At 71.6% G+C, this 224,400-nt stretch carries 201 protein-coding genes, 6 tRNA genes, 1 other RNA gene and 3 pseudogenes (2 of these 211 only partly in view); 133 read left to right on the top strand and 78 right to left on the bottom strand.

Annotation, left to right across the window (positions count from 1 at the left end):
- The 5 genes from QM782_RS06095 to QM782_RS06075 form a co-directional block, all read right to left on the bottom strand.
- Positions 1-3,801 carry the 5' portion of a CHAT domain-containing protein gene (locus tag QM782_RS06095; protein WP_415202018.1) on the bottom strand. The gene continues 900 nt to the left of window position 1, outside the view, so only the first 3,801 of its 4,701 coding nucleotides appear in the window; its start codon is at positions 3,799-3,801; its stop codon lies off the left edge, out of view.
- A 223-nt stretch (positions 3,802-4,024) separates the two neighbouring features.
- Positions 4,025-4,576: a DUF2894 domain-containing protein gene (locus QM782_RS06090; RefSeq protein ID WP_415202017.1), complete on the bottom strand. Its 552-nt coding sequence runs from the start codon at positions 4,574-4,576 to the stop codon at positions 4,025-4,027.
- The gene (locus tag QM782_RS06085; RefSeq protein ID WP_415202016.1) at positions 4,569-5,228 is read right to left on the bottom strand and encodes an OmpA family protein; all 660 of its coding nucleotides are present in this window, start codon (positions 5,226-5,228) and stop codon (positions 4,569-4,571) included. Before QM782_RS06085 ends, QM782_RS06090 begins: the two co-directional genes overlap by 8 nt.
- On the bottom strand, positions 5,225-7,699 hold the full coding sequence (locus tag QM782_RS06080; RefSeq protein ID WP_415202015.1) for a DUF802 domain-containing protein: 2,475 nt from the start codon (positions 7,697-7,699) through the stop codon (positions 5,225-5,227). The genes QM782_RS06085 and QM782_RS06080 overlap by 4 nt, the downstream gene beginning before the upstream one ends.
- A complete protein-coding gene (locus QM782_RS06075; RefSeq protein ID WP_415202014.1) occupies positions 7,696-8,418 on the bottom strand; it encodes a DUF3348 family protein in 723 nt (240 codons plus the stop codon). The genes QM782_RS06080 and QM782_RS06075 overlap by 4 nt, the downstream gene beginning before the upstream one ends.
- Before the next feature lie 236 nt (positions 8,419-8,654).
- Between QM782_RS06075 and gph the strand changes: the two genes are divergently transcribed.
- The 4 genes from gph to QM782_RS06055 all read left to right on the top strand — a co-directional run bounded on the left by gph (position 8,655) and on the right by QM782_RS06055 (position 14,692).
- A complete protein-coding gene (gene gph / locus QM782_RS06070) occupies positions 8,655-9,332 on the top strand; it encodes a phosphoglycolate phosphatase (RefSeq protein ID WP_415202013.1) in 678 nt (225 codons plus the stop codon).
- A gap of 205 nt (positions 9,333-9,537) precedes the next feature.
- On the top strand, positions 9,538-11,712 hold the full coding sequence (locus QM782_RS06065; RefSeq protein ID WP_415202012.1) for a catalase: 2,175 nt from the start codon (positions 9,538-9,540) through the stop codon (positions 11,710-11,712).
- Positions 11,713-11,991: 279 nt separating this feature from the next.
- Positions 11,992-13,494 (top strand): anthranilate synthase component I, encoded by a 1,503-nt coding sequence (trpE, locus tag QM782_RS06060; RefSeq protein WP_415202011.1) that lies wholly within the window; start codon positions 11,992-11,994, stop codon positions 13,492-13,494.
- Positions 13,495-13,597: 103 nt separating this feature from the next.
- Positions 13,598-14,692, top strand: coding sequence for an Acg family FMN-binding oxidoreductase (locus QM782_RS06055; protein ID WP_415202010.1), 1,095 nt, complete (start codon positions 13,598-13,600; stop codon positions 14,690-14,692).
- A 13-nt stretch (positions 14,693-14,705) separates the two neighbouring features.
- Here QM782_RS06055 and QM782_RS06050 read toward each other — a convergent pair whose 3' ends face one another.
- From QM782_RS06050 to QM782_RS06035, 4 genes are read right to left on the bottom strand one after another with little or no spacing between them, the layout of a single operon-like run.
- Positions 14,706-16,094: a hypothetical protein gene (locus tag QM782_RS06050; RefSeq protein ID WP_415202009.1), complete on the bottom strand. Its 1,389-nt coding sequence runs from the start codon at positions 16,092-16,094 to the stop codon at positions 14,706-14,708.
- Positions 16,091-22,408, bottom strand: coding sequence for an AAA domain-containing protein (locus QM782_RS06045; RefSeq protein ID WP_415202008.1), 6,318 nt, complete (start codon positions 22,406-22,408; stop codon positions 16,091-16,093). The genes QM782_RS06050 and QM782_RS06045 overlap by 4 nt, the downstream gene beginning before the upstream one ends.
- The gene (locus tag QM782_RS06040) at positions 22,405-23,064 is read right to left on the bottom strand and encodes a 4Fe-4S single cluster domain-containing protein (protein ID WP_415202007.1); all 660 of its coding nucleotides are present in this window, start codon (positions 23,062-23,064) and stop codon (positions 22,405-22,407) included. The genes QM782_RS06045 and QM782_RS06040 overlap by 4 nt, the downstream gene beginning before the upstream one ends.
- On the bottom strand, positions 23,061-24,908 hold the full coding sequence (locus QM782_RS06035; RefSeq protein ID WP_415202006.1) for an AAA family ATPase: 1,848 nt from the start codon (positions 24,906-24,908) through the stop codon (positions 23,061-23,063). The genes QM782_RS06040 and QM782_RS06035 overlap by 4 nt, the downstream gene beginning before the upstream one ends.
- Before the next feature lie 475 nt (positions 24,909-25,383).
- On the opposite strand from QM782_RS06035, the gene QM782_RS06030 reads away from it, so the two are divergent.
- The 25 genes from QM782_RS06030 to QM782_RS05910 all read left to right on the top strand — a co-directional run bounded on the left by QM782_RS06030 (position 25,384) and on the right by QM782_RS05910 (position 49,832).
- The gene (locus QM782_RS06030; RefSeq protein ID WP_415202005.1) at positions 25,384-25,953 is read left to right on the top strand and encodes an anthranilate synthase component II; all 570 of its coding nucleotides are present in this window, start codon (positions 25,384-25,386) and stop codon (positions 25,951-25,953) included.
- A 2-nt stretch (positions 25,954-25,955) separates the two neighbouring features.
- On the top strand, positions 25,956-27,005 hold the full coding sequence (ltaE, locus tag QM782_RS06025; protein WP_415202004.1) for a low-specificity L-threonine aldolase: 1,050 nt from the start codon (positions 25,956-25,958) through the stop codon (positions 27,003-27,005).
- Between the two features lie 10 nt (positions 27,006-27,015).
- On the top strand, positions 27,016-27,675 hold the full coding sequence (locus QM782_RS06020) for a LysE family translocator (protein ID WP_415202003.1): 660 nt from the start codon (positions 27,016-27,018) through the stop codon (positions 27,673-27,675).
- A 26-nt stretch (positions 27,676-27,701) separates the two neighbouring features.
- Positions 27,702-28,733 carry an anthranilate phosphoribosyltransferase gene (trpD, locus tag QM782_RS06015; protein ID WP_415202002.1) on the top strand — a complete coding sequence of 344 codons (1,032 nt, stop codon included), beginning with the start codon at positions 27,702-27,704 and terminating at the stop codon, positions 28,731-28,733.
- A gap of 7 nt (positions 28,734-28,740) precedes the next feature.
- Positions 28,741-29,535, top strand: a complete 795-nt coding sequence (gene trpC / locus QM782_RS06010) for an indole-3-glycerol phosphate synthase TrpC (protein ID WP_415202001.1) — start codon at positions 28,741-28,743, stop codon at positions 29,533-29,535.
- Positions 29,532-30,239 (top strand): uracil-DNA glycosylase, encoded by a 708-nt coding sequence (locus tag QM782_RS06005; protein ID WP_415202000.1) that lies wholly within the window; start codon positions 29,532-29,534, stop codon positions 30,237-30,239. Before trpC ends, QM782_RS06005 begins: the two co-directional genes overlap by 4 nt.
- Before the next feature lie 36 nt (positions 30,240-30,275).
- Positions 30,276-30,361, top strand: a tRNA-Tyr gene (locus QM782_RS06000).
- A 95-nt stretch (positions 30,362-30,456) separates the two neighbouring features.
- Positions 30,457-30,530, top strand: a tRNA-Gly gene (locus tag QM782_RS05995).
- A 34-nt stretch (positions 30,531-30,564) separates the two neighbouring features.
- A tRNA-Thr gene (locus tag QM782_RS05990) sits at positions 30,565-30,639 on the top strand.
- Between the two features lie 72 nt (positions 30,640-30,711).
- Entirely contained in the window at positions 30,712-31,902 is a 1,191-nt protein-coding gene (gene tuf / locus QM782_RS05985) for an elongation factor Tu (protein ID WP_415201999.1), read from the top strand.
- 10 nt (positions 31,903-31,912) lie between these two features.
- Positions 31,913-31,988 (top strand) — tRNA-Trp (locus QM782_RS05980).
- A 98-nt stretch (positions 31,989-32,086) separates the two neighbouring features.
- Positions 32,087-32,470: a preprotein translocase subunit SecE gene (gene secE / locus QM782_RS05975; RefSeq protein ID WP_415201998.1), complete on the top strand. Its 384-nt coding sequence runs from the start codon at positions 32,087-32,089 to the stop codon at positions 32,468-32,470.
- Positions 32,471-33,058: a transcription termination/antitermination protein NusG gene (gene nusG, locus QM782_RS05970; protein ID WP_415201997.1), complete on the top strand. Its 588-nt coding sequence runs from the start codon at positions 32,471-32,473 to the stop codon at positions 33,056-33,058.
- 139 nt (positions 33,059-33,197) lie between these two features.
- Positions 33,198-33,629 (top strand): 50S ribosomal protein L11, encoded by a 432-nt coding sequence (gene rplK / locus QM782_RS05965; RefSeq protein ID WP_415201996.1) that lies wholly within the window; start codon positions 33,198-33,200, stop codon positions 33,627-33,629.
- Positions 33,630-34,325 carry a 50S ribosomal protein L1 gene (gene rplA / locus QM782_RS05960; protein ID WP_415201995.1) on the top strand — a complete coding sequence of 232 codons (696 nt, stop codon included), beginning with the start codon at positions 33,630-33,632 and terminating at the stop codon, positions 34,323-34,325.
- Positions 34,326-34,571: 246 nt separating this feature from the next.
- On the top strand, positions 34,572-35,105 hold the full coding sequence (gene rplJ, locus QM782_RS05955; protein WP_415201994.1) for a 50S ribosomal protein L10: 534 nt from the start codon (positions 34,572-34,574) through the stop codon (positions 35,103-35,105).
- A gap of 36 nt (positions 35,106-35,141) precedes the next feature.
- Positions 35,142-35,519 (top strand): 50S ribosomal protein L7/L12, encoded by a 378-nt coding sequence (gene rplL / locus QM782_RS05950; protein ID WP_415201993.1) that lies wholly within the window; start codon positions 35,142-35,144, stop codon positions 35,517-35,519.
- 275 nt (positions 35,520-35,794) lie between these two features.
- Positions 35,795-39,907 carry a DNA-directed RNA polymerase subunit beta gene (gene rpoB, locus QM782_RS05945; protein ID WP_415201992.1) on the top strand — a complete coding sequence of 1,371 codons (4,113 nt, stop codon included), beginning with the start codon at positions 35,795-35,797 and terminating at the stop codon, positions 39,905-39,907.
- Between the two features lie 25 nt (positions 39,908-39,932).
- On the top strand, positions 39,933-44,153 hold the full coding sequence (gene rpoC, locus QM782_RS05940; protein ID WP_415201991.1) for a DNA-directed RNA polymerase subunit beta': 4,221 nt from the start codon (positions 39,933-39,935) through the stop codon (positions 44,151-44,153).
- 81 nt (positions 44,154-44,234) lie between these two features.
- A complete protein-coding gene (locus QM782_RS05935; RefSeq protein WP_415201990.1) occupies positions 44,235-44,792 on the top strand; it encodes a LemA family protein in 558 nt (185 codons plus the stop codon).
- Positions 44,789-46,129 (top strand): 16S rRNA (cytosine(967)-C(5))-methyltransferase RsmB, encoded by a 1,341-nt coding sequence (gene rsmB / locus QM782_RS05930; RefSeq protein WP_415201989.1) that lies wholly within the window; start codon positions 44,789-44,791, stop codon positions 46,127-46,129. Before QM782_RS05935 ends, rsmB begins: the two co-directional genes overlap by 4 nt.
- Positions 46,086-46,727, top strand: a complete 642-nt coding sequence (locus tag QM782_RS05925) for a DUF4390 domain-containing protein (protein WP_415205601.1) — start codon at positions 46,086-46,088, stop codon at positions 46,725-46,727. The genes rsmB and QM782_RS05925 overlap by 44 nt, the downstream gene beginning before the upstream one ends.
- Positions 46,724-49,000, top strand: coding sequence for an ATP-binding protein (locus tag QM782_RS05920; RefSeq protein ID WP_415201988.1), 2,277 nt, complete (start codon positions 46,724-46,726; stop codon positions 48,998-49,000). The genes QM782_RS05925 and QM782_RS05920 overlap by 4 nt, the downstream gene beginning before the upstream one ends.
- A 40-nt stretch (positions 49,001-49,040) precedes the next feature.
- Positions 49,041-49,736 carry a response regulator gene (locus QM782_RS05915; protein ID WP_415201987.1) on the top strand — a complete coding sequence of 232 codons (696 nt, stop codon included), beginning with the start codon at positions 49,041-49,043 and terminating at the stop codon, positions 49,734-49,736.
- 20 nt (positions 49,737-49,756) lie between these two features.
- Positions 49,757-49,832: transfer RNA gene (locus QM782_RS05910), tRNA-Phe, on the top strand.
- A gap of 501 nt (positions 49,833-50,333) precedes the next feature.
- Here QM782_RS05910 and QM782_RS05905 read toward each other — a convergent pair.
- A pseudogene (locus QM782_RS05905) lies at positions 50,334-50,482 on the bottom strand (IS5/IS1182 family transposase); the annotation flags it as partial.
- Positions 50,483-50,709: 227 nt separating this feature from the next.
- Here QM782_RS05905 and QM782_RS05900 point away from each other — a divergent pair.
- Positions 50,710-51,366: a hypothetical protein gene (locus QM782_RS05900; RefSeq protein ID WP_415201986.1), complete on the top strand. Its 657-nt coding sequence runs from the start codon at positions 50,710-50,712 to the stop codon at positions 51,364-51,366.
- 184 nt (positions 51,367-51,550) lie between these two features.
- On the top strand, positions 51,551-52,099 hold the full coding sequence (locus QM782_RS05895) for a hypothetical protein (RefSeq protein WP_415201985.1): 549 nt from the start codon (positions 51,551-51,553) through the stop codon (positions 52,097-52,099).
- Between the two features lie 585 nt (positions 52,100-52,684).
- Here QM782_RS05895 and QM782_RS05890 read toward each other — a convergent pair.
- Both QM782_RS05890 and ruvA read right to left on the bottom strand, forming a co-directional pair.
- A complete protein-coding gene (locus QM782_RS05890) occupies positions 52,685-52,984 on the bottom strand; it encodes a hypothetical protein (RefSeq protein ID WP_415201984.1) in 300 nt (99 codons plus the stop codon).
- Positions 52,985-53,051: 67 nt separating this feature from the next.
- On the bottom strand, positions 53,052-53,627 hold the full coding sequence (ruvA, locus tag QM782_RS05885; protein WP_415201983.1) for a Holliday junction branch migration protein RuvA: 576 nt from the start codon (positions 53,625-53,627) through the stop codon (positions 53,052-53,054).
- 35 nt (positions 53,628-53,662) lie between these two features.
- On the opposite strand from ruvA, the gene QM782_RS05880 reads away from it, so the two are divergent.
- Both QM782_RS05880 and ybeY read left to right on the top strand, forming a co-directional pair.
- Positions 53,663-54,658 (top strand): PhoH family protein, encoded by a 996-nt coding sequence (locus tag QM782_RS05880; RefSeq protein WP_415201982.1) that lies wholly within the window; start codon positions 53,663-53,665, stop codon positions 54,656-54,658.
- Entirely contained in the window at positions 54,655-55,104 is a 450-nt protein-coding gene (gene ybeY / locus QM782_RS05875; protein WP_415201981.1) for an rRNA maturation RNase YbeY, read from the top strand. Before QM782_RS05880 ends, ybeY begins: the two co-directional genes overlap by 4 nt.
- A 478-nt stretch (positions 55,105-55,582) precedes the next feature.
- Here ybeY and QM782_RS05870 read toward each other — a convergent pair whose 3' ends face one another.
- From QM782_RS05870 to QM782_RS05850, 5 genes and pseudogenes are all read right to left on the bottom strand, one after another.
- The gene (locus tag QM782_RS05870) at positions 55,583-56,554 is read right to left on the bottom strand and encodes a Bug family tripartite tricarboxylate transporter substrate binding protein (protein ID WP_415201980.1); all 972 of its coding nucleotides are present in this window, start codon (positions 56,552-56,554) and stop codon (positions 55,583-55,585) included.
- 13 nt (positions 56,555-56,567) lie between these two features.
- Positions 56,568-57,284 carry a class II aldolase/adducin family protein gene (locus tag QM782_RS05865; protein ID WP_415201979.1) on the bottom strand — a complete coding sequence of 239 codons (717 nt, stop codon included), beginning with the start codon at positions 57,282-57,284 and terminating at the stop codon, positions 56,568-56,570.
- 113 nt (positions 57,285-57,397) lie between these two features.
- A complete protein-coding gene (locus QM782_RS05860; RefSeq protein WP_415201978.1) occupies positions 57,398-58,315 on the bottom strand; it encodes a LysR family transcriptional regulator in 918 nt (305 codons plus the stop codon).
- 53 nt (positions 58,316-58,368) lie between these two features.
- Positions 58,369-58,530 (bottom strand): annotated as a pseudogene (locus QM782_RS05855) (OB-fold domain-containing protein); the annotation flags it as partial.
- Between the two features lie 123 nt (positions 58,531-58,653).
- A complete protein-coding gene (locus tag QM782_RS05850) occupies positions 58,654-59,796 on the bottom strand; it encodes an FAD-dependent monooxygenase (RefSeq protein ID WP_415201977.1) in 1,143 nt (380 codons plus the stop codon).
- A gap of 175 nt (positions 59,797-59,971) precedes the next feature.
- On the opposite strand from QM782_RS05850, the gene QM782_RS05845 reads away from it, so the two are divergent.
- Positions 59,972-60,961: a cupin domain-containing protein gene (locus QM782_RS05845; protein WP_415201976.1), complete on the top strand. Its 990-nt coding sequence runs from the start codon at positions 59,972-59,974 to the stop codon at positions 60,959-60,961.
- 1 nt (position 60,962) lies between these two features.
- Here QM782_RS05845 and QM782_RS05840 read toward each other — a convergent pair whose 3' ends face one another.
- Complete coding sequence (locus QM782_RS05840; RefSeq protein WP_415201975.1) at positions 60,963-61,667, bottom strand: class I SAM-dependent methyltransferase; 705 nt, start codon at positions 61,665-61,667, stop codon at positions 60,963-60,965.
- Positions 61,668-61,765: 98 nt separating this feature from the next.
- Here QM782_RS05840 and QM782_RS05835 point away from each other — a divergent pair, with 98 nt between their 5' ends.
- The gene (locus QM782_RS05835; protein WP_415201974.1) at positions 61,766-63,499 is read left to right on the top strand and encodes an ABC transporter permease; all 1,734 of its coding nucleotides are present in this window, start codon (positions 61,766-61,768) and stop codon (positions 63,497-63,499) included.
- A gap of 5 nt (positions 63,500-63,504) precedes the next feature.
- A complete protein-coding gene (locus QM782_RS05830; protein WP_415201973.1) occupies positions 63,505-64,818 on the top strand; it encodes a nitrate/sulfonate/bicarbonate ABC transporter ATP-binding protein in 1,314 nt (437 codons plus the stop codon).
- Positions 64,819-64,893: 75 nt separating this feature from the next.
- Here QM782_RS05830 and QM782_RS05825 read toward each other — a convergent pair whose 3' ends face one another.
- Complete coding sequence (locus QM782_RS05825) at positions 64,894-65,328, bottom strand: nuclear transport factor 2 family protein (RefSeq protein WP_415201972.1); 435 nt, start codon at positions 65,326-65,328, stop codon at positions 64,894-64,896.
- 124 nt (positions 65,329-65,452) lie between these two features.
- Between QM782_RS05825 and QM782_RS05820 the strand changes: the two genes are divergently transcribed.
- From QM782_RS05820 to QM782_RS05805, 4 genes are all read left to right on the top strand, one after another.
- Positions 65,453-65,725, top strand: coding sequence for a metal/formaldehyde-sensitive transcriptional repressor (locus QM782_RS05820; protein WP_415201971.1), 273 nt, complete (start codon positions 65,453-65,455; stop codon positions 65,723-65,725).
- 45 nt (positions 65,726-65,770) lie between these two features.
- Entirely contained in the window at positions 65,771-66,754 is a 984-nt protein-coding gene (gene dmeF, locus QM782_RS05815; protein WP_415201970.1) for a CDF family Co(II)/Ni(II) efflux transporter DmeF, read from the top strand.
- A gap of 127 nt (positions 66,755-66,881) precedes the next feature.
- Positions 66,882-67,862: a bifunctional helix-turn-helix transcriptional regulator/GNAT family N-acetyltransferase gene (locus tag QM782_RS05810; RefSeq protein ID WP_415201969.1), complete on the top strand. Its 981-nt coding sequence runs from the start codon at positions 66,882-66,884 to the stop codon at positions 67,860-67,862.
- 96 nt (positions 67,863-67,958) lie between these two features.
- Positions 67,959-69,128, top strand: a complete 1,170-nt coding sequence (locus QM782_RS05805) for a glycoside hydrolase 100 family protein (RefSeq protein ID WP_415201968.1) — start codon at positions 67,959-67,961, stop codon at positions 69,126-69,128.
- Between the two features lie 12 nt (positions 69,129-69,140).
- On the opposite strand, the gene QM782_RS05800 is transcribed toward QM782_RS05805, so the two are convergent.
- The 5 genes from QM782_RS05800 to cydP all read right to left on the bottom strand — a co-directional run bounded on the left by QM782_RS05800 (position 69,141) and on the right by cydP (position 72,698).
- Positions 69,141-69,389: a cyd operon YbgE family protein gene (locus tag QM782_RS05800; protein WP_415201967.1), complete on the bottom strand. Its 249-nt coding sequence runs from the start codon at positions 69,387-69,389 to the stop codon at positions 69,141-69,143.
- A gap of 298 nt (positions 69,390-69,687) precedes the next feature.
- Positions 69,688-69,795 carry a cytochrome bd-I oxidase subunit CydX gene (gene cydX, locus QM782_RS05795; protein WP_415201966.1) on the bottom strand — a complete coding sequence of 36 codons (108 nt, stop codon included), beginning with the start codon at positions 69,793-69,795 and terminating at the stop codon, positions 69,688-69,690.
- Between the two features lie 23 nt (positions 69,796-69,818).
- Positions 69,819-70,961, bottom strand: coding sequence for a cytochrome d ubiquinol oxidase subunit II (cydB, locus tag QM782_RS05790; protein ID WP_415201965.1), 1,143 nt, complete (start codon positions 70,959-70,961; stop codon positions 69,819-69,821).
- Positions 70,962-70,980: 19 nt separating this feature from the next.
- The gene (locus QM782_RS05785; protein ID WP_415201964.1) at positions 70,981-72,537 is read right to left on the bottom strand and encodes a cytochrome ubiquinol oxidase subunit I; all 1,557 of its coding nucleotides are present in this window, start codon (positions 72,535-72,537) and stop codon (positions 70,981-70,983) included.
- On the bottom strand, positions 72,534-72,698 hold the full coding sequence (gene cydP, locus QM782_RS05780; protein ID WP_415201963.1) for a cytochrome oxidase putative small subunit CydP: 165 nt from the start codon (positions 72,696-72,698) through the stop codon (positions 72,534-72,536). Before cydP ends, QM782_RS05785 begins: the two co-directional genes overlap by 4 nt.
- 161 nt (positions 72,699-72,859) lie before the next feature.
- Here cydP and QM782_RS05775 point away from each other — a divergent pair, with 161 nt between their 5' ends.
- The 3 genes from QM782_RS05775 (at position 72,860) to QM782_RS05765 (ending at position 75,606) form a co-directional block, all read left to right on the top strand.
- Positions 72,860-74,194, top strand: a complete 1,335-nt coding sequence (locus QM782_RS05775) for a sigma-54 interaction domain-containing protein (RefSeq protein ID WP_415201962.1) — start codon at positions 72,860-72,862, stop codon at positions 74,192-74,194.
- Positions 74,195-74,294: 100 nt separating this feature from the next.
- A complete protein-coding gene (locus QM782_RS05770) occupies positions 74,295-74,831 on the top strand; it encodes a GIY-YIG nuclease family protein (protein ID WP_415201961.1) in 537 nt (178 codons plus the stop codon).
- Between the two features lie 136 nt (positions 74,832-74,967).
- Entirely contained in the window at positions 74,968-75,606 is a 639-nt protein-coding gene (locus tag QM782_RS05765) for an MBL fold metallo-hydrolase (RefSeq protein WP_415201960.1), read from the top strand.
- 27 nt (positions 75,607-75,633) lie between these two features.
- Here QM782_RS05765 and dtd read toward each other — a convergent pair whose 3' ends face one another.
- Both dtd and QM782_RS05755 read right to left on the bottom strand, forming a co-directional pair.
- Positions 75,634-76,071, bottom strand: a complete 438-nt coding sequence (gene dtd / locus QM782_RS05760) for a D-aminoacyl-tRNA deacylase (protein WP_415201959.1) — start codon at positions 76,069-76,071, stop codon at positions 75,634-75,636.
- Positions 76,068-77,651 carry a DUF4139 domain-containing protein gene (locus QM782_RS05755; protein WP_415201958.1) on the bottom strand — a complete coding sequence of 528 codons (1,584 nt, stop codon included), beginning with the start codon at positions 77,649-77,651 and terminating at the stop codon, positions 76,068-76,070. The genes dtd and QM782_RS05755 overlap by 4 nt, the downstream gene beginning before the upstream one ends.
- Positions 77,652-77,777: 126 nt before the next feature.
- On the opposite strand from QM782_RS05755, the gene QM782_RS05750 reads away from it, so the two are divergent.
- The 3 genes from QM782_RS05750 to QM782_RS05740 are packed head-to-tail and all read left to right on the top strand — an operon-like array spanning position 77,778 to position 79,649.
- Positions 77,778-78,749 (top strand): DnaJ C-terminal domain-containing protein, encoded by a 972-nt coding sequence (locus QM782_RS05750; protein ID WP_415201957.1) that lies wholly within the window; start codon positions 77,778-77,780, stop codon positions 78,747-78,749.
- 3 nt (positions 78,750-78,752) lie between these two features.
- Positions 78,753-79,073 carry a chaperone modulator CbpM gene (locus QM782_RS05745; RefSeq protein ID WP_415201956.1) on the top strand — a complete coding sequence of 107 codons (321 nt, stop codon included), beginning with the start codon at positions 78,753-78,755 and terminating at the stop codon, positions 79,071-79,073.
- Positions 79,074-79,649: a DUF6886 family protein gene (locus QM782_RS05740; RefSeq protein ID WP_415201955.1), complete on the top strand. Its 576-nt coding sequence runs from the start codon at positions 79,074-79,076 to the stop codon at positions 79,647-79,649.
- A gap of 6 nt (positions 79,650-79,655) precedes the next feature.
- On the opposite strand, the gene QM782_RS05735 is transcribed toward QM782_RS05740, so the two are convergent.
- Together QM782_RS05735 and QM782_RS05730 are read right to left on the bottom strand one after the other, a co-directional pair.
- Positions 79,656-80,198 carry a shikimate kinase gene (locus QM782_RS05735; RefSeq protein WP_415201954.1) on the bottom strand — a complete coding sequence of 181 codons (543 nt, stop codon included), beginning with the start codon at positions 80,196-80,198 and terminating at the stop codon, positions 79,656-79,658.
- A 41-nt stretch (positions 80,199-80,239) separates the two neighbouring features.
- Positions 80,240-80,698: a CopD family protein gene (locus tag QM782_RS05730; RefSeq protein ID WP_415201953.1), complete on the bottom strand. Its 459-nt coding sequence runs from the start codon at positions 80,696-80,698 to the stop codon at positions 80,240-80,242.
- A gap of 51 nt (positions 80,699-80,749) precedes the next feature.
- On the opposite strand from QM782_RS05730, the gene QM782_RS05725 reads away from it, so the two are divergent.
- Positions 80,750-81,841, top strand: coding sequence for a S1C family serine protease (locus QM782_RS05725; protein ID WP_415201952.1), 1,092 nt, complete (start codon positions 80,750-80,752; stop codon positions 81,839-81,841).
- A gap of 252 nt (positions 81,842-82,093) precedes the next feature.
- On the opposite strand, the gene QM782_RS05720 is transcribed toward QM782_RS05725, so the two are convergent.
- Positions 82,094-83,380, bottom strand: coding sequence for a lytic murein transglycosylase (locus QM782_RS05720; protein WP_415201951.1), 1,287 nt, complete (start codon positions 83,378-83,380; stop codon positions 82,094-82,096).
- 173 nt (positions 83,381-83,553) lie between these two features.
- Here QM782_RS05720 and QM782_RS05715 point away from each other — a divergent pair, with 173 nt between their 5' ends.
- Positions 83,554-83,853: a hypothetical protein gene (locus QM782_RS05715; RefSeq protein ID WP_415201950.1), complete on the top strand. Its 300-nt coding sequence runs from the start codon at positions 83,554-83,556 to the stop codon at positions 83,851-83,853.
- 36 nt (positions 83,854-83,889) lie between these two features.
- Here QM782_RS05715 and QM782_RS05710 read toward each other — a convergent pair whose 3' ends face one another.
- Positions 83,890-84,807 (bottom strand): LysR family transcriptional regulator, encoded by a 918-nt coding sequence (locus QM782_RS05710; RefSeq protein ID WP_415201949.1) that lies wholly within the window; start codon positions 84,805-84,807, stop codon positions 83,890-83,892.
- A gap of 196 nt (positions 84,808-85,003) precedes the next feature.
- On the opposite strand from QM782_RS05710, the gene QM782_RS05705 reads away from it, so the two are divergent.
- Positions 85,004-85,861, top strand: coding sequence for an alpha/beta hydrolase (locus QM782_RS05705; RefSeq protein ID WP_415201948.1), 858 nt, complete (start codon positions 85,004-85,006; stop codon positions 85,859-85,861).
- On the opposite strand, the gene QM782_RS05700 is transcribed toward QM782_RS05705, so the two are convergent.
- The 3 genes from QM782_RS05700 to QM782_RS05690 form a co-directional block, all read right to left on the bottom strand.
- Positions 85,858-86,370, bottom strand: coding sequence for a hypothetical protein (locus QM782_RS05700; protein ID WP_415201947.1), 513 nt, complete (start codon positions 86,368-86,370; stop codon positions 85,858-85,860). The genes QM782_RS05705 and QM782_RS05700 overlap by 4 nt on opposite strands.
- Before the next feature lie 94 nt (positions 86,371-86,464).
- Positions 86,465-88,720: a TonB-dependent siderophore receptor gene (locus QM782_RS05695; protein WP_415201946.1), complete on the bottom strand. Its 2,256-nt coding sequence runs from the start codon at positions 88,718-88,720 to the stop codon at positions 86,465-86,467.
- 231 nt (positions 88,721-88,951) lie between these two features.
- Positions 88,952-89,869, bottom strand: coding sequence for an EamA/RhaT family transporter (locus tag QM782_RS05690; RefSeq protein ID WP_415201945.1), 918 nt, complete (start codon positions 89,867-89,869; stop codon positions 88,952-88,954).
- A 103-nt stretch (positions 89,870-89,972) separates the two neighbouring features.
- Here QM782_RS05690 and QM782_RS05685 point away from each other — a divergent pair, with 103 nt between their 5' ends.
- Positions 89,973-90,809: a zinc-dependent peptidase gene (locus tag QM782_RS05685; protein ID WP_415201944.1), complete on the top strand. Its 837-nt coding sequence runs from the start codon at positions 89,973-89,975 to the stop codon at positions 90,807-90,809.
- Here QM782_RS05685 and QM782_RS05680 read toward each other — a convergent pair.
- Complete coding sequence (locus tag QM782_RS05680; RefSeq protein WP_415201943.1) at positions 90,782-92,629, bottom strand: ABCB family ABC transporter ATP-binding protein/permease; 1,848 nt, start codon at positions 92,627-92,629, stop codon at positions 90,782-90,784. The genes QM782_RS05685 and QM782_RS05680 overlap by 28 nt on opposite strands.
- Positions 92,630-92,681: 52 nt before the next feature.
- Here QM782_RS05680 and QM782_RS05675 point away from each other — a divergent pair, with 52 nt between their 5' ends.
- Positions 92,682-93,143 carry an acyl-CoA thioesterase gene (locus QM782_RS05675; protein ID WP_415201942.1) on the top strand — a complete coding sequence of 154 codons (462 nt, stop codon included), beginning with the start codon at positions 92,682-92,684 and terminating at the stop codon, positions 93,141-93,143.
- A gap of 20 nt (positions 93,144-93,163) precedes the next feature.
- Positions 93,164-94,795 carry an acyl-CoA synthetase gene (locus tag QM782_RS05670; protein ID WP_415201941.1) on the top strand — a complete coding sequence of 544 codons (1,632 nt, stop codon included), beginning with the start codon at positions 93,164-93,166 and terminating at the stop codon, positions 94,793-94,795.
- A 3-nt stretch (positions 94,796-94,798) separates the two neighbouring features.
- On the opposite strand, the gene QM782_RS05665 is transcribed toward QM782_RS05670, so the two are convergent.
- Positions 94,799-95,035, bottom strand: a complete 237-nt coding sequence (locus QM782_RS05665; RefSeq protein WP_415201940.1) for an ATP-binding protein — start codon at positions 95,033-95,035, stop codon at positions 94,799-94,801.
- A 52-nt stretch (positions 95,036-95,087) separates the two neighbouring features.
- Between QM782_RS05665 and QM782_RS05660 the strand changes: the two genes are divergently transcribed.
- The 8 genes from QM782_RS05660 (at position 95,088) to QM782_RS05625 (ending at position 101,280) form a co-directional block, all read left to right on the top strand.
- Positions 95,088-95,873 carry an enoyl-CoA hydratase gene (locus QM782_RS05660; RefSeq protein ID WP_415201939.1) on the top strand — a complete coding sequence of 262 codons (786 nt, stop codon included), beginning with the start codon at positions 95,088-95,090 and terminating at the stop codon, positions 95,871-95,873.
- 28 nt (positions 95,874-95,901) lie between these two features.
- Complete coding sequence (locus QM782_RS05655) at positions 95,902-96,330, top strand: hypothetical protein (protein ID WP_415201938.1); 429 nt, start codon at positions 95,902-95,904, stop codon at positions 96,328-96,330.
- Between the two features lie 51 nt (positions 96,331-96,381).
- The gene (locus tag QM782_RS05650; protein ID WP_415201937.1) at positions 96,382-97,311 is read left to right on the top strand and encodes a LysR substrate-binding domain-containing protein; all 930 of its coding nucleotides are present in this window, start codon (positions 96,382-96,384) and stop codon (positions 97,309-97,311) included.
- Positions 97,312-97,459: 148 nt separating this feature from the next.
- Positions 97,460-98,356 carry a transporter substrate-binding domain-containing protein gene (locus QM782_RS05645; protein WP_415201936.1) on the top strand — a complete coding sequence of 299 codons (897 nt, stop codon included), beginning with the start codon at positions 97,460-97,462 and terminating at the stop codon, positions 98,354-98,356.
- 98 nt (positions 98,357-98,454) lie between these two features.
- Positions 98,455-99,213: an amino acid ABC transporter permease gene (locus QM782_RS05640; protein ID WP_415201935.1), complete on the top strand. Its 759-nt coding sequence runs from the start codon at positions 98,455-98,457 to the stop codon at positions 99,211-99,213.
- A 1-nt stretch (position 99,214) separates the two neighbouring features.
- The gene (locus tag QM782_RS05635; RefSeq protein WP_415201934.1) at positions 99,215-99,883 is read left to right on the top strand and encodes an amino acid ABC transporter permease; all 669 of its coding nucleotides are present in this window, start codon (positions 99,215-99,217) and stop codon (positions 99,881-99,883) included.
- 25 nt (positions 99,884-99,908) lie between these two features.
- Positions 99,909-100,646, top strand: a complete 738-nt coding sequence (locus QM782_RS05630; protein WP_415205600.1) for an amino acid ABC transporter ATP-binding protein — start codon at positions 99,909-99,911, stop codon at positions 100,644-100,646.
- A gap of 217 nt (positions 100,647-100,863) precedes the next feature.
- Positions 100,864-101,280 carry a GreA/GreB family elongation factor gene (locus tag QM782_RS05625; RefSeq protein ID WP_415201933.1) on the top strand — a complete coding sequence of 139 codons (417 nt, stop codon included), beginning with the start codon at positions 100,864-100,866 and terminating at the stop codon, positions 101,278-101,280.
- Between the two features lie 12 nt (positions 101,281-101,292).
- Here the strand turns inward: QM782_RS05625 and QM782_RS05620 are convergent, their stop codons facing one another.
- Genes QM782_RS05620 through QM782_RS05610 form a run of 3 tightly spaced genes read right to left on the bottom strand, consistent with a single transcriptional unit; the run spans position 101,293 to position 104,204 of the window.
- Positions 101,293-102,330, bottom strand: a complete 1,038-nt coding sequence (locus tag QM782_RS05620; RefSeq protein ID WP_415201932.1) for a DctP family TRAP transporter solute-binding subunit — start codon at positions 102,328-102,330, stop codon at positions 101,293-101,295.
- A 25-nt stretch (positions 102,331-102,355) separates the two neighbouring features.
- Complete coding sequence (locus QM782_RS05615; protein ID WP_415201931.1) at positions 102,356-103,654, bottom strand: TRAP transporter large permease; 1,299 nt, start codon at positions 103,652-103,654, stop codon at positions 102,356-102,358.
- Between the two features lie 28 nt (positions 103,655-103,682).
- Positions 103,683-104,204 carry a TRAP transporter small permease gene (locus QM782_RS05610; protein ID WP_415201930.1) on the bottom strand — a complete coding sequence of 174 codons (522 nt, stop codon included), beginning with the start codon at positions 104,202-104,204 and terminating at the stop codon, positions 103,683-103,685.
- Between the two features lie 195 nt (positions 104,205-104,399).
- Here QM782_RS05610 and pyrC point away from each other — a divergent pair, with 195 nt between their 5' ends.
- The 3 genes from pyrC to htpX all read left to right on the top strand — a co-directional run bounded on the left by pyrC (position 104,400) and on the right by htpX (position 107,436).
- On the top strand, positions 104,400-105,446 hold the full coding sequence (gene pyrC / locus QM782_RS05605; protein WP_415201929.1) for a dihydroorotase: 1,047 nt from the start codon (positions 104,400-104,402) through the stop codon (positions 105,444-105,446).
- Between the two features lie 270 nt (positions 105,447-105,716).
- Positions 105,717-106,490 (top strand): DUF3025 domain-containing protein, encoded by a 774-nt coding sequence (locus tag QM782_RS05600; RefSeq protein WP_415205599.1) that lies wholly within the window; start codon positions 105,717-105,719, stop codon positions 106,488-106,490.
- A 70-nt stretch (positions 106,491-106,560) separates the two neighbouring features.
- Positions 106,561-107,436, top strand: a complete 876-nt coding sequence (gene htpX / locus QM782_RS05595; RefSeq protein WP_415201928.1) for a protease HtpX — start codon at positions 106,561-106,563, stop codon at positions 107,434-107,436.
- A gap of 317 nt (positions 107,437-107,753) precedes the next feature.
- Here htpX and QM782_RS05590 read toward each other — a convergent pair whose 3' ends face one another.
- Complete coding sequence (locus QM782_RS05590; protein WP_415201927.1) at positions 107,754-109,424, bottom strand: NAD(P)/FAD-dependent oxidoreductase; 1,671 nt, start codon at positions 109,422-109,424, stop codon at positions 107,754-107,756.
- Between the two features lie 50 nt (positions 109,425-109,474).
- Positions 109,475-110,500 carry a hypothetical protein gene (locus QM782_RS05585; RefSeq protein ID WP_415201926.1) on the bottom strand — a complete coding sequence of 342 codons (1,026 nt, stop codon included), beginning with the start codon at positions 110,498-110,500 and terminating at the stop codon, positions 109,475-109,477.
- A 188-nt stretch (positions 110,501-110,688) separates the two neighbouring features.
- Here QM782_RS05585 and QM782_RS05580 point away from each other — a divergent pair, with 188 nt between their 5' ends.
- Positions 110,689-112,752, top strand: a complete 2,064-nt coding sequence (locus QM782_RS05580; protein ID WP_415201925.1) for an acyltransferase family protein — start codon at positions 110,689-110,691, stop codon at positions 112,750-112,752.
- 159 nt (positions 112,753-112,911) lie between these two features.
- On the opposite strand, the gene cysK is transcribed toward QM782_RS05580, so the two are convergent.
- The gene (gene cysK / locus QM782_RS05575; RefSeq protein WP_415201924.1) at positions 112,912-113,829 is read right to left on the bottom strand and encodes a cysteine synthase A; all 918 of its coding nucleotides are present in this window, start codon (positions 113,827-113,829) and stop codon (positions 112,912-112,914) included.
- A gap of 63 nt (positions 113,830-113,892) precedes the next feature.
- Here cysK and rnpB point away from each other — a divergent pair.
- An RNA gene (gene rnpB / locus QM782_RS05570) (RNase P RNA component class A) lies at positions 113,893-114,211 on the top strand.
- 115 nt (positions 114,212-114,326) lie between these two features.
- On the opposite strand, the gene manD is transcribed toward rnpB, so the two are convergent.
- Genes manD through QM782_RS05540 form a run of 6 tightly spaced genes read right to left on the bottom strand, consistent with a single transcriptional unit; the run spans position 114,327 to position 119,364 of the window.
- The gene (gene manD / locus QM782_RS05565; protein ID WP_415201923.1) at positions 114,327-115,538 is read right to left on the bottom strand and encodes a D-mannonate dehydratase ManD; all 1,212 of its coding nucleotides are present in this window, start codon (positions 115,536-115,538) and stop codon (positions 114,327-114,329) included.
- 38 nt (positions 115,539-115,576) lie between these two features.
- On the bottom strand, positions 115,577-116,308 hold the full coding sequence (locus QM782_RS05560) for an amino acid ABC transporter ATP-binding protein (protein ID WP_415205598.1): 732 nt from the start codon (positions 116,306-116,308) through the stop codon (positions 115,577-115,579).
- 59 nt (positions 116,309-116,367) lie between these two features.
- Positions 116,368-117,027, bottom strand: a complete 660-nt coding sequence (locus tag QM782_RS05555; protein ID WP_415201922.1) for an amino acid ABC transporter permease — start codon at positions 117,025-117,027, stop codon at positions 116,368-116,370.
- Between the two features lie 13 nt (positions 117,028-117,040).
- On the bottom strand, positions 117,041-117,706 hold the full coding sequence (locus QM782_RS05550; protein ID WP_415201921.1) for an amino acid ABC transporter permease: 666 nt from the start codon (positions 117,704-117,706) through the stop codon (positions 117,041-117,043).
- Between the two features lie 27 nt (positions 117,707-117,733).
- A complete protein-coding gene (locus QM782_RS05545; RefSeq protein WP_415201920.1) occupies positions 117,734-118,576 on the bottom strand; it encodes a substrate-binding periplasmic protein in 843 nt (280 codons plus the stop codon).
- Between the two features lie 44 nt (positions 118,577-118,620).
- Entirely contained in the window at positions 118,621-119,364 is a 744-nt protein-coding gene (locus QM782_RS05540; protein ID WP_415201919.1) for a FadR/GntR family transcriptional regulator, read from the bottom strand.
- A 127-nt stretch (positions 119,365-119,491) separates the two neighbouring features.
- On the opposite strand from QM782_RS05540, the gene QM782_RS05535 reads away from it, so the two are divergent.
- Positions 119,492-120,916 (top strand): mannitol dehydrogenase family protein, encoded by a 1,425-nt coding sequence (locus QM782_RS05535; RefSeq protein ID WP_415201918.1) that lies wholly within the window; start codon positions 119,492-119,494, stop codon positions 120,914-120,916.
- A 61-nt stretch (positions 120,917-120,977) separates the two neighbouring features.
- Here the strand turns inward: QM782_RS05535 and QM782_RS05530 are convergent, their stop codons facing one another.
- Genes QM782_RS05530 through QM782_RS05520 form a run of 3 tightly spaced genes read right to left on the bottom strand, consistent with a single transcriptional unit; the run spans position 120,978 to position 123,941 of the window.
- Positions 120,978-121,676, bottom strand: coding sequence for a S4 domain-containing protein (locus QM782_RS05530; RefSeq protein ID WP_415201917.1), 699 nt, complete (start codon positions 121,674-121,676; stop codon positions 120,978-120,980).
- On the bottom strand, positions 121,666-122,244 hold the full coding sequence (locus tag QM782_RS05525) for a flavin reductase family protein (RefSeq protein ID WP_415205597.1): 579 nt from the start codon (positions 122,242-122,244) through the stop codon (positions 121,666-121,668). The genes QM782_RS05530 and QM782_RS05525 overlap by 11 nt, the downstream gene beginning before the upstream one ends.
- Before the next feature lie 50 nt (positions 122,245-122,294).
- Complete coding sequence (locus QM782_RS05520; protein WP_415201916.1) at positions 122,295-123,941, bottom strand: MBL fold metallo-hydrolase; 1,647 nt, start codon at positions 123,939-123,941, stop codon at positions 122,295-122,297.
- 54 nt (positions 123,942-123,995) lie between these two features.
- On the opposite strand from QM782_RS05520, the gene dapF reads away from it, so the two are divergent.
- The 26 genes from dapF (at position 123,996) to QM782_RS05390 (ending at position 151,899) form a co-directional block, all read left to right on the top strand.
- Positions 123,996-124,886: a diaminopimelate epimerase gene (dapF, locus tag QM782_RS05515; RefSeq protein WP_415201915.1), complete on the top strand. Its 891-nt coding sequence runs from the start codon at positions 123,996-123,998 to the stop codon at positions 124,884-124,886.
- Positions 124,883-125,563 carry a DUF484 family protein gene (locus QM782_RS05510; protein ID WP_415201914.1) on the top strand — a complete coding sequence of 227 codons (681 nt, stop codon included), beginning with the start codon at positions 124,883-124,885 and terminating at the stop codon, positions 125,561-125,563. Before dapF ends, QM782_RS05510 begins: the two co-directional genes overlap by 4 nt.
- 4 nt (positions 125,564-125,567) lie before the next feature.
- Positions 125,568-126,491, top strand: coding sequence for a tyrosine recombinase XerC (locus tag QM782_RS05505; protein WP_415201913.1), 924 nt, complete (start codon positions 125,568-125,570; stop codon positions 126,489-126,491).
- Positions 126,488-127,690 carry a class I SAM-dependent rRNA methyltransferase gene (locus QM782_RS05500; RefSeq protein WP_415201912.1) on the top strand — a complete coding sequence of 401 codons (1,203 nt, stop codon included), beginning with the start codon at positions 126,488-126,490 and terminating at the stop codon, positions 127,688-127,690. Before QM782_RS05505 ends, QM782_RS05500 begins: the two co-directional genes overlap by 4 nt.
- A gap of 55 nt (positions 127,691-127,745) precedes the next feature.
- Positions 127,746-128,795: a CobW family GTP-binding protein gene (locus tag QM782_RS05495; RefSeq protein WP_415201911.1), complete on the top strand. Its 1,050-nt coding sequence runs from the start codon at positions 127,746-127,748 to the stop codon at positions 128,793-128,795.
- Between the two features lie 189 nt (positions 128,796-128,984).
- Complete coding sequence (dksA, locus tag QM782_RS05490; RefSeq protein ID WP_415201910.1) at positions 128,985-129,467, top strand: RNA polymerase-binding protein DksA; 483 nt, start codon at positions 128,985-128,987, stop codon at positions 129,465-129,467.
- A 51-nt stretch (positions 129,468-129,518) separates the two neighbouring features.
- Positions 129,519-131,138, top strand: a complete 1,620-nt coding sequence (locus QM782_RS05485; protein WP_415201909.1) for an STAS domain-containing protein — start codon at positions 129,519-129,521, stop codon at positions 131,136-131,138.
- A gap of 92 nt (positions 131,139-131,230) precedes the next feature.
- The gene (gene hslV, locus QM782_RS05480; protein ID WP_415201908.1) at positions 131,231-131,776 is read left to right on the top strand and encodes an ATP-dependent protease subunit HslV; all 546 of its coding nucleotides are present in this window, start codon (positions 131,231-131,233) and stop codon (positions 131,774-131,776) included.
- Between the two features lie 2 nt (positions 131,777-131,778).
- The gene (gene hslU, locus QM782_RS05475; protein ID WP_415201907.1) at positions 131,779-133,137 is read left to right on the top strand and encodes an ATP-dependent protease ATPase subunit HslU; all 1,359 of its coding nucleotides are present in this window, start codon (positions 131,779-131,781) and stop codon (positions 133,135-133,137) included.
- A 283-nt stretch (positions 133,138-133,420) separates the two neighbouring features.
- A complete protein-coding gene (mraZ, locus tag QM782_RS05470; RefSeq protein WP_415201906.1) occupies positions 133,421-133,855 on the top strand; it encodes a division/cell wall cluster transcriptional repressor MraZ in 435 nt (144 codons plus the stop codon).
- A gap of 8 nt (positions 133,856-133,863) precedes the next feature.
- Positions 133,864-134,799 (top strand): 16S rRNA (cytosine(1402)-N(4))-methyltransferase RsmH, encoded by a 936-nt coding sequence (gene rsmH / locus QM782_RS05465; protein ID WP_415201905.1) that lies wholly within the window; start codon positions 133,864-133,866, stop codon positions 134,797-134,799.
- Positions 134,796-135,134, top strand: coding sequence for a cell division protein FtsL (ftsL, locus tag QM782_RS05460; protein WP_415201904.1), 339 nt, complete (start codon positions 134,796-134,798; stop codon positions 135,132-135,134). Before rsmH ends, ftsL begins: the two co-directional genes overlap by 4 nt.
- Complete coding sequence (locus QM782_RS05455) at positions 135,131-136,873, top strand: peptidoglycan D,D-transpeptidase FtsI family protein (RefSeq protein ID WP_415201903.1); 1,743 nt, start codon at positions 135,131-135,133, stop codon at positions 136,871-136,873. Before ftsL ends, QM782_RS05455 begins: the two co-directional genes overlap by 4 nt.
- On the top strand, positions 136,873-138,366 hold the full coding sequence (locus tag QM782_RS05450; protein WP_415201902.1) for a UDP-N-acetylmuramoyl-L-alanyl-D-glutamate--2,6-diaminopimelate ligase: 1,494 nt from the start codon (positions 136,873-136,875) through the stop codon (positions 138,364-138,366). Before QM782_RS05455 ends, QM782_RS05450 begins: the two co-directional genes overlap by 1 nt.
- Before the next feature lie 2 nt (positions 138,367-138,368).
- Positions 138,369-139,754 (top strand): UDP-N-acetylmuramoyl-tripeptide--D-alanyl-D-alanine ligase, encoded by a 1,386-nt coding sequence (locus tag QM782_RS05445; protein ID WP_415205596.1) that lies wholly within the window; start codon positions 138,369-138,371, stop codon positions 139,752-139,754.
- Entirely contained in the window at positions 139,744-140,922 is a 1,179-nt protein-coding gene (gene mraY, locus QM782_RS05440) for a phospho-N-acetylmuramoyl-pentapeptide-transferase (protein WP_415201901.1), read from the top strand. Before QM782_RS05445 ends, mraY begins: the two co-directional genes overlap by 11 nt.
- Positions 140,919-142,568, top strand: coding sequence for a UDP-N-acetylmuramoyl-L-alanine--D-glutamate ligase (gene murD / locus QM782_RS05435; protein ID WP_415201900.1), 1,650 nt, complete (start codon positions 140,919-140,921; stop codon positions 142,566-142,568). The genes mraY and murD overlap by 4 nt, the downstream gene beginning before the upstream one ends.
- An 11-nt stretch (positions 142,569-142,579) precedes the next feature.
- Complete coding sequence (gene ftsW / locus QM782_RS05430) at positions 142,580-143,824, top strand: putative lipid II flippase FtsW (RefSeq protein ID WP_415205595.1); 1,245 nt, start codon at positions 142,580-142,582, stop codon at positions 143,822-143,824.
- Complete coding sequence (murG, locus tag QM782_RS05425; RefSeq protein ID WP_415201899.1) at positions 143,821-144,894, top strand: undecaprenyldiphospho-muramoylpentapeptide beta-N-acetylglucosaminyltransferase; 1,074 nt, start codon at positions 143,821-143,823, stop codon at positions 144,892-144,894. Before ftsW ends, murG begins: the two co-directional genes overlap by 4 nt.
- Positions 144,891-146,294 (top strand): UDP-N-acetylmuramate--L-alanine ligase, encoded by a 1,404-nt coding sequence (gene murC, locus QM782_RS05420; RefSeq protein ID WP_415201898.1) that lies wholly within the window; start codon positions 144,891-144,893, stop codon positions 146,292-146,294. Before murG ends, murC begins: the two co-directional genes overlap by 4 nt.
- Complete coding sequence (locus QM782_RS05415) at positions 146,294-147,262, top strand: D-alanine--D-alanine ligase (RefSeq protein ID WP_415201897.1); 969 nt, start codon at positions 146,294-146,296, stop codon at positions 147,260-147,262. The genes murC and QM782_RS05415 overlap by 1 nt, the downstream gene beginning before the upstream one ends.
- Positions 147,259-148,050: a cell division protein FtsQ/DivIB gene (locus tag QM782_RS05410; RefSeq protein WP_415201896.1), complete on the top strand. Its 792-nt coding sequence runs from the start codon at positions 147,259-147,261 to the stop codon at positions 148,048-148,050. Before QM782_RS05415 ends, QM782_RS05410 begins: the two co-directional genes overlap by 4 nt.
- Before the next feature lie 25 nt (positions 148,051-148,075).
- Complete coding sequence (gene ftsA, locus QM782_RS05405; protein WP_415201895.1) at positions 148,076-149,305, top strand: cell division protein FtsA; 1,230 nt, start codon at positions 148,076-148,078, stop codon at positions 149,303-149,305.
- A gap of 185 nt (positions 149,306-149,490) precedes the next feature.
- The gene (gene ftsZ / locus QM782_RS05400) at positions 149,491-150,702 is read left to right on the top strand and encodes a cell division protein FtsZ (protein ID WP_415201894.1); all 1,212 of its coding nucleotides are present in this window, start codon (positions 149,491-149,493) and stop codon (positions 150,700-150,702) included.
- A 77-nt stretch (positions 150,703-150,779) separates the two neighbouring features.
- Positions 150,780-151,703, top strand: coding sequence for a UDP-3-O-acyl-N-acetylglucosamine deacetylase (gene lpxC, locus QM782_RS05395; protein WP_415201893.1), 924 nt, complete (start codon positions 150,780-150,782; stop codon positions 151,701-151,703).
- 19 nt (positions 151,704-151,722) lie between these two features.
- Positions 151,723-151,899: a hypothetical protein gene (locus QM782_RS05390; protein WP_415201892.1), complete on the top strand. Its 177-nt coding sequence runs from the start codon at positions 151,723-151,725 to the stop codon at positions 151,897-151,899.
- Between the two features lie 14 nt (positions 151,900-151,913).
- Here the strand turns inward: QM782_RS05390 and ruvC are convergent, their stop codons facing one another.
- Genes ruvC through QM782_RS05360 form a run of 6 tightly spaced genes read right to left on the bottom strand, consistent with a single transcriptional unit; the run spans position 151,914 to position 157,665 of the window.
- A complete protein-coding gene (gene ruvC / locus QM782_RS05385) occupies positions 151,914-152,462 on the bottom strand; it encodes a crossover junction endodeoxyribonuclease RuvC (RefSeq protein WP_415205594.1) in 549 nt (182 codons plus the stop codon).
- A gap of 23 nt (positions 152,463-152,485) precedes the next feature.
- Positions 152,486-153,202 carry a monofunctional biosynthetic peptidoglycan transglycosylase gene (mtgA, locus tag QM782_RS05380; RefSeq protein ID WP_415201891.1) on the bottom strand — a complete coding sequence of 239 codons (717 nt, stop codon included), beginning with the start codon at positions 153,200-153,202 and terminating at the stop codon, positions 152,486-152,488.
- Positions 153,203-153,262: 60 nt separating this feature from the next.
- A complete protein-coding gene (gene aroE, locus QM782_RS05375) occupies positions 153,263-154,111 on the bottom strand; it encodes a shikimate dehydrogenase (RefSeq protein ID WP_415201890.1) in 849 nt (282 codons plus the stop codon).
- On the bottom strand, positions 154,108-154,980 hold the full coding sequence (locus QM782_RS05370) for an energy transducer TonB (protein ID WP_415201889.1): 873 nt from the start codon (positions 154,978-154,980) through the stop codon (positions 154,108-154,110). Before QM782_RS05370 ends, aroE begins: the two co-directional genes overlap by 4 nt.
- A complete protein-coding gene (locus QM782_RS05365; protein WP_415201888.1) occupies positions 154,977-157,037 on the bottom strand; it encodes a ribonuclease catalytic domain-containing protein in 2,061 nt (686 codons plus the stop codon). The genes QM782_RS05370 and QM782_RS05365 overlap by 4 nt, the downstream gene beginning before the upstream one ends.
- A 31-nt stretch (positions 157,038-157,068) precedes the next feature.
- The gene (locus QM782_RS05360) at positions 157,069-157,665 is read right to left on the bottom strand and encodes a YqiA/YcfP family alpha/beta fold hydrolase (protein WP_415201887.1); all 597 of its coding nucleotides are present in this window, start codon (positions 157,663-157,665) and stop codon (positions 157,069-157,071) included.
- A 117-nt stretch (positions 157,666-157,782) separates the two neighbouring features.
- On the opposite strand from QM782_RS05360, the gene rodA reads away from it, so the two are divergent.
- The 4 genes from rodA (at position 157,783) to QM782_RS05340 (ending at position 162,094) form a co-directional block, all read left to right on the top strand.
- Positions 157,783-158,937 (top strand): rod shape-determining protein RodA, encoded by a 1,155-nt coding sequence (gene rodA, locus QM782_RS05355; RefSeq protein WP_415201886.1) that lies wholly within the window; start codon positions 157,783-157,785, stop codon positions 158,935-158,937.
- Between the two features lie 23 nt (positions 158,938-158,960).
- On the top strand, positions 158,961-160,433 hold the full coding sequence (gene tldD, locus QM782_RS05350; RefSeq protein ID WP_415201885.1) for a metalloprotease TldD: 1,473 nt from the start codon (positions 158,961-158,963) through the stop codon (positions 160,431-160,433).
- A 194-nt stretch (positions 160,434-160,627) separates the two neighbouring features.
- Positions 160,628-161,749: a 3-deoxy-7-phosphoheptulonate synthase gene (locus QM782_RS05345; RefSeq protein WP_415201884.1), complete on the top strand. Its 1,122-nt coding sequence runs from the start codon at positions 160,628-160,630 to the stop codon at positions 161,747-161,749.
- 33 nt (positions 161,750-161,782) lie between these two features.
- On the top strand, positions 161,783-162,094 hold the full coding sequence (locus tag QM782_RS05340; protein ID WP_415201883.1) for a hypothetical protein: 312 nt from the start codon (positions 161,783-161,785) through the stop codon (positions 162,092-162,094).
- Here the strand turns inward: QM782_RS05340 and mpl are convergent.
- Positions 162,084-163,565, bottom strand: coding sequence for a UDP-N-acetylmuramate:L-alanyl-gamma-D-glutamyl-meso-diaminopimelate ligase (gene mpl, locus QM782_RS05335; protein WP_415201882.1), 1,482 nt, complete (start codon positions 163,563-163,565; stop codon positions 162,084-162,086). The genes QM782_RS05340 and mpl overlap by 11 nt on opposite strands.
- A 41-nt stretch (positions 163,566-163,606) precedes the next feature.
- Here mpl and QM782_RS05330 point away from each other — a divergent pair, with 41 nt between their 5' ends.
- The 7 genes from QM782_RS05330 (at position 163,607) to QM782_RS05300 (ending at position 169,836) form a co-directional block, all read left to right on the top strand.
- The gene (locus tag QM782_RS05330) at positions 163,607-164,203 is read left to right on the top strand and encodes a hypothetical protein (protein WP_415201881.1); all 597 of its coding nucleotides are present in this window, start codon (positions 163,607-163,609) and stop codon (positions 164,201-164,203) included.
- On the top strand, positions 164,200-164,763 hold the full coding sequence (locus tag QM782_RS05325) for a TlpA family protein disulfide reductase (RefSeq protein WP_415201880.1): 564 nt from the start codon (positions 164,200-164,202) through the stop codon (positions 164,761-164,763). Before QM782_RS05330 ends, QM782_RS05325 begins: the two co-directional genes overlap by 4 nt.
- A 126-nt stretch (positions 164,764-164,889) precedes the next feature.
- A complete protein-coding gene (gene accB, locus QM782_RS05320; RefSeq protein ID WP_415201879.1) occupies positions 164,890-165,354 on the top strand; it encodes an acetyl-CoA carboxylase biotin carboxyl carrier protein in 465 nt (154 codons plus the stop codon).
- 120 nt (positions 165,355-165,474) lie between these two features.
- Positions 165,475-166,824, top strand: a complete 1,350-nt coding sequence (accC, locus tag QM782_RS05315; RefSeq protein ID WP_415201878.1) for an acetyl-CoA carboxylase biotin carboxylase subunit — start codon at positions 165,475-165,477, stop codon at positions 166,822-166,824.
- Between the two features lie 2 nt (positions 166,825-166,826).
- Positions 166,827-167,732 carry a 50S ribosomal protein L11 methyltransferase gene (gene prmA, locus QM782_RS05310; protein ID WP_415201877.1) on the top strand — a complete coding sequence of 302 codons (906 nt, stop codon included), beginning with the start codon at positions 166,827-166,829 and terminating at the stop codon, positions 167,730-167,732.
- A gap of 65 nt (positions 167,733-167,797) precedes the next feature.
- Positions 167,798-168,913, top strand: coding sequence for a zinc-ribbon and DUF3426 domain-containing protein (locus tag QM782_RS05305; RefSeq protein WP_415201876.1), 1,116 nt, complete (start codon positions 167,798-167,800; stop codon positions 168,911-168,913).
- A 20-nt stretch (positions 168,914-168,933) separates the two neighbouring features.
- Positions 168,934-169,836, top strand: a complete 903-nt coding sequence (locus QM782_RS05300; protein WP_415201875.1) for a carbohydrate kinase family protein — start codon at positions 168,934-168,936, stop codon at positions 169,834-169,836.
- A gap of 73 nt (positions 169,837-169,909) precedes the next feature.
- On the opposite strand, the gene QM782_RS05295 is transcribed toward QM782_RS05300, so the two are convergent.
- From QM782_RS05295 to QM782_RS05260, 8 genes are all read right to left on the bottom strand, one after another.
- Positions 169,910-170,431, bottom strand: a complete 522-nt coding sequence (locus QM782_RS05295) for a histone (protein ID WP_415205593.1) — start codon at positions 170,429-170,431, stop codon at positions 169,910-169,912.
- A 411-nt stretch (positions 170,432-170,842) separates the two neighbouring features.
- Positions 170,843-172,051, bottom strand: a complete 1,209-nt coding sequence (locus QM782_RS05290) for a ribonucleotide-diphosphate reductase subunit beta (protein WP_415201874.1) — start codon at positions 172,049-172,051, stop codon at positions 170,843-170,845.
- Between the two features lie 141 nt (positions 172,052-172,192).
- A complete protein-coding gene (locus QM782_RS05285; protein WP_415201873.1) occupies positions 172,193-175,129 on the bottom strand; it encodes a ribonucleoside-diphosphate reductase subunit alpha in 2,937 nt (978 codons plus the stop codon).
- A 289-nt stretch (positions 175,130-175,418) separates the two neighbouring features.
- Entirely contained in the window at positions 175,419-176,036 is a 618-nt protein-coding gene (gene ampD, locus QM782_RS05280; RefSeq protein ID WP_415201872.1) for a 1,6-anhydro-N-acetylmuramyl-L-alanine amidase AmpD, read from the bottom strand.
- Positions 176,020-177,453 (bottom strand): sigma-54-dependent transcriptional regulator, encoded by a 1,434-nt coding sequence (locus tag QM782_RS05275; protein ID WP_415201871.1) that lies wholly within the window; start codon positions 177,451-177,453, stop codon positions 176,020-176,022. Before QM782_RS05275 ends, ampD begins: the two co-directional genes overlap by 17 nt.
- A gap of 4 nt (positions 177,454-177,457) precedes the next feature.
- On the bottom strand, positions 177,458-179,173 hold the full coding sequence (locus QM782_RS05270; RefSeq protein ID WP_415201870.1) for a sensor histidine kinase: 1,716 nt from the start codon (positions 179,171-179,173) through the stop codon (positions 177,458-177,460).
- A 228-nt stretch (positions 179,174-179,401) separates the two neighbouring features.
- Positions 179,402-179,629, bottom strand: a complete 228-nt coding sequence (locus QM782_RS05265; protein WP_415201869.1) for a PP0621 family protein — start codon at positions 179,627-179,629, stop codon at positions 179,402-179,404.
- Positions 179,626-180,438 (bottom strand): inner membrane protein YpjD, encoded by an 813-nt coding sequence (locus tag QM782_RS05260; protein WP_415201868.1) that lies wholly within the window; start codon positions 180,436-180,438, stop codon positions 179,626-179,628. Before QM782_RS05260 ends, QM782_RS05265 begins: the two co-directional genes overlap by 4 nt.
- Before the next feature lie 87 nt (positions 180,439-180,525).
- Here QM782_RS05260 and ffh point away from each other — a divergent pair, with 87 nt between their 5' ends.
- Positions 180,526-181,911, top strand: a complete 1,386-nt coding sequence (ffh, locus tag QM782_RS05255) for a signal recognition particle protein (RefSeq protein ID WP_415201867.1) — start codon at positions 180,526-180,528, stop codon at positions 181,909-181,911.
- Between the two features lie 13 nt (positions 181,912-181,924).
- Here ffh and QM782_RS05250 read toward each other — a convergent pair.
- The 8 genes and pseudogenes from QM782_RS05250 to QM782_RS05215 form a co-directional block, all read right to left on the bottom strand.
- Positions 181,925-182,639, bottom strand: a pseudogene (locus QM782_RS05250) (class I SAM-dependent methyltransferase).
- 364 nt (positions 182,640-183,003) lie between these two features.
- Positions 183,004-184,062, bottom strand: a complete 1,059-nt coding sequence (locus tag QM782_RS05245; protein WP_415201866.1) for a purine-nucleoside phosphorylase — start codon at positions 184,060-184,062, stop codon at positions 183,004-183,006.
- Between the two features lie 204 nt (positions 184,063-184,266).
- On the bottom strand, positions 184,267-186,312 hold the full coding sequence (mdoH, locus tag QM782_RS05240; protein ID WP_415201865.1) for a glucans biosynthesis glucosyltransferase MdoH: 2,046 nt from the start codon (positions 186,310-186,312) through the stop codon (positions 184,267-184,269).
- Positions 186,313-186,533: 221 nt separating this feature from the next.
- Positions 186,534-187,940: a sigma 54-interacting transcriptional regulator gene (locus tag QM782_RS05235; RefSeq protein ID WP_415201864.1), complete on the bottom strand. Its 1,407-nt coding sequence runs from the start codon at positions 187,938-187,940 to the stop codon at positions 186,534-186,536.
- A 1-nt stretch (position 187,941) separates the two neighbouring features.
- The gene (locus QM782_RS05230; RefSeq protein WP_415201863.1) at positions 187,942-188,616 is read right to left on the bottom strand and encodes a hypothetical protein; all 675 of its coding nucleotides are present in this window, start codon (positions 188,614-188,616) and stop codon (positions 187,942-187,944) included.
- Positions 188,606-189,964: a sensor histidine kinase gene (locus tag QM782_RS05225; protein WP_415205592.1), complete on the bottom strand. Its 1,359-nt coding sequence runs from the start codon at positions 189,962-189,964 to the stop codon at positions 188,606-188,608. Before QM782_RS05225 ends, QM782_RS05230 begins: the two co-directional genes overlap by 11 nt.
- Before the next feature lie 62 nt (positions 189,965-190,026).
- Positions 190,027-191,391 (bottom strand): tRNA (N6-isopentenyl adenosine(37)-C2)-methylthiotransferase MiaB, encoded by a 1,365-nt coding sequence (gene miaB, locus QM782_RS05220; RefSeq protein ID WP_415201862.1) that lies wholly within the window; start codon positions 191,389-191,391, stop codon positions 190,027-190,029.
- A gap of 8 nt (positions 191,392-191,399) precedes the next feature.
- Complete coding sequence (locus tag QM782_RS05215; RefSeq protein ID WP_415201861.1) at positions 191,400-191,828, bottom strand: hypothetical protein; 429 nt, start codon at positions 191,826-191,828, stop codon at positions 191,400-191,402.
- Between the two features lie 84 nt (positions 191,829-191,912).
- Between QM782_RS05215 and QM782_RS05210 the strand changes: the two genes are divergently transcribed.
- Together QM782_RS05210 and QM782_RS05205 are read left to right on the top strand one after the other, a co-directional pair.
- Positions 191,913-194,045, top strand: coding sequence for an FUSC family protein (locus tag QM782_RS05210; RefSeq protein ID WP_415201860.1), 2,133 nt, complete (start codon positions 191,913-191,915; stop codon positions 194,043-194,045).
- Between the two features lie 326 nt (positions 194,046-194,371).
- Complete coding sequence (locus tag QM782_RS05205; RefSeq protein WP_415201859.1) at positions 194,372-194,695, top strand: DUF4148 domain-containing protein; 324 nt, start codon at positions 194,372-194,374, stop codon at positions 194,693-194,695.
- Positions 194,696-194,814: 119 nt separating this feature from the next.
- On the opposite strand, the gene QM782_RS05200 is transcribed toward QM782_RS05205, so the two are convergent.
- Together QM782_RS05200 and QM782_RS05195 are read right to left on the bottom strand one after the other, a co-directional pair.
- Positions 194,815-194,891 (bottom strand) — tRNA-Met (locus tag QM782_RS05200).
- 38 nt (positions 194,892-194,929) lie between these two features.
- Positions 194,930-195,709 (bottom strand): enoyl-CoA hydratase, encoded by a 780-nt coding sequence (locus QM782_RS05195; protein ID WP_415201858.1) that lies wholly within the window; start codon positions 195,707-195,709, stop codon positions 194,930-194,932.
- Positions 195,710-195,835: 126 nt separating this feature from the next.
- Here QM782_RS05195 and QM782_RS05190 point away from each other — a divergent pair, with 126 nt between their 5' ends.
- Entirely contained in the window at positions 195,836-196,738 is a 903-nt protein-coding gene (locus QM782_RS05190; RefSeq protein ID WP_415201857.1) for an esterase/lipase family protein, read from the top strand.
- A 37-nt stretch (positions 196,739-196,775) separates the two neighbouring features.
- Here the strand turns inward: QM782_RS05190 and QM782_RS05185 are convergent, their stop codons facing one another.
- Positions 196,776-197,198, bottom strand: coding sequence for a hypothetical protein (locus QM782_RS05185; RefSeq protein WP_415201856.1), 423 nt, complete (start codon positions 197,196-197,198; stop codon positions 196,776-196,778).
- A 250-nt stretch (positions 197,199-197,448) separates the two neighbouring features.
- Between QM782_RS05185 and QM782_RS05180 the strand changes: the two genes are divergently transcribed.
- The 9 genes from QM782_RS05180 to QM782_RS05140 all read left to right on the top strand — a co-directional run bounded on the left by QM782_RS05180 (position 197,449) and on the right by QM782_RS05140 (position 206,584).
- Positions 197,449-198,108, top strand: a complete 660-nt coding sequence (locus QM782_RS05180) for a GNAT family N-acetyltransferase (protein ID WP_415201855.1) — start codon at positions 197,449-197,451, stop codon at positions 198,106-198,108.
- Positions 198,109-198,198: 90 nt separating this feature from the next.
- A complete protein-coding gene (locus QM782_RS05175) occupies positions 198,199-199,089 on the top strand; it encodes an HlyC/CorC family transporter (RefSeq protein WP_415201854.1) in 891 nt (296 codons plus the stop codon).
- Positions 199,086-200,627, top strand: a complete 1,542-nt coding sequence (gene lnt, locus QM782_RS05170) for an apolipoprotein N-acyltransferase (protein ID WP_415201853.1) — start codon at positions 199,086-199,088, stop codon at positions 200,625-200,627. Before QM782_RS05175 ends, lnt begins: the two co-directional genes overlap by 4 nt.
- A 74-nt stretch (positions 200,628-200,701) precedes the next feature.
- The gene (glyQ, locus tag QM782_RS05165) at positions 200,702-201,616 is read left to right on the top strand and encodes a glycine--tRNA ligase subunit alpha (protein WP_415201852.1); all 915 of its coding nucleotides are present in this window, start codon (positions 200,702-200,704) and stop codon (positions 201,614-201,616) included.
- A gap of 2 nt (positions 201,617-201,618) precedes the next feature.
- On the top strand, positions 201,619-203,745 hold the full coding sequence (glyS, locus tag QM782_RS05160) for a glycine--tRNA ligase subunit beta (RefSeq protein WP_415201851.1): 2,127 nt from the start codon (positions 201,619-201,621) through the stop codon (positions 203,743-203,745).
- Positions 203,746-203,762: 17 nt separating this feature from the next.
- On the top strand, positions 203,763-204,338 hold the full coding sequence (gene gmhB / locus QM782_RS05155; RefSeq protein ID WP_415201850.1) for a D-glycero-beta-D-manno-heptose 1,7-bisphosphate 7-phosphatase: 576 nt from the start codon (positions 203,763-203,765) through the stop codon (positions 204,336-204,338).
- The gene (locus tag QM782_RS05150; protein ID WP_415201849.1) at positions 204,335-205,111 is read left to right on the top strand and encodes a lysophospholipid acyltransferase family protein; all 777 of its coding nucleotides are present in this window, start codon (positions 204,335-204,337) and stop codon (positions 205,109-205,111) included. The genes gmhB and QM782_RS05150 overlap by 4 nt, the downstream gene beginning before the upstream one ends.
- The gene (locus QM782_RS05145; RefSeq protein ID WP_415201848.1) at positions 205,108-205,947 is read left to right on the top strand and encodes a M48 family metallopeptidase; all 840 of its coding nucleotides are present in this window, start codon (positions 205,108-205,110) and stop codon (positions 205,945-205,947) included. The genes QM782_RS05150 and QM782_RS05145 overlap by 4 nt, the downstream gene beginning before the upstream one ends.
- Positions 205,948-205,969: 22 nt before the next feature.
- Positions 205,970-206,584: a hypothetical protein gene (locus tag QM782_RS05140; protein WP_415201847.1), complete on the top strand. Its 615-nt coding sequence runs from the start codon at positions 205,970-205,972 to the stop codon at positions 206,582-206,584.
- 46 nt (positions 206,585-206,630) lie between these two features.
- On the opposite strand, the gene QM782_RS05135 is transcribed toward QM782_RS05140, so the two are convergent.
- Positions 206,631-207,692: an MBL fold metallo-hydrolase gene (locus QM782_RS05135; protein ID WP_415201846.1), complete on the bottom strand. Its 1,062-nt coding sequence runs from the start codon at positions 207,690-207,692 to the stop codon at positions 206,631-206,633.
- Between the two features lie 213 nt (positions 207,693-207,905).
- On the opposite strand from QM782_RS05135, the gene can reads away from it, so the two are divergent.
- The 6 genes from can to QM782_RS05105 all read left to right on the top strand — a co-directional run bounded on the left by can (position 207,906) and on the right by QM782_RS05105 (position 212,615).
- Positions 207,906-208,592, top strand: a complete 687-nt coding sequence (gene can / locus QM782_RS05130; protein WP_415201845.1) for a carbonate dehydratase — start codon at positions 207,906-207,908, stop codon at positions 208,590-208,592.
- Between the two features lie 34 nt (positions 208,593-208,626).
- On the top strand, positions 208,627-209,820 hold the full coding sequence (locus QM782_RS05125; protein ID WP_415201844.1) for an acetyl-CoA C-acyltransferase: 1,194 nt from the start codon (positions 208,627-208,629) through the stop codon (positions 209,818-209,820).
- 233 nt (positions 209,821-210,053) lie between these two features.
- A complete protein-coding gene (locus tag QM782_RS05120; protein WP_415201843.1) occupies positions 210,054-211,184 on the top strand; it encodes an acyl-CoA dehydrogenase family protein in 1,131 nt (376 codons plus the stop codon).
- Positions 211,181-211,576: a YchJ family protein gene (locus tag QM782_RS05115; protein WP_415201842.1), complete on the top strand. Its 396-nt coding sequence runs from the start codon at positions 211,181-211,183 to the stop codon at positions 211,574-211,576. Before QM782_RS05120 ends, QM782_RS05115 begins: the two co-directional genes overlap by 4 nt.
- Positions 211,577-211,619: 43 nt before the next feature.
- Positions 211,620-212,339 (top strand): HAD family hydrolase, encoded by a 720-nt coding sequence (locus tag QM782_RS05110; protein ID WP_415201841.1) that lies wholly within the window; start codon positions 211,620-211,622, stop codon positions 212,337-212,339.
- A 75-nt stretch (positions 212,340-212,414) separates the two neighbouring features.
- Positions 212,415-212,615 (top strand): hypothetical protein, encoded by a 201-nt coding sequence (locus tag QM782_RS05105; protein WP_415201840.1) that lies wholly within the window; start codon positions 212,415-212,417, stop codon positions 212,613-212,615.
- Positions 212,616-212,619: 4 nt separating this feature from the next.
- On the opposite strand, the gene QM782_RS05100 is transcribed toward QM782_RS05105, so the two are convergent.
- Complete coding sequence (locus QM782_RS05100; RefSeq protein WP_415201839.1) at positions 212,620-213,288, bottom strand: trimeric intracellular cation channel family protein; 669 nt, start codon at positions 213,286-213,288, stop codon at positions 212,620-212,622.
- 189 nt (positions 213,289-213,477) lie between these two features.
- On the opposite strand from QM782_RS05100, the gene QM782_RS05095 reads away from it, so the two are divergent.
- The 11 genes from QM782_RS05095 to QM782_RS05045 form a co-directional block, all read left to right on the top strand.
- On the top strand, positions 213,478-215,100 hold the full coding sequence (locus tag QM782_RS05095) for a carboxyl transferase domain-containing protein (protein WP_415201838.1): 1,623 nt from the start codon (positions 213,478-213,480) through the stop codon (positions 215,098-215,100).
- A gap of 14 nt (positions 215,101-215,114) precedes the next feature.
- Positions 215,115-215,900 carry an enoyl-CoA hydratase/isomerase family protein gene (locus QM782_RS05090; RefSeq protein ID WP_415201837.1) on the top strand — a complete coding sequence of 262 codons (786 nt, stop codon included), beginning with the start codon at positions 215,115-215,117 and terminating at the stop codon, positions 215,898-215,900.
- Positions 215,901-215,919: 19 nt separating this feature from the next.
- Entirely contained in the window at positions 215,920-216,630 is a 711-nt protein-coding gene (locus QM782_RS05085; RefSeq protein ID WP_415201836.1) for a DUF4126 domain-containing protein, read from the top strand.
- Positions 216,631-216,633: 3 nt separating this feature from the next.
- Positions 216,634-218,637: an acetyl-CoA carboxylase biotin carboxylase subunit gene (locus QM782_RS05080; RefSeq protein ID WP_415201835.1), complete on the top strand. Its 2,004-nt coding sequence runs from the start codon at positions 216,634-216,636 to the stop codon at positions 218,635-218,637.
- A 42-nt stretch (positions 218,638-218,679) separates the two neighbouring features.
- Positions 218,680-219,600, top strand: a complete 921-nt coding sequence (locus QM782_RS05075; protein ID WP_415201834.1) for a 2-hydroxyacid dehydrogenase — start codon at positions 218,680-218,682, stop codon at positions 219,598-219,600.
- Between the two features lie 118 nt (positions 219,601-219,718).
- Positions 219,719-220,639, top strand: a complete 921-nt coding sequence (locus tag QM782_RS05070) for a hydroxymethylglutaryl-CoA lyase (protein ID WP_415201833.1) — start codon at positions 219,719-219,721, stop codon at positions 220,637-220,639.
- A gap of 1 nt (position 220,640) precedes the next feature.
- Positions 220,641-221,276, top strand: coding sequence for a homoserine/homoserine lactone efflux protein (gene rhtB / locus QM782_RS05065; RefSeq protein ID WP_415201832.1), 636 nt, complete (start codon positions 220,641-220,643; stop codon positions 221,274-221,276).
- The gene (locus QM782_RS05060) at positions 221,276-221,779 is read left to right on the top strand and encodes a YbaK/EbsC family protein (protein ID WP_415201831.1); all 504 of its coding nucleotides are present in this window, start codon (positions 221,276-221,278) and stop codon (positions 221,777-221,779) included. The genes rhtB and QM782_RS05060 overlap by 1 nt, the downstream gene beginning before the upstream one ends.
- The gene (locus QM782_RS05055) at positions 221,776-222,000 is read left to right on the top strand and encodes a DUF1289 domain-containing protein (RefSeq protein WP_415201830.1); all 225 of its coding nucleotides are present in this window, start codon (positions 221,776-221,778) and stop codon (positions 221,998-222,000) included. Before QM782_RS05060 ends, QM782_RS05055 begins: the two co-directional genes overlap by 4 nt.
- Entirely contained in the window at positions 221,997-222,641 is a 645-nt protein-coding gene (locus QM782_RS05050) for a 2-hydroxychromene-2-carboxylate isomerase (RefSeq protein WP_415201829.1), read from the top strand. The genes QM782_RS05055 and QM782_RS05050 overlap by 4 nt, the downstream gene beginning before the upstream one ends.
- A 147-nt stretch (positions 222,642-222,788) precedes the next feature.
- Positions 222,789-224,400, top strand: partial view of an MFS transporter gene (locus QM782_RS05045; RefSeq protein ID WP_415201828.1) — the 5' portion only. 71 nt of this gene lie beyond the right edge of the window; only the first 1,612 of its 1,683 coding nucleotides appear in the window; the start codon lies at positions 222,789-222,791; the stop codon falls past the right edge of the window.

Here is a 224,400-nt window from a genome sequence, read left to right as displayed (position 1 = left end):
CAGGATGTCGGCGACCCGGCCCATGGCGATGGCCTTGGCGCGCACGTCGCCCAGCCGCTCGTAGACGGGCAGCTGTTCGTGCTGTCGGATGCGCAGGGCCTCGTCGAGCTGCCCGCGGGCCTGCAGGATGTCGGCGACCTTGCCCATGGTGACGGCCTTCTCGCGCACGTCGCCCAGCCGCTCGTAGACGGGCAGTTCTTCGTGCTGTCGGATGCGCAGGGCCTCGTCGAGCTGCCCGCGGGCCTGCAGGATGTCGGCGACCCGGCCCATGGCGATGGCCTTGGCGCGCACGTCGCCCAGCCGCTCGTAGACGGGCAGTTCTTCGTGCTGTCGGATGCGCAGGGCCTCGTCGAGCTGTCCGCGGGCCTGCAGGATGTCGGCGACCTTTCCTCGGGTGATGGCCTCGGTGCGCACGTCGCCCAGCCGCTCGTAGACGGGCAGCTCGTCGTGCTGTCGGATGCGCAGGGCCTCGTCGAGCTGTCCGCGGTCCTGCAGGATGTCGGCGACCTTGCCCATGGTGACGGCCTTCTCGCGCACGTCGCCCAGCCGCTCGTAGACGGGCAGTTCTTCGTGCTGTCGGATGCGCAGGGCCTCGTCGAGCTGTCCGCGGTCCTGCAGGATGTCGGCGACCTTGCCCATGGTGACGGCCTTCTCGCGCACGTCGCCCAGCCGCTCGTAGACGGGCAGCTCGTCGTGCTGTCGGATGTGCAGGGCCTCATCGAGCTGTCCGCGGGCCTGCAGGATGTCGGCGACCCGGCCCATGGTGACGGCCTTGGCGCGCACGTCGCCCAGCCGCTCGTAGACGGGCAGTTCTTCGTGCTGTCGGATGCGCAGGGCCTCGTCGAGCTGTCCGCGGTCCTGCAGGATGTCGGCGACCTTGCCTAGGGTGATGGCCTCGGTGCGCACGTCGCCCAGCCGCTCGTAGACGGGCAGCTGTTCGTGCTGTCGGATGCGCAGAGCCTCGTCGAGCTGTCCGCGGGCCTGCAGGATGTCGGCGACCTGGCCCCGTGCGATCGCCAGTTCACGCTCGGCACTGATGGCTTGGAAGTGCCTGCAGGCGTCATGCAGATACTGTTCGGCTTCCGCGGTCTGGCCGCTCCTCTGGCTGGCGCCTGCGAGCCGCACCAGGCTGGCGCCGGCGGCCATCGGGTCCTGTACATCGATGTCGCGCAGGCGTTCGAGCGCTGCGCGCTGCAGTTCCGGGTCGCCGGCCCGTTCGGCGCAGTCGAAGCAGATGTGCGCGAGCGCCGTGGACGGCCGGCAACCCTGCTGCTGCAGCCGCGCGAGCGTAGGCTGCAGCAGTGTCCGGATGGCCGCCGCTGTGGCGTGTAGGGCGTCATGCATGTAACGGGCGGCCGACGTGGCCGCGGTGTCCAGCACCGCGGCATCGGCTTCGGGCGCCAGCAGCGCGAGGCGGCACAGTTCGCAGCCGCGCGCGCCGGGCGCCAGCCAGCCGCCGCTCTCGCTCCAGGCGCGGTACAGCCAGGGCACGGCAGCCTGGGCGGCTGCCTGCGCTTGCGCTTCGGAGGGTTCCGGGACGAGCGGGCGGGCCAGCGGGTTGGCCGCAGCGTGTGGCGTGGCGCGCTCGATGCCCCAGTCGTCGAGCAGGCCCAGCGACAGCAGGCGTTGGCGCGCGGCTGCGGGCGCGTTCACGCCGAGGGCGGCGGCCGCGGCATCCAGCGCCGGTGCCGGGATGGCGAGCCCCGGCGCGAAGCTGCGCGCCGCGGCCAGATAGCGGGCCTGCGCCGGGCTCAGGGCGGCCTGGTAGACGCCGAAGGCCATGCGGTGCAGGAAGGCTTGCAGCGCATTGCGCGTGTCGGCCGCGGCGCCTTCGGCCACCAGCGCGGCCAGCAGGTCCGGCGCGACGCCGTCGCGCTGCAGGCGTTCGATGGCCGCGATGGCTTGGCGTGCGGCCCCGCTCTCGCCGGCCAGCAGCGGCTTGGTCAGCGTGTCCTGCAGGCCCGGGTTGCCGTCGGCAGCGTCCAGCGCGCGCTGCAGCAGGTCCGGATCGAGTGTGCCGAGCACGTCGGCTGGCGCGGCCGCGCGCATCTGCTTGCGGCGCTCGGTCGTGTTCATCGGCAGCAGCGGCTGCGCCGTGAGCGCGGCCGCCAGGTCCTGGCCCCGGGCATCGACCAGGCGGAAGCGGTAGCGGCTGGTCAGCAGCAGCCGCGAGCGCGAGCGCACCCGCGCGAACGCGCCCAGCACGGCGGCGAGCGTGGCGGCGAAGGCCGGTCGCACGGTCACGTCCGCGGCGCTGTCGTCGGGTGCTGGCATTTCCAGGATCTGCTCCAGGTCGTCGATGACCAGCAGCACCGGGGCCGCATCGAACGGGCCGGCGAGCAGGTCTTCCAGTGCGTCGGCCAGCAGCGTGGCGTCGGCAGTGACCGCGGCGCGCCATTGCTGGCGCCTGGCCTGCCGCTCCGCTGGCGGCAGCGCGTCGAGCAGGCGGTCGAGCACAGCCGGCGCGTCGTAGTGCCGGAACACGACGACCGTCTTGTGGCCGGTCATGCGCGTCGCCAGCCGGTGCGCGAAGCTGGATTTGCCGATGTTGCCGATGCCGTGCACCAGCACGCCGGGATGCCCGTCGGCGGCGAAGGCGCGCCGCACGGCCTGCAGGGCGCGGCGCCGGCCGACGAAGGCGCTGCGGCTGGCCACGGGCACTTCCCTGCGTGCGTCGAGGAACTGGTCCTGGTGGCTGGTGCTGGCCAGGTGGCGCCGGGCTCCGCCGCGCGCGGCCAGCGCGCCGCCGCCCTGTGGGCCCAGGTACAGCCGTGCCAGGTGCCAGTGGCGGCCCTGCCGCGGGTCGGCCAGGTTGTGCTGGCGCAACTGCCGGCGTGCCTGCGCGGCAGCGTGCGCCACGGGTGCGTAGCCTGCCAGCGCGCTGTAGAAGCTCCGGGCGAAGTCGGCCGCATCGCGGTCGTAGACCGAGCCGTCCCAGCCCAGAACGTTCAGCACGCCGGCGCGCACGAGGTTGCGCACGAAGGGTTCGTTCGGCCGCGCCGCCGTGCCGGGCCCGGCCGTCTGTTCGGCGGTGCGGCAGGCCGACAGGAACACCAGCGGCATGCCGTTCGCGCCGTCCGCGCCGGCCAGATGGCCGGCCAGTTCGCCGGCGAAGCACGGCAGCATGCTGCCGTCCTCGTCCTCCAGCGCCAGGAACGGGCCGCGCTGGGCGTCGATCTCGCCGTGGCACGACAGGTGCAGCGCCTCGAACGGGCCTTCGAGCTGCAGCCGCTCGGCCAGCAGCGCGGCGCTGCCGCTCTCTTCGACCACCAGGTGCAGCGGCAGGCGCTGCGTGGCGTCGAGGATCGCGCCCTCTTCGGCTTCGAAGTCGAGTTCGTGCTCGCCGGCCGGCGCCGCGGCCATGAACATCAGCTGCAGGTCGCCGTGCGGCGTCGCGGCCGGCCGATCGGGCGTGCCGATGCGGCGCGCCAGTTCGTACAGCTGCGTCGCGTCGTCCGCCAGGAAGCCCTGGCCGGGCTGGGCCAGCAGCTCCCACGGGGCATCCAGCAGCGCGGTGGCCAGCGGATCGGCCGGCTGGGTCACCCGGATTTCCAGGCTGCGCGGGCCGGTGCCGGCTGCCCAGGCGCTGGCCCATCCGGACGGGTCGAGCCACTGGAACAGCGCCTGGCCCAGCGCCGCGAGTGCATCGTCGTCGCCGCTGCGCACGGCGTGGTCATAGCCTTGCGCGATGTCGCGCAGGGCGGGACCCAGGGCTTCGCCGTCGATGCGGCATTCGGCCGGTGCCGCGCCTGCGGTGCGGCACAGGAGGTCGTGGCCCACGTGTTCCAGGATGGCGTGCATCGTGTCCCGATCCGGCAGTGGTGGAGCGCTGCATGCTATTCGAACCGCGCGGCAGCGGCGGCTGGGCGCGGTGCGCGGCTTCCTCTGCATGGGGGAAGCCGCTGCCATGGGGCGTCGGCGCCACGGGCGTGGGCTTCGATGCCTTGTGCGCGCCGTCGATCGCGGCGGCGGATGCGCGGGGCGCTTCCCCGTCGCCGGCGGGGCGGGGACTGGTTTCGAGGACCTAGGACCGCGCGGACCTGCCGGCGCGCCTGCCGCCGGATTTGGCTGGGGCCTTCCCGGCCGCCTTGCGCCCTTCCCTGGCGGGCTGCGCGGCCTCGGCCTGCGCCTGCTCCAGCCACATCAGCGCGTCGACCTGGGCCATGAAGTGGCGCAGGTAGTCCGGCGCCTCCGCGCGCATCAGCTGCAGCGCCTGCTGCACCAGGTGGCGCGAGTTCAGCGGGCCGGGGTTCTCGGGTGCGTCGGCCAGCGAGCGGGCCAGCCGGGCCTCGGCGTCCAGCCGCGCCCAGGTGCTGCGGAAGTACTGCAGCAGCCCGGGGTCGTGCGCCGGCGGCGGGCCGAGCGCCTGCAGCAGGGCGGCGAGCGGGCCGGGGCCGGCAGGGCGGGCCGGCGGCGGGGGCGGCGGCGCGGGCAGGGCCTGGGCGCGCAGCGCCTGCAGCCGCGCCTGCAGCAGCGCGTGCGCGGCGCCCTGGTGGCGGGCGGCGCGGCGCTCCAGCGCGTCGATGGCGTGCTGGCGCAGCGCCCCGGGCGCGCCGACGGCGGCGGTGCTATCCACGCGGCGCGTCCTGCGGGGCGCGGGCCGGGCGCGGCTGCGGCGCGATCTCCACGCGGCGGTTCATCGCGCGGCCCTCGGCGTCGGCGTTGGAGGCCACGGCCTGCTGCGAGCCGAAGGCGGCCGCGAACACCGCGTCGGCCGGCACGCCTTCCTCGATCAGCGCGCGCGTGACCGTCAGCGCGCGCTGGGCCGACAGCTCCCAGTTGTCGGCGAACTGGCGGCTGCCGCCGCGCACCTGGCGGTCGTCGGTGAAGCCGCTGACCATCAGGATCTCGTCGTGCGTGCGCAGCCAGTCGGCCAGCGGGCCGGCCAGGCTCTGCAGCAGCTGGCGGCCCTCGGGCTGCAGCTCGTTCGAATTGAACTCGAACAGCACGCTGCCGCTGATGCCGATGCGGCCCTGCACCAGCGTCACGCGGCCGGCCGCCAGCGGCGCGGCCAGCGCCTGCTCCAGCGTCTGCAGCCGCTGGCCCTGGGCCTGGCGCTGGGCGATCTCGGACTGCAGCCGCGTGTCCAGCTCCAGCTGCATGCCGACCACGGCGACCAGGATCAGCACGAAGGCGCCGAGCAGGCCGGCCATCAGGTCGGCGAAGGCGGTCCAGACCGGCGCGGTGGCGTCCGCGCCGGCGTCGCCGTCTTCCAGGGCGGTCGTCACGCCGGGTTTCCTTCCGCCAGCTCGGCCGCGCGCTCGCGCGCCAGGCGCTGCAGGTCTTCCATGATCTGCTTCTGCGACAGCAGGCTGAGGTCGATGACCTCGCGCGCCTGCGCCACGTAGTAGGCCAACTGCTCGTCGCTGCGCGCGATGGAGCGGGCCAGCGTGTCTTCCAGCTGCTGCAGGTGCGTGCCGATGCGTTCGCTGGACTGGCCGAACAGCTGCACCGCGGCGCCGAAGGCCTCGCCCAGGCTGGCGACCTCGGCGGCGCCGGCCGCCACCTGGGCCGAGGCCTCGGCGATGCGGCCGCCCTCGGCCTCGGCCTGCTGGGCGAAGCGGCTGCCGGCGCGCTCCAGCATCCCGGCGGCGCTGTCGACCAGGGCGTCGATGGCGCTGCGCTGCGCGCTGGCGGCGTGCTGCACGCCGTCGAGCAGGGCGCCCAGCGTCTCCAGCACGCGGGCGCGCTCGTCGAGCATGGCGTTGTCGCGCGCCATGCTGGCGGTCAGCTTGTCGCGCAGCTCGGCGATGACTTCGGCCGCGGCGCGCGGGGCCGCGGCGGCGGCCTCCACCAGGCGGGCGACCTCGGCCACGGTGGCGCCGGCCTGCTGCTCGGCGCGGGCGGCCATGGCCTGGGCGGTCTCGGCCAGCGTGGCGCAAATGCGCTGCTGCTGCTCCAGCGCGTGGGCGCTGGCCTGCTGCCACTGCGTGCGCAGCGCGTCGGCCAGCGCGTCCAGGCGGCCGGTCCAGGCGGCCAGGCGCTCGGCGTCGCGGGCGTCGCCGCGTTCCAGCAGCTCGGCATGGGCCTGCTGCACGCCGCGCTGCAGCGCCGCCGTGTGCTCGGCGAAGCCGGCGGCCGAGGCTTCGAGCGCGGCGCGGGCGTCGCCGGCCAGCGACTGGGCGGCCTGCTCGTGGCGGGCCAGCGCCTCGGTCCAGGCGGCTAGGCGCTGCGCGTCGTGCGCGGCGGCGGCGGCCTGCAGCGCGTCGTGGGCCTGGGCCGCGCTGCGCTGCAGTTCGGCGGCCTGCTGGGCGAAGCCGGCGGCGGTGGCGGCCAGCGCCTGCCGGGCGTCGCCGGCGGCGGCCTGGTGCGCGTGTTCCTGGCGCGCCAGGGCCTCGGCCCAGTCGGCCTGGCGCTGGGCGTCGCGGGCGTCCATGCGGGCCTGCAGCTCGGCGTGCGCCTGCTCCACGCCGCGCAGCAGCGCGGCGGCCTGGTCGGCGAACTGCCGGGCGTTGTCGGCCAGCGCCTGGCGGGTGCCGGCGGCTTCGGCCTGGCTGGTGCGGGCGTGCTCGGCCAGCGCGGCCTGCCAGCGGTCGGCCAGGCCGGCAGTGGTGCCGGCCAGCTGGCCGGAGACCTGCTCGACCAGCGCGGCCGAGCGCTGCGCGAAGCCGCTGGCGAAGCCGTCCAGCGTGCCGCGCAACTGCTGGTCGGCGTGGGCCTGGGTGGCGCGCTGCTCGGCCAGGGCGGCGGTCCAGGCCTGCGACACGCCCTCGGCGCTGGCCGCGAAGCGCTGCGCCGCGGCGTCGAGCTGCTGCTGCACGCCCTGGGCCGCGCCGGCGTGCAGCGCGGCGGCCTCGCGCGCCACGCCGGCCATCGTGGCTTCCACCGCGGGCTGGATCGCGGCGCCGGCCAGGCGGGCGCTCTCGGCCAGGCTGTCCTTCAGCGAGCGGTCGACGGCGCCGGCCAGGCTGGTGTAGGCGGCCTCGGTGCGCGCGTGGAATTCCTGCTGGCTCTCGCGCAGCTGGGCGTGCAGCGCGGCGTGCTGGCGTTCCAGGCCCTGCATCAGCTGCTGCAGGCCATCGACCAGGCGCGGCACGGCCTCGGCCTGCTGCTGCAGCAGGCGGTGCGATGCGTCGCGCCGGTGCGCCTCGGAGAACGGGCGCAGCACGCCGGCGGCGAGCAGGTCGAGCTGCTGGCCCGCCAGCAGCCGCTCGCGCCGCGCCAGCGCCATCGCCAGGCCCAATGTGGCCGAGGCGGCCACGCCGGCCAGCGAGGTGCCGAAGGCCACGCCCAGCCCGCTGACCGGCGCGGCCAGCGCGGCGCGCATGCCGGCCAGGTCGGCCGCGCCCTGCAGCGCGGCGCCGGTGCCGCGCAGCGTGACCACCATGCCGAGGAAGGTGCCCAGCATGCCCAGCAGCACCAGGAAGCCGGCCAGGTAGGGCACCAGCGCCGGGCCGGGCAGGGCCACGCGCTGGCCCTCGATGCGCAGGCGCACGGCGGGGCGCAGGGCCGGGGGCAGCGCGTCCAGCCAGGGGCCCAGCGCCGGCGGCGCGGCGGTGGTGCCGGCCAGCGCGCGCGCCAGCGCGTCCGTGGACTGGCGCAGGCGCTGCAGCTCCAGCGCGCCGAGCAGGAAGAACGCGCCGATCAGCACGGTGACGGCCAGCGGCAGCGCCAGGCCGCCGGCGGCGTAGCCGGCGCCGACCCAGGCGATGCAGGCCAGGCCGGCCAGCAGCACGGCGTAGTGGAAGACTCGGTTCATCGGGCTCGTGCGCCTCCTTGGTGGGACCGCAGGGCGGCGAGCAGCCCTTCGATCGGTTGCCATCGCAATTCCAGTTCGGCCAGCAGCACGCCCTGCAGCTCCTGCTGGAACTGCAGGATCCAGCCGTCGCCACCGTCCGGCGCCGTGCCGGCGCGCAGCCGGCCGAAGCGCTTTTCCAGCAGCCGCGGCACGCCGGCCAGCAGCCGGTGCTCCTGCGCGCCGACGACCTGCTCCAGCACCGCGTCGACGCCCGCCAGCCGCGCCAGCGCCGGCGAGCGCGCCGCGAGCGCCAGGCGCAGCCGGCCGCGCAGCGGCTCGATGCCGGCGGCCATGGCGCTCTGGCGCGCCAGGCAGCAGCGCCGGTAGGGCGCGAAGCCGGGCGTGGACTCCCTGGGCTCGCCGGGCAGCTGGATCGGCGGGGCGCGGAACTCCGCGGTCGCGGCGGCGACCTCCTCGGCGATGGCCTGGGCCAGCGCGCCGCGCAGGCGGGCGCTGGCGGCGGCAGCGGCCTCGGCGGCACCGGCCCGGGCCGGCGGGCGCGGCGCGGGCGCGGCCTGCAGCGCGTTGAACAGGGGCGTGGCATCGGTCCACCGGAGCCACTGGCTCAGGCGGTTCGCGAAGTTCTGCGGGGATTCGCACCCCTCCAGTTCGGCCAGCCGGGCCAGCAGGCGGACGAGGGCCGAGTCGGGAGAGCCGGTGCGCCGAGACGCTTGCAGCATGCCGACGGTTAGCGAAAAACCGCGCAGTCTACATGCCCGGCGCGGGGCCGGCCTCCGCGGCCGCGGCGCGGGCCGTGGCCGTGGCCGTGGCCGTGGCCGCGGAGGCGGAGGCGGAGGCGGAGGCGGAGGCGAGGGCGAGGCAGGAGGCAGGAGGCAGGAGGCAGGAGGCAGGAGGCAGGAGGCAGGAGGCAGGAGGCAGGAGAATCGATGCTTTCGTCCGCTCCGCGTTCTCGCCCATGCCTGCTGCGTCGCCATTCCGCCACCCGCCCCTGCAAGCCGCCATCGTCGACCTCGACGGCACCATGGTCGACACGCTCGGCGATTTCTGCGCCGCGCTGGACCGCGTGGCCGACGAGCTGGCGCTGCCGCGCGTGGCCGCGGCCGAGGTCGAGCGCATGGTCGGCAAGGGCTCGGAGCACCTGATCCGCAGCGTGCTGGCCCACGTGGGCGCCGATGCCGGCCGCTTCGAGGCGGCCTGGGCCAGCTACCAGCGCAGCTATGCCGAGGTCAATGGCCGCCATGCCCGGGTCTATCCCGGCGTGGTGCAGGGCCTGGAGCAGCTGCGCGCGCGCGGCCTGGCGCTGGCCTGCCTGACCAACAAGCCCACGGCCTTCGCGCGCGAGCTGCTGCAGGCCAAGGGGCTGGCGGCCTTCTTCGCGCAGGTGTTCGGCGGCGATGCCTTCGCGCGCAAGAAGCCCGACCCGCTGCCGCTGCTGGCCACCTGCCAGGCGCTCGGCAGCGCGCCGGCGCGCACGCTGATGCTGGGCGATTCCAGCAACGACGCGCAGGCCGCGCGCGCGGCCGGCTGCCCGGTGGTGCTGGTCACCTACGGCTACAACCACGGCCGGCCGGTGCGCGAGGTCGATGCCGACGGCTGGGTCGATTCGCTGGCCGAGGCCGCCGCGCTGCTGTAGTCAGCTTCCTACCGGGGGTCGCTGGCCGTTCCCACAGCGGCCCGCCTCGTGCAACTACCGGCCCCGCCGCGCGGCGCCCGTAGCCTTGCGCCATCGCACAAGCATCGCGGGAGCGCGTCATGGACATGGAAGCCGCCGCCTGGGATCGCCCGGGCATCGTGGGGAGCGTGAGCACGGCCACCGCCGGCCGCGCGGACGCCTGACCATGCCGCGCAGCCGGGACGGCGGCGGTGCCTCGCGCGCGCCGCCGAACGCCAAGCAGCAGCAACTGCAGGCCGAGCTGGCGCCGCCGTGCACGATGGCCGCGGGCCTGACCACGAACCAGGGCTTGCGCCTGGCGGACAATCACCATGCGCTGACCGCCGGCGTGCGCGGCCCCGTGCTGCTGGAGGACTTCGTGCTGCGCGAGAAGCTCCTGCACTTCGGCCGCGAGCGCATCCCCGAGCGCGTGGTGCATGCGCGCGGCGCCGGCGCGCACGGCTATTTCCAGGCCTACCGCTCGATGGCCACCTACACCCGCGCGGCCTTCCTGCAGGACCCGGCGCAGCGCACGCCGGTGTTCGTGCGCTTCTCCACGGCGGCCGGCGAGCGCGGCTCGGCCGACACCGTGCGCGACGTGCGCGGCTTCGCCGTCAAGTTCTACACCGCCGAGGGCAACTACGACCTGGTGGGCAGCAGCATGCCGGTGTTCTACGTGCAGGACGCGATGAAGTTCCCGGACCTGGTCCACGCCCTCAAGCCCGAGCCGCACCACGGCATGCCGCAGGCGGCCAGCGCGCACGACACCTTCTGGGACTTCGCCTCGCTGATGCCCGAGACCACCCACATGCTGATGTGGACCATGTCGGACCGCGCGCTGCCGCGCAGCTACCGGATGATGGAAGGCTTCGGCGTGCACACCTTCCGCCTCGTCAACGCGCGCGGCGACGCGGTGTTCGCCAAGTTCCACTGGAAGCCCCGGCTTGGCGTGCACGGCCTGGCCTGGGACGAGGCCCGGCAGATCGCCGGCGTGGACCAGGACTTCCACCGCCGCGACCTGTGGGAGGCCATCGCGCGCGGCGACTTCCCCGAGTGGGAGCTGGGCGTGCAGATCGTCGACGCGGGCCGCGAGGACCAGCTCGGCTTCGACCTGCTGGATGCGACCAAGCTGATCCCCGAGGAGCTGGTGCCGGTGCAGCGCATCGGCCGCCTGGTGCTGGATCGCAACCCCGACAACTTCTTCGCCGAGACCGAGCAGGCCGCCTTCCACCCCGGCCACGTCGTGCCCGGCATCGCGTTCACCGACGACCCGCTGCTGCAGGGGCGGCTGTTCGCGTACACCGACGCGCAGCTCGCGCGCCTGGGCGGGCCGAACTTCCACGAGCTGCCGATCAACCGCGGCGTCTGCCCGTTCCACAACTTCCAGCGCGACGGCGCGCACCGCCGCGCGATCGCGCGCGGCCGCGTGGCCTACGAGCCGAACACGCTGGGCCAGGAGGATGGCAGCGAGTTCCGCGTGGACGGCGGGCCGCCGCAGGGCGACCAGGCGCCGCCGGCCGGCGCCGGCATGCCGCGCCTGCGCGGGCGCGGCCCCGCGTTCGACGACCACTTCTCGCAGGCGGCGCTGTTCTGGCACAGCCAGGGCGCGTTCGAGAAGGAGCACATCGTGGCGGCCTTCCGCTTCGAGCTGTCCCAGGTCGAGCGTCTGGACGTCCGCCAGCGCATGGTGGACAACCTGGCGCACGTGGACGCGATGCTGGCGCGCAAGGTCGCTGCGGGCCTGGGCCTGGTGCCCGACCCCCGGGCCGCGGCCGGGCGGGCCGGTTTTCGCGGGGCGCGCGGCGCGCTGGCCGTCGAGGAGTCCGCCGCGCTGCGCATGGCGGCCGGGCCGGCGCCGGGCACGCAGCCGATCGCCACGCGCCGGGTCGCGGTGCTGGTGGCCGACGGCGTCGACGCGCCGGGCCTGCGGCCCGTGCTGCAGGCCCTGCAGGACGCCGGCGCGCGCTGCCTGGTGCTGGCGCCGCAGCGGGCGCCGGTGGCCACCGAGGCGGGGCGCCCGTTCGCCGTGGACCATGCGCTGGCGAGCATGCCCTCGGTGCTGTTCGACGCGGTGCTGGTGGCCGGCGGCGCGCGCGCGGCCCGGGCGCTGGCCGCCAGCGGCGCGGCCCAGCATTGCGTGCTGCAGGCCTACCGGCACGGCAAGGCGGTCTGCGCGCTGGGCGAGGGCGCCGTCCTGCTGCGGCCGCTCGGCCTCGCAGCGGGCGCCGACGCCGACGCCTTGCGGCCGCACCCCGGCGTGGTGCTCGGCCCCGGCACGGCGGAGACGGCCCGCGCCTTCGTCGAGGCCATCGGCCGCCACCGGCACTGGGACCGCCCGCTGGCCGGATCGGTGCCGGCGTGACACGCGACGCAGGGGCCGTTCCCGGCCTGCGCGCGCAGCGGGCGCCGGGCCGGTTCGCCGGAAGTGCGTTTGCTACACTCGCCGGCCATGTCCATTCACAGCATCAGGTCGATCGCTTGCGCGGGCCGGGGAGCCTGGCCCTGGCGCAAGCCGAGGACGCACCGCACCTGATTGCACGGCGCAGCGCCGTGCGCCCGCGCCCTTCGCGGATGCCGCGCGCAAGGGCTCCGGTCGACCGCAAGGCGCCCCCACCGGCGCCTTCTTCCCCGAAAGCACGCTGTGATCACTGAACTGGAATTCAAGAGCCTGTCCAAGGACGGCTACAACCGCATCCCGCTGATCGTCGAGGCCTTCGCCGATCTGGAAACCCCGCTCTCGCTGTACCTCAAGCTCGCCCACACCCAGGGTGGCGGCAAGCTGAGCTTCCTGCTCGAATCCGTGGTCGGGGGCGAGCGCTTCGGCCGCTACAGCTTCATCGGCCTGCCGGCGCGCACGCTGCTGCGCGCCAGCGGCTTCGGCGACGCCGCCCGCACCGAGGTCGTGACCGACGGCCAGGTGGTCGAGACCGCCACCGGCAACCCGCTGGACTTCATCGAGGCCTACCAGCAGCGCTTCAAGGTCGCGCTGCGGCCCGGGCTGCCGCGCTTTTGCGGCGGGCTGGCCGGCTACTTCGGCTACGACGCGGTGCGCTACATCGAGAAGAAGCTGGAGCGCAGCTGCCCGCCCGACCAGCTCGGTTGCCCCGACATCCTGCTGCTGCAGTGCGAGGAGCTGGCCGTCATCGACAACCTGTCGGGCAAGCTGTACCTGATCGTCTACGCCGACCCGCGCCAGCCCGAGGCCTATGCCAACGCCAAGCGCCGGCTGCGCGAGCTGAAGGACAAGCTGCGCTACTCGGTCAGCGCGCCGCAGGTCCGGCCGACCCAGGCCCACCCGGCCGAGCGCCCGTTTGCCAAGGCCGACTACCTGAAGGCGGTGGCGCACGCCAAGGAGCTGATCGCCGCCGGCGACTTCATGCAGGTGCAGGTCGGCCAGCGCATCAGCAAGCGCTACACCGAGTCGCCGCTGTCGCTGTACCGCGCGCTGCGCTCGCTGAACCCCAGCCCCTACATGTACTACTACGACATGGGCGACCACCACGTGGTCGGGGCCTCGCCCGAGATCCTGGTGCGCCAGGAGGTCACCGAGGCCGGCGAGCAGAAGGTCACGATCCGCCCGCTGGCCGGCACGCGGCCGCGCGGCGCCTCGGTCGAGCAGGACAAGGCGGCCGAGGTCGAGCTCGTCAACGACCCCAAGGAGCGCGCCGAGCACGTGATGCTGATCGACCTGGCGCGCAACGACATCGGCCGCATCGCCAAGATCGGCAGCGTCAAGGTCACCGAGGCCTTCGCCGTCGAGCGCTACAGCCACGTGATGCACATCGTCAGCAACGTCGAGGGCATCCTGAAGGACGGGATGACCAACATGGACGTGCTGCGCGCCACCTTCCCGGCCGGCACGCTGACCGGCGCGCCCAAGGTGCACGCGATGGAGCTGATCGACCGGCTGGAGCCGACCAAGCGCGGCCTGTACGGCGGTGCCTGCGGCTACATCAGCTACGCCGGCGACATGGACGTGGCGATCGCCATCCGCACCGGCGTGATCAAGGACCAGACGCTGCACGTGCAGGCCGCCGCCGGCGTGGTGGCCGACTCGGTGCCCGAGCTGGAGTGGAAGGAAACCGAGGCCAAGGCCCGGGCGCTGCTGCGGGCGAGCGAGCTGGTGGAAGAGGGCCTGGAGTAAGCGGCCCGGCCCGCCGGCTGCGCCGCCGGGCCGCCCGCGCCGCGCCGCGACCGTCCTGACGCGCATCAAGGCGCGGCGCCGGCATCCGCGCTGCAATGCGCGCATGCGGTATCGAACCCTGTTCATCGGCGGCGGCGCGGGCGCGCTGCTGGCCGCGGCCGGTTGGCGCCGCGTGACCGGCTCGATGGCCGGCTACGCGGCCCGGGCGCAGCGCTTGCGCGCGCCGATCGCGGCGCCGCATCTGCACGAGGCCATCCGCCTGGCGACGCTGGCGGCCAACAGCCACAACACCCAGCCCTGGCGCTTCAGGCTGCGACCGGGTGCCGTCGAGATCCTGCCGGATCCCACGCGCCGCACGCCGGCCGTCGATCCGGACGACCACCACCTGCACGTGAGCCTGGGCTGCGCGGCGCAGAACTTCGCCATCGCCGCCGCGGCCACCGGGCACCCGGGCGAACTGGTGCCGATGCCGGGCGGCCTGCGCTACGAATACGCACCGGGCCCGGCGCGCCGGCATCCGCTGCTGCCGGCCATCGCGCAGCGCCAGAGCACGCGCACGGTCTACGACGGCCGGCCGCTGCCCGCGGCCGAGTTGGCGCTGCTGGAGCGCGCGGCGGCCTGGCCGGGCGTGCGCTGCGTGCTGCTGGCCGACCGGCCGCGCATCGGCCGCATCCGCGATCTGGTGGTGGCCGGCAACGCCGCGCAGATGGCCGACGCCGCCTTCCTGCGCGAACTGCGGGCCTGGCTGCGCTTCAACCCGCGCCACGCGCTGGCGTCGGGCGACGGCCTGTTCGCGGCCACCGCAGGCCGCCCGGTGCTGCCGGACGCGCTGGGCCGGCTGGCCTTCGAGCATTTCTTCGGCGCCGCGGCGGAGAACGCGCGCTACGCCCGCCAGGTCGATTCGTCCGCCGGCATCGCCGTGTTCCTGGCCGAGCGCGCCGACCCGCCGCACTGGTGGCAGCTCGGCCGCGCCTGCCAGCAGTTCGCGTTGCAGGCCACGGCGCTCGGCCTGCGGCTGGCCTTCGTGAACCAGCCGGTGGAAGTGCCCGGCCTGCGCCCCGCGCTGGCCGCCGTGGCGGGCGAGCCCGCCCTGCGGCCGGACCTGGTGCTGCGCTTCGGCCGCGGGCCGGCGCTGCCGATGTCGCTGCGGCGGGAGGTGGCGGCGGTGTTGGACGACGGCACCGGCCCGCCCGGGTGACGGCGGCAACGGGTCAGCCGGCGCGGCCGGAAACCCGGGGGGCGGCCATGGCGCTCCTTCCGGACGCATGGGCGCCGTTGACCGGCGCGACCTTCAGCGGCACGGCTCCCACGCCCAGCGCCTTGTCGACGACGACGCTGGAGCCTGCCAGCGCCAGGTCGTCCTTCAGCCTGGCGAAGTCGCCGCACCACAGGTGCTCGGCATCCGCATCGCGCGCGGTGTCGCGCTCCTGGGCCAGGGCGACGGTGCGCACCTGCAGGCGCTCGGCGTCGGGCGCGCCCGAGAATTCGACGCCGTAGCCGTCCAGGCTCGGCTTCTGGATCACGACACGCCCCGATTCCACCCAGGCCGTCTCCATGCCCTCATGGACGGCATAGCCCAGCTTGGCCAGGCCCTGGAGCACGGCCGCGCGTCGTGCGCGGGCGGCGGCGGCCTTCACGGCGGTGGCGATGGCGGCCCGGCCGGCGTCGATCGCCTGCTGAATGGCCGAGCCATCGCGCCCGGTGATCGCGGCCTGCAGTTGCGATGCAACCTGGGCCGCCGCCTCGTCGCCCAGGGCCGAGAGTTCGGCGAGGACCGCTGCGGCCTCGCCGGCTAGCGTTTCCAGTCTCCGGGCGTCGCGCACCGCCGCCGTGAGTTCGACGCCCAGGCTGTCCAGCTGCATGCTCGTCCGGCTGTCCGGGGGCGCCTGCAGGCATCGATCCAGGCGCTGCTCGAACGCGTCGATGGCCATGGCGTTGTCGCCAAGAAGCCGCAGCAGTTCCAGTTGCCGGCCGATCGATGCGATCCGCGGGTCGTCGTCGGCTGTCGGCTTCCGGGCTTCCTGTGCCGCCTTCCATTGGGCGAACGACGGGTCCACGCCGTCGGTCGCGAGACGCTCGGCCAGATCCCGGTGCGCTTGCGAAAGGGTGGGCGTCTTCTCGTCGTCTGGCGCCAGCATGCGGAAACCGGCCGCCAGCGCGGCTTCGGCGGCCTTCGCTTCCGCCTTGCCGCGTGCGGCACGTTCCAGGATCTGCATGACATGGGGATCTACCGCCACCCCTTTGTCCTGCAGGGCCTGCAGCAGCGTGCGGGCATTCTGGCCGGCGCGCCGTTTGGCCAGGCGCTCGCTGGCACGCCGGGCCGACGCACGCTCGCGCCGCTGTTCCAGGTCCGACGCCAGGAACGCGATCTCGTGGCCCGCCTGCTGGTTGAAGTGGCTGAACTCGTCGGCGTCGAGCATCGCACGCAGTTGCCGATGGCGCGCCAGCGTGCCGGCCAGTTCGGCCTCATCCAGTTCGCCGGCTGCCTGCGCGCCCGTGCGCCAGCGGTGCAGGGCCTTTTCCAATTGGCCTGCAATCGCGATGGATTGGGCCCGGCGCTCTTCGCGGGTGACGATCCGTACCACCTTGGGCCCGCTCATTGCGATGCCCCCAGTGCCATGGCCTTGTCGATCGCTTCCTGCAGGCGGCGGCGCTCGGCAGCGCCGTCGTGGTACCAGCCTTGCGACGACACCCGATGGATCACCGGCACGGCGCGGCGCAGCACCGCCGGCCGCCACACCTCGCGCGCACGGGCCTGCCGCAGCAGATCATGGCGCGGCGAATCGCATTCGATGCCAATGGCGAACAGGCCGGTCGACGGGTGTTCGATCGCGAAATCCAGGCCGAAGGCATCGTCCGCCGTCGCCGCAGCCACCGTGCGCCCCAGTGCCTTCAGATACTCGCCCACGGCCAGGCTGAACCCGTCTTCGGCGTGCCGGCCGGCCTGGGCCGATTCGGGCCGGGGAGCCGCCCAGTGCGACAGCAGCGCTCGGGCACTCGCGAAGTCGCCGCAGGAGATGCTGCGTGCGTACGCCATGTAGCCCTGCAGGAAATCCCTCGGCGTCGCCAGCTTGCGGCGCGTGGCCAGGGCATCCGAGATGTCGTTGATGGGCATCGACGTCACCATGTAGATCTTGCGGCGTGAGCGGGTCACGGCCACGTTGAGCCGGCGTTCGCCGCCCTTTTGTCCGAGGACGCCGAAGAAGCGGCGGAAGGTGCCTTGCTGGTTGCGCCCGAATGTCGAGGAGAACACGATCACGTCGCGCTCGTCGCCCTGGACGTTCTCCACGTTCTTGACGAACACCGCCATGTCTTCGCCATCCTCGTTGCGCTGGCTCTCCAGGCGGTAGGCTGCCCTGAAATCGGCGTCGATTTCGGCGCGCGCTTCCAGCGCCTCCTCGATCAGGTCCGCCTGCCTGCGGTTGAAGGTCACGATCCCCACCGACGGCCGGTCCGCGTAGGGCTGCTTCCAGAGCTCCGCCAGGATGTCGACCACCCGCTCGGCTTCCGCCGGGTTCGTCTGATCCTGGTAGACACCGTCGACCCTGACCATCTCGATGGGCCGGACCGAGGCGATGGTCTTGTCGGAGTGGCGCACCGGAACGCTCAGGTCGTTGCCATAGAAGGCCGCGTTCGAGTAGTTGATCAGTTCGCGGTACGCGGAGCGGTAATGGATCTGCAGCCGCGAGTTGGGCAGGCTGGTCCGCGCCAGTTGGAGCAGGTCCGGGCAGTCCTTGATCTCGCGCCGGTTCCAGGTCTCGTCGAAAGTCTCGCGTTCTTCCTCCGTGGCATCCTCGTCGGGCCCTTCGCCGTCAAAAGCCTGCGCCTCGTCGCTTTCCACCTTGCTGGCGAAGAACGCCGTCGGCGGCATCTGTTTCTCGTCGCCGCTGACCACCGTCACGCGGGCCCGGTAGAGCGACGGCAGCGCGTATTCGACCGGCATCTGGGAGGCCTCGTCATAGATGATCGTGTCGAAGAGCGCCGCCTTCAGCGGCAGCACCCGGCTCGCCACGTCCGGGTTCATCAGCCAGACCGGCCTGAGGGCCATCAGCCCTAGGCCGGCGCCCGACTCGATGAACTCGCGCAGGCGCCGGGCGCGCTGGCCGGTCAGGCGCGTGATGTCCTCCCATTCCTTGAGCGGACGGATCGCCGCCAGGTCATAGTCCTCCCGCAGCAACTGGCGGTTGAGTGTGCGCATCTGCTCGTCCAATGCGGCCAGGTGGGAGACCTTGGCCTCCAGTTCCTCGCGCTCGATCACCAGTTCCGGCGTGGCCTGCTCGATCGCGCGTTTCCATCCCAGCCGGGCCTCCCGATTGACCAGGCGCCGGACCTCGCCCTCGAGTTCCGGGGCGGGCAGGGCTGCCAGTTGGGCTTCCTTGGTGCGAAGAATGCCCAGGATCGCGAGCGCTTCCTCGCTCAGGCGTGCAGCCCGCCCGCGGAAATGCTGGTACGCCGCCAAGGTCGGCAGGGCCGCCTGGATCGGCCGCACCAGGCCCGCTGCGGTCTCGTTGCGGGCGATGGCCTGCGCGCAGGCGGCGAGCCAATCGGGTTGCATCCAGCTGTCCAGCCGCTGCAAGGCCGCTTGGCTCGACGCACGCATCTCGCAGCGGGCAAAGGCGCTGTCGTATTCGGCATAGAGCCGCAGGAACGCCTCGCGCGAACCGAGCAGGGCGGTCTTGTCCAGCGCGTCCGGCCAGGGGGCCGCGGCCAGGTGCGACGCCAGAAGGGCGATGCGCTGCAGCGCGTGCAGTGTTCCAGCCACCGTCGGCGCCAAATCGAGAACGGCGTCCTGACCGACTTCCGGTAACTGCAGCTGGACATGCAGGTTTTGCAGCGAGGTGCGCAGCGGGCGCAACTGCAATTCCAGCTGCGTCGCAGCCAGCAGCGCGTCGATGCGGGCGGGGGAGGCGATGTCGCCTGCGACCACCAGAAAGGCCTGCAGGCGGCGCTTGCGCAGGTAGCGCATCGGGTTGAGTCGCGCCAGGATGCTGGCCGTCGGCATGGCCTCGGCGGCCCGATTCCGCAGCTGCTCCAGCGCGTCCGTGGGCATGCGGCACAAGACCGGCGACAGCCGCAGGTCGTGGTGCTCGATCGAGCAGGCCGCGAGCGTGTCACGCACGCGGCCCAGCGCGTCCATGATCTCCTGGGCAGGTGGCGGCGCCGGGGGGGCGCGAAAGAGCCTGAGCCAACGGGCCAGTCTTGCACGGTCGTCGTCCGCCAGGTCCAGGAATTGACGCCCATGCGTGGCGAGCCACTGGCGGTGCGGCGCGGGGTCATCGACTTCAAATCCTGCCTGCCGGGCGACCAGTTCATCTGAGCGAGTCGCTTCGGCCTGCGCAAACGCCTGGAACGCATCGCCGAAGTCGGCCAGGGTGGCTGGATCGGCGGCGAAGGGCTGCAACTGGGCCAGGGCGCTGCCTTCGATCCGGGCCGGCAGCCAATGCCTGACGATGGGTGCGATTTCTTCTTCCAGCGTCGCCAGCTCACCGCTGTTCAGGCGCTCCAGCCTGGACCGAAGCGCCGGCACATCGAGCGGCGGCTTCGGCGATTCCAGCCGGATCAGTTCGCCCAGCAGCGTGCGGTAGCTCACCCCGATCCGTTCGTCGATGTGGTGCAAGGCCAGGTGATGGCGGTCCAGGGCGCCTTCGAGCGCTTCGATGCGTGCGCCCGTCTCCTGGCGGCTGCGGCGGATGGGGGCGGCAGGATCGGTCTTGCGCCGCAGCAAGGCTTCCACCTGCTCGCGCACGGCCTTGATGACCGGGTTGCGGTCCTTGTTCACGTCGTTGATCATGACGACCCGGTTGCCCAGGCCTTCCGCGACGAGGCGCTTGTGCACCACCTCCAGGGCCGCGTGCTTCTGGCAGACGATCAGCAGGCTCTGGCGGCGGCCGATGGCGTCGCCCACCATGTTCACGATGGTCTGGCTCTTGCCGGTGCCGGGCGGGCCTTCGACGACCAGGCCAGGGGCGGCCCGGGCGCGCAGCACCGCCTCCTCTTGCGATGGGTCGCTGTGCACCGTGAAGAAGCGGTCCGCCTCGCGCGGGGTTGGCAGTGCCGCATTCGACGGTGGCGTCTCGGTGTTCAGGCGCAGGGCCGTCTCCAGGCCGGTGCCGGCGGACGGTATCGACTTCAGCTGGCGGATGTCCTCGCCGATCGCCTGGCCGATGAAGGTGACGTGGAACAGGACGGCCGCGCATTCCAGTTCCATGCTGCGGACCGGCACCTGGACCTTCGGGTTTGGCAGCGCCATGAGCGACCGGTTGCGCGGCGTCGCGAGGTTTCCCAGTGCATCGATGACATCTGCCGCGCGCAGGGCAGACCGGCCCAGCAACTCGTCGACGGCCTTGCGCCAGCGAACGATCGATTCCGGCCCGACGAGTCCCTCCAGGGCAGGATTGAGGCGCACCTCCTCGCGTTCGCTGTCAAACGCGATGTTGACGCGGCCACGCGAGCCCAGCTCGTGGTGCACGCGGGCCGGCCACAGCAGAACCGGTGCGATGCGCGTCGTGGCGCCGGCCTTGGCATCGCGCGTCAGCAGGAACGGGAAACCCAGGTAGAGCCCATCGATGCCCGTGTCGCGCTTGTGCAGTTGCGTGTGGCGCTCCAGGCTTTGCAGGCGTGCCCTGACCGAACTCTCGGGCGCGTCGAAGGCGGCCGGGTCCAGCGCGATCGCGCGGTCGTTGCGCTGCAGAAGGTGATCCAGCAGCGCGGCCGGGTCCATGCGCGGCGTGCGCAGTTCGGCCAGGTCGACCCGCGTGGTGGTCTTGCCGATCGTCATGCGGACGAGCGGGCCGCGCATGACGGTGCTGACGATCTTTTTCTCGAAGAAGTCCAGGATCTGGGTGACGTACGCCTGCTTCTGCAGCGCCTGCCATTGCGCCTGGGGGATGGACAGCAGCACCAGCGCCCGTGCGATCGGTATCCGCCTTTCCAGGCGGAAGTCGTCCGCCCAGCCATTGACGGCCGGGTTGGCGCAGCGTGCGAACCCTTCGGTGCGCTCGGCCACGGCCTGCATGATCTCGTTGCGCGGCCAGCGCACGAGTTCCTGCGCTGCGCGCTCCGAGAACTGGTGGACGCCGTTGGCCAGCGCCAGCAGCCTGGCTTCTTCCACCAGGGCATCGCAGGAGCGGAACTGGCCGATCGACGCACTCAGCAGGACGATCAGGTCTTCCTCGCCCAGGGTGCGGCGCTCCATCAGGCCCAGCAGGCCATGGTGCTCGGTGTCGGGCAGCAGGCGGCGGCGCGCCTCCCATTCGGCGGCCAGCTTGGCGCGGGAGGTGCTCAAGAGGTGGATGCGCGCGCTGTCCTCGTCCAGCTCGATCGCCAGGTGGCGGGCCCGGGTTCTCACCGCATGCGCCCGGGCCTTGAGCTGGCTCAGCCAGCTTTCCGTGCCGAGTTCATCCAGCAGGTCGGGCAGTTCCCCGGTGATGAGCGCGTAGGCTTCGAGCGGATGGGCCAGCAGCCAGCGCGGCGTGACGATGTCGCCGCGGTGGATCGGCGGTATCTCCGGATTGAGGATCTTCAGCGCCGCCAGAAGCCGGAAGTCTTCTTCCAGGGTCTCGTGGCGCGCCACGCGCCTGAGGCCGGCGAGAACCGAGGCGTCGGCACCTGCGTCCTGTGCCCAGCTGACCACCACGCTGCGCAACAGTTGCTCGCGCGCTTCTTCCCAGTTGCCGGCCTCGGCTGCCGCCAGGGCGTAGGCGCGGGGCGCGTGGTAGCGCGCTCCACCCAGCGCGATGGCCGGGCCGGCGTGGTGGCGTTCGGCCTCCTGCGTCGGTGCGGGCAGGTCGATGGGCTTGCCGTCGAGCCAGGCCTGGACCTGTGGCCAACCCCAGCGCTTGAGCCTGTCGCGGGTCAGCAATCCGCGCAGCAGCATCGTGGTGGCGGGGTCCAGATCATCTGGAATGGGCGCGCCATTGGCCAGGACATGGATGAGGAAGGCCTGGTGATGGATGCCTTCGAAACAACGGCCCTGCGTGACCTGTTCCAGCAGGACCATGCCCAGGCTCCACCAGTCCGAGGCCGCGGCCACGCCGCCCGCCACGGCCTCGGGCGCCGTGTAGCGGGTGATCTCCAGAGGGGAGACGATGTCGAGGTCGAATTCGGACAGGCGTGCCGAGCCATAGCCGCCGATCACCAGATCCAGCGGATCCCGGTGCCGGACCAGCAGCGTGCCCGGCCGCAGATCCCGGTGCCGCAGGCCGACCTCGGCCAGGGCGTCCAGGGCTCGGCCGAGTTCATAGACGATCTGCCGGATCGCCGACGGCCCGGTGGCCACGATGCCCAGGTCGGCCAGCGTGCCGCCTGTCAGCGCCTCGGCGACCTCGTAGGCACGCTCGTTCCAGCGCCCCGTGGCGAAGATGTCCAGAACGTGGGCCTTGGAAACCCGCTTGAGTGCGTCGTAGACCGAAGGGTCCGGCTCGGCGCCCTGGTGGTACAGCGTCAGCACGCCGCGGCGTTCGCCGTCGGCCTCCTCGACCAGGTAGCGGTCCCGCAAGCCGACGGTGCTGCTCATCTGCCGCAGTACGCGCCAACCCTCGATGATGGTTTCCTGGCCGGACGGCGCTGCGGCAGCGTCAGGTGCCGTGGTGGCCGGCGCGTCGTCTGCCCATGACGCCGGCGTGCCTGTGGTGGTGTCCGATTGCGGCGCCGGGCCATCGATGGCGGCCGCATCCGCGCCGCACTGCGCGCAGATCAGGTCGCCTGCATCCATGGCGTGACCGTTGGTGCAGGTCAGCGGCGGCTCGTCCGGTGCCGGCGGCTGGACCGGAACGACGACGGCCGGCCGCCATCCGGCGGGCCGGATCGGCACCTCGGCCAGGCTCCAGTCGCAGCGCCGGCCGTCGACCGAGCCTTCGCAGAACATCTCGAACAGCGGACGCTCCGTCGCGCAGTTGGGGCAGAAACGGATCATCGTGGCGTCTTGCATACCGCAACGGGCGCTTCGGAGGTGATTGAGAAATGGCCTTGTGCCCGCAGCAGATCCTGCAGGCGCTGCATGTCCCCGCGGCGCGGGATGCCTGCCAGCCAGACCACGCCCTCGTCGTCGAGCATGACATCGAGTTGGCGGTCTGCCGGGCCGGCCGGTTGTTCGTCATAGCCCGCGAAGCGTTCGCGGCCGCGCTCGGTGAGCAGGTGCAGGCGCTGGTTGTCGCTGCCGCGCAGCCGCTTGGTTTGGGGTCGATGGAATTCGAAAGGGTCGGAAATCAACGCGTCGATCAGGCCCGGCCAGGCCGCCAGGAAGCCCTGCAGCTTCTCGTAGGGATGGCCGCTGTAGGCCAGGATGTCAACGCTGCTCAGCTGGCGGATGCGGCCCAGCAGCGTCGCCAGTGCCTGGGGCTGATCAAACGGTTCACCGCCGGAAACCGTCACGCCGTCGCATTGGGCAAGCCAGGGCGCGATGCTCGCCACCAGGTCAGCCACGTCCACCGGCTGCTCCGCGACGCGCCAGGTGTCGGCGGAAATGCAGCCAGGACAGCGGATGGAGCATCCCTGCAGCCAGATCCCCAGGCGGCGGCCGGGCCCGAGCGTGGTCACGGGAAAGTGCACCCGAGACAGGCCGAGCTTCATGAACGGTCGGCGGGCGGGACGGGGGTCAGGGCCAGGCCCTCGGCATCGAGCGTCTCCACGATGAAGGCCTGCCCAGGCCGGGCGTCGACATCGAACAGCATGCGTGCCAACGGGTTGAGCAGGTAGGCCTCCACCTGGTTGCGGATTCCGCGCCCGCCGTTGGACAGGTCTTGCAGGCACAGCCCGCGCAGTGCGTCGCGTGCGCCGTCCGACAACTGCACCTGCAGTGCCTGGACTTGAAGGTCCGCGAGCGTCGTACCGACCATCTGCTCGAAGATCTGCCCGGCGATGTCCTCCCGGATGAAATCGAAGACGATGATGTTCTCGCCGATCCGGTTCAGGATTTCCGGACGGTTGAGCACCAATTTGAAATGGCGATCGATCTCGCCGTGGACCTTCTCGCTCACCTGCGCATAAGGCTCGGCGGCCGACACGTTGAGCACGCGCACGCCGGCCTCGTTCATGCGGTAGATGCCCAGGTTGGAGGTGAACACGATCAAGGCTTCAGAGAAGTAGACCCTGTCGCCGCGCCCGCTGGTGAGCACGCCGTCGTCCAGGATCTGCAGGAACTTGTCCAGCACGCGCGGGTGGGCCTTCTCGATCTCGTCGAAAAGCACCACGCTGAAAGGCTTTTCACGAATGGCATTGGTCAATTCGCCGCCCGCGTCGTAGCCGACGTAGCCGGGCGGCGCCCCGATGAGGCGCTGATCGGCATGTTCGGCGCTGAACTCGGACATGTCGAAACGGATGTAGGCGCTCTCGTCACCAAACAGCAGGCTGGTGATCGTCTTGGCCAGTTCCGTCTTGCCCACGCCGGTCGGCCCAGCCAGGAAGGCCACCCCGCGTGGCCGGTTGCCGCGGCGGCTGCCGCCCACGCCGGTCATGGCGCGCTTGACGATGTCCAGCATGTGCACCACGGCCGCATCCTGGCCCTTGACGCGTTGCCGGATGAAAGCTTCTGCATCGCGGATCTTGTCGCGGTCGATCTTGAGCCACGGGTCTTCGGTCACGCCGACCTTGTAGCGCCGCACCGCGTCGGCGACGTGCTCCAGCGGGACACCCTCCACCCGCGCCAGCACGGCGATGGCGTTCAAGTCGAGCAGCAGCATGCCCTCGGTGCCGTCGACGAAGGCGTTCTGTGCCTTGAGCTGCGCCTCGGCAGACGCCTGCGCGAAGCCGGCCAGCGGCCGCAGCAGCGCTGGCACCAGCGCGCGGCGGGCCAGGTGGTCCGGCCGGGACACGGGAATGTGGCGGATGCGGGGATTGCCGACCAGAAACCAGTCCGGCAGATCGCCTTCGCGCTCGACCACCCAGATGATCGCGTTGAAGAAGGGGCGCCGGTCATGGCCTGCCGGGCGACTGCGCGCCTGATGGGAGAGCATCAGCGCGCGCGTGAACAGCTGGTTCTCCGGTGGCGTCAGGTCCGTGTTGCGTGCCAGCAGCCGGGACGCGAAGTCGACGACCAGTGCGCAAGGTTCGCCCTGGTGGTGCACCAGGCGCTCCAGCGTCGCCCCCAGGACGTCGGGCCCGGCCGCCGCCAGGCCGTTGGCGACCGAAAGTCCGAACTGGGCCAGGATGGCGTCTCCCGCCGCGGTGCTTTCGCCGGCGGCGGTGATCGTGGAGAACCCCATCAGCGGCTGGTAGAGGAACGTCTGGGCGTAGCCCGCTCGGCGCAGCGTGTCGCCCAGCGTCTGATGCAGCGTCTGGGATGTGACCGTGCCGGGAGCGACCTCCACCGCCTGGAGGTCGCGCACGTTGCCCGACAGCACGAACTGGCTTTTCAATGGCAGGAAACGAACGAGATCGCGCAGCCAGCGCGGCGGCTCGTGCGATGGCAGAGTCATGTAGGTGTTCCTGGGTGTAACAATTCGTGTATTCAAGGAAGGGGGCACAGCATCCTGGAGCCACCTGCCGGGCGCTGTGGCGCCCGGTCCGCAGTCTCCATTCTCGTGAACGACGAGGGCCGGGCATCGAGCCCGGCATGTAGAATCCTGCGCTCTTCACATGCTTTCCACCTCCCCGATCAACGCAATCCTGTGGTGGCGCTTCCAGTAGGAAGCGGCATGTCGCTGCGGTGCAGACCGCAACCTTGTCGCCGTCCCGGTGGCAAGGTCAGAAACTTTCCGGTACGGCGGCTCCAACCCTTGGAGGATGTCCGATGCCCTTGAGCAGATTCCCTTTGGCAAGTTGTTCACCCGTCCCTCGTGGGAGAGACGGGTGGCCTGCGGACGTCCCGAACCGGGGCGCTCTTGCGATGGTCGGCTATAACGGCGTGTTTTCGAGGATTGGAAACACCTTTGGAATCAAGGAGTCGGGTCAATGAAACTCCTCATGGTCGACAACTACGACAGCTTCACCTTCAACCTGGTGCAGTACTTCGGTGAGCTCGGGGCCGAGGTCGAGGTGTTCCGCAACGACGAGATCGACGTGGCCGGCGTGGCGGCGCGCGCGCCCGACCTGCTGGTGATCTCGCCCGGCCCGTGCTCGCCGGCCGAGGCCGGCATCTCGGTCGAGGCGATCCGGCACTTCGCCGGCAAGCTGCCGATCCTGGGCGTGTGCCTGGGCCACCAGAGCATCGGCGCGGCCTTCGGCGGCCGGATCGTTCGCGCACGGCAGCTGATGCATGGCAAGACCAGCGAGATCACGACCACGCGCGAAGGCGTGTTCGCCGGCCTGCCGGAGCGCTTCACCGTCAACCGCTACCACTCGCTGGCGATCCAGCGCGAGGACTGCCCGCCGGCGCTGGCCGTCACCGCATGGACCGACGACGGCGAGATCATGGGCGTGCGGCACAAGGAGCTGCCGGTGCAGGGCGTGCAGTTCCACCCAGAGTCCATCCTGACCGAGCATGGCCACGCCATGCTGCGCAACTTCCTGGAGCAGAAGTGACCGTGGCGGCTGCGCCGGTCGTCGATCTGCGGAGCGACACGGTCACGCGGCCGACCCGCGCCATGCGCGAGGCCATGTTCGCCGCGCCGCTGGGCGACGATGTGTTCGGCGACGACCCCACGGTGCAGGCGCTGCAGCAGCGCATCTCCGGCCTGCTGGGCTTCGAGGCCGCGCTGTTCGTGCCCAGCGGCACGCAGAGCAACCTGTGCGCCATCCTGGCGCACTGCCAGCGCGGCGACGAGTACATCGTCGGCCAGATGCAGCACTGCTACCGCTGGGAGGCGGGCGGCGCCGCGGTGCTCGGCAGCGTGCAGCCGCAGCCGATCGCGCACGCCGGGAACGGCACGCTGCCCCTGGAGCAGATCGAGGCCGCGATCAAGCCCGACGACGCGCATTTCGCGCGCACGCGGCTGCTGGCGCTGGAGAACACGCTGGGCGGCCAGCTGCTGCCGTTCGACTACGTGCAGGCCGCGACCCGGCTGGCGGCCGGGCACGGACTGGCGCGGCACCTGGACGGGGCGCGGCTGTTCAACGCCGCGGTGGCGCAGGCGGCGGGCGGCGATCCGTATGCCGAGGCGCGGCGCATCGCGCAGTGCTTCGACAGCGTTTCCGTCTGCTTCAGCAAGGGCCTGGGCGCGCCGGTGGGCTCGGCGCTGTGCGGCTCGCGCGGGTTCATCGGCCGGGCGCACCGCATCCGCAAGATGGCCGGCGGCGGCATGCGCCAGGCCGGCCTGCTGGCCGCGGCGGCGCTGCATGCGCTGGACCACCACGTCGAGCGGCTGGCCGACGACCATGCGCTGGCGCGGCGGCTGGCCGAGGGGCTGTCCGGCATCGCGGGCCTCGACGTGCAGGCGCCGCACAGCAACATCGTGTTCGCGACGCCGGACGAAGCGCTGCGCGGCCGCGCGGCCGGCCTGCTGCCGTGGCTGGCGGAGCGCGGCGTCCTGGCCACCGGCGTGTACCAGCTGCGCTTCGTGACGCACCTGGATGTGGACGCCGCCGGCGTCGACCGCGCCGCGGCGGCCGTGCGCGACTACTTCGCGGTGCATTGAGGTCGGTGCCGTGCCCGAGCTGCATCAGCTGCTGCTGTTCGTCGCCGCCGGCTGGCTGCTGAACCTCACGCCGGGGCCCGACGTGCTGTGCATCGTGCGCCATGCGCTGCGCGGCGGCGCGCGCGCCGGCATCGTCGCCGGGCTGGGCGTCACGGCCGGCTGCTGCGTGCACGTCGCGGCGGCGGCCGTCGGCGTGGGCGCGCTGCTGGCGGCGTCGGCCGCGGCGTTTTCCGCGCTCAAGTGGCTGGGCGCGGCCTATCTGCTCTACGTCGGCGTGAAGCTGTTGCGCGCGCGTCCCGGCGCCCGCCCGCTGGCGCAGGCCGCCGGCCCGGCCGCGGGCCGGGCCCTGGTGGCGCTGCGGCGCGTGTTCCTGGACGGCTTCTGCACCAACGTGCTGAACCCCAAGGTCGCGCTGTTCTTCCTGGCCTTCGTGCCGCAGTTCATCGCGCCGGGCGCGCCGGACGCCGCACGGGCGTTCGTGCTGCTGGGCGCGCTGTTCAACCTGAACGCGATGCCCGTCCACGTCGGCTGGGCGCTGGCCGCGGCCTGGCTGGCGCGCCGCTCCGGCGGCGTGCAGCGCGGCATGCACTGGCTGGACCGCGCGGCCGGCGTCCTGTTCGTCGGCTTCGGGCTGCGGCTGGCGCTGGCCGATGCCCCTGCCGTCCGATGACCCTTTTCCCTTACGAGACCCGTCCCATGTCCATCACGCCCCAGGAAGCGCTGCAGCGCACCATCGAACACCGAGAGATCTTCCACGACGAGATGCTGCACATCATGCGGCTGATCATGCGCGGCGAGTGCTCGCCGGTGCTGATGGCCGCGCTGGTCACCGGCCTGCGCGTGAAGAAGGAGACCATCGGCGAGATCACGGCCGCGGCCCAGGTCATGCGCGAGTTCGCGACCAAGGTGCACGTGGCCGACACGCGCCACCTGGTCGACATCGTCGGCACCGGCGGCGACGGCGCGCACACCTTCAACATCTCGACCTGCTCGATGTTCGTCGCGGCGGCGGCGGGCGCCAAGATCAGCAAGCACGGCGGGCGCAGCGTGTCCAGCAAGTCCGGCAGCGCCGACGTGCTGGAGGCGCTGGGGGTCAACATCCATTGCACGCCCGGGCAGATCGCGCGCTGTATCGGCGAGGTCGGCATCGGCTTCATGTTCGCGCCCAACCACCACCCGGCGATGAAGAACGTGGCCCCGGTGCGCAAGGAGCTGGGCATCAAGACCATCTTCAACATCCTGGGGCCGCTGACGAACCCGGCCTCGGCGCCGAACATCCTGATGGGCGTGTTCCATCCGGACCTGGTCGGCATCCAGGTGCGGGCGCTGCAGCGCCTGGGGGCCGAGCATGCGATCGTGGTCTACGGCAAGGACGGCATGGACGAGGTCAGCCTGGGCGCGGCGACGCTGGTCGGCGAGCTGAAGGACGGCGAGGTGCGCGAGTACGAGATCCATCCGGAGGACTTCGGCCTGGCGATGGTCAGCAACCGGGCGCTGCGCGTGCAGACGCCGCAGCAGTCCGAGGCCATCGTGCGCGGCGTGCTCGACGGCGAGCACGGGCCGGCGCACGACATCGTGGTGCTGAACGCCGGCGCGGCGCTGTATGCCGCCGACGTTTGCGCCAGCATCCCCGAGGGCATCGCCGCCGCGCGCCGGGCCATCGCCTCGGGCGCGGCCAAGGCCAAGCTGGCGCAGTTCGCCGCGCTGACCCAATCCCTGGCCGCGTGAGGTGGACATGGCCGAAGACATCCTGCAGAAGATCGCCGCCGTCAAGCACGAGGAAGTGGCCGCGGCCAAGGGGCGCCGGCCGCTGGCCGAGGTGCGCGCGGATGCCGAATCGCGCGTGCTGACGCGCGACTTCGTGGGCGCGCTGCGCGCCCGGATCGCGGCCGGCCGGCCGGCTGTGATCGCCGAGGTCAAGAAGGCCAGCCCGTCCAAGGGCGTGCTGCGCGCGGACTTCATCCCGGCCGACATCGCCCAGAGCTACGCCGAGCATGGCGCGGCCTGCCTGTCGGTGCTGACGGACCGCCAGTTCTTCCAGGGCAGCGTGGACTACCTGAAGCAGGCGCGCGCGTCCTGCGGCCTGCCGGTGCTGCGCAAGGACTTCATGGTCGACGCCTACCAGATCTACGAGGCGCGCGCGATGGGCGCGGACTGCGTGCTGCTGATCGCGGCCATCCTGGACGATGCGCAGATGGCCGAGTTCGAGGCCATCGCCCACCACCTGGGCATGGCGGTGCTGGTCGAGGTGCACGACGCCGCCGAGATGGCGCGCGCGCTGCGGCTGAAGACACCGCTGGTCGGCGTCAACAACCGCAACCTGCGCACCTTCGAGGTCTCGCTGCAGACCACGCTGGACCTGCAGGCCGCCGTGCCAGCCGACCGGCTGCTGGTCACCGAGAGCGGCATCCTGCAGCCGGCCGACGTGCAGCGCATGCGCGCGGCGGGCATCCATGCCTTCCTGGTCGGCGAGGCCTTCATGCGCGCGCCCGATCCCGGCGCGGCGCTGTCGGCGCTGTTCGCCGCATGACGCCGCTCGGCCCCGTGGCGCCGGGCTGGCAGGCCACGGTGCTGGCCTTCGCCGACAGCCCGGCCGGGCGCCGCCTGCAGGACTTCCTGGCCGCACGCCATGCCGCCGGCGCGCGCATCTACCCGCCCGAGCCGCTGCGCGCGCTGCGCCTGACGCCGCCGGAGCGGGTCTGCGCGGTGATCCTGGGGCAGGACCCCTACCACGGGCCGGGCCAGGCCGAAGGGCTGGCGTTCTCGGTCGCGCCGGGCGTGCGCCCGCCGCCCTCGCTGCGCAACATCTTCAAGGAACTGCAGCGCGACCTCGGGCTGGCACCGCCGGTGTCCGGCTCGCTGCGCGCCTGGGCCGAGCGCGGCGTGCTGCTGCTCAACACCACGCTCACGGTGGAGGAGGGCCAGGCCGGCTGCCATGCACGCCAGGGCTGGGAGGCGCTGACCGACGCCCTGATCGCCCAGGTGGCCGGCGCGGCCTCGCCCTGCGCCTATCTGCTGTGGGGCGCCCATGCCCAGGCCAAGGCGCCGCTGATCGAGCGCACCGCGCAGGCGCACGGCCGCCAGGCGCTGGTGCTGCAGGCCAACCATCCGTCGCCGCTGTCGGCGCTGCGGCCGCCGGTACCCTTCGTGGGCTGCGGCCACTTCGGCCGGGCGCAGCGCTGGCTGGCCGAGCGCGGCGGCGCGCTCGACTGGCGGCTTGCCGAAAGTGCGTGACATCGGAAATAGTTGTGCTATAGTCCCGGGTTCGCTGGAGAGGTGGCCGAGTGGTTAATGGCAGCAGACTGTAAATCTGCCCTCTAACGAGTACGCTGGTTCGAATCCAGCCCTCTCCACCAGCAAGAACAACGGTAGGAATCGATCGATCGGGTTTTGTGGGGTGTTGCGAAAGCGCGTCGCTCGCCGTGGTCCAGGCGGACGGCGGCGGGGCGAGGCGGGAGTAGTTCAATGGTAGAACCCTAGCCTTCCAAGCTAATGACGCGGGTTCGATTCCCGTCTCCCGCTCCAGTGCAGTGATCGATCGGTTCCGGTAGGTTTGAGCGCCCATTTGGCTCAGTGGTAGAGCACTCCCTTGGTAAGGGAGAGGTCGCGGGTCCGATTCCCGCAATGGGCACCACGAATTCCCGCGCCCAGGCGCAGCGCGTGGGGTCTTGGCGAGATAGAGCGTTAATTTTTTCGGAGTCGAACAATGGCAAAAGAGAAATTCGAGCGTACCAAGCCGCACGTGAACGTCGGGACGATCGGACACGTGGACCACGGCAAGACGACGCTGACGGCGGCCATCACGACGGTGCTGTCGAGCAAGTTCGGCGGCCAGGCCAAGGCCTACGACCAGATCGACGCGGCCCCTGAAGAAAAGGCGCGCGGCATCACGATCAACACCGCGCACGTGGAATACGAGACGGCCAACCGCCACTACGCCCACGTGGACTGCCCCGGCCACGCCGACTACGTGAAGAACATGATCACCGGCGCGGCCCAGATGGACGGCGCCATCCTGGTGTGCTCGGCCGCCGACGGCCCCATGCCCCAGACGCGCGAGCACATCCTGCTGGCCCGCCAGGTCGGCGTGCCGTACATCATCGTCTTCCTGAACAAGTGCGACATGGTGGACGACGCCGAACTGCTCGAACTGGTCGAGATGGAAGTGCGCGAACTGCTGAGCAAGTACGACTTCCCCGGCGACGACACCCCCATCATCAAGGGCTCGGCCAAGCTGGCGCTCGAAGGCGACAAGGGCGAACTGGGCGAGAAAGCCATCCTGAACCTGGCCGACGCGCTGGACAGCTACATCCCCACCCCCGAACGCGCCGTGGACGGCACCTTCCTGATGCCCGTGGAAGACGTGTTCTCCATCTCCGGCCGCGGCACGGTGGTCACCGGCCGCGTCGAACGCGGCGTGATCAAGGTCGGCGAGGAAATCGAGATCGTCGGCATCCGCCCGACCGTCAAGACCACCTGCACCGGCGTGGAAATGTTCCGCAAGCTGCTCGACCAGGGCCAGGCCGGCGACAACGTCGGCATCCTGCTGCGCGGCACCAAGCGCGAAGAAGTCGAGCGCGGCCAAGTGCTGTGCAAGCCCGGCTCCATCAAGCCGCACACCCACTTCACCAGCGAGGTGTACGTGCTGAGCAAGGACGAAGGCGGGCGCCACACCCCGTTCTTCAACAACTACCGCCCGCAGTTCTACTTCCGCACCACCGACGTGACCGGCGCCATCAGCCTGCCCGAAGGCAAGGAGATGGTCATGCCCGGCGACAACGTGTCGATCACCGTCAAGCTGATCGCCCCGATCGCCATGGAAGAAGGCCTGCGCTTCGCCATCCGCGAAGGCGGCAAGACCGTCGGCGCAGGCGTGGTCGCCAAGATCATCGAGTGACGATGTTCGGAGGGGTATAGCTCAATTGGCAGAGCGTCGGTCTCCAAAACCGAAGGTTGTAGGTTCGATTCCTACTGCCCCTGCCACCTGATCTGACCAGGTGGCCCCTCGAAAGCCCGTCATGACCTGACGGGCTTTGGCGTCTGCAACGGCGCTTGTGTTTGCATCCAGGAATTTGGCCGACATGGCGACTTCGCAAGTTGAAACTGTCAGTACCGGCGCGGACAAGGCCAAGATGGCCGTCGCCGCGGCGCTGGTCGTGGCGGCGGTGGCAGGCTTCTACCTGCTGGGCCGCCAGGGCCAGGTGGCGCAATGGGCGGCGCTGGTCGTGGGGCTGGCGGCCGCGGTCGGCCTGTTCCTGTCCAGCGAGCCGGGCCGGCAGCTGATCGCATTCGGCCGCGACGCCTCGCGCGAGGTCAAGAAGGTCGTCTGGCCGACGCGCAAGGAGGCCATGCAGATGACGGGCTACGTGTTCGCCTTCGTCGTTGTGATGGCGCTGTTCCTGTGGCTGACGGACAAGACCCTGGAATGGGTGCTGTACGACCTGATCCTGGGTTGGAAGAGATAAATGACTGACGCTGTCGAATCCCCCGCGCCGCAAGCGACTCCGGGGCCGGCCAACCCGGACTTCCGCTGGTACATCGTCCATGCCTACTCGGGCATGGAGAAGGCCGTGGAACGCAACATCACCGAGCGCATCAACCGCGCCGGCATGCAGTCCAAGTTCGGCCGCATCCTGGTGCCGACCGAAGAGGTCGTCGAGGTCAAGAACGGCCAGCGCCGCACGACCGAGCGCCGCCTGTTCCCGGGCTACGTGTTCGTCGAGATGCTGATGGACGACGAGACCTGGCACCTGGTCAAGCACACCAACAAGGTGACCGGCTTCGTCGGCGGTGCCAAGAACCGTCCGGCGCCGATCTCCGACGACGAGGTCGTCAAGATCGTCAGCCAGATGCAGGAAGGCGTGGAGAAGCCGCGCCACAAGGTCGAATTCCTGGTCGGCGAGTACGTGCGCGTCAAGGAAGGCCCGTTCACCGACTTCAACGGCTCGGTCGAGGAAGTCAACTACGACAAGAACAAGGTCCGCGTCTCGGTCACGATCTTCGGCCGTGCGACCCCGGTCGAGCTGGAGTTCAGCCAGATCGAGAAGACCTGAGCGACGGCCGCCCCGTCGGCCGTGCTCCCGGCCCCGCGCTTTCCGACTCGGCGCGGGTGCCGTCTGTCCCCCAAGAGTCTTCCACCCCCGGGGAGCCAGGGCCTCGTCCTGGCGCCAACACCCGTACGGAGTTTCAATCATGGCGAAGAAAATCGTCGGCTTCATCAAGCTGCAGGTGCCAGCTGGCAAGGCCAACCCGTCCCCCCCGATCGGCCCGGCGCTGGGCCAGCGCGGCCTGAACATCATGGAGTTCTGCAAGGCGTTCAACGCCCAGACCCAGGGCGTCGAGCCGGGCCTGCCGCTGCCGGTGGTGATCACCGCGTTCGCGGACAAGAGCTTCACCTTCATCATCAAGACGCCGCCGGCGACCACGCTGATCAAGAAGGCGATCAAGCTGGACAAGGGCTCGGCCAAGCCGCACACCGACAAGGTCGGCAAGATCACCCGGGCCCAGCTCGAGGAGATCGCCAAGACCAAGATGAAGGACATGACCGCCGCCGACCTGGACGCCGCCGTGCGCACCATCGCCGGCTCGGCCCGTTCCATGGGCGTGAATGTGGAGGGTGTCTAAATGAGCACGCTGACCAAGAAGCAAAAGGCGCAGCAGGGCAAGGTCGACAGCACCAAGCTGTACCCCCTGACGGAAGCGCTGGCCATCGTCAAGGAAGCCGCCACCGCCAAGTTCGATGAGTCCATCGACGTGGCCGTGCAGCTGGGCGTGGACGCCAAGAAGTCCGACCAGGTCGTGCGCGGCGCCGTGGTGCTGCCCAACGGCACCGGCAAGACCAAGCGCGTCGCCGTGTTCGCGCAGGGCGCCAAGGCCGAGGAAGCCAAGGCCGCCGGCGCCGACATCGTCGGCATGGACGACCTGGCTGCCCAGGTCAAGGCCGGCGACATGCCGTTCGACGTGGTGATCGCCGCGCCGGACGCGATGCGCGTGGTCGGTGCGCTGGGCCAGATCCTGGGTCCACGCGGCCTGATGCCGAACCCCAAGGTCGGCACCGTGACGCCCGACGTCGCGACCGCGGTGAAGAACGCCAAGGCCGGCCAGGTGCAGTTCCGCGTCGACAAGGCCGGCATCATCCACGGCACGATCGGCCGCCGTTCGTTCGACGACGACAAGCTGCAGGGCAACCTGCTGGCCTTGATCGAGGCGCTGAACAAGGCCAAGCCGGCCTCGAGCAAGGGCCTGTACCTGCGCAAGGTGGCGGTGTCGTCGACCATGGGCGTGGGCGTCCGCGTGGACACCCAGAGCCTCTCGGCGTAGTCGCAACGAAATGCGGAGGGCTTCCTGCCGGAGGTCCTCCGACGTGGTGGGTCGGGCGGCGCGAGCCGTGCGGGCCATCCGAGACCGTTGGCGCTCTTCCCGTCGAGGGCAGGGCTTAATGGCGCAAGCCGCCAACGCAGATGGCGATCCCGCTGCGGACGGAATCCGTTTCCGGAAACAGTTGGTCGCTGCAAGAAGGCGTGCCGCCGGGCTCTGGCCCCAAGGCACATACCAAAGGAGTAGACCTTGAGTCTGAATCGCAGTGAGAAAGAAGCGGTCATCACCGAAGTGACCGGCCTCGCCGCAAACGCTCAGACGCTCGTGATGGCGGAATACCGTGGCATCACGGTCGCCGACATGACCCGACTGCGCTCGACCGCGCGCAGCGCTGGCGTGACCCTCAGCGTGTTGAAGAACACGCTGGCACGCCGCGCCGTCGCCGGCAGCCCGTTCGAGGTCGTCGCCGACCAGATGACCGGTCCGCTGATCTACGGCTTTTCCGCCGATGCCGTGGCCGCCGCGAAAGTGGTGGCCGATTTCGCGAAGACCAACGACAAGCTGGTCATCCGCGGCGGCGCGTTCGGTGGCAAGGCCCTGGACGTCGACGGCGTCAAGCAACTGGCGAACATCCCTTCGAAGGACGTCCTGCTGGCCCAACTGTGCGGCCTGCTGATGTCCCCGATCTCGCGCACGGCCGTGGTGCTGGGCGCGCTGGCGGCCAAGAAGGACGAAGGCGCTGCGGAGCCCGCAGCCGAAGCGCAAGAAGCTGCCGCGGCCTGAGCGGCAACCACACCAACAGTTTTCTAGGAAATCAAAATGGCATTCGATAAAGACGCATTCCTGACCGCGCTCGACAGCATGACGGTCCTCGAGCTCAACGACCTGGTCAAGGCCATCGAAGAGAAGTTCGGCGTGAGCGCCGCCGCCATGGCGGCTCCCGCCGCCGGCGGCGCCGGTGCCGCCGCCCCGGCCGCCGAAGAGAAGACCGAGTTCACGGTCCAGCTGCTGGAAGCCGGCGCCAACAAGGTGTCCGTCATCAAGGCCGTGCGCGAAATCACCGGCCTGGGCCTGAAGGAAGCCAAGGACCTGGTCGACGGCGCTCCCAAGGCCGTCAAGGAAGGCATCGCCAAGGCCGACGCCGAAGCCGCCAAGAAGAAGCTGGAAGACGCCGGCGCCAAGGTCGAGCTCAAGTAATCGACCTTCCGCCGAAGGCTGGAGCGTCCTGTTCGCAGGCCTCCAGCCTTTGGCGTTGTGGGGTGTTGCGGCACCTCGCTGCAGATGGCAGCCGAAAGCGGTGCAATCCGCTTTCGAGTGTCTTCTGACTCGACTGCAGAAGACGTCTTGGTCCGGGCGATGTGCAACGCATCGCCGTCCGCCATAGGTTGGTAGTGGCCAGCCGCCAAGCTTCGCCGGGCCGAGAGCACCCGGCGCCTCAGTCACCAGGATTCGAATCCTCGCCCGGAGATCTCATGGCCTATACCTACACCGAACGAAAGCGCATTCGCAAGAACTTTGGCAGCCGCGACAGCGTGCTGGAAGTTCCCTACCTGCTGCAGATGCAAAAGGATGCCTACACGGCCTTCCTGCAGGCGGACGTGCCACCGTCTCGGCGCGTGAACGAAGGGCTGCAGGCCGCATTCGAGTCGGCCTTCCCGATCGTCTCGCACAACGGCTACGTCGAGATGAAGTACGTCGAGTACAACCTGGCCAAGCCGGCCTTCGACGTGCGCGAGTGCCAGACCCGCGGCCTGACCTTCGCCTCGGCCGTGCGCGCCAAGGTGCAGCTGATCATCTACGACCGCGAGTCTTCCACGCCGCAGTCCAAGGTGGTCAAGGAAGTGAAGGAGCAGGAAGTCTACATGGGCGAGGTGCCCCTGATGACCGACAAGGGCTCGTTCATCGTCAACGGCACCGAGCGCGTGATCGTCTCGCAGCTGCACCGCTCGCCGGGCGTGTTCTTCGAGCACGACAAGGGCAAGACGCACAGCTCGGGCAAGCTGCTGTTCAGCGCCCGCATCATTCCCTACCGCGGCTCCTGGCTGGACTTCGAGTTCGACCCGAAGGACATCCTGTACTTCCGCGTCGACCGCCGCCGCAAGATGCCGGTCACGATCCTGCTCAAGGCCATCGGCCTGAACCCCGAGTCCATCCTGGCGAACTTCTTCGTCAACGACAACTTCCGCCTGATGGACAGCGGCGCGCAGATGGAGTTCGTGCCCGACCGGCTGCGCGGCGAGATCGCCCGCTTCGACATCACCGACAAGTCCGGCAAGGTCGTGGTGACCAAGGACAAGCGCGTGACGGCGCGCCACACGCGCGAACTGGAGCAGTCCGGCACCACCCACATCAGCGTGCCCGAGGACTTCCTGGTCGGCCGCGTGGTCGCCAAGAATGTCGTCGATCCCGACACCGGCGAGATCCTGGCCAAGGCCAACGACGAGCTGACCGAGACGCTGCTGAAGAAGCTGCGCGCCGCCGGCGTGCAGGACCTGCCCTGCATCTACACCAACGAGCTCGACCAGGGCGCCTACATCAGCCAGACGCTGCGCGGCGACGAGACCGCCGACGAGTTCGCCGCCCGCGTGGCCATCTACCGCATGATGCGCCCCGGCGAGCCGCCGACCGAGGACGCGGTGCAAGCCCTGTTCCAGCGCCTGTTCTACAACCCGGACACCTACGACCTGTCGCGCGTGGGCCGCATGAAGTTCAACGCCAAGGTCGGCCGCGACGAAGCCACCGGCCCGATGGTGCTGACCAACGACGACATCCTGGCCGTCGTGAAGATCCTGGTGGACCTGCGCAACGGCCGCGGCGAGGTGGACGACATCGACCACCTGGGCAACCGCCGCGTGCGCTGCGTCGGCGAGCTGGCCGAGAACCAGTACCGTGCCGGCCTCGCGCGCATCGAGAAGGCCGTCAAGGAGCGCCTGGGCCAGGCCGAGCAAGAGCCGCTGATGCCGCACGACCTGATCAACAGCAAGCCGATCTCGGCGGCGCTGAAGGAATTCTTCGGCGCCTCGCAGCTGTCGCAGTTCATGGACCAGACCAACCCGCTGTCGGAGATCACGCACAAGCGCCGCGTCTCGGCCCTGGGCCCGGGCGGCCTGACGCGCGAGCGCGCCGGCTTCGAGGTGCGCGACGTGCACGTCACGCACTACGGCCGGGTCTGCCCGATCGAGACGCCGGAAGGCCCGAACATCGGCCTGATCAACTCTCTGGCCCTGTACGCCCGCCTGAACGAGTACGGCTTCATCGAGACGCCGTACCGCCGCGTCGTGGACGGCAAGGTCACCGACCAGATCGACTACCTGTCGGCCATCGAGGAAGGCAAGTACGTGATCGCCCAGGCCAACGCGCAGCTGGACGACGAAGGCCGCCTGACCGGCGAGCTGGTGTCCGCGCGCGAGAAGGGCGAATCCATCCTGGTCAGCGCCGAGCGCATCCAGTACATGGACGTGTCGCCGGCGCAGATCGTCTCCGTGGCCGCCTCGCTGGTGCCGTTCCTGGAGCACGACGACGCCAACCGCGCGCTGATGGGCGCCAACATGCAGCGCCAGGCCGTGCCGGTGCTGCGCCCCGAGAAGCCCTACGTCGGCACCGGCATCGAGCGCGTCTCGGCGGTGGACTCCGGCACCGTGGTCACGGCCCGCCGCGGCGGCGTGGTCGACTACGTGGACGCGACCCGCATCGTGGTGCGCGTGCACGACGCCGAGGCCGTGGCCGGCGAGGTCGGCGTGGACATCTACAACCTGATCAAGTACCAGCGCTCCAACCAGAACACCAACATCCACCAGCGCCCCATCGTGGAGAAGGGCGACGTGCTGGCCAAGGGCGACGTGGTGGCCGACGGCGCCTCGACCGACCTGGGCGAACTGGCGCTGGGCCAGAACATGCTGATCGGCTTCATGCCCTGGAACGGCTACAACTTCGAGGACTCGATCCTGATCAGCGAGCGCGTGGTCGCCGACGACCGCTACACCTCGATCCACATCGAGGAACTGGTGGTCATGGCGCGCGATACCAAGCTGGGCGCCGAGGAAATCACCCGCGACATCCCGAACCTGGCCGAGCAGCAGCTGAACCGCCTGGACGAGTCCGGCATCATCTACGTCGGTGCCGAGGTCATGCCCGGCGACACGCTGGTCGGCAAGGTCACGCCCAAGGGCGAGACCACGCTGACGCCGGAGGAAAAGCTGCTGCGCGCCATCTTCGGCGAGAAGGCCAGCGACGTGAAGGACACCTCGCTGCGGGTGGACCAGGGCTCGCAGGGCACCGTGATCGACGTGCAGGTGTTCACCCGCGAGGGCATCCAGCGCGACAAGCGCGCCCAGCAGATCATCGACGACGAGCTCAAGCGCTTCCGCCTGGACCTGAACGACCAGCTGCGCATCGTCGAGGCCGACGCCTTCGACCGGATCGAGAAGCTGCTGACCGGCCGCGTCGCCAACGGCGGCCCGCAGAAGCTGGCCAAGGGCACGAAGATCGACAAGGCCTACCTGGCCTCGGTCGACAAGTTCCACTGGTTCGACATCCGCCCGGCCGAGGACGAGGTCGCGGCGCAGCTCGAATCGATCAAGAACTCGATCGAGCAGCAGCGCCACGCCTTCGACCTGGCTTTCGAGGAAAAGCGCAAGAAGCTGACGCAGGGCGACGAGCTGCCCGCCGGCGTGCTGAAGATGGTCAAGGTCTACCTGGCCGTCAAGCGCCGCCTGCAGCCCGGCGACAAGATGGCCGGCCGCCACGGCAACAAGGGCGTGGTGTCCAAGATCGTGCCGGTCGAGGACATGCCCTACATGGCCGACGGTACGCCGTGCGACATCTGCCTGAACCCGCTGGGCGTGCCCTCGCGCATGAACGTGGGCCAGGTGCTGGAAGTGCACCTGGGCTGGGCCGCCAAGGGCCTGGGCCAGCGCATCGGCGACTTGCTGCAGCACGAGTCCCGCATGGCCGAGTTGCGCAGCTTCCTGGAGACCGTCTACAACGGCGCCGGCCGCCAGGAGGCGCTGGACCAGCTCGACGACGCGCAGGTGCTGGAGATGGCGCAGAACCTGTCGCAGGGCGTGCCGTTCGCGACGCCGGTGTTCGACGGCGCGGGCGAGGAGGACATCCGCGCGATGCTCCAGCTGGCCTACCCGGACGAGATCGCCCAGGCCAAGGGCCTGACCGGGACGCGCACCCAGGCCTACCTGATCGACGGCCGCACCGGCGAGCGCTTCGAGCGCCCGACCACCGTGGGCTACATGCACTTCCTGAAGCTGCACCACCTGGTCGACGACAAGATGCACGCCCGCTCCACCGGCCCGTACTCGCTGGTCACCCAGCAGCCGCTGGGCGGCAAGGCGCAGTTCGGCGGCCAGCGCTTCGGCGAGATGGAAGTGTGGGCGCTGGAGGCCTATGGCGCGTCCTACACGCTGCAGGAGATGCTGACGGTGAAGTCCGACGACGTGGTCGGCCGGACCAAGGTGTACGAGTCCATCGTCAAGGGCGAGCACGCGATCGAGGCCGGCATGCCGGAGTCGTTCAACGTGCTGGTCAAGGAAATCCGCTCGCTCGGCCTGGACATCGAGCTGGAACGCAACTGAGGCAGGCAAGGCAAAGGAAAACGCTATGAAGTCACTACTCGACCTGTTCAAGCAGTTCACGCCGGATCAGCATTTCGATGCGATCAAGATCGGCATGGCCTCGCCCGAGAAGATCCGTTCCTGGTCGTTCGGCGAGGTGAAGAAGCCCGAGACCATCAACTACCGCACCTTCAAGCCCGAGCGCGACGGCCTGTTCTGCGCCAAGATCTTCGGGCCGATCAAGGACTACGAGTGCCTGTGCGGCAAGTACAAGCGCCTGAAGCACCGCGGCGTGATCTGCGAGAAGTGCGGCGTGGAGGTCACCCAGACCAAGGTGCGCCGCGAGCGCATGGGCCACATCGACCTGGCCGCGCCCTGCGCCCACATCTGGTTCCTGAAGTCGCTGCCCAGCCGCCTGGGCCTGGTGCTGGACATGACGCTGCGCGACATCGAGCGCGTGCTGTACTTCGAGGCCTACGTCGTGACCGACCCGGGCATGACGCCGCTGAAGAAGTACACCATCATGACCGAGGACGACTTCGACGCCAAGCGCAAGGAATACGGCGACGAGTTCACGGCCAAGATGGGCGCCGAGGGCATCAAGGACCTGCTGGAATCGATCGACATCGACGATGCGATCGACAAGCTGCGCAACGACCTGACCGGCTCGGAGGTCAAGATCAAGAAGAACGCCAAGCGGCTCAAGCTGCTGGAGGCGTTCAAGAAGTCCGGCATCAAGCCCGAGTGGATGGTGCTGGACGTGCTGCCCGTGCTGCCGCCGGACCTGCGCCCGCTGGTGCCGCTGGACGGCGGGCGCTTCGCCACGTCGGACCTGAACGACCTGTACCGCCGCGTGATCAACCGCAACTCGCGCCTGCGCCGCCTGCTGGAGCTGAAGGCGCCGGAGATCATCGCGCGCAACGAGAAGCGCATGCTGCAGGAGGCCGTCGACAGCCTGCTGGACAACGGCCGCCGCGGCAAGGCCATGACGGGTGCGAACAAGCGCGCGCTGAAGTCGCTGGCCGACATGATCAAGGGCAAGAGCGGCCGCTTCCGCCAGAACCTGCTGGGCAAGCGCGTCGACTACTCGGGCCGCTCGGTCATCGTGGTCGGCCCGACGCTCAAGCTGCACCAGTGCGGCCTGCCCAAGCTGATGGCGCTGGAGCTGTTCAAGCCCTTCATCTTCTCGCGCCTGGAGGCGATGGGCATCGCCACCACCATCAAGGCGGCGAAGAAGGAAGTGGAATCCGGCACGCCGGTGGTCTGGGACATCCTGGAAGAGGTGATCAAGGAGCACCCGGTCCTGCTGAACCGCGCGCCGACGCTGCACCGCCTGGGCATCCAGGCCTTCGAGCCGATCCTGATCGAAGGCAAGGCGATCCAGCTGCACCCGCTGGTCTGCGCGGCCTTCAACGCCGACTTCGACGGCGACCAGATGGCCGTGCACGTGCCGCTGTCGGTCGAGGCCCAACTGGAAGCCCGCACGCTGATGCTGGCCTCCAACAACATCCTGTTCCCCGCGTCCGGCGAGCCGTCCATCGTGCCCTCGCAGGACGTGGTGCTGGGCCTGTACTACACGACGCGCGAGCGCATCAACGGCAAGGGCGAGGGCCTGATCTTCTCCGACACCGGCGAGGTGCGCCGCGCCTTCGACGCCGGCGAGCTGGACCTGAACGCCCGGATCAACGTGCGCCTGACGGAGTACGCCAAGGACAAGGCGACCGGTGAATTCGTGCCCTCGACCAAGGTCTGGGAGACCACCGGCGGCCGTGCGCTGCTGTCGGAGATCCTGCCCAAGGGCCTGTCCTTCGCGCTGATCAACAAGGCGCTGAAGAAGAAGGAGATCTCGCGCCTGATCAACGCCTCGTTCCGCAAGTGCGGCCTGAAGGAAACGGTGGTCTTCGCCGACAAGCTGCTGCAGTCGGGCTTCCGCCTGGCCACGCGCGCCGGCATCTCCATCTGCATCGACGACATGCTGGTGCCGAACGAGAAGCGCGGCATCATCGAGCGCGCGCAGAAGGAAGTGAAGGAGATCGAGCAGCAGTACGTCTCCGGCCTGGTGACCGCCGGCGAGCGCTACAACAAGGTCGTGGACATCTGGGGCAAGTCGGGCGACGAAGTCTCCAAGGTGATGATGGCCCAGCTGTCCAAGCAGAAGGTCATCGACCGCCACGGCAAGGAAGTGGACCAGGAGTCCTTCAACTCCATCTACATGATGGCCGACTCGGGCGCGCGCGGTTCCGCGGCGCAGATCCGCCAGGTGGCCGGCATGCGCGGCCTGATGGCCAAGCCGGACGGCTCCATCATCGAGACGCCGATCACCGCGAACTTCCGCGAAGGCCTGAACGTGCTGGAGTACTTCATCTCCACCCACGGCGCCCGCAAGGGCCTGGCCGACACGGCGCTGAAGACCGCCAACTCCGGCTACCTGACGCGCCGCCTGGTCGACGTGACGCAGGACCTGGTCGTGACCGAGAGCGACTGCGGCACCGACCACGGCACCGCGATGCGCGCCATCGTCGAGGGCGGCGAGGTCATCGAGTCGCTGCGCGACCGCGTGCTGGGCCGCGTCGCGGCCGAGGACGTGCTGCACCCCGAGCACCGCGGCGTGCTGCTGCCGGCCGGCAACATGCTGGACGAGGACACCATCGACGAGCTGGAAGCCGCCGGCGTGGACGAGATCAAGGTCCGCACCGCGCTGACCTGCGCGACCCGCTTCGGCATCTGCGCCAAGTGCTATGGCCGCGACCTGGGCCGCGGCGGCCTGATCAACGTCGGCGAAGCCGTCGGCGTGATCGCCGCCCAGTCCATCGGCGAGCCCGGCACGCAGCTGACGATGCGCACCTTCCACATCGGCGGCGCCGCCTCGCGCGCGGCCATCGCATCCAGCGTGGAAGCCAAGTCCAGCGGCACCGTCGGCTTCAACGCCACGATGCGCTACGTGACCAACAGCAAGGGCGAGCTGGTGGTGATCGCGCGCTCCGGCGAGATCATCATCTCCGAGCACGGCCGCGAGCGCGAGCGCCACAAGGTGCCCTACGGCGCCACGCTGACCGTCAAGGCCGACCAGGCCATCAAGGCCGGCACCGTGCTGGCCAACTGGGATCCGCTGACGCGCCCGATCATCACGGAGTTCGCCGGCACGACCAAGTTCGAGAACGTGGAGGAGGGCCTCACGGTCGCCCGCCAGGTCGACGAAGTCACCGGCCTGTCCACGCTGGTGGTCATCGATCCCAAGCGCCGCGGCGCGGCCAAGGTCGTGCGCCCGCAGATCAAGCTGGCCGATGCCAACGGCAACGAGGTCAAGATCCCCGGCACCGACCACTCGGTTACGATCGGCTTCCCGATCGGCGCGCTGATCCAGGTGCGCGACGGCCAGGACGTGGGCCCCGGCGAGGTGCTGGCGCGCATTCCGGTCGAAGGCCAGAAGACCCGCGACATCACCGGCGGCCTGCCGCGCGTGGCCGAGCTGTTCGAGGCCCGCACGCCCAAGGACAAGGGCCTGCTGGCCGAGCTGACCGGCACCGTGTCGTTCGGCAAGGAGACCAAGGGCAAAGTGCGGCTGCAGGTCACCGACCCGGACGGCAAGGTCTGGGAAGAGCTGGTGCCCAAGGAGAAGAACATCCTGGTGCACGAAGGCCAGGTGGTCAACAAGGGCGAATCCATCGTCGACGGCCCGGCCGATCCGCAGGACATCCTGCGCCTGCTGGGCATGGAGGAGCTGGCGCGCTACATCGTCGACGAGGTGCAGGACGTCTACCGGCTGCAGGGCGTGAAGATCAACGACAAGCACATCGAGGTGATCGTGCGCCAGATGCTGCGCCGTGTCGTGGTCGAGAACCCGGGCGAGTCCGGCTACATCGCCGGCGAGCAGGTCGAACGCTCGGAGATCCTCAACACCAACGAGGCGCTGCAGCGCGACGGCAAGCTGCCGGCGACCTACAGCAACCTGCTGCTGGGCATCACCAAGGCCTCGCTGTCGACCGACTCGTTCATCTCCGCGGCCTCCTTCCAGGAGACCACGCGCGTGCTGACCGAGGCGGCCATCATGGGTAAGCGCGACGAGCTGCGTGGCCTGAAGGAGAACGTCATCGTCGGCCGCCTGATCCCGGCGGGCACCGGCATGGCCTACCACCAGGCGCGCAAGGCCAAGGACGCCATGGACGAGGCCGAGCGCCGCGCCATCGCCGAGGCCGAGGCCGCCGAGCTGGCCGGCCAACAGGAAGCCACCGCCGACGAGGCCGGCGGCGCGCCCGCCGGCGAATAAGCCGTCGCCATCGGGTGGCCCCGGAGCTCCTGTCGCAGGGCTCCGGGGCTTTTTCTTGGGGCGAGCGATGGAGAGGTGTGCGTGACGGGTTGGGTTTTCAGCGGGCCGGTGCTCTGGGGCGGCGTGGCCGCGGTGCTGCTGTTTTGGGGCGTCGGCGCCTACAACCGGCTGGTGCGGCTGCGCGCCAAGCTGCTGTCGGTGTTCGCGAGCCTGGTCGGCCAGTTCGAGCGCTACCAGGCCTGGATCGCCGAGCACGTGCCCCCCGCGGCCGGCGACGGGCCGCCGCGCGCCGGTGATCCCTGGCGCAACCTGCAGGCCGCCGGCGCGCAGTTCGGCGCCTCGCTGGCGGCCGTGCGCAGCAAGCCCAGCGACGGCCCGGCCATGGCCGGGCTGACGGCCGCGCGGGCCGTGTTGCTGATGGCCTGGCAATACCTGGACGACGACACGCTGCTCCAGGCGCGCAGCGGCCTGCCGGTGGTGGCGCTGCGGGCCGAGTGGGAATCCGTCACGGCGCAAGTGCAGGCCGCGGAGCGGGCCTACGCCGCCGTGGTGGAGCTGCACAACCGGGCCGTGCGCCAGTTCCCGGCCGTGCTGCTGGCCTGGCTGTTCGGCTTCAAGCGGGCACGCGTGCCGGGATGAACGTGCCCACGCCTTCTTCACCGCCGTCACCGCCGCTGTGGCGGCAACTGCAGGCCGCGGCGGGCGCGCTGCAGGCCGTGCGCGGCGGCCAGTCCGCCACCGCCGCGCTGGCAGCGGTGCCGCCGGGGCTGCGGCCGGCGGCGCAGGCCCTGCTGTTCCATGGGCTGCGCCAGCTCGGCCGCGCCGAGGCGCTGCGCGCGCTGCTGGCCCGGCGCGCGCCACCGCCGCCGGCCGACGCGCTGCTGTGCCTGGCGCTCGCGCTGGGCTGGGACGAGGCCGGCGCGCCGTACACGCCCTTCACGCTGGTCGACCAGACCGTGGAGGCCGCCCGCCGCGGCCCGGCGCGCGCGCAGGCCGGCTTCGTGAACGCCTGCCTGCGCCGCTTCCTGCGCGAGCGCGAGGCGCTGCTGGCGGCCAGCGCGCGCGACCCGGTGGCGCGCTGGAACCACCCGCGCTGGTGGATCGAGCGCCTGCAGCGCGACTGGCCCGCCGACTGGCAGGCCGTGCTACAGGCCGCCGACCACCCGGCCCCGCTGACGCTGCGCGTGAACCGGCGCCGCAGCAGCGTGGCCGCGCTGCAGGCCCGGCTGGCCGCGGCCGGCATCGCGGCCGAGCCGATCGGTGAGGACGGCCTGCTGCTGCCGCGCCCGCGCCCGGTGCCCGAGCTGCCCGGCTATGCCGAGGGCGCGTTCTCGGTGCAGGACGCCGCCGCGCAGCTGGCCGCCCCACTGCTGCTGGACGGGCTGGCGCGCCCGGCCGGCCGGCCGCTGCGATTGCTGGACGCCTGCGCGGCGCCCGGCGGCAAGACCGCGCACCTGCTGGAACGCACCGACGCCGACCTGCTGGCGCTGGACGTGGACCTGGCGCGCTGCGCCCGCATCCACGAGAACCTGGCACGGCTGGGCCTGGCGGCGCGGGTGCGGGCCGCCGATGCCGGCGACCCGTACGCCTGGTGGGACGGCCAGCCGTTCGACGCCATCCTGCTGGACGCGCCCTGCAGCGCCTCGGGCATCGTGCGTCGCCATCCCGACGTGCGCTGGCTGCGGCGCGAGGCCGACATCGCCCGGCTGGCGGCCACGCAGGACCGGCTGCTGCAGACCCTGTGGCCGCTGCTGGCGCTCGGTGGCCGGCTGCTGTTCTGCACCTGTTCGGTGTTCCTGGCCGAAGGGCGCGAGCGCATCGAAACGTTTCGTGCACGCCACACCGACGCGCGAATGCGGCCCGCGCCCGGCCATTTAATCCCCCGCAGCGCCGCGGTGGACGCGGCCGTCCCGGACAATCGTCGGCGTGACAATGACGGTTTCTTTTACAGCTTGCTGGAGAAGGGCCCGGCTTAGCGTCTGCCGGGCGCTGCTCGCGCTGCAGCTGCTGGCGCTGGGCGGCGCGGTCGACGCCCAGGCGCCGGCGCCGGGCAAGGCCGTGATCACAGAGCTGCAGCTGCAGCGCGTGGACGGCGCGCTGGAGCTGACGGCCCAGGTGCAGTTCGAGCTGCCGCATCCGGTCGAGGACGCGATGCTCAAGGGCATTCCGATGTATTTCGTCGCCGAGGCCGAGATCCTGCGCGAGCGCTGGTACTGGACCGACGAGCGCATCGTCGGCGTCTCGCGCCACATGCGGCTGGCCTACCAGCCGCTGACGCGGCGCTGGCGCCTGAACGTCGGCCCGCGCCCGATCGACAGCAGCGGCCAGGGCGTGACGCTGGCGCAGACCTTCGACGCGCTGCCCGAGGCGCTGGCCAGCGTGCAGCGCATCGCGCGCTGGCACATCGCCGATGCCGCCAGCATCCCGACCGACCGCGAGCACCTGCTGCGCTTTCGCTTCGGGCTGGACGTTTCGCAGCTGCCGCGTCCGTTCCAGATCGGCGCGGTCGGCGAATCCGAGTGGGAGCTGTCGGTCGGCGCCAGCGTGCGGATTCCACCCGTCGGCGCACGATGAGCGTGCCTGCACCCGCCGACCTCGCCCAGCAGGCGCGGCGCCGCGCGCGCGCGCTGCGCTGGGGCCTGGGCATCGGCACGGCCGTGGTGCTGGGCCTGGGCCTGGTGCTGCTGTTCCTGCTGACCCAGGCCACCGGCAACCGCGAACTGTACGAGCGCAACTACGCGCGCCTGCTGGTGCTCAACGTGGTCGTGGCCGCCGTGCTGCTGGCGGTGATCCTGTGGGCCGCCGTGCGGCTGGCGGTGCGCGTGCGCCGCGGGCGCTTCGGCAGCCGGCTGCTGGTCAAGCTGGCCGCGATCTTCGCGCTGGTCGGGTTGGCGCCGGGGCTGGTCATCTACATCGTGTCCTACCAGTTCGTCTCGCGCTCGATCGAGAGCTGGTTCGACGTCAAGGTCGAAGGCGCGCTCGACGCCGGCGTGAACCTGGGCCGCACCACGCTGGAGGTGCTGGCCAACGACCTGGGCAACAAGACGCGCCAGGCCGGTGCCCAGCTGGCCGACGTGCCCGACGCGGCGGCCGGCCTGGCGCTGGAGCGCATCCGCGACCAGCTGGCCGCCGGCGAGGTGGTGCTGTGGAATGCGTCCGGCCAGCTGATCGCCAGCGCCGGCCTGTCCAGCGTGCTCGAGGCGCCCGAGCGCGCCACCGCCCAGCAACTGCGCAACGCGCGCAGCCAGCGCTTCGTCGCCATGGTCGAAGGCCTGGACGAGCCGGTCGCCGGCATGGCGCCGCCGCAGCCGCACGTGAAGGCGCTGGCCATGGTGCCCAGCAACAGTGTCGGCCTGCTGGCCGAGCCGCGCTTCCTGCAGGCCAGCCAGCGCCTGCCGCAGATCCTGGTCGACAACGCGCTGGCGGTGCAGCAGGCTAACCGCGAGTACCAGGAGCGCGCGCTGGCCCGCGCCGGCCTGCAGCGCATGTACATCGGCACGCTGACGCTGAGCCTGTTCCTCGCGGTGTTCGGCGCCGTGCTGCTGGCGGTGCTGCTGGGCAACCAGCTGGCCCGCCCGCTGCTGTTGCTGGCGCACGGCGTGCGCCAGGTGGCCGCCGGCGACCTCACGCCCAAGCCGCAGCTGCAAAGCCGCGACGAGCTGGCCGGCCTGACGCGCTCGTTCGCCGACATGACCCAGCAGCTGGCCGACGCGCGGCTGGCCGCCAACCGCAGCCTGCAGCAGCTCGACGACGCGCGCGCCTACCTGCAGACCATCCTGGACAACCTGACTTCCGGCGTGGTCGTGCTGGACCGCCAGGGGCGGGTGCTGTCGTCCAACCCGGGCGCCACGCGCATCCTGCGCGCGCCCCTGGCCGCGTTCGAGGGGCGCCCGATGGCCGAATGCAGCGGCCTGGAGGCCTTCGCGCAGAGCGTGCAGGCCCAGTTCGACCGGCTCGGCGACGGCCGCGACCACTTCGGCGTGGACCACTGGCAGCAGTCGTTCGAGCTGCGCCCCGCGCAGTCGCCGTTCTCGCAGGACGCGCTGATGCTGCTGGCGCGCGGCGCGCTGCTGCCGGACCAGACGCGCCTGCTGGTGTTCGACGACATCTCCGAGATCGTGTCGGCCCAGCGCACGCAGGCCTGGGGCGAGGTCGCGCGCCGGCTGGCGCACGAGATCAAGAACCCGCTGACGCCGATCCAGCTGTCGGCCGAGCGGCTGGAGATGAAGCTGGCGCCCAAGCTTGGCAACACGCCCGAGCAGGCCCTGCTGGCGAAGTCCGTGCGTACCATCGTCGAGCAGGTCGAGGCCATGAAGCGGCTGGTCAACGAGTTCCGCGACTACGCCCGGCTGCCGGCGGCCGAACTCAAGCCGCTGGACCTCAACGTGCTGGTGCAGAACGTGATGCAGCTGTACCCGCAGGAAGCCGCCACGGTGCCGGTGCAGCTGGAGTTGGACCCGCGCTGCCCGCCGATCCGCGGCGACGCCGAGCAGCTGCGCCAGGTCATCCACAACCTGCTGCAGAACGCCCAGGACGCGACCGAGGCCAGTGGCCGCGCGGGCGGCGAGGCCGGCCACGTGCTGCTGCGCACGCAATGGCTGGACAGCGCGCGCTGCGTGCGGCTGACCGTGCGCGACCAGGGCACCGGCTTTTCCGAGCCCATCCTCAAGCGCGCGTTCGAGCCCTATGTCACGACCAAGCCGCGCGGCACGGGCCTGGGCCTGGCGGTCGTCAAGAAGATCGCGGACGACCACGGCGCGCGCATCGACCTGTCGAACCGCCTGCAGGACGGCGCCACGGTCGGCGCGCAAGTGTCGCTATCATTCCCGATCGACGGTGCGGCCTAGCGGCCCCTGCCGGACCGGCAACTGCGCTTTCTCATCCAACATGGCAAACATACTCGTGGTCGACGACGAACTCGGGATTCGCGACCTGCTGTCCGAGATCCTCAACGACGAAGGCCACAACGTCGAGTTGGCCGAGAACGCCGCGCAGGCCCGGGCCGCCCGCGCGCGCGCGCAGCCCGATCTCGTGCTGCTCGACATCTGGATGCCCGACACCGACGGCGTGTCGCTGCTCAAGGAATGGGCCACGACCGGCATGCTGGGCATGCCGGTCATCATGATGAGCGGCCACGCCACGATCGACACTGCCGTCGAGGCCACCAAGATCGGCGCGCATTCCTTCCTCGAAAAGCCGATCACGCTGCAGAAGCTGCTGAAGGCCGTGGAGCAGGCGCTGGCCCGCAGCGGCGTGCGCAAGCCGGGGCTGCCCGGCGTCCCCGGCATGGCCTTCGACGGCCGGACCGACGCGGCCGAAGCGCCGGCCGGCGCCGGCCCCGCGGCCGTGGCGCCGCCGGTGGTGGACAGCGGCCCCCAGGCGCGCCAGACCTTCGAGCTCGACAAGCCGCTGCGCGAGGCGCGCGACGGCTTCGAGAAGGCCTACTTCGAATTCCATCTCGCCCAGGAGGGTGGCTCGATGACGCGCGTGGCCGAGAAGACCGGCCTGGAGCGCACCCACCTCTACCGCAAGCTCAAGCAACTCGGCGTCGATCTCGCCCGCGGAAAACGCTCTTCGGCTTGATATATAATGGCAGGCTTCACGGCCCGGTAGCTCAGTTGGTAGAGCAGCGGATTGAAAATCCGCGTGTCGGTGGTTCGATTCCGCCCCAGGCCACCAATCATCTACGCCTAGTCCCTCCCGACTAGGCGTTTTTGTTTGTGCGACAAGGACTTAGCTCCGAAATCGCGCTCAGAACGTCCCAGACGGTTCCGTGACATTCCGGATTCGCCCGTACCCCGATCCGGGCCCAGCGATGATTTCATCGCAATCAACTTTTCTGGGGTACGGGTGTCATGGGACGACCAAGGATTCGCTGCTCATGAGCGGTGCATGACGGCTTCATACGAGCGCGATGCGAAGGCGTGGTGGGCCGGGTTTATGCGTCCTGTCCTGCACTGCCGTCATGCAGGCCCCTTTGCACTTGCCTCGAGGCCACTGTGCGCATTCAAGCCGCACCTCGGGCATGGGGGCGGCCAGCAGTGATCGCTTGGCGATGACGCGATTGGCCTGCCCGGACAGGCTGAACGACAGTGCCTTGTTCTTGGCCGGCTCCTTGTAGCGGCTGCGCTTGGAGTCCCACTGCCGGTGCCTGCCCGGCGGCATCGCCACATGCCCGCCGGCCGTGCGCTTCTTCGCGTTTGTCCACGCCGGTGCCCGGCATCGCCGAAAGCCATGCGCTCCTGGCCGTGCAGCAGCGCACCGGCGTGCGGCACGTCGTGGATGTCGGCCGCCGTGGCGAGCACCGTGTGCACGAGGCCCGAGTCGGCGGGCCTGCGGCTGGCCATATCGCACCCGCCACGGCATGAAGTGGGAGGGTGCGGTGTAGAGCGGCCCAGCGACGGATTGGCCGCCTTGGGAAAGGGCTTGGTGGTGGCGATACGGATAAAGTCCGGGGCCCGGCAGGGCTGGGCGATGGGGTGCGGCGCGATCTCACCGAGGGGGCTCCATCCTTTCCATGCCCGAATGAACGAACCACCAACCTGGAGTATTCAACATGCTGAAGCGCTTGAGTGTGGCCCTGTTTGCAATGGTTGCCGTCGTGCTGGCGGGGTGCGCGAGTTCCCCCACGTCGCTGGACGCGCAGTGGGTCAACCCGCAGTTTGCCGGCAAGAAGCCGGTGGACAACGTGATGGTCATGGCCGCCACGAAAGACGCCACCAACCGCCGGCTGATCGAGGACCGCATGGTCCAGCAGCTGTCCGGCCAGGGCGTCAAGGCCGTGCAGTCCTACAAGTTCCTGGCCCGCGACGGCGAGGTCACCCAGGAGCAGCTGCGTGCCGTGGTCACCCAGGCCGGCGTGTCGTATGCGCTGGTGTCGCGCGTGACCAACGTCAGCTCGCAGGTCAACGTCGATCCGGGCATGGTCATGGGGCCGGCGTGGGGGCCGGGCTGGGGCGCAGGCATGGGCTGGGGCCCAGGCTGGGGTGGCTGGGCCGGCTACTGGAACACCATGTGGGCCCCCTCGATCCCGCCGTCGGTGACGACCACGCAGAACGTGCATGTCGACACCCGTTTGCTGGAAACCAAGGACGCCACCGTGATCTGGTCCGCCGCGACCACCACGTCCGCCGGCTACAACTCCATGCCGGAACTGGTCAATTCCTTCGTGCAGGTCATCGTCCAGTCGATGCAGAAGGACGGGGTGATCTAGCGTCTTTCCGGCGGATGGCGTGGACCATGGGGCCGGATGAAAAATAGCCCAGGGGGCTGTGTCGCATGTGGTCCGTCGACGGTTCCTGGCCAAGTGTCGGCCGGCCGGCCGGGCGACACTTCCCGGGTGGCTGCAAGGCCGAGGCGGCGTCCGGCCGCCCGGTCCAACCGAAGGAGGTCCCCACGTGAAAACAACCCTGCTCGCCGCGCTGCTGCTCGGTGCGTCCACCCTGGCCCAGGCCGACACCGAGGCCCAGGAGAAGCTCCAGGCACTGGAGGTGCTGGTCAAGCATTCCCAGACGGTGGCTTGCGATACGACGTTCGAGGCGCACCCGGGTGCCGCGGAGAACTACGCGAACATCCACACGGTCGAGCGGGATGCGGCAGGCGGCTGGTCCACCTATTTCATCCTGTGGGGGGGCGACATGGGCTGCAACCGCGGCTCGGGCACGTCCTCGTACTTCGTCAGCGAGGTGGGGCGGTATTCGGCGTCGCGGCCGTTCCTGGTGCGCAGCAATGCCGCCTTCGGCCAGGTGCTGGGCCAGGTGGTCGACCCGCGGTTCATCCGGAAGCTGGAGAGGGCCGGCGACCGGCGGTTCGTCATCGTCTCGTCCGAGCATGCGGGCAACGACCCCAACAACTTCCCCAGCAACAGGTACCAGTACCTGCTGGAGCAGCAGCAGGGCACCTGGCGGGTGACGGAGCGGAAGTTCCTGGGCAAGAACCGGTACTGAGCTTGCGGCTGCAGCGCCGGCCGCTGTTGCCGCGGTGGCCTTGGGCGGGTGGCCGCGGCGCCAGCAGCGGCTGGGACCGATCTGGACGAAGCACAGGAATGCCTTCGAAGGCTTCCTGCGCCATGCCGGCGTTCCCACGCAGAAGCTCGAGATTCCGTACCGGCCCAGGCCCGAACGCGATGCTCTGCGAGCGCGGGGTCCATGCATCGCCGACTGGGAAACGGTGGTCACACCGATCGTCAACCACCTGCGGAGGCGCCAGGATGCCGATGCCCGCAAGCTGGTGCTGACCGTGGCGCCACCGCGGCGGAACCGGCTGCGCCATCGGCGCGCTGATCGGCGGCCTCGTGCTGTCGGCTCTGGCGCGGCTGTTCCTCTTCGCCCTGGATGTCCGTAGGGGCTGGTGTGGCCGCTGGTGCCGATCGTCATCGGCGCCGGCGCGCTGGCACGTGCCGTCCTCGAATGGCCGCGGTGAAGGACCACCAAGGGCCCGGGGGCTTGAAGCGCTGCCCGGCAACCGAGTCCTGGCGAAAGCCGCTTTCGCTGGCCGACTGGCGTGTTGTCGATGGGGCGGCCGCCCAGGGCTTACGCCGATGCGGTGGGCAGTGGCGTCTGCACGCGCACCAGGCCCGGCGTGCCGCCGGGAACGAGGCGCCAGCTTCGCGCCGCGACCGTCGTTTGGCGCCGGGTGCGGTAGGCCGGCATCTGCAGCACGGCCGCATTCGGCCCGGCGTGCAGCAACTGGCCGCTGGCGGCGACGCCGTCGCTGAACTCCACCAGCAGCGCATCGCCGGCCGACAGTGCGCCCTTGCCGGGGGCATCGAGGCTGCGCAGCAGGGCGCCTGGGTACAGGTGGGTGTTGTTGGCGGAGAAACGCCAGAGCATGGGGACCTCCCGTCGGGCCTGGGACAGGCCTGTCACCGTAACCGATCGCGCGCCCATGGCGCAGGCCTCATCCCTTCGACAAGGCCTTCAGCGCCAGCTTGATGCCCTCGCTGACGCCCACGTCCTTGGGCAGCGCCTTCAGCGCGGCGGCGGCCTCCTTGTCGCTGTAGCCGAGCGCCAGCAGCGCCTGCAGGATGTCGGCCTGGTGCTCGTCGGCCACGGCGGCCTGCGGGCCGATGTCGGCGCCGAGCTTGCCCTTGAGCTCCAGCAGCAGCCGCTCGGCCGTCTTCTTGCCGATGCCGGGCACCTTGACCAGCCGGCCGCTCTCCTGCAGCGTGACGGCCTGCGCCAGGTCGGCCACGCCCAGGCCCGACAGCACCGCCAGCGCCGTGCGCGGCCCCACGCCGCTGATGCGGATCAGCTGGCGGAAGGCGTTGCGCTCGGCCGCGGTGCCGAAGCCGTAGAGCAGCTGGGCGTCCTCGCGCACGACGAAATGCGTCAGCAGCGTCACGCGCTCGCCCAGCGCCGGCAGGTTGTAGAAGGTGCTCATCGGCACGTCCACCTCGTAGCCCACGCCCTGGCAGTCCACCAGCACCTGGGGCGGGTTCTTCTCGGCCAGCAGGCCCTGCAGTCGTCCGATCATGGGCCGCGATGGTAGCGGCGCGACAATCGCGGCCCATGATCGTCCGCCACGACTTCTCGCCCCCCAACAACACCCGCCTGGCCCACCTGTGCGGCCCCATGGACGCGCACCTGCGCCAGATCGAGGCCGCGCTGCAGGTCCGGGTCGCGCACCGGCAGGAGCAGTTCCGCATCGAAGGCCCCAAGGCGAAGGCGCAGCGCGCGCTGGAGGTGCTGCAGGCCATGTACGAGATCGCCGGCCGCCCGATCGCGACCGGCACCGTGCAGCTGATGCTGGCCGGCGACGCCGCGATGGGCGGGGCCGACGACGGCCCGCCGCTGCTGACGCGCCGCGGCGACCTGAAGGCGCGCACGCCGAACCAGGCGACCTACCTGGACAACATCGCGCGCCACGACATCACCTTCGGCATCGGCCCGGCCGGCACCGGCAAGACCTACCTGGCGGTGGCCTGCGCGGTCGACGCGCTGGAGCGCTCGGCCGTGCAGCGCATCGTGCTGACGCGCCCGGCCGTGGAGGCCGGCGAGCGGCTGGGCTTCCTGCCCGGCGACCTGACGCAGAAGATCGACCCCTACCTGCGCCCGCTGTACGACGCGCTGTACGACCTGATGGGCCCGGAGCGCGTGGCCAAGAGCTTCGAGCGCAACGCGCTGGAGATCGCGCCCTTGGCCTTCATGCGCGGGCGCACGCTGAACAACGCCTTCGTGATCCTGGACGAGGCGCAGAACACCACGCCCGAGCAGATGAAGATGTTCCTCACCCGCATCGGCTTCGGCGCCAAGGCCGTGGTCACCGGCGACGTGAGCCAGATCGACCTGCCCAAGCAACAGCTGTCGGGCCTGGTCGATGCCGAGCGCGTGCTGCGCCGCGTGCAGGGCATCGCGATCAGCCGGCTGACCAGCGCCGACGTGGTGCGCCACCCGCTGGTGGCGCGCATCGTCGATGCCTACGACGCGCGCGGGCGCGCGCCCGAGGCTGGCGACGGGCGCGACGCGGCCGAGCAGGCGGTGCGCGCGCGCCGGGGCGGGCGATGAACGCGCTGCAGCTATCGCTGCAGTTCGCGGCGTTCGACGGCGCGGCCGCGCACCGCGCCGCGCTGCCGCGCCACAAGGTCGCGCGCTGGATCCGCCATGCGCTGGAGCGCGACGCCGAGATCGCCGTGCGCATCGTCGGCGCCGAGGAGGGCCAGGCGCTGAACCGCGACTACCGCGGCCGCGACTACGCGACCAACGTGCTGACCTTCGACTACGCCAGCGAGCCCGTGGTGGCGGCCGACCTGGTGCTGTGCGCGCCGGTGGTCGAACGCGAGGCGCGCGAGGCCGGCAAGCCGCTGCAGGCGCACTATGCGCACCTGCTGGTGCACGGCGCGCTGCACGCCCAGGGCTGGGACCACGAGACCGGCGAGGCGGACGCCGAGGCCATGGAGGCGCGCGAAACCGAGATCCTGCTGCGGCTGGGGTTCGCTGCGCCCTACGGCTGAACGCCCGGCCCGCAAGGCCATGCCGGCGTTCCGGGGCTCCCGGTCCGGCGGTTTTCCCGCGGCGTCCCTTTCCCGCGCGCGCCAGGGCGGCAGCTGCTCGCGCAGGTATTCGTAGAGGCGTAGAGGCATGGGGCCGCGCGCGGCAGTTCCCAGCCGGCCTTGTCCAGCCGCATCTCGGTCGCGGGCAGTTCGGGAAAGCCTGCCTGCGGCGACGGGATGCGCAGCGGTGGCGTCGTCCGGCCGCACCGTGCCGGCCGCCGTGCGCTTCAGGGGCCGCTTCGGCCCGTCGAATCGCGCTGAAGCCGAACGGCGGCGCCACGCCGTCCAAGTCCTGGCCCGACGGCCCCGGGGCGGCATCACGGCCCGGGATGACCGGCCGGATGGCAGGGCTTCCGACCGCGCGGGAGAGGGCCGCCCTGCGCCGGCCGCGCAGGCCGCCTGCAGCGGCACCGACCGGGCGCCGTCGCCGTGGACCCGGTCACTCGGCCTTGATGCCGGCCGCGCGCGCCAGCGCCACGTAGCGCGCCGCGTCTTCGCGGATCAGGCGCGCCAGCGCGGCGGCATCGCCGCGCAGCGGCTCCACGCCGGCGCTGGACAGGTTGGCCTGCACCGCCGGCTTGTCCAGGATGCGACTGACGTCGGCCGCGATCCTGGCCACCACGTCGGGCGGCATCTTGGCCGGCCCCATCAGCGCGAACCAGGTGGAGAAGTCCAGCGGCTTCAAGCCCTGTTCCTCGAAGGTGGGCGTGTCGGGCAGCAGCGCGTAGCGGCGCGGCGTGGTCACGCCCACCACCTTCAGCCGACCGGCTTTCGCGTAGGGCGCGAGCAGGTTGGCGCTGACCATGGCCAGCGGGATCTGCCCGCCGACCACGTCGGTCACGGCCGGCACACAGCCCTTGTAGCCGGCATGTGCCGCCTCGAAGCCGGCCTTCTGCTTGACCAGTTCCATCGCGAAGTGCTGCGGCGTGCCGATGCCGCAGGAGCCGTAGGCCAGGCCGCCGGGCTTGGCCCGGGCGGCGGCCACCAGCGACTTCAGGTCGCTCACGTCGGCCGAGGGATGGGCGGCCAGCGCGATCGGCGTCACGCCCAGCAGCAGGATGGGCGTGAGGTCCTTCTCGTGGTCGTAGGGCAGCTTGCCCTGCACGCCCAGGTTGGTCAGCATGGTGCTGTTCTGCAGCAGCAGCGTGTAGCCGTCGGCCGGCGCGCGCACCACTTCCATGCTGCCGATGTTGCCGGAGGCGCCGGCCTTGTTCTCCACCGCGACGGCCTGGCCCCAGGCCTGCTGCAGCTCGGCGCCGATCTGGCGCGCCAGGATGTCCGAGCCGCCGCCGGTGCCGTAGGGCACGATCAGGCGCACCGCGCGGTTCGGGTAGCTCTGCGCCGCGGCCGGGCCGCCGGCCAGGGCCGCGGCGGTCAGGCACAGGGTGGCGAGAAGAGGGCGTCGTTGCATGCGTGCCTCCATGTCAGAAATCCAGTGCGCCGAGGCGCTGTACCCACAGGTCCCACGAGCGCGGGATCTGGCCGTCGTTCATGTCGGAGGACAGCTGCGCCTCGCGCGTGCTGAGGTACTGCGGCTCGCCCAGCGCCTGGGTGGACAGCTGCAGCTTGGCGTTGGCCTCGGCGTAGATGGCGCGGTAGATCGCCTGGCGCAGGCCGGTGCCCACCACGGTGGAGCCGTGGCCGCGCATCAGCACGCAGCTGTGCTGGCCCAGCGAGCGCGCCAGCGCCTGGCCCAGGTAGGGGCTGCTGACCAGCATGTCGGTGTCGCCGCCGGCGTCGCGGATCTCGAAGTGCGCCGAACCTTCGCCGAGGAAGCCTGCCATGTGGAACAGCGGGCGCAGCGCTTGGCCTGCGCAGGCGAACGGGATCACGCTCATCGAGTGCGAGTGCACCACGGCCTGCACGTCGGGCCGCGCGCGGTAGATCTCCGAGTGGATGAAGCGCTCCAGGTAGGGGCGTGGCGCTTCGGGGTCGAGCGCGCTGCCGTCCAGCCGGTAGCAGACGATGTCCTGCGGCCGCACCAGCGCCGGTGCGCGGTTGGCCGACAGCAGGAACAGCTGCGGGTCGTCCGGATGGCGCACGCTGGCGTGGCCCAGGCCGTCGACGATCTGGTGGTCGTAGAGGATGCGGTTGGCCAGCGCCAGCTCGCGCGCGAGGTCTTCGGGAACGTTCAGCCCCATGGTGGCGTGTCTCGTGCGTGGTGAAGCCCCGCATTGGAGCGGGCGGCCGCCGCCGCGTCCAATACCGTTTGGCTCGCGCTGGCCGAAGATTTTCTTTGGGCGGCCCGCGCGCCTCAGGCCGGGTGCGCCAGCGCCCCGAGCCGCGCGGTGAGATCCTCCAGCGCCGCGCGGATCTCGGCCACCAGCGCCGCCTCGTGCGGCAGCGGGCCGCGGCGCTGCGGCCAGGCCAGGTACAGCGTGCGGCGCAGCGCCGGCGCGACCACCGCGCGCGCGTCGAGCAGGCCGGCCTGCACTTCCGAGATGACCGAGGCGTAGGGCAGGATGCTGGCCGCCTCGCCGCGCAGTACCAGGCCCTTGATCGCGGCGATGGAGCGCACCTCGTAGGCCAGGCGCACCTCCAGCCCGGCCGCATGCGCGGCCTCGGTCACCGTCTCGCGCACCACGTCGCGCCGCTCGGGGATGGCCAGCCGTTCCTCCAGCGCCTCGGCCAGCGCCACCGGCCGGCGCGGTGCGCCGCCGGGCAGCGTGACCAGCACCAGGTCCTCGTGGTGCAGCGCCACGCGCGCCACCGCCGGGTGCTCGGGCACGCCGTAGGCCAGCGCCAGGTCCAGCTCCTCGCGCACCAACTGGTCGACCAGCACATGGCTCATCTCCTCGGCCAGGCTCAGCCGCACGTGCGGCAGCGCCTCGCGCACGCGCACCGCCAGCGCCGCGCCGATCGCCAGCATCAGGCTGGGCGTCATGCCCAGGCGCACCGCCTGCACCGCGTCGGGCGCCATGGACGCGATCTCGCGCCGCGTCTGCTCCACCAGGCCGAGGATGGCGCAGGCCCGCTGGTACAGCAGTGCGCCGGCCGGCGTGGCCTCCACGCCGCGCGAGTGGCGGCGCAGCAGGGCCACGCCCAGGTCTTCCTCCAGCTGGCGCACCTGCATGCCCAGCGCCGGCTGCGCCACCAGCAGCTCGGCCGCGGCGCGCGTCATGTTGCCGGTCTCCACCACCTTGGCGAAGTAGCGCAGCTGGCGCAGGTTCATCGCGCGCCCCCCGTCCATGCCTACTGGGCCAGGCTCTCGGGCGCCCGCTCGATGCGCACGACGAAATGCGTGAGCCGCATGACGCGCGCGCCCAGCGCCGGCAGGTTGCAGAAGGTGCTCGTCGGCACGTCCACCGCGCAGCCCACGCCGTGGCAGTCCAGCAGCACCTGCGGCGGGTTCTTCACGGCCAGCAGGCCCTGCAGTCGTCCGATCATGGGCGGTGATCGTATCCGTGCTGCCGCCGGCGGCCGACGCGGCGCTGGAGCGCATCGCCGCGGTCGACGAGTCCGGCCTGGCGCACGTGCTGCAGCGGGTGCGGCACGCCGCCGGCCGATGGATCAGGCCGCCTGCAGCGGCACCGACCAGGCGTCGTAGCCGTAGACCCAGTCGGCGTTGCCCTGGGTCTTCATCCACTGGTTGCCGCGGGATCCGATCTGGATCTTGGCGGTGCGTTCCTTGCGGGTGTTTTCGTAGGCGCGCAGTGCCTTTTCGGCGTCGGCCCGGGTGCCGACCCCGGCCAGCGCGCGGCCCAGCACCACCGCGTCCTCGATCGCCATGCCCGCGCCCTGCGCCATGAAGGGCAGCATGGGGTGGCAGGCGTCGCCCAGCAGCGTCACGGTGCCGACCGACCAGCGCGGCAGCGGGTCGCGCTCGTACAGCGCGCTCTTGAGCGTGCTGTCGCAGGCGTCGAGCAGGGCGCGCGCGTCGGGGTGGAAGTCCTTGTAGAAGCTGCGCAGCTCCTCGACGTCGCCCTCGCTGGTCCACGATTCCTCGGTCCAGCTGTCCTGGCCGGTGGTGGCGAAGATGAAGGTTTCCCTGCCCTGGTTGAGCGGGAAGGTCACGATCTGGCTCTGCGGCGTCGGGCCCCACCACTTGGTGAAGGCCTCGATCTCGGGCACGTGCTGCACGCGCTCGGTCGGCACCACGGAGCGGAACGACACCACGCCGGTGAAGCGCGGGTGTTCCTCGCCGAACAGCGCGGTGCGCACGCGCGAGTGGATGCCGTCGGCGCCGGCCACCACGTCGAAGCGGGCGCGGGTGCCGTCGTCGAACTGCAGCGTCACGCCGTCGTCGCCTTGCGTCAGCGTCTGGATGCGTTTGCCGAACCGGATGTTCTCGATCGGGAACCGCTCGGCCAGCGCGTCGATGATGTCGGCGCGGTGGATGGTGACCTGCGGCGCGCCGTACTGCTGCTCGGCCACGTTGCCCATGCCCAGGCGCGAGGTCTCCTGGCCGGTGTCCCAGTCGCGGCTGATGCGGAAGCTGGGCTGCGCGCCGCGCGCGCGGATGGCGGGGCCGGCGCCCAGGCCGTCGATGGCGCGCACCACGTTGGGCGTGAGGTTGATGTCGGCGCCCACGCGCGAGAAGCCCCTGGCCTGCTCGAACACGGTGACGTCGTGGCCTTGTGCGCGCAGCGCGATGGCGGCGGCCAGGCCGCCCACGCCGCCGCCGGCGATGGCGATGTTCAGGGGTTGGTTCATGGTGTCTTCCTCCAAGAGAGTGTTGCGGATGGGGGTGGGGGCCGGCGGTATGCTGCGGCGTTCGAGGTGTTTTCCAGGAACAGAGCTTGACGCAGCGCAATTGTTCGCAGGCGGGCGGCGGCGCTCCACCGCCCGGCGTCCAGAAAAAAGCACCCATCGTCCCGCGGGCCGCGCCATGGACGTGCTGAGCGAGGTGCTGGCGGTCTGCCGCTCGGAGCGGGCGGTGACGGCGCGCTTCGCGCTCACCGCGCCCTGGGCGCTGCGCTCGGACGGCCTGCCCGGCACCATGATCCGGCTGTCGCGCGGCGCGCCCTACTGGATCGGGCTGCCCGGCCAGGCGCCGGTGCAGGTGCAGGCCGGCGACCTGGTGATGCTGCCGCTGGGCGCGGCCCACACCATCGCCTCGGCGCCGGACGTGCCGGCCACGCCGTTCGCCGAGCTGATCGCGCGGCATGCCGACGGCCCGCGCGACGAGAACCCGCTGGTCTTCAGCCACGGCGGCGGCGGCGCGGCGACCGAGATCTTCTCCGCGCTGCTGTGGTTCTCGGCCTACTGCCGGCACTCGGTGTTCCACCTGCTGCCGCCGCTGGTCCACCTGCGCGCGGCGCAGCTGCCGCTGGCCGGCTGCCTGGCCGCCACCATGCAGTCGCTGATCGTGGAGACGCTGGACCGGCGCCCCGGCTGGCGGCTGTCGGCGGCGCGCATGGGCGAGCTGCTGCTGGTCGACGTCCTGCGCGAGCGCCTGGGCCGCCAGTCGGCGCTGGGCCAGGGCTGGCTGCGCGGGCTGTCCGACCCCGGCATCGCGCGCGCGATCATGGCGCTGCACCGCCAGCCCCAGCGCGACTGGACGGTGGAGCTGCTGGCCGGCGAGGCGGCGATGTCGCGCTCGCGCTTCGCCGAGCGCTTCCGCGCGCTGGTGGGCGCCACGCCGATCGGCTACCTCACCCAGCACCGCATGGCGCTGGCGGCCGAGCAGCTGGAGGCCGGCGTGCTGCCGCCCGAGCGCATCGCCGAGCAGGCGGGCTACGAGTCGGCCCGCGTGTTCGCGCGCGCCTTCCGGCGCTGGTCGGGCGCGACCCCGCGCGCCTGGCTGCGGCGCGAGGGCGCGCGGCGCGCGCAGATGCTGGCGCTCGAGCGACGCGAGGACGGCGGCGACGGGGCGTGATTCAACGGTCCAGGCGCAGCAGCCGCACGTGCACCGGCCGCTCGAAGGCGACGGCGCCCGTGGCGTCGGCATGGCGCGCGTAGTGCGCGCGCACGCGCGCGAGCAGCGCGTCGTCGATGCGGTGGTCGGCATAGGTCGCCCGCATCTGCCGCTGCTCGAACTCGGCGAAGCTGGCGAAGCCCACCGGCATGTCGAAGCGGTGCTCGGCCGCCTGGCGCCAGCGGCCGGTGGCGACGGCGCGGTCCAGCGCGCGCTGGGCCTGGGCGCGCACCTCGCCCTCTTCGTTGTACAGGCGCACCAGTTCGTTGTAGGGGCCGGCGTAGACCGGCTCGGACACGTAGAGCCAGCCGCCGGGCCGCAGCACGCGCGCCATCTCGGCCAGCGCCTGGTCCATCAGCGGCACCGGCACGTGGTGCAGCGACTTGAGCATCAGCGCGCCGTCGAACGCGGCATCGGGCAGCGGCATGGCCTGCGCGCCGCCGTGCAGGAACTGCAGCCCCGGCGTGGCGGGCGCGGCGAGGTTCTTGGCGAGCTGGCGTTCGTCCACCTCCAGGCCGGTGACCCGGGCCTCGGGGTAGCGCGCCAGCAGCGCGCGCGCGAGCTGGGCGGCGCCGCAGCCGGCTTCGACGATGCGGGCCTGGGCCAGGGGCACCAGCGATGCCAGGACGTCCAGTTCGTTGGTGACGAGGGCGGGGAGCTGCGGCACGGTGTTCGACGGGTGGTGGCGGGCCGGACAGCATAGCGCGCGGCCGCCCCCGCAAGCCGCTCCGCGCCGGCTACACTGCCGGCGCCCGCGAGCCCCCCATGCGCCACAAGCACCGCGAATTCTTTGCCCGCCCGCTGGCCGAGGCCGGGACGAACCGCTGGGACTGGGCCCTGCTGCCGCTGGTGCTGGCCGTCCTGGTGCTGCTGAGCTTCGGCGCCGCGCAGATGGCGCGGCCCTACCAGCTCGGCGACGCGCTGCCGCTGTCGCTGGACCCGTGGCAGCTGCCCTACTACCTGCTGCGCACCATGCTGCGCATGTTCCTGGCGATGGCCGCGGCGCTGCTGTTCAGCGCCGCGTTCGGCGTGCTGGCGGCGCGGTCGCGCGCGGCCGAGCAGGTGCTGGTGCCGATGCTGGACATCCTGCAGTCCATCCCGATCCTGGGCTTCCTGTCGATCACGGTGACCGGCTTCATCGCGCTGTTCCCGGGCAACCTGTTCGGCGTGGAATGCGCGGCGATCTTCGCGATCTTCACCTCGCAGGCCTGGAACATGGCGTTCAGCCTGTACCAGTCGCTGCGCGGCGTGCCGGCCGAGCTGCAGGAGGCCGCGCGCGTGTTCCAGCTGTCGGCCTGGCTGCGCTTCTGGCGGCTGGAGCTGCCGTTCGCGATGCCGGGCCTGCTGTGGAACATGATGATGTCGATGTCCGGCGGCTGGTTCTTCGTGGTCGCCTCCGAGGCCATCACCGTGTCGCAGCAGAGCATCAAGCTGCCGGGCGTGGGCTCGTACATCGCGCTGGCGATCGAGGCGCGCGACCTGCACGCGATCGGCTGGGCGATCGCCGCGATGCTGGCCGGCATCCTGCTCGTCGACCAGCTGCTGTTCCGGCCGCTGGTGGCCTGGTCCGACAAGTTCCGCTTCGAGGACGGCAGCAGCGACGCGGCGCCGCAGTCCTGGCTGCTGGATCTCCTGCGCCGCACCCAGGGCGTGCGCGCGCTGGCCGGCCGCGCGGTGGCGCTGTTCGAGCGCAGCTTCACGCTGTTCCGCCGCGGCTACGACGGCACCTCGGTGCGCGCGCGGCCGCGGCCGCCGGCGCCCTGGCTGCGCCGCGGCTGGGACGCGCTGCTGGCCGCCGTGGTGCTGCTGGCCGCCTGGCGGCTGCTGGCCTTCATCCACACCGAGGTCGGCTGGCGCGAAGTGGGCCACGTGTTCGTGCTGGGCGGCTGGACGCTGGCACGGGTGCTGGTGCTGATCGTGCTGGCGGCCGTGGTCTGGGTGCCGGTGGGCGTGTGGATCGGCATGGACCCGCGCTGGTCGGGCCGGCTGCAGGCGGTGGCGCAGTTCCTGGCGGCGTTCCCGGCCAACCTGCTGTTCCCGGTGTTCGTGCTGGCCATCGTGCACTGGCGGCTGGACCCGGACCTGTGGCTGTCGCCGCTGATGGTGTTCGGCACCCAGTGGTACATCCTGTTCAACGTGATCGCCGGCGCCAGCAGCATTCCCGCCGAGCTGCGCTTCGCCGCCGCCAACCTGGGCCTGTCGGGCTGGCTGAAGTGGCGGCGCTACCTGCTGCCGGCCGTGTTCCCCAGCGTCGTGACCGGCGCCATCACCGCCAGCGGCGGCTCGTGGAACGCCAGCATCGTGTCCGAATACGTCAGCTGGGGCGACACCACGCTGGCGGCCCGGGGCCTGGGCCGCTACATCGCCGAGATGACGGCCGCGGGCGACTTTCCGCGCATCGCGCTGGGCATCGGCGTGATGTGCGTGTTCGTCATGGGGCTGAACCGCTTCGTCTGGCGCCGGCTGTACCGGCTCGCCTCCGAACGCATGCAGGGGTGACGCGCATGGCCCGGGCGATCCTCGAACTGACCGGCGTCGGCAAGACCTTCCGCTCGGCCGACGGCCACGTGCGGCCGGTGCTGGACCGGGTGGACCTGTCGCTGCGCGAAGGCGAGATCGTGGCGCTGCTGGGGCCGTCGGGCTCGGGCAAGAGCACGCTGCTGCGCATCCTGGCCGGGCTGCTGCCGGTCGACGCGGGCGAGGTGCGCTACCGCGGCCAGCCGCTGTTCGGGCCGGCGCGGGCCATCGGCATGGTGTTCCAGTCGTTCGCGCTGTTCCCCTGGCTCACGGTGCAGCAGAACGTGGAGTTGGGCCTGGAGGCGCGCGGCATGGCGCGCGCCGCGCGCGCGGCGAAGGCCGGGGCGGCGATCGCGCTGATCGGCCTGGCCGGCTACGAAGGCGCGTTGCCGCGCGAGCTGTCGGGCGGCATGCGCCAGCGCGTGGGCATCGCGCGCGCCCTGGTGACCGAGCCGGACGTGCTGCTGATGGACGAGGCCTTCTCCGCGCTGGACGTGCTGACCGGCGAGCGCCTGCGCGAGGACATCCTGGAGCTGTGGCAGGGCGGCAGCATGCCGACCAAGGCCATGCTGGTGGTCTCGCACAACATCGAGGAGGCCGTGGTGATGGCCGACCGCGTGCTGGTGCTGGCCGCCGATCCGGGCCGCATCCGCTGCCAGCTGGCGATCCAGCTGCCGCGCCCGCGCGAGCCCGACGGCGCCGACGCGCGGGCGCTGGTCGACGAGATCTATGCGCTGATGACGTCCGGCGCCGGCCGCGCGGCCCGCGGGGCCGGGGCGACGCGCCCGGCGCTGGCGGCCCGGCTGCCGCGGGCCGACGTGGGCCGCATGGACGGCCTGCTGGAGCTGCTGGCCGACCAGCCCTTCGACGGCCATGCCGACCTGCCCCGGCTGGCCGAGGCGTCGGAGCTCGCCGACGCCGACCTGCTGCCGCTGGCCCACGCGCTGGCCCAGCTCGGCCTGGTGCAACTGGACAGCGGCGACCTGCAGCTGTCCGCGCTGGGCCGGCGCTACGTGGACGGCGGCCACGGCCTGCGGCGCGAGCTGTTCGGCCAGCAACTGCTGGCCCACGTGCCGCTGGTCGCGCACATCCGCCACAGCCTGGAGCAGGAGGCCAGCGGCCAGCTGCCGGACAAGCCCTTCCTGGACCTGCTGCGCGAGCACCTGGGCGAGGCCGAGGCCACGGACCTGCTGCACACGGCCGTGTCCTGGGCGCGGCACGGCGAGGTGTTCGAGTACGACGCCCGTGCCGGCCTGCTGCGGCTGCCGACGGGCGAGGACGAGGGCGGCGAGGCGGCCTGACGGCGTCCGGGCGCGATGCCGAGGCCCGGGCCGCCGGCGGCGGCGCCCTCGCGGCGGCCCGCCCACCTCACGGCCTCACAGGATGCCGTGCTGCCGCAGCAGGGCCTGCTCGTCGCCCGACACCCAGCCGAATATGCGGGGCTCGCCATCGTGCAGCTGCACGAGGTAGTGGACGTCGAAGTCGATGGCGACGTCCGGTGCCGCGCCGCGGTCGTAGGTCGCCGTCCAGGCGACGTGCGCGAGGCAGTGGTGCTCGTCGATGGGGTGGATGCGGACACCGCGCAGGTCCATGTCCTTGGTGCCGATCCGGCGGTAGCGCTCGAAGCCCTCGCGCATGGCCTGTTTCAGTGGCTCGTCGTTCCGGCCGGCCATGACCCCGGCCGGCGAGGCCGCGACGAAGGCGCTGGCGTAGGCCGAGGCGACGTCATCCAGGTCCGCGGCGTTGTGCAGCCCCTGGCGGAAGCGGTCTCGGTAGCGCTCGAAGAACTCGTGGATGCGCTCTTCTTCCATCGGTGTCTCCCTGGGTTCGGTCCATCACGGCGTACGCCATGCCATCGTAGAGCGCCACGGGATGGGATTTTCGTGCCGGCCCGGGTAATATAGTCCCCCAGGCTATATTGGAAAGTTCGCCGCCATGTCCCACACCGCCCGCCAGAAAGACAAGCTGATCGCCCGCGTCCGCCGCATCAGGGGGCAGCTGGAGGGCATCGAGCGCGCCCTGGAGGCGGATGCCGCCTGTGTCGAAGTGCTGCGCCAGATCGCCTCCGTGCGCGGCGCGGTCGGCGGCTTGACCGCCGAGGTGATGGAGGACCACCTGCGTGAACATGTCCTGGACGCCCCGACCGACCAGGAGCGGCGCCAGGGCGGCGAGGAAATGATCGAGGTCATCCGCTCCTACATGAAATGAGCCTGCCGCCCGCAGGCGGCCCCATGCAGCGACAGGAACCGGCAGATGAACACGACCACCCACCCGGCGGCGCGCCACGACCATTGCTTCCTCGGCCGCGACCACCGGCGCAACGAGCGCAAGGTCTGGCTGGTGATCGGCCTCACGGCCGGCATGATGCTGGTGGAGATCGTGGCGGGCACCCTCTATGGCTCGATGGCGCTGGTGGCCGACGGCTGGCACATGTCCACCCATGCCGGCGCGATGCTGATCGCCGCGCTGGCCTACCGCTTCGCGCGCCGGCATGCGGGCAATCCGCGCTTCACCTTCGGCACTGGCAAGCTCGGCGACCTGGCGGGCTTCGCCAGCGCGGTGCTGCTGGCCCTGGTGGCGCTGCTGATCGGCTGGGAGAGCCTGCTGCGGCTGGCCCGGCCGGTCCCCGTCGATTTCACGCAGGCGATCGAGGTGGCCGCCGTGGGGTTGGCCGTCAACCTGGTCTGCGCCTGGCTGCTCCGGGACGACCCCCTCCATCATGGCCACCACCACCATGCCCACGGCCACCGCCATCCCCATGGGCACCACCACCACGATGCGCACCATGCACCGGGGCCGTCCCGCGACAACAACCTGCGCGCCGCCTACCTGCACGTGGTGGCCGATGCCATGACCTCCGTGCTGGCCATCGTCGCCCTGCTGCTGGGGCGCAGCCGTGGCTGGACCTGGGCCGATCCCGCCATGGGCGTGGTCGGCGCGCTGGTGATCGCGCGCTGGTCATGGGGCCTGATCCGGGACGCCGGCAGCGTGCTGCTCGATGCCGCGGCCGAGGGGGAGGCGGTGCGGCAGGAGATCCGCGAGGCGATCGCACCGACGGGAAGCGAGGTCACGGACCTGCATGTGTGGCAGGTCGGTCCCGGCCATTTCGCGGCGATCGTCGCGCTGATCGCCACGGAGCCGCAGGAGCCGGCGCACTACAAGGCGCTGCTGGCCCCGATCCACGCGCTGGCGCACGTCACCATCGAGGTGCAGCGCGACGTACCTGCGTTGCGTTGATGCGTTCGGCAACTTCTCCATATGTTGCGTTGACAAGCCGAGGCATGCGTGTCGGCTTCTATGTCCATTGACCAAGTTGCGGTGCGCAACTATATTGGTTGCGCACCGCAACTGACAGGGATGGCTGATGGACATCGTCGACACACCGCCTCATTCACCGGATGCCACCATCCTGGAACTGCGGCAGTTTTCCCGGAAACTGGTGAGAGCGCTGGGATTCATGCGGGCCACCCTGGCGGACACGGAGCTTGCGCCTTCTGCGGTGCATGCCATCCTTGAAATCGGCGCCGCGCCAGGGATCAATGCCAGGGACCTGGGCCATGTCCTGAGACTGGACAAATCGAATACGAGCCGGCAACTCGCCAGGCTGGAGGCCGGCGGTTTTCTCAAGAGACAGGCCACAGGCGACGACGGGCGTTCGTCTGCGCTTTATCTGACGGATGCCGGGCAGGTGTTGCGGGAAAAAATTGACCGCTTCGCAACGGCCCAGGTTGCCGATGCGCTGCGCCGCATCGTGCCTGCGGATCAGCCCATGCTGGTGCGTGCGCTGGGGCTGTACGCCAATGCACTGGCCCAGGGCACGGGCTCCCACGCGCCGGTCGAAGAGGCTGCGACGGGGATCAAGGAGGGCTACCAGCCCGGTTGCATTGGCGACATAGCCAGTCTTCATGGCAGGTTCTATTCGGGGCACTGGGGATTCGGTGTGTTCTTCGAGAAGAAGGTGGCGACGGAACTGGCCGACTTTGCCGAGGCCCTGCCGGCCGACGGGAAGTCCCTGTGGCTCTATAGGGAAGGTGGCCGCGCACTGGCCTCCCTCGCCATGGATGGCGATCCGGCGACAGGGGTTGCGCATCTGCGATGGTTCATCGTCGACGATGCCTTGCGTGGAACCGGCGTGGGGCGGCAGTTGATGGCCCGTGCGATGCAGTTCGTGGACGAGCGTTTTGAAGAAACCTATCTGTGGACATTCAAGGGCCTGGACGCCGCACGCCATCTGTACGAGTCCTTCGGTTTCCGGTTGACGCAGGAGTCGGAGGGTGCGCAGTGGGGCACCCGGGTCGTCGAGCAGCGTTTCGATCGTCGTCGTGCCGACGCGCGCCAGCACTGAGGCGGTGGTGGCACCGGGGCGCAGACGCGCATCGCGTGGGGCATGCCGGCCAGTGCCTCGGCGCAACGATCGGCTGCGAGAATCCGCCACCACGCCATGACGCCTTCCCCCCTGGTCGACGATTGCGCCCGCGCCTCGCTGGCGCTGCTGCAGGAGAACCTCACGCCGCACGGCATCCTGGCCGCGCGGCGCACGCCGGCCGCCGTGGCGCGGCGCTACACCCGCATTTTCGGCCGCGACGCCGCGATCTGCGTGATGGCCATGTGCGGCAGCGGCGTGCCGGCGCTGGAGCGGGGCGCCGTGGCCAGCCTGGACGCGCTGGCCGCGCAGCAGGCGGCCAACGGCCAGATCCCCAAGTACGTGGACCCCGAGGGCCTGGACGCCGACTTCTGGTACCTGGGCTGCATCGACGCCACGCTGTGGTGGCTGATCGCGGTGGACCATGTGCGCCGGCATGGCCGGGCGGGCCCGGCGCGCTGGCAGCGCGAGGTGCCGCTGGCGATCCAGTGGCTGCTGGCGCAGGAGCACCAGCACCTGCGGCTGCTGCAGCAGAACGAGGCCAGCGACTGGGCCGACATCATGCCGCGCTCGGGCTACGTGCTGTACACGAACGCGCTGTGGCATGAGGTCAAGCGCCGCTTCGGCCTGGCGGACGCGGACGCCACGCGCCACCACTTCAACCACTTGTTCAACCCGTTCCAGCGCGACCTGCCCGAATACCACCGCGCGCGGCTGCTGCGCCACTACGCGCGGCGCGGCCGGCGCGACCCGGGCCTGTACCTGAGCTTCGTGAACCTCGCCTCCGTCGGCGACGAGGGCGACGTGTTCGGCAACGTGCTCGCGGTGCTGTGCGGCCTGGCCGACGGCGCCGTGGCCGGGCGCATCGTGCGGACCATCGCGGCCGCGCAGGCCGACCTGCCCTGGCCCGTGCGCGTGGTGCTGCACCCGCTGTCGCAGCAGCACCCGCTGTGGCGGCCCTACATGGGCCGGCACCGGCAGAACCTGGTGCACCAGTACCACAACGGCGGCATCTGGCCCTTCGTCGGCGGCTTCTGGGCGCTGGCGCTGGCGCGGCAGGGGCTGCAGGCGCAGGCCTGGGCGGCGATGCAGCGGCTCGCCGAGGCCAACGCGCAGGACGGCTGGCGCTTCACCGAATGGTTCCAGGGCCGGACCCTGGCGCCGATGGGCATGGCCGGCCAGAGCTGGAACGCCGCCGCCTTCCTGCTGGCGCTGCGGGCGCTTCGCGGCGAAGCGGCGCCCTGGTAGCGGCCGGCCCCGTCAGCGCGCCAGCCCGAGGGCCAGTGCCACGGCCAGCGCCAGCGCGGCGGCCGGGCCCGAGAACAGCCAGCGCCACGGTGCGCGCCGCGGCACGAAGCCGACGCCGCGCACGAAGCCGGCGCTCATGGCCCAGAACAGCGCCAGGGCCAGCCGGTGGTCGGCCTGCCCCTGGGCGTCGGCCAGCAGCGGCGGGTAGAGCGTGCCGGCCAGCATGATCGACACGGCCAGCGCCAGGCTGGGCAGGTGCACGCGCGCCGATGCGCGCGGCGCGGAGGCCGGGGCTGCCGTCTCAGCGCTCCACGGCGCCGGCGCGCCAGCCGCGGGGCATGGAACCGGGCCGCCAGCCGCGGTCCGAACGGCCGCGGAGCAGGATCGGCCAGCGGATGCCGCGGGCCGGCTTGGCCGGAGCGCAGGCGTGCCTTGCAGGCCGCAGCGGCTCCGGAGGAGCTGCCTCGTCGGGTCGTCCGGGTCCGCGCAGGCAGGCGTGGGGCCGCGGCCCTCCGTCTCCTGGAGGGGGGCGCAGCGTGCAGACTGGGGGTGTCTCATCTCAAGACGCGCCGTCGATGCGGGACTGCTCGTGCTCGCCCCACAGCGCGTTCATCACGGCCAGCAGCACGGCGAAGCCGATGCCGAGCATCCAGGCGAAATACCACATGCGGTTCTCCTTTTCGTTCGGTGTCAGTAGGCGGTATGGCGGTTGGCGCGGATGTGCTCGACCGTGACCTTGCCGCGCATCACGCGGTACGCCCAGCCCGTGTAGAGGACGATCAGCGGCATGAACAGCAGCGTGGCCCAGAACATCAGGCCCAGCGTCAGGTGGCTGGACACGCTGTCCCACACCGTCAGGCTGGCCGCCGGCATGCTGGACGAGGGCAGCACGAACGGGAACATCGCCGCGCCGGCCGTGCCGATCACCCCGGCCATCGCCAGCGCCGAGGCGATGAAGGCCGCCAGCGTGCGGCGCGCCGCCGCCAGCGCAGCGGCCAGCAGTGCGCCGGCGATCCCGAGCAGCGGCAGCAGCCACAGCGCGGGCACGGCGCGGTAGTTGGCCCACCAGGCGTCGGCGCTGCGCACCACGGTCTTGGCCAGCGGATCGGGCAGCGCGGCGGGGTCGATCGGCGAATTGATCGCGAAGCCTTCGATGCCGCCCCAGCGCAGCCACGCGCCGGCGCTGGCGAAGGCCGCCACCATCAGCAGCGCGGCGCCCACCGCGGCCCGGACGGCGCGGGCCTGGATCGGGCCCACGGTGCGGTGCGCCAGGTAGGTGCCGCCGTGCATCGTGACCATGCTGCTCGCCACCACGCCGGCCAGCAGCGCGAACGGGTTCAGCAACTGCCAGAACGTCCCGGTGTAGGTGGACACCAGGAAGCGGTCGAACTGGAAGGGCACGCCCTGCAGCAGGTTGCCGAAGGCCACGCCGAAGATCAGCGGCGGCACGGTGCCGCCGACGAACAGGCCCCAGTCCCAGCCGTTGCGCCAGGCGGCGGCGTGGATCTTGCTGCGGTAGTCGAAGCCCACCGGCCGCAGGAACAGCGCCCACAGCACGGCCAGCATGGCCCAGTAGAAGCCGCTGAAGGCCGTGGCGTAGACCAGCGGCCAGGCCGCGAAGATCGCGCCGCCGCCGGTGATGAACCAGACTTGGTTGCCGTCCCAGTGCGGGCCGACGGTGTTGATGACCACGCGGCGCTCGTCGTCGCCGCGGCCGACGAACGGCAGCAGCGTGGCGACGCCCATGTCGTGGCCGTCCATGATGGCGAAGCCGATCAGCAGCACGCCGACGAGCAGCCACCAGATGAGCTTGAGGGTGGGGTAGTCGATCATGGTGGAGGTTCCCGTCGGTTCAGGCGTGGGCGGCTTCGAACTGGTAGCGGCCGGTGCCCAGGCTGCCCGGGCCCTGGCGCGCGAACTTGACCATCAGCCACATCTCCACGGCCAGCAGCGCGGTGTAGAAGCCGACGAAGCCGGCTAGCGAGCCGTACAGGCTCTCCACGCTGAGCGTGGACACGCTCAGGTGCGTCGGCAGCACGCCGTAGATGGTCCAGGGCTGGCGGCCGTACTCGGCGACGAGCCAGCCCAGCTCGCAGGCGATCCACGGCGCCGGCAGCATCCACAGCGCCCAGCGCAGCAGCCAGCGCGGCGTGGGCCGGCGCGTCTTCAGCGTGCTCCAGAACGCCAGGCCGAACAGCGCCAGCATCGCGAAGCCCAGGCCGACCATGAGGCGGAAGCTCCAGAACATCGGCGCCACGCGCGGCACGGTGTCGTGCATGGCGCGGTCGATCATCTCGGGCGTGGCCTGGCGCACGTCGGCCGTGTACTTCTTCAGCAGGAGGCCGAAGCCCAGGTCGTGCCGGGTGCGCTCCAGCGTCTCGCGGGCGGCCGCGTCGTCGCGGTGCTCGCGCAGCGTCTCCAGCGCGGCGACGGCGGCGATGCCGTTGACGATGCGCTCACGGTTCCTGGCCTTGATCTCGCGGATGCCCGGGATCTCCCGCGTGACCGAGCGCGTGCCGATCAGGCCCATCACGTAGGGGATCTCCACCGCCCAGCGGTTCCTCTGCCCGGCCTCGTCGATGCCGGCGATCAGGTTGAAGCTGGCCGGCGCGGGCTCGGTCTCCCACATCGCCTCCATCGCCGCGAGCTTGGTCTGCTGCGCCTCGCCCACGGTGTAGCCGCTCTCGTCGCCCAGCACGATGACCGAGCACACGCTGGCCAGGCCGAAGGCCGCGGCCACGCGGAAGCTGCGCCGGGCGAAGGCGACGTCTCGGCCGCGCAGCAGGTACCAGGCCGAGATGGACAGCACGAACATCGCGCCCGTCACGTAGCCGGCCGACACCGTGTGCACGAACTTGGCCTGCGCGTCGGGGTTGAAGACCACGGCCCAGAAGTCCGTCATCTCCATGCGCATGGTCTGCCACGAGAACTCGGCGCCCACCGGGTTCTGCATCCAGCCGTTGGCGATCAGGATCCACAGCGCCGACAGGTTGGTGCCCACGGCCATCAGCACCGTCACCAGCAGGTGCTGCGGGCGCGACAGGCGGTCCCAGCCGAAGAAGAACAGGCCGATGAAGGTCGATTCGAGGAAGAAGGCCATCAGCCCCTCGATCGCCAGCGGCGCGCCGAAGATGTCGCCCACGTAGTGCGAGTAGTAGGCCCAGTTGGTGCCGAACTGGAATTCCAGCGTGATGCCGGTGGTCACGCCCAGCGCGAAGTTGATGCCGAACAGCTTGCCCCAGAAGCGCGTCATGTCCTTCCAGACCACCTGGCCGGTCATCACGTAGACCGTCTCCATGATGACCAGCAGCCAGACCATGCCCAGCGTCAGCGGGACGAACAGGAAGTGGTACATCGCCGTGGCGGCGAACTGCAGCCGCGACAGGTCGACGAGTTGCTCGGAAATCATCGGGAAGCTTTCGGGAGGGGCGCCGCGGCATGCCGGGCGGCGGCCTCGGCATCGACGGCCACGCGGGCGTCGCGGACGAAGAACCACCACAGCGCGACCAGCATGAGGAGCTTGATCAGCACCGCGGCGGCCAGGTGGTGGAGCAGGTGACGGTCGGTCATGCCATGACATGCATCAAGTTGCGTGCCAGCGGGGTTTTTATGAAAAACCGTTCTGCATCAACGAATTGCGCGTGGCGCATGGCGCAGTCCCTGCCAGGGGTGACGAAATGGCAGGCGTGAATGGCATGCCATGGCAGTTCCATGGCACAGTGTCGCCCGCCATGCCGACCGCCCCCGACGCCGCCCCGCCCGAACTGGCCGCCTACCTGGAGGGGCTGCCCGAACCGCACATCCTGTTCGACCGGCGCTACCGCATCCTGGCCGCCAACGCCGCCTACCGCGCCCGGTTCAGCCCGGGCGCCTCGGTGCTCGGGCGCACCTGCCACGACGTGTCGCACGGCTTCGCCGTGCCGTGCGACCGCGCCGGCGAAAGCTGCCCGCTGGCGCGCTCGCTCACCAGCGGGCAGCGCGAGCGCGTGCTGCACCTGCACCACACGCCGCAGGGCGAGGCCTATGTGGACATCGAGCTGGTGCCGCTGCGCGACGCCACCGGTACGCCAGCCTTCTTCGTCGAGAAGATGGCGCCGCTGGGCGTGGCCCAGGGCCAGGCCTCGGCGCGCGGCCTGATCGGCCGCGCGCCGGCGTTCCGGGAGATGCTGGCGCTGATCGCGCGGGTGGGGCCCTCGCAGGCCAGCGTGCTGCTGCTGGGCGAGTCCGGCTCCGGCAAGGAGCTGGCCGCCCGGGCGATCCACGAGGCCAGCCCGCGCGCGGCCCGGCCGCTGGTGGTGGCGGACTGCGCCAGCCTGCCCGAGACCTTGTTCGAGAGCGAGCTGTTCGGCCACGAGCGCGGCGCCTTCACCGGCGCCCAGGCCGCGCGGCCGGGGCTGGTGGAGGCGGCCAGCGGCGGCACCCTGTTCCTGGACGAGGTCGGCGACATCCCGCTGCCCATGCAGGTCAAGCTGCTGCGCCTGCTGGAGAGCGGCACCTACCGCCGCGTGGGCAGCACCGAACTGCGCCATGCCGACCTGCGCGTGGTGTCGGCCACGCACCGCGACCTGCCGGCCATGGTGGCCGGCGGCCGCTTTCGCGAGGACCTGTACTACCGGCTCGGCGGCTTTCCGATCCGGCTGCCGCCGCTGCGGGCGCGGCCCGGCGACATCCCGCTGCTGGCGGCCTCGCTGCTGGCGCGCCTGGCGCCGCGGCGGCGCCTGCAGATGGCGCCGGCCGCGCTGGCCGCGCTGGCGGCCCATCCGTTCCCGGGCAACGTGCGCGAACTGCGCAACGTGCTGGAGCGCGCTGCCTTGCTGACCGATGGCGACACCGTGACGGCCGAGGTGGTGGCGCGCGCGCTGGCGATCGGCGCGGCGCCGGCCGGCCAGCCCGCGGCGCCGGCCGCGCGGCGCGGCGGCACCGCGCGCGAAGCCCAGCGCGCGGCGCTCGCGGCGGCGCTGGCCAGCCATGCAGGCGACCGGGCGTCGCTGGCGCGCGCGCTGGGCATCAGCCTGCGCACGCTGTACCGGCGGCTGGCGGAACTGGACGGCCTGCAGGCGCCGTGACCGGGGCCAATGCCCCGCCGCCGGCACCGGCCGGCCGCGCGCCGCCAGAATCGGCATCCGGTCGTGCCATGCACGCCGCCGCACAGAAAGGGATGCCGACATGGCAACACCGTCCCCGCAGTCCGCCGCCATCCTGGCCATGCTCCGGGAAGGCCGCTTCACCTGCGAGCAGATCGCCCAGGCGCTGGGTATTTCCGTCAACGTGGTGTACGGCGTGAACTCGCACTACCGGCGCGGCCGCTACACGGAGAAGCCGAAGCGCCCGGCCGGCACCGGCACGGGCAGGACGGTGCGGACGGACCGGGGCTGGACCTATCTGCTGGTGTCCCGCTGCGGCGTCGTCTACATCGGCGCGACGACCAACCTGCGGAACCGGTTCCGGTCGCACAATGCCGCCACCAACACCGGGTGGACGCGCGGGCGCAGATGGCACCTGCTGGGCGCCGTCCGCTTCGCGTCGCGGGCCGAAGCCTTCGACCTGGAGAGCCGGCTCAAGCGGTCGGGCAAGGCGCGCGGGCAATGGCTGGAACAGTGCCTGGCACGGGCGGCGCGGCTGGAACGGCGCTTCGGCCTCGGGCCGGCGTGGCTGCGCGGGCTGGCCGAGCGGGCCGGATCGCTGCAGCGCCACGCACGCTGACCCGGCACGACAGCCTGCCCCGGGAAGCGCCCGTCATGCCGCCGGGCGGCCCCTCCCGACGCAGGGCGGCGAGAAGCCCGATACATTGCGCGCCGTTCGATCGATCCTTCGTTGTCCACTTCCCCGCCTCCGTCCCATGCTGCGCTACCACACCATTCCCGTCACCGCGTTCCAGCAGAATTGCTCGCTGCTGTGGGACGACCCCACGCGGCAGGCCGCCGTCATCGATCCCGGCGGCGACCTGGACCGGCTGCTGGCCGAGGTCCGGCGCCGCGACCTGACGCTCGAACAGATCTGGCTCACGCACGCCCACATCGACCATGCCGGCGGCGCCGGCGAACTGGCCGAGCGGCTGGGCCTGCCCATCGTCGGCCCGCATCCGGACGACCAGTTCTGGATCGACGGCCTGCCGCAGCAGAGCGCGATGTTCGGCTTTCCGCCGGCCAAGCCGTTCACGCCCACGCGCTGGCTGCACGACGGCGACACCGTCACGCTGGGCAGCCACGTGCTGCAGGTGCGGCACTGCCCCGGCCATACGCCGGGGCACGTGGTCTTCCACGCGCCCGCACTGCAGCGCGCCTTCGTCGGCGACGTGCTGTTCGCCGGCTCGATCGGGCGCACGGACTTCCCGCTGGGCGACCACGACCAGCTGGTCCGCAGCATCGTCGAGCGGCTGTGGCCGATGGGCGACGAGACGGTGTTCGTCCCGGGCCACGGGCCCGAGGGCACCCTCGGGCGCGAGCGGCGCAGCAATCCCTACGTGGGCGGGACGTGACGGGCGGCCCGGTGCGCGGCGGTTGCTTCAGCCCTGCATCGGGATCGTGACCGGCCCGTCGTTGACCAGGTGCACCTGCATGTCGGCGCCGAAGCGGCCGGTGGCCACCACCGGGTGCAATGCGCGCGCCCGGTCCACGAAGTAGTCGTACAGCCGGCGGCCGTCTTCCGGCGCGGCCGCGCCCGAGAAGCCCGGCCGGTTGCCGCCGCGGGTGTCGGCCGCCAGCGTGAACTGGCTCACCAGCAGCAGGCCGCCGCCGGTGTCCTGCACGCTGAGGTTCATCTTGCCGGCCGCGTCGGCGAAGATGCGCAGCTTCAGCACCTTGGCCAGCAGCCGGTCGGCCTGTTCCTCGGCGTCGCCGCGTTCGGCGCAGACCAGCACCAGCAGGCCCGGGCCGATGGCGCCGACGGTCTGGCCGGCGATGTCCACGCGCGCCTCGCGCACGCGCTGCAGCAGCAGTTTCATCGGTGCTCCAGCCGCCGGTCCTGCGGGTAGTCGATGCGGTAGCCGGCCGTGAAGCGCTGGCTCTGGCCGGCGGCCAGCTCGGTGCGCCACAGCACCAGGCCGGGCCGGCGTTGCCATTCCAGCTCGGCCGGCGGCGGCGCGAACTCGGTCTGCACGCGCACCTGCGCGTCGACCGCGACGGGCGCGGCCTCCAGCACCTGCAGCGCGACCGGGCCGTCGTGGCGGTTCTCGATGGTCCAGGCGCGCTGCACGCGGCGCTCTGCGCGGCCGCCGAACACGCCGGTGCTGCCCTGCGTGTCGCGTTCCGGCTCGGCCTGCACGCGCACGCGCTCGTCCACGCCGAAGGACAGGCTGGCCTGCGCCTGCTGCGGCGGCGTCCAGCGCGTGCTGCCGACGAAGGCGCCGTCCCGGACCAGCTGCAGCGGCCCGGCCGGCCAGATGCCGGGCGGCGGCGCGAACTCGGCGACCAGCCAGGCCGCGGCCTCGGTCTGCGGGGCGGTGCGCACGGCCAGCGTGGCCTGTTCCTCGTGCTGGCCCAGCGTGACGGCCACGCGCTGGCCGTCCGAGGGCACGTCGATCGGCTGGGGCACGCGGAATTCGGTGGCGAAGGCCTGTTCGTCCACCTGGACCTCGAACGCCGGCTCGGCCGCCTCGGGGGCGCCGGCCGCGTCCGCGCGCTCCAGCATGGCCGCGGGCGCCGGCGCGGCCAGCCGGCGCAGTTCGGCGCCGGCCTGCGGCGGTGCCGCCAGGCCGACGCGCCAGGGCGCCGGCTCGCGTCCGCCGGCGGCGCGCAGCGGCTGCCCGGTGGACAGCACCAGCCGCACGCCGCGCCAGTCCTCGCCGCTGGACTGGGCGACCAGCGCCTGGCGCTCCAGCCGCAGCCGGCGCGTGGCGGTGTCGAGCTGGGCGCGGTAGGCGGGCGTCCAGCCCGGGCCGCGCAGCTGGTAGCGCAACGTCAGCTCGGCATCGCGCGCGGCGGCCAGCGTGACGGTGACGCGCGCGACCCGGCCGCTGCGGCCCTGGGCGCGCTGGCGCTCGGCCAGCAGCGGGGCGAGTTCGCGGTCGAGTTCGGCCTGGGCGCGCGCGAGCTGGTGCTGGCGCGCCAGCGCGTCCTGGCCGGTGCGGCGCACGGCCTCGGCCACGCCGGCCACGGCCCGGGCGTCGGCGGCGCGGGCCTCGCCGCCGCCCAGGCCCTTCAGGTAGCCGGTGACCAGGTCCAGCGCCGCATGCTCGGCCTGCAGCGCGGCCTTGCGGTCCTCCAGGTCGCGGATGCGCGCGTCCAGCGGCGCATCGCGGCAGGCCGGCACGGCGGCGCGGTCCTCGGTCAGCACGGCCGTCTCGCCCAGCTGCACGCCGGCGCCGGCCGAGACCTGCAGGCTCTGCGCGTCCAGCGCCGCGGGCAGGCAGTCCAGGCGCAGCTGCCGGCTGCCGGCCGGCACGCGCGCGACGCGCTGCACGGTGGCGCTGCCGGGATACAGCGTGACCTCGGCGATGCGCGAGGGGATCGGGTCCGCCGCCGCGGCCGGCAGCGCGGCCAGCACGGCCGACGCGGCCAGGGGAACGAGGAGGGGCGTGCGCATGGCCGGGCATGCTACCCGGCGCGCCGCCGGCCGGGCCGCTGGCCAGGCCGGCCGGCCCGGCGCGGCGTCTTGCAATCCGGCTTCGCCGCCCCCACCATGGCGCGGATCACCGCATCCGGGAGCACCATGGAATTCAAGGACTACTACAGTGCCCTGGGCGTGCCGAAGACGGCCACGGACGACGAGATCCGCAAGTCCTACCGCAAGCTCGCCCGCAAGTACCACCCCGACGTCAGCAAGGAAGCCGACGCCGAGCAGCGCATGCGCGAGGTCAACGAGGCCTACGACGTGCTGCGCGACAAGGAAAAGCGCGCCGCCTACGACGCGCTGGCCGAGCGCGTGGCCAGCGGCCGCCATGCCGGCGGCGCCGACGCGCACGGCTTCCAGCCGCCGCCGGGCTGGGACCAGGGCTTCGACTTCCAGCGCAGCCATGGCGGCCCGGCCGACGAGGCCGACTTCAGCGAGTTCTTCTCGTCCCTGTTCGGCGCCGCCCAGCGCCGCCAGGCGCAGCAGCGCCAGGCCCGTGCGCGCGGCGAGGACCAGCACGCCGCCATCGAGATCGACGTGCCGACCGCGCTGCGCGGCGGCGAGCGCATGCTGCAGCTGCGCGCGCTGGAGCTGGACGGCGAGGGCCATCCGCAGGTCGTGCAGCGCACGCTGCAGGTGCGCATCCCGGCCGGCGTGCGGCCCGGGCAGTTCATCCGCCTGGCGGGGCAGGGCCTGCCAGGGCACGGCGGCGAGCCGGCCGGCGACCTGTTCCTGGAGGTGCGCATCGCACCCGACGCGCGCTGGCGCGTGGACGGCAACGACCTGACGATGAAGCTGCCGGTCACGCCCAGCGAGGCCATGCTCGGCGCCCAGGTGCGCGTGCCGCTGCCGGGCGGCGAGGTGGTCGACGTGGGCGTGCCGCCCAACTCGCGCCCGGGCCGCCGGCTGCGGCTGAAGGAGCGCGGCCTGGGCAGCAGGCAGCCCGGCCACCTGTACCTGGAGCTGGAGATCGCGCTGCCGCCGGCCGACACCGACGCCGCCCGCGCGGCCTACGAGGCCCTGGCCAGGGCCAGCAGCGGCTTCGACCCGCGCCGCACCCTTGGAGCCTGAGACATGAACATCCGCCAGACGACCGTGACCATCGCGCACTGCACGCCCGTGGACGAGTTGCACCCGCTGCCGGCCAGCGCGCTTGCGCGCGCCGTGGGCGACCGCGTGGAATGGGTGTTCGAGCTGGTCGAGGCCGGCCTGATCGCGCCGGCCGAGCCGGCCGCGCCGCGCGAGCAGTGGGTGTTCCACGGCGAGGCGCTGGGCTGCGCGCTGCAGGCGCGCCGGCTGCAGCGCGACTTCGGCGTCGGCGTGGACGCCGCGGCGCTGATCATCGACCTGCAGCGCGAGGTGCGACGGCTGCGCGCGCTGCTGAACGGGCACTGAATGTCGGCGCGCGACGCTTGGCCTCTTGCCGCGCCGGTGCGCCTGTTCCACTTCAGCGACGATCCCGGTATCGGCTGTTTCGTCCCGCGGCCCGTGCGTGTGCCGTCTGCGCGGCCGCCGGGCAGGGAGTGGCTCAACGGTCCGCTGGTCTGGGCCATCGATGAAGCGCACCAGCGGCTGTACCTGTTCCCGCGCGACTGCCCGCGCATCGTGGTCTGGTCGACCGCAGCGACCGTCGCCGCGGACCGGCAGCGCTGGCTGGGTCGCCTGGCGCCAGGCCTGAGCGCCGTCGCCTATGTCGAACAGGCGTGGATGCCGCGCATCGCCGCTGCAGCGCTGACCCGCTACGAACTGCCGCCCGCTGGCTTTCGCAGCCTCGGCGACGCTGGCATGCACGTGTCGGCGCAGGCGGTACGGCCGCTGCGCGCCGAAGCGCTCACGGACCTGCGTGCAGCCCTGCACGCATCGGGAACGGAGTTGCGGCCGGTCGCCGCGCTGGCGCCGCTGCGGCCGGTGTGGAACAGCTCGCTGCATGCGAGCGGCATCCGTCTGCGCCACGCGGCCGGCTGGGCGTAGGGTGCGTCAGTGCGGGCGCACGCGGCGCGCGATGTCCGCCGCGATCCGCGCCACCGGCCGCATGGTCGTGAGCTTGGGCAAGGGCAGGTCGCGGTAGAGCGCGAAAGCGGTCGCGGATGACCTGCTCCTCGCGTTCGGCCGTGCGCGCGAAGGGCCGGCCGAGCTGGCGGCGCACAGTTTCGGCGACGCAGGCGGCCAGGGCCAGTGACGGCAGCAGCACGAAGGACGACGGGTTGGCCAGCAGCGCCTGCCGCAGGGCCGCATAGCGCGGGTGGACGTCGCTCCGGTGGCCATGAAGCCGGACGACAGCGCGATCACCGCCGGCCCTGCAGCCCGCGCCACGCACGCGGCGTAGATGGCGACATTGGCCGCCGCGTAGGCGTCGTACCCATGGCGTGCGATCACGGCGTGGATGCAGCCTTCGGCCACGATGAAGCGTGCATCGAGGTCGATGAAAGGCAGGCCGAGCCGCGTGGCCGCGGCGGCGCCGGCGCTGCTTTTGCCGGCGCCGCCCGGACCGACCAGGCAGATGTGCGGGCCGCTGCGCATGCGCTGGACGGTGCGGATGGCGGTAGGCGCGAATGTCGGTGTCAGACCGCCCGCCCCGCCAGCGCCACCGCGAACACCAGCGTGCCCAGCGCCAGGTTCACGCCGACCAGGCGGCGCACCGTGGCCAGCCGCGCGCCCGCCGCCGGCCACTGCGACTGCGCCACGGCCGCGCGCAGCGCCGGGAACGCGCGGCCGCGGACGAAGCCGTAGACCAGCGTCATGGCCAGCGCCAGCGCGAACATGGCGTGGATGCGCCAGTGCGTCCCGCGAAAGCCGCCCAGGGCGGCGAACAGCGCCAGCCCGCTGGCCCACAGCAGTGCCATTGCCACGTCCACGCCGCGCAGGAAGCGCGCCAGCGCCGCGGCCATGAAGGCCAGCCGCTGCGGCGGCTCCAGCACGCTGGCGGCGGCCGGCCGCACGCACAGGTGCATCGCGGCCATGCCGCCGACCCAGAAGGCCGCGCCGGCGACGTGCAGGAACAGCAGGAGCGCGTAGGCCATGGGGTGCATGGCCGCGATCATCGCGCATCGGGCCGCGCCATACTTCCGCCCATGATCCACCCGCGCCCCTTCTTCCATGCGGCCGTGTGCGCCGTGCTGCTCGCCTGTGCCGCGCCGCCGCTGCTGGCCCGCACCGACGCCGCCCCGCGTGCCATCGCGCCGCGCGGCGCGCTGTCGGCGGACGAGCAGAACAACATCGCCGTGTTCAAGGCCGCCTCGCCCTCGGTCGTGAACATCACCTCGCTCGCCCTGGAGCGCGACTTCTTCTCGCGCAACGTGCAGCAGGTGCCGCAGGGTACGGGCAGCGGCTTCGTCTGGGACGCCCAGGGCCACATCGTCACCAACTTCCACGTGATCCAGGGCGCCAGCGGCGCGCGCGTGACGCTGGCCGACCAGAGCACGCACAAGGCCCAGCTGGTCGGTGTGTTCCCGGACCGCGACCTCGCCGTGCTGAAGATCGACGCGCCGGCCGCCCGGCTGCGCCCGCTGCCGCTGGGCACCAGCGGCGACCTGCAGGTCGGCCAGGCCGTCTACGCGATCGGCAACCCGTTCGGGCTGGACCAGACGCTGACCACTGGCATCGTCAGCGCGCTGAACCGCGAGATCGAGTCCGTCACGCGGCGCACGATCCGCGGCGCGATCCAGACCGACGCGGCCATCAACCCGGGCAACTCCGGCGGCCCGCTGCTCGATTCGGCCGGCCGGCTGATCGGCGTCAACACCGCCATCTACAGCCCTTCGGGCGCCAGTGCCGGCATCGGCTTCTCGATCCCGGTGGACGAGGTCAACCGCATCGTGCCGCGGCTGATCCGCGACGGCCGCTTCGTGCGTCCGGCGCTGGGCGTGGCCTACGCGCCGCAGGAGCTGAACCGCGCGCTCGGCCTGCCTCCGGGCGTGGCCGTCGTGCGCGTGCAGCCGGGCAGCCCGGCCGCGCGCGCGGGCCTGCGCGCGTTCGTGCGCAACGAGCGCGGCATCGTCGCCGGCGACGTCATCACCGCCGTGGACGGCGAGCCCGTGGCCAATGCCGACGACGTGCTGAACGCGCTGGAGCGCCGCCAGGCCGGCGAGCAGGCCGAGCTGACGCTGTGGCGCGCCGGCAGCACGCGCAAGGAGCGCGTGACGCTGGCGGCGTCGGAGGAATAGCGCGCGCCACGCCGCGGAGTGCCCCGAAGCGGCGAATGGATCGATCGCGCCCACGACGGGGTGCGCCGGACCCCAGGCGTAGGCGCGGGCCACCGCCCTGGCTGGAGCCAGGGCAAGGACTGCAACGCCCGCCTGGGATCGTTCGGCGTGCTCCCGGCCCGAAGGGCGACGTCCCGGGCGCGGCGTCGGCGATGCACATGGACGCTCATCGCGGGGGCCCCGCATGGGCGTGCGGGATGCGTTCGCGGCTGCTCAGCGCGCCAGCACCTGCCCGAGCAGCTCCTGCGTCGGGAACCCGTCCGCTGGCAGCCCCTGGCGGCGCTGCCAGCCGCGGATCGCGGCGCGCGTGGCCGGCCCCAGCACGCCGTCGGGCGTGCCGCTGGCGAAGCCCTGGCCGTTCAGCGCCTGCTGCAGCGCGCGCAGCTCGCTGCGCGACAGCGGGTGCAGATCGCGCGGCCAGGCGGCCTGCACGCCGGGGCCGCCGGCGATGCGCTGGGCCAGCAGGCCCACGGCCAGCGCGTAGCTGGTGGCGTTGTTGTAGCGCAGGATCGCGCGGAAGTTCGGGCCGACCAGGAAGGCCGGGCCGCGCGCGCCGGCCGGCAGCAGCAGGCTGGCGTCGGGCAGGTCCGGCAGCGCCCCGCCCGCGGCCGGGCGCACGCCCTCGGCCGCCCATTGCGCGCCGGCCTGGCGCAGCGCGTCGTCGGCGCGGGCGAGGTCGAAGCCGGGCGGCAGCCGCACCTCCAGGCCCCAGGGCTGGCCGCGCTGCCAGCCTTCGCGCGCGAGGAAGTGGGCGGTGGAGGCCGCCACGTCGGCCATGCTGCCCCAGATGTCGCGCCGGCCATCGCCGTCGGCGTCGACCGCGTAGGCCAGGAAGCTGGTCGGCAGGAACTGCGTCTGGCCCATGGCGCCGGCCCAGGAGCCGACCATGCGCTCGCGCGCGATGTCGCCGTTCTGCAGGATGCGCAGCGCCGCCAGCAGCTGGCCACGCGCCCATTCGGCGCGCCGGCCGTCGAAGCCCAGCGTGGCCAGCGCGTCGATCGTCGGCGTGCTGCCGTAGTGCGTGCCGTAGTTGCTCTCCATGCCCCAGATCGCGACCACGGTCTCGGCCGGCACGCCGTAGCGCGCGGCGGCGGCGTCCAGCGCGGCGCGCACCTCGAGCCGCTTGTCCTGCCCGCGCGCGACGCGGGTGGGCGAGACGGCGGTGTCCAGGTAGTCCCAGATGCTGCGGGTGAACTCGGGCTGGGCGCGGTCCTGCGCGACCACCTCGGGCAGGTACTGCACGCCGTCGAAGGCCGCGTGCAGCACGGCCGCGTCGATGCCGGCGGCGCGGGCCTGCTCGCGGAACCGGGCGATCCACTGCGCGAAGTCGTGCGCGGCGGCAGGGGCTGGTGGCGGCTCGGCGGCCGGCGCGGCCGGGGCGACCGGCGTGGCCGGCGCCGGCGGTGTCGCGGGCGCGGCCGGCGGGCCCGGGGGCGGCGCCGTGCTGGCGCAGCCGGCCAGCGCCAGCGCGGCCAGCAACGGAAAGAGGGGGCGGTGCATGCCCGATTCTCGCCGGCCCGCGCCGGCGCAGCCGCCGCCATCGTCGTGGTGCCGGCATGCCCATTCACGGCGCGGTGGATGGCACGCGGCCGAATTGCTAGCATGCACCGGCGGCCCGTTCCCTGGGCCGCTGCCCGACGGACCGGGACCGATTTCGCCACGGAGGCCACACCATGCCACTGCCAGCCCTCAGATCCCTTGCCCTGACCGTTCAGGAGCCCCGTACCGGCGAGTACCGCTGGGTGGTGCTGGAGCGCTTCGAGGACGACGAGCCGTTCGAGGTGCTGCTGGCGGCCGAGGAGAGCTGCCGCACCTATGGCGAGGCGCTGTCCAACGGCACCTCGGTGCTCAGCGCGCTGGCCGACGGCGACATGGCCATCGGCCCGCGCACGAGCGAGGACCGCGTGCCGGTGTTCGTGGAGACCGACCGCCCCGGCCTGTTCGAGCTGCGCGACGGCGACGACGGCGGCTGAGCGCCGGCGCCGCATGCGCGGCGCGTCCGCCGCCGCTCAGCGCACCCGCAGGTCCGGGTGCCGGGCGAAGAGTTCGGCGGCCCAGTCGACGAAGGCGCGCACCTTGGCGCTCAAGTGGCGGTTGGGTGGGTAGACCACGTAGAACGGCAGCGTGCGCCGCCGCCAGTCCGGCAACACCTGCACCAGCGCGCCGCTGGCCAGGTGCGGCGCCACGTCCAGGCGCGTGAGGCCGGCGATGCCCAGGCCGGCGCGCGCGGCGTCGGACGCCGCGTTGCTCTCGTTCACGGCGACCTGGTAGTGGCCATGGATCTCGACCACCTCGCCGTCGCGCTCGAAGTGGTGCGCGTACTGCCGCCCGGTGCGCGAGGAGAAGAAGCCGACCAGGTGGTGCTGCCCATTTTCCAGCTCCGAGGGATGCGCGGGCGTGCCGTGCCGCGCGAGGTAGGCCGGCGCGGCCACCGTCACGAAGTCCACGTTGCCGATGCGCCGCGCCACCAGCGACTGTTCCGACAGTTCGCCGCCGCGGATCACGCAGTCCACGTTGTCGGCGATCAGGTCCACCGGCCGGTCGCCGACGCCCAGGTCCAGCTGGATGTCGGGGTAGCGCGCGAAGAATTCCGGCAGCGCCGGCATCACCAGCAGCCGCGCGACCGAGGCGCCGATGTCCACGCGCAGCCTGCCGCTGGGCCGCGCCTGGGCGTTGGCCATGCCGGCCTCGATGTCGTCCAGGTCGGACAGCAGGCGCAGCACGCGCTCGTAGTAGGCGGCGCCGTCGGGCGTGACGATCACGCGGCGCGTGGTGCGGTTCAGCAGCTTCACGCGCAGGCGGGTTTCCAGGGCCTGGATCTGCTTGGTCACCGTGCCCTTGGGCAGGTCCAGCGATTCCGCCGCCCTGGTGAAGCTGCCCGCTTCGACGACGCGCGTGAACACGCGCATGGACTGGATCTGGTCCATCGGCTTTCCTCTCGGTGTTCCGTGAATCCGTCGGAAGCCGGGTGCCTGGACGGTCCGGCGCGATTCTCGGAGGGATCGAGCCGGCGATTGTGTGCGGCCGGGAAACAGTCGAGGGCCGGCAGGGGCATTTATCCGGCGGCGCGATCGCCCTACAGTCCATGGGGTGGGATCCCCCGCCTGTACCAGGAGACTTGCCATGTCCGCCCCTCTCGACCGTCCGCCCATCCCGCCGCCGCCATCGTGCCTCGCGCCCTGGCGCGAGGCCGTGGTCGAACTGCCGGGCCTGGCGCCGGTGCCGGCGCGCCTGTACGGCGAGCGCCGGTGCGGCCAGGCGGCGCCGCTGGTGGTGCATTTCCATGGCGGCGCGTTCACGGCCGGCGGGCTGGACTGCGGCGTCAAGTTCGCCAGCGTGCTGGCCGGGGCCGGCGCGGTGGTGGCGTCCATCGCCTATCCGCTGGCGCCGGCCCATCCGTTCCCGCAGGCCATCGAGGTCGGCTACGGCGTGCTGCAGTGGGCCTGGCGCCAGCGCACCCGGCTGGCCGGCGCCGGCGCGCCGGTGTTCCTGGCCGGCGAGGAGGCCGGCGGCAACCTGGCCGCGGCCACGGCGCTGATCGCGCGCGACCGCGCGCATCCGCCGCTGGCCGGGCAGATCCTGGTCTCGCCGATGCTGGACCCGTGCGTGGGCATGGCCTCGGTGCGCGCCGGCGCCTGCGCCGATGCGCAGGACAAGTGGGCCGCAGGCTGGCGCCAGTACCTGCGCTGCCCGCGGGACGCCAGCCACCCCTACGCCGTGCCGGGCGCCTCGCTGCGGCTGGCCGGCATCGCGCCCACGCTGGTGCTGACCTCGCGCGACGATCCGCTGCGCGACGAGGCCTGCGCGTTCGCCGAGCGGCTGCGTCAGGCCGGCGTGGCGGTCGAGGCCGAGGTGCTGGCGCCGGCCACCGGCTGGCCCGGCAGCCTGCTGGCCAGCGAGCCGATGGAATGCGGCTGCGCGGCGGCGGTGCGGGAGCAGCTTCGGGGCTTCTTCGCGGCGTGCGCGCCGCAGGCTGCCTAGCGCGGGTCGCGGAACTGCCGCAGCTCGATGCCGGTCTGCGTGCGGCGCACCCGGCCGTCCGGATCGAGGTAGACCCAGAACAGCTGGTTCATCGGGCCGTCGTGCCAGCGGTAGGTGAGGATGGCGCCGTCCCAGCGCGCCACGGTGCCGAGCGAGAACGGCGGGCCGAACTCGCGCTCGACGTCGGCGCGCGTCCAGCTGCCGTCGATGGGGACGCGCGCGAAGTCGCGCGTGTTCAGCACCTGGCGCGCCTGCACCACGCGGCCGGCGGCGTCGAGGTCCACCATCACCGCCTCGCGCACATTGCCCTGGAACGTGTACTGCAGCCGCTGGCCTTGCCCCAGCGGCACCACGCGCGTGGGCAGGCCCCAGCGCGCGACGACCTCCTCGCGCGCCATGCCGGGGCTCAGGCTCTCGACGGTGCCGCAAGCGGCCAGCAGCAGCGCGAACACGGCAGGCAGCAGCCGGCGCGGCGGCACGGCGGCCGGGCGGGGGGCGGACGATGGCATGGGCGCTCCTTGCGGGTGGCGCGGCGCCCGCCGGGTCTGGTGCCGCCGCGGGCCGCCGGCCGTCGCCGACTGTACGCGGCGGGCGCGCGGGACGCTAGAACACGGCCTGCATCGACAGCGTCACGTTGCGCGGCTCGCCGTACCAGTTCAGCCGCGCGACGTCGATGGTCCGGTAGTAGGTCCGGTCGAACAGGTTGCTGGCGTTCAGCGCCAGCGTGACGTTGCGCGTGGCCTGCCAGGCCACGCGGGCGTTCCAGACCGCGTAGGTGCCCTGCTCGACGCGGATCGACCCGCTGGAGTTGGTCTTGTACATCTTGGTCTGGAAGTTCACGCCGCCGCCCACGGTCCATGCCTGCAGCGTGCCCGGCAGCCGGTAGGCCGACCACAGGCGCAGCAGGTGCCTGGGCGTGAACGTGGACAGGGGCCGGCCCTCGTTGGCGCTGGGCGCGCCGCTGGCCGTGCGGTCGTGCAGGTAGCGCGTGGTGTTGAAGGTGTAGCCGGCGGCCATCTGCCAGCGCGGCGTCAGCGCGCCCGTGACTTCGGCATCCAGGCCCTGGCTGCGCACCTTGCCCTCGGCCACGTAGCAGGCGCCGGTGCCGGCGGGGTTGCCCGGGCAGGGGTCTGGATTGTTCGCATCCACCTGGGCGCGGTTCTGCTCGATCGAGTGGAACAGCGCCACCGAGCCGTTCAGCCGGCCCTGCAGCAGCGCGCCCTTGAGGCCCAGCTCCACGTTGTAGCCCCGGGCCGGCTCCAGCCGGTCGCCGCTGGCGGTGAAGCGTTCGGCCTGCGACACGAAGCTCCTCGCGTAGCTGAGGTAGCCGGTCCAGTCGGGGGCGAGGTCGTGCTCCAGCGCCGCATAGGGCGTGAAGACCCGCGTCTCCTTGTACGGCGGCGTGCTGTACGTGCCGGTCACGTTGTTCCGCAGGTCCCTCTCGAAGTAGCTCAGGCGCCCGCCGAAGGTCAGCCGCGTGGCCGCCGGCAGCGACCAGCGCAGATAGCCGTACACGCCCTTCTGCGTGCGGTCCAGCGTGGTGTTGGTCGCCGCGCGCGAGGGCGTGGTCGGCATCGCCGTGTAGTCGCGCGGGTCGTAGTGGAAGATGTCCACCGGGAAGCTGGCGTAGGCTTGGCTGGCGATGTTGCGCTCGAGCTTCTGGTAGTTGCCGCCGACGACCAGCTCGTGGCGCCGGCCCAGCGCCTCGAAGCTGCCGATCAGGTGGCCGTCGAGCACGTGCTGCTCGGAGTCCAGGCGCTGGTCGAAGGCCGAGAGCTGGAAGCCTACGCCGGTTGCCGGGTTGATCGCGCCGGAGCCCGCGCCGGTGGCCTCGGTGTTGTCCTCGCGCAGCGTCGAGACCGCCAGCTTCATGCGCCAGTCGGCGTTGAACTGGTGCTTGAGGTCCGCGAACAGCGTGGTGTTGCGGATGTCCGAGGTCGACCAGCCGCCGTTGGTGTAGCGCGAGCGCGGCAGGCGCAGGTCGGCGCCGTTGCTGTAGCGCGGCAGGCCGGTGTAGAAGGGGACGGAGTCGTTGCGCTCGTAGTTCAGGCCCAGGCCCACGGTGGTGCGCGGGCCCAGGTCGGCCTCCACGATGGCGTACAGCACCTGCTTGTCGGCCTCGGCGTAGTCGTAGAAGAACTCGCGGTTCTCGTAGGCGGCGACGATGCGGCCGCGCAGCGTGCCGCTGGCGTTCAGCGGCCGGCTCAGGTCGGCCTCGACGCGCTTGAAGTTCCAGCGGCCGGCCTCGGCCTTGGCCTGGAACTGCGGGTCGCGCGTCGGCCGCTTGCGCACCAGGTTGATCGTGCCGCCGGGCTGGCCGGCGCCGTCGAACAGGCCGGCCGGGCCGCGCAGGATCTCCACGCGGTCGAACGCGGACAGGTCGTAGCTGGTCGTGAAGCCGCTGCCGCGCACCGTGGGCACGCCGTCGAACTGCACCTGGTCGATCGGGAAGCCGCGCGCGTAGAAGCTGCGCTCGGTGCTGCTCTGGTACTCGGCGATGACGCCGGGCGCGTTCAGCAGGGCGTCGTCCACGGTGCGCATGTTCTGGTCGTCCAGCCGGTAGCGCGTGATCACGGTGACCGACTGCGGCGTTTCGCGCAGCGAGCGCGTGGCCTTGCCGATGGACACGCCGCCGGTGGTGTACGAGCCCGAATGCTCGGTCGTGGCGTCCAGGCTGCTTTCGCGCACCTGCACGGTGGGCAGCGCCTGGGCCGCGGCGGGCTGTTCGGGCGGCAGCGGCGGCGTGGGCGGATCCTGGGCCCGGGCTGCCCCCAGGCCCAGCGTGCCGGCGGCCAGCACGCCCATCGCCGTTCCCATCGCGCGCGCGATCGCGCGGCGCTCCCTCGCATGTTCGTTCATCTGCTTCTTCCTCGATGCGTTTCGGACGCGGTGCGGCGTGGCAGACGACGCCGGCCCGTGCCCGCGCATGGCCGCGCGGCGGCGGCAGGCGAGGGGTGTGGGCGGTGGAGCGATGCGGCTGCGCACGGAAGGCACCTGTGGCAGCTGTGGCTGATCGATCCGGATCGATGTGGCTGGCAGCCTGTGGCCGGCCTGGCGGCGGCCGGCCGCGATGTTACGGCAGGGCCTGCGTCACAGCTGCAGGCAGATGCCCACCAGCCCCAGCAGCACCAGGGCCAGGCCCCAGCGCTCGGCCGGGCGCAGCTTCTCGCGGAAGATGCGGCGCGAGACCAGGTAGCTGAAGAGCACCTCGACCAGGCCCAGCGTGCGCACCTCGGCCGCGGGCCGCATGGCCATGGCCGTGAACCAGCCGGTGGAGGCCAGCGCCCCCATCGCGCCGGCCAGGATGGACAGCCGCCACACACGCGCGATCGCGCGCAGCGCCTGCGCGTTGCGCGCCAGCAGCCAGCCGCCCAGCAGCAGGCTCTGCAGCAGCTGCGCCCACAGCACGCCCCAGCCGCCGAGCAGCCAGGGCGGCACGCCCGGCATGGCCAGCGCCGCGCCGCGGAAGCCGACGGCCGACAGCGCGAAGCCGGCGCCCGAGGCGATGCCGAACAGCACGGCCCGGCCGCTGCCGCCGTCGGGGCCCGCGCCACGCTGCGCCGGCAGCGACAGCAGCACCACGCCCAGCGTGGCCAGCAGCATGGCCAGCGCGGCCAGCCAGGTCGGCACTTCGTGCAGGAACAGCGTGGAGAACAGCGCCACCTGCAGCACCTCGGTCTTGGAGAAGGCCACGCCGACGATGAAGTTGCGCTGCTGCATGGCCTGCAGCAGGAAGGCCGTGGCCAGCAGCTGGGCCACGGCGCCCATGGCCACCCAGCCGAAGTAGCCGGCATGGAAGGCCGGCAGCGGCGCGGCCGGCAGCAGCTGCGCGGCCAGCACGTACAGCAGCGCGAACGGCAGGCCGTACAGGAAGCGCGCCAGCGTGGCCGCCAGCGTGCCGGCCTGGCTGGTCAGGCTGCGCTGGGCGGCGTTGCGCACGGTCTGCGCGAACGCGGCGGCCAGCGTGATCGGGATCCAGGCCCAGGCGGGCAGGGTGGCGAGGTCCATGGTGCGGCCGAGCGTAGCGCACGCGGGCGCGGCGCCGCGTCGCGTTTGGCGATGGGGGCCATCGCTTGAAAACCCCGGCCGGCGCCGCCACGTGCTAGGGTCCATGCCCACTCTGTCCCAGTTCCTGTTCGGCGCCATCGTGCTGGGGGCGCTGGCGGCCGTGCCGGGCATCGCGCTGGCGCCGTGGTGGCGGGCGCGGCGGCGCCGGGCGCTGGCCGGCCGGCCGTTCCCGGCCGCCTGGCGCCGCGTGCTGGCGCGGCAGGTGCCGATCGTGGGCCGGCTGCCGGCGCCGCTGCAGCGGGAGCTGGAGCGCCGCATGCAGGTGTTCATCGCCGAGAAGCCCTTCGTCGGCTGCCGCGGCCTGGTGGTCACCGAGGCGATGCGCGTGGTCGTGGCGGCGCAGGCCTGCCTGCTGCTGCTGGGGCGGCCGCACTGGCACCACGCCGGGCTGCGCCAGGTGCTGCTGTATCCCGGCGCGTTCCTGGTCGACCGGGTGCACGCGGAACCGGGCGGCGTGCGCCGCGGCGAGCGCCAGGCGCTGGCCGGCGAGTCGTGGTCGCAGGGGCAGGTGGTGCTGTCCTGGGACGACGTGCTGGCCGGTGCGGCCGACCCGGCGGACGGACGCAACGTGGTGCTGCACGAGTTCGCGCACCAGCTCGACCAGGCCGACGGCCGCTCCAACGGCGCGCCGCCGCTGCCGCGCGGCATGGACGGGCGGCGCTGGGCGCGGGTGCTGCAGCAGGCCTTCGACGCCCTGCGCGCGCAGCTCGGGCGCGGCGAGGCCGCGCCGCTGGACCCGTACGCCGCCACCAGTCCGGCCGAGTTCTTCGCCGTCGCCACCGAGGCCTTCTTCGAGCAGGGGCCGCGGATGGCCGCGGCGCAGCCGGCGCTGTACGCCGAGCTGGCGGCGTTCTACGGCGTCGATCCGGCCAGCTGGTGACCTTCGGCCGGCGGCGCAGCGGCCGGCTCGTCCTGCTGCAGCGCCCACATGCGCGCATAGCGCCCGCCCAGCGCCAGCAGCTGCGCATGCGTGCCGCGCTCGGCGATGCGGCCGGCTTCCATGACCAGGATCTCGTGCGCGTCGACCACGGTGGACAGCCGGTGCGCGATGACCAGCGTGGTGCGCCCGCGCGCCACGGACTGCAGCTCGGCCTGGATCGCGCGCTCGTTGGCCGAGTCCAGCGCCGAGGTGGCCTCGTCCAGCACCAGGATCGGCGGGTCCTTCAGCAGCGTGCGGGCGATCGCCACGCGCTGCTTCTCGCCGCCGGAGAGCTTGAGCCCGCGCTCGCCGACCATGGTGGCGTAGCCCTGCGGCAGCGCCGCGACGAAGCCGTGGACGTGGGCCGCGCGCGCGGCGGCCTCGATCTCGGCCTGCGTGGCGCCGGGCCGGCCGTAGCCGATGTTGTAGGCGATGGTGTCGTTGAACAGCACCGTGTCCTGCGGCACGATGCCGATGGCCTGGCGCACGCTGGCCTGCGTGACGGCGCGCACGTCCTGCCCGCCGATGCCGATGTGCCCGGCCTGCACGTCGTAGAAGCGGAACAGCAGCCGCGCCAGCGTGCTCTTGCCCGAGCCGGAGGGGCCGACCACGGCCACCGTCCGGCCCTGCGGGATCTCGAAGCACACGCCGCGCAGGATCGGCCGGTTCGGCTCGTAGGCGAAGTCCACGCCGTCGAAGCGCACGGCGCAGCCGCGCGCGGTGTCCAGCGGCGGCGCGCCGGGGGCGTCGGCCACCTCGCGCTCGCGCTCCATCAGCGCGAACATGCGGTCCAGGTCCGTCAGGTTCTGCTTGATCTCGCGGTAGATCACGCCCAGGAAGTTCAGCGGGACGTACAGCTGGATCATGAAGGCGTTGACCATGACCAGGTCCCCGAGCGTCATGCGCCCTTCCGCCACGCCCAGCGTGGCGCGCCACAGCATCGCCACCAGCGCCACGGCGATGATCAGCTGCTGGCCGCCGTTCAGCAGCGACAGCGTGCTCTGGCTCTTCAGCCGCGCGCGGCGCAGCCGCTGCAGGCTCTCGTCGTAGCGCTGCGCCTCGTAGGCCTCGTTGCCGAAGTACTTGACGGTCTCGTAGTTCAGCAGCGCGTCGATGGCGCGCGTGTGGGCGGTGGAGTCGAATTCGTTGACCTGGCGGCGGAACTGCGTGCGCCATTCCGTCACCACCACGGTGAACACGATGTACAGCGCCAGCGCCGCCGCCGTGATCCAGGCGAACCAGGCGTCGAAGCGCAGGGCCAGGATGCCCAGCACCAGCGCCACTTCGACCAGGGTGGGCGCGATGCTGTAGAGCGAGTACGAGATCAGCGACTCCACGCCGCGCACGCCGCGCTCGATGTCGCGCGTCATGCCGCCGGTCTGGCGCTCCAGGTGGAAGCGCAGCGACAGCGCGTGCAGGTGCGTGAAGGTCTGCAGCGCGATCGCGCGCGCGGCGCCCTGCGTGGCCTTGGCGAACACCAGGTCGCGCAGCTCGGTGCACAGCGAGGTGGACAGCCGTAGCAGCCCGTAGGCCAGCAGCAGGCCGGTCGGCACGACCAGCAGCGCGGCCGGGTCGCCGGGCTGGAGCGTCATCGCGTCGACGAGCCGCTTGAGCAGCACCGGCACGCCCACGTTGGCCAGCTTGGCGCCGACCATGAAGGCCAGCGCGAAGCCCACGCGCCACTTGTACTGCCACAGGTAGGGCAGCAGCCGGCGCAGCGTGGCCCCGTCCGAGCGGGCGGTGGGGCCGGGGCTGGCGGCAGGCAGGGAGGCGGGTGGCATGGCAGACAATCGCGGCCGTCTTCTGGTTTTCGTTCTTCGGAGATTGTCCCGGATGTCCCACGATGCAAGCCCCCCGATCCAGCTCCAGCCGCCGGCCGAGCTTCCCTCCGGCATGGAGCTGGTGCTCAAGGTCATTCCCATGCCGGCGGACTGCAACCCCAACGGCGACATCTTCGGCGGCTGGGTCATGGCCCAGGTCGACCTGGCCGGCTCCGTGCTGCCGGCGCGGCTGATCGCCGGCAAGTTCGCCACCGTCGCGGTCAGGGAATTCGTCTTCAAGCAGCCGGTGCGGGTGGGCGACCTGCTGTCGTTCTACGCCGCCGTCCAGAGCGTGGGCACCACCTCGATCACGGTGGAGGTCGGGGTCTACGCCGAGCGCCGCACGGAGACGCGCTACGTGAAGGTGACCGAGGCGACGCTGACCTACGTGGCCATCGGCGACGACGGCCGGCCGCGGCCGATCGCGGTGCAGGAGGCGCGGGCCGCGTCCGCCGGTCCGTCCGCACGGTCGTAGCCGCTACGGGGAGACACACCATGAGCATCTACGACCAGCACCTGGACAAGACCCCCGCCAACTTCGTCGCGCTGTCGCCCGTGAGCTTCCTCGCGCGCACGGCCGAGGTGTTCGGCGACCTGCCGGCGGTGGTGCACGGCGCGCGCCGCTATACCTGGGCCGCGGTGCACGAGCGCGCGCGCCGGCTGGCCGCGGCCCTGCGCGCGGCCGGCGTCGGCCGCGGCGGCACCGTCAGCGTGATGCTGCCCAACACGCCCGAGATGGTGGAGGCGCACTACGCCGTGCCGGGCCTGAACGCGGTGCTGAACACGCTGAACACCCGGCTCGACGCCGAGCTGCTGGCCTGGCAGATGAACCACTGCGAGACCCGGGTGCTGATCACCGACTGCGAGTTCGCACCCGTGATGGCCAAGGCGCTGGCGCTGCAGCAGCAGCAGTTCGGCCGCACGCCGCTGGTCGTCGACGTGGCCGACAGCGAATACGCGGGCGAGCACCGGCGCCTGGGCGCGCACGAATACGAGCACTGGCTCGCCGCCCATGCGCCGCTGCAGCAACTGCAGGGGCCGCAGGACGAGTGGGACGCCATCGCCATCAGCTACACCAGCGGCACCACGGGCGACCCCAAGGGCGTGGTCACGCACCACCGCGGCGCCTACCTGAACGCCGTGGGCAACGTGGTCACCTGGACCATGCCGCAGTTCCCGCGCTACCTGTGGACGCTGCCGATGTTCCACTGCAACGGCTGGTGCTTCCCGTGGACCGTGGCGCTGCAGGCCGGCGTGCACGTGTGCCTGCGCCGCGTGGAGGCGCCGGCCATCCTGGCGGCCATGCGCGAGCACGGCGTCACGCACTACTGCGCCGCGCCCATCGTGCACAGCCTGATCGTCGGCGCCGACCCGGCGCTGCGCGAAGGCGTGGCCGGCGTGCGCGGCATGGTGGCCGGCGCGGCGCCGCCGGCCGCGATGATCGAAGGCATGGCGAAGATCGGCTTCGACATCACCCACGTCTACGGCCTGACCGAGGTCTACGGCCCGGCCAGCGTGGCCGCCAAGCGCGCCAGCTGGGCCGGCGAGGACCTGGCCGAGCAGACCCGGCTGAACGGCCGCCAGGGCGTGCGCTACGCGCTGCAGGAGGGCATGACCGTGCTCGACCCCGAGACGCTGGCCGAGGTGCCGGCCGACGGCGAGACCATGGGCGAGATCATGTTCCGCGGCAACGTGGTCATGAAGGGCTACCTGAAGAACCCGGCCGCGACCGGCAAGGCCTTCGAGGGCGGCTGGTTCCACACCGGCGACCTGGCCGTGCTGGAGCCCGACCGCTACGCCCGGATCAAGGACCGCAGCAAGGACATCATCATCAGCGGCGGCGAGAACATCAGCTCGATCGAGGTCGAGGACGTGCTGTACCGCCACCCGGCCGTCGCGGCCTGCGCGGTGGTCGCCAAGCCCGACGCCCGGTGGGGCGAGACGCCGGTGGCCTACGTCGAGGCCCGGCCCGGCGCGCAGGTCACGGCCGAGGAACTGGTGGCCCACTGCAAGGCGCACCTGGCCGGCTACAAGGTGCCGCGCGACGTGCGCTTCGAGCCGATCCCGAAGACCGCCACCGGCAAGATCCAGAAGTTCGAGCTGCGCCAGCGGGCCAAGGGCGGCTAGGCGTCATGCGCGGCGGTCCGTGCGTTCCATCCGGATCGCATCGAACGGGCAGCACACATGGCACAGCGCGCAGCCGGTGCAGCCGGCGGCCTCGTGCAGCGTCGCGCATTTGCGGCCCCAGCGCCCGCCGCCCGGCACCTGCAGCGACAGCACGTGCGGCGGGCAGGCGCCCACGCAGCGGCCGCAGCCGGTGCAGCGGGCCGGGTCGATCGCGGGCAGGGCCTTGGGGGCGGCAGGCATGCACGGCATTGTGCGGCGGTGGCAGACTGCGCGCCGCAACGGAGACTCCACCATGACCGACGACACCCCCGCCCCGCTGGTGCTGCGCCGCCAGGACGCGCACGGCGTGCGCACGCTGACGCTGAACCGGCCCGATGCCTTCAACGCGCTGAGCGAGGCCATGCTGGCCGCGCTGCAGGCCGAACTGGACGACGCGGCGCGCGACGCCTCGCTACGCGTGCTGGTGGTCGCCGCGGCCGGCCGCGCCTTCTGCGCCGGGCACGACCTGAAGGAAATGCGGGCCGAGCCCTCGCTCGCCTACTACCAGGGCCTGTTCGCGCGGTGCACGAAGCTGATGCTGGCGATCCGGCAGCTGCCGGTGCCGGTGATCGCGCAGGTGCAGGGCATCGCCACCGCGGCCGGCTGCCAGCTGGTCGCGATGTGCGACCTGGCCGTGGCCGCCAGCGACGCGCGCTTCGCCGTCAGCGGCATCAACGTCGGCCTGTTCTGCGCGACGCCCGGCGTGGCGCTGTCGCGCAACCTGCCGTGCAAGGCCGCGTTCGAGATGCTGGTCACGGGTGGCTTCATCGGTGCCGAGGAGGCGCGCGAGAAAGGCCTGGTCAACCGCGTCGCCGCGCCCGATGCGCTGGCCGGCGCCGTGGCCGAGCTGGCCGCCGGCATCGTCGCCAAGCCGCGCGCGGCGCTGGCCATGGGCAAGGCGCTGTTCTACCGCCAGCTGGAAGTCGGCATCGCCGCCGCCTACCAGGATGCCGGCCAGACCATGGCCTGCAACATGATGGAGCCGTCCGCGCTGGAAGGCGTGCAGGCCTTCATCGACAAGCGCCGGCCCGCCTGGTAGCCCGCGGCGCGCGGCTATGCTTCGCCGCATGGAAGAACGGAACGAGACCCCCTTGCTCGGGCGCGAATGGAGCGCCCTGCACCACGACTGCGAGCGCGGCGAGGCCAGCGCGCTGTGGATCAAGCTGGCCGCGGTGGCGGTCGCCGTCGTCGCGGTGGCGCTCGGCTTCGACGCGGTGCTGACGATGGCGCTGGTCCTGGTGCTGTGGGTGCAGGAAGGCATCGTGCGCACCGGGCAGTCGCGGCTGGTCGCCCGGCTGCTGCGCGTGGAGGCGCTGCTGCGCGAACCGGCGGCCGGCGCCGGCCAAGGCTGCCAGCTGTACTCGGAATGGCAGGCCGGCCGGCCCGGCATCGTGGGGCTGCTGGGCGAGTACCTGGCGCACGCGGCGCGGCCCACGGTGGCGTTTCCCTACGTCGTGCTGATGCTGCTGCTGTGGGCGGTGACGGCGATCGAGTGACGCCGTCCCGCCGGTCCGCGCCGCGTGCGGGCAGCGTTCCATAATGCGGCGATGGAGACCAAATGGCTCGAGGATTTCGTCAGCTTGGCCGAGACGCGCAGCTTCAGCCGCTCGGCCCAGCTGCGGCACGTGACGCAGCCGGCGTTCTCGCGCCGCATCCAGGCGCTGGAGGCCTGGGCCGGCACCGACCTGGTGGACCGCAGCTCCTATCCCACGCGGCTCACGCCGGCCGGTGAGACGCTCTACGCCCAGTCGCTGGAGGTGCTGCAGGCGCTGCAGAGCACGCGCGCCATGCTGCGCGGCCACAACTCGGCCGGGCAGGACGTGGTGGAGTTCGCCGTGCCGCACACGCTGGCGTTCACCTTCTTTCCGGCCTGGGTCACCCGCCTGCGCGAGCAGTTCGGCCCGCTCAAGAGCCGGCTGATCGCGCTGAACGTGCACGACGCCGTGATGCGCCTGGTCGAGGGCAGCTGCGACCTGCTGATCGTCTACCACCACAGTTCGCAGCCGTTCCCGCTCGCGGCCGACCGCTACGAGATGGTGAGCCTGGGCCGGGAGGTCATGGCGCCCTACGTCAAGGCCGACGACGAGGGCGCGCCGCTCTACCAGCTGCCGGGCCGCCCCGGCCAGCTGCTGCCCTACCTGGGCTACGCGCCCGGCGCCTACATGGGGCAGATGGTCGACCAGATGCTCAAGCAGTCGCCCACGCCGATCCACCTCGACCGGGTGTACGAGACCGACATGGCCGAAGGCCTGAAGGCCATGGCGCTCGAAGGCCACGGCATCGCCTTTCTGCCCTACAGCGCGGTCAAGAAGGACGTGCGCGCGCGCCGGCTGGTCAGCGCCGTGCCGGCCGGCATGCCGGGCCTGGAGATGACGCTGGACGTGCGCGCCTACCGCGAGAAGCCCGGCGCCCATGGCGCGCCCAAGCGCTCGGCGCAGGCACTGTGGGCTTATCTCACGGAAGTGGGGCGCAGCTGAAGCCGTCCGCACCGTATCGGCCCGCATTGGCATGCAAGCTGCTTCGTCGCACGCCACATGCACCTGCGTGGGGCATGCGGGTATTTCCGCTGCATGCCATTCCCCGGATTAAGGTCTGATTTCCTTTCGTTTTTTTAGGAGAGATTGAATGAAGAAGCACATCCTCGCGTTCGTGTGTGCCGCGCTCGCGGCCGGCGGAGCCGCCGCGCAGGGCACGGACACGCTGGCGAAGATCAAGGAGCGCGGTGCGGTCAACCTCGGCGTGCGTGATTCGTCTGGCCTGGCCTACACGCTGGGCGGCGGCAAGTACGTCGGCTTCCACACCGAAATGGCCGAGAACATCATCAAGGACCTGAGCAAGGATGTCGGCAAGCCGCTGACGATCAACTACCAGGTGATCACCTCGCAGAACCGCGTGCCCCTGGTGCAGAACGGCACCATCGACTTCGAGTGCGGCTCGACCACCAACAACACGGCCCGCCAGAAGGACGTCGACTTCGCCTACACCACCTACGTGGAAGAGATTCGCATCCTGACCAAGAAGAACTCGGGCATCAACGGCATCGCCGACCTGAAGGGCAAGACCGTGGCGACCACCACTGGCACGACGACGGTGCAAACCCTGCGCAAGAACAAGCGCGCCGAAGGCATCGACTTCAAGGAAGTTATGGGCAAGGACCACGCCGACAGCTTCCTGCTGCTCGAGTCGGGCCGCGCCGATGCCTTCGTGATGGACGGCTCCATCCTGGCCGCCAACGCCGCCAAGTCCAAGAACCCCGGCGACTTCCACATGGTCGGCGAAGTGCTCTCGGTCGAGCCCATCGCCTGCATGCTGCCCAAGGGCGACGCCAAGCTGAAGAAGGCCATCGACGACAGCATCGTGCGCCAGATCAAGGATGGTTCGCTGGCCAAGCTGTACGACAAATGGTTCACACAGCCCATCCCGCCGAACAACGTCAACCTGAACATGCCCGCGTCGGAAGGCACCAAGGCGGCCTGGGCCAACCCCAACGACAAGCCCATGGAGGCCTACGCTCCCAAGTAAGACGGCGTCTGACCTGAAAAGCCAAGCCCGCGCGGCGCTTCTGCCGACGCGGGCTTTTCGATGAACGGGCGCGGGCCCCGACCCGCGAAGGAGGATAGATGCTGAACCTGGACATGTCGGTCTTCTGCCAGGACACGCTCACCAACGAAGTGGTCGCCAGCTGCTTCGCACGCGGGTCTGACCAGACCTATCTGCAATGGATGCTCAACGCTTGGGGCTGGACCGTGGGCGTGGCGCTCACGGCCCTGTTCGTGGCGCTGGTGGTCGGCTCGATCGTCGGTACGCTGCGCACGCTGCCGGACAGCCCCTGGCTGGTGCGCTTCGGTAATGCCTGGGTGGAACTCTTTCGCAACATCCCCTTGCTGGTCCAGGTGTTCATCTGGTACTTCGTGCTGCCCAAGATGATTCCGCCGATGCGCGAGCTGCCGCCCTTCGTGCTGGTGGTGTGCGCGCTGGGCTTCTTCACGTCCGCGCGGATCGCCGAGCAGTTGCGCTCGGGCATCCAGGCGCTGCCGCGCGGCCAGCGCTACGCGGGCATGGCCGTGGGCTTCACGACGCCGCAGTACTACCGCTTCGTGCTGTTGCCCATGGCCTACCGGATCATCATGCCGCCGTTGACCAGCGAGTCCATGAACATCTTCAAGAACTCGTCGGTGGCCTTCGCGGTGTCGATCCCCGAGCTCACGCAGTTCTACCTGCAGGCCGGCGAGGAAACCTCGGCCCAGATCCCGATCTACATCGGCGTCGTGATCCTCTACGTCATCAGCGCCATGCTGGTCAACCGCATCATGACCTTCATCGAGCGCAAGCTCCGTGTGCCGGGCTTCGTCGCGGCCGGCGGTACGGGAGGCCACTGACATGATGAATCTCGACTTTTCCTTCTACAGTTGGAACCTGATCGGCAACTATGTGCTGAAGGGCTTCTACTTCAGCGTGTTCCTCACGGTGGTGGCCACCCTGGGCGGCATCTTCTTCGGCACCCTGCTGGCGCTGATGCGCCTGTCGGGCAAGAAGTGGCTGGACTTCCCGGCGGCCGCGTATGTCAACGGCATGCGCTCCGTCCCGCTGGTGATGGTGATCCTGGGCTTCTTCCTGCTGGTGCCCTTCGTGATCGGCCGGCCCATCGGCGCGGAAACCTCGGCGGTGATCACCTTCATCTGCTTCGAGGCGGCCTACTTCTCCGAGATCATGCGCGCAGGCATCCAGTCGATCCCGCGCGGGCAGGTCTTCGCCGGCATGGCGGTGGGCATGACCTACAAGCAGAACATGACGCTGGTCATCCTGCCCCAGGCTTTCCGCAACATGCTGCCCGTGCTGCTCACGCAGACCATCATCCTGTTCCAGGACACTTCGCTGGTCTACGCCATCGGCGCGTACGACCTGCTCAAGGGCTTCGAGACCGCAGGCAAGAACTTCGGGCGCCCCGAAGAGGCCTACCTGCTGGCCGCCGTCGTCTACTTCATCCTGTGCTACTCGCTGTCCTACCTGGTCAAGCGCCTGCACAGGAAGATTGCCATCATCCGTTGAAGGGGAACAAGCCATGGCTGAAAAAATGATCGAAATCAGGGACGTCTCGAAGTGGTACGGCCCGGTGCAGGTGCTGAACAACTGCAGCGTCAGCATCGACAAGGGCGACGTGGTGGTGGTGTGCGGCCCCTCGGGCTCGGGCAAGTCCACGCTGATCAAGACGGTGAACGCGCTGGAGCCGATCCAGAAGGGCGAGATCATCGTCAACGGCATCAAGGTCAACGACCCGAAGACCGACCTGCCCAAGCTGCGCTCCAAGGTCGGCATGGTGTTCCAGCACTTCGAGCTGTTCCCGCACCTGTCGGTGACCGAGAACCTGACGATCGCGCAGATCAAGGTGCTCGGCCGCAGCCAGGACGAGGCCAAGACGCGCGGCCTGAAGATGCTCGACCGCGTCGGCCTGATGGCGCACAAGGACAAGTTCCCGGGCCAGCTGTCCGGCGGCCAGCAGCAGCGCGTGGCGATCGCGCGGGCGCTGTCGATGGACCCGATCGTGATGCTGTTCGACGAGCCGACCTCGGCGCTGGACCCGGAGATGGTCGGCGAGGTGCTGGACGTGATGGTCAGCCTGGCCAAGGAGGGCATGACCATGATGTGCGTGACGCACGAGATGGGCTTCGCGCGCAAGGTGGCCAGCCGCGTGATCTTCATCGACGTGGGCGGCCGCATCCTGGAGGACTGCTCGAAGGAGGAGTTCTTCGCCCACCCCGAGAACCGCCAGCCGCGCACCAAGGACTTCCTGAACAAGATCCTGCAGCACTGACGAAGCTGCGACAATCCAGCCCCACCATGTCCGCGCCCGCCGCCATCCCCGTCCTGCAGCAGACCGCCCGCGCGGCCCGCATGCGCGCGGGCGCGGCCGGCAGTCGGATCGGCCGAGATACCACCGCAGACTCCTGAGCCCGGCGAGCACCGCTCCATCCCTCGCCAACCGCATCGCCGGGCTCACCCCCGGCGATGTCGTTTCCAGGAGTCCTGCCATGTCCGACCGTTCCGTTTCCCCCGCCACCCTCCGCGTCCTCACCGAGCTGGACCACGTGCGCATCGGCCGCTGCCTGGCGGCCGGGGCCCATCCCGCCGTGCAGCGCCTGCTGGACGATGCCGATGTCGTGCCGTCCGACGCCGTGGACCCGGACGTCGTGACCATGCGCTCGCGCGTGCGCGTCTGCGATCCCGATCAGGCCGATGGCGGCTTGCGCGAACTCACGCTGGTCTATCCGGACGAGGCCGATGCCGCGCGCGGCCAGGTCTCGGTGCTGTCGCCCGTGGGCGCGGCGCTGCTGGGCCTGCGTGCCGGTGCGCTCGCGCGCTGGACGCAGCCCGACGGCCGCGCCGCCGCGCTGCGCGTGCAGGCCGTGACCTTCCAGCCCGAGGCCTGCGGCGAACTGCTGCGCTGAACCGCGCGCCGCCTACATCTTGCGCGCCGCGATCGCCTTCTCGGCCTTGTCCACGAGGGCGCTGCCGATCTGGGCCTTCCACTTGGTGTAGACCGGACGCGTGGCCTTCACGAAGGCATCGCGCTCGTCGGCCGACAGGTGCGTCACCGTCACGCCCAGGGCCGCGATCTCCTTGAGCAGCGGCTTGTCGGCCTCGGACAGGCCCTTGCGCGCGATCGCGATCTCCTGCTTGCCGGCGTCGAGGGCGGCCTGGCGCACGATGGCCTGGTCCTCCTTGCTCCAGGACTCCCAGACCTCCTTGTTCACGACGAACACCAGCGGGTCGGCCACGTAGCCCCACATCGTCACGAACTTCTGGCCCACGGTCTGCAGCTTGGCGGCGGTGAACAGCGCCATCGGGTTCTCCTGCCCGTCCACCGCGCCGCTGGCGAAGGCCGGCTGCGCGTCGGCCCAGCTCATCTGCGTGGGGTTGGCGCCGAGCGCGGTGAAGGTGTCGGCGAACAGCGGCGAGCCGACCACGCGGATCTTCAGGCCCTTCAGGTCGGCCGGCGCGCGGATCGGCCGCTTGGAGTTCGTGATCTCGCGGTAGCCGTTCTCGCCCCAGGCCAGCGGCACCACGCCGGCCTTCTCCAGCCGCGCGAAGAGGTCCTTGCCGACCTCGCCTTGCGTCAGCGCGTCGACGGCGGCGTAGTCCGGCATCAGGAACGGCAGCGAGAACAGGTTCAGCTCCCTGACCTGCGGCGACCAGTTGATCGTGGAGCCGACGGCCAGGTCGATCACGCCCTGGCGCAGCGCGCTGAACTCGCGCGTCTGGTCGCCCTGGATCAACGAGACGCCGGGGTACAGCTTGATGTTGATGCGGCCCTGCGTGCGCTCGCGCACGAGGTTGGCCCAGATCTCGCCGCCCTTGCCCCAGGGGAAGGCGGTGCCCAGGACCAGCGACATCTTGTATTCGGGCTTGTAGCTGCCCTGGGCCAGCGCGGCGCCGGGCAGGGCGGCCAGTGCGGCGGCGGCGCCGGCCAGGGCCAGCAGGGTGCGGCGGAACTTCATCGACAGTCTCCTTCTCGTTGCGAAATCAGTAGCCCAGCCGGGCCGGCAGCCACAGCGCCAGCGGTGGCCAGGCGATCACGGCGACCATGACCAGGAACATCGCGACCAGCATCCAGCCGACCCAGCGCACGGTTTCCTCCATGCGCACGCCGGCGATGCGGCACGACACCATCAGGTTCACCGCCAGCGGCGGCGTGAACTGGCCCAGCGCGACCTTCAGCGTCAGGATCACGCCGAACCAGACGGGATCCCACTGGTAGTGCTGCACGATGGGCCACAGCAGCGGCACGAAGATCAGGAAGATCGACACGCCGTCCAGGAACATGCCGACCGTGATCAGCAGCGCGATCAGCAGCGCCAGCACGCCGTACTCGCCCAGGCCCGAGTGGACGATGGCGTCGGTCACCGGGTCGATCACGCCCAGCGTGGACAGCGAGTACGCGAAGATGCCGGCCAGCGAGACGACGATCAGGATCACGGCCGAGAGTTCGCCGGCCTCGCGCAGGATCGTGAACAGGTTGCGCACGGCGATCGTGCGGTGCACCGCCATGCCGACGAACAGCCCGTAGAACACCGCGACCACGGCCGCCTCGGTCGGCGTGAACCAGCCCAGCCGCATGCCGCCGAGGATCAGCACCGGTGCCGCCAGGCCCCAGACCGCCTCGCGCAGGCTGCGCCAGAACGGCGGGCGCGGCAGGCTGGCTTCCAGCGCGCCCATGCCGTGCCGGCGCGCCATCCAGACGGCCGGCACGATCAGCGCCAGCCCCGCCAGCACGCCGGGCACCATGCCGGCCGCGAACAGCGCCGGCACCGAGGCGCCCGGCACCAGCACGGAATAGACGATGAAGGCCACCGAGGGCGGGATCAGGATGTCGGTGGCCGCGGCCGCGCCGACCACGCTGGCCGAGTAGGCGACCGGGTAGCCGGCGCGCGACATGGCCGCGATCATCACCGCGCCCACGGCCGCCGCGTTGGCCGGGCCCGAGCCGGAGATGCCGCCCAGGAACATCGCCACCACGATGGCCACCAGCGGCAGCATGCCGGGCCCGCGGCCGACGATGGCGATCGCGAAGTTCACCAGCCGCAGCGCCACGCCCGAGCGGTCGAAGATCGCGCCGACCAGCACGAACATCGGGATCGCCAGCAGCGGGTACTTGCCCAGGCCGGCGTAGAAGTTCTGCGGCACGGCCAGCAGGCCGAACCATTGGGCGCCGGTGTTGGCCAGCGCGATGCAGGCGGCGCCGGCCAGGCCCAGCGCGGCGCCGATCGGCACGCCGGCCAGCATCATCGCCAGGAATGCGGCGAACAGCAGCGCGGCAATCATGCCGCGGCCTCCACGGCCGGCGCCGCGCTCACCGCGGCGCCCGGCTGCGCCGGATGAACAGGCCCACGGCGCGCAGCCCGATCGCCGTGCAGACGACCGGCAGCCACACCGAGTACCACCACTGCGGCACGCCGATGCCGGGGGACGTCTCCTCGAAGCGCCAGTCGTCCCAGACGATGCGCAGCGACAGCGCGGCGATCAGGAAGAACAGCAGCGCCACCATCAGCGCGCCGAACTGCGCCAGGCGCCGGCGCCGCGCCGCGGAGCCGGCGTCGCTGAAGTACTCGATGCGGATGTGCCGGTCGCGCGCGACGGCGGCCGAGCCGGCCACCATGGCCAGCAGGATCATCAGGAACACCGAGAACTCCTCGGTCCAGGCGAACGAGGAGTCGGTGAAGTAGCGCACGATCACGTTGGCGAAGGTGATCAGCGCCAGCGCGGCCATGATCAACACGGTCAGCCAGTCTTCGATCGCCAGGGGAACGCGGGTGGGTTCGTCGGCCGGGGCGGCCTGACCGTCCGGCAGGCCGGGGTCGTTCTCAGGGGGCATGGATGCGGCAGGTGGAAAACGAAAGCCGCCGGGCGGGCGAGCCGGGCGGCACCGGCGCAGGATCATAGGAGCGCGTGCTGCGCCGCCGCATGGGGACTTTCCTTATCCGGGGCGCTACCGATCCGGCCGCCGGCGCCCCGCGGCCAGGCGCCGCGGCCGCCGGCATGCCGGGTGGCGGTGGGAGAATCGCCCGCCATGCAAGCCACCCCCGACACCCTGACGCTGACCCGCCCCGACGACTGGCACCTGCACCTGCGCGACGGCGAGGTGCTGCGCACGCTGGTGCCGCACAGCGCCGCGCAGGTCGCGCGCGCGATCGTGATGCCCAACCTGCGCCCGCCGGTGACGACGACCGCGCAGGCCCTGGCCTACCGCGAGCGCATCCTCGCGGCCGTGCCCGCCGGCCTGGACTTCGAGCCGCTGATGACGCTGTACCTGACCGACCAGCTGGCCCCCGACGAGATCCGCCGCGCCCGCGCGGCCGGCATCGTGGCGGCCAAGCTGTACCCGGCCGGCGCCACCACCAACAGCGACTCCGGCGTGACCGCGCTGCGCAACATCTACGCCACGCTGGAGGCCATGCAGCGCGAGGGCATGGTGCTGCTGGTGCACGGCGAGGTCACGGACCCGGCGGTCGACCTGTTCGACCGCGAGGCCGTGTTCATCGACACCCAGCTGATCCCGCTGCGCCGCGACTTCCCGGCGCTGAAGATCGTGGTCGAGCACATCACCACGCGCGAAGCCGCCCAGTATGTGCGCGAGGCCGACGCCCACACCGCCGCCACGGTCACGGCCCACCACCTGCTGTACAACCGCAACGCCATCTTCACCGGCGGCATCCGCCCGCACTACTACTGCCTGCCGGTGCTCAAGCGCGAGACGCACCGCTTGGCGCTGGTCGAGGCCGCCACCGGCGGCAGCTCCAAGTTCTTCCTCGGCACCGACAGCGCGCCGCACGCCGCGCACCTGAAGGAGCACGCCGCCGGCTGCGCCGGCTGCTACACCGCGCACGCCGCGCTGGAGATGTATGCCGAGGCCTTCGAGGCCGCCGGCGCGCTGGAGCGGCTGGAGGGCTTCGCCAGCTTCCACGGCGCCGACTTCTACGGCCTGCCGCGCAACACCGGCACCGTCACGCTGCGCCGCCAGGCGTGGACCGTGCCCGACAGCTACGCCTTCGGCGAGGCCAACCTCAAGCCGCTGCGCGCCGGCGAGACGCTGCGCTGGCGCGTGGCCGGGGCCTGAAGAAGCCGTGCACGGATCCCTCGCACCCACGCGGCCCCCGATGAGCGCCCACGTGCATCGCCATCGCCGTGCCCGGGGCCTCGCCCGTCGGGCCGGGGCGTGCCTGGCCACGGGCGGGCGTTGCAGTCCCTGCCCTGGCACCTGCCAGGGCGGCGGCCTGCGCCTGTGCCTGGGGGCCGGCGCCCTCCATCGTGGGCGCGAGCGATTCGTGCACAGCTTCTGAGGCAGCCCGTGGCCCAGCCGGTCGGGCCGGCGCAGCGCGGGGCCGGCATGCCGCTGGAGCCGCCGGACTGGACGGCGCCCTGGCTGGCGCCGTACGCGGCCATCGGCCGGGCGCTGGTCGCCGCGCTGGCGGGCGGCCGGCCGCTGGCGGAGGCGCTGGACCGCCATCCGGCGGCGCCATGCCGGTTCGTGCCGCAGGCCGCGCTGCCGCCGGGGCAGGCCTACGAGTCCTTCGTGCACGCCACCGGCCGGGTGCCGGTCCGGCCGGACCGGCACGACTTCCTCAACGGCCTGACCTGGCTGCACTTCCCGCGCGCCAAGGCCCGGCTGTATGCGCTGCACGCGGCCGAGATCGAGCGCCTGGGCCGGGGGCCGCGGCGCGGTCCGCTGCGCGACGCGCTGACGCTGTTCGACGAGAACGGCGCGCTGCTGTTGGCCTCACGGTCCATGTGGGATGCGCTGCGCGCGCGGGACTGGCAGGGCCTGTTCGTCGCGCGGCGCGGCGACTGGCGGCAGGCCCGGCTGCTGGTGTTCGGCCACGGCCTGCTGGAGCAACTGTACCGGCCGCGCAAGCCGCTGACCGCCCACGTGGTGGCCGCGCCGGCAGCTCTCGATTCGATAGCTGACGTGGACGCCTGGCTGGCCGGCGCCATGGACGCGGCGGCCTGGCAGGCCAAGCCGTTCGCGCCGCTGCCCGTGCTCGGCGTGCCCGGATGGTGCGCCGGGAATGCCGACCCGGCCTTCTATGATGATCCGTTGGTGTTCCGCCGCGCCGGCCGTTCAGACGTACCAGAACAAAGGACATTGCCGGGCGCGGCTTGAGCTTTGTGCACACTGCCCCCATGTGCGCAGCCGTCCCCCACAGAACCCCAGGGAGCCCCTCGGAGAATCCATGAAACGCATTGCCTTGTTCGTCCTCACCAACCTTGCCGTCGTGGTGGTGCTGGGCATCGTCGCCAGTCTGCTGGGCGTCAACCGCTACCTCACGGCCAACGGCCTGAACCTGGGCGCGCTGCTCGGCTTCGCGCTCGTGATGGGTTTCGGCGGCGCGATCATCTCGTTGCTGATGAGCAAGCCGATGGCCAAGTGGTCGGCCGGCGTGCAGGTGATCGAGCAGCCGCGCAACGCCGACGAGGCCTGGATCGTCGACACCGTGCGCCGCCTGGCCGACAAGGCCGGCATCGGCATGCCCGAGGTCGGCATCTTCCAGGGCGATCCCAACGCCTTCGCCACCGGCGCGTTCAAGAATTCCGCGCTGGTCGCCGTGTCCACCGGCCTGCTGCAGAACATGACGCGCGAGGAGGTCGAGGCCGTGCTCGGCCACGAGGTCGCCCACATCGCCAACGGCGACATGGTCACGATGACGCTGATCCAGGGCGTGATGAACACCTTCGTGGTGTTCCTCTCGCGCGTGATCGGCTATGCGGTCGACAGCTTCCTGCGCCGCGGCAACGAGGAGAACTCCGGCCCCGGCATCGGCTACATGGTCACCACCGTCGTGCTGGACATCGTGCTCGGCTTCCTGGCCGCCATCATCGTGGCCTGGTTCTCGCGCCAGCGCGAGTTCCGCGCCGACGCCGGTGCTGCGCACCTGATGGGCCGCCGCCAGCCGATGATCAACGCGCTGGCCCGCCTGGGCGGCCTGCACCCGGGCGAGCTGCCCAAGGCCGTGGAAGCCATGGGCATCACCGGCAACATCGGCGCGCTGTTCGCCACGCACCCGCCGATCGAGCAGCGCATCGCCGCGCTGCAGAACGCCAAGGGCTGATCCGTCCCTCACGAACGGCGGCGTGCCCGTGAAGGGCCGCCGCCGCTTGGCTTGGTCAGTTCTCCACGGCGCTGGCGCGCCACCCGCAGCGCATGAAGCCGGGCCGCCGCCAGCGGTTCGAAAGGCCGCGGCGCCGGCCACGCCAGCGGACGCCGCGGCCCGGCTTTGCCGGTGCACAGGCGTGCCCGTGCAGGCTGCAGCTGCGTCTGAGGAGCCGCCCCGTTGGACCGTCCGAGCCTGTGCGCAGGCAGGTTGGGAGCCCGCAGCTCTCCGCCCCCTGGAAGGGGATGGTGCAGCGCGCAGCGCGGAGCCTGGGTTCAGCGGTTGGCCATGGCGCGGGCCACGGCCTCGCCGACCTTGATGCCGTCCACGCCGGCCGACAGGATGCCGCCGGCATAGCCCGCGCCCTCGCCGGCCGGGAACAGCCCGGCCACGCCGGGGCACTGCAGGTCGTCCGCGCCGCGCGCGATGCGGATCGGCGAGGAGGTGCGCGTCTCCACGCCGGTCAGCACCGCGTCGGGTCGGTCGTAGCCGGGAATCTTGCGCGCGAACGCCGCGAACGCCTCGCGCATGGCCTCGATCGCGTAGGCCGGCAGCGCCTGGTGCAGGTCCGTCAGGCGCACGCCGGGCCGGTAGCTGGGTTGCACGTCGCCGAACGCGGTGGACGGCCGTCCGGCCATGAAGTCGCCGAGCAGCTGGCCGGGCGCGCTGTAGTCGCTGCCGCCGAGCACGTAGGCTGCCGATTCGAGCCGGCGCTGCAGCTCGATGCCGGCCAGCGGGTGCGGCCGGCCCTGCGCCGACGGCGGCAGGTCGAGGTGTTCGTACGTCGTCGGATAGTCGGCGGGCGTGATGCCGACCACGATGCCGGAGTTCGCGTTGCGCTCGGCGCGCGAGTACTGGCTCATGCCGTTGGTGACCACGCGGCCGGGCTCGCTGGTGGCCGCCACCACGGTGCCGCCGGGGCACATGCAGAAGCTGTAGACCGAGCGGCCGTTCTGCGCGTGGTGCACCAGCCGGTATTCGGCCGCGCCCAGGGCCGGATGGCCAGCGTGGCGGCCCCAGCGCGCGCGGTCGACCAGGCTTTGCGGATGCTCGGCGCGAAAGCCGATCGAGAACGGCTTGGCCTCGACCGGCACGCCGCGCGCATGCAGCATCGTGAAGCTGTCGCGCGCGCTGTGGCCCAGGGCCATGACCACGTGCGAGGCGGCGAGTTCGTGCGTGCGGCCCGTGGCCTGGTCCAGCACCACCAGGCCGCGCAGCGCGCCGCCGTCGACCAGGATGTCCGTGACCTTGTGCTCGAAGCGGATCTCGCCGCCCAGCGCCACGATGTCCGCGCGCATGTTCTCCACCATCTTCACGAGGCGGAAGGTGCCGATGTGCGGGTGCGCCTCCCACAGGATTTCCTCGGGCGCGCCGGCCTTCACGAACTCCTCCAGCACCTTGCGGCCCAGGAAGCGCGGGTCCTTGATCTGGCTGTACAGCTTGCCGTCGGAGAAGGTGCCGGCGCCGCCCTCGCCGAACTGCACGTTCGACTCCGGGTGCAGGACGCGCCGGCGCCACAGGTCCCAGGTGTCCTGCGTGCGCTCGCGCACGCTCCGGCCGCGCTCCAGCACGATCGGGGCGAAGCCCATCTGCGCCAGCACCAGCGCCGCGAAGATGCCGCAGGGGCCGAAGCCGACGACCACTGGCCGCTGCGCCGGCGGCTGCGCCAGCCGCACCGGCGCGCGCCAGGCCATGTCGGGCGTGCTCGCCACGTGCGGGTCGCCCCGCAGGCGCGCCAGCACGGCGGCTTCGTCCTGGCCGGGTGCCAGTTCCACGTCGACGATGTAGACCAGCAGCAGCTGGGCCTTGCGCGCGTCGATGCTGCGCTTGTGGACAGTGTGGGAGGCGATGGCCGAGGAGGGCAACCCCAGCTTGGCGGCGATGGCTTCGGGCAGCGCCGGCGCGGCATGGCCGAGCGGCAGCTTGATCTCGGAGAGTCTCAGCATGGCATGGCCCGTGGCGATCGGGCGAGGCGGGTGGGGCGGCCGATGATAGGTCAGCCCTGCTCGCGCAGCCATTCCTTGAGCATGCGCGGATCGTCCTGCAGCGCCTGGCGCTCCCATTCGTAATAGGCCACGTCCTGCTGCAGCGCGCGCACCTGCTCCTTCAGCGCACGGGCGACGCGGGCCGGCGTGGCCTCGGCGCCGTGGCCCAGCTTCAGCAGGCGGCGGTAGGCGGCCTCGGTGTCGGCCGCCTCCTGGCGCAGTTCGCCGAGTTGCTCGGCCAGCACGGCGCTGGCGCGGCGCAGCGCGTCCTCGCCCATGCGGGCCACGGCCTGCGCGTCGATCTGCGCGGTCTCCATCTGCAGCTGCAGCAGGTCGACCAGGCGGCCGGCTTCGTAGGCACGGTTGGCGCGCTGCATCAGCGCGGTCTTGCGCGCGCGCTCGGCCGGGTCGCTCTCGCGGTCGGGGTGCAGCGCGCTGGCCAGCCGGCGGTAGACCTCGCGCAGCGTCCGGCTGCCTTCTTCGGGCCGGGGCAGGGCCGCGCGGCGCTGGCGCCGCGCCTCGCCCTTGCGACGCTCGCGTTCGCGCTGACGGGCGTGGGCCGTGGCGTGCTGGTCCTGCTCCAGGCGCTCCCAGGCGGCCATCCAGTCCTCGCCGTCGTCCGGCAGCGGTGCGGCGGCCGCAGGGGTGTCGTCGTCCGGCGGTGGCGGCGTGGATTCCGGCTCCGGCGCCGCATGCAGGTGGCGCTGGTGCAGCGCGCGCAGCTCGGCGTCGTCGCCATCGCGCAGCAGCATGGCGGCGATGTCGCGCGCCAGCGCGTGCAGCAGCCGCAGGTCGCTGCGGCCCAGGTTCGCCTGGTCGGCCGCATGGTCCAGGAACAGCAGCAGGCTGCGGTCGACCGCGCGCAGCTGCGCCCGCAGCGGTGCCGTGGCCGCGGCCAGCTGCTGCTGGAAGTCGCTGCTGGCCTGCTGCCAGTGCTCCAGCCGCGCGCGCTCGGCGGCGAGGGCGTCGCTCAGGCGGTGGAATTCGGCTTGCAGCGGGGGAAGGTCGTGTGCGGCCGCAGCGACGAGGTCAGGCATGGCATTCATGCTAAACCAACAAAGCCGTGGCCGAAGAGCGAGTGGCCCCATTGCGCCGAGAAGCCAGAAATTTCGGTAGAGCGGTACACAGCAGCCCAACTGTACGGCGTTTGGTCAGTTGCGAGAGGGGCAGTCGATGCATTCGGGTAAACTCGCATGGAGAACGTATCGCATGACCTTGTTGAAAAATGACCGTTGGTGATTGCGCCATGCAATGCGCCGGGTTGTTCGATAATCATCTTCCCAAGAAGAATTCTAGCCTGGAAAAAATGGAATATCGTCGCGAAGTGGATGGGCTTCGAGCAGTTGCAGTCATTCCGGTCATCCTGTTCCACGCAGGGTTTTCTGCCTTCAGTGGCGGCTTCGTCGGAGTCGACGTTTTCTTCGTAATCAGCGGCTATCTGATCACGTCGATTCTCCTGAAAGAAAATGAGGAGGGCCGGTTCTCGATCGCCACCTTCTACGAGCGGCGCGCCCGGCGAATCCTGCCGGCCTTCTTTCTTGTGGCGCTGGTGTGCTTGCCACTCGCGTGGCTATGGCTTTTGCCGGAGGATATGGAGAGGTTTTCATACAGCCTCGTTGCTGTTTCTCTCTACCTCTCGAATGTCCTGTTCTGGTTTACCAGTGGATATTTCGATATTTCGGCAGAATTGAAGCCTCTGCTCCATACTTGGAGTCTGGCGGTCGAAGAGCAATATTATCTTGTTTTTCCGGTGTTGCTGCTGGTGATGTGGAAATATGGTCGACGTCGCATCTTGGTGACGCTGGGCGTCATTGCATTGATGAGCCTTTGTGCCGCACAGTGGGCTTCGACGCATCGACCTGATGCGGCGTTCTACCTCCTGCCCACGCGGTGCTGGGAGTTGCTGATCGGCTCTTTTGTCGCTTTCTACCTTGCCCGGGCCGAAAAGTGGGTGCCGAAGCCGCCGGTCGCGGAGGTGTTGGCATGGGTGGGGCTCGTCATGCTGGTCTCTTCCATATTCCTGTTCGACTCCACCATTCCGTTTCCAAGTGCCTACACCTTGCTTCCTACTGTGGGGACGGCTCTCATCATCCTGTTTGCAAGCCAAGGCACGACGGTAGGCAAGCTGCTCTCACATCCGTTTCCTGTGGGGATTGGCCTCATTAGCTACAGTGCATACCTGTGGCACCAGCCATTGTTTGCATTCGCCCGACATGGTTCCATCGGAAGTCCGAGCCATACCATCTTCATTTGGCTGGTGATTCTGACGCTGGTTCTGGCCTATTTGAGCTGGCGATTTGTAGAGCGGCCATTCAGGGATCGAGCACGCTTCGGGCAGCGCCAGATTTTTGCGTTTAGCGGGGTCGGTACCCTGGTGCTTATCGGCGTCGGTACGCTCGGTATCGTGACAGGCGGATTCCCTGGCCGGCTCAACGAGAGCGCGATGGCGATTTCGAAATCCTCGCAGGACTCCAATAAAATAAGAGGGTCGCTCTCGGAGCGGGTCGTCGTCGGCAGCAAGGCTGCTGTTGCAGGCGTGCTGATCGGCGATTCGCACGCGGAATCGATGGCCACCGTGCTTGACGAAGTATTGGCGGCGCAAGGTCGCGGGGCTTACGTGCTGACGAAGGCCGGATGTCCGCCGGTGACGGGTCTGTATCGAATTGACATGCCGAGCTATGGGGACGCATGCCATGAGCACTACGAGGCAGCATTCCGTCTCATCGAGACGGACCCATCTATCGAATTCGTCGTTGTTTCCGCACGTTTTACGTTGTATCTGGAATTCGACCGATTTGACAACGGCGAGGGGGGTGTCGAGCGCGGTGCGACGGAAAGGGTGGTGTATGACGGAATTGAATTCAAGAATTCAAGCGCCTATCGAAGCGACGAAGATCGACGAGCCTTCATCGCCAAATGCATTTCGGAAGATCTGGGCCGTCTGCTGAAATCTGGGAAGCGCGTCTACCTCGTGTATCCGATACCTGAGGCAGGGTGGGATGTTGCGGTCGATGGCGAGAAGCTGGCCTTGAAGACAAATGCCAGGGTCAATTTATCGACCAGCGAGGAGCAGTACCAACGGAGGAACCGGCGGGCAGAGAAGGTTCTGGACGAACTGGGTGAGCATCCTAATCTGGTGAGGATTCGTCCGGAGAGTGCGCTGTGCGACACGTTTTTTGTTGACCGATGCGCGGCGGTAGTCGAATCCCAGGCTTTGTACAGTGACTCGAATCACCTGTCCAATGCGGGAGCAAGGCTTGTGCTTCAGCGTTTTCCCGCGACGCTCTGATCGCTGAGCTTTCATCGCTACCAGGCGACGCTGCGCACAAGGAAAAGCGAGCTGCACGGCAGGACGATGCGCTTGATCAGGGTGGTGCAGGCAGTTTTGTTCCGCCCCAGCGACTGGGCCGTAGGGGCGTGGCAACTGATCGCCAGGGCGTGGTCCGCTTCATGCCGGCAGGAAGCCTTCGATCGACAGGTAGCGCTCGCCGGTGTCGTAGTTGAAGCCCAGGATGCGGCTGCCGGCCGGCAGCTCGGGCAGCTTCTGCGCGATCGCCGCCAGCGTGGCGCCGGAGGAGATGCCGACCAGCAGGCCCTCCTCGCGTGCGCTGCGGCGCGCCATCTCGCGCGCGGCCTCGGCGTCGACCTGCACGACGCCGTCCAGCAGGGCGGTGTCCAGGTTCTTCGGCACGAAGCCGGCGCCGATGCCCTGGATCGGGTGGGGCGCGGGCTGGCCGCCGGAGATCACCGGCGAGGCCTGCGGCTCCACCGCGAACACCTTGAGCTGCGGCCACTTCTGCTTGAGCACCCGCGCGCAGCCCGACAGGTGGCCGCCGGTGCCGACGCCGGTGATCAGCACGTCCAGCCCGTCGGGGAAGTCGGCCGCGATCTCCTGCGCCGTGGTGCGGGCGTGCACCTCGATGTTGGCCGGGTTCTCGAACTGCTGGGGCATCCAGGCGCCGGGCGTGCTGGCCACCAGTTCCTCGGCGCGCGCGATCGAGCCCTTCATGCCCTTCTCGCGCGGCGTCAGCTCGAAGCTGGCGCCGTAGGCCAGCATCAGGCGGCGGCGCTCGATCGACATGGAGTCGGGCATCACCAGGATCAGCTTGTAGCCCTTGACGGCCGCCACCATGGCCAGGCCGACGCCGGTATTGCCCGAGGTCGGCTCGATGATGGTGCCGCCGGGCTGCAGCCGGCCGGACCGCTCGGCGTCCTCGACCATGGCCAGCGCGATGCGGTCCTTGATCGAGCCGCCCGGGTTGCTGCGTTCGGACTTGACCCAGACCCGGGCCGCGTCACCGAACAGGCGGTTGATGCGGATGTGCGGCGTGCCGCCGATGGTGTGCAGGACGTTGTCGGCCTTCATGCGTTGGCTCCTGTCGGTTGAAAACAGCCGCGCATTGTGCGCCCGGGCGATAATCCCGCGGGTGAAGCCCGCTAGGCCGCCGCTGGTGCAAGTGCCGAAAGGCCGCACTGGAGGAACGTCCGGACTGCACAGGGCAGCGCAGGAGCTAACGGCTCTCCACCGCGAGGTGAGGATCAGAGCAACAGAGACGAGCCGATTGAGTTCGGGTGAAACGGGCAATCTCTGCGCGCAGCAATACCAAATAGGCCGGCGTCGATGTGGCTCCGCGGAGCCGGCGGGTAGGTAGCATCGAGCCGCCTGGCGACAGGCGGCCCAGAGGAATGGCGGCCACGCCGGGGGCGACCCCGGCGCACAGAATCCGGCGTATCGGCGGGCTTCACACTTTTCTAGACGGTGTTCCCGAAATGAAAGAGCCCGCGCGGCGGGGCTTTGCAGCCGCTGGCAAGGCGGCTTCCACGCAGCTCTCGGGATTGACCGATGCGTGTCGGCACGCGAGGTCACCAGTTCCACAGCGTGCCGTCCCGTTGCAGCCGGTTGACCGGCAGGTAGGCGCGCTTGTAGGGGTACTTGGCGGCCAGCGCTTCGTCGATCTCCACGCCATGGCCTGGCACATCGCCCGGATACAGCATGCCCTGGTCGAAGGTGTAGGCATGCGGGAACACGGCGTCTGTCTCGGGCGTGTGGCGCATGTACTCCTGGATGCCGAAGTTGGGCACCCACAAGTCGAAGTGCAGCGCTGCGCCCATGCATACCGGCGACAGGTCGGTGGCGCCGTGGCAGCCGGTGCGCACCTGGTGGAGCGCGGCCAGGTCTGCGATACGTCGCAGGTGCGTGATGCCGCCGGCATGCACCACGGTTGCGCGGATGTAGTCGATCAACTGGTTCTGGATCAGATCCTTGCAGTCCCAGACCGAGTTGAAGATCTCGCCCACCGCCATCGGCGTGGTGGTGTGCTGGCGGATCAGGCGGAAGGCTTCCTGGTTTTCGGCCGGTGTGGGGTCTTCCATCCAGAACAGACGGCAGGGCTCCAGGTCCTTGCCCAGACGCGCGGCCTCGATCGGCGTCAGGCGGTGGTGTACGTCGTGCAGCAGGTGGTGCTCGAAGCCGAGCTTCTCGCGGATGCGCTCGAACAGCTTCGGCGCATGGCGCAGGTACTTCTCGGTCGACCAGTCATGCTCGGCCGGCAGGTCGCTGTCGGCCGGCTCGTAGAAGCGCGTGCCCGTGCCTACGCCGTACACCTTTTCCAGCCCCGGCACGCCGCTCTGCGCGCGGATCGCCTTGTAGCCCTCGTCGGCATAGCGCAGCACCTCGTCGACGGTGTGCTCGATGTCGCTGCCGTTGGCATGGCCGTAGACCATCACGCCGCTGCGGCTCTTGCCGCCCAGCAATTGGTACAGCGGCAGGCCGGCCGCCTTGGCCTTGATGTCCCACAGCGCCGTGTCCACGGCAGCGATGGCGCTCATCGTTACCGGGCCGCGGCGCCAGTAGGCGCCCTTGTAGAGGTACTGCCAGATGTCTTCGATCTGGTGCGCATCGCGCCCGATCAGGCAGGGAACGACATGGTCTTGCAGGTAGCTGGCCACCGCGAGTTCGCGGCCGTTGAGCGTGGCGTCGCCGATGCCGGTGAGCCCCTCGTCGGTCTCGATTTTGAGCGTGACGAAGTTGCGGCCGGGACTGCAGACGATGACGCGGGCGTTGGTGATTTTCATGGCGTTCGAGTGGGGAAGGGACAAGGGGTTGCCGGGGCTCAGCCGTGCCAGCCAAGGTGGCCGAGGAAGTCGCGCGTGCGCTCCACCGTCGGGTTGTCGAAGATCTGCGCGGGCGGTCCCTGCTCGATGATGGCGCCGGACTCGAACACCACCACCCAGTCAGCGACGCGCCGGGCGAAGCTCATCTCGTGCGTGACCACGATCATGGTCATGCCTTCCTGCGCGAGCTTCTGCATCACGCTGAGTACCTCTCCCACGGTCTCGGGGTCGAGTGCGGAAGTGGGCTCGTCGAACAGCATCACCTCGGGTTCCATCGCCAGCGCGCGAGCGATCGCCACGCGCTGCTGCTGGCCGCCCGAGAGGTTGGCCGGAAAGTTGCCGGCCTTGGCGGCCAGGCCCACCTTCTCCAGCAGCGCCATGGCGCGCTCGCGGGCCTTGTCCTCTGCCATGCCCAGCACGGTGACCGGGCCCATCGCCACGTTGTCCAGCGCCGACTTGTGCGGGAACAGCTCGAAGCTCTGGAACACCATGCCCATGCGCTGGCGTACCTTGCGTACCTCCGATTCCTGCGCCGGCAGCGGTACGCCATCCAGCAGCACACGGCCGCCGTCAATCACCTCCAGCGCGTTGGTACAGCGCAGTAGCGTCGACTTGCCCGAACCAGAGGGCCCGATCAGGCACATCACTTCGCCCTTGTTGACTTGCAGCGAGACGCCGTTGAGCGCGACGAAGCTCCCATAGTGCTTGCGCACCCCTTCGTAGACCAGCACCGGCGGCAGGTCGGCGCTCTTGCGTACGTGCGTGGCGGAGGTGGCGACAGCAGTCTGATTCATTCCTTGACTCCGTATTTGCGGTGGATCCAGTCGACCAGCTTGGCCTGCGGATAGCCCATCAACCAATAGAGGACCGCCATGGCGGTGAGCATCTCCAGCACACGGAAGGTCTGGGCGCGAATCTGCATGGCGCTGTAGGCCAGCTCGCTCACGGCGATCACCGAGACCAGCGAGGTATCTTTGAACAGCGAGACCCAGGTGCTGGCGATCACTGGCAGGATGCGGCGGCCGGCCTGCGGGATCACCACCTTGAACATGGCCTGCCGGCGCGACATGCCCATGGCCAGCGCGGCCTCCATCTGCCCCTTGCGGATCGAGTTGATGCCCGCGCGGAAGGTTTCGGCGTTGTAGGCCGATACGTTCAGCACCAGCGCCACCACCGCCGTCGTGAAGGGCGAGAACTGCACGTCGAACACCATCGGCATGACGTAGAAGGCCCAGTAGATGACCAGGATCAACGGCAGGTTGCGGAAGAACTCCACGAACGCCATCGAGACGCCGCGCGGCAGCCGGTGGGCCGACAGCCGCATCAGCGCCAGGGCAATTCCGCCGGGCAGCGCCAGCAGCATGGTCAGTACTGTCAGCAAGACGGTCATCAGCGCTCCGCTGACCAACGCGTCGCGGTGCGTCCAGACGACGGACCAGTCGAGATTCATGGCTTGGTCCTCCTCAGGAACGGCCCAGGTGTGCGACGCGCTGGTAGAGGCGATCCACCGCGCGCGTGACCGGGAACAGGATGCAGAAGAAGGCCACCATCACCGCGGTGTAGACCTCCACAGGCCGGTAGCTCTGGCCAGCGATGGTCTCGGCGCGATGCATCAGCTCGGGCACGGCGATCACGGTGGCGATCGCCGTGTCCTTGATGGCAATGGTGAGGATCGAGCCGAAAGCCGGCAGCATGCGAACGGTGGCCTGCGGCAGCACCACCTTGCGCAGGATCTGCGCGCGCGACATGCCCAGTGCCAGTGCCGCGCGGGTCTGGCCCGGGCGCACCGATTCGATGCCGGCGCGGAACACCTCGGCCGCGTAGGCCGCGATGTGCAATGTCAGCGCCACCAGCGCAGCCCAGAAGGGCGGGAAGGCGATGCCGGTGAGCAGCGGCAGCGCGAAGTAGATCCACACCAGCACCACCAGCACTGGCACCGCGCGCATGCTGTCGATGTAGAACACCAGCAGCTTGCGCGCCCAGCCGGGACCGTACATGCGCGCCAGTGCGATCAGCAGGCCGGCGGCGATGCTCGTCACGGCGCTGACCACGCTCAGCAGCACGGTGATGCCCAGGCCGCCAGCGAAGAAGCGCCAGTTGTCGGCGATGGGGGAAAAGTCGAAGTCCATGGCCAGGTCCTCTGGACGGCGGCACCGCTACTTCATCGTGCCGACGATGCGCGCCTCGTCTGCGTCCAGTTGCGCCTTCTGCGCCTTGGCAACCTGGCGCAGCCAGTCGAGGTAGGCCGGCTGGCCCTTGTCGATCGCCAGTCCGACCGGTGAGGCTTTCTCGCTGCTGGTCTGGCAGTTGTTCTCGCGTGGCAGGACGGCCAGGCCCTTGACCTTCTGCTGCAGGCCGACCCAGGGCACGCGGTTGATGGGAGCGGCGTCGGCACGCTTGGCCATCACTTCTTCCACCGGCGCGGTGGCGCCCGAACTGGCGACGGCGCGCAGCTTGGCCTTGGGGAAACGTTCCTTGACCCAATTCTCCTCAGCGCCGCCGGTGAAGTAGGCGATGGTCACGTCGGGGCTGTTGAGTGCATCGACAGACTGCGCGGCCGCGAACTTCTTGTTATCGGCGCGGCCGAACATGCATACCGAGGTGGAGGAGTAGATGACGAAGTCCACCACCTTCAGGCGCTCGGGCGTCTCGCCCAGCGGGCTGATCGTCATGTCGACCTGGTTGGAGGCCAGTACCGGCACCTTGGTCTCGTGCGACACCGCCACCGGCACCAGCTTGACGTTGAGCAGCCGGGCGTACTCCTTGGCCAGCATCCAGGCCGGACCGCTCCACGCTTCGCCCTCGCCGCTGGTGTTGGCGATCAGCCAGGGCGCGTTCTGCAGCGCGCCCACGCGCAGTTCGCCGGCCTTGCGGATGGCGTCGATGCGCGGGCTCGCGCCTGGCGCCGGCGGGGTCTGAGCCAGCAGCGTGGAGGCGGCCAGCGCCAGCGCCGCGCCGGTGGCGAGGCAGCGCAGGGAAGATGGGTAGGCTTTGTTCATGTCATGTCTCCTTGTTTGGGATGAGGCAGGGAAGCCCGTGCGCCTCAGCGCCAGGCCTGGGTGAATTCGTTGATCACGCGCTCGATGTGCGCGCGCATCGCCAGGCGCGCCTCGGCTCCATCGCGCGCCACCAGCGCCTTGAAGATGCGCTGGTGGTCGGCATGGGAGGCCAGCCGTAGTTCCGGCGTGTGGAAGTGGTGCTCGATCTTGTTCCACACCGGACCGCGCGCCTGTGCCCACAGCGCGCTCACCATCTGCAGTAGCACGCTGTTGCCGGTGGATTCAGCGATGCGCAGGTGGAACTGCTGGTCGGCCGCCTCGTTGGCTTCTTTGTTGTCGAGGTTCTCCCGCATCTCGGTCAGCGAGATGAAGATGCGGTCCAGGTCGGCATCCTTGCGCGACTCGGCGGCCACGCCAGCGATTTCGGCCTCGATCAGGCAGCGGGCGCGTAGCAACTCGAAGGGGCCGGGCTCTGAGGCCGGGATGAAGGGCGAAGCCGGTTGCGAGGCCGTCGCCGCAGCCGGTTGCTGTGTGACATAGATGCCCGAGCCGCCGCGCACCTCGACGATGCCCTGGATCTCCAGCGCAATCATGGCCTCGCGCACCGAAGTCCGGCTCACATCGAAGCGCTCGGCCAGTGCACGTTCGGAGAGCAGGCGCTCGCCGACCTTGATCTCGCCCTGCGCGATCAACTGCAGCAGTTGGGACGCCAGGCGCAGGTATGAGCGATCGGTTGGCTTGCCCTCGCCTTCGGGCCCGCTCGGATTGGGAATGACGCGCAGGTGCATAGTGAATGGCTCAAAGTGGTAGGACCAATTGTTTAAAGTGGGAGACCAAATTGCACTAGTGGTTTACCACTATCGAATATTGGTCCATCCGGTTTCCAATTCGATCTCTTCGCTTCCTTCCGTTTCCATGCAGAACCTTCTTTCGTCAGAGCGTCTGCGTGCCGGCTTGCCGGCCCGCGCGCTGGATACCGGCGCCGACGTGCAGTACCCCGGCTTTGAGCGCACCGCTGTGCCTGCCGGCGTGGTCCATCTCGGGCTCGGCGCTTTTCACCGGGCCCACCAGGCCATCGTGTTCGACCGGCTTCTCGCCGCGGGCGACCGCCGCTGGGGTGTGTGCGGCGTGGCGATGCGCAGTACCGCGTTGGCTGACGCGCTGGCAACGCAGGACGGCCTATATTCCGTGCAGATCGCCTCCGCCGCCGGCCTTCGCTGGCAGGTACCGGGCGCTCTGCTGCACACTTGCGTGGCGACCCGCGAGCGGGATCGGGTGGTTAGGGCCATCGCCGCCGATGCCACGCGCTGGCTTACGCTGACTGTCACAGAGAAGGGCTACGGGCCCGACTTGGCCGCGCTCATCGTCGACGGCTTGGCTGCGCGGCGCGTGGCGGGGCGGCCGGGCCTGACCATCGCCTCTTGCGATAACCTGACGGACAACGGCCGCAAGCTGCAGGCGCTCTGCCTGGCCGAGGCCCAAGCACGTGACGCGGTGCTGGCGAGCTGGATCGGCGAGTGCTGCGCCTTTCCGAACAGCATGGTCGACCGCATCGTGCCGGCCGCCACCGAAGCGCAGCGCGAAGCCACCGCCGCCGCCCTGGGCGTGAACGACGAAGCGGCCTTGAGCACGGAGGCATTCTGGGAGTGGGTGCTACAGCGGCGCCTGGCCGATCCAGCTGACGCGGATGCGCTGGCGTCCGCGGGTGTGACATTGGTCGACGAGGTCAAGCCGTTCGAGGATGCCAAGCTGCGCATGCTCAACGGCAGCCACACAGCGCTGGCGCTGCTCGGCGCGGTACAGGGCTGGGAGACGGTGGCCGACGGCATCGCCAGGCCGCCGGTGCGCCGCTTCGTGCATGCTTTCATGACGCAGGCGGCGATGCCCGGCCTGACCCGGCCGGAGCTGCCGCAATACCGCGACGCGCTGATCGAGCGCTTCGCCAACCCGCATCTGCACCACCGCGTGCACCAGATCGCAACGGATAGTTCGCTGAAGATTCCCCTGCGCTGGCTGCCTGCGCTGCGCGAAGCGCTGGACGCTGGCCGATCGGTGGACCTGCTCGCATTTGCCTGCGCGGTGTGGATGCGCTATCTGCAGGGCAGGGACGAAGACGGTGGCGCCTATGCGCTGTCCGACCCGCACGCGCAGGCGCTGCAGGCCCTCGCGCACGCCCATGCGGATGACACCGACGCGCTCGTGCACGCCCTGCTTGGCTTCCGGCCGATGTGGCCTCCGGAGTTTGCGACCGATTCGCGCTGGGTGCCGCGCGTAGCGCACTGGCTGCGCCGTATCCGGGCGGGCGGATCGGCCGCCGCGCTTTACGAGATCGCAGCCTGAGGGGGTGTCTTCGGGCTACCGGGCGGCGACCACCCGCCTGCGCCCCCGGGCAGACACCCTGTCAGAACCGTTCGGCCGGGCGCAGGCAGCGCCAGTGCCCGGGCGGCAGGCCGGCCAGCGGCAGCCGGCCGATGCGCAGGCGGCGCACGGCCTGCGGCGCCAGGCCCAGGCAGAGCCGCAGCGCCTCGCCCGGCGCCGCGCCGTCCGGCAGTACCAGCCGCAGCAGCGTGCGCTGCGCGCTGTGGGCGGCGATGCTGGCGCGGGCCGGCCGCAGGCGCGCGAGGGCCTCGGGCGCCACCGGGCCGGCGATCTCGACCGCGAACTCGTGCTCCAGCGGCGCTTCGGCGTCGGCCAGCCGGCGCGCCACGCCCGCCACCTGCGTGAACACCACCAGGCCGCTTTCCGGCGCGGCCAGCGGCGCCGCGCAGCGCTGGCCCATGAACAGCCCGGGCAGGGCCGGGCGGCCATGGGCGGCGTCGCTGGCGTCGCGCTGCAGGGCGGCCCAGAAATCCGCTGCGTCGCAGGCCAGGCCCGCGGGCTTGTGCACCAGCAGCGTGGCCGGCGGCAGCGGCTGCGGGCGGGCGTCCGGTGCCACGTCCACACGCTGGCCGGGGCGCACGCGCTGCTGCGGGGCGGTCGCCGGCACGCCATCGACGGCCACGGCGCCGTGGGCGATCAGCAGTTCGGCCTCGCGCCGCGAGCAGCCGCGCAGCGCGGCGACGCGCTTGGCTAGGCGTTCGCCGTGCGGGTCAGAGCTCATCGATTGCCGTGCGCGGCGCCGCGCCGGCTTCCAGCGAGAAGCGCTCGCGCGTGTGCACGTAGAAGCTGGCGCCGAAGCGCGCGACCGGAAAGTACGCCTGCAGCCGCACGCGCCAGGCCTCGGTGTCGACCAGGCCTTCGCGCGCGTGCAGCCACAGCACGCGGCCGATGAAGATCTGCCGGCTCGCGGTCTCCAGCAGCTCGTGCAGCGTGCATTCGAAGGCCACCGGCGCCTCGGCGATGCGCGGCGGGCGCACCTGGCGGCAGGGCGCGGCGGTCAGGCCCACGGCGGCCAGCTCGCTGACCTCGGCCGGAAAGTTCTCGCCGCAGCGGTGCATCTGCCGCGCCATGGCCTCGTCGGCGATGTGCACCACGAACTCGCGGCTGGCCACGATGTTCTGCGCCGTGTGCTTCAGGTCCCCGTCCTGCCGCCGGTTGATGCTGACCATCACGATCGGCGGCTCCTCGCCGAGCATGTTGAACATGCTGAACGGCGCGGCGTTGACCACCCCCTGGGCGTTCAGCGTCGTGATCAGCGCGATCGGCCGCGGCACGATCAGGCTGGCCATCAGCTTGTAGCGCTGGTGCTCGGTGAGGGCCGAGAAGTCGATCGCGTCGCTCACGCCAGGCCCTGTTCGCGCAGGTGCTCCACGTGCGCCAGCATCGAGCGCTCGGCCACCGGCCAGATGCGCTGCGGCACGTCGTCGTAGGCGATGGCCACCCAGTCGCGCGGGCCGCCGCCGGGGATCGCCCGCATGGCCTGGAGCACCTTGGCTTCGCGCGCGAGGCGGTGCTGCCGGAGCCGCGCGATGGCGCCGGGCGCGTCGCCCAGCACATGGCCGTGCGCCGGCAGGATGAAGGCGATGCCGGCCTCGGCGCAGGCGGCGGCGAGCTTGTCCAGCGAGGCCAGGTAGTCGCCCATGTGCCCGTCGGGCGGGTCGACCACGGTGGTGCTGCCGTTCAGGATGTGGTCGCCGCTGAACAGCAGCGCGTCCTCCTCCAGCACCAGGCAGACGTGGTTGGCCGCGTGGCCGGGCGTGTGGATGGCGCGCAGCGTGTGGGCGATGCCACCGTCGCCCTGCAGCACCAGGCGCTCGCCGTCGGCCAGCGCGCGGTCCGGCGTGAAGTGGCTGGCCGGGCGCGCGGTCGGGCGCGAGGCCAGGCCCAGCACCGGCGGGCGCGGCCGGCCGGACCGTTCGACGCGGTCGGCCAGCGGCCGGGCCAGCGGCGCGTGGTCGGCATGCGAATGCGTGCAGACGATGGCGCGCACGTCGCCGCCGGCGGCCTCGAACAGCCGCTCCAGGTGCGCCAGGTCCGGCGGGCCGGGGTCGATCACGACGAAGCCGCTGGCGGCGTCGCCGACCAGGTAGCTGTTGGTGCCGGGGCCGGTCATCGCGCCCGGGTTGCCGCAGGTCAGGCGCTGCAGGTGGCGCAGCAGCTGCACGGGGCGGTCGTGGCGCCAGTCCAGCGCGTGCAGCAGCTGGCCGTCGGGGCAGACCAGGGCCAGCTCGCCGTAGGCCGGCTCGTGCTCCATGACGCGCACTTCCCGGCCGCCCAGCCAGCCGCCGCGCGGGCAGGACGTCCACAGCGGCCCGCCCTGCGCGCAGGCGGCCAGCACGGCGTCCACGCTGGCGTAGGGCTGCAGGCGCTGCAGCGTGTGCCGCGTCGGCAGGATGAGCGGAAAGCCGCCGCCGGCATGGCGCTCCAGCGCCTCGGCCGGGCGGATCCAGACCGGTTCGAACTGCTCGGCCTCGTCGGCCACCGGCTGCTGGCCGGCCGGCATGCGCGCGACGAGGAACGGCACCTCGAAGCGCCGCGGCTGATCGGGGCCGGTGGTCCAGTGCGCCAACGCGAACACCTGGTCGGTGGCCAGCACCAGGCCGCGCTCGGCGCACTGGGGCAGCAGCGGCGCACGCCGTTCCAGCGCCTGCACGTCGGCGGCGCTGGCCCAGCGGCCGTCGGCATGGCGCGCCAGCAGCACGCCGAGCTCCTCGAAGGCCTCGCGCACGGCGGCCACGGCCGGGGCCAGCCACGCATCGTCCTGGCCGCCGCGGCGCGTGGCCAGGCTCCCGGCCGCGTGGTCCGCCGCGTCGATGGCGCCGCCCGGGAACACGAAGACGTCGGGCGTGAAGCTGGCGCTGGCCGAGCGGCGCGTCAGCAGCACCTCGGGGCCGGCCGGCGCGTCGCGCAGCAGCAGCACGGTGGCGGCGGGACGCGGCACGGCGGGGGTGCGCTGCGGGTGGAGCAGTTGGCTGGGGCGGGGCATGGCGGTGATTCTGCCGGCTGCGGCGCCGGCGTGCCGCCGCGATAATCCCGCCCCATGCGAATCCGATTCACCAAGATGCACGGGGCCGGCAACGACTTCGTGGTGCTGGACGAGACGCGCGGCCTGCTGAACCTCGGACCCGAGCAGTACCGCTTCCTGGCCGACCGGCATTTCGGCGTCGGCGCAGACCAGATCCTGTCGGTGCGGCCGTCCACCGGCCCGGGCGTGGACTTCGAGTACGTGATCCACAACGCCGACGGCGGCGAGGTCGAGCAGTGCGGCAACGGCGCGCGCTGCTTCTTCCGCTACGTGCGCGAGCACGGCCTGACCGACCGCGACCGCCTGCGCGTGCACACCGCCGCCGGCGTGATCGCGCCGGCCATGGAGGCCGACGGCCGCGTGACCGTGGACATGGGGCCACCGGTGTTCACGCCCGCGGCCGTGCCGTTCGACGCGGCCGGCCTGGCGCCCGTGGGCGCCACCGAGGTCGGCCCCTGGCACCTGGCGCTGGACGACGAGGCCGGCGGCCCCATCGTCGAGCTGGCCGTGCTGTCCATGGGCAATCCGCATGCCGTGCAGCGCGTGGACGACGTGGACGCCGCCCCGGTGGCCGAGCAGGGCCCGCGGATCGAGCACCATCCGCGCTTTCCGAACCGCGTGAACGCCGGCTTCCTGCAGGTGCTGGACCGCCGCCGCGTGAAGCTGCGCGTGCACGAGCGCGGCGCCGGCGAGACGCTGGCCTGCGGCACCGGCGCCTGCGCCGCCGTGGTCGCCGGCATCCGCCAGGGCTGGCTGGACAGCCCGGTGGACGTGCACACCCGCGGCGGCCTGCTGACCATTGCCTGGGACGGTCCCGGCCAGCCCGTGCGCATGACCGGCCCGGCGCAGACCGTCTTCGAAGGCGAGATCGACCTTCCCGACCGATTTCCCGGAATCCCCGCATGACCCCCACCCACCCGATCACCGAAGACGACATCGCCAACTTCCTGATCCACACCCCGGCTTTCTTCGAGCGCCATGCCGAGTTGCTGACGGCCGTGCAGCTGACCAGCCCGCACGGCAATCGCGCGGTCAGCCTGCAGGAGCGCCAGGCCGAGATGCTGCGCGAGAAGATCAAGGGCCTGGAGCGCCGGATCATGGACATGATCCGCCACGGCAACGAGAACATGCTGATCGCCGACAAGCTGCAGCGCTGGGCGCGCAGCCTGCTGCGCGCGCGCGCGCCGGCGGAACTGCCCCAGCGCATCGTGGCCGAGGTGCAGGCCGAGTTCGGCGTGCCGCAGGCGGCGCTGAAGGTCTGGCACGTGGCGGGCGAGTACGCCGGCCATGGCTTCGCCCAGGGCGTCAGCGAGGATGCGAAGAGCTTCGCCTCCTCGCTGACCGCGCCGTTCTGCGGCGTCAACCCGGGGCTGGAGGCCGTGCAGTGGCTGCCTGCGCCGGCCGAGGCGATGTCGGTCGCGCTGATGCCGCTGCGCACCGGCGGGCCCGGCGGCGCCGAGCCGGCCTTCGGCATGCTGGTGCTGGCCTCGCCCGACCCGGCGCGCTTCGAGTCCGGCATGGGCACGGATTTCCTGGAGCGCATCGCCGAACTGGCCGGCGCCGCGCTCTCGCGCCTGCAGTAGGCCGATGGACGACGCCGCGCTGGTCGGGCGCTATCTCGAGTACCAGCGCGTGGAGCGCCGCCTGGCCGCGCGCACGCTGGCGCTGTACCGCGGCGACCTGGAGAAGCTGCAGGCGTTCGCCCAGGCCGCCCAGGTGGCGCTGGCGCAGGTGCACGGCGCCCACGTGCGCCGCTGGGTCGCGCAGATGCACGCCGGCGGGCGCAGCGGCCGCGGCATCGCGCTGATCCTGTCGGGCTGGCGCGGCTTCTATGCCTGGCTGGGCCGCGAGGGCCGGGTCGCCGCCAATCCGGTGCAGGACGTGCGCGCGCCCAAGGCCGGCAAGCCGCTGCCCAAGGCGCTGTCGGTGGACGATGCCGTGCAGCTGGCCGAGTTCGCCGGCGAGGCCGACGATCCCTGGCTGGAGGCGCGCGACGCCGCGATGGTCGAACTGCTGTACGGCGCCGGCCTGCGCGTGGCCGAGCTGACCGGCCTGGACGTGGCGCCCGGCCCGCAGGCGCTCGGCTGGGTCGACCTGGACGCCGGCGAGGCGCACGTGCTGGGCAAGGGCAGCAAGCGGCGCAGCGTGCCGATCGGCCATGCGGCCGGACAGGCGCTGCGCGCCTGGCTGGCGCTGCGCGGCAGCGGCACGGCGCTGAACCCGGCCCTGTTCATCGGCCGCCACGGCACGCGGCTGACCCAGCAGGCGATCCGCCAGCGGCTGCGCCGGCGCAGCCGCCAGGCCGGGCTGGCCACGCCGGTGCATCCGCACATGCTGCGGCATTCGTTCGCGAGCCACGTGCTGCAGTCCAGCGGCGACCTGCGCGCGGTGCAGGAACTGCTGGGCCACGCCAACATCGCCACCACCCAGGTCTACACGCGGCTGGACTTCCAGCACCTGGCGCGGGCCTACGACGCCGCACACCCGCGCGCCCGGCGCAAGAACCCATGAAAACCATCCGCCTGCGCGAGGGCAAGGAGAAATCCCTGCTGCGCCGCCATCCCTGGATCTTCGAGTCGGCCATCGCGCGCGGCGGCGGCGATGCCGGCGAGACCGTGCGCGTGGAGGCCGCCGACGGCCGTTTCCTGGCCTGGGCGGCGTTCAGCCCGGCCTCGCGCATCCGCGCCCGCGCATGGAGCTTCGACGAGGGCCAGCGCATCGACGCCGCCTTCCTGCGCGAACGGCTGGCCCGGGCCATCGCGGCGCGCGAGCGCCTGCCGATCGCCAGCGACGCGCTGCGCCTGGTGCACGGCGAGGCCGACGGCCTGCCCGGCCTGGTGGTCGACCGCTACGGCGACACGCTGGTCGCCCAGTTCGGCGCCGCGGGCAGCGAGCGCTGGAAGCAGCCGCTGGCCGACGCGCTGCTCGACCTGACCGGCCTGGACCGCCTGTACGAACGCTCGGACGCCAGCGTGCGCGGCCTCGAGGGCCTGCCCGAAGCCACCGGCTGGCTGCGCGGCGGGGGACCGACCGGGCTGACGATCACCGAGCACGGCTGGCGGCTGACGCTGGACGTGGCCACCGGCCACAAGACCGGCTACTACCTGGACCAGCGCGACAGCCGCCGGCTGTTCGCCGACACCGTGGCGCGGCTCGGCAGCCGCCGCGTGCTGAACTGCTACAGCTACACCGGCGGCTTCACCGTGGCGGCGCTGGCCGGCATGCGCGCGGCGGGCGTGCGGGACGGGCGAGTGACCTCGGTCGACTCCTCCGGCCCGGCGCTGGCGCGCGTGCAGGCGCACGTGGCGCTAAACGGCTTCGACCCGGCCGGCTCCGACTGCCTGGACGCCGACGTCAACGCCACGCTGCGCCGCTTCGCCGCGGAGGGCCGGCGCTTCGACGCCATCGTGCTCGACCCGCCCAAGTTCGCGCCCACGGCGGCGCATGCCGAACGCGCCGCGCGCGCCTACAAGGACATCAACCGCCTGGCGCTCGGCCTGCTGGAGCCCGGCGGCGTGCTGTTCACCTATTCCTGCTCCGGCGGCATCGCGCCGGACCTGTTCCACAAGATCGTGGCCGGCGCCGGCATCGACGCCGGGGTGGACGGCTACATCGTGCAGCGCACCGGCGCCGCGCCGGACCACCCGATGACGATCTGCTTTCCGGAGGGCGAGTACCTCAAGGGGCTGGTCGTGATGCGCAAGACCTGAGCATGGTCTTGCCGGGGCCACTAAACTTTGCCGCTTTTGCGTTTCGAGGCAGCCCATGAGCCTGATCCCCGCCACCATCCTCACCGGCTTCCTCGGCGCCGGAAAGACCACGCTGCTCAAGCGCGTGCTGACCGAGGCCCACGGCCAGAAGATCGCCGTGGTGGAGAACGAGTTCGGCCAGGAGAACATCGACAACGACATCCTGGTGTCCGAGCCGGGCGAACAGATCATCCAGCTCAACAACGGCTGCGTCTGCTGCTCGATCCGCGAGGACCTGCGCTCCACGCTGTCCATGCTGGCCGAGAAGCGGCGCAAGGGCGAACTGGCGTTCGACCGCGTGGTCATCGAGACCACCGGCCTGGCCGATCCCGGGCCGGTCGCGCAGACCTTCTTCATGGACGACGAGATCGCCGAGAGCTACCTGCTGGACTCGATCCTGACGCTGGTGGACGCCAAGCACGCGGCCGAGCAGCTGAACGAGCGCCAGGAGGCGCGCCGCCAGGTGGGCTTCGCCGACCAGATCTTCATCAGCAAGACCGACCTCGTGGCCCAGGACGAGGTCGACGCGCTGATGCACCGCCTGAAGCACATGAATCCGCGCGCGCCGCAGAAGGCCGTGCACTTCGGCGAGGTGGCGCTGAACGAGGTGTTCGACCTGCGCGGCTTCAACCTGAACGCCAAGCTGGACATCGACCCGGACTTCCTGCAGGAAGACGCGCACGACCACCACGACCATGACCACGCGCACGGCGAGCACTGCGACCATCCCTCGCATGCGCACGGCCACGGCCACCACCACCATGTGGACGACGACGTCAAGAGCTTCGTGTTCAAGGCCGAGCGGCCGTTCGACCCGGCCAAGCTGGAGGACTTCCTGGGCGCGGTGGTCAACATCTACGGCCAGCGCATGCTGCGCTACAAGGGCGTGCTGCACATGCAGGGCACCGAGCGCAAGGTGATCTTCCAGGGCGTGCACCAGCTCATGGGCAGCGACCTCGGCCCGGCCTGGGCCGAGGGCGAGCCGCGCACCAGCAAGATGGTGTTCATCGGCATCGACCTGCCGCAGGACATCTTCGTGCAGGGCCTGGAGCAGTGCCTGGTCTGACGGGCGGCGGGGCGCCGGCGCGGAAAAGCCCGCCAATGGGGGTATAAACCGGGCCGACGCCGCGGACCGCGGCCGATCCCGACGCCGGTACGAGGGCTTCGCGGACCGTCCAAATACCCGTACTATCCGTGGCCGCCGGCGGTGGGGTTCCCCCGCCGCCTTCCGTTTTCAGCAAGAGATGTCTTCCCCATGATTGCTCCGTCATTCGCCGCCCTGAAGAAGGATCCCAAGCTGGCCAACAACTGGAAGACCAAGTCGGCCGAGGAACTGACCGACGCCGAAGTCCTGGCCATGCCGGATTCGGAATACATGAACGACAAGCAGATGGCCTTCTTCCGCCACAAGCTGGTGGCGCTGAAGCAGGACATGCTGAACAACGCCGGCGAGACCACCGAGCACCTGCGCGAGGACACCGTGGTCGTGCCCGATCCGGCCGACCGCGCCACGATCGAGGAAGAGCACGCGCTGGAACTGCGCACGCGCGACCGCGAGCGCAAGCTGCTCAAGAAGATCGAGCAGTCGATCGCCCGCATCGACGCCGGCGACTACGGCTACTGCGACGAGACCGGCGAGGCGATCGGCGTCGGCCGCCTGCTGGCGCGCCCGACGGCCACGCTGTCGCTGGAGGCCCAGCAGCGCCGCGAGCTCAAGCAGAAGATGTTCGGCGACTGAGCGCCGCGCCGGCATTCCTCCGCACCGTTCCGACCGCGCGCTTTTCCTTGCATGCCCCAGGACGATCAGCCTTCCCGCGGACTGCTGTCCAAGGTCGCCCGCTTCGTCCGCGGCCCGACGCTGGGCTGGTCGGACCAGCATCCGGCCGAGGACCGCGAGAGCCGCTACAGCAAGCAGGTGCTCAAGGAGATGATCGAACGCAAGCGCGCGAACGACTTCGTGCGCAGGCGGGAGTTCGACCAGCTGCGCCGGCTGCGCCGGCGCGGCACGGCCGGCACGATGCCGGCGCCGCTGTCCTCCGCGGCGCCCTCGTTCTTCGACAGCGACCAGCCCGGCAACACCGAGCGCGCCGGCACGCTGCAGAAGATCGACGAGATCGAGGCCCAGATGGCGCAGCAGTGGCCCCGCCCCCGTGCCGGGGGAGAGGCGATGCCGTCGGGCGAGGAGGCGCAGCATTCGCGGCAGTTCGCGCCCACCGTGCATTCCGGGCTGTCGGACGGCGTGCCGCGCGGCGCCGATGAGTCGCGCCAGACCGATTTCGCCGCCACCGACGTGATTCCGCCGTCGGAGCGGCCGGATGCCCGGGCCGGCGCCGCGCCGGCGGAGGACATGCTGCCGGGCCTGGACCTGTCGTTCGGCGCCGCCGCCGTCGACGAGGTCCTGCAGCTCGACCCGAGCCTGGAGGAGGCCGCGATCCGCTTCGCCAACGGCGACGACCAGGGCGCCGAGGCCGCGCTGCTGGCCGTGCTGGACGGCGGGGCGCCGCTGTCGGCCCGGCGGCGGGCCTGGGCCGCGCTGTTCGACCTGTACCGCGCCACCGGCCAGCAGGCCCGCTTCGACGCCATGGCCATCGATTTCGCGATGCGCGGCGAGGGCGCGGCGCCCGCCTGGCGCCCGATCGCCGAGCCCGCCGCGAGCCCGGCCGACGAGGCGGAGCGCGGTGCCGGCGGCCAGCACGACTGGACCTGCCCCGGCGTGCTGGGCGCCGACGACGTGGTGGCGCTGGCCGTGCAGGCGGCCGAGCGCCGGCCTGCCGTGCTGCGGCTGGACTGGTCGCCGCTGGTCACGCTGCAATTCGACGCGGTCGAACCGCTGGTGCGGCTGCTGGCCGACTGGGCCGGCCGCGAGACCCGGCTGCACTGCGGCGGCACCGCGCAGCTGGAGCTGCTGCTGCGCCAGCACACCGTGTCCGGCCAGCGCGAGCAGCCGGCCGACTGGTGGCGGTTGCGCCTCGCCTGGCTGCGCGTGGCCCACCGGCCCGACGAGTTCGACCTGGTGGGACTGGAATACTGCATCACCTACGAGGTGCCGCCGCCGGCCTGGGAGCCGTCGCGCTGCGGCTTCTCGACGTGGGAGCCCGGCGCCGGCAGCGCACCGTCCGGCACCGAGCCGGCGCCGGACGGTGCGCTGTCCGGCGTCGTGCGCGGCGATGCCATGCCGGCGCTGGCGGCGATCGCCGGGCGTGCCGGCGCGGGCGAGCCGCTGGTGGTGGACTGCCAGGCGCTGGTGCGCATCGACTTCGCGGCCGCCGGCTCGGTGCTGAACTGGGCGGCCGAGCAGCAGGGTGCCGGCCGGCACGTGCGCTTCCAGGGCATGCACCGCCTGGTGGCATTGTTCTTCCACGTGATCGGCGTGGCCGAACACGCGACAATCCTGCCCTACCGCGGCTGACGGAACCAGCGTCCGCCGCGCCCGCCGGCCGGCAGCAACCGCTGCACGGTGGCGTCCGCCTTCCACGCTTTCCAACCCCGGGTTTCCCATCCATGGAGCAATTTCACGGCACCACCATCCTGAGCGTGCGCCGCGCCACGCCGTCCGGCGTGCAGGTCGCCATCGGTGGCGACGGCCAGGTCACGCTCGGCCACATCGTCGTCAAGGGCTCGGCGCGCAAGGTGCGCAAGCTCTACCACGGCAAGGTCCTGGCCGGCTTCGCCGGCGCCACGGCCGACGCTTTCACGCTGTTCGAACGCTTCGAGGCCAAGCTGGAGAAGCACCAGGGCCACCTGGCGCGCGCCGCCATCGAACTGACCAAGGACTGGCGCACCGACCGCGTGCTGCGCCGGCTGGAGGCGATGCTGGCCGTGGCGGACAAGGACGCCTCGCTGATCATCACCGGCAACGGCGACGTGCTCGAGCCCGAGCACGGCATCGTGGCCATCGGCTCGGGCGGCGCCTATGCGCAGTCGGCCGCGGTCGCGCTGCTGCAGAACACCGAGCTGCCGGCCGAGGAGATCGTGCGCAAGTCGCTCGCCATTGCCGGCGAGATCTGCATCTACACCAACATGCACCACACGATCGAGGTGCTCTGAACATGTCTTCGATGACCCCCCAGGAGATCGTCTCCGAACTCGACCGCCACATCGTCGGCCAGAAGGAGGCCAAGCGCGCCGTCGCCATCGCGCTGCGCAACCGCTGGCGCCGCCAGCAGGTCGACGAGAAGCTGCGCGCCGAGATCACGCCCAAGAACATCCTGATGATCGGCCCGACCGGCGTCGGCAAGACCGAGATCGCGCGCCGGCTGGCCCGGCTGGCGGATGCGCCCTTCATCAAGGTCGAGGCCACCAAGTTCACCGAGGTCGGCTACGTCGGCAAGGACGTGGACACCATCGTCCGCGACCTGGTCGACGTGGCCGTCAAGCAGACGCGCGAGCAGGCCATGCGCAAGGTGCGCGCACGCGCCGAGGACGCCGCCGAGGAGCGCGTGCTCGATGTGCTGCTGCCGCCCGCGCGCGTGCCGGCGGCCGACGGCTTCGGTTTTTCCGCCAGCGCGGCGCCGGCCGAGCGGCCGGCCGACGGCACGGCGCGGCAGGCGTTCCGCAAGAAGCTGCGCGAGCATCAGCTCGACGACAAGGAGATCGAGATCGAGGTGGCCGACGCGCGCCAGGCGCTGGAGATCATGGGCCCGCCCGGCATGGAGGAGATGACCGAGCAGCTGCGCGGCATGTTCAGCCAGCTCGGCCAGGGCCGGCGCAAGACGCGCCGGCTGCGCATCGCCGAGGCCATGCAGCTGCTGACCGAGGAGGAGGCCGCCAAGCTCGTCAACGAGGAGGAGATCAAGGTCCAGGCCGTGCACAACGCCGAGCAGAACGGCATCGTCTTCATCGACGAGATCGACAAGGTCACCTCGCGCAGCGAGGGCGGCGCGGCCGAGGTCTCGCGCCAGGGCGTGCAGCGCGACCTGCTGCCGCTGGTCGAGGGCGCGGCCGTGTCGACCAAGTACGGCGTGGTGCGCACCGACCACATGCTGTTCATCGCCTCCGGCGCGTTCCACCTGTCGCGGCCCAGCGACCTGATTCCCGAGCTGCAGGGGCGCTTTCCGATCCGGGTGGAGCTGCAGTCGCTGTCGGTGCAGGACTTCGAGGCCATCCTGACGCAGACCCATGCGTCGCTGACGCGCCAGTACCAGGCGCTGCTGGCCACCGAGGACGTGACGCTGCAGTTCACGCCCGAAGGCGTTACGCGGCTGGCCGCCATCGCCTACGACGTCAACGAGCGCACCGAGAACATCGGCGCGCGCCGGCTGGCCACGGTGCTGGAGCGCCTGCTCGACGAGGTCAGCTTCGAGGCCGCCAGGCTGCAGGGCCAGACCGTCGTCGTCGATGCCGCCTACGTGGACGCGCGCCTGGGCGAGCTCAGCCGCAACGAGGACCTCTCGCGCTACATCCTCTGAATGGTGGAAAAACGCACTCTGTGTTTGTGCACAGTGGACATCTGTCACCGAGCTGACGCTTTGCATGCAAAAGTCAGCATAAGTACTTCATTTTTAACGTTTTTTGCGTTCAGTCATTGCTGCGAATCTGCTAGCTAAGTCATTGATTTGATTCACGAAAAAGCGCGGCACCGGTCCAGGTGCCGCGCTTTTTTGGTGCTACAGTGGGAGAAAGTGGATTTATGTGGGAAATTGGGGCTGGCGGGGCCCCTTTTTCCTCTGCGCGGTTCCAAGGTGGTGTCTGGTGTTCAAAGGGCCTTCGTCGCTCAGTCTCGATGCAAAGGGTCGGTTTTCCATGCCGACCCGGTATCGGGCCGCCCTGCAGAAGGAGGGCCGCGAGCGCATCGAGCTGACCATCACCAAGCACCCGCACGGCTGCCTGATGGTCTTTCCGCGCGATGCCTGGGAGGCGTTCAGCGAGAAGATCATGGCCCTGCCGCCCGAAGGCCAGTGGTGGAAGCGCATCTTCCTGGGCAATGCGCTGGACGTGGAGATGGACGCCGCCGGCCGCGTGCTGGTCGCACCCGAACTGCGCGAGGGCGTGGGCATCGACAAGGAAGTCATGCTGATCGGCATGGGCAGCCACTTCGAGCTGTGGGACAAGGCAACCCACAAGGCCAAGGAAGAAGAGGCCATGCGCGCGCCGCCGCCCGAATCGTTCAAGGGCCTGGCGTTCTGAGGCACGCGGTGGAAGCTTCCTGGACCCACACCACCGTCCTGCTGGACGAAGCCGTGGCGGCGCTGCTCGGCCCGCAGGCGGCCGGCCCGGCGCCGCGGACCTTCGTGGACGCGACCTTCGGCCGCGGCGGCCACAGCCGGCTGCTGCTGGCGCGGCTCGGCCCGCAGGATCGGCTGATCGCGTTCGACCGCGATCCCGAGGCCGTGGCGGCCGCGGCGCAGATCGCGGACGCGCGTTTCTCGATCCGCCACCAGCCCTTCCACGCGCTCGGCGAACTGCCGGCGGCCAGCGTGGCCGGCGTGCTGATGGACCTGGGCGTGAGTTCGCCGCAGCTGGACGATCCGGCGCGCGGCTTCAGTTTCCGATCCGACGGTCCGCTGGACATGCGCATGGACACGACGCGCGGTGCCAGCGTGGCCGAGTGGTTGGCCTCGGCCGACACCACAACCATCGCGGAGGTGATTCGTGACTATGGCGAAGAACGGTTTGCTGTTCCGATTGCAAAGGCGATTGCTGCTCGCCGACAGGAACGGGGCCCTGTTTCAACCACCGCCGAACTGGCCCGGATCGTGGCTGGCGCGGTCAAAACCCGCGAGCCGGGCAAGGACCCTGCAACGCGCACATTTCAGGCTTTTCGGATTTTCATCAACGCCGAGCTTGAAGAGCTGCAACAGGCGCTGAACGCCGCGCTGCACGTGCTGGCGCCCGGCGGGCGGCTGGTGGTGATCAGTTTCCACTCGCTGGAAGACCGCATCGTCAAGCAGTTCATCGCCCGGCATTCGCGCGAGGCGGTGGACCGGCGCTCGCCTGGCTGGATGCTGGGGCAGGCGGCCGCGATGCCGCTGCGGTCGCTGGGCCGGGTGATGCCCTCGGCCGCCGAGGTCGCGGCCAACCCGCGCGCCCGCAGCGCGGTGATGCGCGTGGCGGAAAGGCGGGCGGCGTGACGCGCCTGAACCTCGTGCTGCTGCTGGCCGTGATCGCCAGCGCCATGTACCTCGTGCGCACGCAGTACGAGTCGCGCGCCCTGTACGTGCAACTCGAACGCGCCGGCCAGCTGGCGCGCAGGCTGGACGTGGAGCACGACCGCCTGCAGGTCGAGCGGCGCGCGCAAGCCACGCCGCTGCGCGTGGAGACGCTGGCCAAGGACAAGCTGCAGATGCGCACGGCCACGCCGGCGATCACGCAATACATCAGCACCGGCACGGGCCGGCCGATCCCGATGCCGGCGCTGCCGGCGGCCTCGGCGCCGGGCGCTTCCCAGAAGGCGAGGACCCGATGAGCCAGGGCAGTCGCAGCGTACGCTACACCTCCAGTCCCCTGCTGGCCAGCAAGACGCCGGTCTGGCGCAGCAAGTTCATCGTCGCCGCGCTGGCGCTGGGCTTCGTGGCCCTGGCCGGGCGCGCGGCCTACATCCAGGTCATCGCGAACGACTTCTTCCAGCGCCAGGGCAAGGTGCGCTTCATGCGCACGCTGGAGCTGCCGGCCAGCCGCGGCCGCGTGCTGGACCGCAACGGCCTGCTGCTGGCCTCCAGCGTGGTGGCGGCCGGCATCTGGGCCATTCCCGAGGACGTGGACCGCGACCCCGCCAAGCTGCGCCAGCTCGCCAAGCTGCTGGACATGCCCCTGGCGGAGCTGAACAAGCGCCTGGAGGACGAGGACAAGACCTTCGTCTGGCTGCGCCGCCAGGTCGACGCGCCGATCGCGCAGCAGATCGCCGCGCTGCAGATCAAGGGCGTCTACCAGCGCGAGGAATACAAGCGCCACTACCCCGAGGGCGAATCTGCCGCCCACGTGGTCGGGTTCACCAACGTCGAGGACCTGGGTCAGGAGGGCGTGGAGTTGGCCTTCCAGCACGAGCTGGCCGGCAAGGCCGGCTCGCGCCGCGTGATCAAGGACCGGCTGCACCGCGTGGTCGAGGACGTCGGCGACCAGGTGCCGCCGGTGGACGGACGCGACATCCAGCTCTCCATCGACAGCAAGGTGCAGTTCTTCGCCTACCAGAAGCTGCGCGACGCCGTCGCCAAGCACAAGGCCAAGGCCGGCAGCGTGGTGGTGCTCGACGCCGTGACCGGCGAGGTGCTGGCGCTGGCCAACTACCCCAGCTACGACCCGGCCCACCGCCGCAACCTCACCGGCGAGCAGTTGCGCAACCGCGCCCTGACCGACACCTTCGAGCCCGGCTCGACGATGAAGCCGATCACGATCGCGACGGCGCTGGAAGCCGGCCGCGTGACGCCGCAGACCATCGTCGAGACCGGCCCCGGGCGCTTCCAGATCGGCGGCTTCACGATCAGCGACACGCACAACTACGGCACGCTGACCGTGGAGGGCGTGATCCAGAAGTCCTCCAACGTCGGGGCGCTGAAGATCGCGCAGAAGATGACGCCGCACCAGATGTGGGACACCTTCACCGCGCTCGGCTACGGCCAGAAGCCGCAGGTGCAGTTTCCCGGCGCCGTCAGCGGCCGGCTGCGGCCGTGGAAGACCTGGAAGCCGGTGGAGCAGGCGACCATGGCCTACGGCTACGGCCTGTCGGCCTCGCTGTTCCAGATGGTGCAGTCGTACACCGCCTTCGCGCACGACGGCTCCATCATCCCGGTGACCCTGCTCAAGAGCAGCGAGCCGGCGGTCGGCACGCGGGTGTTCTCGGCGAAGAACGCCGCCGCCGTGCGCCACATGCTGCAGATGGCCGCCGGCCCCGGCGGCACCGGCCAGCTGGCGCAGACCGTGGGCTATTCGGTCGGCGGCAAGTCCGGCACGGCGCGCAAGCAGGCCGGGCGCGGCTACGCGGCCGGCAAGTACCGCGCCTGGTTCACCGGCATGGCGCCGATCGACAAGCCGCGCGTGATCGTCGGCGTGATGATCGACGAGCCCAGCGCCGGCTCCTACTACGGCGGCACCGTGGCCGCGCCGGTGTTCAGCGAGGTCGTGCAGCAGACGCTGCGCATGATGGGCGTGCAGCCGGACATGGCCGTGCAGCCGCAGGTGGTGGCCTCGCCGGTGGAGGAATCCTTCTGATGCGGCTGCTGCCTACCCCTGCCGCGGCCGCGGCCTGGCTGCGCGGCCGCGTGACCGGCGCGCTGCACACCGACAGCCGCCTGGTCGGCCCCGGCGACGGCTTCATCGCCTGGCCCGGCGCCGCCACGGACGGCCGGCGCTTCGTGCCGCAGGCGCTGCAGCAGGGCGCGGCCGCCTGCCTGGTCGAGCGTGACGGCTGCGCTTCCTATGCGCTCGACGGCCCGGCTGTCGCCGCGTTCGACGGCCTGAAGGCCGGTTCCGGCCCGATCGCCGCGGCCTACTACGAGCAGCCTTCGCGGCAGCTCGACGTGCTGGCCGTGACCGGCACCAACGGCAAGACTTCCACCGCCTGGTGGCTGGCCCAGGCGCTGGGCGCGGCCCAGCAGGCTGCGGACGTGGTGCCGCGCGGCTGCGCTGTGGTCGGCACGCTGGGCACCGGCGTGCCGCCGGCGCTGGTGCCCACCGGCATGACCACGCCCGACCCGGTGCTGCTGCAGGCGCGGCTGCGCGAATTCGTGGACACCGGCCTGGCGGCCTGCGCGGTCGAGGCCTCGTCCATCGGCATCGCCGAGCGGCGGCTCGACGGCACGTGCATCCGGCTGGCGATCTTCACGAACTTCACGCAGGACCACCTGGACTACCACGCCGGCATGGACGCCTACTGGCAGGCCAAGGCCGCGCTGTTCGACTGGCCGGGCCTGGCGGCGGTGGTGGTGAACCTGGACGACCCGAAGGGCGCGACGCTGGCGCATTCGCTGGCCGGCCGCGCGCTGGACCTGTGGACCGTCTCGGCCCGCGGCGTGGCGCGGCTGGTGGCCGAGGACATCGCCTACGAGGACGGCGGCCTGGCCTTCACCGTCCGCGAGGACGGTGCGCGGGCCCGGCTGGCCACGCCGCTGATCGGCCAGTACAACGTGAACAACCTGCTGGGCGTGATCGCCGCGCTGCGCGCGCTCGGCTTCGCCCTGCCGGCGGCGGTGCAGGCCTGCGGCGCGCTGCTGCCGGTGCCCGGCCGGATGGAGCGCCTGGCGGCCGAGGGCCGGCCGCTGGTCGCCATCGACTACGCCCACACGCCCGATGCGCTGGAGCAGGCGCTGGCCGCGCTGCGCCCGCTGGCCGCGGCGCGCGGCGGCCGGCTGTGGTGCCTGTTCGGCTGCGGCGGCAACCGCGACGCGGCCAAGCGCCCGCTGATGGCGGCGGCGGCCGAGCGGCTGGCCGACCGCGTGGTGGTGACCAGCGACAACCCGCGGCACGAGGATCCCGAGGCCATCCTGGCCCAGGTCGCTGCCGGCCTGGCGTGCCCGCAGGCGGCCACGCTCCAGCCCGACCGCGCCCGCGCGATCGCCGAGACGCTGGTGCAGGCCGGCGCCGCCGACGTGGTGCTGCTGGCCGGCAAGGGCCACGAGGAATACCAGGAGATCGCCGGCGTGCAGCTGCCGTTCTCCGACCGCGCGCACGCCGAGGCGGCGCTGGCGGCGAGGAGCGCCGCATGACCATGATGACACTGCAGCAGGCCCTGGCCTGGATTCCCGGCGGCGCCCTGCGGGGCGATGGCGCCACGGCCGTCGCGCGCGTGCACAGCGACACGCGCACGCTGGCGGCTGGCGACCTGTTCGTCGCGATCCGCGGCGAGCGTTTCGACGCCAACGCCATGCTGGCCGAGGCCAGGGCCGCCGGCGCCGCCGCCGCGCTGTGCCATCCCGGCGCCAGCGGCGGCTTCGCCGCGCACGGCCTGCCCTGCATCGAGGTGGGCGACACCGTCGCCGCGCTCGGCCGGCTCGCCCGCGGCTGGCGCGCGCAGTTCGCGCTGCCGCTGATCGCCGTGACCGGCAGCAACGGCAAGACCACGGTCACGCAGATGACCGCCTCCATCCTGCGCGCGCATGCCGGCACGGCCGCGTTCGCGACGCAGGGCAACCTGAACAACGACATCGGCCTGCCGCTGACGCTGCTGCGGCTGCGCGCGGAGCACGCCGTCGGCGTGGTCGAGCTGGGCATGAACCACCCCGGCGAGATCGCCGCGCTGGCGGCGATCGCCCAGCCCACGGTCGCGCTGGTCAACAACGCGCAGCGCGAACACATGGAATTCATGGCCACGGTGGAGGCCGTCGCGCGCGAGAACGGCGCGGTCATCGCCGCGCTGCCCGCTGCGGGCCGCGTGGTGGTGCCGGCCGCCGACGACTTCACGCCCCTGTGGCGCCAGCTGGCGGGCGGGCGCGAGGTGCTCGCGTTCGGGCTCGACGCCGGGGGGCTGGCCGAGGTGACGGCCGACGACGCGCGCTGGGACGAGGGCGCCTGGCAGCTGCGCGTGCGCACGCCGCAGGGCGGCTTCGGCTGCAGCCTGCGCATCGCCGGCCGCCACAACGTGCTGAACGCACTGGCGGCCACGGCCTGCGCGCAGGCCGCCGGCGTGCCGCTGGCGGCGATCGCCCAGGGGCTGTCGACGTTCGAGCCGGTCCAGGGCCGCTCGCGTGCGCTGGCGCTGCCGGGCGGCGGCACGCTGGTGGACGACAGCTACAACGCCAACCCCGACTCCGTGGCCGCCGCGATCGCCGTGCTGGCCGCGCTGCCGGGCCCGCGCCTGCTGGTGCTGGGCGACATGGGCGAGGTCGGCGAGGCCGGCCCGCGCCTGCATGCCGAGGCCGGCGAGCAGGCCCGCGCGGCCGGCATCGAGCACCTGCTGGCGCTCGGCGCGCAGACGGCGGGCACGGTCGCCGCGTTCGGTGCCGGCGCCCGCCACTTCGGCGACGTGCAGGCGCTGGTCGAGGCCGCGCGCGCGCTGCGGCCCGCGGTCGCCAGCGTGCTGGTCAAGGGGTCGCGCTTCATGCGCATGGAGCGGGTGGTCCAGGCCCTGCAGCAGGAGGGCGCGCATGCTGCTTAGCCTGGCCCAGTGGCTGCAGACGCTGTCGCCGGAACTCGGGTTCCTGCGCGTGTTCCAGTACATCACCTTCCGCGCCGTGATGGCGGCCATGACGGCGCTGCTCATCGGCATCGGCATGGGGCCGTTCGTGATCCGCAAGCTGCGCGAGCTGAAGATCGGCCAGCCGATCCGCGGCTACGGCATCCAGGAGCACCTGGCCAAGAGCGGCACGCCCACGATGGGCGGGGTGCTGATCCTGCTGGCGATCGCGCTGTCCACGCTGCTGTGGTTCGACCTGTCCAACCGCTTCGTCTGGATCGTGATGCTGGTCACCTTCGGCTTCGGCGCGATCGGCTGGATGGACGACTGGCGCAAGGTCGTCCGCAAGGACCCGGAAGGCATGCGCTCGCGCGAGAAGTACTTCTGGCAGTCCGTGATCGGCCTGGTCGCCGCGCTGTACCTGGTGTTCTCGATCTCGGAGAACTCCAACCAGCGCGTGTTCGAGCTGTTCGTGAGCTGGGTGCAGTCCGGCTTCGACCTGGACCTGCCGCCCAAGGCCGGCCTGCAGGTGCCGTTCTTCAAGGAGGTCAGCTACCCGCTGGGCGTGCTGGGCTTCGTGATCCTGACCTACCTGGTGATCGTCGGCTCGTCGAACGCCGTGAACCTGACGGACGGCCTGGACGGCCTGGCCATCATGCCGGTGATCATGGTCGGTTCGGCGCTCGGGGTGTTCTGCTACGTGACCGGCAACACCGTGTTCGCCAAGTACCTGCTGCTGCCCAACATCGTCGGCGCCGGCGAGCTGCTGATCTTCTGCGCGGCGCTGGCCGGTGCGGGCCTGGCCTTCCTGTGGTTCAACGCGCACCCGGCCCAGGTGTTCATGGGCGACGTGGGCGCGCTGGCGCTGGGCGGCGCGCTGGGCACGATCGCCGTGATCGTGCGCCAGGAGGTCGTGCTGGCGATCATGGGCGGCATCTTCGTGGTCGAGGCGCTGTCGGTCATGGTGCAAGTGAGCTGGTTCAAGTACACGAAGAAGAAATACGGCGCGGGCCGGCGCATCCTGAAGATGGCGCCGCTGCACCACCATTTCGAGAAGAGCGGCTGGAAGGAGACGCAGGTCGTCGTGCGTTTCTGGATCATCACCATGCTGCTGTGCCTGATCGGGCTGTCCACCTTGAAGCTGCGATGAAACATCTTCGAGACCTCCCGGTGCTGATCCTGGGCCTCGGGGCCTCGGGCCTGGCGATGGCGCGCTGGTGCGCCGCGCACGGCGCGCGCGTGACCGTGGCCGACACGCGCGCGGCGCCGCCGCAGCTGGACGCGCTGCGTCAGGAATGGCCCGCGGTGCGCTTCGTCGCCGGCCCGTTCTCGGCCGCGCTGGTCGAGGGGCAGGACGTGCGCGCGGTCTACCGCTCGCCGGGGCTGTCGCCCGCGCAGGTGGCGCCGGTGCTCGATGCGGCGCGCGCGGCGGGCATCGTCGCCGGCGGCGAGCTGGACCTGTTCGCGCAGGCGCTGGCCGACTTGCGCGAGGACACCGCGACGGCCCCGGCCGCCGAGGGGCCGGCCGAGGATCCCGCGCCGGACGACGTGCCGCCCGCCATGCCGGCGGACGACGAGGAGGCCGCGCCGGTGCTCGCGCCGCTGCCCGTCGAGACCGGCTACCGCCCGGCCGTGCTGGCTATCACCGGCACCAATGGCAAGACCACCGTGACCGCGCTGACCGGCCAGCTCGTCGAGCGCGCCGGCAAGCGCGTGGCCGTGGCCGGCAACATCGGCCCCACGCTGCTGGACACGCTGGCCGCGCGGCTGGCCGCGGACGACCTGCCCGAGGTCTGGGTGCTGGAGCTGTCCAGCTTCCAGCTCGATGCGTGCGGCAGCCTGTTCGAGCCCACGGCCGCCACCGTGCTGAACCTCTCGCAGGACCACCTGGACTGGCACGGCTCCATGGCCGCCTACGGCCAGGCCAAGGCGCGCATCTTCGGCGCCAGGGCGCTGATGCTGCTGAACCGCGACGACGCCGAGGTCATGGCCATGCTGCCGAAGCCGGCGCCGGCCAAGGGCGCGCGCGCCAGGCCGGCGGCCGCGCGCGCATGGCAGAGCTTCGGCGCCGACCTGCCGCAGCGCCCCGGCGACTGGGGCCTGGAAATCGTGGGCGGCATGGCCTGGCTGGTGCGCGCGCTGCAGAGCGACGGCCTCAAGCGCCGTCGCTCCGAGGCGCCCGAGGAACTGCACCTGCAGCGCCTGATGCCGGCCGACGCGCTGCGCATCCGCGGCCGGCACAACGCCGTGAACGCGCTGGCCGCCCTGGCGCTGGCCACGGCCGCCGGCTGCGCGCTGGCGCCCATGCTGTACGGCCTGCGCGAGTACCGCGGCGAACCGCACCGCGTGGAGCCGATCGGCATCGTGGCCGACGTGGAGTACTTCGACGACAGCAAGGGCACCAACGTGGGTGCCACGCTGGCCGCGCTGAACGGCCTCGGCGCCGACCGCCGCATCGTCGCGATCCTGGGCGGCGAGGGCAAGGGCCAGGACTTCGCGCCGCTGGCGCCGGCCGTGGCGCGCCACGCGCGCGCGGTGGTGCTGATCGGCCGCGACGCGCCGCTGATCCGCGCCGCGCTGGCCGACTGCGGCGTCGCCTGCGAGCAGGCCGCCGGCATGGACGAGGCGGTGCGCCTGGCCGCCGGCCGCGCCCGGCCCGGCGACGCGGTGCTGATGTCGCCGGCCTGCGCCAGCTTCGACATGTTCCGCAACTACGAGCACCGGGCCGAGGTCTTCCGCGCCGCGGTGCAGGCGCTGGCCGACGATGCCGGCACCGTACTGGGAGAACCGGGATGAATGGATTGCAGATGCGGCTGCCGGGCTGGTGGGGCGGCCGGGGCAAGAAGGGCGTCGACGAGATGCCGGTGCGGCTGGGCACGGGCGGCTATGGCCGCACGCCGGTCACGCCGGTGCGCGTGCTGGGCTTCGACCAGGCCCTGCTGTGGGTCTGCGTGGCGCTGCTGGCCTGGGGCCTGGTGATGGTGTATTCGGCCTCGATCGCGATGCCGGACAACCCGAGGTTCAAGGGCTACACGCAGACCTACTTCCTGGTGCGCCACATCGTCGCGATCGGCGCCGCCTTCGTGGCCGCGCTGCTGGCCTTCCAGGTGCCAATGCAGACCTGGGAGAAGTACTCGGGCTGGCTGTTCCTGCTGTCGGTCGCGCTGCTGGTGCTGGTGCTGGTGCCCTTCATCGGCAAGGGCGTGAACGGCGCGCGGCGCTGGATCCCGCTGGGCGTCACGAACTTCCAGCCGTCCGAGCTGGCCAAGCTCGCGGTGGTGCTCTACGCCGCCGCCTACATGGTCCGCAAGATGGACGTGAAGGAGAACTTCTGGCGCGCGGTGCTGCCGATGGCCGTGGCCGTGGGCCTGGTCGGCGTGCTGCTGCTGCTGGAGCCGGACATGGGCGCCTTCATGGTCATCGCCGTGATCGCCATGGGCATCCTGTTCCTGGGCGGCGTGAACGCGCGCATGTTCTTCCTGATCGCGGCGATCCTGGTCGTCGCCTTCGGGCTGATGATCCTGACCTCCGAATGGCGGCGCGAGCGCATCTTCGCCTACCTGAACCCCTGGGACGAGAAGCACGCGCTGGGCAAGGGCTACCAGCTGTCGCACTCTCTGATCGCGATCGGCCGCGGCGAGATCTTCGGCGTCGGCCTGGGCGGCAGCGTGGAGAAGCTGCACTGGCTGCCCGAGGCCCACACCGACTTCCTGCTGGCCGTGATCGGCGAGGAGTTCGGCCTCGTCGGCGTGGTGTGCGTGATCGCGCTGTTCTTCTGGCTGATCCGCCGCATCATGCACATCGGCCGCCAGGCCATCGCGCTGGACCGCGTGTTCTCCGGCCTGGTGGCGCAGGGCATCGGCGTATGGATGGGCTTCCAGGCCTTCATCAACATGGGCGTGAACCTGGGCGCGCTGCCGACCAAGGGCCTCACGCTGCCGCTGATGAGCTTCGGCGGCTCGGCCATCCTGATGAACGTGGTCGCCATCGCGGTGGTGCTGCGGGTGGACTACGAGAGCCGCCAGCTGATGTACGGGGGCCGCGGCGCATGACGCACCTGGTGGTCATGGCGGCAGGCACCGGCGGGCACGTGATCCCGGGGCTGGCGGTCGCGCGCGAACTGCAGTCGCGCGGCTGGAGCGTCAGCTGGCTCGGCACGCGCACCGGCATGGAGAACCGGCTGGTGCCGCCGTCGGGCATTCCGCTGGACACCATCGGCTTCACCGGCCTGCGCGGCAAGGGCCTGCTGCACGCCATGACCGGCGGCCTGCGCATGCTGGGCGCGTTCTGGTCGTGCCTGCGCATCCTGCGCCGCCGGCATGCCGACGTGGTGCTGGGCATGGGCGGCTACGTCTGCTTTCCCGGCGGGCTGATGGCCACGGCGCTGGGCAAGCCGCTGGCGCTGGTCAATGCCGACGCCGCGCTGCTGCTGAGCAACAAGGCGCTGCTGCCGGTGGCCGATGCCGTGGCCTTCGGCTTCGACGGGCCCGACGTCGCGCGCATCCGCAAGGCCCGCGTGACCGGCAACCCGGTGCGCACCGAGATCGAGGCGCTGCCGCTACCGGCCGAGCGCTTCGCCGGCCGGCACGGGCCGCTGCGCCTGCTGGTCGTCGGCGGCAGCCTCGGGGCGCGCGTGCTGAACCAGTGCCTGCCGCAGGCGCTGGCCGAGATCGAGCCGGCGCAGCGCCCGCGTGTGCTGCACCAGTGTGGCCAGGGCAACGACGCGGCCGTGGCCCGGGCCTATGCCGACGCCGGCGTCGCGGCCGAGGTCCGGCCCTTCATCGACGACATGGCGCGCGCGCTGGCCGACTGCGACGTGGTGGTCTGCCGCGCCGGCGCCGTGACCGTCAGCGAGCTGTGCGCGGCCGGCGTCGCGGCCGTGCTGGTGCCGCTGGTCGTCAGCACCACGGCGCACCAGCGCGACAACGCGCAGTGGCTGGCCGCGCAGGGCGCGGGCATCCACCTGCCGCAGGACGAACTGAACCCGCGCCGGCTGGCAGAACTGCTGGCCGGCCTCACGCGCGCGCAACTGCTGGCCATGGCCGGCAAGGCCCGCGCATTGGCGAAACCCCAAGCGGCGGCCCGTGTCGCCGACCAGATCGAAGCATTGGCGAGCAAGTGAAACACGCCGTCCGTCACATCCATTTCGTCGGCATCGGCGGTGCCGGCATGAGCGGCATCGCCGAGGTGCTGAGCAACCTCGGCTACGAGATCTCCGGCTCGGACCTGGCCGACAGCGCCACGCTGCGGCGCCTGGCGGGCCTGGGGATCCGCACCCACGCGGGCCACGACGCCGCGCACGTGCGCGGCGCCGACGCGGTCGTCATCTCCACCGCCGTGCGCGACGACAACCCCGAGGTGCAGCAGGCCCGCGCGATGCGCATCCCGGTGGTGCCGCGCGCACTGATGCTGGCCGAGCTGATGCGGCTGAAGCGCGGCATCGCGATCGCCGGCACGCACGGCAAGACCACCACCACCAGCCTGGTCGCCAGCGTGCTGGCCGAGGCCGGGCTGGACCCGACCTTCGTGATCGGCGGCAAGCTCAACAGCGCCGGCGCCAACGCCAAGCTCGGCGGCGGCGAGTACATCGTGGTCGAGGCCGACGAATCCGACGCCTCGTTCCTGAACCTGCTGCCGGTCATGGCCGTCGTGACCAACATCGACGCCGACCACATGGAGACCTACGGCCACGACTTCGGCCGGCTCAAGAGCGCCTTCGTCGACTTCCTGCACCGCATGCCGTTCTACGGCACGGCCATCCTGTGCACCGACGACGCCGCCGTGCGCGAGATCGTGCCGCAGGTCACCTGCCCGATCACCAGCTACGGCTTCGGCGAGGAGGCCGAGGTGCGTGCGCTCGACGTGCGCGCCGTCGGCGGCCAGATGCACTTCCGCGTGCAGCGCCGCAACGGCGTGACGCTGCCCGACCTGGACGTGGTGCTGAACCTGCCCGGCCGCCACAACGTGCTGAACGCGCTGTCGGCCATCGCCGTCGCGGTGGAGTTGAACGTGCCCGACGCCGCCGTGCTGAAGGCCCTGGCCGAGTTCAAGGGCGTGGGCCGGCGCTTCCAGGTCTACGGCGAGCTGTCCGCGCCGGACGGCGGCCGCTACACCGTGATCGAGGACTACGGCCACCACCCGGTGGAGATGCGCGTGACGCTGGCCGCCGCGCGCGGCGCCTACCCGGGCCGCCGGCTGGTGCTGGCCTTCCAGCCGCACCGCTACACCCGCACGCGCGACTGCTTCGAAGACTTCGTGCAGGTCATCGGCGAGGCCGACAGCGTGCTGCTGGCCGAGGTCTACGCGGCCGGCGAGGCGCCCATCGTCGCCGCCGACGGGCGTGCGCTGGCGCGCGCGCTGCGCGTGGCCGGCAAGGTCGAGCCGGTGTTCGTGGACGAGATCGGCAAGATGCCCGAGGCCATCCGCGCCAACGCGCGCGACGGCGACGTGGTGCTGTGCATGGGAGCCGGCTCCATCGGCGGCGTGCCCGCCCGGCTGGTCGACCTGGAGGCGGCACGGTGATGGGCACGCCCGCATCCCTCGGAAAAGTCGCCGTGCTGATGGGCGGCAGCTCGGCCGAGCGCGAGATCTCGCTGCTGTCGGGCAACGGCGTGCTGGACGCGCTGCGCCTGGCCGGCGTGAACGCGCACCCGTTCGACCCGGCCGAGCGCGAGCTGGCCGAGCTCAAGCACCAGCGCTTCGACCGCTGCTTCGTCGCGCTGCACGGCCGCCACGGCGAGGACGGCACGGTGCAGGGCGCGCTGGAACTGCTGGGCATCCCGTACACCGGCTCCGGCGTGATGGCCTCCAGCATCGCGATGGACAAGGTCATGACCAAGCGCATCTGGCAGGCCTGCGGCCTGCCCACGCCGCGCCACGTGGTGCTGCAGGCGGGCCAGCAGGCGCCGGCCGACGTGCGCCAGGTGCCCGACGTGCTGGGCCTGCCGCTGATCGTCAAGCCGCCGCGCGAGGGTTCGTCGATCGGCGTGAGCAAGGTGCAGGGCTACTCGGAGATGCTGGACGCCGTCCGCCTGTCCGCCCGGTACGACCCGGACGTGCTGTGCGAGGAGTTCGTCGACGGCGAGGAAGTCACCTGCGCGGTGCTCGGCACCGGGGCCGGCGCCCAGGCCCTGCCGGTGGTGCGCATCCAGGCGCCCGAGGGCGCTTACGACTACCAGAACAAGTACTTCACCGACGCCGTGCGCTACCTGTGCCCGAGCGGCCTGCCCGAGGCCGAGGAGCAGGAGATCCGGCGCATCACGCTGGCCGCCTACCGCGCGCTGGGCTGCCGCGGCTGGGGCCGGGCCGACCTGATGATCCGCGCCAGCGACCGCCGGCCCTTCCTGCTGGAGATGAACACCTCGCCCGGCATGACCGGCCACTCGCTGGTGCCCATGGCCGCGCGCGCGGCCGGCATCGACTACCCGACGCTGTGCGTGCGCGTGCTCGCCGCCGCCACCCTGGACGACGCGGGGGCCGTACGCGCATGAACCCCGCCCTGCCCGCACCGATGGACGTCAGGCTCATGAACGCTACCGCGACGGTGCTGTTCCTGATCTTCGGCGCGCTGGTGCTGGGCGCGCTGTGCCTGTGGGTGCTGCGCCAGCCGGTGTTCGCGCTCGGCGGGATCGAGGTACGCGGCGAGGTCACGCACAACAACGCCGTTACGCTGAAGAACAACGTCGGGCCGCACCTGCGCGGCACGCTGTTCACGGTGAACCTGGACGACACGCGCCAGGCCTTCGAGAACGTGCCGTGGGTGCGCCGCGCCGTGGTGCGCCGCGAGTTCCCGAACCGCCTGGGCGTGACGCTGCAGGAGCACCAGGCCGCCGCCTACTGGGGGCCGGAGAGCGGATCGCAGCTGCTCAACAGCTTCGGCGAGATCTTCGAGGCCAACGTGGACGAAGTGCACCGCAGCGACCTGCCGCGCCTGCTCGGCCCGGACGGCCAGTCGGGCCAGGTGCTGGGCATGTACCGCACGCTGGCGCCGATGTTCGACCCGCTGAACGCCGCGGTGGTGCAGCTGGAGCTGACCGGCCGCGGCAGCTGGCGCGTGCTGCTGGGCAGCGGCGCCGTGCTGGAACTGGGGCGCGGCACGCCGGAGGAGATCGGCGAGCGCATCGCGCGCTTCGTGCAGACCGTGGGCGCCGTGGCCGCCCAGTACGGCCGTGGCGCCGAGGCGCTGGAATCGGCCGACCTGCGCTACCCCGCCGGCTACGCGCTGCGGCTGCGCGGCGTGACCACGGTGGCCACGGCACCCGCCCCCAAACGCAAATGACGCCGAACGACAGGAACACGTGAACATGGCAAAGGAATACAAGGATCTGGTGGTGGGGCTGGACATCGGCACGGCCAAGGTGATGGCGGTGGTGGCCGAAGTGTTGCCCGGCGGCGACCTGAAGCTCGCCGGCTTCGGCGTGGCGCCGGGCAGCGGCCTGAAGCGCGGCGTGGTCGTGAACATCGACGCCACCGTGCAGAGCATCCAGCAGGCGCTCAAGGAGGCCGAGCTGATGGCCGACTGCAAGATCGCCCACGTCTACACCGGCATCACCGGCAGCCACATCCGCGGCATCAACTCCAGCGGCATGGTGGCCGTGAAGGACCGCGAGGTGACGCAGGCCGACGTGGCCCGCGTGGTCGAGACCGCCAAGGCCATCAACATCTCCACCGACCAGCGGCTGCTGCTGGTGGAGCCGCAGGAATTCGTGATCGACGGCCAGGACGTCAAGGAGCCGATCGGCATGAGCGGCATCCGGCTGGAGGCCAAGGTCCACATCGTGACCGGCGCGCAGAGCGCGGCCGAGAACATCATCAAGTGCGTGCGCCGCTGCGGCCTGGACGTGGACCAGCTGATGCTGAACCCGCTGGCCTCCAGCCTGTCGGTGCTGACCGAGGACGAGCGCGAGCTGGGCGTGGCGCTGGTGGACATCGGCGCCGGCACCACCGACGTGGCGATCTTCACCGGTGGCGCGATCCGGCACACGGCCGTGATCCCGATCGCCGGCGACCTGATCACCAGCGACATCGCCATGGCGCTGCGCACGCCGACCAAGGACGCCGAGGACATCAAGGTCGAGAACGGCTACGCCAAGCAGCTGCTGGCCGACCCGGACGCCCAGGTCGAGGTGCCGGGCCTGGGCGACCGCGGCCCGCGTATGCTGAGCCGCCAGGCGCTGGCCGGCGTGATCGAGCCGCGGGTGGAGGAGATCTTCTCGCTGGTGCACCAGGTCATCCGCGAGTCCGGCTTCGAGGAGGTGCTGTCCTCCGGCATCGTGCTGACCGGCGGCAGCGTGGTCATGCCCGGCATGGTCGAGCTCGGCGAGGACATCTTCCTGAAGCCGGTGCGGCGGGGCGTGCCCAAGTACTCCGGTGCGCTGGCCGACATGGTGGGCCAGCCGCGCGCGGCCACGGTGATGGGCCTGCTGGAGGAAGGGCGCGTGGCGCGCATGCGCGGCTTCAAGGTCGCGCAGAAGGCGGGTTCGATGAAGACCGCCATGGGCCGCGTGAAAGATTGGTTCATCGGCAACTTCTGAGGCCCGGCGATGTCGTACCTGCACGCTGCGGTCCACGGTCCGCCCGGCCCGCTCCAGGCGGGCCGATGGCGAAGTCCGCACCCGCCTCCCTTGCGAACGCACAAGAACCCTCGGATCAACCAGCGCAATCCCATACGGCCATCCGGCAACTGCAACCCATTTTTTGAAGATTGAAGGAGAAAACCATGCCCATCGAAATGATCGAATCGGAAGAATTCGCCCTCGGCACCCAGATCAAGGTCATCGGTGTCGGCGGCGGCGGCGGCAACGCGGTCGAGCACATGATCGGCTGCGGCGTGCAGGGCGTCGAGTTCATCAGCGCCAACACCGACGCCCAGGCGCTGCTGCGCACGGCCGCGCACAAGACCATCCAGCTCGGCACCACCGGCCTGGGTGCGGGCAGCAAGCCCGAGAAGGGACGCGAGGCGGCCGAGGCCGCGGTGGACGACATCCGCCAGGCCATCAGCGGCGCGCACATGCTGTTCATCACGGCCGGCATGGGCGGCGGCACCGGCACCGGCGCGGCGCCGGTGATCGCGCGGGTGGCCAAGGAGATGGGCATCCTGACCGTCGGCGTGATCACCAAGCCGTTCGACTTCGAAGGCCCCAAACGCATGTCCAACGCCGACCACGGCACGGCCGAGCTGGAAGCCAACGTCGATTCGCTGATCGTGGTGCTGAACGAGAAGCTGCTGGAGGTGATGGGCGACGACGCCACGCAGGACGAGGCCTTCGCCCACGCCAACGACGTGCTGAAGAACGCCGTCGGCGGCATCGCCGAGATCATCAACGTGCCCGGCCACGTGAACGTGGACTTCGAGGACGTGCGCACCGTCATGGGCGAGCCCGGCAAGGCCATGATGGGCACGGCGGTGGCCGACGGCCCCGACCGCGCCCGCATCGCCGCCGAGCAGGCCGTGGCCTGCCCGCTGCTGGAAGGCATCGACCTGTCGGGTGCCAAGGGCGTGCTGGTGCTGATCACCGCGGCCAAGGGTTCGCTGAAGCTGGCCGAGTCGCGCCTGGCCATGAACACGATCCGCGCCTACGCCTCGGCCGAAGCGCACGTGATCTACGGCACGGCCTACGACGACAGCCTGGGCGACCAGATCCGCGTGACCGTGGTCGCCACCGGCCTGGCCCGCAACCAGCGCCGCGCCGCGCCGCCGCTGCAGGTGGTGCAGCGCACCGGCACCGACAACCAGGGCTTCGCGATCCCGACGCTGAGCATGGCCAGCGCCGGCATCGGCCTGGCGCAGCCCGACTACGAGTCGCTGCGCGGCCCGGCGGTCTGGCGCACGCCGAACCGCACGCAGGCCACGGCGCGGGTGGACGCGCTGTCCTCCGGCGGCATGGACGACTACGAGATCCCGGCCTTCCTGCGCAAGCAGGCCGATTGAGGCTGTCGATCGGGGCGATCGGAACATCGATCGCCCCACGGCGCACGGGTCGCGGGGCCGCCAACTAAAATCACGCGATGCTTGCGCAACGTACTCTCCAGTCGATCACCAAGGCCGTGGGCGTGGGACTGCACAGCGGCCAGCGGGTGGAGATGACGCTGCGCCCGGCGCAGCCGGACACCGGCATCGTGTTCCGGCGCGTGGACCTGCCCGAGCCGGTGGACATCCCGATCACCGCCATGGCGGTGACCGACACGCGCATGGCCTCGACGATCTCCAGCGGCAATGCCAAGGTCCACACCGTCGAGCACCTGATGTCGGCCTGTGCCGGGCTGGGCATCGACAACCTGTACGTGGACATCAACGCCGAGGAGGTGCCGATCCTCGACGGATCGGCCGCTTCCTTCGTGTTCCTGCTGCAGAGCGCCGGCATCGAGCTGCAGCGCGCGCCGCGCCGCTTCATCCGCGTGACCCGGCCGGTCGAGGTGCGCGAAGGCGAGGGCGCCAACCGCAAGTGGGCGCTGCTGGCGCCCTACCACGGCTTCAAGCTCAGCTTCGAGATCGACTTCGACCACCCGGCCGTGGACTCCACCGGCCAGCGCGTGGAGTTCGACCTGTCCGAGGGCTCGTATGCGCGCGACATCGCGCGCGCGCGCACCTTCGGCTTCACGAAGGACGTGGAGATGATGCGCGCCAACGGCCTGGCCCTGGGCGGCGGACTCGACAACGCCATCGTGATGGACGACTACAAGGTGCTCAATGCCGACGGTCTGCGCTACGACGACGAGTTCGTCAAGCACAAGATCCTGGACGCGATGGGCGACCTGTACCTGATCGGCAAGCCGCTGCTGGCGGCCTACAGCGCGTTCCGTTCCGGCCACGCGATGAACAACAAGCTGCTGCGCGCGCTGCTGGACCAGCCCGAGGCCTACGAGATCGTCACCTTCGAGGACGAGCGCAAGGCGCCCCGGGGCTTCGCCCAGCCGGTGCCGGCCTGGTAGGCCGGCGAGGCCGCGGCCGATGCTGCTGTTCCGCTGGGCGATCTTCTTCCTGCTGCTGGCCGCCGGCGTGCTGTTCGCGTTCTACGCCGGCACCGGCCGGCCGCACTACAAGCGCTGGGGCCTGGTCACGCTGAAGTGGACGCTGCTGGCGGCGCTGGGCTTCTTCGCGGTGCTGGTGCTCGAGCGCGTGCTCTGATCCCCGTCGCCGGCTCAGCGGGCCCGGCCCTTGCGGTACATGCCCGTGGTCACCGGCACCAGCGGCGTGGCCGCCGCCAGCCGCGCGATGGCCAGTCCCGCGTGCGCATGCGTGATCGCCAGGCCCAGCGCGTCGGCGGCGTCCTTGCCCGGCAGGCCGGGCAGCCGCAGCAGCCGGCGCACCATCTCCTGGATCTGGCTCTTGTCGGCACGGCCATGGCCGACCACGGCCTTCTTCATCTGCAGCGCGGTGTACTCGGCCACCGGCAGCTCGCGCGAGACCAGCGCCGTCACGCAGGCGCCGCGGGCCTGGCCCAGCAGCAGCGTGGACTGTGGGTTCACGTTCACGAACACGATCTCGACCGAGGCGGCCTGCGGCTGGTAGCGCGCGGCGATCTCGCGGATGCCGTCGTACAGCACCTTCAGCCGGCCGGGCAGGTCGCCCTGCGCGCGTGCGCCGGTGCGGATCGTGCCGCTGGCCACGTAGTGCAGCTGCGCGCCCTCGGCGTCGACGACGCCGAAGCCGGTGGTCTGCAGGCCCGGGTCGATGCCCAGGATGCGCAGGGACGGCAGCGCCGGGCGCGCCGTCATGGCAGTTCGACCTGCCCCATGCGGGCGACGATGGTGCGCGCGCGGCTGGCCAGGTAGGGCGAGTTCGGCTGCTTCTCGTAGTGGCGCGGGCGCGGCAGCATCACGGCCAGCCGCGCCGCCTCGTAGGCCGTCAGCTGGGCCGCGCTCTTGCGGTAGTAGTGCCGCGCCGCGGCCTCGGCGCCGAACACGCCTTCGCCCCATTCCACGCTGTTCAGGTAGATCGTCAGGATGCGGCGCTTGTCCAGCAGCGCCTCCAGCGCCAGCGTCAGCACCAGTTCCTGGCCCTTGCGCAGCAGCGTGCGCTCGCCGGAGAGGAACAGGTTCTTGGCCAGCTGCTGCGTGATCGTGGAGCCGCCGACGATCTTCGGCGCCCGCGCGGACTTGCCCTGCGCCGCGCGGGCCTCGGCCTTCTCGTTTCTCTCCCAGGCCTTCTCGATGGCTTGCCAGTCCACGCCGTCGTGCTCGGGAAAGCCGGAGTCCTCCGACGCGATCACGGCGCGCTTGAGGTGGTCGGCGATGCGGTTCTCGTCCACCCACTGCTGGCGCCAGCGCCAGTCGCCGCCGCCGGAGGCCAGGCGCCAGGCCTCGGAGCGCTGGAACGCGGTGGACTGCGGATCGGCCCAGGCCATCAGCGCGATGCGCGCGACGAAGAACAGCTGCAGCGCCAGCGCCGCGGCGGCGAGCAGCAGCAACCAGCGGCCGAAGACGCGCATCTCAATCCGCCTGTGCGCAAGGCGCCGCCCGCAATCCTGCGATGGCCAACGGAAGGCAGCTCATCCCGCGTCGACCAGCGCCCGCAGCTCGGCCAGCACCTGCGCCGAGGGCGGGCGCACGCCGCGCCACAGCGCGAAGGACTCGGCCGCCTGCTCGACCAGCATGCCGAGGCCGTCGCGCGCGGTCGCGCCATGCGCGCGCGCCCAGGCCAGGAAGGGCTGGGCCGCGGGGCCGTACATCATGTCCACGGCCAGCGCGCCGGGCGCCAGCACGGAGGCCGGCACCGGCGGCGCGGCGCCGGCCAGGCTGCTGGCGCTGCCGTTGACGACGAGGCCGAAGCGGCCGTCGATGGCGTCGAGCCCGCAGCCTTCCAGCCGGCAGCCGTGCTCGGCGGCCAGCGCGGCATGGCGGGCGGCCAGCGCCAGCGCCTTGTCCGGCGTGCGGTTGGCGACCACGATGCGCCGCGCGCCGGCCGCGACCAGCGGGCCCAGCACGCCGGCCGCGGCGCCGCCGGCGCCGATCAGCAGCAGGTCCGCGCCGGCGATGGCCCGGCCGGCGTGCTGCGTGATGTCGGCCACCAGGCCGGCGCCGTCGGTGTTGTCGGCGTGGATGCCTTCGGCGTCGAAGCGCAGCGTGTTGCAGGCGCGGGCCAGCTCGGCGCGCGGCGAGCGCGTGCGGGCCAGCGCGAAGGCTTCGAGCTTGAACGGCACGGTCACGTTGCAGCCCTTGCCGCCGCTGGCCGCGAAGTCGCGCACGGCCTGGGCGAAGCCGTCCAGCGGCACGTGCAGCCGGTCGTAGGCCATGGACTGGCCGGTCAGCGCCGCGAAGCGCGCGTGGATCCAGGGCGAGCGGCTGTGCGCCACCGGGTTGCCCATCACGCAGTAGTCGAAGGAGGGAGGCTGGTTCATGGTGTCGTGCTCACGTTGGTCCTCAACTGGTCGTCGCGCGTGAAGCGAAAGCGCGAGACCACCAGGATCTGGTCGGCCTTGCGGCGCATGGCCTCGCTGAACCGGCCGAACGGGCCGGCGCTGCGCGCGATGGCCTGGGCGCGCTGGTCCAGCCGCCGGTTGCCCGAGCTCTCGGCCACGTCGGTGGACAGCACCTCGCCCGTGTGGTTCACGGTGATGATCATGACCAGCTCGCCGTACAGCTTGCGGCCGTTCTGCTCGGGAAAGTTCTCGGTGCCCTTGTCCTCGACCTTGCGGCGCAGCGCGTCGTAGTAGGTGGCGTAGGCCTCCTCGCGCGTGGCGGGGCTGACCACGCGGCGCTTGGGCCGCGCGTTCTCGGCCGCGATGCGGCGCTCGATCTCGGCCAGGTGCTGCATCAGCCGGCGTCGGCGCTCCTGCTGGGCACGCGCCTCGGGCGAGTCGGCTTTCTCGCGCGGGTCCGGCGGCGGCAGCGCCGCGAGCTGGCGCGTGACCCGGGCCAGCAACAGCGTCTGCTGCTGGTGCAGCGCATCGAGCTGGCGCTGCGCCTCCTCCATGGTCTCGCCGAGGTCGGCCTGCAGCGAGGGCGGCAGCGGCGAGGTGGCGCGCCCGGTCCCGGCCTCGCCGCCGCCGGCCAGCGCGGCCTGGGCGATGGCCTGGGCCTTGTCGGGGCGCTCGTCGGAGGACTTCGCGTTGACCAGGATCACCTCCAGCGGCGAGTCCTGGAACATCCGGTCGAAGGCCGCCGGGTTGGCGAAGCGGATCGCCAGCACGGCCGCGTGCACCAGCACCGAGAACAGCAGGGCGGCCTGCAGCGTGCTGGGCCCGCGCCGCCAGGCGACGGGTCTCATGGCCCCGGGGCGTCCTCGGCCGTGGCAGGCGCGGCCAGGTCCACGGCGATCGCGATCGGGCCGGCCGCGGCTTCCTCGTCGTCCGCCTCGGCGGCCTCGTCGGCCGGCGCGGCACCGGGCGGGTCCAGTTGCTCGGTCACGGTGCCGGCCACGTCGAGCGCGACCAGGTCGATCGCGCCGAGCTTCACGCGCACGTGGGCGCCGCGCGGCAGGCCCTGCGCGCCGAGCACCGAGAGCACCAGCGGCAGGCTGTCGGCCCGCACCAGGCCTTCCTTGATGACCTGGGCGTCGAGCTCGGCGATGCCGTTCTGCTGCAGGTACATCAGCGTCCAGAAGCGCTCCATGCCGGCCTGGAAGCCGTTGTACGCGGTGTAGGCGGCGTCGAAGGCCGAGATGACGGAGAACAGCGCGGCGTCCTTGGGCTTGAACGGCGCGGCGAGCGCCGCCGTCCTGCCGTGGCGCGCGCAGGCGATGATCTGCCACTGGTTCACCAGGTCCACGTAGCGGCGCAGCGGCGAGGTGCTCCAGGCATAGGCCGGCACGCCGATGCCGGCGTGCGGCAGCGCCTTGGTGCCCATGCGCACCTTGATGCCCGGCGCCAGGCTGGCCTGGCTGCGGTAGATGCCGGGCACGCCGCAGGCGGACAGCCACTGGCCCCAGTGGCTGTTGGCCAGGATCATGGCCTCGGCCACGATCAGGTCCAGCGGCGCGCCGCGCTGGCGCACGCCGATCTCCACGCGCTCGCGGCCGGCCGGCTCGTCGCCCAGCGGCGTCTCGGGGCTGTCGACCAGGCGGAAGGTGTAGTCCGGCCGGGTGAAGGTCTCGGGCTTGCCGCGCACGACCTCGCGCCGCGCCTTCAGGTCGCGGGCCAGCCGGTACAGGAAGGCCAGTTCCGCCGGCCGCACCGCCTCGGGCAGGCCGGGCAGCGGCGCCGGCTCGGCGTCCAGCAGCCAGGCCTCGGTGATGGCCGTGTCCAGCTTGTCGTGGCGCAGGTTGGCCGCGATCGGCACGCGCTCCAGCCGCGTCTCGGCGCCGCGCAGCTCCAGGCTCTGCGCGTCGAAGCGCGCGTACAGCGAGACGGCCGGGCAGTCGCGTCCCTCCTGCAGCGTGTAGGCCTGCACCACCTCGTCGGGCAGCATGGTCAGCTTGTGGCCGGGCATGTAGACCGTGGACAGGCGCGTGCGCGCCACCTGGTCGATGGCCGAGCCCGGCACGATGGCCAGGCCGGGCGCGGCGATGTGCACGCCCACCGTGACCTCATCCGTGCCCAGGCCCTGGACCGACAGCGCGTCGTCGATCTCGGTCGTCATCGAGTCGTCGATCGAGTAGGCGCGCACCGCGGCCACCGGCAACTCGTCCGTGATCGCCGGCGCCTGCAGCGCGGCGAAGCCCGTGCCTTTCGGGAAGTGCTCGAACAGGAAGCGCCGCCAGTGGAACTGGTAGGGCGAGTCGATCGCGCCGGCGCGCTGCAGCAGCGCCAGCGGCGCCGTATGCGTGGCGCGCGCGGCCTCGACCACGGCCTTGTACTCCGCGCCGTTCTTGTCGGGCTTGAACAGGATGCGGTAGAGCTGGTCGCGGATCGGCGCGGGGCAGCGGCCTTCGGCCAGTTCCAGCGCCCACTGGTCGATCTGCAGCTGCAGCAGCCGCTTCTTCTCGATCGCGGCCAGCGCCTGCTGGACCTGCTCGGCCGGCGCCTTGCGAAAGCGCCCCCGGCCGGCGCGGCGGAAATAGTGCGGCGCCTCCTGCAGCCGCAGCAGCGCGCCGACCTGCTGGGCCAGCGTGGCGTCGTCGCTGAAATACACCCGCGCCAGGTCGGCGAAGCCGAACTCGTCGTCGCTGGCGAACTCCCAGGCCAGGTCCAGCTCGATCGCGTCGGCCTGCGCACGGGCCTCGGCCATCAGCGCCTGCGGCGCGGGCTTGTCGAACTTCAGCAGCAGGTTGGCGGCCTTGACCTTGACCCGCTTGCCGCTGTCCAGCTCCGCCTGGAGCGAGGCCTCGGCCTCGGACAGCACCCGGCCGGTCAGGAACTTGCCGGCTTCCTCGAACAATGCGTACATGGGCGCTATTGTCCGTGAGCGCGGAGAGGATTCAGGCGAGCAGGAATGCGAACACCTCGTCCAGGTACGCGGGGAATTCGCTGATCGCGTGGTCGCTGCCTTCGAGCAGGCGGATGCGGGCGCCGGGATAGCGCGCGCACATCTCGCGCCAGTCCAGCACCTCGTCGCCCTTGGCGACGATGGCGAAGATGCGCGGCATCGCGGCCCGCGCGGCGGGGGCTTCGGGCGGCCGCTCCAGCGCGCGCAGTTCCTCCACGTGCGCGGCCGTGAAGTCGAAGCGCTGCGCCGGGTCGTGCCAGGCCGCCTGCACGCCGATGTGGCGCGCCAGGTCGCGCGCCGGGTGCACGGCCGGGTTCAGCAGCACGGCCCGGCAGCCCGTCTGCTCGGCCACGCAGGTGGCGTAGAAGCCGCCCAGCGAGGAGCCGATCACCGCCATGCCCGCGCGCGGCCAGTCCGCGGTGCCGGCCAGGATCTCGGCCATGGCCTGGCGCGGGGAGGGCGGCAGCTGCGGGCACCACCAGTGCAGCTGCGGATGCCGCGCGCGCACGTGCCCGGCCACCAGCCGCGCCTTGGCCGACTGCGGCGAGGAGCGGAATCCGTGCAGGTAGAGCAGATGGGTCAGGGCCATGGTGGCCGCGACTCTACAGCAGCGGTACACAAGGCTGGATGCCGCCTGCCGCGGTGCGTGGCGGCCGGGCGCCGCATCCGCGCGGGCGGGGCGCGGCACGGATAATCCGCGCCCACCATGGCCGCCGTCCTCGACAACCCCCCGCTCTGGCGCCGTGCGCTGCCGCTGCTGCGCGGCTTCGACGTGCCGCTGCTGTGCGCCATCGCGCTGCTGTGCGGCGCCGGGCTGCTGGCCATGTACTCGTCCGGCTACGACCATGGCACGCGCTTCGTCGACCACGGCCGCAACATGCTGCTGGCCGGCGCCATCCTGTTTGTCGTGGCCCAGGTGCCGCCGCAGACCCTGATGAAGTTCGCGGTGCCGGTCTACGTGGCGGGCGTGGCGCTGCTGCTGGGGGTGGAATTCTTCGGCATCGTGAAGAAGGGTGCGCAGCGCTGGATCAATGTCGGCATCGTGATCCAGCCCAGCGAGATCCTGAAGATCGCCACGCCGCTGATGCTGGCCTGGTGGTTCCAGAAGCGCGAGGGCCAGGTGCAGCCGCTGGATTTCAGCGTCGCCTTCGCGCTGCTGGCCGTGCCGGTGCTGCTGATCATGCACCAGCCCGACCTGGGCACGGCCATCCTGGTCGCGGCGGCCGGGCTGTCGGTGATCTTCTTCGCCGGCCTGCCCTGGCGGCTGATCGCGCCGCCGGTGCTGCTGGGGCTGGCCGGCGTCTTCCTGCTGGTCTGGTTCGCGGACGACCTGTGCCGCGAGGGCGTGCGCTGGGTCGTGCTGCGCGAATACCAGCAGCAGCGCGTCTGCACGCTGATGGACCCGACGCGCGACCCGCTGGGCAAGGGCTTCCACATCCTGCAGGGCATGATCGCGATCGGCTCGGGCGGCGTGTTCGGCAAGGGCTTCATGCAGGGCACGCAGACGCACCTGGAGTTCATCCCCGAGCGCACCACGGACTTCATCTTCGCCGCCTACTCCGAGGAATTCGGCCTGCTCGGCAACGCCTTCCTGATCGTCTCCTTCGTGCTGCTGATCCTGCGCGGCCTGGCCATCGCGCTGGACGCGCCGACGCTGTTCTCGCGCCTGCTGGCCGGCGCCGTCACGCTGATCTTCTTCACCTACGCGTTCGTGAACATGGGCATGGTCAGCGGCATGCTGCCGGTGGTGGGCGTGCCGCTGCCGTTCGTGAGTTATGGCGGCACGGCCATGGTCACGCTGGGCATGGGCCTGGGCATCCTGATGTCGATCGCCAAATCCAAGCGTCTGCTGCAGACCTGAGCCCGCCTTCCTAGAATCGCCGGATGATTTCCCGCGAACCCACCCTGGCCCGCATCGCCACCGCCCAGCAGCTACTGCTCGATCCCTTCGGCCTCACGCCGGCGCACCTGCAGCGCGCGCTGGCCGAGATCCAGGCGCACAAGGTCGACGATGCCGACCTGTACTTCCAGTACACGCGCAGCGAGGGCTGGAGCCTGGAGGAGGGGATCGTCAAGACCGGCTCCTTCAGCATCGACCAGGGCGTGGGCGTGCGCGCCGTCAGCGGCGAGAAGACGGCGTTCGCCTATTCCGACGACATCTCCGAGGCCTCGCTGCTGGACGCCGCGCGCACCGTGCGCGCGATCTCCTCGGCCGCGCAGAGCCGGCGTGCCAAGGTGCCGGCGCAGAAGATCGCCGGCAGCCGCGCGCTGTACCCGCAGCTCGACCCGATCGCCACGCTGGACAGCCAGGCCAAGGTCGGCCTGCTGGAGCAGGTCGAGCACCGCGCGCGCGCCAAGGACCCGCGCATCGTGCAGGTCATGGCCGGGCTGGCCAGCGAGTACGACGTGGTGCTGGTTGCGCGCGCCGACGGCACCCTGGCCGCCGACGTGCGGCCGCTGGTGCGGCTGTCGGTGACCGTGATCGCCGAGACCCGGCAGAACGGGCAGATGCGGCGCGAGATGGGTTCCAGCGGCGGCGGCGGCCGCTTCGGCCTGGCGTATTTCGACGATGCGCGCATCGCCGAATACGTGGACCAGGCCGTGAACGCGGCGCTGACCAACCTCGATTCGCGCCCGGCCCCGGCCGGCGAGATGACCGTGGTGCTGGGCTCGGGCTGGCCCGGCATCCTGCTGCACGAGGCCATCGGCCACGGCCTGGAGGGCGACTTCAACCGCAAGGGCTCGAGCGCCTTCAGCGGCCGCATCGGCCAGCGCGTGGCGGCCAAGGGCGTGACGGTGCTGGATGACGGCACGATCGCCGACCGCCGCGGCTCGCTGAACGTGGACGACGAGGGCAATGCCAGCCAGCGCAACGTGCTGATCGAGGACGGCATCCTGAAGGGCTACATCCAGGACGCGATGAACGCGCGCCTGATGAAGGCCCGGCCCACCGGCAACGGCCGGCGCGAGAGCTACGCCCACATCCCGATGCCGCGCATGACCAACACCTACATGCTGGGCGGCGACCGTGATCCGGCCGAGATCGTCGCCAGCATCAAGAAAGGCCTGTACGCCAGCAACTTCGGCGGCGGCCAGGTCGACATCACCTCGGGCAAATTCGTGTTCTCCGCGAGCGAGGCGTTCTGGGTCGAGAACGGCAAGATCCAGTACCCGGTGAAGGGCGCCACGCTGGTCGGCAACGGCCCGGACGCGCTGACGCGCGTGTCCATGATCGGCAACGACATGGCGCTGGACCCCGGCGTCGGCACCTGCGGCAAGGAGGGCCAGAGCGTGCCGGTCGGCGTCGGCCAGCCCACGCTGCGCATCGACGGGCTGACCGTGGGCGGCACGGCCTGACTTCTGTGCTAGAGTCGCCCTCCATGCCTGCCGCCCGCGCGTTCTACTTTGCCTACTTTTGGTTCCCGGACTCCGGCGGACGAGAGGCGCGCGCGTAGACAGCAGACCACCAGACCCCTCCAGAACCGCCGGTGCCGCAAGGACCGGCGGTTTCTTTTTGTCCCCATCGATTCCAACCACACACAGGAAGCACCATGAGCACGCAGCAGACCTCCGATACCTGGTACGCGAACGTCGAGAAGACCAGCCAGACCGACGACGAACGCATCAAGGACATCAACGTGCTGCCTCCTCCGGAACACCTGATCCGCTTCTTCCCGATCCGCGGCACGGCCATCGAGGCGCTGATCGGCCGGACGCGCCACCGCATCCAGGACATCATGTCCGGCCGCGACGACCGGCTGCTGGTGGTGATCGGCCCTTGCTCGATCCACGACCCGGCCGCGGCGATGGAGTACGCGCGGCGCCTGAAGCCGCTGCGCGACCGCTACGCCGACCAGCTGGAGATCGTGATGCGCGTGTATTTCGAGAAGCCGCGCACCACGGTCGGCTGGAAGGGCCTGATCAACGATCCCTACCTGGACGAGAGCTACCGCATCGACGAGGGCCTGCGCATCGCGCGCCAGCTGCTGATCGACATCAACCGGCTGGGCCTGCCGGCCGGCAGCGAGTTCCTGGACGTGATCTCGCCGCAGTACATCGGCGACCTGATCGCCTGGGGCGCGATCGGCGCGCGCACCACCGAGAGCCAGGTGCACCGCGAGTTGGCCTCGGGGCTGTCGGCGCCGATCGGCTTCAAGAACGGCACGGACGGCAACATCCGCATCGCCACCGACGCGATCCAGGCCGCGGCGCGCGGCCACCACTTCCTGTCGGTGCACAAGAACGGCCAGGTGGCCATCGTGCAGACCCAGGGCAACCGGGACTGCCACGTGATCCTGCGCGGCGGCAAGGCGCCGAACTACGACGCCGCCAGCGTGGAGGCCGCCTGCAAGGAGCTGGCCGCGGCCGGCATGCAGCCCAGCCTGATGGTGGACTGCAGCCATGCCAACAGCAGCAAGCAGCACGAGAAGCAGACCGAGGTGGCGCAGGCCATCGCCGCGCAGATCGAGGGCGGCTCGCGCCAGGTGTTCGGCGTGATGGTGGAGAGCCACCTGGTCGCCGGCGCCCAGAAGTTCACGCCCGGCAAGGACGACGTGCAGCAGCTGGAGTACGGCAAGAGCATCACCGACGCCTGCCTGGGCTGGGAGCCTTCGGTCGCGCTGCTGGAGCGGCTGGCCCAGGCCGTCGCGACGCGGCGCGAAGCGGCGCGCTGAGCGCGCACGGTCGCGGCCGAGACGGGGTGCCCCATGCGCAGTGAAGTGTCGGTCAGGCTGGCGGACGGCCAGGAGTTCCGCTTCGACCCGGCAGGTGCGCCGGCCATGCCGCCGGAGGCGGCGCGCGCCTGGCTGGACCAGCAGTTCGTGCAGCTCGACTGCGAACCGCTGCGCGCCACCGGCAAGGTGCTGCTGGTCGACAAGCTGGTCGCGATCGCCGGGGCCGCCGGGATCGAGCGGCTCGGCGACGCGCAGTGGTCCGCCGCGTTCGCGCGCGCCGCCAGCGCGGCGCTGGCGCGGCCCGTGGTCCGCGTCGACCTCGCGGCGATGACGGTCAGCTACTGAAGCGCGCGCGCAGGGCGTCCAGCAGGCGGACGTGCACGCCGCCGAAGCCGCCGTTGCTCATGCACAGCAGGTGGTCGCCGGGGCGCACGGCGGCCAGCACCTGGGCGACCAGGGTGTCGATGTCGCCCGCCACCTGCAGCCGCGCGCCCATCGCGGCCAGCGCCTGGGCCGGGTCCCAGCCCAGGCCGGCCGCGTGGCAGAAGGCCAGGTCCGCGCCCTCCAGGCTCCAGGGCAGGCGGGCGTTCATGGTGCCGAGCTTCATGGTGTTGCTGCGCGGCTCGAAGATCGCCAGGATGCGGCCGCCGGACGGGCCGATCTGCTGGCGCAGGCCGTCCACCGTGGTGCGGATCGCGGTCGGGTGGTGGGCGAAGTCGTCGTAGACGCGGATCGTGCCGCTGGCGGCCGCCACCGCGCCGCGCAGCTCCATGCGCCGGCGCACGTTTTCGAAGCGCTGCAGGGCCGCGGCCGCCTGCGCCGGCGCCACGCCCACATGCTCGGCCGCGGCGATCGCGGCCAGCGCGTTCATGCGGTTGTGCAGGCCCGACAGCGGCCAGCGCAGCTCGGCCACCGGCCGGCCCTGGTCGAGCACCTGGAAATGCTCGGCCGTGCCTTCGGCCGTGAAGCGCCCGCCGGCGCCGAAGCCCACGGCCTCGCTCCAGCAGCCCTGGGCCAGCACGCGCGCCAGGCTGGCTTCCTCGGCGTTCACGACCACGCGGCCGCGGCCCGGCACGGTGCGTACCAGGTGGTGGAACTGGCGCTCGATCGCGGCCAGGTCGTCGAAGATGTCGGCGTGGTCGAACTCCAGGTTGTTCAGCACGGCGGTGCGCGGCCGGTAGTGCACGAACTTGCTGCGCTTGTCGAAGAAGGCCGTGTCGTACTCGTCGGCCTCGATCACGAAGCATCCCCCCGGCGCGCCCAGCCGGGCCGAGATGCCGAAGTTCAGCGGCACGCCGCCGACCAGGAAGCCGGGGTTCAGGCCCGCGCATTCCAGGATCCAGGCCAGCATCGAGGTCGTCGTGGTCTTGCCGTGCGTGCCGGCGACGGCCAGCACGTGGCGGCCCTGCAGCAACTGCTCCGCCAGCCACTGCGGGCCGCTGGTGTAGCGCGCACCGGCGTCGAGGATGGCTTCCATCAGCGGGAACTTGGGCGTGCCGCCGGCCACCGCGCCGCCGCCGGACTGCCCCAGGGCGCCAGGCGCCCCCTCGGAGGGCTGCGAGCCACGCGAAGCGGGGAGCGTGGGGGCCATCCTCGCGCGCGAGACCACGTTGCCGACCACGAACACGTCGGGCTGCAAGGCCATCTGGTCGGCGCCGAAGCCCTCGATCAGCTCGATGCCGAGCGCGCGCAACTGGTCGCTCATGGGCGGGTAGACGCCGGCGTCGCAGCCGGTCACGCGGTGGCCGGCCTCGCGGGCCAGGGCGGCCACGCCGCCCATGAAGGTCCCGCAGATGCCCAGGATGTGGATGTGCATCGCGGGATTCTAGGAGTGGCGCAGGCGCACAATCGCGCCCCATGGACAGGGCAAGCGCAGAGATCGCGGCCGCCGCCGCGCGGCTGGTGGTGGAGGACGGGCTGGAATGGGGGGCGGCCAAGCGCCGCGCCCGGCAGCAGCTGGACCTGGGGTTGCGCGCGCGGCTGCCGGACAACGAGGAGCTCGAGGATGCCGTGCGCGAGCACCTGGCGCTCTTCCACGCCGACACGCAGCCGGCCGAGCTGCGCGCGCTGCGGCGGCTGGCGCTGCGCTGGATGGAGCGGCTGCAGGCCTTTCGCCCGTATCTGGCCGGCGCCGTCTGGCACGGCACGGCCACGCGGCGCTCCGACGTCTACCTGCAGCTCTTCTGCGACGACCCCAAGTCGGCCGAGATCGCGCTGATCGACCACGGCGTGCGCTACGAGCCGCGCACCGTGCCCGGGCTGCGCGGCGAGCCGGTGGAGGCGCTGAGCCTGCACAGCGATTGTCCGGAACTCGGCGAGACCATCGGCGTGCACCTGCTGCTGCACGACCTGGACGACCTGCGCGGCGCCCTGCGGCCCGACGCCCGCGGACGCACGCCGCGCGGCAGCCCGGAGGCGGTGCGCTGGCTGGTCGCGCAGGAGGCGGGGGCGTGAGCGCCGCGCAACGGCCCGAAGGCGCGCGGCCCGCGGGCCGGCGGGCGTGGCTGGCGGCGGCCGGCGGCATCGCGCTGGCCGCCGGCGCGGGCGTGGCCTGGTGGACGCGGCGCCCGCCTGCCGCCTCCGCCGCTGCGGCGCAGCCGCTGTGGAGCCTGCAGAGCACGCAGCCCGACGGGACGCCGCTGGCGATGGCGGGCTTTCGCGGCCGGCCGTTGCTGGCAAACTTCTGGGCGCCGTGGTGCCCGCCCTGCGTCGAGGAAATGCCGTTGATCGACGCCTTCTTCCGTGAACACCGCGCCAACGGCTGGCAAGTCGTCGGCCTGGCGGTGGACCGGCCGGCCGGCGTCCAGGCCTTCCTGGCCAGGACGCCGGTGGCGTTCCCGGTCGGCATCCTGGGCATGGCCGGGCTGTCGGCCGTGCGCGCGCTGGGCAACGACGCGGGGGCGTTGCCGTTTTCGCTGGTGCTGGACGGCCGTGGAAATGTTCATGAACGTAAAATGGGTCAGATCACCCCCGAGGATTTGCGCCGGTGGACAGTGCAGATCCGCGCTGCCTGACCTGCACACGGTCCCGCTAGTCCGCCCCAGATCGCCGATGAACGGTCCATTTGCCTGCAATAGGCGAAAGATCCTGGGATTTCGGTTAGATTCCAACTTTTTTCGGCTGGGGCATTAGGAGCCTTCATGGATTTGCGCAAACTCAAGACCTTGATCGACTTGGTCTCGGATTCCAACGTGTCCGAACTGGAAATCACCGAAGCCGAAGGCAAGGTCCGCATCGTCAAGGGCCTGCCGGCCCAGGCCCAGGTCTACGCGCCGGCCCCGGTGGTGCAGGCCGCACCCGCCCTGGTCGCGGACGCCCCGGTCGCGGCATCCGCCGCTGCGCCGGCTGCGGCGTCCGCCGCCCAGGTCAAGGGCCACGTCGCCAAGTCGCCGATGGTCGGCACCTTCTACCGCTCGCCCAGCCCGGGCGCCAAGGCCTTCGTCGAGGTCGGCAGCACGGTCAAGGAAGGCGACACGGTCTGCATCATCGAGGCCATGAAGATCCTCAACGAGATCGAGGCCGACAAGGCCGGCACCATCACGCAGATCCTGTGCGAGAACGGCCAGGCCGTCGAGTACGGCCAACCGCTGTTCGTCATCGAGTGAGCATGTTCAAGAAGATCCTGGTCGCCAACCGGGGCGCTCGTGCCTTGGCGCGGACGGACGCAGTCCGGCACATTGCCCGGGCACGCGCAGCGTGCGGGGCGATTTCGCCGCGGAGCCACAATGTTTAAAAAGATCCTGGTCGCGAACCGCGGCGAAATCGCCCTGCGGATCCAGCGGGCATGCCGCGAACTCGGCATCCGGGCCGTGATGGTCTATTCCGAGGCCGATCGCGACGCCAAGTACGTGCGCCTGGCCGACGAAGCCGTGTGCATCGGCCCCGCGCCCTCGGCGCAGAGCTACCTGAACATGCCGGCCATCATCTCGGCCGCCGAAGTCACGGACGCCGAGGCCATCCATCCCGGCTACGGCTTCCTGAGCGAGAACGCCGACTTCGCCGAGCGCGTCGAGAAGAGCGGCTTCCAGTTCATCGGCCCCACGCCCGAGTCGATCCGGCTGATGGGCGACAAGGTCTCGGCCAAGCAGGCCATGATCAAGGCCGGCGTGCCCTGCGTGCCCGGCTCGGAAGGCGAGCTGCCGGACGATCCGGTGCAGATGCGCCGCCTGGCCAAGCAGATCGGCTACCCGGTCATCATCAAGGCCGCCGGCGGCGGCGGCGGGCGCGGCATGCGCGTGGTCCACACCGAGGCGGCGCTGGTCAACGCGGTGCAGATGACCAAGGCCGAGGCCGGCGCGGCCTTCGGCAACCCGGCCGTGTACATGGAGAAGTACCTGCAGAACCCGCGGCACGTGGAGATCCAGGTGCTGGCGGACAAGTACAAGAACGCCGTGTACCTGGGTGAACGGGACTGCTCCATGCAGCGGCGCCACCAGAAGGTCATCGAGGAGGCGCCCGCGCCCGGCATCCCGCGCAAGCTGATCGAGCGCATTGGCGAGCGTTGCGTGAACGCCTGCAAGCGCATCGGCTACCGCGGCGCCGGCACCTTCGAGTTCCTCTACGAGAACGGCGAGTTCTACTTCATCGAGATGAACACGCGCGTGCAGGTGGAGCACCCGGTGACCGAATGGATCACCGGCGTGGACATCGTGCGCACGCAGATCATGGTGGCGGCCGGCGAGAAGCTGCCGTTCACGCAGCGCCAGATCGAGATCCGCGGTCATGCGATCGAATGCCGCGTGAACGCCGAGGACCCGTACAACTTCCTGCCGTCGCCGGGCCGCATCACGACCTGGCATCCGCCCGGCGGCCCGGGCGTGCGCGTGGACTCGCACGCCTACGCCAACTACTTCGTGCCGCCGAACTACGACTCCATGATCGGCAAGATCATCGTGCACGGCGATACGCGCGAGCAGGCCATGGCGCGCATGCGCACGGCGCTGGCGGAGACCGTCATCGAGGGCATCAACACCAACGTCGCGCTGCACCGCGATCTGATGGTGGACGCCAAGTTCATGGCCGGCGGCACCAACATCCACTATCTCGAAGAGTGGCTCGCCCAGCACAAGAGGTAGCCATGTTCGAGGTGCGCCTGCTGTGCCCCGAGGATCGGGTCGAGGCCCTGAGCGATGCGCTGGAGGCGCTCGATGCGCTGTCCGTCAGCGTGGAGGACGCCGACGGCGACACCGAGGCCGAGCAGGCCCTGTTCGGCGAGCCCGGCCTGCCGCCGCCGGCTGAGGGCTGGCAGCGCTCGCGGCTGACGGCGCTGTTCTCGACCGAAGCCCAGGCCCGCGAGGCCGAGCGGCTGCTGACGGCGCAGGACTTCTTCGCCGGCTGCCAGTGGCTGGGCGCCAGCCCGCTGCAGGACCAGGACTGGGTGCGGCTCACGCAGTCGCAGTTCGCGCCGGTCGAGATCACGCCCTCGTTCTGGATCGTGCCGACCTGGCACGAGCCGCCGCCCGGCGCGACGCGGATCATCCGGCTGGACCCGGGCCTGGCCTTCGGCACCGGCACGCACCCCACCACGCGCATGTGCCTGCGCTGGATTGCGGCGCAGCAGCCCGCGGCCGGCTGGGGCCGGGTGCTGGACTACGGCTGCGGCTCCGGCATCCTCGCCATCGCGGCGGCCAGGCACGGCGCGCGCGAGGTCGACGCGGTCGACATCGACAAGGCCGCCGTGCAGGCGACCGAGGCCAACGCGCAGGCCAACGGCGCCGTGCTGCGGGCCGGCCTGCCCGATGCGGCGCGGGGCGAGTACGCGGTCGTGCTGGCCAACATCCTGGCCACGCCGCTGAAGGTGCTGGCGCCATTGCTGTGCGCGCACGTGGCGCCGGGCGGCACGCTGGTGCTGGCCGGCATCCTGGCGCGCCAGGCCGGCGAGTTGCAGGAGGCCTATGCGCCGCACCTGGCGCTCGAGGTGGCGGACGAGGAGGACGGCTGGGTGCTGATGACGGCCCGCCGCGCGGCCGCGCCGCCACGCTGAGGCAGTGCAGGCGCATGGGTTCGATGGTCACCCGCTGCCCGGCATGCGGAACCCGTTTCAAGGTCGTGCCCGATCAGCTGCGCATCTCGCAGGGCTGGGTGCGCTGCGGCCAGTGCGGCGAAATCTTCGACGCGGCGCAGACGCTGCACGACCCGGCCGCCGGGCCTGAGCCGGCGCCGCAGCCGCTGGCCGCGCCCGCACCGGTGGCCGAAGCGCCCGCTGCCGGTCCGGCGGCCGAGGCCGCGGCACAGGCGCCCACGCTGGTCGAGGTGGCGCCGCAGTGGTTGCCGCAGGCCGCGCCCGAGATTCCGGTCACCGATCCTGCGGTTTCGCTGGACCTGGGCTATGCCGAGTTCCGGCAGGCGCAGGCCAGCGAAGAAGGTGCCGATGGCACCACCACCATTCCCCCGGAACCGCCCGCCGCCGAGGCACCGTCGGCTGCGGCGCGCCCGGACCGCCTGGTGGTGGCGCTGGCGCCAGCGCCGGCGCCGCTGCCGCGCCGTGCGGATGGCGGCGCCGCACCCGATGCCGCCGGCCTGTTGCTGCAGCGGCCCACCGGCGACGCACCGCGCGCCGCGCCGGCCGCGCCGCGCGTGGTCGCTGCCCCACCGCCGCCCGCGCCGATCGACCCAGCGCTGGCCGAGCTGTCCTTTCTGCGCGATGCGCAGGAGCCGGCCGCGGCCCCGGCGACGCAGGGGCGCGCCAAGCTGGCCGGACGCTCGGCCTGGCGCGTGGCCGCGTGGCTGTTGGCGCTTGGCCTGCTGTGGCAATTGGCCGTGCACGAGCGCGACCGGCTCGGCGCCAGGGCGCCGGCGCTGCGTCCGCTGCTGAACGCACTGTGCGCGCCGGCCGGCTGCCGCGTGCAGCCGCTGCGCCGCATCGATGCGGTCGTGATCGACGGCTCCTCGTTCCATGTCGTCGGCGACAGCGGCTACCGGCTGAGCCTGACGCTGCGCAACCGCGCGCCGTATCCGGTCGCCTTGCCGGCCATCGCGCTGACGCTGAAGGACATCACCGGGCAGGCCGTGGTGCGCCGCGTGCTGTCGCCGCAGGAGCTGGGCGGTCCGCCCGACGCGCTGGACCCGCACGGCGAATGGTCCCCCAGCGTCGACCTGCAGATGGCCGACAACGCCGGCCGGGCCCGCGTGGTGGGCTACCACCTCGACGCCTTCTATCCCTGACTTTCCGAAACCCTTACCCCATGGCCAGCATCATCTGCGGATCTCTCGCGTTCGACACCATCATGCGCTTCGAGGGGCGGTTCGCCGACCAGATCCTGGCGGACCAGATCCACAACCTGAACGTGTCCTTCCTCGTGCCCGGGCTGCGGCGCGACTTCGGCGGCTGCGCCGGCAACATCGCCTACGGCCTGCGGCAGCTGGGGGGCGTGCCGCTGCCGATGGCCGCGCTGGGCAGCGACGGTGCCGGCTACCTGGAACGCCTGGGCACGCTGGGCATCTCCACCGAGTACGTGCGCGTGCTGGACGATAGCTACACGGCCCAGGCCATGATCATGACCGACCAGGCCAACAACCAGATCACCGCCTTCCACCCGGGGGCGATGATGCAGGCGCACCGGACGCAGATCGTGGCGCGGCCCGACGTGAAGCTGGGCATCATCTCGCCGGACGGGCGCGACGCGATGCTGCAGCATGCCGAGCAGTTCGCGGCCGCGGGCATCCCGTTCATCTTCGACCCCGGCCAGGGCCTGCCGATGTTCGACGGCGCGGCGCTGCGGCATTTCGTCGAGCTGGCGAGCTGGGTCGCCGTCAACGACTACGAGGGCCGCATGCTCTGCGAGCGCACCGGCCTCGGCCTGGCCGAGCTGTCGCGCCAGGTGCAGGGCCTGGTCGTGACCCTGGGCGGCGAGGGCAGCGAGGTCTGGGTGGATGGCGAGAGGACGCCGGTCGCGCCGGTGCCGGCCGCGGCGGTCGTCGATCCCACCGGCTGCGGCGATGCCTACCGCGCGGCGCTGCTGTACGGGCTGGAGCAGGGCTGGCCGCTGGTGCGCTGCGCGGCGTTGGGCAGCCGGATCGGCGCGCTGAAGATTGCCGAGCGCGGTCCGCAGAACTACCGCGTCGACCGCAGCGCGCTGGGCCTGTAGGTCCGTCCGGCCAAAGAAAAAGCCCGGGGCCTTGGCGGCGCCGGGCTGCTTGCACGCCGCGTGCGGGCGGCGTTCAGGGCTTGCTGGCCGTGGGGAACGGCCAGGCCGCCTGCGGGTTCAGCGTGGTCTGCGTCGCGGTGGCTGGGGCGGCGGCAGGCGCGGGGGCAGCTTTCTTGGCGGCGGCTTTCTTGGCCGGGGCTTTCTTCGCGGGCGCGGCGGCGGCCTTCTTCGCGGGGGCTGCCGCCTTCTTGGCCGGAGCGGCCTTCTTCGCGGGGGCTGCTGCCTTCTTGGCGGCCGAGGCGGCCTTCTTCGCCGGCGCCGCTGCCTTCTTGGCCGGAGCGGCCTTTTTCGCGGGCGCTGCCTTCTTGGCGGCCGGAGCGGCCTTCTTCGCCGGCGCCGCCTTCTTGGCCGGAGCGGCCTTCTTCGCGGGCGCTGCCTTCTTGGCCGGAGCGGCCTTCTTCGCCGGCGCCGCCTTCTTGGCCGGGGCGGCCTTCTTCGCGGGCGCGGCCTTCTTGGCCGGAGCGGCCTTCTTCGCAGGTGCCGCCTTCTTGGCCGGGGCGGCCTTCTTCGCGGCCGGTTTCTTCGCAGTTGCCATGGTGTTCTCCGTGATTCGGATTACAAGGAGCACTTGCCGCGCGTCGGGGCGCTGCAAGCGATGCATGGCGTTGGAGCCCGGGGCCCCAGCGCCATGGATTCAGGACACATGCACGCCGGCACTCTGGCGGTGCGGTTCGGGTGGCGTGGTGTGCGGTGGAACATGCCGTGCTGCCGCCTCAGAAGCGGTGAATGGATCGATCGCGCCCACGACGGGGAGTGCCGGACCACAGGCACAGGCTGTTGCCCTGGCTGGAGCCAGGGCAACGACGACCGCATGGGGTCTGGCGTGCCCCGGCCCGGAGGGAGAGGCCACCGGCCCGGAGGGCGAGGCCCCGGGCACGGCGTTGGCGATGCGCGGGGACGCTCATCGGGAGCCTCGTGTGGGCGTGGGGGATGCGTTCACAGCTTCTCAGTCCCAGGACAGCGCGCCGCCGGACTGGTACTCGATGACGCGCGTCTCGAAGAAGTTGCGCTCCTTCTTCAGGTCGATCATCTCGCTCATCCAGGGGAACGGGTTCTCTTCGTTCGGGAACAGCGCCTCCAGGCCGATCTGCGTGGCGCGGCGGTTGGCGATGTAGCGCAGGTAGCCCTTGAACATCGAGGCGTTCATGCCCAGCACGCCGCGCGGCATGGTGTCTTCGGCGTAGCGGTATTCGAGCTCGACCGCATGCTGGAACAGCGCCTTGATCTCGTCCTTGAACGCCGGCGTCCACAGGTGCGGGTTCTCCAGCTTCAGTTGGTTGATCAGGTCGATGCCGAAGTTGCAGTGCATCGACTCGTCGCGCAGGATGTACTGGTACTGCTCGGCCGCGCCGGTCATCTTGTTCTGCCGGCCGAGGGCCAGGATCTGCGTGAAGCCGACGTAGAAGAACAGGCCCTCCATCAGGCAGGCGAACACGATCAGGCTCTTGAGCAGCTTCTGGTCGTTCTCGGGCGTGCCGGTCTTGAAGTCCGGGTCCATGATCGCGTCGATGAACGGGATCAGGAACTCGTCCTTGTCGCGGATCGAGGGCACCTCGTTGTAGGCGTTGAAGATCTCGCCTTCGTCCAGGCCCAGCGACTCGACGATGTACTGGTAGGCGTGCGTGTGGATCGCCTCCTCGAAGGCCTGGCGCAGCAGGAACTGGCGGCACTCGGGCGCCGTGATGTGGCGGTAGGTGCCCAGCACGATGTTGTTGGCGGCCAGCGAGTCGGCGGTGACGAAGAAGCCGAGGTTGCGCTTGACGATGCGGCGCTCGTCCTCGGTCAGGCCGTTCGGGTCTTTCCACAGCGCGATGTCGCGGTTCATGTTCACCTCCTGCGGCATCCAGTGGTTGGCGCAGGTGGCGAGGTACTTCTCCCAGGCCCACTTGTACTTGAACGGCACCAACTGGTTGACGTCGGTCTGGCCGTTGATGATGCGCTTGTCGGCCGCGTTCACGCGGCGCGCGGTGGGCACCGGCGCGCCGCTGGCGCGCGGCACGCTGGCCGGCGCGACCGGCGGCATGGCGACGTCGCCGACGTGCGGTGCGAGGGAGGGTTGCGCGAGAGGAGAGACAGGCACTTCGCGGTGCCCGATGGAACCGCTTCGCGTGTGCGATGGCGAAGAGGGCTTGACTTCGTCGTCCCAGGTCAGCATAGATTTTCCAGTGGCGAGATTATGAAAGCGGCGCCCTGAAAAGCAAAGGCTTCACACGGGGCGCCGCAGAGGTTTTGTTGCTCCGCGGCATCGTGCTGCGAGGGCCTCGCACACGATGCCGCGGAGCGCGTGACGCAGGCCTTATTGGCAGGCCTCGCAGGTGGGGTCGTCGACGCCGCAGAACTTCACGTCGGTGGCTGGCGAGGCGCCCAGCGGCGCATGCATCTGCGCGTCCATCTGTGCGCGCGCCTTCGCGGCCGCGGCGTCGAGCGCGCTCATGCGCGGCACCTCGTCGGCCCCCGAGGACACGGCGTTCAGCCGGCCCGCGGCGACGGTGGATTTCTCCGCATGCGTGGCGCTGCGCGTGCGCAGGTAGTAGGTGGTCTTCAGACCGCGCACCCAGGCGAGCTTGTAGGTGTCGTCCAGCTTCTTGCCCGAGGCACCGGCCATGTAGATGTTCAGCGACTGGGCCTGGTCGATCCACTTCTGGCGGCGCGCGGCGGCTTCGACCAGCCACGCCGGCTCGATCTCGAAGGCCGTGGCGTACAGCGCCTTGACGTCCTGCGGCACGCGGTCGATCGGCTCCAGCGAGCCGTCGAAGTGCTTGAGGTCCATGATCATCACGTCGTCCCACAGGCCCAGGCGCTTGAGGTCGCGCACCAGGTAGTGGTTGATGACGGTGAACTCGCCCGACAGGTTGGACTTGACCGACAGGTTGCCGAAGCACGGCTCGATCGACGCGTCCACGCCGATGATGTTGGAGATGGTCGCGGTCGGCGCGATGGCCACGCAGTTGGAGTTGCGCATGCCGTCGGCCTTGATCTTCGCGCGCAGCGCTTCCCAGTCCAGCGTGCTGGAGCGGTCGACCTCGACGTAGCCGCCGCGCGCCTGTTCCAGCAGGCCCAGGGAGTCCATCGGCAGCACGCCCTTGTCCCACAGCGAGCCCTTGAAGCTGCTGTACCTGCCGCGCTCGGCCGCCAGCTCGGTCGAGGCCCAGTAGGCGTGGTAGCAGACGGCTTCCATCGCCTGGTCGGCGAACTGCACCGCGGCCTCGCTGGCGTAGGGGATGCGCAGCTCGTACAGCGCGTCCTGGAAGCCCATCACTCCCAGGCCCACGGGGCGGTGGCGCAGGTTGGAGTCGCGCGCCTTCTTCACGGCGTAGTAGTTGATGTCGATGACGTTGTCGAGCATGCGCATCGCCGTCGAGATCGTCTTCTTCAGCTTGGCGTGGTCGACCGCGCCGTCCTTCAGGTGCTGCAGCAGGTTGACCGAGCCCAGGTTGCAGACGGCGGTCTCGGTGTCGCTGGTGTTCAGCGTGATCTCGGTGCACAGGTTGGAGCTGTGGACCACGCCCACGTGCTGCTGCGGCGAGCGCACGTTGCAGGCGTCCTTGAAGGTGATCCAGGGATGGCCGGTCTCGAACAGCATCGACAGCATCTTGCGCCACAGGTCCACGGCCGCAATCGTCTTGCTGGGCCGGATCTCGCCGCGCGCGGCCTTTTCCTCGTAGGCCACGTAGGCGCGCTCGAAGTCGGCGCCGAACAGGTCGTGCAGGTCCGGCACGGAGGAGGGCGAGAACAGCGTCCAGCTGCCCTTCTCCATCACGCGGCGCATGAACAGGTCCGGGATCCAGTTGGCCGTGTTCATGTCGTGCGTGCGGCGGCGGTCGTCGCCGGTGTTCTTGCGCAGCTCCAGGAACTCCTCGATGTCCAGGTGCCAGGTCTCGAGATACGTGCAGACCGCGCCCTTGCGCTTGCCGCCCTGGTTCACCGCCACGGCCGTGTCATTGACCACCTTGAGGAAAGGCACGACGCCCTGCGATTCGCCGTTGGTGCCCTTGATGTGGCTGCCCAGGGCGCGCACGCGGGTCCAGTCGTTGCCCAGGCCGCCGGCGAACTTCGAGAGGAGCGCGTTCTCCTTGATCGACTCGTAGATGCCGTCCAGGTCGTCCGGCACCGTGGTCAGGTAGCAGGAGGACAGCTGCGAGCGCAGCGTGCCGCTGTTGAAGAGGGTCGGCGTGCTCGACATGAAGTCGAAGCTCGACAGCACCTCGTAGAACTCGATGGCACGCGCTTCGCGGTCGATCTCGTTCAGCGCCAGGCCCATCGCCACGCGCATGAAGAAGGCCTGCGGCAACTCGATGCGCTGCTTGCGCACGTGCAGGAAGTAGCGGTCGTACAGGGTCTGCAGGCCCAGGTAGTCGAACTTCAGGTCGCGCTCGGCCTTCAGCGCCGCGCCCAGGCGGGCCAGGTCGTACTGCAGCAGCTTGTCGTCCAGCAGTTCGGCCTCCACGCCTTTCTTGACGAACTGCGGGAAGTAGTCGGCATAGCGCGTGGCCATGTCGGCCTGCGGCACCTCCTCGCCCAGCACCTCCTTCAGGATGGTGTGCAGCAGCAGCCGGGCCGTGGCGTAGGTGTAGTCGGGGTCCTTCTCGATCAGCGTGCGCGCGGCCAGGATGGCGGCCTTGTGCACCTCCTCGATCGGCACGCCGTCGTACAGGTTGCGCATGGTCTCGGCGACGATGGGCTCGGGCCGCACGTCGGCCCCGAGGCCGGCGCAGGCGTCGGCGATCAGCTGCTGCAGCAGCGCGACGTCCAGCGCCACGCGCTCGCCGCCGTCCAGCACGTGGAGCAGGGGCGCGGCGGCCGGCTTGTCCTGCTCACCCTGGCGCAGGCGTTCCTGCGCGCGGCGCTCGCGGTACAGCACGTAGGCGCGCGCGACCTCGTGGTGGCCGCCGCGCATCAGGCCCAGCTCGACCTGGTCCTGCACGTCCTCGATGTGGAAGGTGCCGCCGCCCGGGCGCGAGCGCATCAGCGCGCGCACCACGGCCTGCGTCAGCGTGTCCACCATCTCGCGCACGCTGGCCGAGGCCGCGCCCTGTGTGCCGTGCACGGCCAGGAAGGCCTTCATCATGGCCACGGCGATCTTGTTGGGCTCGAACGGCACGACGGCGCCGTTGCGTCGGATGATCTGGTAGTGGGCCAGCAGGTCCTGGGCGGCGTTGTCGGCCGCGCGGCGCGCGGGTGCGCCGGCCGGCGATACGGACGAGGAAGAGGAGACGTGAGCTGCTGTGTGCATGGCTTCCTTGGGCTGGGAACGATGGAGGGGGCGGACCGCCTGGCGGCACCGCGAGGGGCGCGCCGGACCGCCCTGGGTGATCTGGCGGGACCCCATATCTGGGGCTTGGAAGGGATTCTAGCCACTACCGGTAGTGTGCGAGCAAGCTTCCATGCTGCATTGCGGCACACCGCCCGCGAGGCCAGCAGGCATCGGGATCCCGGGGTGGAAAGCCAGCCGGCATGCGGCCTGGCGGCCGGTTTCGCGGCGCAGCCGGCGCCGTTGCTGGGCCGGCGCGGCCGGCGTCTCGTCAGCCGCGGCGTATCCCTGCCGCTGCCGGGGGGAACCAGGCCGGCGGCCAGCCGGTGGCGCGCTGCAGCGCGGCCCAGTCGAAGCCGGGGCCGGGGTCCTGCTTGCGGCCCGGCGCCACGTGCTCGTGGCCGGCCACGTGGGCGATCGCATAGCGCTGCGCCAGCGCCGCGCACAGGCTGGCCAGCGTGTCGTACTGGGCCGGCTCGAACGTGTCTCCCTCCAGGCCTTCGAGCTCGATGCCGATGGAGTCGTCGTTGCACTCGTCGCGCCCGCGCCAGCGCGAGCGGCCGGCGTGCCAGGCGCGCGCGTCGCAGTCCACGAACTGCCACAGCTCGCCGCCGCGGCGGATCAGGAAATGCGCCGACACCTGCAGTCCGCGGATCTGCTGGAAGTAGGGATGCGCCTCCCAGTCCAGCCGGTTGTCGAACAGCGCCAGTACCTCGTCGCCGCCGTATCGGCCGGGCGGCAGGCTGATCGAGTGCAGCACGAGCAGGTCGATCTGCGCACCCGCGGGCCGCGGGCCGCAGTTCGGCGAGGGCTGGCGGCGCGCGAAGCGGTACCAGCCGCCGTCCTGCCACAGGGTCCGCGGCGCCCGCGGGTCAGCCGGCGTCGTCATGCGGGTCCTGGTCCGGCGTGGCGATGTTCAGCCGCGCGATGCGGTAGCGGATCTGGCGCAGCGACAGGCCCAGCCGCGCCGCGGCGGCGGTGCGGTTGAAGCCGGTCTCGTGCAGCACGCGCACGAGGATGGCGCGCTCCTGCCGGTCCAGGTAGGCCTGCAGGTCGCTGGGCGTCTCGTGGTGGTCCGGCGCGCTCGGGGCCGCCGGTTCGATGCCCATGGAGGCGCTGTCGGAGAAGTCGGCGCTGAGCTCCTCGCCCTCGCTCATCGCGACCGCGCGGTGCAGCAGGTTCTCCAGCTCGCGCACGTTGCCGGCCAGCGGGTGCTGCTGCAGCTCGGCCAGCAGCGCGGCCGAGGGTGGCGGCACCGGCGTGCCGGACTCGTGCGCGATGCGGGCCAGCAGCGCCGCGCACAGCGCCGGCAGGTCCTCGCGGCGCTCGCGCAGCGGCGGCACCACGATCTCGATCACGTTGAGCCGGTAGTACAGGTCCTGCCGGAAGCGGCCGGCGCGCACCTCGGCCGCCAGGTCCTTGTGCGTGGCGCTGACGATGCGCACGTCCACCACGTCCTCCTGCGTGGAGCCGAGCGGGCGCACGCTGCGCTCCTGGATCGCGCGCAGCAGCTTGGACTGCATGGCCAGCGGCAGGTCGCCGATCTCGTCCAGGAACAGCGTGCCGCCGCGCGCGGCCTGGAAGTAGCCCAGCCGGTCGTGCAGCGCGCCGGTGTAGGAGCCCCGCTTGGCGCCGAAGAACTCGGCCTCCAGCAGGTTTTCGGGGATGGCGCCGCAGTTCACCGCGACCAGCGGCGCGGCGGCGCGGTGGCTGGCCGCGTGCAGGGCCTGCGCCACCAGTTCCTTGCCGGTGCCCGACTCGCCGCGCACCAGCACCGGCGCCATGCTGCGCGCGACCTTCAGGATGCGCTGCTTGACCTGGCGCATGGGCTCGGAGTCGCCGACCAGCCGCTCCAGCGCCGGCTGCGCGGCGGCGCCTTCGGGCGCGCCGGCGCGCGCGGGCGGGCGCTGGGCCGCCGGCTCGTGCTCCTGCACGGCCGAGGCCACCACGGCGCGCAGCTGCTTCAGGTCCACGGGCTTGGTGAGGTAGTCGAAGGCGCCGGCCTTGAGCGCCTCCACCGCGTTCCCGGCCGAGCCGTAGGCGGTGATGATCACGCAGCGCTCGGGCCGCTGCTGGCCGCGCAGGCGCTGCAGCAGCGACAGGCCCAGCCCGTCGGGCAGGCGCATGTCGGTGATCACGGCGGCGAAGCGCCGGTCCTGCAGCGCGGCCTCGGCCTCGGCCAGCGTGCCGGCGGTCTCGACGCGGTAGCCCTCGCGCAGCAGCGTCAGCTCGTACAGCGTGCGCAGGTCGGGCTCGTCGTCGACCACCAGGATCGCCGCGGGCGAAGCGTTCGGGGGAGGCGGCATGGGTTCAGGGCGCGGATGCAGGTCGGGCGTCGGGGCGGGGTTCGGGCTTGGGCGGCCGGAACAGCACGAAGAACTCGTTGCCGGCCACGGTGGCGCCGTCCAGGCTGCGCGTGGCGCGCTGGTAGCCCAGCGTGGCGCGGTGGCGCTCGCACAGCTCGCGGCAAATGTACAGCCCCAGGCCGCTGGAGCGGCTCTCGGACGAGAAGAACGGCTCGAACAGGTGCCGCTCCACCGACTCGTCCAGCGGCGCGCCGTCGCTCCAGACCTGCAGGCTGGACTGGCGCTCGGGCGACAGCCGCGTGGACACCTGGATCGCCGCCGCGCGGCCGCTGGCGTGGCGCAGCGCGTTGTCCAGCAGGTTGACCAGCACGCGGCGCAGGTGCTCGGTGTCGAAGTCCACCGGCCGGGCGGCGGTGGCCAGGTCCAGTTGCAGGCGGCGCTGCTGCGGCGCCTGGCGCAGCCAGTCCTCGCAGGCCGCCCGCACGGTGGCGTCCAGCACCAGGCTGGCCGGCGCGGTGCGGCCCGGCTCGGGCACGCGCGCCACGTCCAGCACCTCGTCCACGATGCGCGCCAGGCGCTGCGCGTTCTGGCGGATCATCCGCGTGAGCTGGCGCGGGCCGTCCTCGGCCAGGTCTTCGTCGAGCAGGTCGTTGGCCTGGGCGATGGCCGACAGCGGGTTGCGGATCTCGTGCGCGACCGCGGCCGACATGCGGCCCATGGCCGCCATCTTCTCGATGCGCAGCCGCGCCTCGACCTCGCGCAGGTCGTGCAGGAACATCACGCACAGCCGCTCCTGGGCCTCGCCGGGCGCCTCGGTCAGCCGCGTGCGCACGCGCAGGTGCCGCGCGCCGCGGGTCGCGCTGCGCAGCATCACGTCGGCCTTCTGCGGCGCGTGCTGGGCGAAGGTCTTGCGGGCCAGCGCCAGCAGCGGCGCCCAGCCGGCCTGGGGCGCCAGCGCCGGCAGCGCGTCGCCGCCGGACAGGCCCAGCAGCTGGCGCGCCGCCGGGTTGGCGGTGCGCATGCCGCTGTCGGTGCCGACCACCAGCACGCCGTCCGCCAGCGTCTCCATGACGAGCTGGTTGACCTGCGTCTGCAGCTGCGCGGCCCGCTGGCCGGCCAGGGCCAGCCGCTCCTCGCGCACCAGCCGCGCCGCCAGCTGGTTGGCCAGGAAGGCGACCAGCAGGTAGCCCAGGCCGGCCAGGCCGGTCTGCAGGTAGCGGCCGGTGGCGTCGCCGCCGCCGCGCGCCGCGTTCCACCCGGTCTCGGCCAGCAGCAGCACCGTGATCGCCAGCGCCATGCCGACGGCCATGCCGCGGGTGCCGAGCACGGCCGTCAGCAGCAGCGGCACGCCCAGCAGCGGCGCGTAGCTCAGCGTGCCGGACTGGAACACCTGCAGCAGCGCGATGACCAGCACGTCCAGGCCGGCCGTGGCCAGCCAGGTCGGGTCCAGCGCATGGCGCGGCAGCTGCGGCCGGGCCATCAGCCGCACCGACAGCGTGCTGGCGAAGTACAGCGCGGCCAGCACCAGCAGCCAGGCCGGCACCGCGTCGGTCAGCACGTACAGCACGCTTTGCAGCAGCAGCAGCGACAGCGCGATCGTCGCGCGCGCCGTCATGAAGCCGTACCAGGCGCGCGTCAGCGCCGCCGGGTCGCCGGCCGCGACCGGCCCGGGCGGGGGGGGCGCGTCGGCGCGGGCCGGCCGGGCGGGATGCGCGCTCACGCCTTCTCAGAAGCCGTGGATGGATCGACCGCGCCCACGACGGGGTGCGCCGGGCCACAAGCGCAGGCGCAGGCCGCCGCCCTGGCCGGTGCCAGGGCGAGGACTGCAACGCCCGCATGGGAGGCGTGCCCCGGCCCGAAGGGCGAGGCCCCGGGCACGGCGATGGCGATGCGGGGGGACGCGCATCGGGCGGACGCCCGTGGGCGCGAGGGATGCGTGCACAGCGCCTCAGCCCTCGATCTGGCGCCGGTGTTCCTTGCTGCAGTACACGCCGCGGGCGCTGCGCTCGGCGTCGGCCAGCGGCAGGTGCAGGCCGCAGGCCGCGCAGCGCACCATCTCGGCCGGCTGTCCGGCGCGCGGCTGGCCGGGCGGCGCGGCCGGCGGCGGTGGCGGATGCCGCGAGCGCCACAGCCAGATGCCGAAGGCGATGACGGCGAGGACGATCAGCAGCTTCATGCCGTGCCCCGCCCCAGCAGCACCTCGACCACGAAGCGCGAGCCCGCATAGGCCAGCAGCAGCAGCACCGCGCCGGCGTACAGCACGCGCACGGCCGTGCGGCCGCGCCAGCCGAAGCGCGCGCGGCCCAGCAGCAGCACCGCGAAGGTCGCCCAGGACAGCACCGAGAACACCGTCTTGTGGTCCCAGCGCCAGCCGGCCGCGGCGCTGCCGTACAGCGACTCGCCGAACAGGAAGCCGGCCGCCAGCGTGGCCGTCAGCAGCACGAAGCCGGCCTGCACGAAGCGGAAGGTCAGCCGCTCCAGCGTCAGCAGCGGCACGCCGGGGAAGGCGGTGCCGGCGCCGCGCATCGCGCGCTCGCTGCGCCGCATCAGCCAGGCGTGCAGCACGGCCGCGGCGAACAGGCCGTAGGAGGCGATGCCCAGCGCCCAGTGCAGCGGCAGCCAGGGCGAGGCGTTCTCGTGCAGCGGCGTGCCGGGGAACAGCAGCGCCAGCAGCACGGCCAGCGCGCCGAAGCCGGCCAGCGTCCAGCGCGCGCGCAGCTGCGGGAACACGTGGCTCTCGACGGCATACACGGTCAGCACCAGCCAGGCCGTGACCGACAGCGCCGGCGCGAAGCCGAAGCGCGGCGTGGCCGTGATCCACAGCCCCCAGCAGAGCACCAGCGCATGCAGTACCCAGGCCGGCAGCAGCGCGTGGCGGTTGCCCCGGGCATTGAGGCGCGAGGCCAGCGCCGCGGGCACCGCGTAGGCCAGCACGGCGGCGGCCGACAGCAGCACGATGGCCGGGGACGCGCTCGCTAGAATCATCCCGGCAGTTTAGCGGCTCGCCCCTGCGGCCCGGCCGCTGTTTCCCGTCTCCCGCAACAGGCTCCCGCCGCGGAGCGAAGGACCACCATGGCGTCCGCCCTCACCGAAAAACTCTCGCGCCTGGTCAAGCAGATCCGCGGCCAGGCCCGCATCACCGAAGACAACGTCACCGCCATGCTGCGCGAGGTGCGCATGGCGCTGCTGGAGGCCGACGTGGCCCTGCCCGTGGTGCGCGACTTCATCGCCCGCGTGAAGGACAAGGCGCTGGGCCAGGAGGTGCTGGGCTCGCTGTCGCCCGGGCAGGCGCTGGTCGGCATCGTCAACCGCGAGCTGGCCGCCACCATGGGCCAGGGCCAGACCGAGCTGAACCTGGCCGCGCAGCCGCCGGCCGTGATCCTGATGGCCGGCCTGCAGGGCACCGGCAAGACCACGACCACGGCCAAGCTGGCCAAGCTGCTGACCGACAAGCGCAAGAAGAAGGTGCTGACGGTCTCGGCCGACGTCTACCGCCCGGCCGCCATCGAGCAGCTCAAGACCGTCACCCGGCAGGCCGGCGCGGAATGGTTCCCCAGCGCCGGCGACCAGCGGCCGGTGGACATCGCGCGCGCCGCGCTGGACCACGCCCGGCGCCACTACTTCGACGTGCTGATCGTCGACACCGCCGGCCGCTTGGCGGTGGACGAGGCGCTGATGCGCGAGATCCGCGAGCTGCACCAGGTCCTGAACCCGGTGGAGACGCTGTTCGTCGTCGACGCCATGCAGGGCCAGGACGCGATGAACGTGGCCAAGGCCTTCGGCGCGGCGCTGCCGCTCACCGGCATCGTGCTGACCAAGACCGACGGCGACTCGCGCGGCGGCGCCGCGCTGTCGGCGCGCCACGTCACCGGCGCGCCGATCAAGTTCGCCGGCACCAGCGAGAAGATCGACGGCCTGGAGGCCTTCGACGCCGAGCGCCACGCCGGCCGCGTGCTGGGCATGGGCGACATCGTGGCGCTGGTCGAGCAGGTCACGGCCAACGTGGACGTGGCCGCGGCGCAGAAGCTGGCGGCCAAGGTCAAGAGCGGCGAGGGCTTCGACCTGAACGACTTCCTGGCGCAGATCCAGCAGATGAACCAGATGGGCGGCCTGTCCACGCTGATGGACAAGCTGCCCACGCAGCTGTCGGCCAAGGCCGGCCAGATGGACATGGACCGCGCCGAGCGCGAGATCCGCCGCAAGCAGGGCATCATCCACAGCATGACGGCGCTGGAGCGCCGCAAGCCCGAGCTGATCAAGGCCACGCGCAAGCGCCGTATCGCCGCCGGCGCCGGCGTGCAGGTGCAGGAGGTCAACCGCCTGCTCAACGAGTTCGGCCAGATGCAGGAGATGATGAAGAAGATGAAGGGCGGCGGCCTCATGAAGATGATGAAGCGCATGGGTGGCATGAAGGGGCTGATGGGCGGCGGGGGCGGCATGCCCAAGCTGCCGTTCTAGCCTTGCCCGCAGCTCAAACGCGGAACGCGATCCAGCCGGTCCAGAACAGGCTCGCGAAGAAGCGTTCGGCGCGCACGAAGCCGGTCTCCGCCATCAGTCGCAGCAGGGCCTGCTCCGAGGCCGGTGGATCGGCAGCGTGCAGGATCTTTGCGAACTTGGCCTGCGCTTCCTCGGGCCCGGCGCCCGCCATGCGCCAGCGCTCGGCCCAGGCCTTGAGCCGCAGCGGGCGGCTCGCATAGGCTTGGCTGTTGCCGGCCAGCACCAGCGGCGCGCCGGACGGCAGCCGCTCCGCGATCGAGCGCAGCACGGCCTGCTTGGCATCGTCGCCGTTCTGGTGGTGCAGCACGCCGATCAGCGTGGCGGCATCGAAGCGCCGGGCGGCCGGCAGCTCCTGCACGGTGCCGAGCACGGCTTCGGTCTGCCGCGCCAGGCCCAGCGCCCGCAGCCGGGCCATGGCCTGGCCCAGCATCTGCGGCGAGGGGTCGACGGCCGTGAAGCGCCATTGGGGCTGCAGGCGCGCCATGCACTGGATCTCCTGCGCCGTGCCGCCGGCGCCGACCACCAGCATCGTGCGCGGGGCGGCTTCGTGCGGGGCCGGTCCCTGCGCCGCCTGCCAGCAGGCAGGCCGCCAGCTCGTGGCAGGCCTCGTAGCCGGCCAGCGCGATGCGGCTCTGTCGTGCGTATTCGGCGGCGCGTTCGGCGTCGAACTTGGCGGCGGGATCGTGCATGGCTTCGCCTTCGGGCCGCCAGCATAGGCGCGCGCGCCGCGCCGCGGCATCTCGGATGCAGAGTCCCGGGGCCGCGCTGCGCGCAGATGGTCCTGCTGCGCGGCGGCTTCCTGCTCCCGCTGCGCCAGCCGGCGCGCCCCGGCGGCCCGCGAAGTTCTGCGTGCACTGCGGCAGGGCGCGCTGCGCGGGCACCACGATGCCGCCTTGCAGCCGGTTCAGCACCGGCAGCGCGAACAACGGCTTCCAGACCAGCTCGCTTCAGGATCTGGCGACGCTGGCGGCCACGTGCAGCCGCTCCGGTGCCTTGTGCACCGGGCGCGCTGCGCGCCACCTCGATGCGGTACCTGTGAGGGCGCAGGCAGGATCAGCGCGGCGGCACGCCGGCCGACCATTCCGGCCACTGGCTCACGATGTGGTCGACCACGCGCTCGCCGACGCGCGCGATGTTGTCCACCGTCTCGGCGAAGCCGCCGGCGGTCTCGCCGGGCGCCGGGTCCAGGTGCTGCAGCGTGGTCTCGCGCGGGTTGCCCTGGTCGAAGTTGACGGCGCCGCGCAGGCTCATCACGCGCTCGGTGCCATGCGTGCGCTGGATCACCAGCGTGATCGCGGCGGCTTCCATCTCGGTGATGACGTAGTCGTCCGCGCCGTAGAGCTTGGCGATGTACTGCGCCTCCTTGGACAGGCCGGGGCCGTGGAAGAAGGTGTCGCCCGTCACGTGCGTGCCCTCGCCCACGGACGGCGCGCGGCGCGCCCGCGGATCGGGGTAGCGCAGCCGGTAGGCCCGGGCGCTGTCCGAGTCCTTCAGCGGCGTGCCGGCCGACAGCTGCATGGCCCAGCCGAGCAGCGCGGGGTTGAGCCGGAAGCGCCGGTATTCCTCGTAGCCCTTGCGCGGCATGAAGGTCGGCGCGCCCGGCGTGTTTTCCTCCGGCGCCCAGCGGTGGCCCAGGTCGTAGTCGACCAGCCAGCTGCCCCAGAACACGTCGCCGATGGTGCCGCGGGACGGCGGCGTGCCGGCCACGCCGGTGATCAGGTAGTAGGCCTGGGAGAAGTCGAAGGCCGGGTTCAGCAGGATGGCCTGCATCGACGCCGAGGAATTGACCTTGCCCATGCCCAGCACCGCGCCGCACACGCCGTCGCTGTTGCAGTACACGGGCGCGATGGCGCCGGCCACGCGGATGGGCGTGGCGTTCTGCCAGTAGCGCTCGTACCAGTGCTGGAACTCGCCGGCGCGGTCGCCCGTGTTCCGGCCGATCTCGAACATGGCGGCGACGAAGACCTTGACGCGGATCGGCGCGGCCGCTGCCGCGGGCGCCGGCGCGGCGGCGACGGAGGCCGCTGGCCCCGGCCCCGTGGCGCAGCCGGCCAGCAGGGCCGCGGCGGCCAGCCAGGCCGCGGGTTGGAGGAACGGGCGGAAAGATGTCATGGGAAAGTGCCTTGCTTGGAGAGTGGAGCCGGGCCGCGCGGCCGCGCCATTGGACCGCCGCCCGGCCCTGCATCCTAGGCAGGCCGGGCGCGGCTTCCAAGCATCGATTTTCGTGCGGGGTGTGCGCGCAATGCGTATGGGGCTGCTGCGGCGGAAAACGAAAACGCCCCGCGGGGGGCGGGGCGTTCCGTGGGGCGTGGCGGCTCAGGCGGCCAGTGCCAGCGGCGTCTGCCGCAGCGGCAGCCTGGCGTGCATCCAGGCGCGGCGCAGCACGGCCGGCGACCAGCTTTCCTCGGGGATCAGCAGCCAGCGCTGGCGGCGCATGGCGGCGCCCAGGTCGCTGCGGCTGGTCAGCACGCTGACGGGGATGGCCAGCAGCAGCGGCAGGCCCACCGGCAGCAGCCACACCAGCGCGCTCGGGTCGATCAGCGCGATGCCGGCGGCCAGCAGCGCGATCACGCCGCTCATCGGTGCCAGGCTGCGCGCGGCATCGCGCCAGCGCAGGGCCGCGGCTTCCCGCGGGGGCGACTTCCACTCCAGCTTCAGGCCGGTCAGCGCGACCAGCACGAACAACGAGTGGGCCAGCATGCGCACCGGCGACTGCAGCATGGCCATGAAGGCTTCCAGCGCGGCGCTCTTGACCAGGCCGAAGGTGCCGCCGTAGCGGCGCTGCTCGCCCTGGATCAGCACGGCGGCGATGCCCAGCACGCGCGGCAGGAACAGCACGGCCAGCGTCCAGACCCACAGGCCGACCAGCTCGCCCGGCACGGCCGACAGGGCCTGGCCCACGCCGGCCAGGCCGGTGGCCTGGGCATGGCCGTTCAGCCACAGCGCGGTGCCCAGCGTCATGAAGGCCAGCCACAGCGGGGCCGACAGGTAGGACATGGCGCCGGTCGCGAACATCGCGCGGTGCACGCCGGCGATGCCGGGCTCGGCCATCAGGCGCGCGTTCTGCAGGTTGCCCTGGCACCAGCGGCGGTCGCGCTGCAGCTCGGACAGCAGGTCCGGCGGCTGTTGCTCGTAGCTGCCGACCAGGTCGGACACCAGCCACACGTGGAAGCCGGCGCGGCGCATCAGCGCGGCCTCGACGAAGTCGTGCGACAGGATGCCGCCGGACAGGCCGCCCGTGCCCTTGATCGGGGCCAGCGCGCAGTGCTCCATGAAGGGCTGGACGCGGATGATGGCGTTGTGGCCCCAGTAGTGGGACTCGCCCAGCTGCCAGTACTGCATGCCCAGCGTGAACAGGCGGCCGGTCATGCGCGAGGCGAACTGCTGCGCGCGGGCGTGCAGCGTCTGGTGGCCGATCGACTGCGTGGCGGTCTGGATGATGCCGGCGCGCGGATGGGCTTGCATCAGCTTGACCATGGAGGTCAGGCAGTCGCCGCTCATGACGCTGTCGGCGTCCAGCACGACCATGTACTTGTAGTCCTTGCCCCAGCGGCGGCAGAAGTCGGCCACGTTGCCGGCCTTGCGGTGCGTGCGCCGCGTGCGCAGGCGGTAGTAGACCTCGATGCCCGGGGCGCCCTGGCCCTCGGCGGCCAGCACGGCGCGCAGGTCTTCCCAGGCGGCGCGCTCGGCGCGCTGCTTCTCCGGGTCGTTGCTGTCGGACAGCACGAACACGTCGAAGGCGCGGCCGTGGCCGGTGGCCAGCACCGACTCGCAGGTGGCGCGCAGGCCGGCGAACACGGTGGCGACGTCCTCGTTGCAGATCGGCATGATGATGGCCGTGCGCGCATCGGCGCCGGTCGGCATCGCGTGGTCGCGCACCTGCCGGGCCGACAGCGCATGCCGGTCGCCGCGCAGCACGACGAAGAAGCCCATCAGCGCGGTGCCGAAGCCCGACACGATCCAGGCCGACAGCAGCGCGAACAGCGACAACTGGCCGATCTCCAGGAACAGGTTGTCGTAGTCCGGCTGCATGCCGGCGAACAGCGTGGTGGCCAGCGCGGTGGTGGCCAGCACGATCAGCAGCAGCGCCAGGCGGCGGCGGCTGGCGGCCCGTTGCCAGGGCTCCTGCGGCGCCTGGGCGACGCGGGCGGCGGCCGGCCGCACGCCGGGCAGCGACATCAGCAGGGCCGTGCCCACGCTGTTCCAGAAGCCGCGCCACGGGCGCGGCGTCATCGAGCCGCGGTTCACCGGCGGCGCGGTGACCGAGTTCGGGTGGCGCTCCGCACGCAGCGCGCTGCGCTGCTGGTCCCAGGCGCGACCGACGATCTGCCGGCCGACGCGGGCGAAGTGTTGTGGGTCCATGGTGCTCTCGGGTTGCGTGGAGGGGTGGGAGACGATGCTCATGCCCTTCTAGTGCAAACCCCATGCCAGCCGAAAAATCCATGCTGAATCAAAGACTTGCATGGATTTTTCGAGGATCCTGCCGGCCGGTCCCGGAAAACGGCCCCGGAACCCCCTGGTTTTGTCGCCAAACGGCGACAAGTCAACCGGTGTTTGCTGGATTCTTCTGGAGCGACAAGGACTTAGCCTTGTCGTGGTTCGGCGACGCCATCGCCAGGAGCCGCCGATTCCCCCTTGAACAGGCCCGGCGTCAGCTCGTGCTTCTGCATCAGCCGGTAGAACTCCGTGCGGTTGCGGTCGGCCAGGCGGGCGGCGTCGGCGGCGTTGCCGTCGGTCAGCTTCAGCAGGTTGATCAGGTACTCGCGCTCGAACTTGCGCTTGGCCTCGGCGTAGGGCAGCACCTCGATCGCCGGCTGGCGCAGCGCGCGCTGCACCAGCGCCAGCGGCACCAGCGGCGTGGTGGACAGCGCGCATACCTGCTCGACCACGTTGTGCAGCTGGCGCACGTTGCCGGGCCAGGCGGCGGCGGTCAGCGCCTTCAGCGCCTCGGGCGCGAAGCCGGACAGGCGCTTGTGGTACTTGCTCGCCAGCCGCTGCAGGAAATGCTGGGCCAGCAGCGGGATGTCCTCGCGCCGCTCGGCCAGCGGCGGCAGCGTCAGCGTGACGACGTTCAGGCGGTAGTACAGGTCCTCGCGGAACTGGCCGGCCGCCATCGCGCTCTCCAGGTCGCGGTGCGTGGCCGACAGGATGCGCACGTCCACCGGGATCGACTGGCTGGAGCCGAGCGGGCGCACCGCGCGCTCCTGCAGCACGCGCAGCAGCTTGACCTGCAGCGCCAGCGGCATGTCGCCGATTTCGTCGAGCAGCAGCGTGCCGCCGTCGGCGGTCTGGAACAGGCCCTTGTGGTTGGTCACGGCGTCGGTGAAGGCGCCGCGCACGTGGCCGAACAGCTCCGATTCGAGCAGCGCCTCGGGGATGGCGCCGCAGTTCACCGCGACGAAGGGCTTCTTCGCGCGCGCGCTGGCGTTGTGGATCGCGCGCGCCAGCAGTTCCTTGCCGGTGCCGCTGTCGCCCAGCATCAGCACGCTGGCGTCGGACTGAGCGACCATCTTGGCCTCGGCCAGCACCTCGGCCATGCGGCCCGAGCGGCTGACGATCTCGTCGCGCCAGCGCTCGTCGCCGCCGGCCTGCGGCACCGGCGCGGCCGGCGCCGACAGCGACAGCGCCTGCGCGATCTTGTCCAGCAGGGCCTTGCCGTCGAAGGGCTTGGTCAGGTAGGTGAACACGCCGCGCGCCGTGGCTTCCACCGCGTCGGGGATGGTGCCGTGCGCCGTCAGCAGGATCACCGGCAGCGCCGGGTGCCGGGCGCGCACCAGGTCGAACAGCGCCAGCCCGTCGCGGCCGGGCAGCTGCACGTCGGACAGCACCAGCTGCGGCGGCTCGATGTCGAGCTGGTTCAGCGCCGCCTCGGCCGAGCCGACGGCCGTCACGCGGTAGCCGGCGGCCGTCAGCCGCATGGACAGCAGGCGCAGCATGTCCGCGTCGTCGTCGACGACCAGCAGGTGCGCGCGGGGGGCGGTGGCGGCCATGTCAGGGCTGCTGGGGGAGGCGGTGCTGCGCACCGTTGTTGGCCGGCGCCGGGCGCGAGGTCAGGCTGCGCTCGAGCGCGCGCATCGCCTCCAGCCGCTCGTTCAGCTGGTCGATGCGGCGCTGCTGGTCGCGCAGCTGCTGGGCCTGGCGGTCCAGCGCGTCCTCCACCCGGCGCTGCTCGGCGTAGCGCGCGGCCAGCATGCCGGCCAGCGGGTACAGGCCGCGGGCCTCCTCGCGCGGATTGCCCAGCACGCGCTGGGTCAGGCCCAGCGCGCGCGCCAGGTCGGCCGGCACGCGCGTCTGCGCCAGCGCGATCGCCAGCTGCAGTTCCTGGCCGGGCTGGCGTTGCGGCTCCGGCGTTTCCGACAGCCGCGTCAGCTCCTGCGCCAGCTCGGACGGCGCCATGCGGCGCACGCGGTCGGCGTAGACGAGCAGGGCGTGCGAGGTGGTGCTGCCTTCCGTGCGCACGCCGCCGGGCAGGCCGCCTTGCACCGGCAGGGCCACCACCGGCCCGGCCGGCGGCGGCGCGACCACGGCCGGCGGCGGGGGCGCGGCCGGGACGGCGGGCGGCGGCAGCGGTGCCGGCGGCGGCACGGCGCAGCCGGCCAGCACGGCGGCGGCCAGCGCAGACCAAAGGGGAGGGAACGCGCGGGCCGCGCGTGGTTCAGGACACATGGGGCAGTTCGATGCGGAAGTGGGCGCCGGGCGTGCCGGCCAGCAGCGTCATCTTGCCACCATGCGCTGCGATGTATTCGTGAACGATCGAAAGACCGATGCCAGTACCTTTCACGACGCCCTCGGGCTGGCGCTGGCCACGGTAGAAGGGTTCGAAGATGCGCTCGCGGTCGGCCGCGGCCACGCCGGGGCCCTGGTCGATCACGTCGATCTGCACGCGCTGGTCGAGCTGCTGCAACTGCAGCTCGATGCGCCCGCCCGGCGGCGAGAAGCGGATCGCGTTGGACAGCAGGTTGGCCAGCACCGTGCCGATCTTGGCCGCGTCCACCTGCGCCGTCACGCTCGGCCCCTCGACCTGCACCGTGAGCTGGTTGGCGCGCCATTGCAGGCGCTGGGCGTCGACCTGGGCCTCGATCAGCGCCAGCAGGTCCACCCGCTCGCGCCGGAGCTGGCGCGCCTCGAAGGCCGCCGCGTTGAAGCGCAGCAGCGCCTCGATCTGCTCCTGCAGCTGCATGGTGTTCTGGCGCAGGATGCCCGCGACCTCGCGCTGGTTGTCGTTCAGCTCGCCGGCCACGCCCTCTTCCAGCAGCGAGACGCCCTCGCGCAGCGCGGCCAGCGGCGTCTTCAGCTCGTGCGAGATGTGGCGCAGGAAGCGGGCCTTGTCGGCGTCCAGCTCCGACAGGCGCAGCCGCAGCCAGTCCAGCTGCTGGCCGATGCGGTGCACGTCGGAGGGGCCCTGGATCTCGATCGGCTGGTCCAGCCGGTTCTCGCCCAGGCCGACGATGGCACGCTCCACCCGCTTCAGCGGCCGCGCCAGCCACAGGCCGAGCGCGATGGCCAGCAGCAGCGCCAGCACCAGCATCGCGATCACCTGCTGCATGGTCTGCGCGCGGCGCGCGTCGATCTCGGCGTTCAGCGCCTGGCGGCGCTGCTCGATCGTGGCCTGCATCTGCTGCGCGATCGCCACGTTCAGCGCGTCCAGCTCGCGGAACTCGGCGGCGATGGCGCGCTCGCGGTCCAGCGCGGTGTCCTGCGGGCCGTCCATCAGCTGGTCGATGCGGCCCATCTGCCCGCGCCAGCGCTCGGCCAGCTCCTGCGGCAGGTCGGCCGGCTGCAGGCCGTCGACGGTCGCACGCGCCTCGCGCGCGGCTTCGGCGAAGCGCCGGCGCAGCGGCAGGTCGTTCAGGATCAGCGACTGGCGTGCGGCCCGCTCGGCCGTGGCGCTGCGCTCGCTGAGAAACTGCGCCGCACCGCCCAGCTGCAGCGTGCGCGCCGAGAAGCCCAGGCTGCGCTGGATCAGCAGGTCGAAGGTGAACACCGCGCGCAGCGCCACGCCGCCCAGCAGCATCGCGATCAGCAGGAAAGCCGCCAGCAGCAGCTGGCGGAACGACGGGCGCGGGCGCGGGCGCGTCAAGCGGTCAGCGCGGGTTCACGCGTGCAGACCTCGCCGCGCAGCGAGTACGACATGGCCTCGGTCACGCGCACCTGCACCATCTGGCCGATCAGCCGCGCCGGGCCGGGGAAGTTGACCACGCGGTTGCACTCGGTGCGGCCCATCAGCTCGGGCTGGCCCTCGCGCAGGCGGCTGGACGGTCCTTCGACCAGGATGGTCTGCACCGTGCCCACGCGGCGCGCGGCGATCGCGCGCACGTTGGCGTCGATCACGCCCTGCAGGTGCTGCAGACGGCGCAGCTTGACCGCGTGCGGCGTGTCGTCCGGCAGGTTGGCCGCCGGCGTGCCCGGCCGCGGGCTGAAGATGAACGAGAAGCTGTTGTCGAAGCCGATGTCGTCGATCAGCTTCATCATCTTGCCGAAGTCTTCCTCGGTCTCGCCCGGGAAGCCGACGATGAAGTCGCTGCTCATCGCCATGTCGGGCCGGATCGCGCGCAGCCTGCGCACGGTGGACTTGTATTCCATGGCCGTGTAGCCGCGCTTCATCGCCATCAGGATGCGGTCCGAGCCGTGCTGCACCGGCAGGTGCAGGTGGCTCACCAGCTTGGGCACGCGCGCGTAGGCCTCGATCAGCCGCGGCGTGAACTCGTTCGGGTGGCTGGTGGTGTAGCGGATGCGCGCGATGCCCGGGATCTCCGCCACGGTCTCGATCAGCGTCGCGAAGTCGGCGATCTCGTCGCCGCCCTTGCGCGGGTCGCCCATGCGGCCGCGGTAGGCGTTGACGTTCTGGCCCAGCAGCGTGACCTCCTTGACGCCCTGGTCGGCCAGGCCGGCGATCTCCACCAGCACGTCCTCGAACGGGCGCGACACCTCCTCGCCGCGCGTGTACGGCACCACGCAGTAGCTGCAGTACTTGGAGCAGCCCTCCATGATCGAGACGAAGGCCGTGGCGCCTTCCACGCGCGCCGGCGGCAGGTGGTCGAACTTCTCGATCTCGGGGAAGCTGATGTCCACCTGCGGGCGGTCCTGCTGGCGCCGCGCGGCCAGCATCTCGGGCAGGCGGTGCAGGGTCTGCGGGCCGAACACCACGTCGACGAAGGGGGCGCGCGCGATGATGGCCTCGCCCTCCTGGCTGGCCACGCAGCCGCCGACGCCGATCTGCACGCCCTTTTTCTTCAGGTGCCGGACGCGGCCGAGGTCGGAGAACACCTTCTCCTGCGCCTTCTCGCGCACCGAGCAGGTGTTGAACAGGATCAGGTCGGCTTCCTCCACGTCCTGCGTGGGCTCGTAGCCCTCGGCGGCGTGCAGCACGTCGGCCATCTTGTCCGAGTCGTACTCGTTCATCTGGCAGCCGAAGGTTTTGATGAAGACTTTCTTGGGCATGGGGCTTCTCACTGGCCGTACTTGGGCAGCAGGTGGAACGGCGTCTTGCCGTCGTCGCGCGGGCGGTCGTTCTGCTCGGAGGCGAACACGAAGTTGCGCGCGCGCCTGGCACCCGGGCGCTTCAGCGCGGCTTCCTGTTCGTTCAGCAGCCAGACCTCGTGGACCAGGCCCTGCGTCTCGCGCACGTAGTTCACCACCAGGCGCTGCCCGACGAGGCTGGCGGACATGACCAGTTCGTTGCGCGGCCCGCGGATGCGGGCGCCGGGCGACAGCCGGTCGGTCCGGCCGTCCAGCAGGATCTCGGGCGGCCGGGTGACTTCGAGCACGCCGCGCAGCGCCTCGTCCGGGAAGGCGCGCACCGGCTGCTGGGCCGGGGCGGCGGCGGCGAGCGTCAGCGAGCAGGCGAGGAGCGCGGATGCGCGAAGGCAGCGGTTCATGGTGTTCATCCAGAGGCTGGGCCGGGGATTTTAGGGCGCCGGCCCGTTCTAAGATCGCCGCCCACGACGAACGGAGAACGCCCGGTGACCCTTGCCGACCGCCTGCGCCGCTGGGCGCTGCAACTGCCGGCCTACCTGCTCAACGGCATCGGCGTCGCGCTGGGCGTGCTGCTGGTGCAGATGCTGGCGGGCGCGGCCGGCGGGGCGCAGGCGGCGCTGCTGGCCACCAGCGGCGCGATCTACGCCAGCCTGGCCGACACGCCCAATCCGCCGCGCCGCACCTGGCACCGCACGGTGCTGGCCGCGGCGGTCGGCCTGGTTTCCGGCCTGCTGGTCACGGCGCTGCGCGGCCACGTGGCCGTGCTCGGCGTGCTGGTCGGCGTGCTGGCCTTCGGCGGCAGCATGCTGCTGGCCTGGGGCGTGCGCGCGGGGCCGATCTCCTTCGTGCCGGTGCTGGCCGTCGTGTTCTCCATGGCCGGCCCGGCGCCGGGTGGCTGGCAGGTGCAGCTGCTGCATGCGGGCTGGATGGCGGCTGGCGCCGCGCTCTACATCGGCTGGGCCGTCGCCACGTCGCGCTGGCTGCAGCCGCGCTACCGCGCGCTGGCGCTGGCCGGCGTGCTGTCGGCCACGGCGGCGCTGTTCCGCTCGCGGGCGCGCATGCTGGCGGCCGGCCCGCGCGAGGCCGCCGGCGCGCTGCCGCTGCAGGACTGGATGCAGCGGCAGGCGGGGCTGGACGAGCGCCTGCAGCCGGCGCGCGACCTGCTGTTCAGCGCCGCCGGCGCGCCCGATGCGCCCCGCGGCATCGCCGTGCTGCTGCATGCGATCGGCCTGCGCGACACGCTGCTGGGCAGCGAGCTGGACCTCAACCTGCTGGGCACCGACGCCGCGGCCGAGCGGCTGCGGCTGGCGCTGTCGGCCCGGATCGACGCCGCCGCCGCCGCGCTGGAGCTGCTGGCGCTGGCCGTGCAGACGGGCCGGCCCTTCACGCTGCCGCCGGCCGACGCGGACGCCCTCGGCGCGGCGCTGACCGCGTTCGCCGGCGACCCGCGGCGCGCCGCGCTGTCCGCCGCGCTGCGCGAGCGGGCGCGGCACGTCGACGAGGACCTCGTGCGCATGGAGCTGGCCTGGCGCGGCGAGGCCGCCGCCGTGCCGCTCGACGTGGCCGAGCTGCAGTTCTTCGTCTCCCCCGAGGGCTGGCCGCTGGCGGCGCTGGCGCCGCACCGCCGGCTGGACTCGCCGATCCTGCGGCATGCGATCCGCAGCGGCTGCGCGCTGGCCGCGGCCTACTTCCTGGCGCTGGCGCTGCCCTGGACCTCGCATCCGCACTGGCTGGTGCTGAGCGTGGCCGTGGTGCTGCGCGGCAACCTGGACCAGACGCTGGCGCGCCGCGACGCGCGCGTGGCCGGCACTGTGCTCGGCTGCCTGCTGGTGCTGCTGTTCGCCTGGCTCGGACAACCCTGGCTGTCCGGCGCGGCGTTCCTGCTGGCCGTCGGCACGGCCCACGCGTTCGCCAACGTGCGCTACCTCGTCACGTCCACGGCCGCCACCATCATGGCGCTGCTGCAGGCCCACATGGCGCAGCCGATGGGCGGCTACGCCGTCGGCGAACGCCTGGCCGACACGCTGCTCGGCGCGCTGCTGGCCTGGGCCTTCTGCTACGTGCTGCCGGCCTGGGAGCGGCGCGGGCTGGAGCGGCTGCTGGCGCGCGTGCTGGCCGCCGCCCGCACGCTGGCCGCCGAGGCGCTGCGCCAGCCCGAGGCCGGGCGGTCCGACGTGGCGCTGCGGCTGGCGCGGCGCGAGTTCTACGAGGCCATCGGCTCCATCGCCGCCAGCGCGCAGCGCAGCCGCGCCGAGCCCGCGCGCGTGCAGGTGCCGCTGGCGGCGATGGCCACGCTGCTGACGCGCTGCCACCTGCTGCTGGCGCAGCTGTCGGCCGCGCGCACGCTGGTCGAGCGCCGTGGCGACCAGCTCGACGCCGCGGCGGCCCGCCAGGCGCTGGCGGCCGCGGCCGCCGAGGTCGATGCGCGGCTGGCGGGCGCGCCACGCGTTGCCGATCCGGCACTGCCGGACGTGCCGCCGGATGCCCTGCGCGCGCCGGCGCCCGGTGCGCCGATGCTGCCGTGGCTGGAGCGCCGGCTGCGGCTGGTCGTGTGCGGCGCCGAGGGCGTGGCCGAGGCGGCGGCGGCCGTGCGTGCGCACGCACCCCCGGGTCTCTGACATCCGCGCGGAACGGCGGGTTGTTCCCGCTGCCGGTGGGCAAGGCTGTGGACAAGCGCGTGGGCATCTCGCGCGAGCGAGGCCCCATGCGGCCTGCGGCGCGGTGCCCGCCAAACGGGCAGGCCGCCGCGCCGGTGCTGTTGCGTCACCGGAAACGGTCCATTGCCGCGCGGACCGTTTTTCTTTCGAGGGGCGGCGCCCACAATTCATTCCATCGATGAGACGCGCATAGCAAGGCAAGACGCCTCGTCGAGGACGACGACGGACATGGGGTCCGCCCTCGCCGCGATGCCGAGTTGCATCCGCCATTCGAGAAGGAATCCATCATGAATACCAAGCTGTTCGCCTCCGCCCTGATCGCTGCTGCCGGCTTTGCCGCCGCTCCCAGCTTCGCGGCCGACAACATCGCTGCCTTCGGCGGCGAGGTCGGCGTCCCGGTGGAGGTTTCCCCCAACGTCAGCGGCCTGAGCCGCGAGGCCGTGCGCAACGACTACCTGCAGGCCCGGCGCGACGGCACGCTGCCGCAGACCGCCGAAGGCGCCGAGGTCGACGCCCTGGCCAGCGCCAAGAGCACGCTGAGCCGCGACGCGGTGCGCGCCGAGGCCGTCTACGCGGTCCACAACGGCCTGATCGTCCGCGGCGAAGTCTGATCGCCAGTCGCTGCGTCAAGCAAGAAGGCCGCCCATCGGGCGGCCTTCTTCGTGGGGTGCGCCGGTACGGGCGCACCAAGAAAAAGGGGCTACGTGTTCACGTAGCCCCTTGATGTATCTGGTGGCGCTTCACGGACTCGAACCGCGGACCTGTGGATTATGATTCCATCGCTCTAACCGACTGAGCTAAAGCGCCGAGCCGCGCATTATAGCGCGGGAATTTCGCCGCACGCGCTACTGGTTCTTGAACGCGGCCTTGCGCTTGTGCACGAAGGCGTCCATGCCTTCCTTCTGGTCGGCCGTGGCGAACAGGGCGTGGAACAGGCGGCGTTCGAACATCACGCCGTCCGACAGGCCGCTCTCGAAGGCCCGGTTCACCGATTCCTTGGCCGCCATCACGGCGATCTGCGAGAACTCGCAGATCGACAGGGCCGCGGCCAGGGCTTCGTCCATCAGCTTGTCGGCGGGCACGACGCGGCTGACCAGGCCGGCGCGTTCGGCTTCGGCCGCGTCCATCATGCGGCCGGTCAGCGCCATGTCCATGGCCTTGGCCTTGCCGACCGCGCGCGGCAGGCGCTGCGTGCCGCCGGCGCCGGGGATCACGCCGAGCTTGATCTCCGGCTGGCCGAAGCGGGCGTTGTCGGCCGCGATGATGAAGTCGCACATCATCGCCAGCTCGCAGCCGCCGCCCAGCGCGAAGCCGCTGACGGCCGCGATCACCGGCTTGCGGATCGCGCGCACCTGCTCCCAGTTGCGCGTGACGTAGTCGCCCTTGTAGACGTCGGCGAAGCTGTAGGCCGCCATGGCGCCGATGTCGGCGCCGGCCGCGAAGGCCTTCTCGCTGCCGGTCAGCACGATGCAGCCGATGTGCTCGTCCTGGTCCAGCTTCCTGAGCGCGTCGCCCAGCTCGTTCATGAGCGCGTCGTTCAGCGCGTTCAGCTGCTTGGGGCGGTTCAGCGTGATGACGCCGACCTTGCCGGCCTCCACGCGCAGGATGATGTTCTCGTACTCCATGGTGATCTCCGTTGCTGTCGGACGCCGGCGACTATAGCGGCGGGGGGCGCACAGGCCGTGCCGGGCCGCGCCGCGTCGTCCCGGCGGCGCCGCCGGGCGAGAATGCGGCGCCCTGGGACGACCGCCGTGCTCGCGCGCCTGCAACGACTTCTCTGCCTGCTCCTGGCCCTGCCGTCGCTGGCCTGGGCCGTCGGCGTGTGGCCGCGCTCGCCGCTGCTGGCGCTGGCGGGCCTGGCGCTGCCGGTGCTGGGCTACGGCGCGCTGCTGGCCGCCGAATTCGCGCTGCTGGTCCGGCACGGCGACGATCCGGTGCCGCGGCCGGGCGCGGCGGCGCTGCTGCGCGCCTGGGCGCGCGAACTGGGGTGCGGCCTGCAGGTGTTCTTCTGGCGCCAGCCGTTCCGTGCCGCGGCCGAGCCCGACCACCTGCCGGCCGTGCGCCGGCGCGGCGTGGTGTTCGTGCACGGGCTGGTCTGCAACCGCGGCTTCTGGGCGCCCTGGCTGCGCCGGGCCCGCGCCCAGGGGCTGCCGTGCGTGGCCGTGAGCCTGGAGCCGGTGTTCGGCTCGATCGACGACTACGCGCCCATCGTCGAGGCGGCCGTGGCCCGGCTGGAAGCCGCCACCGGCCTGCCGCCGGTGCTGGTGTGCCACAGCATGGGCGGGCTGGCCGCCCGCGCCTGGCTGCGCCGGCCCGGCGCGGCGGCCCGGGTGGCCCGCGTGGTGACGATCGCGGCCCCCCATGCCGGCACCTGGATGGCCCGGCTGGGCCACGGCCGCAATGCGCGCCAGATGCGCCCGGGCAGCCGCTGGCTCGCGGAGCTGGCGCGCGACGAGGCGGGCGCGCCCCGGCCGCCGTTCACCTGCTGGTACACCGACTGCGACAACGTCGTGTTCCCGGTGTCCACCGCCACGCGCGCAGGCGCCGACAACCGCCTGCTGCGCGGCCAGGCGCACGTGGCGCTGGCGTTCCACGAAGAGGTGATGCGCGAGACGCTGGCCTGGGCCGGCGCCGCCGGCGATGCCGGGCGATGAAGAGGCGCCGACCGGGCGGGGTGCGGAGGCGTCCGCTTCAGTGGTCGCTGCGCGCCTGCTGGGCGTCGCGCACCAGCCCGCGGGCGGGGCCGGCGGCCTGCTGCAGGATCTCCAGGCAGTCGCGGGCGTGCTGCTCGCGGTCCAGCAGGCCGGCGAACATGAAGCTGACTTCGCTCAGGCGCTGGCGCGCGAGCAATAGGCCCTGGACGTCGGCCAGGGCCTGCATCCAGTCCTGGCGCAGCGCCCACAGGTCCTCGGCGTGGCGGGCCGACTGGATCCGCCCGGCCAGCGGCGCGTGCTGCGCGGCATCGGGCACGGCGTCCAGCTGCGCCAGCATGCGGCGGCGGATGTCGTCCAGCCGCCCTTCGCGCCGCGACCACAGCTGGCGCCACCAGCCCCGCGGGGCGGAACCGGCGTCCAGCGGGCTGTCGGTGAACATGCCGAAAGAACTTTGAGACAAGGGTTTCCTCCTGATCCTGGGCAAGGGGGCGCGGCGATGCGGTCGGAGTATGGGCAGGGCACGTTACAGGCGGGTTGCAGGTGCTCCGGCGTTTGTTTCGTTTGTTGCGCCGCCGCAAATTCCCTGCAGTTCGTCCAAGAAACGTCGACTTTTCTCAGCGCGCCGGACATGCCGGGCGTATATTGTTGCAATGCAGCATTTTAGCTCCTCCCCGATCCCGGCCGCGGCCGCCGGCAGCATGCAGGCCCGCATGCACCCCGGGGCAGACGTGCGCCGCGCGACCCCGGTCATCGTGCCGATCCGTTCGCTGGGCCCCGAACACCGCGAGCGCATCAAGCGCCACCTGCTGGCGCTGTCGCCGCACGACCGCTACCTGCGCTTCGGCTACGCCGCGGCCGACGAGCACGTGCGCCGCTACGCCGACGGCCTGGACTTCGGGCGCGACGAGATCTTCGGCATCTACAACCGCCGGCTCGACCTGATCGCGATGGCGCACCTGGCGTTCTCGGTCGATCCGTCGCTGGCCTCCTGCGCGGAGTTCGGCGTGTCCGTGTCCGAGCACGCGCGGGGGCGCGGCTACGGCGGCCGGCTGTTCGAGCGCGCTGCGATGCATGCCCGCAACGAAGGCGTGCAGATGCTGTTCATCCACGCGCTCAGCGAGAACACCGCGATGCTGAAGATCGCCCGCAACGCCGGCGCCACGGTCGAGCGCGACGGCTCCGAGTCCGAGGCCTACCTGCGCCTGCCGGCGGCCACGCTGGACTCGCGCGTCAGCGAGCTCCTGCAGCAGCAGGTGGCGCTGACGGACTACCACTGGAAGGCCCAGGCCAAGCAATTCCGCGGCTTCCTCGCGGGGCTGCAGGAAGTGCGCGCCGGCGTGCGCGAGGCGCGCGCCAAGTCCGGCCGCTGAGCCCGCGCCCGGCCGGCGCGCGCTGGGCCGCGCGGGGGCGATCCGCTATCCTTGCGGCTCCCCCACCACAGCACGCCGTGCCAGCCCTTAGTGTCAGACTCCCATCCCGGGCGCGCCGCGCCCGGTAGCCCCGAGCGCGAAGACAAGCGCAGTTTCCTGCAGCGCCTGGCGGAATTCATCCACCCGGGCCCCGACTCGCGGGCCGAGCTGATCGAGACGCTGAACGACGCCGAGGAAAACGACGTCATCGGCCCGGAGTCGCGCGTCATGCTCGAAGGCGTGATCCGCATGGCCGACCAGACGGCCGGCGACGTGATGGTGGCGGCCACGCGCATGGACTGCCTGGACATCGACGCGCCCTACGACGCCATCCTGCACCAGGTCATCGCCACGGCCCACTCGCGCTTTCCGGTCTACGAGGGCGAGCGCGAGAACATCATCGGCATCCTGCTGGCCAAGGACCTGCTCAAGCTGCAGCGCGCTCCCGAGCTGAACCTGCGCGCGCTGCTGCGCCCGGCGGTGTTCGTGCCCGAGAACAAGGGGCTGAACGACCTGCTGCGCGAGTTCCGCGGCAACCGCAACCATCTGGCCGTGGTCATCGACGAATTCGGCCGCGTGGCCGGGCTGATCACCATCGAGGACGTGCTGGAGCAGATCGTCGGCGAGATCGAGGACGAGTTCGACATCGCCGAGGACCATGGCGACATCTTCGGCCTGGCCGACCGCACCTACCGCGTCAGCGGCGACACGCCGGTCGAGCGCGTGGAGGAGGCCTTCGGCGTGCGGCTGCAGGACGGCGCCGGCGACGATCGCTTCGACACCATCGGCGGCCTGATCGCGCACGACGCCGGCCACGGCCTGCGCCGCGGCGAGCGCCACGACCTGGCCGGCCTGCGCTTCCTGGTGCTGCACACCAAGGGCGGCGCCGTGCGCTGGTTCAAGGTGGCGCCCGTCGACGGGACCGGCGACGGCGCCGGATGACCCGGCGCTTCCCGGCCGGCGCCTGGCTGGCGGCGGCGGTCGCGCCTGCGGCCGGCCTGGCCCATGCGCTGTCGATCGCCGCTCCCTGGAACGGCCAGCCCCAGTGGTGGCTGCAGCTGGCCGCGCTGGCGGTGCTGGTGCGCCTGGTCGACGGCGCGCCCGGCGTAAGGGCCGCCGCGCTGCGCGGCTTCCTGTTCGCCTGCGCCTGGCTGGCCGGCGTCGTCTGGTGGCTGTTCATCTCCATGCACGTCTACGGCGGCCTGCCGGCGGCGCTGGCGCTGCTGGCCGTGGCGGTGCTGGCGGCGCTGCTGGCGCTGTACTACGCCGCCGCGGCGGCGGTGGTGCGGGCCTGCGACCCGCGGCACACGCTCGGCCGCGCGCTGCTGTGGGCCGCCGCCTGGACGCTGGCCGAGCTCGGCCGCGGCCTGTGGTTCACCGGCTTTCCGTGGGGCGCGGCGGGCTATGCGCACGTGGACGGGCCGCTGGCCGCGTTCGCGCCCTGGGTCGGCGTGTACGGCATCGGCGCGCTGGCGGCGTTCGCCGCGGCACTGGCCGCGTCGTGCACGGCCGCGGTGCCGGCGCGCGGCGGCGCCCGGGCCGCCGGCGCGCTGCTGGCCGTGGCCGCGCTGTCGGCGCTGTTGCACTGGCGCGCGCCGGCGCGCGACGCCATCGCCGAGCCGCTGCGCGTGAGCCTGCTGCAGGGGAACATCCCGCAGGACGTGAAGTTCGAGCCCGGCGAAGGCATCGAGCTGTCGCTGCGCTGGTACGGCCAGCAGCTGCAGCAGGCCGCCACGCCGCTGGTCGTCGCGCCCGAGACGGCGCTGCCGCTGCTACCCGAGCAGCTGCCGATCGGCTACTGGCAGGCGCTGCAGGCGCGCTTCGCCGCCGGCGGCCAGGCCGCGCTGGTCGGCATGCCGCTGGGCGACATGACGCACGGCTACATCAATGCCGCGGTCGGCCTGGTGCCCGGGCGCGTCGCGTACTACGAATACGCCAAGCACCACCTGGTGCCGTTCGGCGAGTTCGTCCCGCCGCTGTTCCGCTGGTTCACCGAGATGATGGACATCCCGCTCGGGGACTTCCGCCGCGGCGGCGTCGGCCAGGCCTCGCTGGCGCTGGGCGCGCAGCGGCTGGCGCCGAACATCTGCTATGAGGACTTGTTCGGCGAGGAACTGGCGGCGCGCTTCGTGGACCCGGCGCGCGCGCCCACGGTCTTCGTGAACATGAGCAACATCGCCTGGTTCGGCGACAGCATCGCGATCGACCAGCACCTGGCGATCTCGCGCATGCGCGCGCTGGAGTTCCGCCGCCCGATGCTGCGCGCCACCAACACCGGCGCCACCGCCATCATCGATGCCCAGGGCCGGGTCACCCACGCGCTGCCGCGCCTGACGCGCGGCGTGCTGACCGGCGAGGTGCAGGGCCACACCGGCATCACGCCCTACGCCTGGTGGGCCGGCCGCCTGGGCCTGGCGCCGCTGTGGGGGCCGGCGCTGGCCGTGGTGGCGCTGGCCTGGCGGCGCCGGCGGCGACCGTAGAATCCACGGTTTGCGCGCGCCCCGCGCGCAGCGTTGAATCCCACCGCCGGCCCGCGCGGCCCGGCCCCGCATCGATGCTGTCATTCCAACAAATCATCCTCAAGCTGCAGGCGTACTGGGCCGGGCAGGGCTGCGCGCTGCTGCAGCCCTACGACATGGAGGTCGGCGCCGGCACCTCGCACACCGCCACCTTCCTGCGCGCGCTGGGCCCCGAGCCCTGGAAGGCCGCCTACGTGCAGCCCAGCCGCCGCCCCAAGGACGGCCGCTACGGCGACAACCCCAACCGCCTGCAGCACTACTACCAGTACCAGGTGGTGCTCAAGCCCGCGCCGGTCGACATCCTGGACCTGTACCTGGGCTCGCTCGAAGCCCTGGGCTTCGACCTGAAGAAGAACGACATCCGCTTCGTCGAGGACGACTGGGAGAACCCCACGCTGGGCGCCTGGGGCCTGGGCTGGGAGGTCTGGCTGAACGGCATGGAAGTCACGCAGTTCACCTACTTCCAGCAGGTCGGCGGCATCGACTGCCGGCCCATCACCGGCGAGATCACCTACGGCCTGGAGCGCCTGGCCATGTACCTGCAGGGCGTGGACAACGTCTACAACCTGCAGTGGACCGAGGGCCTCAGCTACGGCGACGTCTACAAGCAGAACGAGGTCGAGCAGTCGGCCTACAACTTCGAGCATTCCGACGCCGGCTTCCTGTTCACCGCCTTCGCCGCGCACGAGAAGCAGGCCCGCCACCTGATGGAGCAGCAGCTCGCGCTGCCGGCCTACGAGCAGGTGCTCAAGGCCGCCCACAGCTTCAACCTGCTGGACGCGCGCGGCGCCATCAGCGTGACCGAGCGCGCCGCCTACATCGGCCGCATCCGCAACCTGGCGCGCGCCGTGGCGCAGAGCTACGTGGACAGCCGCGAGCGCCTGGGCTTCCCGATGGCGCCGCGCGAATGGGTCGCGCAGATCCCGAAGAAAGACAAGGTGGCCGCCTGACCATGCCCGCACAAAACCTGCTCGTCGAACTGTTCGTCGAAGAACTGCCGCCCAAGGCGCTGCGCAAGCTCGGCGATGCCTTCGGCACGCAGCTGCTGGAGCAGCTGCGCGCCCAGGGCCTGGCCGGCGCCGATGCGGTGCTGACGCCGTTCGCCTCGCCGCGCCGGCTGGCCGCGCACGTCACCAGCGTGCTGCCGCAGGCGGCCGACCGGCCGCAGTCCACCAAGCTGATGCCGGTCTCGGTCGGCCTGGACGCCGACGAGCAGCCCACGCCGGCGCTGCTGAAGCGGCTGGCCGCGCTCGGCGCCGATGCCAGCGCCGTGCCGGGGCTCGTGCGCCGCGTCGACGGCAAGGCCGAGGCGCTGTTCCTCCACAGCGTGCTGCCCGGCGTGACGCTGGCCGAGGGCCTGCAGAAGGCGCTGCTCGAAGCCATCGCCAGGCTGCCGATCCCCAAGCTGATGAGCTACCAGCTCGAATCGGGCTGCGAGCTGCCGGGCTGGACCAGCGTGAGCTTCGTGCGCCCGGCGCACGGCCTCGTCGCGCTGCACGGCGCGGCGGTCGTGCCGGTGCAGGCGCTCGGCCTGCAGGCCGGCAACAGCACGCACGGCCACCGCTTCGAGGCGGCCCGCTCGCCGGTCGTCATCGCCCATGCCGACGCCTACGCCGAGACGCTGGCGCGCGACGGCGCCGTGATCGCCGGCTTCGACGCGCGCCGCGCCGAGATCGAGCGCCAGCTCGCCGCCGCGGCCGCGCAGGTCGGCGGCGGCGTGCGCCCGATCGAGGACGAGGCGCTGCTGGACGAGGTCACGGCCCTGGTCGAGCGGCCCAACGTGCTGGTCTGCGCCTTCGAGGAGCAGTTCCTGGACGTGCCGCAGGAGTGCCTGATCCTGACCATGAAGGCCAACCAGAAGTACTTCCCGCTGCTCGACGCCGAGGGCCGGCTGACCAACCGCTTCCTGGTCGTCAGCAACATCCGGCCCGAGGACCCGGGCGCGGTCGTCGGCGGCAACGAGCGCGTGGTGCGCCCGCGCCTGGCCGATGCCAAGTTCTTCTACGACCAGGACCGCAAGCGCACGCTGGCCGCGCGCGTGGACGGCCTGGCCAAGGTCGTCTACCACAACAAGCTCGGCACGCAGGGCCAGCGCGTGGAGCGCGTGCGCGCGATCGCGCGCGACATCGCGCGCCGCCTGGGCGACGAAGCCCTGGTGCACGATGCCGACGTGGCCGCCACGCTGGCCAAGGCCGACCTGCTGACCGACATGGTCGGCGAGTTCCCCGAGCTGCAGGGCATCATGGGCCGCTACTACGCGCGCCACGATGGCCTGCCCGAGGCCGTGGCCGACGCCATCGAGGACCACTACCGCCCGCGCTTCGCCGGCGACGCGCTGCCGCGCGGCCAGGCCGGCGTCGTGGTCGCGCTGGCCGACAAGCTGGAGACGCTGGTCGGCATGTTCGGCATCGGCAACCTGCCGACCGGCGACAAGGACCCGTTCGCGCTGCGCCGCCACGCGCTGGGCGTGCTGCGCATGCTGGTCGAGCGCGCGCTGCCGCTGGACCTGCCGGCGATCGTGGCCGCCGCCGGCGAGGTCTTCGGCGACCTGCTGCCCGACCCGGCCGCCAGCAACGCGCAGCTGCTGCAGTTCGTCTACGAGCGGCTGGCCGGCTACCTGCGCGAGGGCGGCTACAGCGCCCAGGAGGTCGACGCCGTGATCGCCGTGCGGCCGGCCTGGGGCGAGTTCCCGCGCCGGCTGGAGGCGGCCCGCGCGTTCGCCGCGCTGGCCGAGGCGCCGGCCATCGCCGCCGCCAACAAGCGCATCGCCAACATCCTGAAGAAGGCGCCCGAGGCCGACGCCCACGTCAGCGCGGTGCTGCTGGCCGAGCCGGCCGAGCGCGCGCTGCACGCCGCGATGGCGCAGGTGGTGCCGCAGTCCGACGCGCTGTTCGAGGCCGGCGACTACACCGGCGCGCTGCGTGCGCTGGCCGTGCTGCGCGAGCCGGTCGACGCCTTCTTCGACGGCGTGATGGTCAACGCCGAGCAGGCCGACGTGCGGCTGAACCGGCTGGGCCTGCTGAAGTCGCTGCACGGCGCGATGAACCGCGTGGCCGACCTGGCGCGTCTGGCGGCGTGATGGGCGGCAAGCCGGCCATGAAGCTGGTGATCATGGACCGCGACGGCACCATCAATGCCGACAGCGAGGAGTTCGTCAAGTCGCCCGAGGAATGGGTGCCGCTGCCGGGCGCGCTGGAGGCGATCGCCAAGCTGAACCACAACGGCTGGCACGTGGTCATCGCCACCAACCAGTCGGGCCTGGGGCGCGGGCTGTTCGACGTGGTCTCGCTGAACGCCATCCACGCCAAGATGCACAAGGCGCTGGCGGCCCTGGGCGGGCGGCTGGACGCGGTGTTCTACTGCCCGCACACGCCCGACGACGGCTGTGCCTGCCGCAAGCCCCGGTCCGGCCTGTTCGAGCAGATCGGCGAGCGCCTGGGCGTGGACCTGCGCGGCGTGCCCACCGTGGGCGACAGCGCGCGCGACCTGCAGGCCGGCGCCGCCGCCGGCTGCGAGCCGCACCTGGTGCTGACCGGCAAGGCCGGCGCCTGGCGCGAGGAGGGCACGCCACCCGGCTGCCCGCCCGACACCGTGGTCCACCTGGACCTGATGGCCTTCGCCGAATTCCTGATCGCGCGCGAGATGCTGGCGCGCCAGACGATCGCGCCATGAGGTCCGGCCTGTCCGCCGGCGCCTGGCTGCTGGCCTTCGTGCGCTCGGTGCTGCACCTGCTGTGGATGGTGGTGACCATCGTGCCCTGGGCCACGTTCGCGATCCTCGCCTCGCTGTTCGTCAGCCGCACGCGCATGTACTGGATCTGCGCCACCTGGCTCAAGGTGGCCGTGGCCGGGGGGCGCTTCATCCTGGGCATCCGCAACCGCGTGACCGGCATGGAGAACCTGCCCCGGGGCGTCACCGACCCGGCCGTGCTGCTGGTCAAGCACCAGTCCACCTGGGAGACGCTGGTGATGCCGGCCATCATGCCGCACCCGCTGGCCTACGTGTTCAAGCGCGAGCTGCTCTACATCCCGTTCTTCGGCTGGTCCATGGCGCGCATGGACATGATCCACATCGACCGCTCGCGCGGCGCGCGCGCCTTCGCCAAGGTCGTGCAGCAGGGCCGCCGGCTGCTGCAGCAGGGCAACTGGGTCATCATGTTCCCCGAGGGCACGCGCATTCCGCGCGGCGGCGTGGGGCAGTACAAGTCCGGCGGCACGCGGCTGGCCATCGCCTGCGGCGCGCCGGTGGTGCCGATCGCCGTGACCTCGGCCAAGTGCTGGCCGCGCAAGGCCTTCGTCAAGCGGCCCGGCGTCGTCGACATCTCGATCGGCCGGCCGATCCCGACCGCCGGCCGGCAGGCCGACGAGCTGATGCGCGAGGTGCAGGCCTGGATCGAGGCCGAGATGCGCCGGCTCGACCCCGAGGCCTACCCGGGGGCGCGGTGAGGCCGCTGGTCCAGCTGGCCCTCGACTTCCTCGGGCCGCCGGCGACCTCGGCGCCGGACGCGGCGCCGGCCGCCGGGACGCTGGCGCCGGTGCGCTTCGCGCATCCGCGCGCGAACCGGCAGGCGCGGCTGGACGGCGCCGTGGTCGCCTACGCGTTCAAGCGCGCGCCGCGCCGCACCATCGGCTTCGTCGTCGGCCCCGAGGGCCTGGTCGTCAGCGCGCCGCGCTGGGTCGCGCTGGCCGACGTGGACGCCGCCGTGCGCGAGAAGGGCGGCTGGATCCTGAAGAAGCTCGCCCAGGCGCAGGAGCGCCAGCAGCGCCAGGCGGCCGCGCGCATCGATTGGCGGGACGGCGCCGAACTGCCGTTCCTGGGCCGGCCGGTCCGGCTCGAACTGGAGCCGCGCCACGGCGTCGGTCCCGGCGGCGCCGCGCTGGACGAGGGGCGCGGCGTGCTGCGCCTGGCGCTGCCGCGCGGCGCCGCGCCCGAGCAGATCCGCGACGCGGTGCAGGCCTGGCTGATGCGCCAGGCCAAGCGCCTCTTCGCCGAGCGCCTGGCGCACTACGCGCCGCAGCTGGGGGTGCAGTGGACGCGGCTGTCCCTGTCCAGCGCCGGCACGCGCTGGGGCAGCGCCAGCGCCAGCGGCGCGATCCGGCTGAACTGGCGGCTGATCCACCTGCGCCTGCCCATCATCGACTACGTGGTCGTGCACGAGCTGAGCCACCTGCGCGTGATGGACCACAGCCCGCGCTTCTGGGACACGGTGGGCGCCATCGTGCCCGACTACGCCGCGCTGCGCGGCCAGCTCAAGGAGGAGACGATTCCGCCATGGTCCTGATGTCACCGAGGAGTGCGCGCGCATGACCGAAGCCCTGCTGGTGCTGGCGCTGCTGGCCGTGGCCGCCCAGGTGCAGAAGAAGCGCGAGCAGCAGCAGCGCGTGCAGCTGCTCGGCCGCTGCCTGCAGCCCTACCAGATCGAGCAGCAGATGGAGACGCTGATCGACGGCTACCTGCGCTGGCTGGGCGAGGCCGAGGCCGGGCGCGCGGCGCAGATCCGCGGCATGCTGGCCAGCACCGAGCAGGCGCTGGCCGCGCAGTTCGAGCGCTTCGCCGCCGACGTGGCCAAGATCGCGGCGCCGCAGGCCCAGGTCAGCAAGCTGCCGCTGTGGATGCCCTGGGCGCAGCAGCTGCTGCCGCGCCGCCGGCTGTTCGACGTGCGCGAGGCCTTCGCGATCCACGCGCGCGGCATCGCCGAGGTCGCGGCCAACGCGCGCGGCCTGTCCGGGAAGGCGCAGGCGCGCCAGATGATGGCCGAGCTGCTGCTGATGCAGCACACCTGCCACTGGTTCTGCCGCTCCAGGGCCGTGGCCGACGCGCGGCTGGTGCTGCGGCACCAGACCTCCTGGCAGCAGGCGCTGGACGCGGCCTCGCCGGCCACGGCGCGCGACTACCGGGCGCTGCTGGCCGGGTATTGAGAGGAGGGGCGACCCCGCCGGCCCGGAAGCCGGTGGTGCGCCCGGATCAGCCCGCCAGCGCGAAGCGGTACACGCCGTCCGCGTCCAGGCTGCGCCGCAGCACGCCGTCGAACCACAGCTTGTGCAGATGCGCCACGGTCTCGCCCATCGCGAAGCCGGTCTGGTGCAGGTCCAGCGGGCGCTTGAACAGCACCGGCAGCAGGTCCATCGCCGCGCGCGGCCCGTGCGTGGCGCAGGCCTCGAGCACCTCGGCCAGGTGCTGGCGGTGGTGGTCGTGCAGCTGCCCGACGCGCGTGTGCAGGCCCAGGAACGGCTTGCCGTGCGCCGGCAGCGTCAGCGTGTCCTGCGGCAGCGCGCGGAACTTGTCGATCGAGTCCAGGAACAGCTGCAGCGCGTTGGCCTCGGGCTCGTTGGCGTAGACGCTGACATTGGTCGAGATGCGCGGCAGCATCATGTCGCCGCTGATCAGCACGCCGGCCTCGGGCGAGAAGAGCGCGATGTGCTCGGGCGCGTGGCCGTAGCCGCTGATGCAGTGCCAGCGGCGGCCGCCGATGGTCAGCGCCATGCCGTCCAGCAGGCGCACGTAGTGCTGCGGCATGCCGTCCACCATGTCCGGGTAGAACTGCCGGCGCTCGCGCACCTGCCGCAGCCGCTCCTCGTCCAGCAGGCCGTGCCGGCGGAAGAAGGCCGCGGCCGCCTCGCCGCCGGTGCCGCCGGCGGCCAGCAGGTTCAGCCGCGCCACGTGGTAGTCGGTGGCGCTGATCCACAGCGGCGCGTTCCACCGGGTGCACAGCCAGTGCGCCAGGCCGATGTGGTCCGGGTGCATGTGGGTCACGACCACGCGCAGGACCGGCAGGCCGTCCAGCTGCGTGGCGAACACCTGCTCCCACTGCGCGCGGGATTCCTCGCGCGCGATGCCGCAGTCCACCACGGTCCAGCCGGCGCGGCCGTCGATCTCGTCGCGCAGCAGCCAGAGGTTGATGTGGTCCAGCACGAACGGCAGCGTCATGCGCAGCCACAGCACGCCATCGGCGACCGGCAGCGCCGCGCCCGGTGCCGGCAACTGGTCGCCGAACGGATAGTGCAGCTGGCTTTCGAGTGCGTTCATGGGAGAGAAAAGGAGGGAAGTCGCTGGTGGGACCGACGCGCGGTGCCGCGCCTGCGGGGATGCGCGGGGATTCTAGGAACGCCGCCCCGATCCGGCTGTCACCTGTGCGCGCCGGTCGCCGCCGGCGCGACTGGCGCGAACCTTGCACAATCCACGAGTTTGCTGCGGCGCAGCAGACACCGCCCTTCCCAGCCCTGCAAGGAATGACCAACGATGGCCGCATCGCTAGACAACCTGCTCGCCAACAACCGCGCCTGGGCCGCCCGCGTCGAACGCGAGCGGCCCGGCTTCTTCACCAGCCTGATGGCGCAGCAAAAGCCGCGCTACATGTGGATCGGCTGCGCCGACAGCCGCGTGCCGGCCAACGAGATCACCGGCCTGGACCCGGGCGAGGTGTTCGTGCACCGCAACGTGGCCAACGTGGTGGTGCACTCGGACCTGAACGCGCTGTCCACGATCCAGTTCGCCGTGGAGCACCTGCGGGTGGAGCACATCATGGTCACCGGCCACTACGGCTGCGCCGGCGTGCGCGCCGTGCTGCTCGGCCAGCGCATCGGCCTGGCCGACAACTGGCTGGCCCACATCGGCGACCTGCGGCTACGCCACCGCAAGCGCATCGACCACCTGCCGCCCGAGCGCCAGCACGACGTGCTGTGCGAGATCAACGTGATCGAGCAGGTCGGCAACGTGGCGCTGTGCACCGTGGTGCAGGATGCCTGGGCGCGCGGCCAGCAGCTCACCATCCACGGCTGGTGCTACGGCCTGAGGGACGGCCTGGTCAACGACCTGAAGGTCAGCGTGGACCACCCCGACATGGTGATCGACACCTTCCGCGACGCGATCAAGCGCTACCCGCGCGCCGACGGCGCGGTGCAGCCGGACGAGGACGAGGAAGAATAGGCCTCCGCAGCATCCATCGAGACAAGGAGACGGCATGGCCCCGCACGCGCAAGACCCCATCGTGATCCTCGGCGCCGCGCGCACGCCCATGGGCGGCTTTCTCGGCGACTTCGCCAGCCTCGCGGCGCACGACCTGGGCGGCGTGGCGATCAAGGCCGCGGTCGAGCGCGCCGGCGTCGCGCCCGCATCGGTCGGCGAGGTGCTGTTCGGCAACTGCCTGATGGCCGGCCAGGGCCAGGCGCCGGCGCGCCAGGCCGCGTTCAAGGGCGGGCTGCCCCAGAGCGCCGGCGCCGTCACGCTGTCCAAGATGTGCGGCTCGGGCATGCAGGCGGCCATCATGGCCCACGACATGCTGCTGGCCGGCACGCACGAGGTCATGGTCGCCGGCGGCATGGAGAGCATGACCAACGCACCCTTCCTGCTGCCCAAGGGCCGCCGCGGCATCCGCATCGGCCACGACCGCATCTTCGACCACATGATGCTCGACGGCCTGGAGGACGCCTACGAGCTCGGCCGCTCGATGGGCACCTTCGGCGAGGACTGCGCGGCGCGCTACGGGTTCACGCGCGAGCAGCAGGACCGCTTCGCCATCGCCAGCGTGCAGCGGGCCCAGGACGCCACGCGGTCCGGCGCGTTCCGGGCCGAGATCGCGCCGGTCGCCGTTCCGGGCCGCGGCGGCGACACCGTGGTCGACGTGGACGAGGGCCCCGGCAAGATCCGGCTCGACCGGATTCCCGCGCTCAAGCCCGCGTTCCGCAAGGACGGCACGATCACCGCCGCCTCCAGCTCGTCGATCAACGACGGCGCCGCCGCGCTGGTGCTGGCGCGCGCGTCCACGGCCGAGCGCCTGGGCGCCCGGCCCGTCGCGCGCATCGTGGCCCACGCGATGCACGCGCAGGCGCCCGAATGGTTCGCCACCGCGCCCGTGGGCGCCACGCGCAAGGCGCTGGCCAAGGCCGGCTGGGGCGTGGCCGACGTCGACCTGTGGGAGATCAACGAGGCCTTCGCCGTGGTGCCGATGGCGCTGATGGCCGACCTGTCCCTGCCGCACGACATCGTCAACGTGCACGGCGGCGCCTGCGCGCTGGGCCATCCGATCGGCGCCAGCGGCGCGCGCATCGTGGTCACGCTGATCCATGCGCTGCAGGCACATGGCAAGCAGCGCGGCCTGGCCACGCTGTGCATCGGCGGCGGCGAGGCCACGGCGCTGGCGCTGGAGCTGGTCTGAAAAGGTGTGAGCGGACCGCGCACGCCCGCGCGAGGCCCGATGGCCACCTGCCTCCTGCACCCCCGCCGCTGCCCGTGCCTCGCCTCGCGAGGCCGCACGCGGGTGTCGTACCCGCCAGGGCGGCGGCCTGCGCTTGCGCCTGCGCCCAGCCGCGCCCCGTCGTGGCCGCGGCCGGTCCATTCACACCTTCTGACGCGGGGCACCGCCGGGCCGCTTCGCACGGAGACATCCCCATGCTGCTGACCCCCGACCAGGAAGCCATCCGCGAGGCCGTGCGCGCCTTCGCGCAGGCCGAGCTGTGGCCCCACGCCGCGCAGTGGGACCGCGACCACCACTTCCCGAAGGCCGCGCACCAGGGCCTGGCCGCGCTCGGCGCCTACGGCATCTGCGTGCCCGAGGCCTACGGCGGCGCCGGCCTCGACTACCTGACGCTGGCCCTGGTGCTGGAGGAGATCGCCGCCGGCGACGGCGGCACCAGCACCGCGATCAGCGTGACCAACTGCCCCGTCAACGCCATCCTGATGCGCTACGGCAGCGCGGCGCAGCAGCAGCGCTGGCTCGTGCCGCTGGCGCGCGGCGAACTGCTGGGCGCCTTCTGCCTGACCGAGCCGCACGTGGGCAGCGACGCCTCGGCGCTGCGCACCACCGCGCGGCGCGACGGCGGCGGCTGGGTGCTCGACGGCGTCAAGCAGTTCGTCACCAGCGGGCGGAACGGCCAGCTCGCCATCGTCATCGCGGTGACCGACAAGGGCGCCGGCAAGCAGGGCCTGAGCGCCTTCCTGGTGCCGACCGACACGCCCGGCTACACGGTGCTGCGGCTGGAGGACAAGCTGGGCCAGCACAGCAGCGACACCGCGCAGGTCCGCTTCGAGCACTGCCGCGTGCCGGCCGACCACCTGATCGGCGCCGAGGGCGAGGGCTACCGGATCGCGCTCGGCGCGCTGGAGGGCGGGCGCATCGGCATCGCCGCGCAGAGCGTGGGCATGGCGCGCAGCGCGTTCGAGGTGGCGCTGGCCTATGCCAGGGAGCGCCAGAGCTTCGGCGTGCCGATCCTGCAGCACCAGGCCGTGGGCTTCCGCCTGGCCGACTGCGCGACGCAGATCGAGGCCGCGCGCCAGCTGGTCTGGCATGCCGCCAGCCTGCGCGACGCCGGCCGGCCCTGCCTGAAGGAGGCCGCCATGGCCAAGCTGTTCGCCAGCGAGATGGCCGAGCGCGTCTGCAGCGCCGCGATCCAGACGCTGGGCGGCTACGGGGTCGTCCGCGACTTCCCGGTCGAGCGCATCTACCGCGACGTGCGCGTGTGCCAGATCTACGAGGGCACGAACGACGTGCAGCGCATCCTCGTCACCCGGGCGCTGGCATGACGGCCTGCCCCTGCGGCCGGCTCGACGCGCGCCGGCGCCCGCTGGCCTATGCGGCCTGCTGCGGCCGCTACCTGGACGACTTCGGCGGCACGCCCGCGCCCGACGCCGAGTCGCTGATGCGCTCGCGCTACACGGCCTTCGTGCGCGAGCGGGCCGACTACCTGCTGGCGACCTGGCATGCGCGCCATCGCCCGGCGCGGCTGGACTTCGAGCCGGGCGTGCGCTGGCTGGGCCTGCAGGTGCAGGCGCACCGGCCGGCCGGCGCCGACCGGGCCGAGGTGGCGTTCGTGGCACGCTACCGCGACGCCGGCGGCCGGGCCCACCGGCTGCAGGAGCGCAGCCGCTTCGTGCGCGAGGCCGGGCGCTGGTACTACCTCGACGCCGCGGCCTGACCGCCGCCCGGCGTGCCGCGGCGCAGCATGGTCCAATCGCGGCATGCGATTCGAGGCCATCCTTTTCGACTGCGACGGCGTGCTCGTCGATTCCGAACCCATCACCCACGGCGTGCTGGTCCAGATGCTGGGCGAGCGCGGCTGGCGGCTCAGCCCGGAGGAGTGCATGCGCATCTTCATCGGCAAGGCCGTCCGCGACGAGGCGGCGCGGATCGAGCGCGAGACCGGCCAGCCGCTGACGCAGGAATGGCTGCAGGCGTTCTGGGCGCGCCGCAATGCGGCGCTGGCGCGCGATCTCGCGGCCGTGCCCGGCGCGCCGGCGGCGGTGCGTGCGCTGCACGCGGCCACCGGCGGGCGCATCGCCTGCGCTTCCGGGGCCGACCGCGGCAAGGTCGAGCTGCAGCTGGGCAAGGTCGGCCTGCTCGACTGCTTCGCGGGCCGCATCTTCAGCGGCCACGAGATGCCGCGCTCCAAGCCGCACCCGGACGTCTACCTGGCCGCCGCCGCGGCGCTGGGCGCGGACCCGCGGCGCTGCGCGGTGGTCGAGGACACGGTCACCGGCGTCGCGGCCGGCGCGGCCGCCGGCGCCACGGTGTTCGGCTACAGCCCGGGCGGCCCGGGCCACAGCCCGGCCGAGGCGCTGCGCGCCGCCGGCGCCGTGACGGTGTTCACCGACATGGCGCTGCTGCCCGGGCTGCTGCAGGAATGGTCGTACCCCTGCTCGGCGCAGGGCCGTACGGACCGGGCCGGCGGCCAGGCATAGACTGGCCGGCCGGCGCCGCATGGCGCGCGGGGCCCTGCGCCCCGCGGGCGGCGCCCGTCACCAGAGGAGACTCACATGACCCACAAGCCGATCCAGCTCGTCGTCCACGAGCCGCTGCCGGGCAGCTACGTCTGGGCGTTGATGGAGACCGACGACCGGGGCCGCGCCCAGCGCACCGTGCGCCGCAGCGAGGACAGCTACGACAGCTACGAAGGCGCGATGGCCGCCGGCTCGCACGCCCTGACCACGCTGCTGCAGCAGGGCGCCACGGCCTGACGGCTCATTCCTGCCGCGGCTCGCCGGTGTTCCAGGCCGGCAGCGTCCAGCCCGACCACCAGGCCACCAGCCGCAGCAGCGTGGCGCTGCCGGCCCCGGCGGCCAGCACCAGCCAGTCGTCCATGCGCAGCGCGTGGCCCAGCACCACCACCCAGCCGCCGGCGAACGCGCAGACGGCGTAGGGCTGGTGGTCGCTGAAGGCGCGCGGGATCTCGTTGCAGACGATGTCGCGCAGCACGCCGCCGAAGACGGCGGTCATCATCCCCATCAGCACCGCCACGATGGGCGGCATGCCGGCGGCCAGCGCGATCTGCGTGCCGTTGGCGGTGAACAGGCCCAGGCCCAGCGCGTCCGGCCACAGGATGGCGCGTTCGGTGGCCGCGAAATGCCGCGCGCGCATGAACAGCATGGCCGCCGCGCACAGCGCGAGCAGCCCCCACAGCCAGCCGGCGTGCTCGACCCAGAAGAACGGCCGGCGGTCCAGCAGCACGTCGCGCAGCGTGCCGCCGCCGAAGGCCGTCAGCCCGGCCACCACGCACACGCCCACCGCGTCGAGCCGCTTGCGCGCCGCCGCCAGCAGGCCCGAGGCCGCGAACGCCACCGTGGCCGCGGCCTCGATCGCGGTCTGCGCGGTGGACAGCGAAAGGACGTGGGCGAACGGCAGGGTGGGCATGGGCGGCGTGCGGCGGCGGGGCCGCCGATGGTAGCGCCGCGGCTCTCCGGGCTCCCGTATGGCCGGCCCGTGCAGCCCGTCCACCGGCGGCGCCGGCGCCTGGCACGATCTGCAACCATCGTGGCGCCCATTGCAGGCCGACTCGGGCTACGCTCGCGGCACTGCCTCATCGCGCGGAGAACCCGTTCCATGCCAGCCCTGGAGACCAAGCTCAACGTCCGCTCGGCGGACTTCCAGTCCAACGCCGAGGTGCTGCGCGCCGCGGTGGCGGACCTCCAGGCCAGGCTGGCCCAGGTGGCGGAGGGCGGCGGCGCCGCCGCGCGCGCCAGGCACACCGCGCGCGGCAAGCTGCTGCCGCGCGAGCGCGTGCAGCTGCTGCTGGACCCGGGCACGCCGTTCCTGGAGCTGTCGCCGCTGGCGGCGCTGAACATGTACCCCGACGCGGGCGGCGGCGACAGCGCGCCCTGCGCCGGCCTGATCGCCGGCATCGGCCGCGTCAGCGGCGTGGAGTGCGTGGTCGTCTGCAACGACGCCACCGTCAAGGGCGGCACCTACTACCCGATGACGGTCAAGAAGCACCTGCGCGCGCAGGAGATCGCGCAGCAGAACCACCTGCCCTGCATCTACCTGGTCGATTCCGGCGGCGCCAACCTGCCGAACCAGGACGAGGTGTTCCCCGACCGCGACCACTTCGGCCGCATCTTCTACAACCAGGCCACCATGAGCGCGCAGGGCATCGCGCAGATCGCCGTGGTCATGGGCTCGTGCACGGCCGGCGGCGCCTACGTGCCGGCGATGAGCGACGAGTCCATCATCGTCAAGGAGCAGGGCACGATCTTCCTGGCCGGCCCGCCGCTGGTGAAGGCCGCGACCGGCGAGGTCGTCAGCGCCGAGGACCTGGGCGGCGGCGACGTGCACACGCGCCTGTCGGGCGTGGCCGACCACCTGGCGCAGGACGACGCGCACGCGCTGGCGCTGGCGCGCCAGGCCGTGGCCAGCCTGAACCGCCGGAAAGACCCGCAGATGGCGCTGCGCGAGAGCCGCCCGCCGCGCTACGCGGCCGAGGAGCTGTACGGCGTGATTCCGGCCGACACCCGCAAGCCCTACGACGTGCGCGAGGTCATCGCCCGCGTCGTCGACGACAGCGCGCTCGCCGAGTTCAAGGCCCGCTACGGCACCACGCTGGTCTGCGGCTTCGCCCACGTCGAGGGCATGCCGGTCGGCATCGTCGCCAACAACGGCGTGCTGTTCTCCGAGGCCGCGCAGAAGGGCGCGCACTTCATCGAGCTGTGCGGCCAGCGCCGGATCCCGCTGGTGTTCCTGCAGAACATCACCGGCTTCATGGTCGGCCGCAAGTACGAGAACGAGGGCATCGCGCGCCATGGCGCCAAGATGGTCACGGCCGTGGCCACGGCCAACGTGCCGAAGTTCACCGTGGTCATCGGCGGCAGCTTCGGCGCCGGCAACTACGGCATGTGCGGGCGCGCGTACTCGCCGCGCTTCCTGTGGATGTGGCCGAACGCGCGCATCGGCGTGATGGGCGGCGAGCAGGCCGCCAGCGTGCTGGCCACCGTCCGGCGCGACGGCATCGAGGCCCGGGGCGGGCAGTGGAGCGCCGAGGAGGAGGCCGCCTTCAAGGCGCCGATCCGCGCGCAGTACGAGCACCAGGGCCACCCCTACTACGCGACCGCGCGGCTCTGGGACGACGGCGTGATCGACCCCGCCGACACCCGGCGCGTGCTGGCGCTCGGCCTGTCGGCGGCGTTGAACGCGCCGATTCCCGCGCCGAAGTTCGGCGTGTTCCGCATGTGAGGAGAACTCCCGCGATGGCCATGCTCACCACCACCGTCCAGGACTTCGTCGCCACCGTCACGCTGGCGCGGCCGGACGTGCGCAACGCGTTCAACGACGAACTGGTCGCCGAACTCACGCAGGCCTTCGCGGCGCTCGGCCCGCGCGAGGACGTGCGCTGCATCGTGCTGGCCGCGCAGGGCAAGGCCTTCTGCGCCGGTGCCGACCTGGGCTGGATGCGCCGCATGGCCGACTACACCCGCGCCGAGAACCTGGCCGACGCGGGCAAGCTGGCCGAGATGCTGCGCGTGCTGTACGCCTGCCCCAAGCCCACGATCGCGCGCGTGCAGGGCGACGCCTACGCCGGCGGCACCGGGCTGGTGGCGGCCTGCGACATCGCCGTCGCCAGCGACACGGCGGGCTTCTGCCTGTCCGAGGTCAGGCTGGGCCTGATCCCGGCCACCATCAGCCCCTACGTGGTCCGCGCCATGGGGCCGCGCGCGGCGCACCGCTACTTCCTGACGGCCGAGCGCTTCGACGCGGCGGAGGCGCTGCGCATCGGCTTCGTGCATGCGGTGGTGCCGGCCGCCGCGCTGGACGCCCGGGTGGCCGAGCTGGCGCAGGCCCTGGTCCACGCCGGCCCGGCGGCCGTGCAGGCCTGCAAGCAACTGGTGCAGGACGTGGCCGGCCGCGCCATCGACGCCGCGCTGATCCAGGCCACGGTGGAAGGCATCGCCGACATCCGCGCCAGCGCCGAGGGGCGCGAGGGCGTGCAGTCGTTCCTGAACAAGCGCGCGCCGGCCTGGCTGCCGCCGCGCTGAAGCCATCCCCGCTGTGACCATGGACACGCTGACCCACTGGTGGAACGCATTCGCCGCCTGGCTGGGCGTGGCGGCCGGGCAGGCCGGGCACGCCGTGCAGGCCGGCACCCAGGCGCTGGACCTGGCGCAGCTGCTGGCGCTGGCCGGCGTGCTGGGCTGGGCCAGCGGCATCCGGCTCTACGCCGTGGTGTTCCTGGTCGGCATGGCCGGCTGGCTGGGCTGGCTGCCGCTGCCGCAGGGCCTGCACGTGCTGCAGCACCCGGCCATGCTGGCGGCCAGCGGCTGCATGCTGTTCGTGGAGTTCTTCGCCGACAAGATCCCGGGCCTGGACTCGCTGTGGGACGCCGTGCACGCGGTCATCCGCATCCCGGCCGGCGCGGCGCTGGCGGCCGGCGTGTTCGGCGCCGACAGCGCGACCATGGGCGCCGTGGCCGCGCTGCTCGGCGGCTCGCTGGCGGCGACCGCGTTCGCGACCAAGGCGACCACGCGCGTGGCGGCCAACGCCTCGCCCGAGCCGTTCTCCAACCTGGGCCTGAGCCTGCTGGAGGACGGGCTGGTCGTGGCCGCCGTGTGGCTGGCGACGCACCATCCCCTCGTGTTCGGCATCTGCCTGCTGCTGGCGCTGGTGCTGAGCGCGGTGCTGCTGGTGGTGCTGTTCCGGTTCCTGCGCCTCGTGGCGCGCAGGCTCGCCGGGCTGTTCGCGCGCACCGCGCCCCTGCAAGGACGTTGAGACATGTTCCAGAAGATCCTGATCGCCAACCGCGGCGAGATCGCCTGCCGCGTCGCCGCCACCGCGCGCCGCATGGGCGTGCAGACCGTCGCCGTCTACTCCGACGCCGACGCCGACGCCCAGCACGTGCAGGCCTGCGACGAGGCCGTGCACATCGGCGCCAGCGCGCCCCAGGACAGCTATCTGCGCTGGGAGCGCATCCTGGCGGCGGCCCGGGCCACGGGCGCCGAGGCCGTGCATCCCGGCTACGGCTTCCTGAGCGAGAACGAGGACTTCGCCCGCGCCTGCGCCGAAGCCGGCCTCGTCTTCATCGGCCCGCCCGCCTCGGCGATCCAGGCGATGGGCCTGAAGGCCGCGGCCAAGCGGTTGATGGAGCAGGCCGGCGTGCCGCTGGTGCCGGGCTACCACGGCAGCGCGCAGGACGAGGCGCTGCTGGCGCGCGAGGCCGCGCGCATCGGCTACCCCGTGCTGATCAAGGCCAGCGCCGGCGGCGGCGGCAAGGGCATGCGCGCGGTCGACCGGGCGGAAGACTTCGCGGCCGCGCTGGCCGCGTGCCAGCGCGAGGCGCTCAGCAGCTTCGGGGACGGCGCGGTGCTGGTCGAGAAGTACGTGCAGCGCCCGCGCCACGTCGAGATCCAGGTGTTCGGCGACGTGCATGGCCAGGTCGTCCACCTGTTCGAGCGCGACTGCTCGGTGCAGCGCCGCCACCAGAAGGTGCTGGAGGAGGCGCCCGCGCCCGGCCTGACGGCGGCGCTGCGCCAGCGCATGGGCGAAGCCGCCGTGGCCGCCGCGCGCGCGGTCGGCTACGTCGGCGCCGGCACGGTGGAGTTCATCGTCGAGCAGCGGCCGGACGGCGCGATGGACTTCTTCTTCATGGAGATGAACACCCGGCTGCAGGTCGAGCACCCGGTGACCGAGGCCATCACCGGGCTGGACCTGGTGGAGTGGCAGCTGCGCGTCGCCGCCGGCGAGCCGCTGCCGCTGCGCCAGGACCAGCTGCGCATCCAGGGCCATGCGATCGAGGCGCGCATCTGCGCCGAGAACCCGGACCAGCAGTTCCTGCCCGCCACCGGCACGCTGCACGCCTACCGGCTGCCGCAATGCGTGCATTTCGAACGCGGCCCGGTGCGGGTGGACTCGGGGGTGCGCGAAGGCGATGCGATCCCGCCGTTCTACGACTCCATGATCGCCAAGCTGATCGTGCACGGCGACACGCGCGAGCAGGCGCTGGCGCGGCTGGACCAGGCGCTGGCCGCGATGCGCGTGGTCGGCGTGCAGAACAACGTGCAGTTCCTGCGCCGCGTGCTGGCCACCCGCGCGTTCGCGCAGGCCGACCTGGACACGGCGCTGATCCAGCGCGAGCAGGCGCAGCTGTTCGGCCAGGAGCCGGTGGACCTGCCGCTGGCGCTGGCCGGCGCCGTGGCGCAGACGCTGCTGGCCGAGCAGGCGGCGCCCTCCGGCGGCTGGGCCGATCCCTGGAGCCGCGGCGACGGCTGGCGCGCCTACGCGCCGATGGTGCGCCGCTTCGACTGGCGGTTCGGCGGCCGGGAAGGCAGCGCCGAACTGCGCGTCGCCCACGACGGCCGCCTGCAGTTGGCGGCCGTCGAGGCCGTCGGCACGCTGGCCTTCGCGCCGCGCGCCGACGGCCGCGTGGACCTGCAGTTCGCCGGCCGCCGCATGGCCGTCGGCCTGGTGCGCCAGGGCGAGACCGTGCACGTGTTCACGCCCGGCGGCGCCGCGCAGGTCGTGCTGCCCGACCGGCTGGCCCATGCCGGCGAGCACGCCGGCGAAGACGGCCGGCTGACCGCGCCGATGCCCGGCAAGGTGGTCTCGTTCGCGGTCCGGGCCGGCGACAAGGTCGCCAGGGGCCAGGCCCTGGCCGTGCTGGAGGCCATGAAGATGGAACACACCATCGCCGCGCCGGCCGACGGCACGGTCGCCGAGCTGCTGTACGCGCCCGGCGACCAGGTGGCCGAGGGCGCGGCGCTGCTGACGCTGGCGGCGTAGCGGCTAGCATGGGCGGCTTTGCGGCACGAAAGGTCCGATCCCATGCGCATCACCGTCTGCCTGACCGGCAACAAGCCCGAGCCCTGGGTGCAGGGGCTGCAGCAGGCCCTGCCCGAGGCCGAGGTGCTGGCCTGGGCGCCCTGCCAGCCGCCGGCCGACTACGCCGTGGTCTGGGCGCCGCCGCAGGGCTTCGTCGACGCGCAGCCGGGCCTGAAGGCGCTGTTCAACATCGGCGCCGGCGTGGACGCGCTGCTGCAGCTGGCGATTCCGCCCGCGGTGCGCATCGTGCGGCTGGACGACGCCGGCATGTCGGTGCAGATGGCCGAGTACGTGTGCCACGCGGTGATCCGCCACTTCCGCGAGTTCGACGCCTACGAGGCCGAGGCGCGCGCCGGCCGCTGGACCTACCGCGCGCCGCGCGAGCGGGCGGACTTTCCGGTCGGCATCCTGGGCCTCGGGGTGCTGGGCGGGCGGGTCGCGCAGGCGGTCGCGCAGTTCGAGTTCCCGGTGCTGGGCTGGAGTCGCTCGCGCAAGCAGATCGACGGCGTGCGCTGCTTCGCCGGCGAGGCGCGGCTGGGCGACTTCCTGGTCGGCACGCGCATCCTGGTCAACCTGCTGCCGCTGACCGACGCCACGCGCGGCATCCTGAACCGCACCACGCTGTCGGCGTTGCGGCGCGGCGGCTACCTGATCAACATCGCGCGCGGCGGCCATCTGGTCGAGGACGACCTGATCCCGCTGCTCGACAGCGGCCATCTGTCCGGCGCACTGCTCGACGTGTTCGAGGCCGAGCCGCTGCCGGCCGGCCATCCGTTCTGGACGCACCCGAAGATCGGCATCACGCCGCACGCCTCCGCGCGCACGCTGCGCACCGAGTCGATCGCGCAGATCGCCGGCAAGATCCGGGCGCTGGCGCGCGGGGAAGAGGTCGCGGGGGTGGTCGATCCGGAGCGCGGGTACTGAGCGGCGCCGAGGCCCTGCTGCCGCGCGCCGGTTCCGATACTCGACCGGCCGATGCGGTGGCGCGCGATGCGCTAGGCTCTCGGGCTCGCCTGCATTTCCAGCCCGAAAGAGTCCCGCCATGAAGCTCCCCGCCCGCGTGAAGATCGTCGACGTCGGACCGCGCGACGGCCTGCAGAACGAAAAGCAGCCCGTGCCGGCGGAGGTCAAGATCGGCCTGGTGCAGCGGCTGCAGGACGCCGGGCTCGCGGAGATCGAGGTCACCAGCTTCGTCAGCCCCAAATGGGTGCCGCAGATGGCCGACGCCGCCGCCGTCATGCACGGCATCCGGCGCCGGGCCGGCGTGCGCTACTCGGTGCTGACGCCGAACCTGCAGGGCTTCGAGGCGGCCGTCGCCGGCCCGCGCGCCGAGTGGCCCGACGAGATCGTCGTGTTCGGCGCGGCCAGCGAGGCCTTCAGCCGCAGGAACATCAACTGCTCGATCGCCGAGAGCATCGGGCGCTTCGCGCCCGTGGCCGATGCCGCGCGCGCCCGCGGCATCGCCGTGCGCGGCGCGATGTCGTGCACCGTGGGCTGCCCCTACGAGGGCGAGATCGCGCCCGGCAAGGTGGGCTACCTGGCGCGGCTGATGAAGGACATCGGCGTCGAGCGCGTCGACGTGGCCGACACCATCGGCGTCGGCACGCCGCGCGCGGTGCAGGCGGCCCTGGAGGCCACGCTGGCGCACTACGACGTCGACCACGTCTCCGGCCATTTCCACGACACCTACGGCCAGGCGCTGTCCAACACGCTGGCGGCGCTGGCGCTGGGCGTGTGGAACTTCCAGTCCTCGGTCGCCGGCCTGGGCGGCTGCCCCTACGCCAAGGGCGCGACCGGCAACGTGGCCACCGAGGACGTGGTCTACATGCTGCACGGCATGGGCATCGAGACCGGCATCGACCTCGACGCGCTGATCGATGCCGGCGTCTACATCAGCCAGGCCTTGGGCCGCGAGCCGCACTCGCGCGTGTCCAAGGCCATCCGTACGAAGAAGGAGAGTTGACATGGCGTTGGACGTCTGGCTGGCCTATTGCCTTGCGGCCTGGGCCATCGCGCTGTCGCCGGGTTCGGGCGCGGTGCTGAGCATGAGCCACGGCCTGGCTTACGGCGTGCGCCGCACCACGGCCACCATCGTGGGGTTGCAGATCGGGCTGGCGTTCACGCTGCTGGTGGCGGGCGTGGGCATCGGCGCGCTGCTGATGGCCTCGGCCACGGCCTTCCTCGTGGTCAAGATCGTCGGCGCGGCCTACCTGCTGTGGCTGGGCTGGCGCCAGTGGCGCGCGCCGGTGGCGGCCGAAGCCGCGGGCCTGCCGTTCGGCGAGGCCACGCTGTCGGTCCGCGAGCGCGTGCTGCGCGGCGCGCTGACCAACATGACCAACCCCAAGGGCATCGTCTTCATGGTGGCCGTGCTGCCGCAGTTCATCGACCCGGCGCGGCCGCTGTGGCTGCAGCTGCTGGTCCTGCTGGCCACCACCGTCGCGGTCGACATGGTCGTGATGCACGGTTACGCCTGGCTGGCCGCGCGGCTGCAGCGGCTGCTGCGCAGCGCCCGCGCGCGCCGCTCGCAGAACCGGGTGTTCGGCGGCGTGCTGATGGCCATGGGCGCGAGCCTGCTGCTGGTCAAGCGGGTGGTCCACTGATGTGCGGCGCCGAAATCGCGGCATGGCCGCAGGGTGTGCAGCGCGTCGCGCGCGCACTGCAGGCGGCCGGCCACGCGCATGCGCCGCAGCTGCTGGACGACGCCGCGCGCACCGCGCAACAGGCGGCCGACGCGCTGGGCGTGGCGATGGGCCAGATCGCCAAGAGCATCGTCTTCCGGCGCAAGGGCGACGACGCGGCGGTGCTGGTGGTGACCTCGGGCGACCGCCGCGTGGACGAGAAGAAGGTCGACGCGCTGGTCGGCAAGACCGGCCGCGCCGATGCGGACTTCGTCCGGGCCAGGACGGGCTTTGCGATCGGCGGCGTCGCGCCGCTGGCGCATGCCACGCCGCCGGTCACGCTGATCGACCGCGAGCTGTTCCGCTTCGAGGAGATCTGGGCCGCGGCCGGCCATCCGCACGCCGTGTTCCGGCTGCGGCCGCAGGACCTGGCGGCGCTGACCGGCGGCGCGCCCGTGGCCGACGTCGTGGTGCAGGCGCCGTGACGCCGGCCCAGGCCCTGCTGCGCCGCGGTCCGCGCCTGCTGGCCGCGAACGGCGCTGTCGGCTCGCCCTGCGTGTCGGTCTGCCGCATGGGGGCCGACGGCCTGTGCGAAGGCTGCCTGCGCCGCCTGGACGAGATCGCCGGCTGGTCCGGCATGGACGACGCCGCGCGCCGCGCCGTCTGGGCCCGCATCCTCGAACGCGCGCGCAGGGCCGTGGCATGAAACGCATCGACTTCTATCTCGACTTCCTGTCGCCCTACGCCTACCTGGCGTTCGAGACGCTGCCGCAGGCGCTCGACGGCCTGAGCTACCACGTCAGCTACAAGCCGGTGCTGCTGGGCGCTTTGCTGCAGGCGCACGGCCTGCGTGGGCCGGCCGAGATCCCGGCCAAGCGCGCCTTCGTCTACCGCCAGGTGCTGTGGCTGGCGCAGCAGCACGGCGTGCCCATGGACCTGCCGGCCGAGCACCCGTTCGCGCCGCTGGCGCTGCTGCGCCTGGCCCTGGCCTGCGGGCCCGGCCCGCAGCCCAACCGTCATGTCTGCGAGACCGTGCTGCGCCACGTGTGGCGCGGCGGCGCGCCTGCCGACGACCCGCAGCGGCTGCAGGCCCTGGCCGCGCAGCTGGCGCCGCGCCGCGATCCCGCCGGCGCGGAGGTCAAGGCCGTGCTGCGCGCCAACACCGACGAGGCCGTCGCGGCAGGCGTGTTCGGCGTGCCGTCCCTGGTCGTGGACGGCCGGGTGTTCTGGGGCCTGGACGCGCTGCCGATGCTGCGGGCCTGCCTGCAGGACGATGCCTGGTTCGCGTCCGGCCTGTGGGAATCGGCGCCGGAGCGGCCGTCGGCGCTGGATCGCCGGCCGTCCTGAACGGGCCGCTCCACATCCCGCAACGGGGTCTGCGGGTTACTACCCAATTTGTAAGAACTTGTTGGCCCGACGTCAGAGACGGGTCAGTGCGCGCTCGAAGAATGCACGCGTGCTCCCGCGTCGGGGGCTGCATACAAGGAGACAGCCATGGCAACGGCAACGCAAGCGGGCGGGGGGGCGGCGCAGGCCAGCCGCCCGATGACCAAGGAAGAGCGCAAGGTCATCCTGGCATCGTCCATCGGGACGGTGTTCGAGTGGTACGACTTCTACCTGTACGGCACGCTGGCCGTGATCATCGGCAACCAGTTCTTCTCGGCGCTGGACCCGGCGTCGCGCACCATCTTCTCGCTGCTGGCATTCGCCGCCGGCTTCATCGTGCGGCCGTTCGGCGCGCTGGTGTTCGGGCGGCTGGGCGACATGATCGGTCGCAAGTACACCTTCCTGGTCACGATCCTGATCATGGGCCTGTCGACCTTCATCGTCGGCCTGCTGCCCGGCTACGCCAGCATCGGCGTGGCCGCGCCCGTCATCCTGATCGTACTGCGCATGCTGCAGGGCCTGGCGCTGGGCGGGGAGTACGGCGGCGCCGCCACCTACGTGGCCGAGCACGCGCCGCCCGGCAAGCGCGGCTTCTACACCTCGTGGATCCAGACCACGGCGACGCTGGGCCTGTTCCTGTCGCTGCTGGTGATCCTGGGCGTGCGCACCGCCACCGGCGAGGCGGCGTTCGCCGAATGGGGCTGGCGCATCCCGTTCCTGGTCTCCATCCTGCTGCTGGCGGTGTCGGTCTACATCCGGCTGTCGATGAACGAGTCGCCGGCCTTCCTGAAGATGAAGTCCGAGGGCAAGGTGTCCAAGGCGCCGCTGTCCGAGTCCTTCGGCCAGTGGCGCAACCTGAAGATCGTGATCCTGGCGCTGATCGGCCTGACGGCGGGCCAGGCCGTGGTCTGGTACACGGGCCAGTTCTACGCGCTGTTCTTCCTGACCGGCCAGCTCAAGCTGGATGGCGCCACGGCCAACATCCTGATCGCGATCGCGCTGCTCATCGCCACGCCGTTCTTCGTGATCTTCGGCAGCCTGTCCGACCGGATCGGCCGCAAGCCCATCATCCTGGCCGGCTGCCTGCTGGCCGTGCTGACCTACTTTCCGGTGTTCAAGGCGCTGACCAACGCGGTCAACCCCGACCTGGCCGCGGCCCAGGCCAAGAACCAGGTGGTCGTGACGGCCGATCCGAACGAGTGCTCGTTCCAGTTCAACCCCACCGGCACGTCCAGGTTCACGAGTTCCTGCGACATCGCCAAGCAGGTGCTGTCGGCCAGCTCGGTCAGCTACGAGAACGTCGCCGGCCCGGCTGGCGCGCCGGCCACGATCAAGATCGGCGAGCAGCTCATCACCAGCTACAGCGCCGCCGGCCTGCCGGCCGACGAGCTGAAGGCCAAGGACGCCGCCTTGAAGAAGGCCGTGGCCGACGACCTGAAGGCCGCCGGCTACCCGGCCAAGGCCGACCCGGCCAAGATGAACACCTTCATGGCCGTGCTGATCCTGGTCTACTTGGTGATCCTGGTGACCATGGTCTACGGCCCGATCGCGGCCATGCTGGTGGAGATGTTCCCCACGCGCATCCGCTACACCTCGATGAGCCTGCCCTACCACATCGGCAACGGCTGGTTCGGCGGCCTGCTGCCGGCCACGGCGCTGGCCATCGTGGCGCAGACCGGCAACATGTACAGCGGCCTGTGGTACCCCATCGTGGTGGCGG

Origin of the sequence: Pseudorhodoferax sp. (genome assembly GCF_047601025.1) — a bacterium.
Taxonomy (GTDB): domain Bacteria; phylum Pseudomonadota; class Gammaproteobacteria; order Burkholderiales; family Burkholderiaceae_C; genus Pseudorhodoferax.
This window is presented reverse-complemented; position numbering and strand designations above follow the sequence as displayed.

Bases quoted from the DNA above. Each gene is read 5' to 3' on its own strand.
- QM782_RS06075 (WP_415202014.1), bottom strand. From the start codon at position 8,418: ATGCTGCAAGCGTCTCGGCGCACCGGCTCTCCCGACTCGGCCCTCGTC.
- QM782_RS05735 (WP_415201954.1), bottom strand. From the start codon at position 80,198: ATGCGCAGCGGCCCGCACATCTGCCTGGTCGGTCCGGGCGGCGCCGGC.
- QM782_RS05095 (WP_415201838.1), top strand. From the start codon at position 213,478: ATGCCAGCCCTGGAGACCAAGCTCAACGTCCGCTCGGCGGACTTCCAG.
- QM782_RS05295 (WP_415205593.1), bottom strand. From the start codon at position 170,431: ATGGCAACTGCGAAGAAACCGGCCGCGAAGAAGGCCGCCCCGGCCAAG.
- QM782_RS05925 (WP_415205601.1), top strand. From the start codon at position 46,086: ATGACGGTTTCTTTTACAGCTTGCTGGAGAAGGGCCCGGCTTAGCGTC.
- QM782_RS05550 (WP_415201921.1), bottom strand. From the start codon at position 117,706: ATGGACTTCGACTTTTCCCCCATCGCCGACAACTGGCGCTTCTTCGCT.
- QM782_RS05640 (WP_415201935.1), top strand. From the start codon at position 98,455: ATGCTGAACCTGGACATGTCGGTCTTCTGCCAGGACACGCTCACCAAC.
- mpl (WP_415201882.1), bottom strand. From the start codon at position 163,565: ATGCACATCCACATCCTGGGCATCTGCGGGACCTTCATGGGCGGCGTG.
- QM782_RS05540 (WP_415201919.1), bottom strand. From the start codon at position 119,364: ATGCACCTGCGCGTCATTCCCAATCCGAGCGGGCCCGAAGGCGAGGGC.
- QM782_RS05580 (WP_415201925.1), top strand. From the start codon at position 110,689: ATGACCGTTGGTGATTGCGCCATGCAATGCGCCGGGTTGTTCGATAAT.
- glyS (WP_415201851.1), top strand. From the start codon at position 201,619: ATGCCCGCACAAAACCTGCTCGTCGAACTGTTCGTCGAAGAACTGCCG.
- QM782_RS05700 (WP_415201947.1), bottom strand. From the start codon at position 86,370: ATGCCATCGTCCGCCCCCCGCCCGGCCGCCGTGCCGCCGCGCCGGCTG.
- rhtB (WP_415201832.1), top strand. From the start codon at position 220,641: ATGGCGTTGGACGTCTGGCTGGCCTATTGCCTTGCGGCCTGGGCCATC.
- QM782_RS05225 (WP_415205592.1), bottom strand. From the start codon at position 189,964: ATGCTGCTGGGCGGCGTGGCGCTGCGCGCGGTGTTCACCTTCGACCTG.
- QM782_RS05275 (WP_415201871.1), bottom strand. From the start codon at position 177,453: ATGCCGCCTCCCCCGAACGCTTCGCCCGCGGCGATCCTGGTGGTCGAC.
- QM782_RS05530 (WP_415201917.1), bottom strand. From the start codon at position 121,676: ATGAGCTCTGACCCGCACGGCGAACGCCTAGCCAAGCGCGTCGCCGCG.
- gmhB (WP_415201850.1), top strand. From the start codon at position 203,763: ATGAAGCTGGTGATCATGGACCGCGACGGCACCATCAATGCCGACAGC.
- dmeF (WP_415201970.1), top strand. From the start codon at position 65,771: ATGAACACGACCACCCACCCGGCGGCGCGCCACGACCATTGCTTCCTC.
- murD (WP_415201900.1), top strand. From the start codon at position 140,919: ATGAAACATCTTCGAGACCTCCCGGTGCTGATCCTGGGCCTCGGGGCC.
- QM782_RS05085 (WP_415201836.1), top strand. From the start codon at position 215,920: ATGGACACGCTGACCCACTGGTGGAACGCATTCGCCGCCTGGCTGGGC.
- QM782_RS05880 (WP_415201982.1), top strand. From the start codon at position 53,663: ATGATCGTCCGCCACGACTTCTCGCCCCCCAACAACACCCGCCTGGCC.
- rsmB (WP_415201989.1), top strand. From the start codon at position 44,789: ATGAACGTGCCCACGCCTTCTTCACCGCCGTCACCGCCGCTGTGGCGG.
- QM782_RS05745 (WP_415201956.1), top strand. From the start codon at position 78,753: ATGAACATCCGCCAGACGACCGTGACCATCGCGCACTGCACGCCCGTG.
- QM782_RS05245 (WP_415201866.1), bottom strand. From the start codon at position 184,062: ATGACATCTTTCCGCCCGTTCCTCCAACCCGCGGCCTGGCTGGCCGCC.
- QM782_RS06055 (WP_415202010.1), top strand. From the start codon at position 13,598: ATGCGGTATCGAACCCTGTTCATCGGCGGCGGCGCGGGCGCGCTGCTG.
- QM782_RS05830 (WP_415201973.1), top strand. From the start codon at position 63,505: ATGGCCCGGGCGATCCTCGAACTGACCGGCGTCGGCAAGACCTTCCGC.
- miaB (WP_415201862.1), bottom strand. From the start codon at position 191,391: ATGCCCAAGAAAGTCTTCATCAAAACCTTCGGCTGCCAGATGAACGAG.
- QM782_RS05730 (WP_415201953.1), bottom strand. From the start codon at position 80,698: ATGGCCTACGCGCTCCTGCTGTTCCTGCACGTCGCCGGCGCGGCCTTC.
- QM782_RS05120 (WP_415201843.1), top strand. From the start codon at position 210,054: ATGCTGCTGACCCCCGACCAGGAAGCCATCCGCGAGGCCGTGCGCGCC.
- ybeY (WP_415201981.1), top strand. From the start codon at position 54,655: ATGAACGCGCTGCAGCTATCGCTGCAGTTCGCGGCGTTCGACGGCGCG.
- cydP (WP_415201963.1), bottom strand. From the start codon at position 72,698: ATGACCGACCGTCACCTGCTCCACCACCTGGCCGCCGCGGTGCTGATC.
- QM782_RS06080 (WP_415202015.1), bottom strand. From the start codon at position 7,699: ATGAACCGAGTCTTCCACTACGCCGTGCTGCTGGCCGGCCTGGCCTGC.
- QM782_RS05135 (WP_415201846.1), bottom strand. From the start codon at position 207,692: ATGAACGCACTCGAAAGCCAGCTGCACTATCCGTTCGGCGACCAGTTG.
- QM782_RS06035 (WP_415202006.1), bottom strand. From the start codon at position 24,908: ATGACTCTGCCATCGCACGAGCCGCCGCGCTGGCTGCGCGATCTCGTT.
- QM782_RS05705 (WP_415201948.1), top strand. From the start codon at position 85,004: ATGTCCGCCCCTCTCGACCGTCCGCCCATCCCGCCGCCGCCATCGTGC.
- glyQ (WP_415201852.1), top strand. From the start codon at position 200,702: ATGCTGTCATTCCAACAAATCATCCTCAAGCTGCAGGCGTACTGGGCC.
- mraY (WP_415201901.1), top strand. From the start codon at position 139,744: ATGCTGCTTAGCCTGGCCCAGTGGCTGCAGACGCTGTCGCCGGAACTC.
- ftsZ (WP_415201894.1), top strand. From the start codon at position 149,491: ATGCCCATCGAAATGATCGAATCGGAAGAATTCGCCCTCGGCACCCAG.
- QM782_RS05500 (WP_415201912.1), top strand. From the start codon at position 126,488: ATGAAAACCATCCGCCTGCGCGAGGGCAAGGAGAAATCCCTGCTGCGC.
- gph (WP_415202013.1), top strand. From the start codon at position 8,655: ATGCCTGCTGCGTCGCCATTCCGCCACCCGCCCCTGCAAGCCGCCATC.
- QM782_RS05675 (WP_415201942.1), top strand. From the start codon at position 92,682: ATGTCCCACGATGCAAGCCCCCCGATCCAGCTCCAGCCGCCGGCCGAG.
- QM782_RS05635 (WP_415201934.1), top strand. From the start codon at position 99,215: ATGATGAATCTCGACTTTTCCTTCTACAGTTGGAACCTGATCGGCAAC.
- QM782_RS05770 (WP_415201961.1), top strand. From the start codon at position 74,295: ATGGCAACACCGTCCCCGCAGTCCGCCGCCATCCTGGCCATGCTCCGG.
- QM782_RS05630 (WP_415205600.1), top strand. From the start codon at position 99,909: ATGATCGAAATCAGGGACGTCTCGAAGTGGTACGGCCCGGTGCAGGTG.
- cydX (WP_415201966.1), bottom strand. From the start codon at position 69,795: ATGTGGTATTTCGCCTGGATGCTCGGCATCGGCTTCGCCGTGCTGCTG.
- QM782_RS06005 (WP_415202000.1), top strand. From the start codon at position 29,532: ATGACGCCGCTCGGCCCCGTGGCGCCGGGCTGGCAGGCCACGGTGCTG.
- QM782_RS05590 (WP_415201927.1), bottom strand. From the start codon at position 109,424: ATGCTGAGACTCTCCGAGATCAAGCTGCCGCTCGGCCATGCCGCGCCG.
- QM782_RS05300 (WP_415201875.1), top strand. From the start codon at position 168,934: ATGGCCAGCATCATCTGCGGATCTCTCGCGTTCGACACCATCATGCGC.
- prmA (WP_415201877.1), top strand. From the start codon at position 166,827: ATGTTCGAGGTGCGCCTGCTGTGCCCCGAGGATCGGGTCGAGGCCCTG.
- QM782_RS05455 (WP_415201903.1), top strand. From the start codon at position 135,131: ATGAGCCAGGGCAGTCGCAGCGTACGCTACACCTCCAGTCCCCTGCTG.
- QM782_RS05725 (WP_415201952.1), top strand. From the start codon at position 80,750: ATGATCCACCCGCGCCCCTTCTTCCATGCGGCCGTGTGCGCCGTGCTG.
- QM782_RS05915 (WP_415201987.1), top strand. From the start codon at position 49,041: ATGGCAAACATACTCGTGGTCGACGACGAACTCGGGATTCGCGACCTG.
- QM782_RS05680 (WP_415201943.1), bottom strand. From the start codon at position 92,629: ATGCCACCCGCCTCCCTGCCTGCCGCCAGCCCCGGCCCCACCGCCCGC.
- QM782_RS05650 (WP_415201937.1), top strand. From the start codon at position 96,382: ATGGAGACCAAATGGCTCGAGGATTTCGTCAGCTTGGCCGAGACGCGC.
- QM782_RS05415 (WP_415201897.1), top strand. From the start codon at position 146,294: ATGGGCACGCCCGCATCCCTCGGAAAAGTCGCCGTGCTGATGGGCGGC.
- trpD (WP_415202002.1), top strand. From the start codon at position 27,702: ATGTCCATCACGCCCCAGGAAGCGCTGCAGCGCACCATCGAACACCGA.
- rodA (WP_415201886.1), top strand. From the start codon at position 157,783: ATGGCCGCCGTCCTCGACAACCCCCCGCTCTGGCGCCGTGCGCTGCCG.
- trpC (WP_415202001.1), top strand. From the start codon at position 28,741: ATGGCCGAAGACATCCTGCAGAAGATCGCCGCCGTCAAGCACGAGGAA.
- QM782_RS05100 (WP_415201839.1), bottom strand. From the start codon at position 213,288: ATGCCCACCCTGCCGTTCGCCCACGTCCTTTCGCTGTCCACCGCGCAG.
- rplA (WP_415201995.1), top strand. From the start codon at position 33,630: ATGAGCACGCTGACCAAGAAGCAAAAGGCGCAGCAGGGCAAGGTCGAC.
- hslV (WP_415201908.1), top strand. From the start codon at position 131,231: ATGGAGCAATTTCACGGCACCACCATCCTGAGCGTGCGCCGCGCCACG.
- dtd (WP_415201959.1), bottom strand. From the start codon at position 76,071: ATGAAACTGCTGCTGCAGCGCGTGCGCGAGGCGCGCGTGGACATCGCC.
- QM782_RS05610 (WP_415201930.1), bottom strand. From the start codon at position 104,204: ATGCCCCCTGAGAACGACCCCGGCCTGCCGGACGGTCAGGCCGCCCCG.
- QM782_RS05445 (WP_415205596.1), top strand. From the start codon at position 138,369: ATGATGACACTGCAGCAGGCCCTGGCCTGGATTCCCGGCGGCGCCCTG.
- QM782_RS05545 (WP_415201920.1), bottom strand. From the start codon at position 118,576: ATGAACAAAGCCTACCCATCTTCCCTGCGCTGCCTCGCCACCGGCGCG.
- pyrC (WP_415201929.1), top strand. From the start codon at position 104,400: ATGCAAGCCACCCCCGACACCCTGACGCTGACCCGCCCCGACGACTGG.
- can (WP_415201845.1), top strand. From the start codon at position 207,906: ATGGCCGCATCGCTAGACAACCTGCTCGCCAACAACCGCGCCTGGGCC.
- rpoC (WP_415201991.1), top strand. From the start codon at position 39,933: ATGAAGTCACTACTCGACCTGTTCAAGCAGTTCACGCCGGATCAGCAT.
- tldD (WP_415201885.1), top strand. From the start codon at position 158,961: ATGATTTCCCGCGAACCCACCCTGGCCCGCATCGCCACCGCCCAGCAG.
- mtgA (WP_415201891.1), bottom strand. From the start codon at position 153,202: ATGCGCGTCTTCGGCCGCTGGTTGCTGCTGCTCGCCGCCGCGGCGCTG.
- cysK (WP_415201924.1), bottom strand. From the start codon at position 113,829: ATGAAGGCCGACAACGTCCTGCACACCATCGGCGGCACGCCGCACATC.
- QM782_RS05140 (WP_415201847.1), top strand. From the start codon at position 205,970: ATGACCGAAGCCCTGCTGGTGCTGGCGCTGCTGGCCGTGGCCGCCCAG.
- QM782_RS05535 (WP_415201918.1), top strand. From the start codon at position 119,492: ATGCAGAACCTTCTTTCGTCAGAGCGTCTGCGTGCCGGCTTGCCGGCC.
- QM782_RS05845 (WP_415201976.1), top strand. From the start codon at position 59,972: ATGGACGTGCTGAGCGAGGTGCTGGCGGTCTGCCGCTCGGAGCGGGCG.
- QM782_RS06045 (WP_415202008.1), bottom strand. From the start codon at position 22,408: ATGATCCGTTTCTGCCCCAACTGCGCGACGGAGCGTCCGCTGTTCGAG.
- dksA (WP_415201910.1), top strand. From the start codon at position 128,985: ATGATTGCTCCGTCATTCGCCGCCCTGAAGAAGGATCCCAAGCTGGCC.
- QM782_RS05410 (WP_415201896.1), top strand. From the start codon at position 147,259: ATGAACCCCGCCCTGCCCGCACCGATGGACGTCAGGCTCATGAACGCT.
- QM782_RS05585 (WP_415201926.1), bottom strand. From the start codon at position 110,500: ATGCCTGACCTCGTCGCTGCGGCCGCACACGACCTTCCCCCGCTGCAA.
- QM782_RS05285 (WP_415201873.1), bottom strand. From the start codon at position 175,129: ATGCACACAGCAGCTCACGTCTCCTCTTCCTCGTCCGTATCGCCGGCC.
- QM782_RS05865 (WP_415201979.1), bottom strand. From the start codon at position 57,284: ATGGGGCTGAACGTTCCCGAAGACCTCGCGCGCGAGCTGGCGCTGGCC.
- QM782_RS05260 (WP_415201868.1), bottom strand. From the start codon at position 180,438: ATGATTCTAGCGAGCGCGTCCCCGGCCATCGTGCTGCTGTCGGCCGCC.
- QM782_RS05555 (WP_415201922.1), bottom strand. From the start codon at position 117,027: ATGAATCTCGACTGGTCCGTCGTCTGGACGCACCGCGACGCGTTGGTC.
- QM782_RS05755 (WP_415201958.1), bottom strand. From the start codon at position 77,651: ATGCGCACGCCCCTCCTCGTTCCCCTGGCCGCGTCGGCCGTGCTGGCC.
- rplL (WP_415201993.1), top strand. From the start codon at position 35,142: ATGGCATTCGATAAAGACGCATTCCTGACCGCGCTCGACAGCATGACG.
- QM782_RS05495 (WP_415201911.1), top strand. From the start codon at position 127,746: ATGAGCCTGATCCCCGCCACCATCCTCACCGGCTTCCTCGGCGCCGGA.
- QM782_RS05890 (WP_415201984.1), bottom strand. From the start codon at position 52,984: ATGCTCTGGCGTTTCTCCGCCAACAACACCCACCTGTACCCAGGCGCC.
- QM782_RS05180 (WP_415201855.1), top strand. From the start codon at position 197,449: ATGCACCCCGGGGCAGACGTGCGCCGCGCGACCCCGGTCATCGTGCCG.
- QM782_RS05370 (WP_415201889.1), bottom strand. From the start codon at position 154,980: ATGAGACCCGTCGCCTGGCGGCGCGGGCCCAGCACGCTGCAGGCCGCC.
- rpoB (WP_415201992.1), top strand. From the start codon at position 35,795: ATGGCCTATACCTACACCGAACGAAAGCGCATTCGCAAGAACTTTGGC.
- QM782_RS05870 (WP_415201980.1), bottom strand. From the start codon at position 56,554: ATGCAACGACGCCCTCTTCTCGCCACCCTGTGCCTGACCGCCGCGGCC.
- QM782_RS05090 (WP_415201837.1), top strand. From the start codon at position 215,115: ATGGCCATGCTCACCACCACCGTCCAGGACTTCGTCGCCACCGTCACG.
- QM782_RS06065 (WP_415202012.1), top strand. From the start codon at position 9,538: ATGCCGCGCAGCCGGGACGGCGGCGGTGCCTCGCGCGCGCCGCCGAAC.
- QM782_RS05655 (WP_415201938.1), top strand. From the start codon at position 95,902: ATGGAAGAACGGAACGAGACCCCCTTGCTCGGGCGCGAATGGAGCGCC.
- QM782_RS05710 (WP_415201949.1), bottom strand. From the start codon at position 84,807: ATGGACCAGATCCAGTCCATGCGCGTGTTCACGCGCGTCGTCGAAGCG.
- dapF (WP_415201915.1), top strand. From the start codon at position 123,996: ATGCGAATCCGATTCACCAAGATGCACGGGGCCGGCAACGACTTCGTG.
- QM782_RS05450 (WP_415201902.1), top strand. From the start codon at position 136,873: ATGCGGCTGCTGCCTACCCCTGCCGCGGCCGCGGCCTGGCTGCGCGGC.
- QM782_RS05750 (WP_415201957.1), top strand. From the start codon at position 77,778: ATGGAATTCAAGGACTACTACAGTGCCCTGGGCGTGCCGAAGACGGCC.
- QM782_RS05205 (WP_415201859.1), top strand. From the start codon at position 194,372: ATGAATACCAAGCTGTTCGCCTCCGCCCTGATCGCTGCTGCCGGCTTT.
- QM782_RS05265 (WP_415201869.1), bottom strand. From the start codon at position 179,629: ATGAAGCTGCTGATCGTCCTCGCCGTCATCGCCTTCGGCATCTGGCTG.
- ffh (WP_415201867.1), top strand. From the start codon at position 180,526: ATGGCGTCCGCCCTCACCGAAAAACTCTCGCGCCTGGTCAAGCAGATC.
- rplK (WP_415201996.1), top strand. From the start codon at position 33,198: ATGGCGAAGAAAATCGTCGGCTTCATCAAGCTGCAGGTGCCAGCTGGC.
- QM782_RS05720 (WP_415201951.1), bottom strand. From the start codon at position 83,380: ATGCACCGCCCCCTCTTTCCGTTGCTGGCCGCGCTGGCGCTGGCCGGC.
- QM782_RS05485 (WP_415201909.1), top strand. From the start codon at position 129,519: ATGCCCCAGGACGATCAGCCTTCCCGCGGACTGCTGTCCAAGGTCGCC.
- QM782_RS05115 (WP_415201842.1), top strand. From the start codon at position 211,181: ATGACGGCCTGCCCCTGCGGCCGGCTCGACGCGCGCCGGCGCCCGCTG.
- htpX (WP_415201928.1), top strand. From the start codon at position 106,561: ATGAAACGCATTGCCTTGTTCGTCCTCACCAACCTTGCCGTCGTGGTG.
- QM782_RS05150 (WP_415201849.1), top strand. From the start codon at position 204,335: ATGAGGTCCGGCCTGTCCGCCGGCGCCTGGCTGCTGGCCTTCGTGCGC.
- QM782_RS05125 (WP_415201844.1), top strand. From the start codon at position 208,627: ATGGCCCCGCACGCGCAAGACCCCATCGTGATCCTCGGCGCCGCGCGC.
- ruvA (WP_415201983.1), bottom strand. From the start codon at position 53,627: ATGATCGGACGACTGCAGGGCCTGCTGGCCGAGAAGAACCCGCCCCAG.
- QM782_RS05900 (WP_415201986.1), top strand. From the start codon at position 50,710: ATGCTGAAGCGCTTGAGTGTGGCCCTGTTTGCAATGGTTGCCGTCGTG.
- QM782_RS05360 (WP_415201887.1), bottom strand. From the start codon at position 157,665: ATGGCCCTGACCCATCTGCTCTACCTGCACGGATTCCGCTCCTCGCCG.
- QM782_RS05625 (WP_415201933.1), top strand. From the start codon at position 100,864: ATGTCCGACCGTTCCGTTTCCCCCGCCACCCTCCGCGTCCTCACCGAG.
- aroE (WP_415201890.1), bottom strand. From the start codon at position 154,111: ATGAACCAGCCTCCCTCCTTCGACTACTGCGTGATGGGCAACCCGGTG.
- QM782_RS05615 (WP_415201931.1), bottom strand. From the start codon at position 103,654: ATGATTGCCGCGCTGCTGTTCGCCGCATTCCTGGCGATGATGCTGGCC.
- QM782_RS05510 (WP_415201914.1), top strand. From the start codon at position 124,883: ATGACCCCCACCCACCCGATCACCGAAGACGACATCGCCAACTTCCTG.
- QM782_RS05825 (WP_415201972.1), bottom strand. From the start codon at position 65,328: ATGGAAGAAGAGCGCATCCACGAGTTCTTCGAGCGCTACCGAGACCGC.
- QM782_RS05920 (WP_415201988.1), top strand. From the start codon at position 46,724: ATGAGCGTGCCTGCACCCGCCGACCTCGCCCAGCAGGCGCGGCGCCGC.
- QM782_RS05715 (WP_415201950.1), top strand. From the start codon at position 83,554: ATGCCACTGCCAGCCCTCAGATCCCTTGCCCTGACCGTTCAGGAGCCC.
- QM782_RS06040 (WP_415202007.1), bottom strand. From the start codon at position 23,064: ATGAAGCTCGGCCTGTCTCGGGTGCACTTTCCCGTGACCACGCTCGGG.
- QM782_RS05690 (WP_415201945.1), bottom strand. From the start codon at position 89,869: ATGGACCTCGCCACCCTGCCCGCCTGGGCCTGGATCCCGATCACGCTG.
- QM782_RS05525 (WP_415205597.1), bottom strand. From the start codon at position 122,244: ATGGCCAGCCTGATCGTGCCGCGGCCGATCGCGCTGATCACGACGCTG.
- QM782_RS05235 (WP_415201864.1), bottom strand. From the start codon at position 187,940: ATGGCCGCCACCGCCCCCCGCGCGCACCTGCTGGTCGTCGACGACGAC.
- ftsA (WP_415201895.1), top strand. From the start codon at position 148,076: ATGGCAAAGGAATACAAGGATCTGGTGGTGGGGCTGGACATCGGCACG.
- QM782_RS05775 (WP_415201962.1), top strand. From the start codon at position 72,860: ATGCCGACCGCCCCCGACGCCGCCCCGCCCGAACTGGCCGCCTACCTG.
- QM782_RS05620 (WP_415201932.1), bottom strand. From the start codon at position 102,330: ATGAAGTTCCGCCGCACCCTGCTGGCCCTGGCCGGCGCCGCCGCCGCA.
- QM782_RS05805 (WP_415201968.1), top strand. From the start codon at position 67,959: ATGACGCCTTCCCCCCTGGTCGACGATTGCGCCCGCGCCTCGCTGGCG.
- QM782_RS05685 (WP_415201944.1), top strand. From the start codon at position 89,973: ATGCCCACTCTGTCCCAGTTCCTGTTCGGCGCCATCGTGCTGGGGGCG.
- secE (WP_415201998.1), top strand. From the start codon at position 32,087: ATGGCGACTTCGCAAGTTGAAACTGTCAGTACCGGCGCGGACAAGGCC.
- QM782_RS05330 (WP_415201881.1), top strand. From the start codon at position 163,607: ATGGACAGGGCAAGCGCAGAGATCGCGGCCGCCGCCGCGCGGCTGGTG.
- QM782_RS06030 (WP_415202005.1), top strand. From the start codon at position 25,384: ATGAAACTCCTCATGGTCGACAACTACGACAGCTTCACCTTCAACCTG.
- QM782_RS05665 (WP_415201940.1), bottom strand. From the start codon at position 95,035: ATGCCTGCCGCCCCCAAGGCCCTGCCCGCGATCGACCCGGCCCGCTGC.
- QM782_RS05740 (WP_415201955.1), top strand. From the start codon at position 79,074: ATGTCGGCGCGCGACGCTTGGCCTCTTGCCGCGCCGGTGCGCCTGTTC.
- hslU (WP_415201907.1), top strand. From the start codon at position 131,779: ATGTCTTCGATGACCCCCCAGGAGATCGTCTCCGAACTCGACCGCCAC.
- QM782_RS05835 (WP_415201974.1), top strand. From the start codon at position 61,766: ATGCGCCACAAGCACCGCGAATTCTTTGCCCGCCCGCTGGCCGAGGCC.
- QM782_RS05110 (WP_415201841.1), top strand. From the start codon at position 211,620: ATGCGATTCGAGGCCATCCTTTTCGACTGCGACGGCGTGCTCGTCGAT.
- QM782_RS05075 (WP_415201834.1), top strand. From the start codon at position 218,680: ATGCGCATCACCGTCTGCCTGACCGGCAACAAGCCCGAGCCCTGGGTG.
- mdoH (WP_415201865.1), bottom strand. From the start codon at position 186,312: ATGGACCCACAACACTTCGCCCGCGTCGGCCGGCAGATCGTCGGTCGC.
- QM782_RS05215 (WP_415201861.1), bottom strand. From the start codon at position 191,828: ATGAACCGCTGCCTTCGCGCATCCGCGCTCCTCGCCTGCTCGCTGACG.
- ampD (WP_415201872.1), bottom strand. From the start codon at position 176,036: ATGACGACGCCGGCTGACCCGCGGGCGCCGCGGACCCTGTGGCAGGAC.
- QM782_RS05345 (WP_415201884.1), top strand. From the start codon at position 160,628: ATGAGCACGCAGCAGACCTCCGATACCTGGTACGCGAACGTCGAGAAG.
- QM782_RS05600 (WP_415205599.1), top strand. From the start codon at position 105,717: ATGCCGCTGGAGCCGCCGGACTGGACGGCGCCCTGGCTGGCGCCGTAC.
- QM782_RS05520 (WP_415201916.1), bottom strand. From the start codon at position 123,941: ATGCCCCGCCCCAGCCAACTGCTCCACCCGCAGCGCACCCCCGCCGTG.
- accC (WP_415201878.1), top strand. From the start codon at position 165,475: ATGTTTAAAAAGATCCTGGTCGCGAACCGCGGCGAAATCGCCCTGCGG.
- cydB (WP_415201965.1), bottom strand. From the start codon at position 70,961: ATGATCGACTACCCCACCCTCAAGCTCATCTGGTGGCTGCTCGTCGGC.
- QM782_RS05810 (WP_415201969.1), top strand. From the start codon at position 66,882: ATGGACATCGTCGACACACCGCCTCATTCACCGGATGCCACCATCCTG.
- lnt (WP_415201853.1), top strand. From the start codon at position 199,086: ATGACCCGGCGCTTCCCGGCCGGCGCCTGGCTGGCGGCGGCGGTCGCG.
- QM782_RS05070 (WP_415201833.1), top strand. From the start codon at position 219,719: ATGAAGCTCCCCGCCCGCGTGAAGATCGTCGACGTCGGACCGCGCGAC.
- QM782_RS05340 (WP_415201883.1), top strand. From the start codon at position 161,783: ATGCGCAGTGAAGTGTCGGTCAGGCTGGCGGACGGCCAGGAGTTCCGC.
- ftsW (WP_415205595.1), top strand. From the start codon at position 142,580: ATGCGGCTGCCGGGCTGGTGGGGCGGCCGGGGCAAGAAGGGCGTCGAC.
- accB (WP_415201879.1), top strand. From the start codon at position 164,890: ATGGATTTGCGCAAACTCAAGACCTTGATCGACTTGGTCTCGGATTCC.
- QM782_RS05820 (WP_415201971.1), top strand. From the start codon at position 65,453: ATGTCCCACACCGCCCGCCAGAAAGACAAGCTGATCGCCCGCGTCCGC.
- QM782_RS05850 (WP_415201977.1), bottom strand. From the start codon at position 59,796: ATGAACCAACCCCTGAACATCGCCATCGCCGGCGGCGGCGTGGGCGGC.
- QM782_RS05670 (WP_415201941.1), top strand. From the start codon at position 93,164: ATGAGCATCTACGACCAGCACCTGGACAAGACCCCCGCCAACTTCGTC.
- lpxC (WP_415201893.1), top strand. From the start codon at position 150,780: ATGCTTGCGCAACGTACTCTCCAGTCGATCACCAAGGCCGTGGGCGTG.
- QM782_RS05105 (WP_415201840.1), top strand. From the start codon at position 212,415: ATGACCCACAAGCCGATCCAGCTCGTCGTCCACGAGCCGCTGCCGGGC.
- QM782_RS05365 (WP_415201888.1), bottom strand. From the start codon at position 157,037: ATGTACGCATTGTTCGAGGAAGCCGGCAAGTTCCTGACCGGCCGGGTG.
- QM782_RS05230 (WP_415201863.1), bottom strand. From the start codon at position 188,616: ATGTGTCCTGAACCACGCGCGGCCCGCGCGTTCCCTCCCCTTTGGTCT.
- QM782_RS05695 (WP_415201946.1), bottom strand. From the start codon at position 88,720: ATGAACGAACATGCGAGGGAGCGCCGCGCGATCGCGCGCGCGATGGGA.
- QM782_RS05290 (WP_415201874.1), bottom strand. From the start codon at position 172,051: ATGCTGACCTGGGACGACGAAGTCAAGCCCTCTTCGCCATCGCACACG.
- QM782_RS05050 (WP_415201829.1), top strand. From the start codon at position 221,997: ATGAAACGCATCGACTTCTATCTCGACTTCCTGTCGCCCTACGCCTAC.
- QM782_RS05765 (WP_415201960.1), top strand. From the start codon at position 74,968: ATGCTGCGCTACCACACCATTCCCGTCACCGCGTTCCAGCAGAATTGC.
- manD (WP_415201923.1), bottom strand. From the start codon at position 115,538: ATGAAAATCACCAACGCCCGCGTCATCGTCTGCAGTCCCGGCCGCAAC.
- nusG (WP_415201997.1), top strand. From the start codon at position 32,471: ATGACTGACGCTGTCGAATCCCCCGCGCCGCAAGCGACTCCGGGGCCG.
- QM782_RS05785 (WP_415201964.1), bottom strand. From the start codon at position 72,537: ATGATTTCCGAGCAACTCGTCGACCTGTCGCGGCTGCAGTTCGCCGCC.
- QM782_RS05505 (WP_415201913.1), top strand. From the start codon at position 125,568: ATGGACGACGCCGCGCTGGTCGGGCGCTATCTCGAGTACCAGCGCGTG.
- QM782_RS05060 (WP_415201831.1), top strand. From the start codon at position 221,276: ATGTGCGGCGCCGAAATCGCGGCATGGCCGCAGGGTGTGCAGCGCGTC.
- QM782_RS06050 (WP_415202009.1), bottom strand. From the start codon at position 16,094: ATGAGCGGGCCCAAGGTGGTACGGATCGTCACCCGCGAAGAGCGCCGG.
- murG (WP_415201899.1), top strand. From the start codon at position 143,821: ATGACGCACCTGGTGGTCATGGCGGCAGGCACCGGCGGGCACGTGATC.
- QM782_RS05080 (WP_415201835.1), top strand. From the start codon at position 216,634: ATGTTCCAGAAGATCCTGATCGCCAACCGCGGCGAGATCGCCTGCCGC.
- QM782_RS05660 (WP_415201939.1), top strand. From the start codon at position 95,088: ATGACCGACGACACCCCCGCCCCGCTGGTGCTGCGCCGCCAGGACGCG.
- QM782_RS05645 (WP_415201936.1), top strand. From the start codon at position 97,460: ATGAAGAAGCACATCCTCGCGTTCGTGTGTGCCGCGCTCGCGGCCGGC.
- QM782_RS05860 (WP_415201978.1), bottom strand. From the start codon at position 58,315: ATGAACCTGCGCCAGCTGCGCTACTTCGCCAAGGTGGTGGAGACCGGC.
- QM782_RS05195 (WP_415201858.1), bottom strand. From the start codon at position 195,709: ATGGAGTACGAGAACATCATCCTGCGCGTGGAGGCCGGCAAGGTCGGC.
- QM782_RS05390 (WP_415201892.1), top strand. From the start codon at position 151,723: ATGCTGCTGTTCCGCTGGGCGATCTTCTTCCTGCTGCTGGCCGCCGGC.
- tuf (WP_415201999.1), top strand. From the start codon at position 30,712: ATGGCAAAAGAGAAATTCGAGCGTACCAAGCCGCACGTGAACGTCGGG.